The sequence below is a fragment of the Amycolatopsis thermoflava N1165 genome, assembly GCF_000473265.1.
Lineage (GTDB): Bacteria > Actinomycetota > Actinomycetes > Mycobacteriales > Pseudonocardiaceae > Amycolatopsis_E > Amycolatopsis_E thermoflava.
Genome location: NZ_KI421511.1, coordinates 5,175,328 through 5,405,020, shown reverse-complemented (window position 1 = coordinate 5,405,020; position 229,693 = coordinate 5,175,328). Strand labels below are relative to the sequence as shown.

207 protein-coding genes, 4 tRNA genes, 1 pseudogene and 1 riboswitch (1 of these 213 cut by a window edge) are annotated in these 229,693 nt (G+C 71.6%); of the genes and pseudogenes, 135 read left to right on the top strand and 77 right to left on the bottom strand.

Going from position 1 to position 229,693, the window contains the following annotated elements; translation table 11 throughout:
* The first annotated feature begins 56 nt into the window (after positions 1-56).
* Both AMYTH_RS0126535 and AMYTH_RS0126530 read left to right on the top strand, forming a co-directional pair.
* Complete coding sequence (locus tag AMYTH_RS0126535; RefSeq protein ID WP_027932809.1) at positions 57-1,064, top strand: NADP-dependent oxidoreductase; 1,008 nt, start codon at positions 57-59, stop codon at positions 1,062-1,064.
* A 76-nt stretch (positions 1,065-1,140) separates the two neighbouring features.
* On the top strand, positions 1,141-1,884 hold the full coding sequence (locus tag AMYTH_RS0126530) for a hypothetical protein (RefSeq protein WP_051362822.1): 744 nt from the start codon (positions 1,141-1,143) through the stop codon (positions 1,882-1,884).
* On the opposite strand, the gene purU is transcribed toward AMYTH_RS0126530, so the two are convergent.
* The 7 genes and pseudogenes from purU to AMYTH_RS0126495 form a co-directional block, all read right to left on the bottom strand.
* Complete coding sequence (gene purU / locus AMYTH_RS0126525) at positions 1,881-2,741, bottom strand: formyltetrahydrofolate deformylase (RefSeq protein WP_037322690.1); 861 nt, start codon at positions 2,739-2,741, stop codon at positions 1,881-1,883. The two genes, AMYTH_RS0126530 and purU, sit on opposite strands and share 4 nt — an antisense overlap.
* Before the next feature lie 26 nt (positions 2,742-2,767).
* Entirely contained in the window at positions 2,768-3,508 is a 741-nt protein-coding gene (locus tag AMYTH_RS0126520; protein WP_084022681.1) for a maleylpyruvate isomerase N-terminal domain-containing protein, read from the bottom strand.
* A gap of 124 nt (positions 3,509-3,632) precedes the next feature.
* Positions 3,633-3,992 (bottom strand): annotated as a pseudogene (locus AMYTH_RS50555) (DedA family protein); the annotation flags it as partial.
* Positions 3,993-4,095: 103 nt separating this feature from the next.
* Positions 4,096-4,860 (bottom strand): lysophospholipid acyltransferase family protein, encoded by a 765-nt coding sequence (locus AMYTH_RS0126510; RefSeq protein WP_228684969.1) that lies wholly within the window; start codon positions 4,858-4,860, stop codon positions 4,096-4,098.
* Positions 4,857-5,579: a GNAT family N-acetyltransferase gene (locus AMYTH_RS0126505; protein ID WP_027932804.1), complete on the bottom strand. Its 723-nt coding sequence runs from the start codon at positions 5,577-5,579 to the stop codon at positions 4,857-4,859. The genes AMYTH_RS0126510 and AMYTH_RS0126505 overlap by 4 nt, the downstream gene beginning before the upstream one ends.
* A gap of 112 nt (positions 5,580-5,691) precedes the next feature.
* Positions 5,692-6,486 (bottom strand): class I SAM-dependent methyltransferase, encoded by a 795-nt coding sequence (locus tag AMYTH_RS0126500; protein ID WP_027932803.1) that lies wholly within the window; start codon positions 6,484-6,486, stop codon positions 5,692-5,694.
* Positions 6,468-6,965 (bottom strand): DUF2505 domain-containing protein, encoded by a 498-nt coding sequence (locus AMYTH_RS0126495; protein ID WP_027932802.1) that lies wholly within the window; start codon positions 6,963-6,965, stop codon positions 6,468-6,470. Before AMYTH_RS0126495 ends, AMYTH_RS0126500 begins: the two co-directional genes overlap by 19 nt.
* Positions 6,966-6,991: 26 nt before the next feature.
* On the opposite strand from AMYTH_RS0126495, the gene AMYTH_RS0126490 reads away from it, so the two are divergent.
* A complete protein-coding gene (locus AMYTH_RS0126490; RefSeq protein ID WP_027932801.1) occupies positions 6,992-8,014 on the top strand; it encodes a UDP-N-acetylmuramate dehydrogenase in 1,023 nt (340 codons plus the stop codon).
* Here the strand turns inward: AMYTH_RS0126490 and AMYTH_RS0126485 are convergent, their stop codons facing one another.
* Positions 8,015-8,749 (bottom strand): SDR family oxidoreductase, encoded by a 735-nt coding sequence (locus tag AMYTH_RS0126485; protein WP_017986377.1) that lies wholly within the window; start codon positions 8,747-8,749, stop codon positions 8,015-8,017. It abuts the gene before it with no gap.
* 94 nt (positions 8,750-8,843) lie between these two features.
* Between AMYTH_RS0126485 and AMYTH_RS0126480 the strand changes: the two genes are divergently transcribed.
* The 4 genes from AMYTH_RS0126480 to AMYTH_RS0126465 all read left to right on the top strand — a co-directional run bounded on the left by AMYTH_RS0126480 (position 8,844) and on the right by AMYTH_RS0126465 (position 13,239).
* Complete coding sequence (locus tag AMYTH_RS0126480) at positions 8,844-10,013, top strand: L,D-transpeptidase (RefSeq protein WP_027932800.1); 1,170 nt, start codon at positions 8,844-8,846, stop codon at positions 10,011-10,013.
* A 111-nt stretch (positions 10,014-10,124) separates the two neighbouring features.
* Entirely contained in the window at positions 10,125-11,420 is a 1,296-nt protein-coding gene (mshA, locus tag AMYTH_RS0126475) for a D-inositol-3-phosphate glycosyltransferase (protein WP_208722538.1), read from the top strand.
* The gene (locus AMYTH_RS0126470) at positions 11,417-11,932 is read left to right on the top strand and encodes a type III secretion system chaperone family protein (protein WP_027932798.1); all 516 of its coding nucleotides are present in this window, start codon (positions 11,417-11,419) and stop codon (positions 11,930-11,932) included. Before mshA ends, AMYTH_RS0126470 begins: the two co-directional genes overlap by 4 nt.
* A gap of 566 nt (positions 11,933-12,498) precedes the next feature.
* Positions 12,499-13,239, top strand: coding sequence for a phosphoglyceromutase (locus AMYTH_RS0126465; RefSeq protein WP_027932797.1), 741 nt, complete (start codon positions 12,499-12,501; stop codon positions 13,237-13,239).
* Between the two features lie 51 nt (positions 13,240-13,290).
* On the opposite strand, the gene AMYTH_RS0126460 is transcribed toward AMYTH_RS0126465, so the two are convergent.
* Positions 13,291-13,470 carry a hypothetical protein gene (locus tag AMYTH_RS0126460; RefSeq protein WP_027932796.1) on the bottom strand — a complete coding sequence of 60 codons (180 nt, stop codon included), beginning with the start codon at positions 13,468-13,470 and terminating at the stop codon, positions 13,291-13,293.
* Between the two features lie 67 nt (positions 13,471-13,537).
* On the opposite strand from AMYTH_RS0126460, the gene AMYTH_RS0126455 reads away from it, so the two are divergent.
* The gene (locus tag AMYTH_RS0126455) at positions 13,538-14,137 is read left to right on the top strand and encodes a TetR/AcrR family transcriptional regulator (RefSeq protein ID WP_027932795.1); all 600 of its coding nucleotides are present in this window, start codon (positions 13,538-13,540) and stop codon (positions 14,135-14,137) included.
* Here the strand turns inward: AMYTH_RS0126455 and AMYTH_RS0126450 are convergent.
* A complete protein-coding gene (locus AMYTH_RS0126450) occupies positions 14,123-14,752 on the bottom strand; it encodes a helix-turn-helix transcriptional regulator (RefSeq protein ID WP_027932794.1) in 630 nt (209 codons plus the stop codon). The two genes, AMYTH_RS0126455 and AMYTH_RS0126450, sit on opposite strands and share 15 nt — an antisense overlap.
* Before the next feature lie 67 nt (positions 14,753-14,819).
* Here AMYTH_RS0126450 and AMYTH_RS0126445 point away from each other — a divergent pair, with 67 nt between their 5' ends.
* From AMYTH_RS0126445 to AMYTH_RS50955, 14 genes are all read left to right on the top strand, one after another.
* The gene (locus AMYTH_RS0126445; protein WP_027932793.1) at positions 14,820-15,710 is read left to right on the top strand and encodes an oxidoreductase; all 891 of its coding nucleotides are present in this window, start codon (positions 14,820-14,822) and stop codon (positions 15,708-15,710) included.
* A 107-nt stretch (positions 15,711-15,817) separates the two neighbouring features.
* Positions 15,818-17,038, top strand: coding sequence for a sensor histidine kinase (locus AMYTH_RS0126440; protein ID WP_027932792.1), 1,221 nt, complete (start codon positions 15,818-15,820; stop codon positions 17,036-17,038).
* On the top strand, positions 17,038-17,727 hold the full coding sequence (locus tag AMYTH_RS0126435) for a response regulator transcription factor (protein ID WP_026153724.1): 690 nt from the start codon (positions 17,038-17,040) through the stop codon (positions 17,725-17,727). Before AMYTH_RS0126440 ends, AMYTH_RS0126435 begins: the two co-directional genes overlap by 1 nt.
* A 67-nt stretch (positions 17,728-17,794) precedes the next feature.
* Positions 17,795-18,802 (top strand): Ppx/GppA family phosphatase, encoded by a 1,008-nt coding sequence (locus AMYTH_RS0126430; protein WP_027932791.1) that lies wholly within the window; start codon positions 17,795-17,797, stop codon positions 18,800-18,802.
* An 88-nt stretch (positions 18,803-18,890) separates the two neighbouring features.
* Complete coding sequence (locus AMYTH_RS0126425; RefSeq protein ID WP_027932790.1) at positions 18,891-20,579, top strand: hypothetical protein; 1,689 nt, start codon at positions 18,891-18,893, stop codon at positions 20,577-20,579.
* Between the two features lie 25 nt (positions 20,580-20,604).
* The gene (locus AMYTH_RS0126420; RefSeq protein WP_027932789.1) at positions 20,605-21,378 is read left to right on the top strand and encodes a sugar phosphate isomerase/epimerase family protein; all 774 of its coding nucleotides are present in this window, start codon (positions 20,605-20,607) and stop codon (positions 21,376-21,378) included.
* Positions 21,379-21,461: 83 nt separating this feature from the next.
* Positions 21,462-22,388, top strand: a complete 927-nt coding sequence (locus AMYTH_RS0126415) for a proline dehydrogenase family protein (RefSeq protein WP_027932788.1) — start codon at positions 21,462-21,464, stop codon at positions 22,386-22,388.
* Positions 22,385-23,209 (top strand): thioesterase family protein, encoded by an 825-nt coding sequence (locus AMYTH_RS0126410; RefSeq protein WP_027932787.1) that lies wholly within the window; start codon positions 22,385-22,387, stop codon positions 23,207-23,209. Before AMYTH_RS0126415 ends, AMYTH_RS0126410 begins: the two co-directional genes overlap by 4 nt.
* Before the next feature lie 275 nt (positions 23,210-23,484).
* Positions 23,485-24,291, top strand: a complete 807-nt coding sequence (gene proC, locus AMYTH_RS0126405) for a pyrroline-5-carboxylate reductase (protein ID WP_027932786.1) — start codon at positions 23,485-23,487, stop codon at positions 24,289-24,291.
* Between the two features lie 189 nt (positions 24,292-24,480).
* Positions 24,481-24,693 carry a helix-turn-helix domain-containing protein gene (locus AMYTH_RS0126400; RefSeq protein ID WP_017986393.1) on the top strand — a complete coding sequence of 71 codons (213 nt, stop codon included), beginning with the start codon at positions 24,481-24,483 and terminating at the stop codon, positions 24,691-24,693.
* 323 nt (positions 24,694-25,016) lie between these two features.
* Positions 25,017-25,118: a 30S ribosomal protein bS22 gene (locus tag AMYTH_RS48125; RefSeq protein WP_017986394.1), complete on the top strand. Its 102-nt coding sequence runs from the start codon at positions 25,017-25,019 to the stop codon at positions 25,116-25,118.
* 191 nt (positions 25,119-25,309) lie between these two features.
* Entirely contained in the window at positions 25,310-26,335 is a 1,026-nt protein-coding gene (locus AMYTH_RS0126390) for an NAD-dependent epimerase/dehydratase family protein (RefSeq protein WP_027932785.1), read from the top strand.
* Between the two features lie 28 nt (positions 26,336-26,363).
* The gene (locus AMYTH_RS0126385) at positions 26,364-27,356 is read left to right on the top strand and encodes a lysophospholipid acyltransferase family protein (protein ID WP_027932784.1); all 993 of its coding nucleotides are present in this window, start codon (positions 26,364-26,366) and stop codon (positions 27,354-27,356) included.
* 24 nt (positions 27,357-27,380) lie between these two features.
* Positions 27,381-27,512, top strand: a complete 132-nt coding sequence (locus AMYTH_RS50955) for a hypothetical protein (RefSeq protein WP_267283903.1) — start codon at positions 27,381-27,383, stop codon at positions 27,510-27,512.
* Between the two features lie 54 nt (positions 27,513-27,566).
* On the opposite strand, the gene AMYTH_RS0126375 is transcribed toward AMYTH_RS50955, so the two are convergent.
* Positions 27,567-28,403, bottom strand: coding sequence for an HAD family hydrolase (locus AMYTH_RS0126375; RefSeq protein WP_223843283.1), 837 nt, complete (start codon positions 28,401-28,403; stop codon positions 27,567-27,569).
* Between the two features lie 136 nt (positions 28,404-28,539).
* Here AMYTH_RS0126375 and AMYTH_RS0126370 point away from each other — a divergent pair, with 136 nt between their 5' ends.
* Both AMYTH_RS0126370 and AMYTH_RS0126365 read left to right on the top strand, forming a co-directional pair.
* Positions 28,540-30,540 carry an ABC1 kinase family protein gene (locus tag AMYTH_RS0126370; RefSeq protein WP_051363104.1) on the top strand — a complete coding sequence of 667 codons (2,001 nt, stop codon included), beginning with the start codon at positions 28,540-28,542 and terminating at the stop codon, positions 30,538-30,540.
* Positions 30,540-30,605: riboswitch (guanidine-III (ykkC-III) riboswitch) on the top strand. (Overlaps the previous gene by 1 nt.)
* 33 nt (positions 30,606-30,638) lie before the next feature.
* A complete protein-coding gene (locus tag AMYTH_RS0126365) occupies positions 30,639-30,953 on the top strand; it encodes a DMT family transporter (protein WP_027932782.1) in 315 nt (104 codons plus the stop codon).
* Here the strand turns inward: AMYTH_RS0126365 and AMYTH_RS0126360 are convergent.
* Both AMYTH_RS0126360 and AMYTH_RS0126355 read right to left on the bottom strand, forming a co-directional pair.
* Positions 30,950-31,948, bottom strand: coding sequence for a DUF5667 domain-containing protein (locus AMYTH_RS0126360; RefSeq protein ID WP_027932781.1), 999 nt, complete (start codon positions 31,946-31,948; stop codon positions 30,950-30,952). The two genes, AMYTH_RS0126365 and AMYTH_RS0126360, sit on opposite strands and share 4 nt — an antisense overlap.
* A 39-nt stretch (positions 31,949-31,987) precedes the next feature.
* Positions 31,988-32,578: a sigma-70 family RNA polymerase sigma factor gene (locus AMYTH_RS0126355; protein WP_228685318.1), complete on the bottom strand. Its 591-nt coding sequence runs from the start codon at positions 32,576-32,578 to the stop codon at positions 31,988-31,990.
* Between the two features lie 212 nt (positions 32,579-32,790).
* Here AMYTH_RS0126355 and AMYTH_RS0126350 point away from each other — a divergent pair, with 212 nt between their 5' ends.
* The 14 genes from AMYTH_RS0126350 to AMYTH_RS0126285 all read left to right on the top strand — a co-directional run bounded on the left by AMYTH_RS0126350 (position 32,791) and on the right by AMYTH_RS0126285 (position 45,994).
* Positions 32,791-34,284: an AMP-binding protein gene (locus AMYTH_RS0126350; protein ID WP_027932779.1), complete on the top strand. Its 1,494-nt coding sequence runs from the start codon at positions 32,791-32,793 to the stop codon at positions 34,282-34,284.
* Positions 34,285-34,291: 7 nt separating this feature from the next.
* A complete protein-coding gene (locus AMYTH_RS0126345) occupies positions 34,292-34,528 on the top strand; it encodes a glutaredoxin family protein (RefSeq protein WP_017986404.1) in 237 nt (78 codons plus the stop codon).
* A 47-nt stretch (positions 34,529-34,575) separates the two neighbouring features.
* Positions 34,576-36,090 carry a molybdopterin-dependent oxidoreductase gene (locus AMYTH_RS0126340; RefSeq protein WP_027932778.1) on the top strand — a complete coding sequence of 505 codons (1,515 nt, stop codon included), beginning with the start codon at positions 34,576-34,578 and terminating at the stop codon, positions 36,088-36,090.
* Positions 36,091-36,255: 165 nt separating this feature from the next.
* Positions 36,256-37,038, top strand: a complete 783-nt coding sequence (locus tag AMYTH_RS0126335) for a redox-sensing transcriptional repressor Rex (protein ID WP_020417382.1) — start codon at positions 36,256-36,258, stop codon at positions 37,036-37,038.
* Entirely contained in the window at positions 37,039-38,364 is a 1,326-nt protein-coding gene (locus AMYTH_RS0126330; RefSeq protein ID WP_020417383.1) for a glutamyl-tRNA reductase, read from the top strand.
* Positions 38,361-39,317: a hydroxymethylbilane synthase gene (gene hemC / locus AMYTH_RS0126325; RefSeq protein WP_017986408.1), complete on the top strand. Its 957-nt coding sequence runs from the start codon at positions 38,361-38,363 to the stop codon at positions 39,315-39,317. Before AMYTH_RS0126330 ends, hemC begins: the two co-directional genes overlap by 4 nt.
* Positions 39,318-39,372: 55 nt before the next feature.
* Positions 39,373-40,908 (top strand): bifunctional uroporphyrinogen-III C-methyltransferase/uroporphyrinogen-III synthase, encoded by a 1,536-nt coding sequence (locus AMYTH_RS0126320; RefSeq protein WP_017986409.1) that lies wholly within the window; start codon positions 39,373-39,375, stop codon positions 40,906-40,908.
* Positions 40,909-41,197: 289 nt separating this feature from the next.
* On the top strand, positions 41,198-42,169 hold the full coding sequence (gene hemB, locus AMYTH_RS0126315; protein ID WP_084022680.1) for a porphobilinogen synthase: 972 nt from the start codon (positions 41,198-41,200) through the stop codon (positions 42,167-42,169).
* Between the two features lie 58 nt (positions 42,170-42,227).
* Positions 42,228-42,689: a hypothetical protein gene (locus tag AMYTH_RS0126310; protein WP_027932776.1), complete on the top strand. Its 462-nt coding sequence runs from the start codon at positions 42,228-42,230 to the stop codon at positions 42,687-42,689.
* A gap of 3 nt (positions 42,690-42,692) precedes the next feature.
* A complete protein-coding gene (locus tag AMYTH_RS0126305) occupies positions 42,693-43,115 on the top strand; it encodes a DUF3093 family protein (RefSeq protein ID WP_027932775.1) in 423 nt (140 codons plus the stop codon).
* 12 nt (positions 43,116-43,127) lie between these two features.
* Positions 43,128-43,472: a hypothetical protein gene (locus AMYTH_RS0126300; RefSeq protein WP_027932774.1), complete on the top strand. Its 345-nt coding sequence runs from the start codon at positions 43,128-43,130 to the stop codon at positions 43,470-43,472.
* 25 nt (positions 43,473-43,497) lie between these two features.
* Positions 43,498-44,799, top strand: coding sequence for a glutamate-1-semialdehyde 2,1-aminomutase (gene hemL / locus AMYTH_RS0126295; protein ID WP_027932773.1), 1,302 nt, complete (start codon positions 43,498-43,500; stop codon positions 44,797-44,799).
* On the top strand, positions 44,796-45,422 hold the full coding sequence (locus tag AMYTH_RS0126290; RefSeq protein WP_020417390.1) for a histidine phosphatase family protein: 627 nt from the start codon (positions 44,796-44,798) through the stop codon (positions 45,420-45,422). The genes hemL and AMYTH_RS0126290 overlap by 4 nt, the downstream gene beginning before the upstream one ends.
* The gene (locus AMYTH_RS0126285) at positions 45,419-45,994 is read left to right on the top strand and encodes a TlpA family protein disulfide reductase (protein ID WP_020417391.1); all 576 of its coding nucleotides are present in this window, start codon (positions 45,419-45,421) and stop codon (positions 45,992-45,994) included. Before AMYTH_RS0126290 ends, AMYTH_RS0126285 begins: the two co-directional genes overlap by 4 nt.
* Here AMYTH_RS0126285 and AMYTH_RS0126280 read toward each other — a convergent pair.
* Positions 45,931-46,497: a hypothetical protein gene (locus AMYTH_RS0126280; RefSeq protein WP_027932772.1), complete on the bottom strand. Its 567-nt coding sequence runs from the start codon at positions 46,495-46,497 to the stop codon at positions 45,931-45,933. The genes AMYTH_RS0126285 and AMYTH_RS0126280 overlap by 64 nt on opposite strands.
* A 121-nt stretch (positions 46,498-46,618) precedes the next feature.
* On the opposite strand from AMYTH_RS0126280, the gene AMYTH_RS0126275 reads away from it, so the two are divergent.
* The 4 genes from AMYTH_RS0126275 to AMYTH_RS0126260 are packed head-to-tail and all read left to right on the top strand — an operon-like array spanning position 46,619 to position 51,083.
* On the top strand, positions 46,619-47,392 hold the full coding sequence (locus AMYTH_RS0126275) for a cytochrome c biogenesis CcdA family protein (protein ID WP_027932771.1): 774 nt from the start codon (positions 46,619-46,621) through the stop codon (positions 47,390-47,392).
* The gene (gene resB, locus AMYTH_RS0126270; RefSeq protein ID WP_027932770.1) at positions 47,389-48,990 is read left to right on the top strand and encodes a cytochrome c biogenesis protein ResB; all 1,602 of its coding nucleotides are present in this window, start codon (positions 47,389-47,391) and stop codon (positions 48,988-48,990) included. The genes AMYTH_RS0126275 and resB overlap by 4 nt, the downstream gene beginning before the upstream one ends.
* A 3-nt stretch (positions 48,991-48,993) precedes the next feature.
* Complete coding sequence (ccsB, locus tag AMYTH_RS0126265; RefSeq protein ID WP_027932769.1) at positions 48,994-49,983, top strand: c-type cytochrome biogenesis protein CcsB; 990 nt, start codon at positions 48,994-48,996, stop codon at positions 49,981-49,983.
* Positions 49,983-51,083 (top strand): MinD/ParA family ATP-binding protein, encoded by a 1,101-nt coding sequence (locus AMYTH_RS0126260; protein ID WP_027932768.1) that lies wholly within the window; start codon positions 49,983-49,985, stop codon positions 51,081-51,083. Before ccsB ends, AMYTH_RS0126260 begins: the two co-directional genes overlap by 1 nt.
* A 1-nt stretch (position 51,084) precedes the next feature.
* On the opposite strand, the gene AMYTH_RS49635 is transcribed toward AMYTH_RS0126260, so the two are convergent.
* Positions 51,085-51,258 carry a hypothetical protein gene (locus AMYTH_RS49635; RefSeq protein WP_017986422.1) on the bottom strand — a complete coding sequence of 58 codons (174 nt, stop codon included), beginning with the start codon at positions 51,256-51,258 and terminating at the stop codon, positions 51,085-51,087.
* A 131-nt stretch (positions 51,259-51,389) separates the two neighbouring features.
* Entirely contained in the window at positions 51,390-51,599 is a 210-nt protein-coding gene (locus AMYTH_RS0126250; protein WP_027932767.1) for a BldC family transcriptional regulator, read from the bottom strand.
* A 212-nt stretch (positions 51,600-51,811) separates the two neighbouring features.
* On the opposite strand from AMYTH_RS0126250, the gene AMYTH_RS0126245 reads away from it, so the two are divergent.
* Genes AMYTH_RS0126245 through cds1 form a run of 3 tightly spaced genes read left to right on the top strand, consistent with a single transcriptional unit; the run spans position 51,812 to position 53,635 of the window.
* On the top strand, positions 51,812-52,285 hold the full coding sequence (locus AMYTH_RS0126245; protein WP_017986424.1) for an Lrp/AsnC family transcriptional regulator: 474 nt from the start codon (positions 51,812-51,814) through the stop codon (positions 52,283-52,285).
* Between the two features lie 11 nt (positions 52,286-52,296).
* A complete protein-coding gene (locus AMYTH_RS0126240) occupies positions 52,297-52,578 on the top strand; it encodes a DUF4229 domain-containing protein (protein WP_027932766.1) in 282 nt (93 codons plus the stop codon).
* The gene (gene cds1, locus AMYTH_RS0126235) at positions 52,562-53,635 is read left to right on the top strand and encodes an L-cysteine desulfhydrase Cds1 (protein ID WP_037322688.1); all 1,074 of its coding nucleotides are present in this window, start codon (positions 52,562-52,564) and stop codon (positions 53,633-53,635) included. Before AMYTH_RS0126240 ends, cds1 begins: the two co-directional genes overlap by 17 nt.
* Positions 53,636-53,850: 215 nt before the next feature.
* On the opposite strand, the gene AMYTH_RS0126230 is transcribed toward cds1, so the two are convergent.
* Genes AMYTH_RS0126230 through AMYTH_RS0126215 form a run of 4 tightly spaced genes read right to left on the bottom strand, consistent with a single transcriptional unit; the run spans position 53,851 to position 56,998 of the window.
* On the bottom strand, positions 53,851-54,723 hold the full coding sequence (locus AMYTH_RS0126230; RefSeq protein ID WP_027932764.1) for a 1,4-dihydroxy-2-naphthoate polyprenyltransferase: 873 nt from the start codon (positions 54,721-54,723) through the stop codon (positions 53,851-53,853).
* A gap of 23 nt (positions 54,724-54,746) precedes the next feature.
* Positions 54,747-54,887, bottom strand: coding sequence for a hypothetical protein (locus AMYTH_RS49630; RefSeq protein ID WP_167344608.1), 141 nt, complete (start codon positions 54,885-54,887; stop codon positions 54,747-54,749).
* Between the two features lie 31 nt (positions 54,888-54,918).
* A complete protein-coding gene (gene menE / locus AMYTH_RS0126220; protein ID WP_027932763.1) occupies positions 54,919-56,067 on the bottom strand; it encodes an o-succinylbenzoate--CoA ligase in 1,149 nt (382 codons plus the stop codon).
* A 7-nt stretch (positions 56,068-56,074) separates the two neighbouring features.
* Entirely contained in the window at positions 56,075-56,998 is a 924-nt protein-coding gene (locus tag AMYTH_RS0126215) for a 1,4-dihydroxy-2-naphthoyl-CoA synthase (RefSeq protein WP_020417403.1), read from the bottom strand.
* 57 nt (positions 56,999-57,055) lie between these two features.
* Between AMYTH_RS0126215 and menD the strand changes: the two genes are divergently transcribed.
* The 4 genes from menD to AMYTH_RS0126195 are packed head-to-tail and all read left to right on the top strand — an operon-like array spanning position 57,056 to position 61,372.
* Positions 57,056-58,720, top strand: coding sequence for a 2-succinyl-5-enolpyruvyl-6-hydroxy-3-cyclohexene-1-carboxylic-acid synthase (gene menD, locus AMYTH_RS0126210; RefSeq protein WP_027932762.1), 1,665 nt, complete (start codon positions 57,056-57,058; stop codon positions 58,718-58,720).
* 56 nt (positions 58,721-58,776) lie between these two features.
* Entirely contained in the window at positions 58,777-60,276 is a 1,500-nt protein-coding gene (locus AMYTH_RS0126205) for a M1 family metallopeptidase (protein WP_027932761.1), read from the top strand.
* Between the two features lie 24 nt (positions 60,277-60,300).
* A complete protein-coding gene (locus tag AMYTH_RS0126200) occupies positions 60,301-60,786 on the top strand; it encodes a DUF3592 domain-containing protein (RefSeq protein ID WP_228684967.1) in 486 nt (161 codons plus the stop codon).
* 22 nt (positions 60,787-60,808) lie between these two features.
* Entirely contained in the window at positions 60,809-61,372 is a 564-nt protein-coding gene (locus AMYTH_RS0126195; protein WP_027932759.1) for a dihydrofolate reductase family protein, read from the top strand.
* On the opposite strand, the gene AMYTH_RS0126190 is transcribed toward AMYTH_RS0126195, so the two are convergent.
* Together AMYTH_RS0126190 and AMYTH_RS0126185 are read right to left on the bottom strand one after the other, a co-directional pair.
* A complete protein-coding gene (locus tag AMYTH_RS0126190) occupies positions 61,369-61,743 on the bottom strand; it encodes a zinc-ribbon domain-containing protein (RefSeq protein ID WP_027932758.1) in 375 nt (124 codons plus the stop codon). The two genes, AMYTH_RS0126195 and AMYTH_RS0126190, sit on opposite strands and share 4 nt — an antisense overlap.
* A 35-nt stretch (positions 61,744-61,778) precedes the next feature.
* Entirely contained in the window at positions 61,779-62,624 is an 846-nt protein-coding gene (locus AMYTH_RS0126185) for an inositol monophosphatase family protein (protein ID WP_027932757.1), read from the bottom strand.
* A gap of 143 nt (positions 62,625-62,767) precedes the next feature.
* Here AMYTH_RS0126185 and AMYTH_RS0126180 point away from each other — a divergent pair, with 143 nt between their 5' ends.
* The 18 genes from AMYTH_RS0126180 (at position 62,768) to nuoN (ending at position 84,306) form a co-directional block, all read left to right on the top strand.
* Complete coding sequence (locus AMYTH_RS0126180; RefSeq protein ID WP_209440788.1) at positions 62,768-63,889, top strand: glycosyltransferase family 4 protein; 1,122 nt, start codon at positions 62,768-62,770, stop codon at positions 63,887-63,889.
* A 4-nt stretch (positions 63,890-63,893) separates the two neighbouring features.
* A complete protein-coding gene (locus AMYTH_RS45740) occupies positions 63,894-65,045 on the top strand; it encodes a glycosyltransferase (protein WP_051362821.1) in 1,152 nt (383 codons plus the stop codon).
* A gap of 9 nt (positions 65,046-65,054) precedes the next feature.
* Positions 65,055-65,765 carry a demethylmenaquinone methyltransferase gene (locus tag AMYTH_RS0126170; protein ID WP_027932755.1) on the top strand — a complete coding sequence of 237 codons (711 nt, stop codon included), beginning with the start codon at positions 65,055-65,057 and terminating at the stop codon, positions 65,763-65,765.
* A gap of 43 nt (positions 65,766-65,808) precedes the next feature.
* Complete coding sequence (locus tag AMYTH_RS0126165) at positions 65,809-67,080, top strand: geranylgeranyl reductase family protein (protein ID WP_020417413.1); 1,272 nt, start codon at positions 65,809-65,811, stop codon at positions 67,078-67,080.
* A 75-nt stretch (positions 67,081-67,155) separates the two neighbouring features.
* Entirely contained in the window at positions 67,156-68,166 is a 1,011-nt protein-coding gene (locus AMYTH_RS0126160; RefSeq protein ID WP_027932754.1) for a fatty acid desaturase family protein, read from the top strand.
* Positions 68,167-68,488: 322 nt separating this feature from the next.
* On the top strand, positions 68,489-68,893 hold the full coding sequence (locus AMYTH_RS0126155; RefSeq protein ID WP_051079579.1) for an NADH-quinone oxidoreductase subunit A: 405 nt from the start codon (positions 68,489-68,491) through the stop codon (positions 68,891-68,893).
* Positions 68,894-68,905: 12 nt separating this feature from the next.
* Positions 68,906-69,448 (top strand): NuoB/complex I 20 kDa subunit family protein, encoded by a 543-nt coding sequence (locus AMYTH_RS0126150; RefSeq protein ID WP_027932753.1) that lies wholly within the window; start codon positions 68,906-68,908, stop codon positions 69,446-69,448.
* A 7-nt stretch (positions 69,449-69,455) separates the two neighbouring features.
* Entirely contained in the window at positions 69,456-70,208 is a 753-nt protein-coding gene (locus AMYTH_RS0126145) for an NADH-quinone oxidoreductase subunit C (protein ID WP_020417416.1), read from the top strand.
* Positions 70,205-71,575, top strand: a complete 1,371-nt coding sequence (locus AMYTH_RS0126140) for an NADH-quinone oxidoreductase subunit D (protein WP_027932752.1) — start codon at positions 70,205-70,207, stop codon at positions 71,573-71,575. Before AMYTH_RS0126145 ends, AMYTH_RS0126140 begins: the two co-directional genes overlap by 4 nt.
* Positions 71,572-72,306 (top strand): NADH-quinone oxidoreductase subunit NuoE, encoded by a 735-nt coding sequence (nuoE, locus tag AMYTH_RS0126135; protein ID WP_027932751.1) that lies wholly within the window; start codon positions 71,572-71,574, stop codon positions 72,304-72,306. The genes AMYTH_RS0126140 and nuoE overlap by 4 nt, the downstream gene beginning before the upstream one ends.
* Positions 72,306-73,586, top strand: coding sequence for an NADH-quinone oxidoreductase subunit NuoF (gene nuoF, locus AMYTH_RS0126130; protein ID WP_020417419.1), 1,281 nt, complete (start codon positions 72,306-72,308; stop codon positions 73,584-73,586). Before nuoE ends, nuoF begins: the two co-directional genes overlap by 1 nt.
* The gene (locus tag AMYTH_RS0126125; RefSeq protein ID WP_027932750.1) at positions 73,583-76,051 is read left to right on the top strand and encodes an NADH-quinone oxidoreductase subunit G; all 2,469 of its coding nucleotides are present in this window, start codon (positions 73,583-73,585) and stop codon (positions 76,049-76,051) included. The genes nuoF and AMYTH_RS0126125 overlap by 4 nt, the downstream gene beginning before the upstream one ends.
* Positions 76,048-77,388 carry an NADH-quinone oxidoreductase subunit NuoH gene (nuoH, locus tag AMYTH_RS0126120; protein WP_027932749.1) on the top strand — a complete coding sequence of 447 codons (1,341 nt, stop codon included), beginning with the start codon at positions 76,048-76,050 and terminating at the stop codon, positions 77,386-77,388. The genes AMYTH_RS0126125 and nuoH overlap by 4 nt, the downstream gene beginning before the upstream one ends.
* Positions 77,375-77,941 carry an NADH-quinone oxidoreductase subunit NuoI gene (nuoI, locus tag AMYTH_RS0126115; RefSeq protein ID WP_017986450.1) on the top strand — a complete coding sequence of 189 codons (567 nt, stop codon included), beginning with the start codon at positions 77,375-77,377 and terminating at the stop codon, positions 77,939-77,941. The genes nuoH and nuoI overlap by 14 nt, the downstream gene beginning before the upstream one ends.
* Before the next feature lie 201 nt (positions 77,942-78,142).
* Positions 78,143-78,940, top strand: coding sequence for an NADH-quinone oxidoreductase subunit J (locus AMYTH_RS0126110; RefSeq protein WP_027932748.1), 798 nt, complete (start codon positions 78,143-78,145; stop codon positions 78,938-78,940).
* Complete coding sequence (nuoL, locus tag AMYTH_RS0126105) at positions 78,937-81,195, top strand: NADH-quinone oxidoreductase subunit L (protein WP_084022678.1); 2,259 nt, start codon at positions 78,937-78,939, stop codon at positions 81,193-81,195. Before AMYTH_RS0126110 ends, nuoL begins: the two co-directional genes overlap by 4 nt.
* Entirely contained in the window at positions 81,192-82,742 is a 1,551-nt protein-coding gene (locus AMYTH_RS0126100) for an NADH-quinone oxidoreductase subunit M (protein WP_027932746.1), read from the top strand. Before nuoL ends, AMYTH_RS0126100 begins: the two co-directional genes overlap by 4 nt.
* Position 82,743: 1 nt before the next feature.
* On the top strand, positions 82,744-84,306 hold the full coding sequence (gene nuoN, locus AMYTH_RS0126095) for an NADH-quinone oxidoreductase subunit NuoN (RefSeq protein ID WP_027932745.1): 1,563 nt from the start codon (positions 82,744-82,746) through the stop codon (positions 84,304-84,306).
* A 62-nt stretch (positions 84,307-84,368) separates the two neighbouring features.
* Here the strand turns inward: nuoN and AMYTH_RS0126090 are convergent, their stop codons facing one another.
* Both AMYTH_RS0126090 and AMYTH_RS0126085 read right to left on the bottom strand, forming a co-directional pair.
* Positions 84,369-84,572, bottom strand: a complete 204-nt coding sequence (locus tag AMYTH_RS0126090) for a hypothetical protein (RefSeq protein WP_027932744.1) — start codon at positions 84,570-84,572, stop codon at positions 84,369-84,371.
* A gap of 151 nt (positions 84,573-84,723) precedes the next feature.
* Complete coding sequence (locus tag AMYTH_RS0126085) at positions 84,724-86,634, bottom strand: MDR family MFS transporter (RefSeq protein ID WP_051362820.1); 1,911 nt, start codon at positions 86,632-86,634, stop codon at positions 84,724-84,726.
* A 178-nt stretch (positions 86,635-86,812) separates the two neighbouring features.
* Between AMYTH_RS0126085 and AMYTH_RS0126080 the strand changes: the two genes are divergently transcribed.
* Together AMYTH_RS0126080 and AMYTH_RS50550 are read left to right on the top strand one after the other, a co-directional pair.
* Positions 86,813-87,832 carry a polyprenyl synthetase family protein gene (locus AMYTH_RS0126080; RefSeq protein ID WP_027932742.1) on the top strand — a complete coding sequence of 340 codons (1,020 nt, stop codon included), beginning with the start codon at positions 86,813-86,815 and terminating at the stop codon, positions 87,830-87,832.
* Between the two features lie 76 nt (positions 87,833-87,908).
* Entirely contained in the window at positions 87,909-89,414 is a 1,506-nt protein-coding gene (locus AMYTH_RS50550) for a sunset domain-containing protein (protein WP_027932741.1), read from the top strand.
* A gap of 51 nt (positions 89,415-89,465) precedes the next feature.
* Here the strand turns inward: AMYTH_RS50550 and AMYTH_RS0126070 are convergent, their stop codons facing one another.
* The 4 genes from AMYTH_RS0126070 to AMYTH_RS0126055 form a co-directional block, all read right to left on the bottom strand.
* Positions 89,466-90,530: a 2-oxoacid:ferredoxin oxidoreductase subunit beta gene (locus tag AMYTH_RS0126070; RefSeq protein ID WP_027932740.1), complete on the bottom strand. Its 1,065-nt coding sequence runs from the start codon at positions 90,528-90,530 to the stop codon at positions 89,466-89,468.
* Positions 90,527-92,428, bottom strand: coding sequence for a 2-oxoacid:acceptor oxidoreductase subunit alpha (locus tag AMYTH_RS0126065; protein WP_027932739.1), 1,902 nt, complete (start codon positions 92,426-92,428; stop codon positions 90,527-90,529). The genes AMYTH_RS0126070 and AMYTH_RS0126065 overlap by 4 nt, the downstream gene beginning before the upstream one ends.
* A 148-nt stretch (positions 92,429-92,576) precedes the next feature.
* Complete coding sequence (locus AMYTH_RS0126060; RefSeq protein ID WP_027932738.1) at positions 92,577-93,341, bottom strand: enoyl-CoA hydratase; 765 nt, start codon at positions 93,339-93,341, stop codon at positions 92,577-92,579.
* Positions 93,342-93,349: 8 nt separating this feature from the next.
* Positions 93,350-93,796, bottom strand: a complete 447-nt coding sequence (locus tag AMYTH_RS0126055; RefSeq protein ID WP_020417436.1) for an Lrp/AsnC family transcriptional regulator — start codon at positions 93,794-93,796, stop codon at positions 93,350-93,352.
* Between the two features lie 73 nt (positions 93,797-93,869).
* Here AMYTH_RS0126055 and ddaH point away from each other — a divergent pair, with 73 nt between their 5' ends.
* The 11 genes from ddaH to AMYTH_RS0126000 all read left to right on the top strand — a co-directional run bounded on the left by ddaH (position 93,870) and on the right by AMYTH_RS0126000 (position 104,903).
* Positions 93,870-94,700 (top strand): dimethylargininase, encoded by an 831-nt coding sequence (ddaH, locus tag AMYTH_RS0126050; protein WP_228684965.1) that lies wholly within the window; start codon positions 93,870-93,872, stop codon positions 94,698-94,700.
* A gap of 78 nt (positions 94,701-94,778) precedes the next feature.
* Positions 94,779-96,017: a class I SAM-dependent methyltransferase gene (locus AMYTH_RS0126045; RefSeq protein ID WP_027932736.1), complete on the top strand. Its 1,239-nt coding sequence runs from the start codon at positions 94,779-94,781 to the stop codon at positions 96,015-96,017.
* Positions 96,014-96,802: a sugar phosphate nucleotidyltransferase gene (locus AMYTH_RS0126040; RefSeq protein WP_027932735.1), complete on the top strand. Its 789-nt coding sequence runs from the start codon at positions 96,014-96,016 to the stop codon at positions 96,800-96,802. The genes AMYTH_RS0126045 and AMYTH_RS0126040 overlap by 4 nt, the downstream gene beginning before the upstream one ends.
* Entirely contained in the window at positions 96,799-97,440 is a 642-nt protein-coding gene (locus AMYTH_RS0126035; protein WP_027932734.1) for a PIG-L deacetylase family protein, read from the top strand. The genes AMYTH_RS0126040 and AMYTH_RS0126035 overlap by 4 nt, the downstream gene beginning before the upstream one ends.
* A gap of 3 nt (positions 97,441-97,443) precedes the next feature.
* A complete protein-coding gene (locus AMYTH_RS0126030) occupies positions 97,444-98,466 on the top strand; it encodes an NAD-dependent epimerase/dehydratase family protein (protein WP_027932733.1) in 1,023 nt (340 codons plus the stop codon).
* The gene (locus AMYTH_RS0126025; RefSeq protein ID WP_027932732.1) at positions 98,466-99,719 is read left to right on the top strand and encodes a DUF4910 domain-containing protein; all 1,254 of its coding nucleotides are present in this window, start codon (positions 98,466-98,468) and stop codon (positions 99,717-99,719) included. The genes AMYTH_RS0126030 and AMYTH_RS0126025 overlap by 1 nt, the downstream gene beginning before the upstream one ends.
* Before the next feature lie 4 nt (positions 99,720-99,723).
* Entirely contained in the window at positions 99,724-101,010 is a 1,287-nt protein-coding gene (locus AMYTH_RS0126020; RefSeq protein ID WP_027932731.1) for an MATE family efflux transporter, read from the top strand.
* Positions 101,007-101,864 carry a glycosyltransferase family 2 protein gene (locus AMYTH_RS0126015; protein WP_027932730.1) on the top strand — a complete coding sequence of 286 codons (858 nt, stop codon included), beginning with the start codon at positions 101,007-101,009 and terminating at the stop codon, positions 101,862-101,864. Before AMYTH_RS0126020 ends, AMYTH_RS0126015 begins: the two co-directional genes overlap by 4 nt.
* Entirely contained in the window at positions 101,819-103,039 is a 1,221-nt protein-coding gene (locus tag AMYTH_RS0126010) for a polysaccharide pyruvyl transferase family protein (protein ID WP_051362819.1), read from the top strand. Before AMYTH_RS0126015 ends, AMYTH_RS0126010 begins: the two co-directional genes overlap by 46 nt.
* The gene (locus AMYTH_RS0126005) at positions 103,036-103,584 is read left to right on the top strand and encodes a dTDP-4-dehydrorhamnose 3,5-epimerase family protein (protein WP_027932728.1); all 549 of its coding nucleotides are present in this window, start codon (positions 103,036-103,038) and stop codon (positions 103,582-103,584) included. Before AMYTH_RS0126010 ends, AMYTH_RS0126005 begins: the two co-directional genes overlap by 4 nt.
* A 5-nt stretch (positions 103,585-103,589) precedes the next feature.
* On the top strand, positions 103,590-104,903 hold the full coding sequence (locus AMYTH_RS0126000) for a glutamate-1-semialdehyde 2,1-aminomutase (RefSeq protein ID WP_027932727.1): 1,314 nt from the start codon (positions 103,590-103,592) through the stop codon (positions 104,901-104,903).
* Here AMYTH_RS0126000 and AMYTH_RS0125995 read toward each other — a convergent pair.
* On the bottom strand, positions 104,875-105,543 hold the full coding sequence (locus AMYTH_RS0125995) for a phosphatase PAP2 family protein (protein ID WP_027932726.1): 669 nt from the start codon (positions 105,541-105,543) through the stop codon (positions 104,875-104,877). The genes AMYTH_RS0126000 and AMYTH_RS0125995 overlap by 29 nt on opposite strands.
* 98 nt (positions 105,544-105,641) lie before the next feature.
* On the opposite strand from AMYTH_RS0125995, the gene AMYTH_RS0125990 reads away from it, so the two are divergent.
* From AMYTH_RS0125990 to AMYTH_RS45730, 4 genes are read left to right on the top strand one after another with little or no spacing between them, the layout of a single operon-like run.
* On the top strand, positions 105,642-105,893 hold the full coding sequence (locus tag AMYTH_RS0125990) for a PqqD family protein (protein ID WP_017986476.1): 252 nt from the start codon (positions 105,642-105,644) through the stop codon (positions 105,891-105,893).
* The gene (locus AMYTH_RS0125985; protein WP_051362818.1) at positions 105,874-106,986 is read left to right on the top strand and encodes an asparagine synthase-related protein; all 1,113 of its coding nucleotides are present in this window, start codon (positions 105,874-105,876) and stop codon (positions 106,984-106,986) included. The genes AMYTH_RS0125990 and AMYTH_RS0125985 overlap by 20 nt, the downstream gene beginning before the upstream one ends.
* The gene (locus AMYTH_RS0125980; protein ID WP_228684963.1) at positions 106,983-107,393 is read left to right on the top strand and encodes a lasso peptide biosynthesis B2 protein; all 411 of its coding nucleotides are present in this window, start codon (positions 106,983-106,985) and stop codon (positions 107,391-107,393) included. Before AMYTH_RS0125985 ends, AMYTH_RS0125980 begins: the two co-directional genes overlap by 4 nt.
* 5 nt (positions 107,394-107,398) lie before the next feature.
* Positions 107,399-108,316 (top strand): phosphoenolpyruvate carboxykinase (ATP), encoded by a 918-nt coding sequence (locus AMYTH_RS45730; protein ID WP_037322686.1) that lies wholly within the window; start codon positions 107,399-107,401, stop codon positions 108,314-108,316.
* On the opposite strand, the gene AMYTH_RS0125965 is transcribed toward AMYTH_RS45730, so the two are convergent.
* Positions 108,299-110,077, bottom strand: coding sequence for an ABC transporter ATP-binding protein (locus AMYTH_RS0125965; protein WP_027932722.1), 1,779 nt, complete (start codon positions 110,075-110,077; stop codon positions 108,299-108,301). The two genes, AMYTH_RS45730 and AMYTH_RS0125965, sit on opposite strands and share 18 nt — an antisense overlap.
* A gap of 168 nt (positions 110,078-110,245) precedes the next feature.
* Here AMYTH_RS0125965 and AMYTH_RS49055 point away from each other — a divergent pair, with 168 nt between their 5' ends.
* The 5 genes from AMYTH_RS49055 (at position 110,246) to AMYTH_RS0125940 (ending at position 113,700) form a co-directional block, all read left to right on the top strand.
* Positions 110,246-110,383, top strand: coding sequence for a lasso RiPP family leader peptide-containing protein (locus AMYTH_RS49055; protein ID WP_123684071.1), 138 nt, complete (start codon positions 110,246-110,248; stop codon positions 110,381-110,383).
* 44 nt (positions 110,384-110,427) lie between these two features.
* Positions 110,428-110,568: a hypothetical protein gene (locus AMYTH_RS49620; protein WP_017986482.1), complete on the top strand. Its 141-nt coding sequence runs from the start codon at positions 110,428-110,430 to the stop codon at positions 110,566-110,568.
* Between the two features lie 88 nt (positions 110,569-110,656).
* The gene (locus tag AMYTH_RS0125950) at positions 110,657-111,787 is read left to right on the top strand and encodes an asparagine synthase-related protein (RefSeq protein WP_027932721.1); all 1,131 of its coding nucleotides are present in this window, start codon (positions 110,657-110,659) and stop codon (positions 111,785-111,787) included.
* Between the two features lie 135 nt (positions 111,788-111,922).
* On the top strand, positions 111,923-112,774 hold the full coding sequence (locus tag AMYTH_RS0125945; RefSeq protein WP_027932720.1) for a helix-turn-helix transcriptional regulator: 852 nt from the start codon (positions 111,923-111,925) through the stop codon (positions 112,772-112,774).
* The gene (locus tag AMYTH_RS0125940; protein WP_027932719.1) at positions 112,771-113,700 is read left to right on the top strand and encodes a hypothetical protein; all 930 of its coding nucleotides are present in this window, start codon (positions 112,771-112,773) and stop codon (positions 113,698-113,700) included. The genes AMYTH_RS0125945 and AMYTH_RS0125940 overlap by 4 nt, the downstream gene beginning before the upstream one ends.
* Positions 113,701-113,703: 3 nt before the next feature.
* Here AMYTH_RS0125940 and AMYTH_RS0125935 read toward each other — a convergent pair whose 3' ends face one another.
* The 3 genes from AMYTH_RS0125935 to AMYTH_RS0125925 are packed head-to-tail and all read right to left on the bottom strand — an operon-like array spanning position 113,704 to position 117,096.
* Positions 113,704-114,831 (bottom strand): nucleotidyltransferase family protein, encoded by a 1,128-nt coding sequence (locus AMYTH_RS0125935; RefSeq protein ID WP_027932718.1) that lies wholly within the window; start codon positions 114,829-114,831, stop codon positions 113,704-113,706.
* Positions 114,832-114,842: 11 nt separating this feature from the next.
* On the bottom strand, positions 114,843-116,375 hold the full coding sequence (locus tag AMYTH_RS0125930; protein WP_027932717.1) for a right-handed parallel beta-helix repeat-containing protein: 1,533 nt from the start codon (positions 116,373-116,375) through the stop codon (positions 114,843-114,845).
* A gap of 58 nt (positions 116,376-116,433) precedes the next feature.
* The gene (locus AMYTH_RS0125925; protein ID WP_027932716.1) at positions 116,434-117,096 is read right to left on the bottom strand and encodes a phosphatase PAP2 family protein; all 663 of its coding nucleotides are present in this window, start codon (positions 117,094-117,096) and stop codon (positions 116,434-116,436) included.
* Between the two features lie 139 nt (positions 117,097-117,235).
* Here AMYTH_RS0125925 and AMYTH_RS0125920 point away from each other — a divergent pair, with 139 nt between their 5' ends.
* Positions 117,236-118,486 (top strand): hypothetical protein, encoded by a 1,251-nt coding sequence (locus tag AMYTH_RS0125920; protein ID WP_157360668.1) that lies wholly within the window; start codon positions 117,236-117,238, stop codon positions 118,484-118,486.
* Here the strand turns inward: AMYTH_RS0125920 and AMYTH_RS0125915 are convergent.
* The 16 genes from AMYTH_RS0125915 to AMYTH_RS0125840 all read right to left on the bottom strand — a co-directional run bounded on the left by AMYTH_RS0125915 (position 118,458) and on the right by AMYTH_RS0125840 (position 139,959).
* Positions 118,458-119,447, bottom strand: coding sequence for a GHMP family kinase ATP-binding protein (locus AMYTH_RS0125915; RefSeq protein ID WP_027932714.1), 990 nt, complete (start codon positions 119,445-119,447; stop codon positions 118,458-118,460). The two genes, AMYTH_RS0125920 and AMYTH_RS0125915, sit on opposite strands and share 29 nt — an antisense overlap.
* Positions 119,444-120,142: a nucleotidyltransferase family protein gene (locus tag AMYTH_RS0125910; protein WP_027932713.1), complete on the bottom strand. Its 699-nt coding sequence runs from the start codon at positions 120,140-120,142 to the stop codon at positions 119,444-119,446. Before AMYTH_RS0125910 ends, AMYTH_RS0125915 begins: the two co-directional genes overlap by 4 nt.
* The gene (locus tag AMYTH_RS0125905) at positions 120,139-121,251 is read right to left on the bottom strand and encodes an SDR family NAD(P)-dependent oxidoreductase (protein ID WP_027932712.1); all 1,113 of its coding nucleotides are present in this window, start codon (positions 121,249-121,251) and stop codon (positions 120,139-120,141) included. The genes AMYTH_RS0125910 and AMYTH_RS0125905 overlap by 4 nt, the downstream gene beginning before the upstream one ends.
* On the bottom strand, positions 121,248-122,378 hold the full coding sequence (locus AMYTH_RS0125900; protein ID WP_027932711.1) for a glycosyltransferase family 4 protein: 1,131 nt from the start codon (positions 122,376-122,378) through the stop codon (positions 121,248-121,250). Before AMYTH_RS0125900 ends, AMYTH_RS0125905 begins: the two co-directional genes overlap by 4 nt.
* A gap of 4 nt (positions 122,379-122,382) precedes the next feature.
* Complete coding sequence (locus AMYTH_RS0125895) at positions 122,383-123,570, bottom strand: HAD-IIIA family hydrolase (protein ID WP_027932710.1); 1,188 nt, start codon at positions 123,568-123,570, stop codon at positions 122,383-122,385.
* Between the two features lie 67 nt (positions 123,571-123,637).
* Positions 123,638-124,861, bottom strand: a complete 1,224-nt coding sequence (locus tag AMYTH_RS0125890) for a membrane protein (protein WP_027932709.1) — start codon at positions 124,859-124,861, stop codon at positions 123,638-123,640.
* Complete coding sequence (locus AMYTH_RS0125885) at positions 124,861-126,327, bottom strand: right-handed parallel beta-helix repeat-containing protein (RefSeq protein ID WP_027932708.1); 1,467 nt, start codon at positions 126,325-126,327, stop codon at positions 124,861-124,863. The genes AMYTH_RS0125890 and AMYTH_RS0125885 overlap by 1 nt, the downstream gene beginning before the upstream one ends.
* Before the next feature lie 49 nt (positions 126,328-126,376).
* Positions 126,377-128,317, bottom strand: a complete 1,941-nt coding sequence (locus AMYTH_RS0125880) for a heparinase II/III family protein (protein WP_027932707.1) — start codon at positions 128,315-128,317, stop codon at positions 126,377-126,379.
* Positions 128,314-130,488, bottom strand: coding sequence for a bi-domain-containing oxidoreductase (locus tag AMYTH_RS0125875; protein ID WP_027932706.1), 2,175 nt, complete (start codon positions 130,486-130,488; stop codon positions 128,314-128,316). The genes AMYTH_RS0125880 and AMYTH_RS0125875 overlap by 4 nt, the downstream gene beginning before the upstream one ends.
* 9 nt (positions 130,489-130,497) lie before the next feature.
* The gene (gene asnB / locus AMYTH_RS0125870) at positions 130,498-132,399 is read right to left on the bottom strand and encodes an asparagine synthase (glutamine-hydrolyzing) (protein ID WP_027932705.1); all 1,902 of its coding nucleotides are present in this window, start codon (positions 132,397-132,399) and stop codon (positions 130,498-130,500) included.
* Positions 132,400-132,401: 2 nt separating this feature from the next.
* Positions 132,402-134,003 carry a Wzz/FepE/Etk N-terminal domain-containing protein gene (locus AMYTH_RS0125865; RefSeq protein ID WP_027932704.1) on the bottom strand — a complete coding sequence of 534 codons (1,602 nt, stop codon included), beginning with the start codon at positions 134,001-134,003 and terminating at the stop codon, positions 132,402-132,404.
* On the bottom strand, positions 134,000-135,340 hold the full coding sequence (locus AMYTH_RS0125860; protein ID WP_027932703.1) for a GumC domain-containing protein: 1,341 nt from the start codon (positions 135,338-135,340) through the stop codon (positions 134,000-134,002). Before AMYTH_RS0125860 ends, AMYTH_RS0125865 begins: the two co-directional genes overlap by 4 nt.
* A gap of 151 nt (positions 135,341-135,491) precedes the next feature.
* The gene (locus AMYTH_RS0125855) at positions 135,492-136,670 is read right to left on the bottom strand and encodes a glycosyltransferase family 4 protein (RefSeq protein WP_027932702.1); all 1,179 of its coding nucleotides are present in this window, start codon (positions 136,668-136,670) and stop codon (positions 135,492-135,494) included.
* Positions 136,660-137,976 carry a nucleotide sugar dehydrogenase gene (locus tag AMYTH_RS0125850; protein ID WP_027932701.1) on the bottom strand — a complete coding sequence of 439 codons (1,317 nt, stop codon included), beginning with the start codon at positions 137,974-137,976 and terminating at the stop codon, positions 136,660-136,662. Before AMYTH_RS0125850 ends, AMYTH_RS0125855 begins: the two co-directional genes overlap by 11 nt.
* 135 nt (positions 137,977-138,111) lie before the next feature.
* Entirely contained in the window at positions 138,112-138,984 is an 873-nt protein-coding gene (locus tag AMYTH_RS0125845; protein ID WP_027932700.1) for an LLM class F420-dependent oxidoreductase, read from the bottom strand.
* Positions 138,985-139,017: 33 nt separating this feature from the next.
* Entirely contained in the window at positions 139,018-139,959 is a 942-nt protein-coding gene (locus AMYTH_RS0125840; RefSeq protein WP_027932699.1) for a YncE family protein, read from the bottom strand.
* A gap of 142 nt (positions 139,960-140,101) precedes the next feature.
* Between AMYTH_RS0125840 and htpX the strand changes: the two genes are divergently transcribed.
* A complete protein-coding gene (htpX, locus tag AMYTH_RS0125835) occupies positions 140,102-140,968 on the top strand; it encodes a zinc metalloprotease HtpX (RefSeq protein WP_027932698.1) in 867 nt (288 codons plus the stop codon).
* Between the two features lie 199 nt (positions 140,969-141,167).
* Here htpX and AMYTH_RS0125830 read toward each other — a convergent pair whose 3' ends face one another.
* Both AMYTH_RS0125830 and rfbA read right to left on the bottom strand, forming a co-directional pair.
* Positions 141,168-141,665: a hypothetical protein gene (locus tag AMYTH_RS0125830; protein ID WP_027932697.1), complete on the bottom strand. Its 498-nt coding sequence runs from the start codon at positions 141,663-141,665 to the stop codon at positions 141,168-141,170.
* On the bottom strand, positions 141,665-142,546 hold the full coding sequence (gene rfbA, locus AMYTH_RS0125825) for a glucose-1-phosphate thymidylyltransferase RfbA (protein WP_027932696.1): 882 nt from the start codon (positions 142,544-142,546) through the stop codon (positions 141,665-141,667). The genes AMYTH_RS0125830 and rfbA overlap by 1 nt, the downstream gene beginning before the upstream one ends.
* A gap of 88 nt (positions 142,547-142,634) precedes the next feature.
* On the opposite strand from rfbA, the gene AMYTH_RS0125820 reads away from it, so the two are divergent.
* Genes AMYTH_RS0125820 through AMYTH_RS0125810 form a run of 3 tightly spaced genes read left to right on the top strand, consistent with a single transcriptional unit; the run spans position 142,635 to position 144,773 of the window.
* Positions 142,635-143,501 (top strand): alpha/beta fold hydrolase, encoded by an 867-nt coding sequence (locus AMYTH_RS0125820; protein ID WP_027932695.1) that lies wholly within the window; start codon positions 142,635-142,637, stop codon positions 143,499-143,501.
* A gap of 4 nt (positions 143,502-143,505) precedes the next feature.
* Positions 143,506-144,096, top strand: a complete 591-nt coding sequence (locus AMYTH_RS0125815; RefSeq protein WP_027932694.1) for a TetR/AcrR family transcriptional regulator — start codon at positions 143,506-143,508, stop codon at positions 144,094-144,096.
* 35 nt (positions 144,097-144,131) lie between these two features.
* Complete coding sequence (locus AMYTH_RS0125810; protein ID WP_458645635.1) at positions 144,132-144,773, top strand: DsbA family oxidoreductase; 642 nt, start codon at positions 144,132-144,134, stop codon at positions 144,771-144,773.
* On the opposite strand, the gene AMYTH_RS0125805 is transcribed toward AMYTH_RS0125810, so the two are convergent.
* The gene (locus AMYTH_RS0125805) at positions 144,743-145,882 is read right to left on the bottom strand and encodes a sialidase family protein (RefSeq protein WP_027932692.1); all 1,140 of its coding nucleotides are present in this window, start codon (positions 145,880-145,882) and stop codon (positions 144,743-144,745) included. The genes AMYTH_RS0125810 and AMYTH_RS0125805 overlap by 31 nt on opposite strands.
* Positions 145,883-146,080: 198 nt before the next feature.
* On the opposite strand from AMYTH_RS0125805, the gene AMYTH_RS50950 reads away from it, so the two are divergent.
* From AMYTH_RS50950 to AMYTH_RS45725, 3 genes are all read left to right on the top strand, one after another.
* Positions 146,081-146,209 (top strand): hypothetical protein, encoded by a 129-nt coding sequence (locus tag AMYTH_RS50950; protein WP_267283902.1) that lies wholly within the window; start codon positions 146,081-146,083, stop codon positions 146,207-146,209.
* A 61-nt stretch (positions 146,210-146,270) separates the two neighbouring features.
* On the top strand, positions 146,271-149,123 hold the full coding sequence (locus AMYTH_RS0125795) for a lantibiotic dehydratase (RefSeq protein ID WP_027932691.1): 2,853 nt from the start codon (positions 146,271-146,273) through the stop codon (positions 149,121-149,123).
* Positions 149,124-149,270: 147 nt separating this feature from the next.
* Entirely contained in the window at positions 149,271-150,422 is a 1,152-nt protein-coding gene (locus AMYTH_RS45725) for a lanthionine synthetase C family protein (RefSeq protein ID WP_051362817.1), read from the top strand.
* Between the two features lie 4 nt (positions 150,423-150,426).
* Here the strand turns inward: AMYTH_RS45725 and AMYTH_RS0125785 are convergent, their stop codons facing one another.
* Positions 150,427-150,918 (bottom strand): YajQ family cyclic di-GMP-binding protein, encoded by a 492-nt coding sequence (locus AMYTH_RS0125785; protein WP_017986513.1) that lies wholly within the window; start codon positions 150,916-150,918, stop codon positions 150,427-150,429.
* Positions 150,919-151,034: 116 nt separating this feature from the next.
* Between AMYTH_RS0125785 and AMYTH_RS0125780 the strand changes: the two genes are divergently transcribed.
* The 4 genes from AMYTH_RS0125780 (at position 151,035) to AMYTH_RS0125765 (ending at position 154,151) form a co-directional block, all read left to right on the top strand.
* A tRNA-Tyr gene (locus AMYTH_RS0125780) sits at positions 151,035-151,116 on the top strand.
* Between the two features lie 191 nt (positions 151,117-151,307).
* Entirely contained in the window at positions 151,308-152,825 is a 1,518-nt protein-coding gene (locus AMYTH_RS0125775; RefSeq protein WP_027932690.1) for a molybdopterin-dependent oxidoreductase, read from the top strand.
* A gap of 114 nt (positions 152,826-152,939) precedes the next feature.
* On the top strand, positions 152,940-153,554 hold the full coding sequence (locus AMYTH_RS0125770) for a fasciclin domain-containing protein (protein ID WP_051363102.1): 615 nt from the start codon (positions 152,940-152,942) through the stop codon (positions 153,552-153,554).
* An 84-nt stretch (positions 153,555-153,638) separates the two neighbouring features.
* Positions 153,639-154,151, top strand: coding sequence for a F0F1 ATP synthase subunit B (locus tag AMYTH_RS0125765; RefSeq protein ID WP_027932688.1), 513 nt, complete (start codon positions 153,639-153,641; stop codon positions 154,149-154,151).
* 72 nt (positions 154,152-154,223) lie between these two features.
* On the opposite strand, the gene AMYTH_RS0125760 is transcribed toward AMYTH_RS0125765, so the two are convergent.
* Genes AMYTH_RS0125760 through AMYTH_RS0125750 form a run of 3 tightly spaced genes read right to left on the bottom strand, consistent with a single transcriptional unit; the run spans position 154,224 to position 155,850 of the window.
* Positions 154,224-154,823 carry a DUF3618 domain-containing protein gene (locus AMYTH_RS0125760; RefSeq protein WP_027932687.1) on the bottom strand — a complete coding sequence of 200 codons (600 nt, stop codon included), beginning with the start codon at positions 154,821-154,823 and terminating at the stop codon, positions 154,224-154,226.
* Positions 154,820-155,233 (bottom strand): phage holin family protein, encoded by a 414-nt coding sequence (locus AMYTH_RS0125755; RefSeq protein WP_027932686.1) that lies wholly within the window; start codon positions 155,231-155,233, stop codon positions 154,820-154,822. Before AMYTH_RS0125755 ends, AMYTH_RS0125760 begins: the two co-directional genes overlap by 4 nt.
* On the bottom strand, positions 155,230-155,850 hold the full coding sequence (locus AMYTH_RS0125750; protein ID WP_027932685.1) for a hypothetical protein: 621 nt from the start codon (positions 155,848-155,850) through the stop codon (positions 155,230-155,232). Before AMYTH_RS0125750 ends, AMYTH_RS0125755 begins: the two co-directional genes overlap by 4 nt.
* Before the next feature lie 123 nt (positions 155,851-155,973).
* Between AMYTH_RS0125750 and AMYTH_RS50545 the strand changes: the two genes are divergently transcribed.
* From AMYTH_RS50545 to AMYTH_RS0125735, 4 genes are all read left to right on the top strand, one after another.
* Entirely contained in the window at positions 155,974-156,321 is a 348-nt protein-coding gene (locus AMYTH_RS50545) for an MFS transporter (RefSeq protein WP_228684961.1), read from the top strand.
* Positions 156,279-157,109, top strand: coding sequence for an MFS transporter (locus AMYTH_RS45720; protein ID WP_228684959.1), 831 nt, complete (start codon positions 156,279-156,281; stop codon positions 157,107-157,109). Before AMYTH_RS50545 ends, AMYTH_RS45720 begins: the two co-directional genes overlap by 43 nt.
* A 439-nt stretch (positions 157,110-157,548) precedes the next feature.
* The gene (locus AMYTH_RS0125740; protein ID WP_228684957.1) at positions 157,549-158,247 is read left to right on the top strand and encodes a phosphoethanolamine transferase CptA; all 699 of its coding nucleotides are present in this window, start codon (positions 157,549-157,551) and stop codon (positions 158,245-158,247) included.
* Positions 158,244-160,283 carry a bifunctional lysylphosphatidylglycerol flippase/synthetase MprF gene (locus AMYTH_RS0125735; protein ID WP_027932683.1) on the top strand — a complete coding sequence of 680 codons (2,040 nt, stop codon included), beginning with the start codon at positions 158,244-158,246 and terminating at the stop codon, positions 160,281-160,283. Before AMYTH_RS0125740 ends, AMYTH_RS0125735 begins: the two co-directional genes overlap by 4 nt.
* Here AMYTH_RS0125735 and AMYTH_RS45715 read toward each other — a convergent pair.
* On the bottom strand, positions 160,232-161,470 hold the full coding sequence (locus AMYTH_RS45715; RefSeq protein ID WP_037322683.1) for a sensor histidine kinase: 1,239 nt from the start codon (positions 161,468-161,470) through the stop codon (positions 160,232-160,234). The genes AMYTH_RS0125735 and AMYTH_RS45715 overlap by 52 nt on opposite strands.
* Positions 161,467-162,123, bottom strand: coding sequence for a response regulator transcription factor (locus AMYTH_RS0125725; protein WP_020417498.1), 657 nt, complete (start codon positions 162,121-162,123; stop codon positions 161,467-161,469). Before AMYTH_RS0125725 ends, AMYTH_RS45715 begins: the two co-directional genes overlap by 4 nt.
* Before the next feature lie 117 nt (positions 162,124-162,240).
* Here AMYTH_RS0125725 and AMYTH_RS0125720 point away from each other — a divergent pair, with 117 nt between their 5' ends.
* Genes AMYTH_RS0125720 through AMYTH_RS0125705 form a run of 4 tightly spaced genes read left to right on the top strand, consistent with a single transcriptional unit; the run spans position 162,241 to position 165,675 of the window.
* Complete coding sequence (locus AMYTH_RS0125720; protein WP_027932682.1) at positions 162,241-162,747, top strand: hypothetical protein; 507 nt, start codon at positions 162,241-162,243, stop codon at positions 162,745-162,747.
* A complete protein-coding gene (locus AMYTH_RS0125715; protein WP_027932681.1) occupies positions 162,744-163,817 on the top strand; it encodes an efflux RND transporter periplasmic adaptor subunit in 1,074 nt (357 codons plus the stop codon). Before AMYTH_RS0125720 ends, AMYTH_RS0125715 begins: the two co-directional genes overlap by 4 nt.
* Positions 163,814-164,476, top strand: coding sequence for an ABC transporter ATP-binding protein (locus AMYTH_RS0125710; RefSeq protein WP_027932680.1), 663 nt, complete (start codon positions 163,814-163,816; stop codon positions 164,474-164,476). Before AMYTH_RS0125715 ends, AMYTH_RS0125710 begins: the two co-directional genes overlap by 4 nt.
* The gene (locus AMYTH_RS0125705; protein ID WP_027932679.1) at positions 164,473-165,675 is read left to right on the top strand and encodes an ABC transporter permease; all 1,203 of its coding nucleotides are present in this window, start codon (positions 164,473-164,475) and stop codon (positions 165,673-165,675) included. Before AMYTH_RS0125710 ends, AMYTH_RS0125705 begins: the two co-directional genes overlap by 4 nt.
* Positions 165,676-165,720: 45 nt before the next feature.
* Here AMYTH_RS0125705 and AMYTH_RS0125700 read toward each other — a convergent pair whose 3' ends face one another.
* The 3 genes from AMYTH_RS0125700 to AMYTH_RS0125690 form a co-directional block, all read right to left on the bottom strand.
* A complete protein-coding gene (locus AMYTH_RS0125700; RefSeq protein WP_027932678.1) occupies positions 165,721-166,662 on the bottom strand; it encodes a threonine/serine dehydratase in 942 nt (313 codons plus the stop codon).
* A gap of 128 nt (positions 166,663-166,790) precedes the next feature.
* The gene (locus AMYTH_RS0125695; protein ID WP_037322682.1) at positions 166,791-168,020 is read right to left on the bottom strand and encodes an RNA polymerase sigma factor; all 1,230 of its coding nucleotides are present in this window, start codon (positions 168,018-168,020) and stop codon (positions 166,791-166,793) included.
* Positions 168,017-168,364 carry a YciI family protein gene (locus tag AMYTH_RS0125690; RefSeq protein WP_027932676.1) on the bottom strand — a complete coding sequence of 116 codons (348 nt, stop codon included), beginning with the start codon at positions 168,362-168,364 and terminating at the stop codon, positions 168,017-168,019. The genes AMYTH_RS0125695 and AMYTH_RS0125690 overlap by 4 nt, the downstream gene beginning before the upstream one ends.
* 105 nt (positions 168,365-168,469) lie before the next feature.
* Here AMYTH_RS0125690 and AMYTH_RS0125685 point away from each other — a divergent pair, with 105 nt between their 5' ends.
* A complete protein-coding gene (locus AMYTH_RS0125685; protein ID WP_027932675.1) occupies positions 168,470-169,543 on the top strand; it encodes an ATP-dependent DNA ligase in 1,074 nt (357 codons plus the stop codon).
* Positions 169,540-170,535: a non-homologous end-joining DNA ligase gene (ligD, locus tag AMYTH_RS0125680; RefSeq protein WP_027932674.1), complete on the top strand. Its 996-nt coding sequence runs from the start codon at positions 169,540-169,542 to the stop codon at positions 170,533-170,535. The genes AMYTH_RS0125685 and ligD overlap by 4 nt, the downstream gene beginning before the upstream one ends.
* Before the next feature lie 505 nt (positions 170,536-171,040).
* Here ligD and AMYTH_RS0125675 read toward each other — a convergent pair.
* Positions 171,041-171,979 carry a methionyl-tRNA formyltransferase gene (locus tag AMYTH_RS0125675; protein ID WP_027932673.1) on the bottom strand — a complete coding sequence of 313 codons (939 nt, stop codon included), beginning with the start codon at positions 171,977-171,979 and terminating at the stop codon, positions 171,041-171,043.
* A 106-nt stretch (positions 171,980-172,085) separates the two neighbouring features.
* Between AMYTH_RS0125675 and AMYTH_RS0125670 the strand changes: the two genes are divergently transcribed.
* A complete protein-coding gene (locus tag AMYTH_RS0125670; protein ID WP_027932672.1) occupies positions 172,086-173,405 on the top strand; it encodes a lysine N(6)-hydroxylase/L-ornithine N(5)-oxygenase family protein in 1,320 nt (439 codons plus the stop codon).
* Positions 173,402-174,712, top strand: coding sequence for a salicylate synthase (locus AMYTH_RS0125665; protein ID WP_027932671.1), 1,311 nt, complete (start codon positions 173,402-173,404; stop codon positions 174,710-174,712). Before AMYTH_RS0125670 ends, AMYTH_RS0125665 begins: the two co-directional genes overlap by 4 nt.
* Positions 174,713-174,755: 43 nt before the next feature.
* On the opposite strand, the gene AMYTH_RS0125660 is transcribed toward AMYTH_RS0125665, so the two are convergent.
* From AMYTH_RS0125660 to AMYTH_RS0125650, 3 genes are all read right to left on the bottom strand, one after another.
* On the bottom strand, positions 174,756-175,784 hold the full coding sequence (locus AMYTH_RS0125660; protein ID WP_027932670.1) for a FecCD family ABC transporter permease: 1,029 nt from the start codon (positions 175,782-175,784) through the stop codon (positions 174,756-174,758).
* A 166-nt stretch (positions 175,785-175,950) separates the two neighbouring features.
* Positions 175,951-177,003 carry a FecCD family ABC transporter permease gene (locus tag AMYTH_RS0125655; RefSeq protein WP_037322681.1) on the bottom strand — a complete coding sequence of 351 codons (1,053 nt, stop codon included), beginning with the start codon at positions 177,001-177,003 and terminating at the stop codon, positions 175,951-175,953.
* 346 nt (positions 177,004-177,349) lie between these two features.
* The gene (locus AMYTH_RS0125650) at positions 177,350-178,945 is read right to left on the bottom strand and encodes a (2,3-dihydroxybenzoyl)adenylate synthase (RefSeq protein ID WP_027932668.1); all 1,596 of its coding nucleotides are present in this window, start codon (positions 178,943-178,945) and stop codon (positions 177,350-177,352) included.
* Positions 178,946-179,009: 64 nt separating this feature from the next.
* Between AMYTH_RS0125650 and entS the strand changes: the two genes are divergently transcribed.
* The 6 genes from entS to AMYTH_RS0125620 are packed head-to-tail and all read left to right on the top strand — an operon-like array spanning position 179,010 to position 203,318.
* Entirely contained in the window at positions 179,010-180,275 is a 1,266-nt protein-coding gene (gene entS / locus AMYTH_RS0125645) for an enterobactin transporter EntS (RefSeq protein ID WP_228684955.1), read from the top strand.
* On the top strand, positions 180,248-181,051 hold the full coding sequence (locus tag AMYTH_RS0125640) for an alpha/beta fold hydrolase (protein WP_027932666.1): 804 nt from the start codon (positions 180,248-180,250) through the stop codon (positions 181,049-181,051). Before entS ends, AMYTH_RS0125640 begins: the two co-directional genes overlap by 28 nt.
* Before the next feature lie 53 nt (positions 181,052-181,104).
* The gene (locus tag AMYTH_RS0125635; RefSeq protein ID WP_191245338.1) at positions 181,105-181,311 is read left to right on the top strand and encodes an MbtH family protein; all 207 of its coding nucleotides are present in this window, start codon (positions 181,105-181,107) and stop codon (positions 181,309-181,311) included.
* A gap of 2 nt (positions 181,312-181,313) precedes the next feature.
* A complete protein-coding gene (locus AMYTH_RS0125630) occupies positions 181,314-192,767 on the top strand; it encodes a non-ribosomal peptide synthetase (protein ID WP_027932665.1) in 11,454 nt (3,817 codons plus the stop codon).
* Positions 192,760-199,941, top strand: coding sequence for a non-ribosomal peptide synthetase (locus AMYTH_RS0125625; protein WP_027932664.1), 7,182 nt, complete (start codon positions 192,760-192,762; stop codon positions 199,939-199,941). Before AMYTH_RS0125630 ends, AMYTH_RS0125625 begins: the two co-directional genes overlap by 8 nt.
* The gene (locus tag AMYTH_RS0125620; protein ID WP_027932663.1) at positions 199,935-203,318 is read left to right on the top strand and encodes a non-ribosomal peptide synthetase; all 3,384 of its coding nucleotides are present in this window, start codon (positions 199,935-199,937) and stop codon (positions 203,316-203,318) included. The genes AMYTH_RS0125625 and AMYTH_RS0125620 overlap by 7 nt, the downstream gene beginning before the upstream one ends.
* Positions 203,319-203,602: 284 nt before the next feature.
* Here the strand turns inward: AMYTH_RS0125620 and AMYTH_RS0125615 are convergent, their stop codons facing one another.
* From AMYTH_RS0125615 to AMYTH_RS0125600, 4 genes are all read right to left on the bottom strand, one after another.
* Entirely contained in the window at positions 203,603-204,619 is a 1,017-nt protein-coding gene (locus tag AMYTH_RS0125615) for an ABC transporter substrate-binding protein (RefSeq protein ID WP_228684952.1), read from the bottom strand.
* Between the two features lie 106 nt (positions 204,620-204,725).
* On the bottom strand, positions 204,726-206,846 hold the full coding sequence (locus tag AMYTH_RS0125610) for an amylo-alpha-1,6-glucosidase (protein ID WP_027932661.1): 2,121 nt from the start codon (positions 206,844-206,846) through the stop codon (positions 204,726-204,728).
* Positions 206,843-208,006 (bottom strand): glycosyltransferase family 4 protein, encoded by a 1,164-nt coding sequence (locus AMYTH_RS0125605; protein ID WP_027932660.1) that lies wholly within the window; start codon positions 208,004-208,006, stop codon positions 206,843-206,845. The genes AMYTH_RS0125610 and AMYTH_RS0125605 overlap by 4 nt, the downstream gene beginning before the upstream one ends.
* Positions 208,007-208,159: 153 nt before the next feature.
* Positions 208,160-209,491, bottom strand: coding sequence for an MFS transporter (locus AMYTH_RS0125600; RefSeq protein WP_027932659.1), 1,332 nt, complete (start codon positions 209,489-209,491; stop codon positions 208,160-208,162).
* A gap of 53 nt (positions 209,492-209,544) precedes the next feature.
* Between AMYTH_RS0125600 and AMYTH_RS0125595 the strand changes: the two genes are divergently transcribed.
* Positions 209,545-210,183 carry a TetR/AcrR family transcriptional regulator gene (locus tag AMYTH_RS0125595; RefSeq protein WP_027932658.1) on the top strand — a complete coding sequence of 213 codons (639 nt, stop codon included), beginning with the start codon at positions 209,545-209,547 and terminating at the stop codon, positions 210,181-210,183.
* On the opposite strand, the gene AMYTH_RS0125590 is transcribed toward AMYTH_RS0125595, so the two are convergent.
* Together AMYTH_RS0125590 and AMYTH_RS0125585 are read right to left on the bottom strand one after the other, a co-directional pair.
* Complete coding sequence (locus AMYTH_RS0125590; RefSeq protein WP_027932657.1) at positions 210,141-210,803, bottom strand: response regulator; 663 nt, start codon at positions 210,801-210,803, stop codon at positions 210,141-210,143. The genes AMYTH_RS0125595 and AMYTH_RS0125590 overlap by 43 nt on opposite strands.
* Entirely contained in the window at positions 210,800-211,912 is a 1,113-nt protein-coding gene (locus tag AMYTH_RS0125585; protein WP_037322680.1) for a sensor histidine kinase, read from the bottom strand. Before AMYTH_RS0125585 ends, AMYTH_RS0125590 begins: the two co-directional genes overlap by 4 nt.
* Positions 211,913-212,020: 108 nt before the next feature.
* On the opposite strand from AMYTH_RS0125585, the gene AMYTH_RS0125580 reads away from it, so the two are divergent.
* Positions 212,021-212,230, top strand: a complete 210-nt coding sequence (locus tag AMYTH_RS0125580) for a DUF5957 family protein (protein WP_027932655.1) — start codon at positions 212,021-212,023, stop codon at positions 212,228-212,230.
* On the top strand, positions 212,227-213,687 hold the full coding sequence (locus AMYTH_RS0125575; RefSeq protein ID WP_027932654.1) for a multicopper oxidase family protein: 1,461 nt from the start codon (positions 212,227-212,229) through the stop codon (positions 213,685-213,687). The genes AMYTH_RS0125580 and AMYTH_RS0125575 overlap by 4 nt, the downstream gene beginning before the upstream one ends.
* Before the next feature lies 1 nt (position 213,688).
* Here the strand turns inward: AMYTH_RS0125575 and AMYTH_RS0125570 are convergent, their stop codons facing one another.
* The 3 genes from AMYTH_RS0125570 to AMYTH_RS0125560 form a co-directional block, all read right to left on the bottom strand.
* On the bottom strand, positions 213,689-214,642 hold the full coding sequence (locus AMYTH_RS0125570) for a sporulation protein (protein WP_027932653.1): 954 nt from the start codon (positions 214,640-214,642) through the stop codon (positions 213,689-213,691).
* A gap of 305 nt (positions 214,643-214,947) precedes the next feature.
* On the bottom strand, positions 214,948-215,592 hold the full coding sequence (locus AMYTH_RS0125565; RefSeq protein WP_027932652.1) for a response regulator transcription factor: 645 nt from the start codon (positions 215,590-215,592) through the stop codon (positions 214,948-214,950).
* The gene (locus AMYTH_RS0125560) at positions 215,583-216,704 is read right to left on the bottom strand and encodes a sensor histidine kinase (RefSeq protein ID WP_027932651.1); all 1,122 of its coding nucleotides are present in this window, start codon (positions 216,702-216,704) and stop codon (positions 215,583-215,585) included. Before AMYTH_RS0125560 ends, AMYTH_RS0125565 begins: the two co-directional genes overlap by 10 nt.
* 116 nt (positions 216,705-216,820) lie before the next feature.
* Here AMYTH_RS0125560 and AMYTH_RS0125555 point away from each other — a divergent pair, with 116 nt between their 5' ends.
* Positions 216,821-217,459: a DedA family protein gene (locus AMYTH_RS0125555; protein WP_027932650.1), complete on the top strand. Its 639-nt coding sequence runs from the start codon at positions 216,821-216,823 to the stop codon at positions 217,457-217,459.
* Positions 217,460-217,511: 52 nt separating this feature from the next.
* Here the strand turns inward: AMYTH_RS0125555 and lon are convergent, their stop codons facing one another.
* Entirely contained in the window at positions 217,512-219,914 is a 2,403-nt protein-coding gene (gene lon / locus AMYTH_RS0125550) for an endopeptidase La (RefSeq protein ID WP_027932649.1), read from the bottom strand.
* A gap of 534 nt (positions 219,915-220,448) precedes the next feature.
* Here lon and AMYTH_RS0125545 point away from each other — a divergent pair.
* From AMYTH_RS0125545 to AMYTH_RS0125510, 8 genes are all read left to right on the top strand, one after another.
* Entirely contained in the window at positions 220,449-223,073 is a 2,625-nt protein-coding gene (locus tag AMYTH_RS0125545) for a putative bifunctional diguanylate cyclase/phosphodiesterase (RefSeq protein ID WP_027932648.1), read from the top strand.
* A gap of 76 nt (positions 223,074-223,149) precedes the next feature.
* Positions 223,150-223,222, top strand: a tRNA-Thr gene (locus tag AMYTH_RS0125540).
* A gap of 52 nt (positions 223,223-223,274) precedes the next feature.
* Positions 223,275-223,347: transfer RNA gene (locus AMYTH_RS0125535), tRNA-Met, on the top strand.
* A 176-nt stretch (positions 223,348-223,523) separates the two neighbouring features.
* The gene (gene rpmG / locus AMYTH_RS0125530; protein ID WP_005453176.1) at positions 223,524-223,688 is read left to right on the top strand and encodes a 50S ribosomal protein L33; all 165 of its coding nucleotides are present in this window, start codon (positions 223,524-223,526) and stop codon (positions 223,686-223,688) included.
* 95 nt (positions 223,689-223,783) lie between these two features.
* Positions 223,784-224,233 carry a MaoC family dehydratase N-terminal domain-containing protein gene (locus tag AMYTH_RS0125525; protein ID WP_026153753.1) on the top strand — a complete coding sequence of 150 codons (450 nt, stop codon included), beginning with the start codon at positions 223,784-223,786 and terminating at the stop codon, positions 224,231-224,233.
* Positions 224,233-224,628, top strand: a complete 396-nt coding sequence (locus AMYTH_RS0125520) for a MaoC family dehydratase (RefSeq protein ID WP_027932647.1) — start codon at positions 224,233-224,235, stop codon at positions 224,626-224,628. The genes AMYTH_RS0125525 and AMYTH_RS0125520 overlap by 1 nt, the downstream gene beginning before the upstream one ends.
* Before the next feature lie 29 nt (positions 224,629-224,657).
* Positions 224,658-224,885, top strand: coding sequence for a ribbon-helix-helix domain-containing protein (locus AMYTH_RS0125515; protein ID WP_017986574.1), 228 nt, complete (start codon positions 224,658-224,660; stop codon positions 224,883-224,885).
* Positions 224,885-225,184, top strand: a complete 300-nt coding sequence (locus AMYTH_RS0125510) for a type II toxin-antitoxin system PemK/MazF family toxin (RefSeq protein WP_027932646.1) — start codon at positions 224,885-224,887, stop codon at positions 225,182-225,184. Before AMYTH_RS0125515 ends, AMYTH_RS0125510 begins: the two co-directional genes overlap by 1 nt.
* Positions 225,185-225,483: 299 nt before the next feature.
* Here AMYTH_RS0125510 and AMYTH_RS0125505 read toward each other — a convergent pair whose 3' ends face one another.
* Together AMYTH_RS0125505 and AMYTH_RS0125500 are read right to left on the bottom strand one after the other, a co-directional pair.
* Positions 225,484-226,389: an SGNH/GDSL hydrolase family protein gene (locus AMYTH_RS0125505; RefSeq protein ID WP_027932645.1), complete on the bottom strand. Its 906-nt coding sequence runs from the start codon at positions 226,387-226,389 to the stop codon at positions 225,484-225,486.
* Between the two features lie 76 nt (positions 226,390-226,465).
* Positions 226,466-227,692, bottom strand: coding sequence for a pyridoxal phosphate-dependent aminotransferase (locus tag AMYTH_RS0125500; protein ID WP_027932644.1), 1,227 nt, complete (start codon positions 227,690-227,692; stop codon positions 226,466-226,468).
* A 178-nt stretch (positions 227,693-227,870) separates the two neighbouring features.
* On the opposite strand from AMYTH_RS0125500, the gene AMYTH_RS0125495 reads away from it, so the two are divergent.
* From AMYTH_RS0125495 to rplK, 4 genes are all read left to right on the top strand, one after another.
* Positions 227,871-227,943 (top strand) — tRNA-Trp (locus AMYTH_RS0125495).
* 27 nt (positions 227,944-227,970) lie between these two features.
* A complete protein-coding gene (secE, locus tag AMYTH_RS0125490) occupies positions 227,971-228,420 on the top strand; it encodes a preprotein translocase subunit SecE (protein ID WP_020417540.1) in 450 nt (149 codons plus the stop codon).
* A gap of 55 nt (positions 228,421-228,475) precedes the next feature.
* The gene (gene nusG / locus AMYTH_RS0125485; protein ID WP_027932643.1) at positions 228,476-229,306 is read left to right on the top strand and encodes a transcription termination/antitermination protein NusG; all 831 of its coding nucleotides are present in this window, start codon (positions 228,476-228,478) and stop codon (positions 229,304-229,306) included.
* Between the two features lie 77 nt (positions 229,307-229,383).
* On the top strand, positions 229,384-229,693 hold the 5' portion of the coding sequence (gene rplK / locus AMYTH_RS0125480) for a 50S ribosomal protein L11 (protein WP_017986580.1). It continues 122 nt past the right edge of the window; 310 of the gene's 432 nt are visible here — the first part of the coding sequence; it begins with the start codon at positions 229,384-229,386; its stop codon lies beyond the right edge, outside the window.

Below are 229,693 nucleotides of genomic sequence, written 5' to 3'. Positions count from 1 at the left end.
GCGCCCCGGTTAGTGTGTTGGCAGCCGTGGAGACACTTCCGACACCCCTGGAGCGCATGATGAGCACCACCGCGACCGAGATCCGGCTCGCCTCCCGTCCGCACGGCGCGCCGACGCTGGACAACTTCGACGTGGTCGACGTCGAGGTGCCGCGGCCCGGCGAGGGCGAGGCCCTGGTCCGCAACCTGGAGATCAGCGTCGACCCGTACATGCGCGGCCGGATGAGCTCTGCCAAGTCGTACGCGCCGCCGTACGAGGTCGGCAAGGTGATGCTCGGCGGCGCGGTCGGTGAGGTCGTCGAGTCGAACACCGACGCCCTGCGGCCGGGGGACCTGGTGCTGCACGGCTTCGGCTGGCGTTCGCACGCCGTCGTCACCCCGAAGCAGGCGGCCAAGATCGACGCGGGCGCGGCGCCGCGCGAGGCGTACCTCGGTGTGCTCGGCATGACCGGCCTCACCGCGTACGCCGGGCTGACCGAGATCGCGCGGTTCCAGCCGGGCGACACCGTGTTCGTCTCGGGCGCGGCGGGGGCGGTCGGGTCCGTCGTCGGCCAGCTGGCGAAGCTGAAGGGCGCCAAGCGGGTCATCGGCAGCGCCGGCTCGGCCGCCAAGGTCCGGCACCTCGTCGAGGACCTGGGTTTCGACGCCGCGTTCAACTACAAGGACGCGCCGGTCGCGAAGCAGCTGGCGGAGGCCGCGCCGGAGGGCATCGACGTCTACTTCGACAACGTCGGCGGCGAGCACCTGGAAGCCGCCATCGACTCGGCGAACGTGCACGCGCGGATCGCCGTGTGCGGGATGATCTCGATCTACAACGCCACCGAGCCGCCCGCCGCGCCGCGGAACCTGGCGCAGATCATCGGCAAGCGGCTGGACAGCCGCGGGTTCCTGGTGAGCGACCACTACGACCTGCAGGCGAAGTTCCTCGAGGAGGTCGCGCCGCTGGTGCGCTCCGGCGAGATCAAGTACGAGGAGACCATCGTCGAGGGGCTGCGCAACGCCCCGCAGGCCTTCCTGGACCTCCTCGCGGGCGCGAACACCGGCAAGATGCTCGTCCGCGTCTGATACGCCCGCCGACGTACGGCGAAGAGACGTCGCCGGGCAGACGCCGCGAACGCTCCCAACGCCGACCATCGTCGGCATGACCCTCGCACTTCGCGAAACCCTCTGGACCCGCGCCCGGCCCGTCGAGCGCGTCGCCTACGTGGTGGCCGCCGTCCTGTTCGCCAGTGGCCTCGTGCACCTGGTGGTCCTCGTGGCGAGCGGCACCACGTGGGAGGGTCCGCTGTCCTACCGCAAGGCCATGACGTTCGGCCTGTCCTTCGGCCTCACCCTGGCCAGCGTCGCCTGGGCCACGGGCTTCCTCGCGGTCCGGCGGCGGAACCTCCTGCTCGGCGCGCTCACCGCGGTGAGCGTCGTCGAGGTCGCCCTGGTGACGTTGCAGGTCTGGCGCGGGGTGCCGTCGCACTTCAACTTCGAGACCGGCTTCGACACCGCCGTCTCCTACAGCCTCGCCGCGGGCGGCGCGGTGATCATCGTGACCGTGCTGGCCTTCGCCGTGGCGGCCTGGCGGACCACGAACCTCAGCCCGAGCATGACGCTTGCCCTGCGGTTCGGGCTCGTCGTGCTGTTCGCGGCCATGGTCGTCGGCGCCATCATGATCGCCGACGGCGTCACCCTCGCCCGCGGCGGACAGCCGCAGCTCGCCTACACGACCGCGGGTTCGCTCAAGCTCGTGCACGCGGTCACGATGCACGCGGTCCTCGTGGTCCCCGGGCTGGCCTGGCTGCTGCGGCACGCGCCGGAACGCCGCCGCACCAAAGCGGTTCAAGCCGCCGTCGGGGTCTACACGCTGCTGATCGCGGGAGCGGTGCTCGCGAGCTAGAACACGACCGTGCGGTTGCCGTGCACCAGCACGCGGCTCTCCAGGTGCCACCGCAGGCCGCGGGCGAGCGTGATCTTCTCGATGTCCCGGCCCTTGCGCACCAGGTCGGGCACGGTGTCGCCGTGGTCGACGCGGATCACGTCCTGCTCGATGATCGGCCCCGCGTCCAGGTCGGCGGTCACGTAGTGGCACGTCGCGCCGACCAGTTTCACACCGCGGCGGTGCGCCTGGTGGTAGGGCCGCGCGCCGATGAACGACGGCAGGAAGCTGTGGTGGATGTTGATCGCCCGGCCGGACCACGCCTGGCACAGCTCCGGCGGCAGGATCTGCATGAACCGCGCGAGCACCACGGCGTGCGGGTCGTGCTCATCGACCAGCTTGCGCACCTCGGCGAACGCCTCCGCCTTGTCACCCGCCGGAAACGGCACATGATGGAACGGAATCCCGTGCGCCCGCGTGATGTCCGCGAGGTTGTCGTGGTTGCCGATCACCGCGCGCACGTCGACGTCCAGCTCACCGGCCGCGACCCGGCCCAGGATGTCGTAGAGGCAGTGCCCCTCCTTCGACACCAGGATCACCACGCGCCGCCGCTCGGACGTGTCCTCGACGCGCCAGTTCGACTCGGCCGACAGCGACGTCGCCACCTCGGCGAAGCGCGACCGCAGTTCGTCCACTCCGAACGGCAGCGAGTCCGCCCTGACCTCCTGGCGGGTGAAGAACCAACCGGTGTCCGGGTCGGTGTGGTAGGCGGCCTCGACGATCCAGCCGCCCGCGTCGGCGAGGAAGGACGACACGCGCGCGACGATGCCGGTGCGGTCGGGACAGCCGAAGGTGATCACATAACGTCGTTCGGACACGGCCCCATCTTCCCCGCCGCTCCCGATCACGGCGCGGCCAGGGGCTCCAGGAGACGCACGTCACCGGTCACCGAGGCGTGGCTGGGCCGCCCCCACACGCGCCGGTACACCGCGTCCGCGGTGCCCGCGACCGTCACGTCGGCCTCGAACGCGGCCGTCACCGGCTCGATCGTGCCGGGCTGCCCCGGGTGCAGCACGACGCGCCACATGCGACCAGCGTCGGCGGCGTGCACCAGCACCGAACCGGACAGGGCGAACTGGTCCCACTTCGCGCGCGTCGGCAGCATCCAGGCGAGCAGCTCGTCGACGCCGTCCGCGGCGAACTCCGGGTCGAACACGAGCGACGGGACCGCGGACGCATCCGCGCTGCCTGCCAGCGCGTGCTCGGCGTCCAGCCGGTGGATCGCTGTCTCGTGCGCCTGCCGCCGCGCCCAGGACCGCGTGGTCTGCTCGTAGCGCGTCCACGGCAGCCACGCCGGCGTCGTGGGATCGGCGAGTCCGGCCAGCATCCCCTGCAGCTGCTCGTCCCACCAGCGCAGCAGTTCAGTCCAGTCGGCGGGTGGCTGCCCGCGGGTCACGTTCGCGCCGCTCGGATCGGCGATCGCCGCCCGGACCCACGAGTGGACCTTCGCCAGGTGGTCGACGAGGCGCTGGACAGTCCACTTCGGACAGGTCGGCACCGGCGCCTCCGGTCCCGTCCGCACCGCGGCCGCGCGCAGTGCCCGGCACTGCGCCTCGATCGTCGCGAGGTACTCGGCGTGCTGCATGCCGTGAGCGTAACCGCCGCACCGCCTCGATGACACCGACCATGATCAACCCGATGCCGAACGACAACAGCAGCCCCTTGGCGGGCTGCCCGTCGAAGCTCGCGCCGCCGATCGCGCCGATGATCACGCTGTAGACGGCCCAGATCCCGGTCCCCACGGCGTCGAGCGCGACGAACCGCGCCCACGGCACGCCCATGCTGCCCGTGGCCAGTCCGCTCGCGACCCGACCGCCGGGGAGGTACCGGCCCGCCACGATCAGCAGCCCGGCGTGGCGTTCGACCTGGCCGCGCGCCCATTCGTAGCGGTCCTGCTTCCCGCCGCGCAGCCACCGGGTCAGCGCGGGCGCCGCGCCCCGGCCGACCGCATGCGACAGGCAGTCCCCGGCGAGTGCTCCGGCGGCCGCGAGCAGCGCCAGCAGCGCCAGCTTCGGCACGTCGGTGCCGAGCAGCACGGCGACCGTGATCACCGTGGTCTCGCTCGGCATGAACGGCAGCAGCGCGTCCAGCGCCGCCACCGCGAACACGATCAGCCACAGCCAGGGCGAGGACAGGGTGCCCTGGAGCAGCTCACCGAGGTGGTTCAGGAAGTCAAGCATGAGCCGGGACCCGGGTGGACCGGACGACGTCCTGGGCGCGCGCGGCGAGCTCTCGCCGGTCGCCGACGGGCTCCAGCGGCGGGTGCGCGGTCAGCTCGATCCGCAGGTCACGGGCGCGCGCGACCCGGCCCAGCGACGGCAGGAGCGCGTCGTCGCCGACGAAGGCCGCGACCGTGCTCGGCTGCCCGCCCTGCGAGTACGCGAAGGTCACCGGACGCACCGGCGCGCCGGCGTCGATCGCCGCCTGGAACGCGGCGCGCCGGAACGTCCCGCCCCGGCCGCCGCACCACGTGGTGCCCTCGGGGAACACGACGACCGACTCGCCTGCACGGAGCGCGTCCGCCAGCCCGTCCACCACGGCGGGCAGCTCCCGCAGCTCGCGCCGGGCGATGAACCGGGTGCCGCAGGACTGCGCGAGCGACCCGATGACCGGCCACGAGCGCACCTCGCGCTTGGCCAGGAACCCCACCGGGTCGACCGCCAGCAGCGCGACGATGTCCAGCCACGACACGTGGTTGGCCACGATCAGCGTGCCGGTCCCCGCAGGCACCCGCAGCAGGTCGGTGTTCGCGTCCAGCGTGATGCCGAGGGCGTCGAGCACCCCGCGGGCGTGCGGCCGCAGGTCCCCCCGCCGCACCCCGGCGAGGACCGAGCCCAGCGCCAGCCACCGTCGCACGGTCAGCAGTGTGCTGATCTCAGGCAGCCGGTGGGTGACGCAGCGAGGGGTACAAGGTGAAGTCACGTCCCACGGGTTCATGAATTCTCCCCGAGGAAGAATCTGCGGTAGCGCTCGCCGATCTCGTCGACCGCCAGCACGGTGAAGAAGTCGGCGACCGCGAAGTCCGGGTCGTGCGCGGGCGGCCCGCCGACCCACGCGCCAAGGCGCAGGTAGCCGCGCAGCAACGGCGGAACCTGGGCGTAGCTGGGCGGGCGCTCGGTGCGGGGCAGCGGGATCCACGGCCGGTGCGGCTCGACCCGCAGCTCGCCGGGCGGGCGGTGCTTGGCCTGCGCGAGCGCCCAGGTGGCGGCCGCCGAGGCGCCGCCGTCGGCGAGCGACACTGACGCGCACCCGGCGAGGTAGCGGTAGCCGTGGCCGACGACGTAACGCGCCATCGCCGACCACATCAGGTTGATCACGCCGCCGGAACGGTGGTCCGGGTGCACGCACGACCGGCCGGTCTCGACCAGGTGCGGGCGCAGCGGCGCCAGCGCGTCCAGGTCGAACTCCGACTGCGAGTACAGCCGCGCCGACCGGCCGGGCGGCAGCAGCCGGTAGGTGCCGACGACCTCGCCCCCGTGCATCACGGCGAGGTGCTCGCACACGTCGTCGAACTCGTCGGCGTCCAGCCCGCTGGGGTGCGGCGCCGCGCCGAACTCGGTGGTGAACACGCGGTGCCGCAGTCGCTGGCACGCCTGGACGATCTCGGAGTCCGTCGTGATGACGGCCTCGTACTGCCTGCTGAGGGTTGCGGTCATGGGGCGATCGTGTCGCCGCGCACACCGCCTGAGCCAGGGACTTCCGGCAAGATCAGGGATATCCCGGGGAACCCCCGTACGTGCCGCCCCCGCTGCTTTGGTGGGGTTGTCCCTACCTGCTTCCGGGTGCCACCGTCGCCCACGGCACGGTCAGCTCGCCGAGCCGGATCCGCCGCGGCCGGGTCAGCACCGGCCAGCCGCGCGCGGCGAGCAGCCGCACGCTCTCCAGCCAGCGGGCGCGGGCGCCGAACGCCTGGTGCGGCGCGGCGGTCGCCCAGCAAATGTCCAATGTGGACAACAGGTCGTGGATCCGCTCGCCCGGCACGTTGCGGTGGATCAGCGCCTTCGGCAGTCGTTCGGCCAAAGTGGACGGCTGGTCGAGCGAATCCAGGTGGCAGGACAGGGTGAGCGTACGCGGGCCGTCCGCGTCCAGAGTGACCCAGGTGGACAGTCGCCCGATCTCGTCGCAGGTGCCCTCGACGAGCAGCCCGCCCGGGGCGAGGCGATCGACGACCAGCTTCCACGCGCCCGCGACCTCGTCCTCCGGGTACTGCCGCAGCACGTTGAACGCGCGCACCAGGTTCGGCCGGGTTCCCGCCAGCTCGAAACCGCCCTGGCGGAAGTCCAGCACAGGGGGCCGCGCGGCGGGCTTCGCGACCGCGACGCGCTCGGCGTCGATCTCCAGCCCGAGCACCCGGACCCGCGGGTGGACCCGCCGCAATCGCGCGGCCATCTCGACCGTGGTCACCGGGGACGCGCCGTACCCGAGGTCCACGACGAGCGGGTCCGGCGCGCGGCGCAGCGCGGCCGACACCTCGGGGGCGCCGGCCAGCCAGCGGTCGACGCGGCGCAGGCGGTTGGGGTTCGTGGTTCCTCGGGTCGGCGCGCCTACCGGGCCGCGAGCCATTCGCGGCTGAACTGGGCCTCGCGGGCCAGCAACTTGGTCAGCTCGCCCGCGACGAAGCTCTCCAGCTTGCCGCCGACCAGCGGGATCCTGACCTTGACCTCACCGCGGGTCTCGACCACCGAGCCGTCGCCACGGGGACGCAGCTCGGTGCGGGCGGTGATCTCGCCGGGCATCCCGCTCACCGTGGCCCGCGCCGTGCCCGTGTAGCCGTCCCCGTCGCGGGTGAAGGTGTGCTCGCGGTCGACGTAGAGGTCGCCGGGCTGCAGCTTGCGGACGATCTGCGGGAGCTTGTCCGCCTCGATGCCCTGGCGCAGCGTGTACCGGGCGCCGTCGTCGTCCGCGGAATGGCTGAGCAGGGCGCTGTTCTTGCCGCCGATCTCGGCGAGGCGGGCCGTCAGCGCCTCCTCGCTCGTCTCGGCCCGGAACACCTCGGAGACGCCGTTGGGGTACTCCGCGCGGTGCTCGATACGGGATGCCATGGGGCCAGACAGTACCGTTTGTCCTCGTGAGCCGTCTTGACACACCGACCCAGACGACCCTGGCCGAACACACCACGCTGCGCCTCGGCGGGCCTGCCCGCGCGTTCGTGGTGGCCGGGACCACCGACGAACTGCTCGCCGCGGTGCGCTCGATCGAGGGACCGGTGCTGCTGCTGGGCGGCGGGTCGAACCTCGTCGTCGGCGACGACGGCTTCCCCGGCACCGTGGTCAAGATCGCGACCGGCGGCTGGCGGATCGACGGTGACGAGGTCGAGGTCGCGGCCGGGCAGAACTGGGACGAGTTCGTCGCGGCGACCGTCGAGGCCGGCTTCGGCGGGCTGGAGTGCCTGTCCGGCATCCCCGGCTCGGTGGGCGCGACGCCGATCCAGAACGTCGGCGCGTACGGCTGCGAGGTGGCCGACCTGCTCACCTCGATCGAGTGCTACGACCGGCGCACCGGCGAGGTGCGCACGATGACCGCCGACGAGCTCGGCTTCGGCTACCGCACCAGCGTGCTCAAGGGGGAGAGCTGGGGGATCGTCCTCAGTGTCCGGTTCGCCCTGCGGCCCGACGGGCTGTCCGCGCCGATCCGCTACGCCGAACTGGCCCGGACCCTGGGCGTCGAGCAGGGCGCGCGGGTCCCGGCGGCGCAGGCGCGGGAGGCCGTGCTGAAGCTGCGGCAGGGCAAGGGCATGGTGCTCGACGCGTCCGACCACGACACGTGGAGCGCGGGCTCGTTCTTCACCAACCCGATCGTCGCGGAGATCCCGCCGGCGCTGGCGGGCGTGGAGATGCCGCGGTACCCGGCCGACGGCGGCGTGAAGCTGTCCGCGGCGTGGCTGATCGAGCGGGCCGGGTTCGGCAAGGGCCACCCGGGGCCGGGCGGGCGGGTGTCCTTGTCCACCAAGCACACCCTGGCCCTGACCAACCGGGGCTCGGCTAGCACCGCGGACCTGCTGGCGCTGGCGCGCGAGGTCCGGGACGGCGTGCACGCCCGCTTCGGCGTCACGCTGCGTCCCGAACCACTGCTGATCAACTGCGCGCTGTAGTCACTCGCGGTGGGCGCGGCTGCCGTTGAGCTGCGCGCGCGGCTTCATGACGATGGTGTCCAGGTTCACGTGCGCCGGCCGGGTCACGGCGAACGCGATCACGTCGGCCACGTCCTCCGCGGTCAGCGGGGTGAGACCCTGGTAGACCTTCGCGGCGCGCTCGGTGTCGCCGTCGAACCGGTTGGCGGAGAAGTCGGTCTCGACCATGCCGGGCACGATCTCGGTGATCCGCACCGGGTCGCCGAGGTGCTCCGAGCGCAGGGTTCGGTGCAGGGCCGACTGGGCGTGCTTCGCGGACGTGTAGCCGGAACCGCCGTCGTAGACCTCGTGCCCGGCGATCGACGTGACGGTCACCACGTGGCCGTCACCGGAGGCGATCAGCTTCGGCAGCAACGCCTTCGTCATGCGCAGGGTGCCGAGGACGTTGACCTCCCACATCCAGCGCCAGTGGTCCTCGTCGGCGTCTTCCACGCGCTCGAGGCCCCGTGCGCCGCCCGCGTTGTTGACGAGAACGTGGCAATCTGGAACCTGCTGGACGAATGCGGCAACCGAACCGGGGTCGGTGACGTCCAGTACGTGTGCGGTTCCGGACAACTCGGCGGCCAGCTTCTCCAGGCGGTCGAGGCGCCGAGCCCCGAGCACGACGTGGAATCCGGCCTCGGCGAGGGCGCGGGCGGTCGCCTCGCCGATACCCGCGCTGGCGCCGGTGATCACTGCGGTTCGCTTGGTCGTCATACCGCACATACTCCCAGCGGGGGACACGCCGGTAACGCGGCAGGGCCGGGCGTCGCTTGACGTCCGGGAGAAGTACGGAGTGCGGAGGTAACAGGTGATCGAGAGGCGCACGGTGTTCAAGGCCGCGCTCGCCGCGGGTGCGGCGACCATGGCCGCGGCGTGCACCAGCGGCGGGGACGACGGCGGCGCGCAGACCGGGGGCGGGGCGACGACCGAGGCGCCGCCTGCCGCGGTCATCACCGCCGAGCCCGCCGCGGACGCGAAGAACGTCCCCGTGCTGCAGCCCGTCACCGTGAAGGTCGCCAAGGGCACCCTCACCGAGGTCAAGCTGACCAACGCCGAGGGCAAGGCCGTCGAGGGCAAGCTCAGCGACGGCAAGACCACCTGGACCAGCAGCGAGACCCTCGGTTACGACAAGACCTACACCTACCACGCGACGGCCACCGGCACCGACGGCAAGCCGGTGACGCTGACCGGCAGCTTCTCGACGCTCAAGCCGGCCTCCACCGTGCGCGTCACGCTGAACCCGGCCGACGACGTGACCGTGGGCGTCGCGATGCCGGTGAGCGTGAAGTTCACCAGCGCCGTGAAGAACAAGGCCGCCGTGGAGCGGGCGCTGAAGATCGAGACGTCCAGCGACGTCGAGGGCTCCTGGGGCTGGCTGTCCGACCAGCAGGTGGACTGGCGGCCGAAGGAGTACTGGCCCGCCAACACCACGGTCAAGGTCGAGGCGAAGCTCTACGGCATCGACCTCGGCGGCGGGGCCTACCCGCGTGCCGACGTCACCACCGAGTTCAAGATCGGCCGCAACCAGGTCGTGAAGATCCACACCCCGGACCACAAGATGAACGTGTACCGGGGCGGGTCCCTGCACAAGAGCTACCCGTGCAGCAACGGCAAGGACTCGGACGTGAACCTGAACACACCGAACGGCACCTACATCATCATGACGAAGGAGCCGAGCGCGATCTTCGACAACGCGCGCTACGGCTACACCAACGTCAACAAGAAGTGGGCCTGCCGGTTCTCCAACCACGGCGAGTTCATCCACGAAAACCAGGACAACGCGGCCAACATCGGGCGGGCCAACACCTCGCACGGCTGCGTCAACCTGCTGGAAGCCGACGCGAAGGACTACTTCGACTCGGCCCTGATCGGCGACCCCGTCGAGATCACCGGCTCGAAGCTCGGGCCGGTCGTCACCTCGGATGTCATGGACTGGCTCGTCAGCTGGAGCGCCTGGCAGGCCAAGTCCGCCCTGTGACGGTTTCGCACCGCTGGGAAGATGACGGGTGCCCGTGGGCGTTGTCGTTCACGGGCTCCGCCCTGATGCGGAAAGAGACTGACACGGGAGTTGAACCAGGTGACGATCTCGCTGCGCGGATCACGACGGACGCAGACGATTTGGCCGCGCAGGGTCGCGGTGCTGTCGGTGCACACGTCACCCCTGGAGCAGCCCGGCACCGGTGACGCCGGTGGGATGAACGTCTACATCACGCACACCGCGGTCGAGATGGCGCGGCGCGGGATCGCCGTCGAGGTGTTCACGCGCGCGACCTCGTCCGAGCAGCCCCCGGTCGCCGAGCTGGCTCCCGGCGTGCTGGTGCGGCACATCCCGGCAGGCCCGTTCGAACCGCTGGGCCGCGACGAGCTGCCCGCCCAGCTGTGCGCGTTCACCTCGGGCGTGCTGCGCGCGGAGGCCTTCCACGAGCCCGGCTACTACGACCTGATCCACTCGCACTACTGGCTGTCCGGCCAGGTCGGGTGGCTCGCGCGGGACCGGTGGGGCGTGCCGCTGGTGCACACCGCGCACACGCTGGCGAAGGTCAAGAACGCCGCGCTCGCCGAGGGTGACAAGCCCGAGCCGCGCACCCGGGTCATCGGGGAGGAGCAGGTGGTCGCCGAGTCCGACCGCCTGGTGGCGAACACGCCGGTGGAGGCGCGGCAGCTGGTGGACCTCTACGGCGCGGCCCCGGAGCGGGTGCACACGGTCGCGCCCGGGGTGGATCTGAACCGCTTCGTGCCCGGGTCGCAGGCGGGCGCCCGGCGGCGGCTCGGGTTGCCGCGCGATGCCGTGGTGCTGGCGTTCGCCGGCCGGATCCAGCCGTTGAAGGCGCCGGACGTGCTGCTGCACGCGGCCGCGCACCTGCTCCAGCGGCAGCCGGAGCTGCGGGAGCGGCTGATCGTGCTGGTCGTGGGTGGTCCGTCGGGCACCGGGCTGGAGCAGCCGCAGGCCCTGCGTGAGCTCGCCGTTTCGCTGGGTATCCAGGACGTGGTGCGGTTCCTGCCGCCGCAGCCGGGTGAGCGGCTGGCGGAGGTGTACCGCGCCGCGGACGTGGTGGCGGTGCCGAGCTACAACGAGTCGTTCGGCCTGGTCGCGCTGGAGGCGCAGGCCTGCGGGACGCCCGTGGTGGCGGCCGAGGTCGGCGGGCTGCCGGTGGCGGTCGCGCACGGCGTGTCCGGGCTGCTGGTGCCGTCGCACGCGGCGCGGGACTGGGCCGGGGCGCTGGCCAGTGTGGCGTTGCGGCCGGACCGGCGGGCGGAGCTGGCGGAGAACGCGCTGGTGCACGCGCGGCGGTTCTCGTGGGCGCGCACCACGGACGCCCTGCTGGAGACCTACGCGGCGGCTTCGCGGACGCTCGCCGCGCTGCACGAGGAGATCGCGGTATGACGCTCGACAAGGTCGTCCGGACAACGCTGGACCAGGCGGACCTGAAGTACGACCGCAAGGACGATGGCAAGTACTTCGTCACCCTCCCCGGCACGAAGAAGCTGCAGACCAACGTCTGGCTGATCGAGCGCGAACACGCCTTCGCGGTGGAGGCGTTCGTCTGCCGCCGCCCCGACGAAAACCACGAGCAGGTCTACCGCTTCCTGTTGCGCCGCAACGCAAAGCTCTACGGCGTCCACTACACCGTGGACGCTCTCGGCGACATCTACCTGGTGGGCCGCTTCGGCAAGGACGCGGTGACCGAGCAGGAGCTGGACAAGATCCTTGGCCAGGTGCTGGAAGCCGCGGACGGCGACTTCAACACGATCCTGGAGTTGGGCTTCGCCACGTCCATCAAACGCGAGTGGGACTGGCGCGTCAGCCGCGGCGAAAGCCTGGCAAACCTACAAGCCTTCAAACACCTGATAGAGCCCGACACCCCCCACGACCCCGGCACCCTCACCAGCGACTGACAAACCACCGGCGCTGGTCCAAGCCCATCGCGCCCAGCGCCCGCCAACGCAAGAAGCTCGCACCGTGGGGGTTTGGGGGGTCGCCCCCCAAATGCGATGTGCGAACGCCCGCCCGGTGGCGAGCGCAGCGAGCACACCGGAGAAGCGGGCGGAGCGGCTTGAGGGAGGGGGAGTCGCGAACTCAAGCCGCCCCGCGAACGCTCCCGCCGCTTCTGGACCCGGTGGCGAGGGGGAGTGCCAACGGGGCCGGCGGGGCCGCAGCCCGGCAGGGGGGAGACAGGCTGCGGTCGTACCCCGCGTCCGGCTGGGGAGTGCGTGGAATTCCAGCCGAGCGGGACGTAAGCCAACTTGTCAGATGTCCACCAGTAATCACAAGACTACTGGTTACTCCGTTCGAGTGATTCTCACTGTCTGTGTTAACGGTATGCAGCAAGTGTCACTTTCATGACCGGTGCTCAATCGGTCAAAGTGCAGTCGGGCGAACCTCTACCGAGTGGTAACACACTGTCTGTAGAAAGCTCTGGGCGTCATCCGGTCGCTCGCCGTGTTCTGGCAGGCTAGCGGGTATGGCCGAACTTGGGACGCTGGTGCTGCTCCGCCACGGGCAGAGCACCTGGAACGCCGAGAACCTGTTCACCGGCTGGGTCGACGTGCCCCTGTCCGAGCTCGGGCAGCAGGAGGCCCGCAAGGGCGGTGAGCTGCTCGCGGAGGGCGGTCTGCTGCCCGACGTCGTCCACACGTCGCTGCTGCGCCGGGCGATCTCGACCGCCAACATCGCGCTCGACGTCGCCGACCGGCACTGGATCCCGGTGCGCCGCGACTGGCGGCTCAACGAGCGGCACTACGGCGCGCTCCAGGGCAAGAACAAGAAGCAGGTCCGGGACGAGTTCGGCGAGGAGCAGTTCATGCTCTGGCGCCGTTCCTACGACGTGCCGCCGCCGCCGATCGAGCGCGGCAGCGAGTTCAGCCAGGACACCGACGTCCGCTACGGCCCGGACGCGCCGCTGACGGAGTGCCTGAAGGACGTCGTCGCGCGGCTGCTGCCGTACTGGGACTCGGCCATCGTGCCGGACCTGCGCGCGGGCAAGACGGTGCTGGTCGCCGCGCACGGCAACTCGCTGCGCGCCCTGGTCAAGCACCTGGACGGGATTTCCGACGACGCCATCGCCGGCCTCAACATCCCGACCGGCATCCCGCTGCGCTACGACCTGGACGAAAACCTGAAGCCGGCCAACCCGGGCGGCACCTACCTCGACCCGGAGGCCGCGGCCGAGGCCGCCGCCGCGGTCGCCAACCAGGGCCGCTGACGCCAGTCCGCCGAAACGCCGGCTCCCCTGGGGGAGCCGGCGTTTTCGCGTTCAGCGCCCGATCCGACGCTGAGCGAACTCGGCCGCCGTGCGCGCCACCCGGCGTGCCTGATCGCCCTTGCCCCGCCGGTGCAGCACGAGTACGACCGCGAGGACGACGAGCGCGAGCGCCACGACCACCGCCGCGATCAGCGCGAACCGGACCAGCAGCACGGTGAGCAGGGTTTCCACAGCAACGCCTCCTTTATATCCCAACTGTGATAAATAGAAGTTAGCACAGCTGTGATACAAAGGCCAGGTGCCGAAGATCGTGGATCCGGAGAGCAGGCGGGCGGAGGTGGCCGACGCGCTGTTCCGGCTGGCCGTGCGCGAGGGGCTGCACCGGGTGTCGCTGCGGACGGTGGCGGCCGAGGCCGGCCTGAACGTCGGCTCCGTCCGGCACTACTTCGACGGCCAGGCCGAGCTGATGCGCTTCGCCATGCGGACCGTCATCGACCGCGTGTCCGCCCGGCTGACCGAGAAGGTCGAAGCGCTCGGCGACGTCGGCGGGCTGTCCCCGGCCGAGCGCCGCGCGGCGCGGACCGAACTGCTGGCCGAACTGCTGCCGCTCGACGACGTCCGGCGGGCCGAGGTGACGGTGTTCCTCGAGTTCGCGGTGGCGTCACGCACCGACGAGCGGCTGGCGGACCTGGCGCGTGAGGCGGCGGCCGGGACGCGGGCGCTGGTCCGGCGCGTCCTCGCCGCGCTGGACCTCGACGATCCGGACACCGAGGTGCGGCGGCTCACGGCGCTGATCGACGGCCTGAGCCTGAACGGGGTCCTGCACCCGGACCTGTGGTCGCCCGCGGCGGCGCTGTCGGCGCTCCGGACCCACCTCGACGCGCTAGACCAGTCCTAGCTGCCGGGCCCGCACCCCCGCCTGGAAACGGGACGTCGCGCCCAGCGCGTCCATCAGCTCCGCCACCCGCCGCCGGTAGGTGCGCACGCTCAGCCCCAGCGCCCGCGCGGCCGCCTCGTCCTTGCTGCCCGCGGCCAGCTCGTCGAGTATCCGCGGCGCCAGCGCCCTGACCTCGGCGAACTCCGTCTCGTAGATCGCCAGCTCGGTGCCTGCCCGCCAGGCGGCGTTGAACAGGCTCGTCACGCTGCCGATCACCTCGGGGCTGGTGACGACCGTGTAGCCGCGCTCGCCGCTCGCCGCGTCGCCCGCCAGGATCGCCACCTTCCGGTCCAGCACGATCGTCTCGTTGATCTCGTCCAGCGTGATCCGGATCCGCGCGCCCAGCCGCTCCCGCTCGCGCAGGTGCGCCACCCCGCCCGGCTGCAGCAGCGACGCGGGCCGGTACAGCTTCCGCACGGTCCGGCCGGCCATGTCCCGCTGCCGGCTGTGCGGCACCTGGTGCGCCGTCGCCCACGTGTGCAGGTCGTTCGCGGCGCAGAAGATCTCCCGCGCCGAGGAGAACAGGTGGGCCGTCCGCGCGAACAACTCGGCCTCACCGCGCACCAGCACGTCCATGACGACCAGTGTGGCAGCAAGTTGCCAAGCTGCGGCGCGTCCGCGAGCGCCGGACCAACCTGGAGCCATGACCGAAACGATCAACGCCGGTGCGGCAGGCACCTGGCAGCTCGGCGACCTCACCGTGAACCGCATGGGCTACGGCGCCATGCGGCTGGCCATCTCCGGCGACGGCCGGCTCGACCGTGACCAGGCCATCGCCGTCCTGCGCCGGGCCGTCGAACTGGGCGTCAACCACATCGACACCGCCGCCTTCTACTTCTCCCCGCTGCGTTCGGCCAACGAGCTGATCAGCACCGCGCTCAACCCCTACCCGGACGACCTGGTGATCACCACCAAGGTCGGGCCGGGCCGCGCGCTCGACGGCTCGTTCCTGCCGGAGGCGACCCCGGAGCAGCTGCGGCTGCAGGTGGAGGAGAACATCCGGCAGCTCGGCCGGGACCACCTCGACGTCGTCAACCTGCGCATCGGCAGCACCCTGGACCGCGGCGCCGGCTCGCTCGCCGACCGGTTCGGCGCGCTCGCCGAACTGCGGCAGGAGGGTCTGATCCGGCACCTGGGCATCTCCAACGTCGGCCCGGAGCACCTAGCCGAGGCGCAGGCCATCGCGCCGGTGGTGTGCGTGCAGAACCAGTACGGCCTCACCGTCCGGCGCGAGGACGACGACTTCGTCCGCCTGTGCGCCGACCAGAAGGTGGCGTTCGTCCCGTTCTTCGCCATCGCCAGCGGCGCGGAAGACGAGACCGTCAGCGCGATCGCGCGGGACCACGGTGTCAGCCCGGCGCAGGTCCGGCTCGCCTGGACCCTCCACCAGGGGCCGAACGTGCTCGCCATCCCGGGCACGGGCAGCGTCGAGCACCTCGAGGAGAACATCGCGGCGGCGTCGCTGCGGCTGTCCGAAGAGGAACTCGCGCGGCTCGACGGGGTGAATGGTCACGAGCCGGGACGAGGTGAGTAAACGCAGGTTGAACCGGTTGCGAACACGCGTTGTGAAGGTGTCACAGCCATCACGAGAAGGCAGCCAGGACTAGGCCAAACGGCCACCTCCATGCTTACGATTCACCCGTGAGTGCACCCGGTGCGGTCCTGCTGGCCGTCGGCTGTCTGCTGGTCGGCCTGATCGCGGGTTTCCTCGTTCCGCGGCTCAGGCGCAGGCGGGCCCAGCGGCGGCCGGCGGGCCCCACGGTGGCGGAACTGCTGCTCAGGCTGGTGCGCTCGTCGAACAACGGGATTCTGGTGCTGAACCGCTTCGGCGACCTGGTGCTGTTCAACCGCCGCGCCGAGGCGCTCGGACTGGTCCAGGCCAATCGCGCCGACCCGCGCGCGCGGGTCGCGGCCGAGCAGGTCGAGGAGACCGGCGACCCGATGGAGATCGACCTGTCGCCGCTGGAGGCCCGCGGCCGCCAGCCGGAGGCCGTGGTCGCCGAGATCCGCCCGCTCGGCGAGGGGTTCACCGTCGTCGAGGCGGTGGACCACTCCGAGGCCGCCCGGCTGGAGGCCGTCCGGCGGGACTTCGTCGCGAACGTCAGCCACGAGCTGAAGACCCCGGTCGGCGCGATCGCGCTGCTCGCCGAGGCGGTGCTGGACGCGGCGGACGACGTCGAGGAGGTGCGCCGCTTCGGCGGCAAGATCCTGCACGAGTCGACCCGGCTGGGCACGCTCGTCAGCGAGCTCATCGCGCTGTCCCGGCTGCAGGGCGCCGAGCGGCTGCCCGACCTGAACGTGGTCGAGGTGGACGCCGTCGTGCGGGAGGCGCTGGGCCGCACCCGCCTGTCCGCGGAGTCCCGCGAAATCGAGATCACCACCGACGAGCCGAGCGGCCTGCTCGTCGAAGGGGACCGGACGCTGCTGGTCACGGCGTTGTCGAACCTGCTCGACAACGCCGTGAACTACTCGCCGCAGGGCAGCCCGGTGTCGATCAGCAGGCGCCTGTCCGGCGGCATGGTCGAGATCGCGGTCACCGACCGCGGCATCGGCATCGCCGAGGAGGACCAGCAGCGCGTCTTCGAACGCTTCTACCGCGCGGACAAGGCGCGCTCGCGCGCCACCGGTGGCACCGGCCTCGGGCTGGCCATCGTCAAGCACGTCGCCGCCAACCACGGCGGCGAGGTCAAGCTGTGGAGCATGCCGGGCACGGGATCGACGTTCACGCTGCGGATCCCGATGCACCAGTCCGGGCGCAACGGGGACGGAACCCCCGCGGCACCGGACGGACAGACCCCCGCGCAGCTGTCGCGGCTCGTCGTGACCGCGGCCAAGGACGGCCGGAACCAGGGAGGAAAGTAGTGACGAGAGTGCTCATCGTCGAGGACGAGGAGTCCTTCGCCGACCCGTTGGCCTTCCTGCTGCGCAAGGAGGGGTTCACGGCCGCCGTCGCCACCAACGGCCAGCAGGCCCTGGACGAGTTCGACCGCAACGGCGCCGACATCGTCCTGCTCGACCTGATGCTGCCCGGCATGAGCGGCACCGACGTGTGCAAGCAGCTGCGGCAGCGCTCGGCGGTCCCGGTGATCATGGTGACCGCCCGGGACAGCGAGATCGACAAGGTCGTGGGCCTGGAGCTGGGCGCCGACGACTACGTGACCAAGCCGTACTCGGCGCGCGAGCTGATCGCCCGCATCCGCGCGGTGCTCCGCCGTGGCGGCGAGACCGGCGGGGACGGCGAGCTGGCGCCGCTGGTGCTCGCGGCAGGCCCGGTGCGGATGGACGTGGAACGGCACGTGGTCACCGTCGACGGCGGCGAGGTGTCGCTGCCGCTCAAGGAGTTCGACCTGCTCGAATACCTGCTGCGCAACGTCGGCCGGGTGCTCACCCGCGGGCAGCTGATCGACCGGGTGTGGGGTGCGGACTACGTCGGCGACACCAAGACGCTGGACGTCCACGTCAAGCGCCTGCGGTCGAAGATCGAACCGGACCCGGGCTCGCCGCGGCACCTGGTCACCGTCCGCGGGCTCGGGTACAAGTTCGAGTCCTGAGCAAGCAGAGGTGGCCTATCCGGCACTTTGCGGCCGCACACGGTGGGGACCGGTACCGTAGGGCTTTGTGCGCCTAGGGGTCCTCGACGTCGGTTCCAACACCGTCCACCTGCTCGTGGTGGACGCGCACCGCGGCGCGCACCCGACGCCGATGCACTCCGAGAAGACCGTGCTGCGGCTGGCCGAGCAGATCACCAAGAACAACCACCTCTCCAAGCAGGGCGCGCAGGCGCTGGTCGAGGCCATCGAGAACGCGAAGGCCGCCGCGGCGAGGCTCGGGTGCGAGGAGCTGATGGCGTTCGCCACGTCGGCGGTGCGCGAGGCGGACAACAGCTCCGACGTGCTGCGGAAGGTCGCGGACGAGACCGGTGTCGAGCTGACCGTGCTGTCCGGTGTTGACGAAGCGCGGTTGACTTTCCTCGCGGTGCGCCGGTGGTTCGGCTGGTCGGCCGGTCAGTTGCTGGTGCTCGACATCGGGGGCGGTTCGCTGGAAGTCGCGATGGGGATCGACGAGGAGCCGGCGCTCGCGGAGTCGCTGCCGCTCGGCGCGGGCCGCATCACCCGCACCCGGTTCGCCCACGACCCGCCGACCCGGTCCGAGCTGGTCTCGACGTCGGCGTGGCTGGAGGACCAGCTGGCGCCGCTGGCGAAACGGGTCGCCAAGCTCGGCCTGCCGGACCGCGTGGTGGCCACCTCGAAGACCTTCCGGTCCCTGGCCAGGCTGACCGGGGCGGCTCCCTCCGCAGCCGGTCCGCGGGTACGCCGTACCCTGTCCCAGACCGCACTGCGGCAGCTCATCGCGTTCATCTCCCGGATGGAGGCGGCCGACCTCGCCGAGCTGGAAGGGGTCAGCGCGAGCCGCGCGCACCAGCTCGCAGGTGGGGCGCTGGTGGCGCAGGCCGCGATGCGGGCGCTGTCGCTGGAAGAACTGGAGATCTGTCCCTGGGCGCTGCGAGAGGGCGTCATCCTGCGGCGACTTGATCACTCCAACGGTGACGAGGCGACTGTTCGCCGCGGCAGAACCACCGGTGACAGCAACCGGCTGGACCTCGGTGAGCTCGATCAGGCACGGTGAAAGGCGGAAGGATGCGTAAGGCGGTGGTGGGCGTGTGCAGTACACGAGCCCGCGTCTTGTGGCCCTACGCGCTGTTTGGGATGACACGATGAGCCGAGAGAGCCGAGAAGACCGCTCGCAGAAGACCGTCGCCGAGTTGCTCGCCCTGCACGGCGGCAACATCGAGGGCAGGCGGCGCCGCCGGCGCGCGGCCGACGACGACGCGCCGGAGGAGAACGAGGGCCCGCGCCGCGCCCAGGACCCGACGGAGACCGGCCCGCAGGCGATCATCGACCGGGTCCGCGCCAACGGCGCGGGGCCCAACGGCGCGCCGCCCGGGCGCAACGGCGGCCGTCGTGCCATGCCCGACTCGCCCGGCCGACAGGACTCGGGTGGGTTCCGCCGTCCCGAACCGGGCCCGCCGCCGGGGCCGTCGGTACCGCCCGGGCAGCAGGTTCCGCCCGGTCACGCCGGTCCTCCCGTACCGCCCGTACCGCCCGGCCAGCAGAGTTCGGCGGCGATGCCGCGACCGGTCCTGCCGGACAACCCCGGGCAGCCCGTGCCGCCCGGACAACAGAGTTCCGCGGCCCTGCCGCGGCCGGTGACGCCCGAGCCGCCCGTCGCCCCCGGCCAGCCCGTTCCCCCTGGTCAGCAGAGCTCGGCCGCCCTGCCGCGGCCGGTCACCCCGGAGCCGCCCGGCCCCGGCGCCCCGCCGCGCCGCGGTCAGCAGGACTCGGGCGGGTTCGCGCGCCCGAACACCGGCGCGCTGCCGCCCCCGCCGCAGGACTCGATGCCGCTGCGGCGACCGCACCCGCAGGACTCCGGTTTCGTGCGCCGCCCGCCCCAGGAGTCGGGGGCGCTTCCGCTGCCCCCGCAGGACTCCGGCGCCCTGCCGGTGCCGCCGGCGGAGGCCGTGCCGCCGCCGCTGCGCCGCCGTCCGCCGGGCGAGGAGACCAGCACCGGGCTGGCCGCCCGCCTGGACGGTCTCGACGCCCCCGTCGACCCGGACGCGCCGCCTGCCGGGGGCCGGGCCACCGGCACGTTCCCGCCGCCGCGCCGTCCGCGTCGCGCCCCGGCGCGCGCCACCCCGCCGCCGGACCCGAGCACCGAGCAGTTCGAGCCGGTCGGCGAGGTCAAGCCGGCCGAGGAACCCGCTCCGGACGCGCCGCCCGCCGGGCTGTCCGCGCCGCCCGCGGGGCTGCAGCGTTGGCGCCGTGGCCGCGAAGAGACGCCGGCGGAGGAGGAGACCGAGGTCGGGCTGATGCCGCCGGTGCGGGACGCGTCGGACGCCGACGAGCCCACGGGGTTCCACGCGCCGCCGCATCTGCCCGGCCGTCCGCCTCAGGACGACCCCGGCGAGGCGCTCGAGGCCACCGGGTTCCACGACCCGTTCGCCGACGATGACGACGACGTCGACGAGTTCGGCGACTTCGGCCCCGCCGAGGAGGCCGCCGAGCAGCCCTACGACTACGACGACGAGCCCGCGGCGGACGCCGACGAGCCGGCCCGCGCGAAGAAGCGGGAGGCGGAGCCGTCGCCTGCCAAGCAGTGGCTGTCGATGGCCGGCCAGCTGGCCGGTGGCGTGGTCGGCGGCGCGGCGGTGTGGCTGGGCTTCAACTGGCTGTGGGGCCAGATCCCGGCCGCCGCGCTGATCGCCGCGCTGGTCGTGATCGTCGGGCTGGTGTGGATCGTGCGGCGCATCCGCCGCGCGGACGACATCCAGACCACGGTGCTCGCGGTGCTGGTCGGTCTCGTGGTGACCGTCTCGCCCGCGGCGTTGTTGCTCTTGTCGAGGTAGCGCGAACGTGCCGGTACCGATCGGGATGTCCACCGCGTCGGTCTGGCCGTTGCGGGCCGGCGCCGGTTTCGAGCTGGCCCAGCGGCTGGGTTACGACGGGGTCGAGGTGATGGTCTGGGTCGACCCGCTCAGCCAGGACGTCGGGGCGTTGCGGCGGCTGTCGCGGCAGACCGGGGTGCCGGTGCTGTCCGTGCACTCGCCGTCGCTGCTGATCACGCAGCGGGTCTGGTCGCCGGACCCGGCGGTCCGGCTGCGGCGCAGCGTCGAGGCGGCCATCGAGCTGGACGCGCGCACCGTCGTCGTGCACCCGCCGTTCCGGTGGCAGCGCCGCTACGGCGACATGTTCGCCGATCTGGTGGCCGAGCTGGAGGACGAGACCGGGGTCGAGATCGCGGTCGAGAACATGTTCAAGGTCCGGCCGCCGGGTGGCCGCCGGGACGCCAGGGTGTCCGCGTTCCGGCCCTCGATCGACCCCACGGAAGTCGGGTACCGCCACTACACGCTCGACCTGTCGCACAGCGCCGCGGCGGGCATGGACGCGATGGAGCTGGCCGAGCGGATGGGCCGCGGCCTGACGCACGTGCACCTCGCGGACGGGACGGGTGTCCCGAAGGACGAGCACCTCGTCCCGGGCCGTGGGAACCAGCCGTGCGCGGAGCTGCTGGAGAAGCTGGTCGCGGCGTCGTTCACCGGTCAGGTGGTTCTGGAGGTCAACACGCGGCGCGCGGTGAGCGCCGCGGACCGCGCCCGCGATCTTGCCGAGGCCCTGCTGTTCGCGCGCTTCCACCTGGGCCAGTGAGGCACATTACAAGATCAACTTCTTGGGTCAGGGGGCGGCGCGGATCATGGGCTTCCGATAGATGAACACGTAAAGTTTCCGCTGTGAACCCGCTGCGCTCGCTGATCCTCGCCGCCGCCGGAAGCGAGGTGGTCCGCCACCTCGTGGCGACAACCCCGGGAACCTCGGGAGTGGTCGAGCGGTTCGTCGCCGGGAACACCATCGCGGACGCGGTGACGCGCGTGGCCCGGCTGGTGGACGACGGCCTGTGGGTGACGCTGGACCACCTCGGCGAGGACGTGACCGAGACCGGGCACGCGGAGCGGACGGTCCAGACCTACCTCGCGCTGCTGGACCGGCTCTACGCCGAGGGCCTGGCCGCGCGGGTCGAGGTGAGCGTCAAGCTGTCCGCGCTGGGCCTTCGGCTGGACGAGCGGCTCGCGCTGGACAACGCGTACCGGGTGTGCGCGGCGGCCGAGCAGTGCGGCACCACCGTCACGCTCGACATGGAGGACCACACCACGACGGACGCGACGCTGCGCGTGCTCGCCGAGCTGCGCCGCACCTGGCCGTGGGTGGGCGGCGTGCTGCAGGCGTACCTGCGCCGCACCGAGGACGACGTGCGCGCGCTGGCGGTGGCGGACTCGCGGATCCGGTTGTGCAAGGGGGCCTACGCCGAGCCGGACGAGGTGGCGTTCACGCGGGCACACGAGGTCGACCTCGGTTATGTCCGCTGTGCGAACTCGCTGCTGGCCGGTGACGGTTACCCCATGTTCGCCACGCACGACCCACGGTTGATCGCCATCCTGGCCGAGCGCGCCCGCTGGTACGGCCGCAAGCAGGGCAGCTACGAGTACCAGATGCTGTACGGGGTCCGCCCCGACGAGCAGCGGCGCCTCGCCGGCGAGGGGGAGACGGTGCGCGTCTACGTGCCGTTCGGGGAGCACTGGTACCCCTACCTGATGCGGCGGCTCGCCGAGCGCCCCGCGAACCTGATGTTCTTCCTGCGCGCGCTGGTAAGCCGTTCGTGAGCGCGGCAGAGGTTCCGGACAACGCGTCCTTCGAGGCTGCGTGCGCGGTCCGGTCGCTGGGCGACGGCACGCTGACGGCCGACCTGCGACACGAATGGTCCATCGGCACCCACCCGCACGGGGGATTCCTGATCGCGTTGATGGCCCGCGCGGCGCTGGCCGTGCTGTCCGAACGGGGCGAGCCCTCGACCGATCCACTGGCCGTGAGCGCCGAGTTCCTCCGGCCGCCCGCGATCGGCCCGGCGCTGCTGCGGACCGACATCCGCAAGGTCGGCCGCCGGGCGACGGTCGTCGCGGTGCGGCTGGAGCAGCGGGGACGCAGCTGCGTCGAGGCGACGGTCACCACCGGGCGGCTGCCGGTGCGCCGGGCGGACTGGGCGGACCTGCCGCAGATGCCGGTCGAACCGCCGCCGCGGGCGATCCACCTGGCCGGGGAGACGTCGGAGGGCGTGTTCAACCTGGCGAAGGGCTGCGACGTGCGGATCGACCCGGCGACCGCCGGGTACCTGGCCGGCCGCAGCGGCGACCCACGGCTGCGGCTGTGGGTGAAGCCGCGCTACTCGGTGCCGGACACGTACTTCGCGCTGCTCGCGGGCGACATCAACCCGCCGGTCGTGTTCAACCTCGGGCGGATGGGGTGGGCGCCGACGGCCCAGCTGACGGCACTCGTGCGCGCCCGGCCGGCGCCGGGGTGGCTCCGCGTGCAGGTCGACTGCCGGACGGTGCAGGAGGCGTGGTTCGACTCGGACGCCACGGTCATCGACTCGGCCGGACGGCTGGTCTGCCAGGCGCGGCAACTGGCCCTGGCACCGGCCCCCTGAGCGGACTCGGCGCTACCCGGCACGGGCGCCGGGTGGTCGCGCCGCTCGTGGAGGCGGTCGCGCTCATCCTGGCTTTGGCCCCTGAGCGGGCTCGCCGGGGGCCGGCGTTGTGCGCCCCAGGGCTGCGCCGGCGCTGTTGCCGGGTGGGCGCGCCGGCCGGGCCGTGTTGTGCCCCCGGGCTGCGCCGGCGCCGCTGCCGCTGGGCGCCTGGCTGGGCCGGGCGTCGTGCTCACCCTGGCACCGGCCCCCTGAGCGGGCTTTGGCACGCTGGTGCCATGACGGTTATCGCGGTTCTCGGGGCGGGGAAGATCGGTGAGGCGCTGCTGGCGGGCCTGCTGCAGGGCGGTCGCAGTGCCGAGGAGCTGCTGTTCACCGAACGCCACCCGGAACGCGCCGCCGAGCTGACCGGGCGCTACGGCATCGCCGGGGTGGAGGTCGCCGAGGCGGCCAAGCGCGCCGACGTGCTCGTCGTCGCCGTCAAGCCGCAGGACATCGAGCCCGTGCTGGCCGAGCTGGCGCCGCTGGTGGGTCCGGGCTCGCTGGTCGTGTCGCTCTGCGCGGGCCTGCCCACCAGCCTCTACGAGCGGCGGCTGCCGGACGGCGTGCCGGTCGTGCGGGTCATGCCGAACACGCCGATGGTCGTCGGCGAGGCGATGAGCGCCGTGTCGCCCGGCAAGCACGCCACCCCCGAGCACGTCGCGCTGGTGAAGGAGATGCTCGCCACCGTCGGCCAGGTCGTCGAGGTGCCCGAGGCGCAGCAGGACGCCGTCACCGCGCTGTCCGGGTCCGGGCCCGCGTACTTCTTCTTCCTGGTCGAGGCCATGATCGACGCTGGTATCCTGCTCGGGCTGCCCCGCGCGGTGGCGGAGAAGCTGATCATCCAGTCGGCCGTGGGCGCCGCGAAGATGCTCGCCGAGACCGACGAGCACCCGGTGATCCTGCGGGAGGCCGTCACGTCCCCCGCGGGAACCACGATCAACGCGATCCGCGAACTGGAGAAGCACGGCGTGCGGGCCGCGCTGCTGGCGGCCATCGAAGCGGCCCGGGACCGGTCCGTCGAACTCGGCAAAGCCCACGAATAAGACCGCGCGCACCGGGTCTGACTAGGCCGAACGGGCTCCGCCGAGCGGGCTCTTTCGCGGGAAAGTACCGGCCGGGCGTCGCATTGGCCCCAGGTGTCCCGCTACCCTCAAGGGTGAAGCACGTGCGTGTCGGTACCGCCCGGTGGGGAAGCCGAGCGGCACGGCACGTGTCGAAGGGCACGGTGACGTATGCCGTCGAACAACAAGGACGTGCCCGCCGTCGGGCAGGTCCAGTTCCTGACGGTCGCCGAGGTGGCCTCGCTGATGCGGGTCTCCAAGATGACCGTCTACCGGCTCGTGCACTCGGGCGAGCTACCGGCCGTTCGCGTCGGCAAGTCGTTCCGGGTGCCCGAGAAGGCAGTCCACGAATACCTGGAGAGCGCCTACTTCGATGTGGGCTGACAACAGTTCGGAGAGCAGCTTGCTTGGCGGTGCGGGTAGCGGAACCTGAGGCGGCCCCTCGCTGTGGGATCGCCGACTCATGAATGTCCAATTCACCACGTCGGCGCTGTCCTCGCGAGGAACCACCTCAGAACCCGCGGCGGTGCAAGTTGCGAGCGTGGAGCAAGCGGCTCCGCCGCTTCGAACACGCACTAGGCCGGGGGCCCGCGCTGGTGCGCGGGCCCGCCCGGTAACCTTAAAGGCCGCTCGTGCCTGTAGCGCTTCAACTCTTTGGACGTTGCGCTGGGCAGCGTGTGAAGCAGACGAAACGTGAAGGAGCACCTGTGGGCTCGGTGATCAAGAAGCGCCGCAAGCGCATGTCCAAGAAGAAGCACCGCAAGCTGCTGCGCCGGACGCGGATGCAGCGCCGCAAGCAGGGCAAGTAAATCCTGCGCGAACGCCTCTTCACGCGGCCCGTCCAGATCCTGGGCGGGCCGTGCGCTTTTTCCGGCGATCAGTGACCAAAGTCCCTGACCTGGGTTAATAGCGTGTTAGGCCTCCTGACTCCGGCCCGGGTCCGGGGTAGCATCGGCCACTGCCGCGAACACCACATCCCACACCCTTGTCAGGGGGTTTCATGGCGTCCAATGTCGTGCTGGTCACCGGGGTCGGCGGCGAACTCGGAGGCAGGCTACTGGTACGGCTTGGCAACAACCCGGACCTGGAGCGGGTCATCGGCGTCGACACCGCGCCACCGCCCCGCAAGGTCCTGCAGCGCCTCGGTCACGCCGAGTTCGTCCGGGCAGACATCCGCAACCCGCTGATCGCCAAGGTCATCGACACCGCAGGCGTCGACACGGTCGTGCACTGCTCGACCACCGTGCACCCGGCAGGCCCCGCGCGCCGCACGGCGATCAAGGAAGTCAACGTCATCGGCACGATGCGCCTGCTCGCCGCCTGCCAGCGCGCGCCCCGGGTGCGCAAGCTCGTCGTGAAGTCCACCGCCGCGGTGTACGGCTCCGGGCCCCGCTCCCCGGCCGTCTTCACCGAGGACTCCGAGCTGATCCCGACCTCGTCGAGCGGCTACGCCAAGGACGCCGTCGAGATGGAGGGCTACGTGCGCGGCCTGGCCCGCCGTAGGCCCGACCTCACCATCACCACCACGCGCTTCACCAACGTCATCGGGCCGGACGTCGACACCGTGCTGGCCCGCTACTTCGCGCTCCCGGTCGTGCCGACCGTGCTCGGCTACGACGCCCGCCTGCAGTTGCTCCATTCGTCGGACGCGCTGGCGATCCTGGAGAAGGCGACCCTGGAAGACAAACCGGGCGTGTTCAACGCGGGCGGCGACGGGGTACTCACACTGTCTCAAGCGATCCGGCGCGCGGGCCGGGTCGAGCTGCCGGTGCCGCTGGCCATGGTGGGCACGGTGGCCAAGATGCTGCGTGGCGCGAGGGTGGACTTCTCGCCGGATCAGGTGCGCCTGCTGAACTACGGGCGGGTCGTCGACACGACGCGGCTGGCCGAGGTGTTCGGTTACCGGCCGCGGTGGTCCACGGAGGCGGCCTTCGACGACTACGTCACCGGGCGCGGTCTGCGGCCCGTGCTGGACGGTGAGCAGCTGGCCGAAGCGGCCGGGAAGGTGCTGGCGGCAGTCCGATGAACGAAGAGAGGAAAGCGGGGCAAGACAAGTGACGACCAGCGCGCAAGCCCAGGTCATCCCCCTGCACGCACCCGGACGCGAGAAGCCGGCCGACGTCGAGGCACGGGCCGGGGAAACCCCCGCCGACGCGCCCGTCGTGGCGTTCCCGACGAGGAGCGCGCCGGCCGAGGAGCCGCCCGCACCGGAACCGGACGCGCTGAGCAGGTTCCTCGGGTTCCTGCGGCACCGGCTGACCGGTGATTACGACGTCGACGAGTTCGGGTTCGACCCGGAGCTGACCGACAACCTGCTGCTGCCGCCGTTGCGGCTGCTGTACGAGAAGTACTTCCGGGTGACCACGCACGGCGCGGAGAACCTGCCCGCCGACGGTGGCGCGCTCATCGTGTGCAACCACTCCGGCACGGTGCCGCTGGACGCGGTGATGACGGCGGTCGCCGTGCACGACGAGACGCCGGGGCACCGGCACCTGCGCATGCTCGGCGCGGACCTGGTGTTCCAGACGCCGCTGCTCGGGGCGCTGGCGCGCAAGACCGGCCAGACGCTGGCGTGCACGGCCGACGCCGAGCGGCTGCTGTGCTCCGGTGAGCTGGTCGGCGTGTGGCCGGAGGGCTACAAGGGCATCGGCAAGCCGTTCTCGGCGCGGTACCGGCTGCAGCGGTTCGGGCGCGGCGGGTTCGTGTCGGCGGCGCTGCGGACGCGGGTGCCGATCATCCCGTGCTCGATCGTCGGCGCCGAGGAGATCTACCCGAAGATCGGCGACCTGAAGCCGCTGGCCCGCCTGCTCGGGCTGCCGTACTTCCCGGTGACGCCGTTCTTCCCGCTGCTCGGGCCGCTGGGCGCGATCCCGTTGCCGACGAAGTGGCACATCGAGTTCGGGGAGCCCATCCGGACCGACGGTTTCGCCGACGAGGACCTCGACGACCCGATGCTGGTGTTCTCGCTGACCGACCAGGTGCGCGAGTCCATCCAGACGACGCTGTACCGGAGGCTGGCGCACCGGCGGAGCGCGTTCAAGGACTGACCGGCTCCGTGCCATCCTGGTGGCATGGGGTTGATCAAGCGGATCGGGTACGTGGTGGGCCGTACCGTCGGCGAGGTGCTGAAGCTGGCGAACCTGGTCACCGGCATCCCAGCCGGTGAGTCGACGCGAAACCGGCGACCGCAGCGACGGCCGTAGGTCCGGCGCGCCCGCTTCGGCGAGCCACCGCAGCGGTGGGCGCGGGGGCTGGGCTCAGCGGCGGCGGTAGGCCATTCCGGCTGCCACGGCGCCGGCCAGCGCGCCCGCGCCCAGCACCGACGGCACCCCGATCTTCGCGGCCTTCCGGCCGGTCCGGAAGTCGCGGATCTCCCAGCCACGGGCGCGCGCCACCTCGCGCAGGCCGGCGTCCGGGTTGACCGCCACCGCCGTGCCGCACACGGACAGCATCGGGATGTCGTTCGACGAGTCCGAGTACGCCGTGCAGCGCCGCAGGTTCAGGCCCTCCCGCGCGGCCAGCGCCCGCACCGCGTGCGCCTTCGCCCGGCCGTGCAGCAGATCGCCCACCAGGCGACCGGTGTAGACGCCGTCCACGTGCTCCGCCACCGTGCCCAGGGCGCCGGTCAGCCCGAGCCGCCGGGAGATGATCGCCGCGAGTTCGACCGGCGTCGCCGTCACCAGCCACACCCGCTGGCCCGCGTTGAGGTGCATTTCGGCCAGCGCGCGCGTGCCCGACCAGATCTTGTCGGCCATCAGCTCGTCGTAGATCTCTTCGCCGACCTGGTTCATCTCGGCGACCGTCTTGCCCGCGACGAACGACAGCGCCTGCTCCCGGCTGGACTGCACGCCGCTGTGCGACTCGCGCCCGCCGACCCGGAACTTGATCTGCTGCCACGCGAACCCGGCCAGGTCGGAGGTGGTGAAGTACTTGCGCGCGGCGAGACCGCGGGCGAAGTGGAAGATCGACGCGCCCATCATCATCGTGTTGTCGACGTCGAAGAACGCGGCCGCGGTCAGGTCCGGCGGGGCCGGCGGCACGTCGAGCTGGGACTCCATGGCCACGGCGGCGTCGGCCGACGCCTCGCCGGCCATCTCGGCGAGCCGCTCGCGTTCCGGGCCGTCACCCCTGCTGCGCCACACGCACACCGCCTCCTGCGCTCGTCCCTGGGGTCAGCGTAGCGAGGACGTCACGGATCCGGATCAGGCGATCCCTCCGGAACGGACACCGATGTGCTTCGATCGGGGCACTGACCGCGCACCGGGGGAAATCACCTTGTCGACCGCACTACTCGGGCTGCTCAGCGTGCCCGTCTACGTCCTGATGCTGTGGCCGCTCGTGGTCGCTTCGCGCCGGGTGCTCGGTGTACGGATCGGGGCGTTGCGGGCGCTGCTCGGCGCGGCCGCCGGGTGGGCCGTCGCCGGGGGCCTCGCCGTCCGGATCGCGCCCCTCACCCGCGCCTCCGACCCCGTGTACCTGGGTTTCCTCATCCCGCTCGCGGGGTGCGCGTTCCTGGCGACCCTGATCTTCCTGTTCCTCGCCGAGATGGCGGTTCCCAGCGGCGGCGGGCTCGGGCTGCTGGGCCGTCTCCGGTCGCTGCGCGCGCGGTTCGCCCGGACCCGCCGGTACTCGCAGATCATGCGGATCGCGGTGAAGCACGGCATCGGGCCGTACCTCACCGGCCGTCGCGTCACCGACTCCGGCAGGCACGCCACCCTGGCCCGCTCGCTGCGGCGGGCGCTGGAGGACGGCGGCGCGACGTTCGTCAAGCTCGGCCAGGTCCTGTCGACCCGGCCGGACGTGCTGCCGCAGGTGTTCGTCGACGAGCTGAGCCTGCTGCAGGACCGCGTCGCGCCGGTACCGTTCGCCGACGTCGAGCGCGAGCTGGAGGCCGAGCTGGGCCGCCCGCGCGCCGAGGTGTTCGCCGAGTTCGACCCCGAACCGCTCGGCGCCGCGTCGATCGCCCAGGTCTACCGGGCCCGGCTGCACAGCGGCGAGGACGTCGTCGTCAAGGTGCGTCGGCCGGGCATCGACCGCATCGTGGAGCGCGACCTGGACATCGTCTTCCGCGTCGCGCGCTCGTTGCAGCTGCGCGCGGCCTGGGCCCGGTCGCTCGGCGTCCTCGACCTCGCCGAGGGGTTCCGCGCCGCGCTGACCGAGGAGCTGGACTTCCGGGTCGAGGCCCGCAACCTCACCGCGGTCGCCGCCGCGGAGAACGGCTCGGGCCTCGCGCTGCCCGCGGTGCACGCCAAGCTGTCCGGCGAGCGCGTGCTGGTCATGCGGCGGCTGGACGGCGTGCCGGTGCGGGAGGGCATCGGCGACATCCCGGCCGAGCGGCGCGCGGTGCTGGCCCGCGGCCTGCTCGACTCGCTGCTGCGTCAGGTCCTGCTGCACGGCGTCTTCCACGCCGATCCGCACCCTGGCAACGTCCTGCTGCTCGCCGACGGCAATCTCGGGCTCCTCGACTTCGGATCGGTGGGCCGGCTCGACTCGTCCCTGCGCGGCGGGCTGGCGAACCTGTTCGCCGCCGTCGACCGCGGCGATCCGGAGGGGCTGCGGGACGGGCTGCTGGAGATCGTGGACCGGCCGGACGAGATCGACGAGCAGCGCCTGGAGCGGGCGCTGGGCGCGCTGATGGCCAAGCACCTGTCGCACGGGCGGTCGCCGGACGTGGACATGTTCACCGACCTGTTCCGGATCATCGCGGAGTTCCGGCTGTCGATCCCGCCCGCCATCGCGGCGGTGTTCCGCGCGCTGGCGACGGTGGAGGGCACGCTCGCGCTGCTGTCGCCGGGGTTCGACATCCTCGGCGAGTCCCGGAAGTTCGCCGGGTCCGTGGTGGGGGAGCGGCTGCGGCCGGAGTCCCTGCGCGGCGCGGCGACCGACGAGCTGCTCGCCTTGCTGCCGGTGCTGCGCCGCCTGCCCCGCCGCGTGGACCGGCTGACGTCGGCGCTGGAGCAGGGCAGGCTGACCGTGAACGTCCGCACCTTCGCCGACGAACGTGACCGCGCGGTGGTCTTCGGCATGCTGCACGAGGTGCTGCTGGCCCTGACCGGCGCCGCGACCGGCCTGATGGCGGTGCTGCTGCTCGCCGGGACCGGTGGGCCGCGGGTGCTGCCCGAGCTGACGCTGAACCAGCTGTTCGGCTACAACCTGCTGGTGGTCAGCGCGCTGCTGGGGCTGCGGCTGCTGTTCGTGGTGTTCCGCGCCCAGCGGGGCGGGCCGGGGTAGCCTCGGCGCCGGTGGCGCGCCACCCCGGACGAGCCGTCGTACCCGGCAGGACAAGACGACGTGGGAGGACGTCGGTTTTCGTTCGGAGGTTTCTCGTCGTGGCGTGGATCGTGCTCATCCTGTCCGGAATCCTGGAAACCGTCTGGGCCGCGGCGCTGAACGCGGCGCGCGGCTTCACCAGGGTCGGTCCGAGCGTCTTGTTCGTCGTCGCGCTGGTCGCGAGCATGGCCGGGCTCTCGTGCGCGATGCGGTCGATCCCGATCGGCACCGGGTACGCCGTGTGGGTGGGCATCGGCGCGATCGGCACCGCCGTGTACGGCATGGTCGCGCTCGGCGAACCGGCCACCACGGCCCGCCTGGTGTGCCTCGGGCTGATCGTCGCGGGCGTCGTCGGCCTGAAGGTCCTGCACTAGCCGATGCCGAGCCCCGGCAGGCCGGGGATCAGCGGCGGGATCGAGATCAGTGGTGGTGGCGTCGTGGTCGACGGGGTGGGCAGCCGGGTGCTGGTCGGCGCGCTGATCGGCGGCGGCAGAACCGTCGGCGTCGATCCGGTGCTCGACGGTGGGAGCGGGCCGGTCGCGCTGGGCACGACTGGCGTGCTGCTGCCGGGGGCGGTCGGCGTGGTGGCGATCTCCACCGGCGGCGGGGACACCGTGCTCACCGGCGGCAGCGGCGCGCCCGAGGGGATGCCGAGCAGCGCGTCCGGCGGCACGGTGCACTCGCCGGTCGCCGGGACCGCGCCCAGGTCGTCCGCCTCGCCGGTGGTGATGCGGTAGCAGGACAGCCGCCCGGTCAGTGCCGCCGCCCGCGCGTCGATGCGGTTGAGCAGCGTCCCGGCCTGCGTGAACCCGTTGCGGGCGCCGTCCGGCACGTCGAGGGCGGCGAGTTTGCCCGCCTGCTCGCTCGCCCAAGTCCGCAGCTGGTCCAGCCGGGCCGTGTCGCCCTGCACGCCGAGCACCGTGAGCTGCGCCGCCCCGGCCGTCGCCTCCGCGGCGAATGCCGACAACGTTGTCAGAAAAGCGCTGGTGTCCGCCGACGGCATCGCGGCGAGTTCGTCCAGCCGGTTCGACGCGAACTGCAGGTGCTTGGACCCGCGCGCGGCCTCGTCGAAGGTGAGCTGCAGCTCGGCGTCCTCGCTCGCCAGCTTCATGCCGTAGAGCGGGTCGCCGGGCAGCGAGCCGCGGGAGAGCAGCAGGCCGACCCCGCCGACGAAGACGATCAGCGCGGCCGCGGCGGCGAGGACGGTCGCCAGCGCGCGGCGCCGCCTGCTGGGTTCCGCCTCCAGCTTCCGCGAAATCTCGGCGCGGATCCGCGCCTTCGTGTCGTCGTCCGGTTCGACGGCGCGACCGAGCCCGCGGAGCCCGGAGATGACTTCCAGCTCGCGCGCCGTCCACCGGTGCTCGTCCACACCTGCTGCAACGACGCAAACCGTCCGGTTGTTACGCGTTCAGCGCCACGCGTCCGGGAGTAGCTGGGCGAGCTTGCGCACCGCGCGGTGCTGCAACGCCTTGATGGCGCCCTCGTTGCGCTTCATGATCTGCGCCGTTTCGGCCAGCGACAGGCCCTGGATGAACCGCAGGACGATGCATTCCCGCTGGTCGTCGCCCAGCCCGGCGATCGCGGACAGCAGCGCGTCGCGCGTCGCGCTGGTGACCGCTTGCTGCTCCGGTCCCGGATCGGCGCCCGAGGGCGCGGCGAACGGCGCGGTGCCCGAGTCGGCCACCTCGTCGGTGACCACCTCGAGCTTGTACCGGCTGGACTTGAGGTGGTCGAGCACGATGTTGCGGGCGATGGTGACGAACCAGGCGCCCACGTCGCGGCCCTGGTAGCTGACCGACGAGATGCGCCGCAGCGCCCGCAGGAACGTCTCGCTCGTGATGTCCTCGGCGAGCTCGCGGTCGCTGAGGCGGAAGTACACGTAGCGGTACACGACGTCGACGTACTGGTCGTAGAGCGCGCCGAAGGCGGCGCTGTCACCCTGCTGGGCAGCGCGGACCAGGGCCCACGGCCCCGCCTGCTCGTCCGGCACCTCGTGCACGCGGGTGACCGTGCCGACGTGCAGACCCGCTGGGCGGGCGGCAAGCCAGTTCGTCACGGCGACTCCTTCGTCCGACCCGAGTGATCATCACCACTACGACGCGAGAAGCAGCATACGGGTAGTTACCCGGAAGTAGGTAGTGGCGGGGGGCTCGGAAGAGCGACGATCGGCGAGCTTCCCCATGACGGGGGAGCTGGTGCCACACTGACCCCATGAAAACCGGCAACATCGCCGACCTGCTCACCGGCGCCGCGGAGCAGTGGCCGGACGCCGTCGCGGTGATCGACACCGCCGCCGGCGTCAGCCTGACCTGGTCGCAGCTCGACGCGGCCGCGGGCGGGCTCGCGCAACGCCTGGCGGACCGGGGCGTTGGTGCCGGTGACCGGGTCGCGCTGCGGCTGCCCACCTCGGCGGACTTCGCCGTCACCCTGTTCGGCGTCACCCGCTGCGGTGCGATCGCGGTGCCCGTCTCGCCGCTGTCCCCGCGCCCGGAACTGGACACCGTGCTCGCGCACAGCGGCGCGCGCCTGGTGATCAGCCGGAACCCCGACGACGGGACGGACGACGTGCCGGTGCTGCGGCCGGAAATCGGTCCCGGTGCGAATTTCCCCGTCCGCGGCGGCGGTGAGGACATCGCCGTGTTGTCCTACACCTCGGGCACCACCGGACCGCCGCGCGGGGTGATGCTGTCGCACCGCGCGCTGCTCGCCAACCTCGAACAGCTGGGCCGGATCGACCCGCCGCCGGTCGGGCACCCGGACCGGGTGCTGATCGCGATCCCGCTGTTCCACGTCTACGGGCTCGGCCCCGGCCTGCTGCTCAGCACGGCGGTGGGCGCGACGGTCGTGCTGGCCGAGCGGTTCGACGCGCGCCGGGCGCTGCAGGCGTGCGCGGAGCACCGCGTCACCGTGATCGGCGGGGTCCCGGCGATGTACGCCGAACTGGCCACGCTGGAGCCGGACGAGCTGGCTGCCGGCCTCGGCACGGTCCGCCTGCTCACCTCGGGCGCGGCGCCGCTGCACCCGAAGGTCCTCGCCGCGATCCGGGAGAAGACCGGGCTGGGCGTGTTCGAGGGCTACGGGCTGACCGAGACCGCGCCGGTGGTGACGTCGACGCTGGTCACCGGCTACCCGAAGCCCGGCTCGACGGGCCGCCCGCTGCCCGGCGTGGAGATCCGGCTGGTGGGGCCGGACGGCTCGGGCGAGCCGGTGCCGCTCGACCCGGACGACCCGGAGGACGTGTTCGAGGAGGACGGCGACGGCACCGGCCTGGTCGCGATCCGCGGCGCGAACCTGTTCTCCGGCTACTGGCCGGACGGCGCGCACCGGCCGGACGCCGACGGCTGGTTCCGCACCGGCGACGTCGGGTTCCTGGACAGCGACGGCGACCTGCACCTGGTGGACCGCGCCAACGACCTGATCATCGTGAACGGCTTCAACGTGTACCCGCACGAGGTCGAGGAGGTCATCGCCGGGCTGCCGGAGGTGGCCGAGGTGGCCGTGGTCGGCGTGCTCGACGAGCGCAGCGGCGAGGCGGTCAAGGCGGTCGTGGTGCCCGCGCCCGGTGCGTCGCTGTCCGAGCAGCAGGTCGTCGAGGCCTGCGCGGAGCGGCTGGCCGGGTACAAGGTGCCGCACACGGTCGAGTTCGCCGAGCGGCTGCCGCATTCGCCGACCGGGAAGCTGCGCCGGGTGCAGTTGCGGGGATGATTTCCCCATGGCCCACGAAGTGACCGTGATGACCCGCCAGGGCTGCTCGTCGTGCGTCCAGGCGGAGCGGGACGTCGAGCGGATCTGCGCCGAGCTGGGCGTGCCGTGGCGCGCCGAGGACGTCGACAGCGACCGGGAGTGGCAGGCCGAGTACGGCGACCGGGTGCCGGTGATCCTGGTCGACGGCGCCGAGCACGGCTACTGGAAGGTCGAGGAGGACCGGCTCCGCGCCGCGCTGGCGTAAGCGATCGGTAACCCCGCTGGGCGCCCCGCCGGGGCCAGACTGGTGGCGTGAGCACGAACCCCGAGTCGCCGCGACTGTCCGCGCCCGTCGCCGGGCTGATCGGCGTGATCGCCCTGGTCGCCGCGCTCGGGGCCGGGCACCTGGTCGCCGGGTTCGTCGGGGCGGGCGCTTCGCCGTTCGTGGCGGTCGGCAACGCGGCGATCGACCTGACCCCGGCCTGGCTCAAGGACTTCGCGGTGCGGGCGTTCGGCACCGCGGACAAGGCCGTGCTGCTGACCGGCATGGCCGTGGTCGCACTGGCGCTCGCGGTGGCCGCCGGGCTGGCCTCCCGCCGCCGGGCCGCGCCCGGGCTGGTGTTCGTGTCCGCGGTCGGCGTGCTCGGCGGGGCCGCCGTGTTCACCCGCCCCGACCTCGGGCAGATCGCGTTGCTCGCGCCGGTGGCCAGCCTGGTCGCCGGGCTCGCGGTGTTCGCGTGGCTGCACCGGACCGCGCTGGACGGGCAGTACTCGTCGGCCGCGCGGCGGAACTTCCTCATCGCCGTGGCCGGCGCAGGCGTGGCCGGGGTCGCCGGACAGCTGGTCGGCACGAGCAGGGACGCCGAGGGCTCCCGGGCGGCCGTCGGCCCGCTGGTCGCCGCGCGGACCGCGCCACCGGTGCCCGCCGGCGCGGACTTCGCGAAGTTCGGCACGCCGTCGTTCCTCACGCCCAACGCGGACTTCTACCGCATCGACACGGCGCTCGTGGTGCCGCAGGTCCGCACCGAGGACTGGTCGCTGCGGATCCACGGCATGGTCGACCGCGAGGTCGCCTACTCCTGGTCCGACATCCGGAACCGGCCGCTGGTCGAGCGGATCGTGACCCTGTGCTGCGTGTCCAACCCGGTCGGCGGGCCCTACATCTCGACGGCGCGGTTCATCGGCGTCGACCTCGCCGAGCTGCTCGCCGAGGCGGGTGTCCGGCCCGGCGCCGAGCAGGTGTTCTCCACCAGCGCGGACGGCTGGACCGCGGGCACGCCGGTGTCCGCGATGGCCGATCCGTCCGTCGGCGCGATGCTCGCAATCGGCATGAACGGCGAGCCGCTGCCCGTCGAGCACGGCTTCCCGGCCCGGCTGGTCGTGCCCGGGCTGTACGGCTACGTCTCGGCGACGAAGTGGGTGACCGACCTGGAGGTCACCACCTGGGCCGCGCGCAAGCCGTACTGGCTGCAGCGCGGCTGGGCGCGGCAGGCGCCGGTGAAGACGGAGTCGCGCATCGACGCGCCGGGCGGCCCGGTCGCCGCCGGGCAGGTGCGCATCGCCGGGATCGCGTGGGCGCAGCACACCGGGATCGACCGGGTCGAGGTGAGCGTGGACGACGGCCCGTGGGCGACGGCCGAGCTGTCCACCGAGGTGACGGTGGACGCCTGGCGCATGTGGTGGGTGGACGTCCCGGTCGCGCGCGGCAGCCACGCCGTGCGGGTGCGGGCCACCGACCGCAGCGGCTACACGCAGACCGATCAGCTCGCCGACGTCGTCCCGGACGGTGCCACCGGCTGGCACACGATCACCTTCACGGCGCGCTAGATGTGCTTTCGGTCATGCCGTTGACCAGCCACTTTGTGCCTGCGTTCACAAGTGGCTACCGTATTGCCGGTACCCCTCACGGCGGCCGTGCATCAAACCCAACTTCGCGGCCCGGGTCAAGAGGGATTTCGAAGCTCATCGAGGGCGTGGAACGAGGAGGCCGGCGTGGTGTCACAGCGTGGCCGGCGAAACGGTTCGGCCGTCGCCCGGAAGCTGTCCACCCCGGACGCCGACAACGCCCCCACCGCGGAGATGCCCGCGGTCACCGAGAACGGCGCAGAGGAGGCCAGGGTCCGCGCGATCCCGGAGGCCGCCGTCGCCCGTCTCGCCGTGTACCTGCGCGTCCTGTCCGCCATGTCCGAGCAGGGCGCGACCACCGTGGCCAGCGAGGAGCTCGCCACCGCCGCCGGCGTGAACTCCGCCAAGCTGCGCAAGGACCTGTCCTACCTCGGCTCGTACGGCACCCGCGGCGTCGGCTACGAGGTCGCCGTGCTGGTGGCCCAACTCGAGCGCATATTGGGACTCACGCGACAGCACAAGGTCGCCGTCGTCGGAATCGGTAACCTCGGTCATGCGTTGGCCAATTACGGAGGCTTCCCCGGCCGGGGGTTCCCGGTCGAGGCGCTGTTCGACATCGACCCCGACCTGATCGGCGTTCCGGTCGGCGGGATCCCGGTGTCGCACCTCAACGACATCCCCGAGGTGTGCTCGGAGCGGGGGATCTCGATCGGCGTCATCGCGACGCCGCCGCCCGCGGCCCAGACGGTCGCCGACCGGCTGGTGCAGGGCGGGGTGCAGTGCATCCTGAACTTCGCGCCGGTGGTCCTCCAGGTGCCCGACCACGTCGAGGTGCGCAAGGTCGACCTGGCCGTGGAGCTGCAGATCCTGTCGTTCCACGTCGCCCGGCGAGCGGAGAACGTGGGTGGTAACGGAATGGTGGTGCGCTAAGTGAGTGTCCTGGCCGTCGGGCTGTCGTACCGCACTGCCGATCTCCGGACGCTGGAGAAGGTCGCGGTGCCTGCGACGGAGCTGGAGAAGGTGCTGCACGAGCTCCAGCAGTCGCCGCACGTGAACGAGGTCATGCTCGTCTCGACGTGCAACCGCATCGAGGTCTACTCGGTCGTCGAGGCGTTCCACGGCGGTCTGGCCGACATCTCCGAGGTGCTCGCGCGGCAGGCCGGCTGCGACGCCGCCGACCTCTACGACAATTTCTACGTGCACTACGCGGGCGCCGCAGTCGAGCACATCTTCTCCGTGGCCTCCGGCCTGGACTCGATGGTCGTCGGCGAGACCCAGATCCTCGGTCAGGTGCGCAACTACTACGCCGCCGCGCGCGAGGCGGGCACCGTCGGCCGCACCCTGCACGAGCTGATCCAGACCACGCTGCGCGTCGGCAAGCGCGTGCACACCGAGACCGGGCTGGACCACCTCGGCGCGTCCGTGGTGTCCGAAGCCCTCGGCGAGGCGCCCGACCTGGCAGGCAAGCACGCGGTCATCGTCGGCGCCGGTTCGATGGGCGCGCTGTCGGCGAGCCAGCTGCGCAAGAGCGGCATCGGCCGCATCACGGTCGTCAACCGCACCCTGGCCAACGCCGAGCGGCTGGCCGCCAACGTGACCGAGCAGGGCGTGCCCGCCGTCGCGGCCGGCATGGACGAGCTGACCGCCCGCCTCGCCGACGCCGACGTCGTGGTCGCCTGCACCGGCGCGCAGGACGTCGTCATCACGCCCGCGCACCTCGCCGGCCGCGGCGAGCGCCCGGTGGTGGTGTGCGACCTCGGCCTGCCGCGGGACGTCCACCCCGACGTGGACAGCCTGCCCGGCGTCCGCCTCGTCGACCTGGAGACCGTCCGCAAGCGGATGGACTCGCTGGGCTCGGCGGGCAGCGCCAAGCAGATCGCCAAGGCCAACGGCATCGTGCTGGACGAGGTGCGCGAGTACCTCGCCGCCCAGCGCAGCGCCGCGGTCACCCCGACCGTCACCGCGCTGCGCAAGCGGGCCGCCGAGGTCGTCGACGCCGAGATGCTGCGGCTGGACAACCGGCTGCCCGGCCTCGACGCCGAGGTCCGCGACGAGTTCAACCGGACCGTGCGCCGGGTGGTGGACAAGCTGCTGCACGCGCCGACGGTGCGTGTGAAGCAGCTCGCCGCGGAAACCCAGGGCACGGACTACGCCAACGCGCTGCGGGAGCTGTTCGAGCTCGACCCGGCATCGCCTGCCGTCGTGTCGAGCCCGACCACCGAGCGCCTGCCCAGGACAGACGGTGAAAGCAAGTGACGAGGACCATTCGGATCGGGACGCGGGGCAGTGCCCTCGCCCTGACCCAGACCGGCACGGTCGCCGACGCGCTGCGCAAGGCGGGCCAGGAGGTCGAGATCGTCAAGGTCTCGACGCCCGGTGACCGCTCCAGCGCGCCGATCGCGGAGATCGGTGTCGGCGTGTTCACCTCGGCGCTGCGCGAGGCCCTGCTGAACAAGCAGGTCGACGTCGCGGTGCACTCGTACAAGGACCTGCCGACGGCGCCCGAGCGCGGCATCGTGCTGGCCGCCGTGCCGCCGCGGGAGGACCCGCGTGACGCGCTGATCGCCCGCGACGGGCTGACGCTGGGCGAGCTGCCCCCCGGCGCCCGCATCGGCACCGGTTCGCCGCGCCGCACGGCGCAGCTGCGCGCGCTCGGCCTCGGCTTCGAGGTCGTGCCCATCCGGGGCAACATCGACACCCGGCTGAACAAGGTCTTCGACGGCGAGCTGGACGCCGTCGTGCTCGCGCGCGCCGGCCTGGCCCGCCTCGGCCGGGCCGACGTGATCACCGAGACCCTGGACCCGATCCAGATGCTGCCCGCGCCCGCACAGGGCGCACTGGCGGTGGAGTGCCGCGTCGACGACGTGGACATCGAACACCTTCTTCGGTCCATTGTGGACGACGAAGCGACACGGGCCGCGGTGACGGCGGAGCGGGCCATGCTGGCCGCGCTCGAAGCCGGCTGCAGCGCGCCCGTCGGCGCACTCGCCGAGGTGGTGGAGGATCTCGACGCGGACGGCTCGGTCATCGAGAACGTGTCGCTGCGCGGGGTCGCCGCCGCCGGCCTCGACGACGAGGGTGTGCAGCTGCTGCGCGCCTCGGCGGTCGCCGGCAAGAGCGAAGCGGAGCAACTCGGCCGCGACCTGGCCGCGGAGCTGCTCGACCTCGGAGCCGGCGCGCTGTCCGGCCCGGGCCGCGAATCACGGTGAAACAGTTCCTCGAACGGTTCGGCGCGCTCGCGCCGACTCATAGGAGAAAGACACGATGACCCCCGCGCGGACAACCGCTGGGCGCGTCGCCTTCGTGGGCTCCGGCCCCGGCGACGCCGGACTGCTGACCGTACGTGCCCAGGAGCTCCTGGCGAAGGCCGAGGTCGTGGTGACCGACCCCGACGTGCCCGCAGGCGTGCTCGCGGGCGCCAGCGCGGACGCCGAGGTCAGGCCCGCCGTCGGCGAGCCCGCCGAGGTCGCGAAGGACCTCGCCAACGAGGCCAAGGGCGGACGGCTCGTGCTGCGCCTGTCCAGCGGTGACCCGCTGACCAGCGCCGCCGCCGTCGCCGAGGTGCAGGCCGTCGCGAAGACCAGCGCGGTCTTCGAGGTCGTCCCCGGCATCACGCCCGGCTCGGCCGTGCCCGCCTACGCCGGCATCGCGCTCGGCGGCAGCTACACCGACGTCGACGTCCGCGGCGACGTCGACTGGGCGAAGGTGGCCGCCGCCCCCGGCCCGATCGTGCTGCACGCGACGTCCGGCCAGCTGGCCGAGGCCGCGGGCGCGCTGACCGAGCACGGCCTGGCGGGGACCACCCCGGTCGCCGTCACCGCCAACGGCACCATCAACACCCAGCGCACGGTCGACACCACGCTGGCGAGCCTGTCGCAGGACGCCGGTGAGCTGGTCGGCCCGCTCGTGGTGACCGTCGGCGAGCAGGCCGGGCAGCGGTCGAAGCTGTCCTGGTGGGAGTCGCGCGCCCTCTACGGCTGGAAGGTCCTGGTGCCGCGCACCAAGGAGCAGGCCGGCGAGATGGCCGAGCGGCTCCGCATCCACGGCGCCACCTCGCACGAGGTCCCGACCATCTCGGTCGAGCCGCCGCGCAGCCCCGCCCAGATGGAGCGCGCGGTCAAGGGCCTGGTCGACGGCCGCTACCAGTGGATCGTGTTCACCTCGGCCAACGCGGTGAAGGCGGTGTGGGAGAAGTTCGAGGAGTTCGGCCTCGACGCCCGCGCCTTCTCCGGCGTGAAGATCGCCTGCGTGGGCGAGGCCACCGCGGCCCGCGTGCGCGCGTTCGGCATCAACCCGGAGATGATCCCGCAGGGCGAGCAGTCCAGCGAGGGTCTGCTGGCCGAGTTCCCGCCGTACGACGACGTGCTGGACCCGGTGAACCGCGTGCTGCTGCCGCGGGCCGACATCGCCACCGAGACGCTGTCCGCCGGCCTGGTGGACCGCGGCTGGGAGGTCGACGACGTGACGGCCTACCGGACCGTCCGCGCCGCGCCGCCGCCGGCCGAGACCCGCGAAATGATCAAGACCGGCGGGTTCGACGCGGTGTGCTTCACCTCGTCGTCGACCGTGCGGAACCTCGTCGGCATCGCGGGCAAGCCGCACACGCGCACGTTGGTCGCGTGCATCGGGCCGAAGACCGCGGAGACCGCGGTGGAGTTCGGCCTGCGGGTGGACGTGCAGCCGGAGGTGGCCGACGTGCCGCACCTGGTCGACGCGCTCGCCGCGCACGCCGCCAAGCTGCGTGCGGAGGGCGCCCTGCCGCCGCCGCGGAAGGCGAAGCGCACCCGGCGTTCTTCCTGATCGTCCGAGGTTCCGGGGCCGTTCGTGGATTGCCACGGGCGGCCCCGAGCCATTTCCCGGGGACCCGCCGGCCGCGCACGCGCCCTGCCGCCGCCGCGGAAGGTAACGCGCCCTCGGGGGTTCTCTTGATCGTCGGCTCGGGCCGCTCGTGGTCAACCGCGCGCGGCCGCGAGTCATTTCCGGGGTAAGCGCACCCGGCGTTCTTCCTGATCGTCCGACCCTCGGGGCCGTCCGTGAGATGTCGCGGGCGGCCCCGAGCGCGTTCCGCGGCCGGAGTACCGTCGATGGGGTGTTTCCCGAGCATCGTCCCCGCCGGTTGCGGAGCACGGCGGCGCTGCGGCGCCTCGTCAGTGAGACCACCCTCCGGCCGCGTCAGCTGATCCTGCCCATGTTCGTCGCCGAGGGCGCCACCGCGCCGCGGCCCATCTCGAGCATGCCGGGCGTCGTCCAGCACACCCGGGACACGCTGCGCAAGGCGGCCGTGGAAGCGGTGCAGGCAGGCGTCGGCGGGCTGATGATCTTCGGCGTGCCCGCGAACCGGGACGCGACCGGCTCCGGCGCGGTCGACGAGAACGGCATCCTCAACGTGGCTCTGCGGGACCTGCGTGCGGAGCTCGGTGACTCGACCGTCCTGATGGCCGACACCTGCCTGGACGAGTTCACCGACCACGGCCACTGCGGTGTGCTGGACGACCGCGGAGCCGTGGACAACGACGCGACGCTGGCGGTGTACGCGGACATGGCCGTGGCCCAGGCCGAAGCCGGGGCGCACCTGCTCGGGCCGAGCGGCATGATGGACGGCCAGGTCGGCGTGATCCGCCGGGCGCTCGACGAGGCAGGCCACACCGAGACCGGAATCCTGGCCTACTCCGTCAAGTACGCGAGCGCGTTCTACGGCCCGTTCCGCGAGGCGGTGGACTCCCAGCTCAAGGGCGACCGCAAGACGTACCAGCAGGACCCGGGCAACGCGCGCGAGGCGCTGCGAGAGCTCGAGCTGGACGTCGAAGAGGGCGCCGACGCGATCATGGTCAAGCCGGCGCTGTCGTACCTGGACGTGATCCGCCTGGCGGCCGACGCGTCCCCGGTCCCGGTGGCGGCGTACAACATCTCCGGCGAGTACGCGATGGTCGAGGCGGCCGCGGCGAACGGCTGGCTGGACCGCGAGCGCACGATCCTGGAGGTGCTGACCTCGATCCGCCGCGCGGGTGCGGACATGATCCTGACCTACTGGGCGACGGAAGCGGCGGCCTGGCTGGACTGAGCCAGCGGCCGCGGCCCGGCTGCGTCGGTGGCGCCGTCGGCACAGTAGGCTCTGACGGGTGAGTGAATCGGACGACCTGGTCGAACGGCCCGAGCCGCCGAGGCCGGTGCAAGTGTCGTTCTGGCTGTGGGTCGCCTCCGCGGTGGTCCTCGTCATCGCCTACCTGGTGGTGTTCCTGGCCCGCCAGCAGGTCATCGACACCCTGGTCAAGGCCAACACGAACACGCAGATCACCCCGGACAAGATCGCGTCCGGCACCACGGTGCTGTTCGCGATGCTGCTGGTCGGCTCGGTGTCGTTCGCGGCCTTCTTCGTGCTGTTCGCCTGGAAGGCGCGCCAGGGCACCCGCTCCGCCCGCACCGTCCTGACGGTCCTGGTGGCGATCACGCTGGTGTTCCAGTTCGTGATGCAGGCCTACACCGGCATCTCGCTGGTCGCGACGCTGCTCGGCCTGGTCGCGCTGGCGCTGATGTACATCCCGTCGGTGCAGCCGTTCTTCCCGAAGGTCAGCCGCCGGTAAGCCGTGGACCGGTACCTGGAACGCGGAGCGAGCTGGACGGCCCTCGCGTACGGGCCCGGCTTCGCCCTGCTCGGGTTCCTGGCCGAGCTGCTCACCGGCGCCACGCACACCGTCGCGTGGGTGATCGTCGGTCTCGGGCTGGCCGCGATCACCGCCCCGTGGGTGTACGCGCGGCGGCGGTTCCTGACCGTCCGCGTCACCGGCGAAGCGCTGTGGCAGGGCCGCGAACGGCTGCCGCTGACCGACATCGCCGAGGTCGCCGACGTCGGCGCGCCGACCGGGGCGCGGGTGCTCGGCGGCGGCTGGACCACCCCGAACAAGTACGACTCGCTGCCCGTCCGGCTCACCGACGGCACCGTCGTGCTCGCCTGGGCCAAGGACGTCGAGGCGCTGCGGACCGCGCTGCAGGAGGCGCGGACGGCATGAGAGGCTGCTCACGTGACTGAACAGGCCCGCCTCAACCAGCCCGTGCGCGCGGTGGTCGCGCTGGCCGAGGTGCTGCTGGCGGCGGTGGCCGTGTGGGGCGCCTTCCAGTTGTGGCAGCAGGGCGTGCACACGGTCGTGGTGACCCTCACCGACGGCACCGTCCTGACCAGCACGCGCTGGGTCGGGAGCTGGATGTCCGGCGCGATCGGCCTCGGCGTGGTCGCCGGGATCCTGCTGGTCGACGCCGTCCGCGAGGTCCTGCTCGCGGTGCGCGTCAGGCGCCGCCGCAAGAGCCGCGAGTCCGAGCGCGGCGAGGACGACTTCGGCTACTTCACCGGACACCTGAACCAGGCCTGACGGGACCTTTGCAAGACTGGGGTCTGTGACGCAAGCAGTCGACAAGTCCAGGGCATGGTTCGACCGGGCCGCCGCTGTGACGCCGGGTGGGGTGAACTCCCCGGTGCGGGCGTTCAACTCGGTGGGCGGCACGCCGCGGTTCATGGTGCGCGGCGAGGGTCCGTACCTGTGGGACGCGGACGGCAACCGGTACGTGGACCTGGTGTCCTCGTGGGGGCCGATGATCCTCGGGCACGCGCACCCGGCGGTCGTCGAGGCGGCCCGCGCGGCCGCGAGCTCGGGCCTGTCGTTCGGCACACCGACGATCGGCGAGGTCGAGCTGGCCGAGGAGATCATCGACCGGGTCGACCCGGTGCACCAGGTGCGGCTGGTCAACTCCGGCACCGAGGCGACGATGAGCGCGATCCGGCTGGCCCGCGGGTTCACCGGCCGCAGCAAGATCATCAAGTTCGCCGGCTGCTACCACGGGCACGTCGACGCGCTGCTCGCCCAGGCCGGCTCCGGCGTCGCCACGCTCGGCCTGCCGACCTCGCCCGGGGTGACCGGGGCGCAGGCCGCGGACACGATCGTGCTGCCCTACAACGACATCGAGGCCGTGCGCCAGTCGTTCGCGGAGAACCCGGACTCGATCGCGGCGATCATCACCGAGGCCGCCGCGGGCAACATGGGCGCCGTCGCGCCGGACGTGGACTTCAACGCCCAGCTGCGTGACCTCGCGCACGAGCACGGCGCGCTGCTGATCATGGACGAGGTCATGACCGGCTTCCGGGTGTCCCGGTCCGGCTGGTTCGGCATCGAGGGCGTGCCCGGCGACCTCTACACGTTCGGCAAGGTCATGTCCGGCGGGCTGCCCGCAGCGGCGTTCGGCGGCCGCTCCGACGTGATGGCCCGGCTCGCCCCGACCGGCCCGGTCTACCAGGCCGGCACGCTCTCCGGGAACCCGGTCGCGGTCGCCACGGGCCTGGCGACCCTGCGCGCGGCCGACGACGAGGTGTACCGCCGCCTCGACGCCAACTCGCAGCGCTTGGGCGCGTTGTTCACCGAGGCGCTGACCAAGGCCGGGGTGCCGCACCACGTGGCCTACGCCGGGAACCTGCTCAGCGTGTTCTTCCGCGAGGAGCCGGTGCGCAACTACCACGACGCCACCAGCGCGGACACCTGGCGCTTCCCGCCGTTCTTCCACGCGCTGCTGGAGCGCGGCGTGTACGGGCCGCCGAGCGCGTTCGAGGCCTGGTTCGTCAACTCCGCGATGGACGACGCGGCGTTCGAGGTCATCGAGGCCGCGCTGCCCGCGGCTGCGAAGGCCGCTGCGGAGGCCCGTCAGTGACGACCATCGTGCACCTCCTGCGGCACGGCGAAGTGCACAACCCGGAGGGGATCCTCTACGGCCGCCTGCCCGGCTTCCACCTGTCCGAGCGCGGCCGCCGCCAGGCACTGACGGTCGCCGAGGCCGTCGCCGCCCACGACATCACCCACGTGGTCGCCTCGCCGCTGCAGCGCGCGCAGGAGACCGCGGCCCCGATCGCCGCGGCGCACCGGCTCGACGTGCAGACCGACGAGCGGCTGATCGAGGCGGGCAACATGTTCGAGGGCCAGAAGGTCGCGGTCGGCGACGGCGCGCTGCGCCAGCCGCGGCACTGGTCGAAGCTGCGCAACCCGTTCCTGCCCTCGTGGGGCGAGCCGTACGTGGAGATCGCGCACCGGATGCTCGGCGCGGTCCTGCGGGCCCGCTCGAAGGCCGAGGGCCACGAGGCGTTGTGCGTGTCGCACCAGCTGCCGATCTGGACGCTGCGCCGGTTCCTGGAGGCCAAGCCGCTGTGGCACGACCCGCGCCGCCGCCAGTGCTCGCTCGCCTCGCTGACCAGCCTCGTGTTCGACGGCGAGGAGCTGGTGAAGATCGTCTACAGCGAGCCGGCCGGCGCCACCGACCCGAAGGTCACCGGGGCATGAAGCGGATCCTCGCGGCGGTGCTGGCGAGCGTGTGCGTGCTCGCCGGGTGCAGCACCGGGAACGACGCGGTGTCGCAGGGCAGCAACTTCGAGTTCGTCGCGCCGGGCGGCAAGACCGACATCCTCTACGAGGGCGCCGACCGGCAGCCGATCCCGAACCTGTCCGGCGAGGACCTGATGACCGAGGGCAAGACCATCTCGGTCGCGGACTACGCGGGCAAGGTCGTCGTGATCAACATCTGGGGCCAGTGGTGTGCGCCGTGCCGCACCGAGGCGCCGGAGCTGGAGAAGCTCTACCTGGCGCACCAGGCCAACGGCGTGCAGGTGCTCGGCCTCGACGTCCGCGACGACGACCGCTCGGCGCCGCAGGACTTCGTGCGCAACCGGCAGCTGACCTACCCGTCCATCTACGACCCGCCGGGCCGCAGCCTGCTGCAGCTGTCCGGCTACCCGCGCAACGTCGTGCCGTCCACGATCATCCTGGACAAGCAGCAGCGGGTGGCCGCGGTCTACCTGCGGTCGATCCTGGCCAGCGACATCGAGCCGGTGGTCCAGCGGCTCGCCGCCGAATAACCCGACCGCAGGAAGACGCCGAGCGCCAGCGCGCCGCCGAACAGCAGGAACGCGGTCCCGGCGACCGTCGGCGGGTGCGGCGTCGCGAGCTGGGGCGAGACCCGCGCCCACTGCTGGATCGCGACGGCGGCCGCGGCGGCGGAGGCCGTCAGGCCGGCCGCGCCCAGCGCGGCGCCCCACTTCCCGGCGCCGCGCAGGACGATCACCAGCACCGCGAGCACGCCGGCGACCTGCACGGCGGGCAGGTTCACCACCTCCGGCCGCACGACGAGGTGGTCCATCGCGAGCTGCGCACCGGCCGAGCCGAGCACGCCCGCGGAGGCCATCAGCGCCCCGGCCCACCACCGCAGGTGCAGCGCGGCCCATGGCGCGGCGGCCGTCAGCGCGCAGCACAGCAGGAACGGGACCGAGCGCCAGGCGAGTTCGGCGCGCGTGATTTCCCACACCAGCGGGGCTCCGACCAGCACGGACAGCGACGCGTGGACACGCAGCGGAATCGTCATGGACGAAAAGGTATGGTGCGGACCACGGCGCCGGCTTCGGTCGAAGAGCTCGCCGTCCTCAGCCGATCGGCCGAGACCATCCCGGTGAACTCACACCGAACTCACTGCTTACCCTCGAACCGTGAACTCCGTGACCGAGCTGGCGACCTCCGGGCCGCTGCTGCTCGCCGCCGGGGTCGCCCTGCTCGCCGGCGCCATCTCGTTCGCCTCGCCGTGCGTCGTCCCGCTCGTGCCGGGTTACCTCGCCTACCTCGCCGCGCTGGTCGGCGCCGACGCGCCCGCCGTGACCGCGGACGAGGACCGCAAGAAGGGCCGCTACGCCGTCGTCGGCGCGGCCGGCCTGTTCGTGCTCGGCTTCACCGTCGTGTTCGCCGCGGGGGTCGGCAGCCTGGTGTGGCTCGCCGACGCCCTGCTGGTCAACCAGGACCTGCTGCAGCGCGTCGGCGGCGTGGTGACGATCGCGATGGCCCTGGTGTTCCTCGGTCTCATCCCGGCGCTGCAGCGCGACGTCCGGTCGCACCGCGTGCCGCGCGGCGGCCTGCTCGGCGCGCCGCTGCTGGGCGCGGTGTTCGGGCTCGGCTGGACGCCGTGCATCGGCCCGACGCTGTCCGGGGTGCTCGCGCTGGCGGCGGGCACCGGCTCCAGCGGCGCCCGCGGGTTCCTGCTGGTCCTGGTCTACTGCCTGGGCCTCGGCCTGCCGTTCCTGCTCATCGCGTTCGGCGCGCGCTGGGCCGTGCGCGCCACCGACTGGCTGCGCCGCAACGGCCGCCGGGTGCAGATCTTCGGCGGCGTGCTGCTCCTCGTCGTCGGGGTCCTGCTGGTCACCGGCCTGTGGGGCGAGCTGGTCAGCTGGTTGCGCGACGCCTTCGTCACGGACACGGTGCTGCCGCTGTGACCGCCACCGAAGCGCCCCCGGACCCCAAGCCGTACCGCGACTCGCCCGCCAAGCGCGTCCTGGCGTTCCTGCGCAACACCTGGCGCGGGCTCACCGCGATGCGCACCGCGCTGATCCTGCTCTTCCTGCTCGCGCTCGCCGCGCTGCCCGGCGCCCTGCTGCCGCAGCGCACGCTCAACGCCCCGAAGACCGAGCAGTACATCGCCGACCACGGCTGGTGGGGCACGCTGCTGGACCGCCTGCAGTTCTTCAACGTCTACTCCAGCGTCTGGTTCTCGGCGATCTACCTGCTGCTGATGATCTCGCTCATCGGCTGCCTGCTGCCGCGCAGCGTCGAGTACCTGAAGTCGATGCGCGCCAAGCCGGTGCTCACGCCGCGCAACCTGTCCCGGCTGCCGCACTTCGCGAAGGCCACCACCCCCCGCGACCCGGACGAGGTCGTCGCCGCCGCCCGCGCCCGGCTCAAGGGGTGGCGCAGCGTCGAGCGCGCGGAGGAGGACGGCACCCGCACGATCAGCGCCGAGCGCGGGTACCTGCGCGAGACCGGCAACCTGGTCTTCCACTTCGGGATGCTCGGGCTGATCATCGCGTTCGCGCTCGGCAAGATGTACACCTACGAGGGCCAGGTGATCGTCCAGGCCAACGGGTCCCAGTTCTGCAACTCCGGGATCTACGCCTACGACTCGTTCACTCCCGGCCTGCGCGTCGACGGCACCGACCTGAACCCGTTCTGCGTCAAGGTGAACGACTTCACCGCCGAGTTCACCGAGGCCGGCCAGCCCATCCAGTACAAGTCGAACGTCCAGTACCAGGCGGGCGCGGACCTGGAGACCGGCACCTGGCGGGACTACCTGCTCGAGGTCAACTCGCCGCTGCGCCTGGCAGGCGACCGCGTCTACCTGCTCGGCAACGGCTACTCGCCGATCTTCACCATCACCTGGCCGGACGGCACCACCCGCACGCAGGCCACGCAGTGGCGCCCGACCGACGGCACCGGGACGCTCAACGAGGGCGCGACCAAGTTCGACCCGCCGAACATCACCGACCCGTTCGAACGGCGCACCAAGCAGCTCGCGATCACCGGTCTGTTCGCGCCGGACGGCCTGCTGCACGGCGGGGTGCTGACCGGCGGCGGCCCGGAGATGACCAACCCGATGGTCGCGGTCGACGTGATGCGCGGCGACCTCGGACTCGACTCCGGGCAGAGCCAGTCGATCTTCTCCATCGACCAGTCCATGGTGGACGACGGGCGGCTGGCGCGCGTGGCCCGCTCGAACCTGAACGTGGGCCAGTCGGTCACCCTCGACGACGGCACCGTGGTGCGGTTCGACGGGGTGCAGCGCTTCGTGTCGCTGCAGATCTCGCACGACCCGACCCAGACCTACGTGCTCGGGTTCGCCGTCGCGATGTTCCTCGGCCTCGGGTTGTCGTTGCTGATCAAACGTCGCAGGCTGTGGGTGCGGGTCGTCCCGGCCGGCGAGGGCGGGACGGGTACCGTGGTCGAGGTGGGCGGGCTCGCCCGCACCGACCAGGCGGGCTACGGCGAGGAGTTCACCCGGATCGCGGAAGAGCTGCTCACAGGCAAGAAGAAGAGGTAGGTAATGCCGGTCAACGCAACGTTGTCCCAGTACAGCGACTGGTCCTACACGACGGCGACCGCGATCTACGTACTGGCGCTGGTCTTCTTCCTCATCGAACAGTCCTTCGGCGCCAAGGGGCGCCGCGCGGCCGAGCGCACCCGGGAGCGGGCGCGTGAACTCGTCGGCGCCGGCGGCCCGGACAGCACCGAGACGGTCACCCCTCCGGCTGAAACTCCCGCGGCCCGCGCCGCCCGTGGCCGCGCCGAGCGCATCGGCCGCATGGGCGCCGCGCTGACCGTCCTGGGCGCGCTGCTGCACCTGACCGCGCTGGTGCTGCGTGGTCTGGCGACCCACCGCGTGCCGTGGGGCAACATGTACGAATACATCATGGCGGTGACGTTCATCGCCGTGGTGACCTGGCTCGTGGTGATCCGCAAGTTCCCGGCGCGCCACCTGTCCGGCTTCCTGCTGCTGCCGGTGGTCATCCTGATGTTCGTCGGCGGCACGATGCTCTACACCGTGGCCGCGCCGGTCCAGCCCGCGCTGCAGTCGTACTGGCTGGTCATCCACGTCTCCGCGGCGGCCGTCTCGTCCGGCATCTTCCTGGTGCCCGGTGTCGCGAGCATCCTGTACCTGATCCGCTCGGCGCACGAGCGCGACCCGAAGCGGTTCGCCCGGTTCGGCTCGCGGCTGCCCGCGGCCGACGTGCTCGACCGCATCGCCTACCGCACCACCGTGTTCGCGTTCCCGCTGTTCACGTTCGGCGTGCTGTGCGGCGCGGTGTGGGCCGAGGCCGCGTGGGGCCGGTTCTGGGGCTGGGACCCGAAGGAGACCACCGCGTTCATCGCGTGGATCGTCTACGCCGCCTACCTGCACTCGCGGGCCACGGCGGGCTGGCGCGGCACCCGCGCGGCGGTCATCAACACCGTCGGCTTCGCGGTGACGGTGTTCAACCTGTTCTTCGTCAACCTCGTCACCACGGGCCTGCATTCCTACGCCGGGGTCGGCTGATGACCGAGCCGCGCGAACCCGAGTCCTACTTCTCCGACGAACGAACCGACTCCACCTCGCACCCGGCTCCTCCGCCGCCGCGGCACCAGCAGCCCGGCTACGACCCGAACCTGCCCCCGCTGCAACAGCAGCAGTACGGGCAGCCGCAGTACCCGTACCCGCCGTTGCCGCAGCCGTCGCGGCCGCGTCACGCGTCGCCCGAGCGGGCGGTGCGGCCGCCGAAGCGCGTGCCCCAGTCGGGCTGGCGCAAGGCGGTCTACGTCGCCTCCGGCAAGCTGATCAACCCGGGGGAGAGCCCGCAGGAGCAGCGGCAGCGCGAGCTGGTCGCGCGGGTGAACCAGCCGCTGCGCGGGTGCTTCCGGATCGCGATGCTGAGCCTCAAGGGCGGGGTGGGCAAGACCACGATCACCACCACGCTGGGCTCGACGTTCGCGGCGCTGCGCGGTGACCGGGTGATCGCGGTCGACGCGAACCCGGACCGCGGCACGCTGTCGCAGAAGATCCCGATCGAGACCACGGCGACGGTGCGGCACCTGCTGCGGGACGCGGACAAGATCACGCGCTACAGCGACGTCCGGGCCTACACGTCACAGGGGTCGAGCCGGCTGGAGATCCTCGCCAGCGAGCAGGACCCGGCGGTGTCGGAGGCGTTCTCCGAGAGCGACTACCTGCGCACGGTCAACCTGCTGGAGCACTTCTACAACATCGTGCTCACCGACTGCGGCACCGGCCTGATGCACTCGGCGATGAAAGGCGTGCTCGACGCGGCCGACGCGCTGGTGGTGGTGTCGTCAGGCTCGGTCGACGGTTCGCGCAGCGCCTCGGCGACGCTGGACTGGCTGGACGCCCACGGGTACGGCGACCTGGTGAAGCGGTCGGTGACCGTGATCAACTCGGTCCGCCCGAAGGCCGGTTCGGTGGACCTGGACAAGCTGGCCGCGCACTTCGCGGCGCGGACCCGCGCGGTATGCCGGATTCCGTTCGACCCGCACCTCGAAGAGGGCGCGGAGATCGAGCTGGAGCGCCTGACGCCGGAGACCCGCATGGCGCTCCTGGAACTCGCGGCGACGATGGCGGACGCCTTCCCGGGTAAGCGGTAGGTCAGTCCTCCTCGGACTTCGGCGGCTTCTGCTCGCCGAGCTTGCGCAGGAATTCGGGGTCGTCGTCCGGTGGGACGGTCGCTCGCGAGGACACCCCGACGTGCTCGGGGCCGAAGGCTCGCCACAACAGGACAGCGATGGTGAGCGCTCCGATCGCTGCGAGCAGGTAGATCATCCCCGCTCCCTTCCGAGTGCGTTGGCGCGGAACTGCTCCACCGAGGGTAACCCCTCCGGCGTGAGTTCCGGTTGACGCGCTCGGGCCCCGCGGGTCCGGCCGGGCCGGTCCGCGGGGTTCTCGCCACCTGCTCAGATACGCGCGGGCTCGCTCGCGTCCGTGGTGAGCTCGGCCAGCAGGGCGTTGACCTCGGACTCCCGGAACCGCCGGTGCCCACCCGGGGTGCGGATCGAGCCGATGCGGCCCGCGGTCGCCCACCGGGTCACGGTCTTCGGGTCCACCCGGAACAACGCGGCGACTTCGCCGGGCGTCAGCAGGCGCCCTCCCGTGCTAGCGGTCATTTTCCGCCTCCTTCACGACCAAACTGCTAAACCGGAGGTCGAAGCCCCGGTTCGATCAACACGGCAATCGTGGCATCTCACCCGCCAGGTACTCGAACGGTTGTCGAACAGTAAAGGGTAAGTAATGGACAAAACGCCCAGCTTGTGGACGCTAAGCAACTGTGCGGGCAGCGGTCGCTGGCCGTGGGTAACGGCCGCCTAGGCTGGTCCGCGTGGATGCCCTGGACCGCAAGATCATCGCCGCGCTGCGCCTGAACGGCCGTGCCACGTACGCGGAGCTGGGCAGAACCGTGGGGCTGTCCGCGTCGTCCGTGCACGAGCGCGTCGGCAAGCTGGAGGCGGCCGGGGTGATCACCGGGTACCACGCGACCGTGAACCCGAGCACGGTCGGTCTCGGGGTGACGGCGCTGGTCGGCATCCAGCCGACCGACACGGCCGAGGACAACGACGTGGCCGAGGAGCTGGGCGCGCTGCCCGAGGTCGAGAGCTGCTACGCGGTCGCCGGGGACGAGGCGTTCGTGGTGAAGGTGCGGGTGCCGACGGTCGACGACCTGGAGCACACGCTGGGCCGGTTGCGCCGGATCGCCGGGGTGGCGCGCACGCGGACCACGGTGGTGCTGTCCACGCGGTTCGAGGGCAGGCCGAACAACACGGTGCTGGAAGACCCGCCGCCGACCGGCGCGTAGGCTCGTCAAACGTGAGCGAGACCCGTACTCATCTGGGCCGTGACCTGACGCTTTACCTGCTCGCGCGGTTCGGGCTGATCGTCGTCGTGGCGGCCGTGCTCGTCCTGGTGAAGGTGCCGCTGCTGGTGGCCGTCGCCGTCGGTGTGGTGGTCGGCCTGCCGGTCGGGTTGCTCGTGTTCCGCAAGCTGAACGCGCGGGTGACCGCCGGCCTCGCGGCGCGCAACGAGCACCGGGCGCGGGAGCGGGCGAAGCTGCGGGCCCAGTTGCGGGGCGAGGATGCCGCCGACGAATAGGGCGTGGGTGCGCGAGGCGATCCGCCTCATCGAGGCCGACGCCAACCGCAGCGCCGACACCCACCTGCACTGCTTCCCGCTGCCGCCCGAGTGGGGCGTGGACCTCTACCTGAAGGACGAGTCGGTGCACCCGACCGGCTCGCTCAAGCACCGGCTGGCCCGGTCCCTGTTGCTCTATGCGCTGGTCAACGGGCAGATCGGCCCGGAAACGACGTTGATCGAGGCGTCCAGCGGCTCGACCGCGGTGAGCGAGGCGTACTTCGCGCGGATGCTCGGGCTGGACTTCGTGACGGTGGTGCCGCGGAGGACCAGCCAGGAGAAGATCGAGCTGATCGAGTTCTACGGCGGCCGGTGCCACTTCGTGGACGTGCCGTCCGCGATGTACAGCGAGGCCGAGCGGCTGGCCGCCGAGTGCGGCGGGCATTATCTCGATCAGTTCACCTACGCCGAGCGGGCGACGGACTGGCGCGGCAACAACAACATCGCGGAGTCGGTGTTCGCCCAGATGCGCGCCGAACGGCATCCGGTGCCGTCGTGGATCGTGGTGGGCGCGGGCACCGGCGGGACGAGCGCGACGTTCGGCCGGTACGTGCGCTACCGGCGGCACACCACGAAGATCGCGGTGGCCGACCCGGAGAACTCGTCGTTCTACGGCGCGTGGCAGACCGGCGCGATGGACTACACCACGGGCATGCCGTCACGGATCGAAGGCATCGGACGGCCGCGGGTGGAGCCGTCGTTCGTGCCGACGGTCATCGACCACATGATCCAGGTCCCGGACGCCGCGTCCATGGCGGCGATCAGGTTGCTGCGGGAGCGCACCGGCCACTGGGCGGGCGGCTCGACGGGCACCGCGCTGTACGCTGCGTTCGAGATCATCGCGGGCATGCTCGAAGCGGGCCAGGTGGGCAGCGTGGTAACCCTCATCTGCGACGGCGGCGAACGCTACGCCCACACCTACTACAACGACAGCTGGATCGCCGAACAAGGCTTCGACCTAACCCCACACACCCAACGCATGGAACGTTTCCTAGCCACCGGCAAGTGGACGACCTAACAGCCACCCGGCAACGAAACGCAACCAAACCCCCGAACCACCCCTCTCCCGCAACCCGATCCCCAGCCAAATCGGTTGCCGAGCCACCGGGTCAAGGCACGCTTTCCCGCCTTGACGCGGTGTCTCGGCAACCGAACACTGAAAGATCGGGTTCGGGAGGGGCAGATCCGGGCGTAGCGAAGCGAAGCCCGGCGCCCTCAACACCCGCGTAGCGGCTACGAAACCGCCAACCCCACACAAGCAAGCACCGACCAGGCCAGCATCGCCAACCCGGTGTCCTTCAGCACCGGAATCAGCCCGGGCCCGGTCCCCCCACCGGTGATCACCCGCACCGGGGTCCGCAGCAGCGGCGCGGTCACCAGCGCGATCAACAGCCAGGGGTGCCACACGGTGAGCAGCACCGTCACCACGTACGGCACCGCGATCAGCACCAGGTAGAACCGCCGCGTGCCGGCATCCCCAAGCCGCACGGCGAGGGTCACCTTCCCGGCCACCCGGTCGGTCGGGATGTCCCGCAGGTTGTTGGCCACCAGCACGGCCATCGAGAAGCACCCGACCGCCACCGCGGCCCCGAGCGCCTCCCAGCTGATCCGGCCGGCCTGCACGTACACGGTGCCCAGCACCGCGGCCAGTCCGAAGAAGATGAACACCGCGACCTCGCCGAGCCCCGCGTAGCCGTAGGGCTTCCGGCCGCCGGTGTAGAACCAGGCGCCGAGGATGCACGCGGCGCCCATCGCGAGCAGCCACCACCGCCCGGTGGCCGCCACCAGCACCAGCCCGAGCACCCCGGCCACGCCGAAGCAGGTCAGCGCGGCGGTTAGCACTAGCTTCGGCGCCGCGGCACCGGAGCCGACCAGCCGGAGCGGGCCGACCCGGTCGGCGTCGGTGCCGCGGACGCCGTCGGAGTAGTCGTTGGCGAAGTTGACGCCGATGATCAGCGCGAGCGCCACCAGGAGCGCCAGCAGCGACTGCCACCAGGTGAACGCCCCCAGCTGGATCGTCGCCCCCACGCCCGCCACGACCGGTGCCACCGCGTTGGGCAGCGTCCGCGGCCGGGCACCCTCGATCCACTCCGTCACAGTCGCCATGACTGCATTCTCGTCGAGCGCGCCTACTCCCCGGCGGCCGGGACGGACCAGGTGAGCGTGCCGGAGTCCGGCAGGGGCGGGTCGGCCGCCGCCGTGCCGGCCACCGCGAGGACGGCGAACGCGGCACCGACGGCCGCGACCAGGAGACGTTTCAGCGAGATCATTGGCTAACTGAAAAACGGTCCGCGCCGGATGTCAACCAACCGGGGGAAAAATCTGCTCCGCGACCGCTGTTCGGTCGATTTTGCCGGGCCCGCGCAGCGGGAGTGTGGTAACGAACTCGACCCGCTTCGGCACAGCCGCGGCGCCGGCCGCCGAGCGCACCGCGGCCCGCAGCTCGTCCACGCCCGGTGCCTCGCCCTCGGGCACGACCGCGGCCGCCACGACCTGGCCCCACTCGGCGTCCGGCAGCCCGACGACGCACGTCTCCCGCACCCCGGGCAGGGCCGTGATCAGGCGTTCCACGGCCGCCGCGGACACCTTCACCCCGCCGGTGTTGATCACGTCGTCGAGGCGGCCGAGGACTTCCAGGCGCCCGTCGCGCAGCTGCCCGCGGTCCCCGGTGCGGAACCAGCCGCCGTCGAACGCCTCCGCGGTGAGGTCGGGCCGCAGCCGGTAGCCGTGGGTGAGCACCGGCCCCGCGATGAGGATCCGGCCGTCCTCGGCGATCCGCACGTCGACCCCGTCCAGCGGCACGCCGTCGTAGACGCAGCCGCTCGCGGTCTCGCTCATCCCATAGGACGGGACGATCCGCACCCCGGCCTCGGCGGCGCGGGCGCGCAGGGCCGGGGTGGTCGCGGCGGCGCCGAGAATGATCGCGTCGAACGCCTTCGCCGCGTCCAGGCCGGGGCCGGCCGCGTCGAGCAGCCGGGTCAGCTGGGTCGGGACCATCGCGGTGTAGCGCGGCCCGTCCCCGGCGAGCACCGGCCGCGCGGCCTCGGCGAAGCGCTCCGCGCGGAACGGCCCTGGCGGCAGCACCGCGAACGGCTGTCCGGCCAGCATCGACCGGACCAGCACCTGCAGGCCGCCGATGTAGTTCGCGGGCGTGGCGAGCAGCCAGCGACCCGGCCCGCCGAGCCGGGCGTGGGTGGCCGCCGCCGAGGCCTGCAGCGCCTCGGCGGACAGCAGGACGCCCTTGGGCTCACCGGTGGACCCGGAGGTCGCGATGATCACCGCGGTGCCCGGCTCCACCGGCTCGTCCGGCCGCATGCCCGCCAGCAACCCGGCGGCCTTCGGGTCGCCGCCGTCCAGGGGCAGCACGGCCTCGCCCCCGTCGAGCGCCGCCGCCACGGCACCGGCCAGCTCGTCGACCGACTCCGGACCCCGCAGCCAGACCTCGCGCACGCGCACCTCAGTAGTAGTAGGGGAAGGCGGACCAGTCGGGATCCCGCTTCTGCAGGAACGCGTCCCGCCCCTCGACGGCCTCGTCCTGCATGTAGGCCAGCCGGGTCGTCTCGCCCGCGAAGACCTGCTGCCCGACCAGCCCGTCGTCGATCAGGTTGAACGAGTACTTCAGCATCCGCTGGGCCGTCGGCGACTTGCCGAGGATCTCCCAGCCCCACTGCAGGGCCTCGGCCTCCAGCTCGGCGTGCGGCACGACCGCGTTGACCGCGCCCATCCGGTGCATCTGCTCGGCGGTGTATTCGCGGCCGAGGAAGAAGATCTCCCGCGCGAACTTCTGCCCGACCTCGCGCGCCAGGTAGGCCGACCCGAACCCGCCGTCGAACGAGCCGACGTCGGCGTCCGTCTGCTTGAACCGCGCGTGCTCGGCCGAGGCGAGGGTGAGATCGCACACCACGTGCAGCGAGTGCCCGCCGCCCGCGGCCCAGCCCGGGACCACCGCGATCACGACCTTCGGCATGAACCTGATCAGCCGCTGGACCTCCAGGATGTGCAGGCGGCCCGCACGCGCGGGGTCCACCGTGTCGGAGGTCTCGCCGCTCGCGTACTGATACCCGGACCGACCGCGAATACGCTGGTCACCACCGGAACAGAACGCCCACCCACCGTCCTTCGGCGAGGGACCGTTCCCCGTCAGGAGGACGCAGCCGACATCTGAGCTCATCCGCGCGTGGTCGAGAGCGCGGTACAGCTCGTCGACGGTGTGCGGGCGGAAGGCGTTGCGAACCTCGGGGCGGTCGAACGCGACGCGCACGACGCGTTTGCCGGAGCGGGCCTCGACGGAACGGTGATAGGTGATGTCGGTGAAACCGAAACCCTCGATTTCGGTCCAGGCGGACGGGTCGAACAGCTCGGAAACCTGGGCGTCATGCACGTTTGGGAGAATAGGCCGTGTGACTGTGGTGACGGGTGACACGCCGGGGGGTCCCCGGTGAATCCGTCGACCGCCCAGGCCAAGGTGATCGTGGACGAACTCGTCCGCAACACCGTCTCGCACGTGGTGCTCTGCCCCGGTTCCCGCAACGCGCCGCTGTCGCTGGCGCTGTACGACGCGGCCGCCGCCGGGCGCCTCCAGCTGCACGTCCGCATCGACGAGCGGGGCGCGGGCTTCCTCGCGCTGGGCATCGCGGCGCGCACCGGTCGCCCGGTCGCCGTGGTCTGCACCAGCGGCACCGCGGCGGCGAACTTCCACCCGGCCGTCCTGGAGGCCGACCGCGCCGGGGTCCCGCTGATCGTGCTCACCGCCGACCGCCCGCCGGAGCTGCGGGCCGCGGGCGCGAACCAGGTCATCGAGCAGCAGCGGCTCTACGGCGGCGCGGTGCGGTACTTCGACGAGCTGGCCGTCGCCGAGCGGCGGGGCGGCCAGAACGCGTACTGGCGCAGCCAGATCTGCCGGGCGTGGAACGCGGCGTACGGCGAATGGCGGTGCGGCCCGGTCCACCTGAACGTTCCGTTCCGCGAGCCGCTGGTGCCCGACGGCGACGACGAGTGGTTCGAGTCGCTGGAGGGCCGCCCCGGTGGGGAGCGCTGGACCGAGCTGCCGGACTTCGGCGCACTGCCGTCGTTCGTGGTCCCGTCGGCGCGCTGTGGTCTGGTCATCGCGTGCGACAGCGGGGTGCGCGCCGCCGGTGAGTGGGGTGAGCAGCACGGCTGGCCGGTGATCTCGGAGACCGGCGGGCTCGGCCTGCTCGGGTCGTCGGCGATCTCGTCCGGCGTGTGGCTGCTCGGCGCCGAGGAGTTCATCCGGCGGCACAAGCCCGAGCAGGTGCTGTGCCTCGGCAGGCCGACGGTGTTCCGGCAGATCCAGCAGCTGCTGTCGGACGCCGACGTCGAGGTGCTGCTGGTGCGCCCGGACTCGGACTGGCCGGCGCCCGCCCACAACGTGCGGCAGGTCGGGCAGTGGTTCGACTCGCCGACCAAGCCGGCCGATCCGGAGTGGCTGGCCGCGTGGCAGCGGGCGGACGCGCTGGCGAACGAGGCGGTCGGCACGGCGTTGCGGCGCGAGCAGTGGCCGAGCGGGCTGCGGCTGGCGTCCGAGCTGGTCGACGCACTGCCGCCGGACGCGCTGCTGGTGGTCGGCTCGTCCAACCCGGCGCGCGACGTGGCGCTCGCCGGCCGGATGCGACCGGACGTGCTGGTGCACCGCAACCGCGGCGTGGCGGGCATCGACGGCACGGTGTCGACGGCGATCGGCGCGGCGACGGTGCACCGCGGGCAGTCGTACGCACTGCTCGGCGACCTGACGTTCCTGCACGACGTGAACGGTCTGCTGGCCGGCCCGCCGGAGACGCGCCCGGACCTGACGATCGTGGTGCTCAACGACGACGGCGGCGGGATCTTCTCGCTGCTCGAGCAGGGGGCGCCCGAGCACCGGGACGCGTTCGAGCACGTGTTCGGCACCCCGCACGGCGCGGACCTCTCGGCGCTGTGCGCCGGGTTCGGCATCCCACACGTACAGGCCGGAACGATCGAGGAGTTCCGCGAGGCGCTGCGCCCGGCGCCCGGTCTGCGGGTGGTCGAGGTGCAGGTGGACCGGTCGCGCCACCGCGACCTGCACACCCGCATCCGCTCGGCGGTGTCCACCGCTCTCAGTTAGCGGGAACCTTCTTTCGGACGTGTCCGGTGGGAAGTTTTCCCGCTAGCGTCCCCGCCATGCGTCTGCGAACTCGCGCCGGCCTGGGGGCCGTGACCACCGGAATCGCGATCGTGCTCCTCGCTTCGACCGCCTCCGCCGCGCCCGCCCCGGGCGCTGCCGGAGCCGGCGACCCCTATTACCCGTACGCCGGCAACGGCGGCTACGACGTCGCCCACTACGACATCCGCCTCACCTACCAGCCGGCCACCGACCAGCTCGCCGGCACCACGACGATCCTCGCCAGGACCACGCAGGAGCTGTCCAGCTTCGACCTCGACTTCGGGCTCCATGTGAGCGGGATCCGGGTCGACAACGTGCCCGCCGCCTTCCGGACCGTCCGCGACGGCGAGCTGGAGGTCACCCCGGCCAAGCCGCTCGCGAAGAACCAGCCGGTCACCGTCGTCGTCACCTACGCGGACACCCCGTCCAAGGTCGTCATCGACGGCTACACCGCGTGGAAGAAGACCCCGGACGGCGCGCTCGCCGTCGACGAGCCGCAGAACTCGCAGTGGTGGTACCCGGCCAGCGACCACCCGACCGACAAGGCCACCTACGACGTCTCGGTCGAGGTGCCGGACGACGTCGCCGCCCTGTCCAACGGCACGCTCGTCCGCAAGACCAAGCAGCGGGCAGGCTGGACGCGCTGGAACTGGCGCAGCACCCAGCCGCAGAACACCTACGCCACCACCCTCGAAGTCGGGAAGTTCGAGGTCAACCAGGCCACCACGCCAGGCGGGCAGCCGTTCGTCACCGCGTACGACCCGGCCACCGGCGACTCCCTCGGCGCGGCGAAGGCCAGCGTCGAGCGCACCCCGGAGATCGTCGAGTTCCTCGCGAGCCAGTTCGGCGAGTACCCGTTCGAGGCGCAGGGCGGGGTGGTCAGCACCGGCCTGACCTTCGCGCTGGAGGCCCAGACGCGGCCGGTGTACAGCAACAAGTTCTTCGTCGCCGGGACGAACACCTCGGTCGTCGCGCACGAGAACGCGCACCAGTGGTTCGGCGACTCCGTCTCGCTGGGCCGCTGGAGCGACATCTGGCTCAACGAGGGCTTCGCGAGCTACGCCGAGTACCTGTGGTCGGAGCACCAGGGCGAGGGCACCGCGGCCGAGCTCGCCCAGTACGTCTACGACTCCTACCCGGCCGACGACCCGTTCTGGCAGGTCCTGCCCGGCGACCCGGGGGCAGCCAACCAGTTCGACGACGCCGTGTACGACCGCGGCGCGCTGGCCGTGCAGGCGTTGCGGACCGCCGTCGGCGACGACGCGTTCTTCACGATCCTGCGCACCTGGGTCGCCCGGCACCGGGGTGACGACGCCCGCATCAGCGACTTCGTCGCGCTGGCCGAGGAGGTCTCCGGCAAGCCGCTGCAGCAGCTGTTCCAGACCTGGCTGTTCACCGCGGGCAAGCCGGCCACCGGCCCGAACGGCGCGGCGACCCTGCGTGCCGCCGCCCAGCCGCGGTCCTACCCCGCCATCCAGCGCACCCACCAGCTGCTGGCGGCCGGAGACAGCCGTTAACCCGCACCTTCTATGCTCGGAGGAGTGACGGCGAGAACTCTGTGGTGGCTGAAGATCGGCCGTCGCTGCGTGCTCGCCGTCGCCGTCGTGATCACCGTGCTGTGCGCCGGCCTGCTGCTCGCCGCGATCCGCAACGACCAGGCGATCACCGGCAACCTGGGCACGGCGACGGCCGAGGTGGACGCGGTGGCCTGGGACCGGACGATCATCCGGTTCGAGACGCCGGACGGCATCGTGCACAGCCCGTCCAACGGCGTGCTCTACCCGGCCGGCCTGGTCGCGGGCGACCTGGTGCGCATCGAGTACGACGCGACCGACCCGGACCTGGCCCGCGTCGCGGGCCGCACCGCGACCTTGACGCTGCTGCCGCTGGGCACCACCATCCTGATCACCTGGGTGGTCGCAGGCGCGGTGGCCTGGCTGATCCGCCAGCGACTGCGCCGCGAGCCGGAGGTGACCGAGCCGGAGGTCACCGTCGTCGAGGCCGAGACCACGGTGAAGTCCGGCTGACTCCGGCAGCGAGGGGACTTCCATGCGCAGCGTCACCTACTCGATGTCCGTCTCGCTGGACGGCTACATCGTCGGGCCGGACGGCCGGTTCGACTGGTCGGCGCCCACCGAGGAAGTCTTCCGCCTCGCCATCGAGGAGGTGCGCGGCGTCGACGTCCACCTGATGGGGCGGCGGCTGTACGAAACGATGCTGTTCTGGGAAACCGCCGAACAGGAGCAGACCCTGGACGACGCGGAGCTCGAGTTCGCCGCGATCTGGAAGGCGATGCCCAAGGTCGTGTTCTCCACCACGCTGCCCGCGGTGGAGGGCAACACGCGGCTGGCTTCCGGCAGCCCGGCCGAGGAGATCGAGCGGCTGCGCGCCGAGCCGGGGGACGGCGACATCGCGATCGGCGGCGCGACCCTGGCCGCCGAGGTCGCCGCGGCCGGGCTGATCGACGAGTACCTCGTGCGGGTCCACCCGGTGCTCGTCGGTGGTGGCACCCCGTTCTTCGCCCACCAGGAACGCCGGGTGGACCTCGAACTCGTCGAGACCCGCACCCTCAGCGACAAGGTCGCCTTCCTCCACTACCGCGTGGTGCGTTAGAACCCCTGGCGCGGCGGCTGGATCTGCTGCTGCGGGTACTGCTGCGGCGCGTGACCCGGCTGCGGGTACCCGGCCTGCGGGTAGCCGGCCTGCGGCACGGGCGGCTGCTGCGGCATGGGCTGCGGCGCCGGCGCCTGCTGCTGCATGGCCTGGACCTGCTGCGCCTCGTCCTTGGTCAGCTTGTTCGTCATGCCGCAGAACGTGCACACCGTGAAGTACTTCGAGCTGATCGGGAACAGCGGGATGAAGAACAGCGTGAACTTCGTGACGGCGCGGCGCAGCGCGTGCGCGCTCGGGTTCTGGCAGTTCCCGCACAGGTAGGTCGCGGTGGCCAGCTCCTGGACGCTCTTGCGCCAGCCGTAGATCAGCATGTGGTGTTCTCCCGGGTCCGTGTTCTTGTCCGGACCTAGGACGCGCGGATGCCCCGTTCGGTTTCCTGCCACCAGGACAGGACTTCCTCGGCGACGCTGGGCGCGGCGACAAGCAGGCCGTCGGTGGGCAGCGGGCTGTCCGACCCGCGCCGGTCGAGCACGACGGCGCCCGCCTCGATGGCCAGCGCGACCGACCCGGCGACGTCCCACTCGTGGTAGCTGTGCAGCACCGCGGCGATCGCGTGCCCGAGCGCGACCTGGGCGATCGACAACGCGGCCGAGCCGAGCACGCGAACCCCGGCGTGTGCCTCGGCGGCGCGTTCGATGAACGAGCCCATGCCTGGCCACGGCCCCTTGCGGGCCAGCTCGGTGCACACGATCGACCCGGCGATGCGGTCCCGGTCGACCAGCTTGACCGGCTTGCCGTTGGCGCGCGTGCCGCGTCCGCGGGCGGCGGCGTAGATCTGCGCGCGGTAGGGGTCGGCGACCACACCGACGACCGGTCCGGACGCGTCGACCAGCGCGAGGCTGTAGGCGCACCACGGCACCCCGGCGACGTAGTTGGCCGTCCCGTCGACCGGGTCCACCACCCAGCGGTAGGCCGCCGAGTCCGCGCCGGTGTCGGCGCCGAACTCGCCGCCGACGACGGGGATGCCGGGGAACTCGGCGGTCAGCACGCGGCGGGTGTGCCGCTCCAGGATGCGGTCGGTGTCGGTGACCCAGTCGAACGGCGAGTCCGCCACGTCCGGGTGGGCGCCCCGGCCCGCGGTCGCCGTGATCACGTCGGTGGCGTCGTTGGCCAGCCGCCCGGCGACCTCGAGCGCTCGCGACAGCAAGCCCGGTTCGACCGGGTGGGGTGGACGGGCGGAGAGGAGGGTCACGCCAGCCGAGTGTGGCGGCAGCAGATGTCCGGGACGCGACACCCAGGTGAAGCGGAGAAAGCTTCGTGAAGTTCGGGCACCGTTGGTCCCGTCGTCACGCGGGCTTTTCTCCGCGAACCGGACCGGCTGCCACGGTGGGGATCGTGCGCGTCGCCATCGTCACCGAAAGCTTCCTCCCGCAGGTGAACGGCGTGACCAACTCCGTGCTGCGGATCATCGAGCACCTCACCGGCACCGGCCACGACGTGATGGTGGTCGCGCCCGGCCTCACCGGGCCGACGCACTACCGGGGCGCGCCCGTGGTGCGCATCCCGGCGCTGGACCTGCCGGTGGTGAACTCGCTGCCGATCGGCCTGCCCACCCGCACGGTGCTGACCGCGCTGGCCGCGTTCGGGCCGGACGTGGTGCACCTGGCATCGCCGTTCGTGGTCGGCGCCCGCGGGCTGGCCGCGGCCCGGCGGCTGCGGGTGCCTTCGATCGCGGTGTTCCAGACCGACATCGCCGGGTTCGCCACCGCGTACGGGCTCGGCCTCGGCGCGCGGGCCGCGTGGCGGTGGGTGCGTCGGCTGCATACCAAGGCCGACCGCACGCTCGCACCGTCCACCCAGTCCGTGGAGGACCTGCGTGCGCACGGTGTGCCCCGTGTGCACCGGTGGGGCCGGGGGGTGGACGTCGAGCGGTTCTCGCCGGCGCACGCGGACCCGGACCTGCGGGCCCGGCTCGCGCCGAACGGGGAGCTGCTGGTCGGGTTCGTCGGGCGGCTGGCGCCGGAGAAGGAGGTCGGCAGGCTCGCCGCCCTGACCGGGGTGGACGGCGTGCGGCTGGTGATCGTGGGTGACGGGCCGGACCGCGAGGAGCTGGCCGAACGCCTGCCCAGCGCGGCCTTCCTCGGTGCCCGCTACGGCGACGAGCTGTCCGCGGCTTACGCGAGCCTGGACGTGTTCGTCCACACCGGCCCGCACGAGACGTTCTGCCAGGCGGTGCAGGAGGCGATGGCGTCCGGGCTGCCGGTGCTGGCGCCGGACGCGGGCGGCCCGCGGGACCTCGTCCTGCCCGGCCGCACCGGCTTCCTGCTGCCGCCCGACCCGGCCGGGTTCGCCGAGGAGCTGGTGCGGCGCGTGCGCGACCTGCGCGACCCGGCGCTGCGGGACCGGCTGGGGACCAAGGCCCGCAAGGTCGTGCTCGGCCGGACGTGGCCCGCGGTGTGCGCGGAGCTGGTGAACCACTACGAGGTGGTCACCGGCCGCGTGGCGCGAGCCGCCTGATGCCATGCACATCGTCCAGCTGGCGAACTTCTACGGGCCCCGGTCCGGTGGTCTGCGCACGGCGCTGCACCACCTCGGCGCCGGGTACGTGGCGAGCGGCCACCGCGTGACGCTGGTCGTGCCGGGGCCCCGGCACGCCGAGGAACAGCTGCCGACCGGGGTGCGGCGGATCAGCCTGCCCGCGCCGAAGATCCCCGGCACCGGCGGCTACCGCGCGGTCGACCCGTACCGGGTGCGCGCGTTGCTGTCGGCGCTGCGCCCGGACCGGCTGGAGGTGTCGGACCGGCTGACCCTGCGGGGGATGGGGGTGTGGGCGCACCGGCGCGACGTGCCCAGCGTGGTGATCTCGCACGAGCGGCTGGACCGGCTGCTGGAGCAGTTCCTGGTGCCCGGTCCGCTGGCCCGCCGCGTCGCCGACGCCGCCAACCGGCGCATGGCGGGCAACTACGACACGGTCGTCTGCACCACGTCGTTCGCCCGCGAGGAGTTCGACCGGATCGGCGTCGCCAACGTCCGCCAGGTCCCGCTCGGGGTGGACCTCGCGACCTTCCGCCCCGCGCACCACGATCCCGGCCTGCGGCACGAGCTGGCCTCCGGCGCGGACGCGTTGCTGGTCCACTGTGGACGGCTGTCGCCGGAGAAGCACGTCGAGCGCAGTGTGGACACCGTCGCCGAGCTGACCGAGGCGGGGGACCGGGTGCGGCTGGTGATCGCCGGGGACGGGCCGCGCCGCCGGGCGCTGGAACGGCGGGCGCGCGGGCTGCCGGTGACATTCCTCGGGTTCGTGTCCGACCGGACCGCCGTGGCCCGGCTGCTGGCCAGCGCCGACGTCTCGCTCGCGCCGGGCCCGCACGAGACGTTCGGGCTCGCGGCGCTGGAGGCGCTGGCGTCCGGGACGCCGGTGGTGGTGTCGCAGTCCTCGGCGCTGCGGGAGATCGTCCGGCCCGGCTGCGGGGCCGCGGTTCCGGACGTGCCCCGGGCGTTCGCGTCGGCCGTGACCGGCCTGCTGGAGAGCCCGGAGGACCTGCGACGTGCGGCTTCGCGCGCCCGGGCGGAGGAGTTCGCGTGGCCCGCGAGCGTGCGGGGGATGCTCACTGCCTTACCCCCACCCGTCGCCCACCGCCGCCCTCAACGGAGGCGCAAGCGCCGCAGCTAGTCTTCAAACATGTCGCGAGCCAGTCTGGACAAGGATCCACACGAGGTCGCCGCCATGTTCGACGGCGTCTCGGAGGGCTACGACCGGGCGAACTCGGTCATGACGTTCGGGTTCGACCGGCGATGGCGCACGACGACCTCGCGGGTCCTGGACGCCCGCCGCGGCGAGCGGGTGCTCGACCTCGCCGCGGGCACCGGGGTGTCCACCGCCGAGTACGCCCGCGGCGGCGCGTGGTGCCTGGCCGCGGACTTCTCCCTCGGCATGCTGCGCAGCGGCAAGCACCGCCGCGTCCCGATGGTCGCCGCCGACGCGCTGCACCTGCCGTTCGCCGACGACAGCTTCGACGCCGCGACGATCAGCTTCGGCATCCGCAACTTCGTCGACACCAAGGCCGCGCTCGAAGAGATCGCGCGCGTGGTCAAGCCGGGCGGCCGGCTGGTGATCTGCGAGGTGTCGACCCCCACATTCCCGCCGATCCGGTTCGTCTACAAGAAGTTCATCCTGCGGGTCATGACGCTGCTCGGCCGGTTCTCCTCGACCAACCCCGAGGCCTACTCCTACCTGGCCGAATCGATGGCCGCGTGGCACGACCAGCGCAGCCTGGCGCAGATCATCGCCAGCGCGGGCTGGTCGAAGGTGGAGTGGCTGAACCTGACCTTCGGCGTCGTCGCCATCCATCGCGCGATAAAGCCCACCCGCCAGCCCGACCACCACCCCTGATGGAGACGCTCCGCGTCGCAGTGCTCCCCGTAAACTCCGAGGCATGACCCAGGACGCACAGGTAATCGTCGTCGGCGCGGGCCCGGCCGGATCCACCGTCGCGACGTACCTGGCGCGGGCCGGGATCGACGTCCTGGTGCTGGAGAAGACCGAGTTCCCGCGCGAGAAGGTGTGCGGCGACGGCCTCACCCCGCGCGGCGTGAAGCAGCTCATCGACCTGGGCATCGACACCAGCCAGGAGGCCGGCTGGGTGCACAGCCGCGGCCTGCGGATCCTCACCGCGGAGCTGACGCTGGAGCTGGACTGGCCGGAGCTGACCAGCTACCCGCCCTACGGCGTCTCGCGTACCCGCCAGGACTTCGACGACCTGCTGGCCAAGACCGCCGTCAAGGCGGGCGCCCGGCTGCTGGAGCGGACCACGGTGACCGGCGCGATCACCGACGAGCGCACGGGCCGCGTGATCGGTGTCGAGGGGAAGCAGGGGCCCGAGAAGACCCCGGTGCGCTACCACGCGCCGCTGGTCCTGGCATGTGACGGCGTGTCCGCGCGGCTGGCCCGGTCGATCGGCATCGAGACCGACGAGAAGCGCCCGATGGGCGTGGCCGTGCGCCGGTACTACAAGAGCCCACGGCACGACGACCCGTTCATCGAGGGCCACCTGGAACTGTGGGACCGCAAGGACCCGCGCAACCCGCAGCTGCTGCCCGGGTACGGGTGGGCGTTCCCGCTCGGTGACGGCACGGTGAACGTCGGGCTCGGGATGCTGTCCACGTCGAAGTCGTTCCGGAACATGGACTACCGCGCCCTGATGCGGCAGTGGCTGGACTCGACGCCGGAGGAGTGGGGCTACCGCGAGGAGAACGCGATCGGCCGGATCGGCGGTGCCGGTCTGCCGATGGGCTTCAACCGCACTCCGCACTACCGCGACGGCCTGCTGCTGCTCGGCGACGCGGGCGGCATGGTGAGCCCGTTCAACGGCGAGGGCATCTCGGCGGCGATGGAGTCGGCGCAGCTCGCGGCGGAGTTCGTGGTGCAGGCGCTGGCCCGGCCCGAGGGCTCGTCGCGGGAGCGCGCGCTGCGTGGCTACCCGCTCGCGCTGAAGGAGCTGATGGGCGGCTACTACCGCCTCGGCAACGTCTTCGCGAAGGCGATCGGCAACCCGAAGGTCATGCGCGCGGCGACCAAGTACGGGCTGCGGATCAACCCGCTGATCCCGCTGATCTACAAGGGCCTGTCCGGCTGCTACGACGCCAAGGGCGGCGACGCGGTGGACCGGATGATCTCGCTCGCCGCCCGGTTGACGCCCAGCGCCTGAGGTGGGGTCTGCCCCACCGCGGACCCGGGTGCGCACCGGCTGCCGGATCTTCGCGCGGCGCAACAGACTCGGTGCGTGCCCACCACCGAAGCCGAAACCGGCAGCGACTTCGCCCGCCTGGCCGGCCGCGTCAAGCAGGCCGGCCTGCTGAACCGGCGCCCCGGTTACTACGCCCTGCGCGCCGGCCTGGTCACCGCCCTGTTCGCCTACGCCTGGGCGTTGTTCGCCTGGATCGGCGACTCCTGGGCGACCCTGGTCGTCGCCGTGCTGCTGGCCGTCCTGTTCGGTCAAATCGCCCTGCTGTCGCACGACCTCGCGCACCGGCAGGTGTTCCGCACGCGCCGCCCGAGCGAGGTCGCCGGCCGGATCGCGGGCAACCTCGGCATCGGCCTGAGCTACGGCTGGTGGATGGACAAGCACACGCGCCACCACGCCAACCCCAACCACGAGGAACTCGATCCGGACGTCGCGCCGGACATCCTCGTGTGGTCGCAGGGCCAGGCCAGGGCCAGCCGCGGCCTGCCCCGGTTCATCGGGCGCCACCAGGCGGTCCTGTTCTTCCCGCTGCTCACGCTGGAGGGTCTGAACCTGCACTGGTCGAGCATCCGCGCGGTGCTCAGGCCGGGGCTGAAGCAGCGGTGGCTGGAAGCCGCGCTGCTGTTCACCCACTTCGCGGTCTACCTCGGCGCGGTGTTCCTGGTGCTGTCGCCGGTCAAGGCGCTGGTGTTCATCGCCGTGCACCAGGGCCTGTGGGGCGTGTACCTGGGCTCGATCTTCGCGCCGAACCACAAGGGCATGCCGACGCTGACCGGTGGCGATCGGCCGGACTTCCTGCGGCGGCAGGTGCTGACCTCCCGCAACGTCCGCGGCGGCCGGTTCGTCGACGTCGCGATGGGCGGCCTGAACTACCAGATCGAGCACCACCTGTTCCCCAGCATGCCGACCCCGCACCTGCGGCTGGCGCAGCCGATCGTGCGGCGGTACTGCGCCGAGATCGGGGTGCCGTACTCGGAGACCGGTCTGGTCGACTCCTGGGCGCAGGCGCTGCGGCACCTCCACGAGGCCGGCGAGCCGCTCCGCGGATGACTTCCGTCACACCTCCGTCGGCGTGATCTTGCGCGCAACCGGCGGAGGTTGGCCGCCATCACCGTGGGTTACGTCACACCAGTTCTGCGTTGCGTGATCAGGATGATCCTTTTCGTGCTGGTCTCGGGCTTATGGCCGTCCACCAGGGCATCCTTTGGTTAGGTTCGCCTTACCCGAAACACCCCGCGACAACAATGTGAGCCACGTCCTACACTGCCCCTATGCTTTGTGAACCGCTTCACAACCCCGCAAGGGAGATTGTGAACAGTTTCACAAGCGGCACGTTCGCAACGGCGCGGAAAGGACGGCATTCACCGTGCTGATGTCGCAGTTCCACCTCGCGCAGGCCGCCTCGGGGCCCGGCCTTGAGATGTACCTGCCGCTGGTCCTCCTGTTCGTCCTCGCCGCGGCCTTCGCGGTGTTCTCCGTGCTGCTCGGCCCGCTGGTGGGCCCGCGCCGGTACAACCGGGCGAAGCAGATGGCCTACGAGTGCGGGATCGAACCGTCCCCGCAGCCGCTGGTGGGCGGCGGCCGCATGCCGGTCGCCTACTACATCACCGCGATGCTGTTCATCCTGTTCGACATCGAAATGGTCTTCCTCTACCCGTTCGCCGTCTCGGCGGACGCGCTCGGCCTGTTCGGCCTGGTGGAGATCGTCTTGTTCATCGCGACCGTCGGCTTCGCCTACGCCTACGTCTGGCGTCGCGGCGGGCTCGACTGGAACTAGGGGAGGGACGTCATGGGACTCGAAGAGCAGCTCCCCAACGGCATCCTGCTGGCCAGCCTGGAGAAGCTGGTCAACTGGGCGCGCAAGAACTCGCTGTGGCCGGCCACCTTCGGGCTCGCCTGCTGTGCGATCGAGATGATGACCGTCGGCGGCTCGCGCTACGACATCGCGCGCTTCGGCATGGAGCGGTTCTCCGCCACCCCGCGCCAGGCCGATCTGATGATCGTCGCCGGGCGGGTCACGCAGAAGATGGCCCCGGTCCTGCGTCAGATCTACGACCAGATGGCCGAGCCGAAGTGGGTGCTGGCCATGGGCGTCTGCGCGTCCTCCGGCGGCATGTTCAACAACTACGCCGTGGTGCAGGGCGTGGACCACATCGTGCCGGTCGACATGTACCTGCCGGGCTGCCCGCCGCGCCCCGAAATGCTCCTCGACGCGATCCTCAAGCTGCACGCCAAGATCCAGGACGAGCCGCTCGGGCCGCGCCGCGCCGCCGCGCTGGCCGGGTACCAGACCGAGCTGATCCCGTCGTCGATCAAGTACGCGAAGAAGTGATGCGCTCATGACCGAGGAAAAGCCCGAACCCGGCGGGGAACAGTCCAGCGCCCAGCGCCCGGACACCGGCCTGGAGCCGCGTGGGCCGCGCCCGGCGCAGCCGATCGTCGCGGGCCGTGAGCGCCGCGGGATGTTCGGTGTCTCCGACAGCGGGGACACCTCCGGTTACGGCGGCCTGCGGCTGCCCGCCTACCTGCCGCCACCGGCGGAACGGCCCTACGGCGGCTGGTTCGACGAGTTCGCCGACCAGTTCTTCGCCGCGCTGGCCGAGAACGACGTGCCCGCCGACGCGGTGCACCAGGTGACCGTCGATCGCGGCGAGATCACGCTCTACGTCGATCGCGCGCACCTCGTCGCGATGTGCCGCATCCTGCGCGACGACGCCGGGCTGCGGTTCGAGCTGTGCAGCTCGGTGTCCGGTGTGGACTACGGGCCGGACGTGCCGCAGCGGCTGCACTCGGTGTACCACCTGACGTCGATGACCTACCGCCGGCGCATCCGGCTGGAGGTCGCCGTCGACGTCGAGGACGCGCACATCCCGTCCATCGTGGAGGTCTACCCGACGGCGGACTGGCAGGAACGCGAGGCGTGGGACCTGTTCGGCATCGTCTACGACGGCCACCCGGCCCTGACGCGGATCCTCATGCCGGACGACTGGGACGGCCACCCGCAGCGCAAGGACTACCCGCTCGGCGGGATCCCGGTGGAGTACAAGGGCGCGGAGATCCCGCCCCCCGATCAGCGGAGGTCGTACTCGTGACTACCGATCGACTCGCGGACGTCAGCACCGGCACCGACACGAGCGACACCGGCCGCGACAGTGTCGACTACGCCGAATCGCGCGACACCACCGAAGGCCGCATCTACCACGTCTCCGGCGGTGACTGGGACGACGTGCTGGAGGACGCCCAGCACGACGAGCGGATCGTCATCAACATGGGCCCCCAGCACCCGTCCACGCACGGCGTGCTCCGGCTCGTGCTGGAGCTGGAGGGCGAGACCGTCACCCAGCTCCGCTCGGTCATCGGCTACCTGCACACCGGCATCGAGAAGAACTGCGAGTACCGGACCTGGACCCAGGGCGTCACGTTCGTTACGCGCATGGACTACCTGTCCCCGCTGTTCAACGAGCTGGGCTACTGCCTCGGCGTGGAGAAGCTGCTCGGCATCCGCGCCCCGCGCCGGGCCGAACTGATCCGCGTCATGCTGTGCGAGATCAACCGCATCGGCTCGCACCTGGTCTACATCGCCACCGGCGGCATGGAGCTGGGCGCGACCACCGCGATGACCTTCGGGTTCCGCGAGCGGGAAGAGGTCCTGCACCTGCTGGAGTACCTGACCGGGCTGCGCATGAACCACGCGTTCATCCGCCCCGGCGGCGTCGCGCAGGACCTGCCGACCGACTGGAAGGAGAAGGTGAGCGAGTTCGTCAAGACGATGGACGAGCGCCTTCCCTTGTACGACAAGCTGTTCACCGGTCAGCCGATCTGGCGCAACCGGCTCAAGGGCGTCGGGTACCTGCCGGTCGACGCGTGCCTCGCGCTCGGCGTCACCGGGCCGGTGCTGCGCTCCGCGGGCCTGCCGTGGGACCTGCGCAAGATCGAGCCGTACTCGCGCTACGACGAGTTCGAGTTCGACGTGCCGACCTCGACCGAGGCCGACTGCTGGGGCCGGTACCTGTGCCGGGTCGAGGAGATGCACCAGTCGCTGCGGATCATCCGGCAGTGCCTGAAGAAGATCGAGCCGGGCCCGGTGATGGTGGAGGACCGCAAGATCGCGTGGCCCGCGCAGCTGTCGATCTCCAGCGACGGCATGGGCAACTCGCTCGAGCACGTCCGCAAGATCATGGGCCAGTCGATGGAGTCCCTGATCCACCACTTCAAGCTGGTCACCGAGGGCTTCAAGGTGCCTGCGGGCCAGGTGTACTCGCCGATCGAGTCGCCGCGCGGCGAGCTGGGCTTCCACCTCGTCTCCGACGGCGGCACCCGCCCGGTGCGCGTGCACGTGCGGGAACCGAGTTTCGTCAACCTGCAGTCCCTGCCGGCGATGTCAGAGGGCGGCCTGGTGGCGGACGTGATCGCGGCGGTCGCGTCCGTGGACCCGGTCATGGGCGGAGTGGATCGATGACCCAAGCGAAAGAGCTGTTCGACGCGGACACGGTGGCCAAGGCGCAGGAGCTGATGGCCCGTTACCCGCAGTCCCGGTCGGCGCTGCTGCCGATGCTGCATCTGGTCCAGTCGGTGCAGGGGTTCGTCAGCCAGGAGGGCGTGACATTCTGCGCGCAGCAGCTGGGACTGTCCGAGGCCGAGGTCAGCGCGGTCGTCACGTTCTACACCATGTACAAGCGCAAGCCGTGCGGTGAGCATCTGGTGAGCGTGTGCACGAACACGCTGTGCGCGGCGCTGGGCGGGGACGCGATCTACCGCACCCTGCAGGAGCACCTCGGCGAGGACGGGAAACCACTGGGGCACGAGGAAACCGCGGGCACCCCGGGCGAGCCCGGGTCGATCACGCTGGAGCACGCCGAGTGCCTCGCCGCCTGCGACCTCGCGCCGGTGCTGCAGGTCAACTACGAGTACTACGACAAGCAGACGCCGGACAGCGCGGTCGAACTGGTCGACGCCCTGCGGCGCGGTGAGAAGCCGCAGCCGACGCGCGGGGCTCCGCTGGGCGACTTCAAGAGCGCCGAGCTGCAGCTGGCCGGGTTCTTCCCGGAGGACGAGGAGACGTACCGGTCGCAAGTGGACGGACCGTCCCAGGCCCCGGAGACCCTGATGGGCGCGCGGATCGCCCAGGAGCGGGGCTGGACGGCCCCGGCCATGGCGGACGCCCCGTTGCCGGAAGTGGAGAAGAAGTAATGGCTGATCCCATCACCCCGGTGCTCACCAAACGCTGGCTGTCCCCCAACTCCTGGCGGCTGTCCACCTACGAACAGCTGGAGGGTTACACCGCGCTGCGCAAGGCGCTGAGCGGCACGCCCGAGCAACTCGTGCAGCTGGTCAAGGACTCCGGTCTGCGTGGCCGCGGCGGCGCGGGGTTCCCGGCCGGCGTGAAGTGGTCGTTCATGCCGCCCAACGAGGACAAGCCGCACTACCTGGTCATCAACGCCGACGAGGGCGAACCGGGGACCTGCAAGGACATCCCGCTGATGATGGCCGACCCGCACTCGCTCATCGAGGGCTGCATCATCGCCGCCTACGCGATGCGGTCACACCACTGCTTCATCTACGTACGGGGCGAGGCGCTGCACCCGTACCGTCGGCTCAACGCGGCGGTGCGCGAGGCCTACCGCGCCGGGTACCTCGGCAAGGACATCCTGGGCTCCGGGTTCGACCTGGACATCACCGTGCACGCCGGGGCGGGCGCCTACATCTGCGGTGAGGAAACCGCGCTGCTCGACTCGCTCGAAGGCCGCCGCGGCCAGCCGCGGCTCAAGCCGCCGTTCCCCGCGGCCGCCGGCCTCTACGCGGCGCCGACCACCGTGAACAACGTGGAGACCATCGCTAGCGTTCCGTTCATCGTGAACGGCGGCGCGGACTGGTTCCGCAAGATGGGCCGGGAGAAGTCGCCCGGCCCGAAGATCTACTCGATCTCCGGGCACGTCGAGAAGCCCGGCCAGTACGAGGCGCCGCTCGGCACGACCCTGCGGGAGCTGCTGGAACTGTGTGGTGGCATGAAGGACGGCATCCCGCTCAAGTTCTGGACGCCGGGCGGGTCGTCCACGCCGATGTTCACCGCCGAGCACCTGGACATCCCGCTCGACTTCGAGGGCGCCGCGGAGGCCGGGTCGATGCTCGGCACCACCGCGGTCCAGGTGTTCAACGAAACCGTGTCGGTGCCGTGGGCCGTGATGAAGTGGACCCAGTTCTACGAGCACGAGTCGTGCGGCAAGTGCACGCCGTGCCGGGAGGGCACGTACTGGCTGGCGCAGATCCTGGAGCGGATGGTCGACGGGCGGGGCACCGCCGAGGACATCGACACGCTGCTGGACGTCTGCGACAACATCCTCGGCCGGTCGTTCTGCGCGCTGGGTGACGGCGCGGTCAGCCCGATCACCAGCGGGATCAAGTACTTCCGCGACGAATTCCTCGCCCTGTGCGAGAGCAACAAGCGCGAGTTGGTGGGAGCACAGGCATGACGATCGCGCCGGAAGAACCCAAGACCGAGACGCCGGTCCCCGAAGGTCACGTCAAGCTGACCATCGACGGCGAAGAGGTCATCGCGCCCAAGGGCGAGCTGCTGATCCGCACGGCGGAGCGGCTCGGCACGGTGATCCCGCGGTTCTGCGACCACCCGCTGCTCGACCCGGCCGGGGCCTGCCGTCAGTGCCTCGTCGAGGTCGAGATGGGCGGGCGGCCGATGCCGAAACCGCAGGCGTCCTGCACGATGACGGTCGCCGACGGGATGGTCGTCAAGACGCAGCTGACGTCGCCGGTCGCGGACAAGGCCCAGCAGGGTGTGATGGAGCTGCTGCTCATCAACCACCCGCTGGACTGCCCGGTCTGCGACAAGGGCGGCGAGTGCCCGCTTCAGAACCAGGCGATGGCCCACGGCCGCGCCGACTCGCGGTTCCGCGACACCAAGCGCACGTTCCCGAAGCCGCTGCCGATCTCCACGCAGGTGCTGCTCGACCGCGAGCGGTGCGTGCTGTGCCAGCGGTGCACGCGGTTCTCCGCGCAGATCGCCGGCGACCCGTTCATCGACCTGCTGGAGCGCGGCGCGCACCAGCAGATCGGCACGGCGGAGACGGCGGACGTGTTCGACCTGGCCTCCCGAACGTCGTCGGGCGCGCCGTTCCAGTCGTACTTCTCCGGCAACACCATCCAGATCTGCCCGGTCGGCGCGCTGACCAGCGCGCAGTACCGGTTCCGGTCGCGGCCGTTCGACCTGGTGTCCGCGCCCAGCGTGTGCGAGCACTGCTCGTCCGGCTGCGCCGAGCGCACCGACTACCGGCGCGGCAAGGTGATGCGCAAGCTCGCCGCCAACGACCCCGAGGTCAACGAGGAGTGGATCTGCGACAAGGGCCGCTTCGCGTTCCGGTACGCCACGGCGGCCGACCGGATCCGGCGGCCGCTGGTTCGCGACGCCTCCGGCGAGCTGCGGGAAGCGCCGTGGACGGAGGCGCTGCGCGTCGCCGCGGAGGGGCTGGCCAAGGCCCGCGACAGCCGCGGCGCCGCGGTGCTCGCCGGTGGACGGCTGACGCTGGAGGACGCCTACGCCTACGCGAAGTTCGCGCGGGTCGCGTTGCGCACCAACGACGTCGACTTCCGCGCGCGGGCGCATTCGCCGGAGGAGCTGGACTTCCTCGCCGCCGAGGTGGCCGGCACGACGCCGGAGTACGGCGTCACGTTCGGCGCGATCGAGAACGCGCCGACGGTGCTGTGCGTGGCGTTCGAGCCCGAGGAGGAGGCGCCGATCGTCTTCCTCCGGCTGCGCAAGGCCGCCCGCAAGAAGCGGACCCGGGTGGTCCACTTGGGACAGTGGACGACGCCGTCGGTGCGCAAGACCTTCGGCGAGCTGCTGGCCTGCGTGCCCGGGTCGGAGGCCGCGGCGCTGGACGGGATTCCCGAGCACGCGCCGGACGTCGAGTCGGCGCTGGGCGCGGACGGCGCGGTCGTGCTGGTCGGCGAGCGGGCGGCCGAGGTGCCGGGCCTGTTCGCCGCGGTGCGGCGGCTGGTCGCGCGGACCGGCGCGAAGGTGGCCTGGATCCCGCGCCGGGCCGGCGAGCGCGGCGCGCTGGAGGCCGGTGCGGCGCCGACGCTGCTGCCCGGCGGACGGCCGGTGACCGACGAGGCCGCCCGCGCCGAGGTCGAGGCCGCGTGGGGCGTGCCGGTGCCCGCCGAGCCGGGCCGCGACACGAACGACATCATCGGCGCGCTGGCGGGCGGGTACCTGTCCGGCGTGGTGGTCGGCGGCGTCGACCTGGACGACCTGCCCGACCCGGCGCTGGCGCGGCAGGCGCTGGAGCGGGCGGAGTTCGTGGTCAGCCTGGAGATGCGGGCCAGCACGGTCACCGAGCACGCCGACGTGGTCCTGCCGATCGCGCCGGTGGTCGAGAAGTCCGGCAGCTTCGTCAACTGGGAGGGCAGGCGCCGCGCGTTCGACGCGACGCTCGAAGGCACCGGCGCGCTGCCGGACTGCCGGGTGCTGGACACGCTGGCCGTGGAGATGGACGCGGACCTGTTCACCCAGACTCCGGTCGCCGCGTACGGCGACTTCGCCCGGCTCGGCTCGTCGGGCGCGTCGCACGGCAGGTTCTGGGAGTCGGGCCCCGCGCGGGCCGCCGCCGAGGTCGGGCCGGGGCAGGCGCGGCTGGCTAGCTGGCGGCAGCTGCTCGACGAGGGCTCACTGCAGGTGGACGAGCCGCACCTGGCGGGCACCGCGCGGCGCGTGGTGGCCCGGGTGTCGGCGAAGACCGCGGCGGAGCTCGGTGACGAGGTGACCGTGTCGACCGAGCGGGGCGCGATCACGCTGCCCGTCGAGGTCGCCGACCTGCCCGACGACGTCGTGTGGCTGCCCGGCAACTCCGACGGCTCGCGGCTGCGCAGAACGCTCGCCGCCGGGCACGGGGCGGTCGTCAACATCGAGGGAGCGCGGCGATGACACCGTTTTTCGCGCAGCAGGCCGCGGACCAGATGACGCGGGCCGAGCTGCTGGCGGACGACCCGTGGTGGCTGATCCTGCTCAAGACCGTCGTGGTGCTGCTGATCGGGCCGCTCCTGACGATCTTCCTCATCGTGTGGGAGCGCAAGGCGATCGGCCGGATGCAGAACCGGCCCGGCCCGAACCGCGTCGGCCCCGGCGGCTACTTCCAGTCGCTGGCGGACGCGATCAAGCTGCCGTTCAAGGAGCAGATCATCCCGGACGGCGCGGACCGGAAGGTGTACTTCCTGGCGCCGGTGCTGTCCGCGGTGCCCGCGTTGATCGCGCTGGCCGCGATCCCGTTCGGGCCGCGGGTGTCGATCTTCGGTGAGCAGACCGTGCTGCAGCTGGTCGACCTGCCGGTCGGCGTGCTGGTGATCCTGGCCTGCTCGTCGGTCGGGGTGTACGGGATCGTGCTGGCCGGGTGGTCGTCCGGGTCGCCGTACCCGCTGCTCGGCGGGCTGCGGTCGGCGGCGCAGGTGATCTCGTACGAGATCGCGATGGGCCTGTCGATCGTCGGCGTGGTGCTGTACTCGCAGTCGATGGCGACCGGCGCGATCGTCGACGCGCAGGCCCGCGGCTGGTACTTCTACCTGCTGCTGCCGAGTTTCGTGATCTACCTGATCTCGATGGTCGGCGAGACGAACCGCGCGCCGTTCGACCTGCCGGAGGCCGAGTCGGAGCTGGTCGGCGGGTTCCACACCGAGTACTCGTCGATGAAATTCGCGATGTTCTTCCTCGCCGAGTACGTGAACATGGTGATCGTCTCGGCGTTCGCGACGACGTTGTTCCTCGGCGGCTGGATGTTCCCGTTCGTCGGGCTGGACTCGCCGCTGAACCAGGGGTGGCTGCCGCTGATCTGGTTCGCGGTGAAGCTGTTCGCGTTGCTGTTCGGGTTCATCTGGCTGCGCGGGACGCTGCCGCGGTTCCGGTACGACCAGTTCATGAAGCTGGGCTGGAAGGTCCTGGTGCCCGCCAACCTGGTGTGGATCGTGATCATCTCGTCGATCCGCGCGATCCGGAACAACGGCGGTCTGACGACGGGCCAGATCCTGATCGGCGGGGCGGTCGTGGTGGTGGTCGCGGTGGCGATCGCGCTGCTGGTGCCGGAGAAGAAGCAGGCCGACAGCGATTCGGTGCCGGTCACCGGCGGCGGTTTCCCGTTGCCGCCGCTGGATCTGCGCGTGCCCGAGGTGCCCGAGCGGGGCGCTGGGAAGCGCAGGCGCCGGGCGGCCGGCCGTACTTCGGAGCCTGCCCAGGTGGGCGCCGGGAAGGAGGGTTCCGATGGGACTGTTTGACCCCATCAAGGGTTTCGGCGTCACTTTCGGCACGATGTTCAAGAAGGTGGCGACGGAGGAGTACCCGGAGATCGGCGCCCCCGCCGCGCCCCGGTACCACGGGCGGCACCAGCTCAACCGGCACCCGGACGGACTGGAGAAGTGCGTCGGCTGCGAGTTGTGCGCGTGGGCCTGCCCGGCGGACGCGATCTTCGTCGAGGGCGGCGACAACACCGAGGACGCCCGGTACTCGCCCGGCGAGCGCTACGGCAAGGACTACCAGATCAACTACCTGAGGTGCATCGGCTGCGGCCTGTGCGTCGAAGCGTGCCCCACCCGCTCCCTGACGATGATCAACTTCTACGAGATGGCGGACGACGACCGCCAGAAGCTGATCTGGACCAAGGAGGACCTGCTGGCGCCGCTGCTCCCGGGTATGGAGCAACCCCCGCACCCGATGCGCCTGGGCGACGACGAGCAGGACTACTACGTGCACGGCCCCGAACTGGCCCGCGGCCGCGGCATCCCCGCTGGCGAAACGGTGGAAACCTCCCGCGAGGAGGCGATCCAATGACGGCCCGGGTCTCGCTGCGCGTCCCGTCGATCCGCAGCCGCGCGAACCTGCCCGCGGGACGCTCCTCGTTCCGGGGCAACGCCCCGGCTTCGGGTCACTCCGGTGAGGAGACTGTCCGATGAGCCGCTACCGATTCCCTGTCCGGGGTCTTCGCCCCGCGCGCGGCGACGCCGCGGGAACCGTCCGTGAGGAGGTGCGGTGATGGTGCTGGCACAGGCCGCCGAGACGGTCTCCACCGGGGAGGCCATCGCGTTCTGGATCCTCGGTCCGATCGCCCTGCTGGGCGCACTCGGGCTGATCTTCGCCCGCAACGCCGTCCACTCGGCGCTCTTCCTGGCCCTCACGATGTTCTCGCTGGGCATCCTCTACATGGTCCAGCAGGCGCCGTTCCTCGGGTTCACCCAGATCATCGTCTACACCGGCGCGATCATGATGCTGTTCCTGTTCGTGCTGATGCTCGTCGGGCGGGAGAGTTCCGACTCGGTCGTCGAGGTGCTGCGCGGGCAGCGCCTGTGGGGCGGCATCCTCGGCATCGGCATCGCCGGGCTGATGGCCACCGCGCTCACCCGGGCGCTCGCCAACGTCACCCCGGCGCCCGCGCCGAACGGGACCGCCGGCGGCCTCGGCCGCCTCATCTTCACCGACTACCTGTTCCCGTTCGAGCTCACCTCGGCACTGCTGATCACGGCCGCGCTCGGGGCGATGGTGCTGGCCTTCACCGAGAAACGCGGCCGCCGCACGCAGAAGGAACTCGTCGAAGCCCGGTTCCGCGGCGAGTACGAACGCATCTCGCCCAAGCCAGGGCCCGGCGTGTTCGCCACGTCCCACTCGGTCACGACCCCCGCGATCCTGCCCGACGGCACGGTCGCGCCCGAGTCGCTGTCCACCATCATCGAGTCCACGCCCACGGCGCGGCTCGAAGCCGAGCGCAAGCAGGTCGAGGGCACCGAACCGCAGCCCGACGCCCACGCGCTGGTCGGGAAGGGTGACGAGGAATGACCCCCACCTACTACCTGCTGCTGTCAGCCCTGCTGTTCTCCATCGGCGCGGTCGGCGTGCTGGTGCGGCGCAACGCCATCGTCGTGTTCATGTGCATCGAGCTGATGCTCAACGCCGTGAACCTCTCCCTGGTCACCTTCTCCCGCATCAACGGCGGGCTCGAGGGCCAGGTGATGGCGTTCTTCGTGATGGTCGTCGCCGCCGCGGAGGTCGTCGTCGGGCTGGCGATCATCATGGCCATCTTCCGCACCCCGCCGCTCGGCCTCGGTCGACGACACCAACCTGCTCAAGTACTAGGGCCCCCCGCCGGCCCACCACCACCCTCAACGGAGGCGCTTCGCGCCGCAGAAAGGATCCGCGTGATCGCATCATCGTGGCTGCTGGTCGCGTTCCCGGCCCTCGGCGCGCTCGTCCTGCTGGCCGGGGGACGGCGCACCGACCGCTGGGGTCACCTCCTCGGGTGTGCGACGGTCATCGCGTCGTTCGTGTACGGCCTGGTGCTGTTCTTCGGCAGCGACGGGCACGTGACCGACACCAGGATGTTCACCTGGATCGGCGTCGGTGACCTCCAGATCGACTTCGGGCTCCGCATCGACGCGCTCTCGCTCGTCTTCGTCCTGCTGATCACCGGTGTGGGCGCGCTGATCCACATCTACTCGATCGGCTACATGGCGGAGGACCGCAACCGGCGGCGTTTCTTCGGGTACCTGAACCTCTTCGTGGCCTCCATGCTGGTTCTGGTGCTGGGCAACAACTTCGTGACGCTCTACCTCGGCTGGGAGGGCGTCGGCCTGGCCTCGTACCTGCTCATCGGCTGGTACTCGGACCGCCCCTCCGCGGCGACCGCCGCGAAGAAGGCGTTCCTGATGAACCGCGTCGGTGACGTCGGCCTCGCCCTCGCGATCTTCCTGATGTTCAAGTACCTCGGCACCGTCACCTACGCGGGCGTGTTCGACCGCATCGGCGACGCCCCGCCCGCCGTGATCACCGCGATCGCGATCCTGCTGCTGCTCGGCGCGTGCGGCAAGTCCGGCCAGTTCCCGCTCCAGGCGTGGCTCCCGGACGCGATGGAAGGCCCGACCCCGGTGTCGGCCCTCATCCACGCGGCAACCATGGTCACCGCCGGCGTGTACCTGGTGGCGCGCGCCAACCCGATCTACAACGAGACCGAGACGGGCAGGCTGATCGTCACCCTCGTCGGCGCGATAACCCTGCTGATCGGGTGCATCATCGGCTGCGCCTACGACGACATCAAGAAGGTGCTCGCGTACTCGACGGTCAGCCAGATCGGCTACATGATGCTCGCCGTCGGGCTCGGGCCGTTCGGCTACGCGCTGGGCATCATGCACCTCCTCACGCACGGCTTCTTCAAGGCCGGGCTGTTCCTCGGCGCCGGTTCGGTCATGCACGGCATGAACGACGAGGTCGACATGCGCAAGTTCGGCGGCCTGTACCGGCACATGCCGATCACGTTCGTCACCTTCGGGCTCGGCTACCTGGCGCTCATCGGGTTCCCCTTCCTGTCGGGCTACTTCTCCAAGGACGCGATCATCGAGGCCGCCTTCGGCCAGGAGGGCTGGCGCGGCTGGGTGTTCGGCCTCGCCGCCATGCTCGGCGCCGCGCTGACCGCCTTCTACATGACCCGCCTGATGCTGCTCACCTTCTTCGGCAAGGAACGCTGGCGGGACCTGCGCACCGCCGAGGGCAAGGAGTTCCACCCGCACGAGTCGCCGCCGGTGATGACCGCGCCGATGATCGTGCTGGCCATCGGCTCGGTCGGCGCCGGCGCGTTCTTCGCCCTCGGCGACCGCCTTTCCGAGTGGCTCGCCCCGGCGCTGGGTGAACTCGGCGAGGCCGAGCACACCGCGATCCCGCATTCGCTCATCCCGTGGATCACGGTCGCCCTGTCCGCGCTCGGCGTGCTGCTCGCCTGGCTCGTCGTCGGGCGCCGGGACACCCCGGTCGAGCGGCCGGAGAACGTCTCCGCGGTCGTCAAGGCGGCCCGCAAGGACCTGTACGGCAACGCGGTCAACGAGGCACTGGTCGCGACCCCGGGCATGTGGCTCACCCGGTTCTCGGTCTACCTCGACAGCCGGGGCGTCGACGGCGCCGTCAACGGACTGGCCGCCGCCCTCGGTGGCGGATCCGGGCGATTGCGCAGACTGCAGACCGGCTTCGTCCGCTCGTACGCCCTGTCGATGCTGGCCGGCTCGTTCGTCCTCGTCGCCGCACTGCTGATGGTGAGGTTCTCATGACCTGGGTACTGGCCCTCATCCTCTGGCCGCTGATCGGCGCGTGCGTCGTCACCGGGCTGCGCCGCAACGACCGGCTCGCCATCCTCACCGCGGTGGCGTTCGCCATCGTCGAGCTGGCGATGATCATCCCGACGTGGGCGACCTACGAGCCGAACGGCGCCCGCCTGCAGCACACCAGCTCGATGGACTGGATCCCGAGCTTCGGCGTGCACATCTCCTTCGGCATCGACGGCATCGCGCTGGTGATGATCGCCGTGATCGCGTTCCTGGTGCCGATCGTCATCGGCGCCCTGGGCACGGCGGACAAGCTGCCGCAGGACCGCAGCGCGGGTGGTTTCCTCGCGTTGATCCTGGTGCAGGAGGCCATCACCATCGCGGTGTTCGCCGCCACCGACGTGTTCCTGTTCTACGTGCTGTTCGAGATCATGCTGATCCCGATGTACTTCCTCATCGGCGGCTACGGCGGCGCGAACCGGCAGTACGCGGCGGTCAAGTTCTTCCTGTACTCCTTCCTCGGCGGTCTGATCATGCTGGCCTCGGCGATCGGGGCCTACTCGCTCGCCGCCGACGAGCTGGGGAACGGGACGTTCGACTGGGCGACGCTGGTCACGGTGGTCCGGGACGCGCCGGCGAGCACCCAAATCTGGCTGTTCCTCGGGTTCTTCCTGGCGTTCGCCATCAAGGCGCCGCTCGTGCCGTTCCACACCTGGCTGCCCGACGCCGCCGGTGAGGCGCCCATCGGCGTCGCCGTCCTGCTGGTCGGCGTGCTGGACAAGGTCGGCACGTTCGGGTTCCTGCGCTACTGCCTGCCGATGTTCCCGGAAGCCAGCAAGGACCTGGCGCCGCTGGTGCTGGTGCTGGCGGTGATCGGCGTGCTCTACGGCTCGATCCTCGCCGCCGGGCAGCAGGACATGAAACGCTTCGTCGCCTACGTCTCGATCGCCCACTTCGGGTTCATCGCGCTGGGCATCTTCGCCTTCACCCAGCAGGCGACCGTCGGCGCGGTGACGTACATGCTCAACCACAGCCTCGCGACCGGCATGCTGATCGTGGTGCTGGGCCTGGTGATCGCGCGCGGCGGCTCCATGCGGATCTCCGACTACGGCGGCATGTTCAAGCTGACACCGCTGCTCGGCGGCATGCTGCTCATCGCCGGTCTGTCCACTTTGTCCCTCCCGGGTACCAACTCGTTCGTCAGTGAGTTCCTGGTGCTGCTGGGCGCTTTCGAAACCCAGCCGGTGTACGCGATCCTCGCCACCGTCGGCATGGTGCTCGCCGCGGCCTACGTGCTGTGGCTGTACCAGCGCCTGATGACCGGCCCGGTGCGGGGGACCGCGCTGGTCGGCGCCGGGGGAGGCCCGGGCACCGCGATCGCCCCCGAGCTGGGCGCCCGGAAGACGATCCGGGACCTCGGCGGCCGGGAGCTCGCGATCCTGGTGCCCATGGTGGTGCTGATCATCGGGCTCGGCTTCTACCCGCAACCCGTGCTGGACACGGTGACCCCATCGGTCGACGCGACGCTTTCCGCACTCAACGGAGGCCAGTGAAATGCTCGGGATTCTGGCCCAGCAAGGGCAAATCTCCGCACCGGAGATCGCGTACGACGCGATCCTGCCGGTGCTGATCGTGCTCGGCGCGGCGTGCGTCAGCGTGTTGTTCGAGGCGTTCCTGCCCCGGCACATGCGGTGGCCGTCGCAGGTGCTGCTCAGCCTGACCGGTCTGGCCGCCGCCGGTGTCGCGCTGGCCGTGTACGTCAGCGGTTCGCCGGTCAAGGGCCTGACCACCCTGAGCGGCGCCGTGTCGGTCGACAAGCCCGCCCTGTTCCTGTGGGGCACGCTGCTCGCCCTCGCGCTGCCCGCGATCCTGCTGATCGCGGACCGCTCGGTCGAGCCGGGCGGCGCCTTCGTCGCGCAGGCCGCCATCCGGCCGGGCACCGTGCAGGACCGGGCCCAGGTCGGCTCGACGGGCATGCAGACCGAGGTCTTCCCGCTGGCGCTGTTCGCGCTGGGCGGGATGATGACGTTCTGCGCGGCCAACGACCTGCTCACCATGTTCATCGCGCTCGAGGTGCTGAGCCTGCCGCTGTACCTGATGTGCGGCCTGGCCAGGCGCCGGCGCCTGCTGTCGCAAGAGGCGGCGGTCAAGTACTTCCTCCTCGGGGCCTTCTCGTCGGCGTTCTTCCTCTACGGCCTGGCGCTGCTCTACGGCTACGCGGGTTCGGTCAAGCTGGCCGACATCGCCAACGCCGCGGCCGGCTCGGACCGGTCGGACATGCTGTTGTTCGCGGGCATGGGCCTCCTCGTGGTCGGGTTGCTGTTCAAGGGTTCGGTCGGCCCGTTCCACACCTGGACGCCGGACGTCTACCAGGGCGCGCCGACCCCGGTCACCGGGTTCATGGCGGCCTGCACCAAGGTCGCCGCGTTCGGCGGCATCCTGCGCGTGCTGACCGTCGGGTTCGAGTCGACCAGCTGGGAGTGGCGCGGCGTGCTGTGGGCCGTCGCGATCATCTCCATGGCGATCGGCGCCGTGCTCGGCCTGACCCAGACCGACGTCAAGCGCATGATCGCCTACTCGTCCGTCGCGCACGCCGGCTTCCTGCTCGTCGGCACGCTCGCGATGACCGACCAGGGCCTGTCCGGGACCCTGTTCTACCTGCTGGCCTACGGCTTCACGACGCTCGCCGCGTTCGGCGTGGTCTCGCTCGTGCGTGACGCCAAGGGCGAGGCCACGCACCTGTCGGCGTGGGCCGGCCTGGCCAAGCGGTCGCCCGTGCTGGCGGGGGTGTTCACCTTCCTCCTGCTCGCTCTGGCCGGGATCCCGCTCACCAGCGGGTTCGTCGGCAAGTTCGTCGTGTTCTCGGCGGCGCTGCGGGACGGCATGGCGCCCCTGGTGGTGATCGCGCTGGTGTTCAGCGCCGTCGCGGCGTTCTTCTACCTGCGGGTGGTCGTGCTCATGTACTTCTCCAAGCCGGCTCCCGAGGGCCCGACCGTGACGGTGCCGGGCGCGTTCACCACGGCGGCGATCACGCTCGGCGTGATCATCACCCTGCTGCTCGGCGTCGCCCCCGCCTTCGCCCTGGACTGGGCGGGAGCGGGCGCCTTCGCCTTCTGACGACCGCGCTACCGGAAGTGCCCCCCGCCCACCCGGGCGCGGGGGCACTTCCGCGTCCGGGGTCAGGTCGGATCGAGCGCGCGCACCACGTCGGGATAGGAACACGCGTGCCGGTGCACGTCGCCGCACCGGCAGGGCTGCTCGCGCGCCAGCCGCATCAGCTTGCGCAGGTGCCGCTGGGCGAGCCCGCGCTCACGCGCCTCGCCCATCACGGGCCGGAGGGCCTGGTTGCGGGTGCGGCGGCCGGGGAGGGTCTGCTCGGTCATTTCTCGAGGCTCCTTTCGGGAGGGATGTCTCGAGCATGCCCGGTGTGGCGGCGGAGTGGGAAACAGAACGGGATTCTGTGGATGGCTGAGGGCGATGTGGACAAGTCGCGCCGTTTCGCCGGTGTGGCGCCGTTTTTGTCGGTCGGGTGTGCTAGCCGACCGGCGTCGCGTGCCTGCCCGCCGGCGTCAGCGCGCGGCTGTTGCTGATCAGCTGCGTCGCGATCTCGTCCACGCACGCCGTGAAGTCCCGGCCCGCGGCGGCCTCCGAGCCCGTCACGTTGTCCAGCACCCACAACCGCCACGCGCCGACCAGCCGGGCGAACGTGTCGCTGCCGTGCCCCGTGAACGTGAAGTGCCCGTCCGCCTCGGCGAGCTGCCCGGCCGCCACCAGTTGCCGCGCCGTCGGTTCGAAGATGCCCGCCGGAACACCGGTCTGCACGGCGATTTCCTGCAGCGTGGCGTCGCCGTCGTCGACGCTGTTGCGGTAGATCTGCGCGATCAGCCACGCCTGCGCGTAGCTCAGCGGCACGCCGGAGCGCGCCAGGATCTCCGGCCCCGGATCGGTCTTCTGCTTCGACCACACCGTCGCCACGACCTTTTCCAGCTCCTGCCGCGAATCCCCGGAGCCCGGCACCGCGAAGCCCTCGCCGACCCCGCTGTTGCCCGACGCCAGCGCCTTCGACGTGTCCCGCAGCGGAACCTCCTTGAGGAACAACGCGACCACCAGCGCGAGCAACCCGATCGGCGAGGCGATCAGGAACATCGTGCCGATCGCGTCCACATAGGACTCCGTGGTCGGCTGCGGCGGCAGGTTGTTCGCGTAGATGGAGCCGAACACCGCGACCCCGAAGGAACTCCCCAGCGTGCGCAGGAAACTCACGCCGGACGTCGCCACCCCGAGGTCGGCGTAGTCCGCGGTGTTCTGCACGACGATCGTGGGCACCTGCATGGTGCAGCCGAGCCCGAGGCCCAGCACGACCATGTACGCCGAGGTGACCCAGAAGCCCGTGGTGGCGTCCAGGTGCGACAGCAGGTACAGGCCCAGCGCCAGCACGAGCGATCCGGCGATCGGGAAGACGCGGTACCGCCCGGTGCGGCTGATCACCACACCGCTGACCAGCGAGGTGATCATGATCCCGGCCACCAGCGGCAGCATCCGCAGCCCGGATTCGGTCGCGCTCGCGCCCTGCACGCGCTGCAGGTACGTCGGCAGGTAGGTGATGCCGCCGAGCATCGCGAACCCGACGACGAAGCTCAGGATGCCCGCAACCGAGAACACCCGGCCGCGGAACAGCCGCATCGGCAGCATCGGCTCCGCGGCCCGCAGCTCGACCAGCACGAACGCCACCAGCAGCACGACCGAACCGACCGCCATCGCGATGATCACCGGGGACGTCCAGGCGTACTCGGTGCCGCCCCAGCTGGTCACCAGCGTCAGCCCGGTCGAGGCGAGCGCGATGAGGACGATGCCCAGGTAGTCGATGCGTGGCTGCACCGCCGACTTGACCGTGGGCAGCACGAACACCGCCACGAGGACCACCAGCACCCCGATCGGCACGTTCACGTAGAACGCCCACCGCCAGCTCAGGTGGTCCACGAACAGGCCGCCGAGCAGCGGGCCGGCCACCGTCGAGACGCCGAACACCGCCCCGATCGCGCCCTGGTACTTGCCGCGTTCGCGCAGCGGGACGACGTCGGCGATGACCGCGGCCGAGGTCACCATCAGCCCGCCCGCGCCGAGACCCTGCAGCGCGCGGAACGCGACGAGCATGGCCATCGAGTCGGCCCACCCGCACAGGAACGACCCGGCGAGGAACAGGACCACGCTGGCCAGGAACGCCCGCTTGCGCCCGTACAGGTCGCCGAACTTGCCGATCAGCACCGTCATGATCGTCTCGGCGAGCAGGTACGAGGTGACCACCCACGACAGGTGGTTCGCGCCGCCGAGGTCCGCCACGATGGTCGGCAGGGCGGTGGACACGATCGTCTGGTCCAGCGCCGCCAGCAGCATCCCGAGCATGATCGCCGCGACGATGGTGTTCTGCGCCCTCCTGCTGGTCACCTCGCGAACGTTAGTGCTGGTCAGAAGGGCTTGCGGGGCGGCTCACCCGATGGTGTGGGGACCCGTTGTCGCGTGCATCACCAGGGTGGTTCGCAGAGGGCGCACGAACACCCCGGGTGCAGCCATTACGCTGGTGAGGACCGGTCAGTGAAGTGCGGAGAGGGCGGACAACGTGTCAGTGCGGCACCGGGGTAGCACGATCGAGGAGCTGCGCGGGAGCGTGGGCCTGCGGATCGCCGACGAGCAGCTGCTGCGCACGCTGGCCGCTGGACTGGACGACGTCGAAAAGCTGCTGCGCGACACCGCGCGCAGCGAGGTGCAGGCCGTCCACGACGCCGCGTCGCACCTGGTCGAGGCGGGTGGCAAACGTTTTCGACCGATGATGACCCTGCTGGCGGGTGAGTTCGGCGACGGCAACCACTCGGACGTCGTGATCGCCGCGGCGGCCGTCGAGCTGGTCCACCTGGCCACGCTGTACCACGACGACGTGATGGACGAGGCGACGATGCGGCGCGGCGCGCCCAGCGTCAACGCCCGCTGGACCAACAGCATCGCGATCCTCACCGGCGACTTCCTGTTCGCACACGCCTCCCGGCTCGTGTCCGACCTGGGCACCGACGCCGCCCGCATCCTCGCCGAGACGTTCAGCGAACTGGTCACCGGCCAGATGCGGGAGACCGTCGGGCCGGGCGAGGGCGAGGACCCGGTCGACCACTACCTCACCGTCATCGCGCAGAAGACGGGCTCGCTGATCGCCACCTCCGGCCGGTTCGGCGCGATGGTCTCCGGTGCCAAGCCGGACGTGATCCGGGCGATGCAGCGGTTCGGCGAGATCATCGGCACCGCGTTCCAGATCTCCGACGACATCATCGACATCGCCTCGCCGTCCCACGAGTCCGGCAAGACGCCGGGCACCGACCTGCGGGAGGGCGTGCGCACGCTGCCGATGCTGTACGCGCTGGCCGACCCGGACACCGACCCGCGGCTGGTCGAGCTGCTGGCGGGCCCGATCACCGACGACGACCTGGTCGAGGAGGCCCTGACCCTGCTGCGGGCGTCCACCGGGCTGGACCGCGCCATGGTCACCCTGTCGGACTACGCTCAGCGGGCGAGGACGGAGCTGGCCCCCCTGCCGGCCGGGCCCGCGAGGGACGCGTGCGAGTCCGTCGCGGACTACCTCGTCGCGCGGACCAGGTAGATCGCGCGTCATGCGTGAGCCGCTGCGGCGTCACTGTGAGTGGTAACCGCGCGGTAGGAAAGGAAGGGCAGCACGGATGTCCATTTTCGGACAGGTCTGGCTGTGGAGCGCGGCGGCATTCGTGGTCGGGGTGCTGCTGACCTGGTTGTTCCTGGCCCGGCCCGCTCAGGCGAGAAGCCGGCACCTGGAGCGCAGGCTCCTCGCCGCGCAGAGCGCGCCCGCCGCGCAGCCGACCCGCACGCTCGAGCGGGACCCGGTGTCCGCGCCGGTCGCGCGGAAGGAACGGGTCGGCGCCGAGACGCCCGAGGCGGAGGAGCATCACGCCACGCCGTCCTGGTTGGAGCGCGACAGCCTCGCCGGACGGTCGCCCGGGTACCAGCCGGGCTCCGAGATCGACGACGACTCGCTGTTCGAGCCGGAGGAGCCGCAGGCCGACGAAACGACGGTCTTCAACGCGTTCGGCCACGAGCGGGACGACGCCGCCGAGCGTGGCGCGCTGTACGTGGGCGACGCCGGGCTCGGCCGGGAGCAGGTCGCCGGGTACGGGCGTGAGGAGTCCGAGCGCGGCGCGCTGTTCGAGCCGGGCGAGACCGCCGGCCACGGCCAGGCAGCTGAGCAGGATGAGGCCGGGTACGGGCAGGAGTCCGAGCGGGGCGAGGCTGCCGGCTACAACCAGGTGGCTGAGCAGGACGACGCCGGGTACCGGCAGGAGTTCGAGCAGGAGCCGCGCTACGGGCAGGGCGAGGCCGCCGCATACGGCCAGGTGGCTGAGCAGGACGACGCCGGGGCCGAGCGGAAGCCGCGCCATGAGCAGAGTGAGGCGCCTGCCGGCCGGGGTTTGTTGTTCGAGCAGGAGCAGGCCGCGCCGTCGGCGTTCGAGCAGGAGCAGCCTGCCGGGTCGTTGTTCCAGCGAGACGAGTCGCCTGCCGAGCGGACCACGTTGTTCCAGCCGGATCCGGCGCTCCGGGGTGAGGATCGCGGCTCGTTCGAGCCGGACCAGACTCGCCAGGAGGAGCGCGGCTCGCTGTTCGGGCGGGAACGGGCTCCGGAGCCGGAGCGCGGGTCGCTGTTCGACCCCGACCACGCGCCCGAACCGGCGCGCGCGGAAGAGTCGGCCTTCACGCCGTTCGCCGCGGCGGAGCCCGAGCCGCCGGCCTACGCGTTCGACGACCAGCCGCAGCCCCCGACCGAGGAGACGGCCACCGAGACCACCCAGGTCCTGCCCAAGCGGCAGCCGCGGCGGTCCGCGCACGCCTTCGACCCGCCGAAGCCGGTCCAGCCCTCCATGCGGACCGTGGAGCGGCGCGAGCCCCGGCCCGAGGAGGGCGGCCGCAGCGGTTCGCTGTTCGAACCGACCCCGCGCACGCGCGCGGACGGTTCGGTGCCGCCGGGCCCGTTCGGCCCCGGATCGGCGATGCCGCGGCCCGGCGGCGGGAAGCCGTCGGAGGAGTTCACGGTCAAGGCCAGCGTCACCGCGCTGCGCTACTGCACCGAGGACTCACCGCAGTACGGCCGCATGATCGCCGAGGTGTGGTTCCGCACCGCCGACGACGCCGAGCGGGTCGGGTTCCGGCCGCTCTGAACCAACGAAGAAGCCCCGCACGAACGATTCGTGCGGGGCTTCTTCGTGCGATCAGTCGACCGTCCAGGTGTCCTTGCCGGTGAGCAGCGCCTGCAGGTCGGCCGGCTTGGCGGAGCGGGCCTGCTCGACCTGGGCGCGGGCCTGGTCGTCGTAGGTGGGGCGGGAGACCTGGCGGAAGATGCCCGTCGGCGTGTGGTTGAGGTGCTGGTCGCCGATGCGGGACAACCCGAAGGCGTACGCGGTGTCGGTGATCGCCGGGTCGTGGACGATCAGCTCGGATTCGCCGACCTCCGCCACCTTGGCGATCTCGAAGCCGCCCCAGCGGTTCGGCACCACGCCGTACTCGGCTTCCGGGCCGAAGCGGATCGGCTCGCCCGCGCGCAGCGGGATGATCCGGTGCGCGGCTTCGTCCTTGTCCTTGAGGACGTCGAACGCGCCGTCGTTGAAGATCGGGCAGTTCTGGTAGATCTCCACCAGCGCCGAGCCGCGGTGCTGGGCCGCCGCGGTGAGCACCTCGGTCAGGCCCTTCTTGTCGGAATCCAGCGCCCGGCCGACGAACGTGGCCTCCGCGCCCAGGGCCAGCGAGATCGGGTTGAACGGCGTGTCCACCGAGCCCATCGGGGTGGACTTGGTGATCGTGCCCGGGTCGGACGTCGGCGAGTACTGGCCCTTCGTCAGGCCGTAGATCCGGTTGTTGAACAGCAGGATCTTGATGTTGACGTTGCGGCGCAGCGCGTGGATCAGATGGTTGCCGCCGATGGACAGGGCGTCGCCGTCACCGGTGACCACCCACACCGACAGGTCCGGCCGCGTGGTCGCCAGTCCGGTCGCGATCGCGGGCGCGCGGCCGTGGATCGAGTGCATCCCGTAGGTGTTGAGGTAGTACGGGAACCGCGACGAGCAGCCGATGCCGGAGACGAACACGATGTTCTCGCGCTTCAACCCGAGCGTGGGCAGGAACGACTGCACCGTGTTGAGCACGACGTAGTCCCCGCAGCCCGGGCACCAGCGCACTTCCTGGTCGGACTTGAAGTCCTTCGCCTTCTGGGTCTCGTCCGTGGTCGGCACCAGGTCCAGACCGCCCAGGGTGGGCAGGCCCAAGTCGGTGGCGGTCATCGGGTCAGCGCTCCTTCGATGATGTCGGTGAAGACGTGCTGGAGTTCCTCGGCCTTGAACGGCAGGCCGGCGACCTTCGTGTAGGAGTGCACGTCCACGAGGTACTTGGCGCGCAGCAGCAGGGCGAGCTGNCCNAGGTTCATCTCNGGCACCACNACNNNGTCGTAGCGGGCCAGTACCTCGCCCAGGTTCTTCGGGAACGGGTTGAGGTGCCGCAGGTGCGCCTGCGCGATCGGCATGCCCTGCTTGCGCACGCGGCGGGCGGCGGCGCCGATCGGGCCGAACGTCGACCCCCAGCCCAGCGCCAGCACCCGCGCCTCGCCGGACGGGTCGTCGACCTCCAGGTCCGGCACGTCCACGCCGTCGATCTTGGCCTGCCGCAGCCGGACCATGTGATCGTGGTTGTCCGGGTCGTAGGAGATGTTGCCCTTGCCGTCCTGCTTCTCCAGACCACCGATGCGGTGCTCCAGACCGGGCGTGCCGGGCACGGCCCACGCGCGGGCCAGCGTCTCCGGGTCGCGCACGTACGGCCAGAACTCGCCGGACCCGTCGGCCGCGTTCGGCTCCGACGCGAACTCCACCGACAGATCAGGCAGGTCCTCGACGTTCGGGATCAGCCACGGCTCCGAGCCGTTGGCGTTCGCGCCGTCGGACAGGATCATCACCGGCGTCCGGTACTTCAACGCGATCCGCACCGCCTCGATGGCCGCCGCGAAGCAGTCGCCGGGGGACTGCGGCGCGATGACCGGCAGCGGCGACTCGCTGTTGCGGCCGAACATCGCCTGCAGCAGGTCCGCCTGCTCGGTCTTGGTCGGCAGACCCGTCGAGGGGCCACCGCGCTGCACGTCGATCACGACCAGCGGCAGCTCCAGCATCACGCCGAGGCCGATGGTCTCCGACTTCAGCGCCACACCCGGCCCGGAGGTCGAGGTCACACCGAGCGCACCGCCATAGGAGGCGCCCAGCGCGGCGCCGATGCCGGCGATCTCGTCCTCGGCCTGGAAGGTGATCACGCCGAAGTTCTTGTGCCGGGACAGCTCGTGCAGGATGTCCGAGGCCGGCGTGATCGGGTACGTGCCCAGCAGGACCGGCAGCCCGGCGCGCTGCCCGGCGGCCACGATGCCGTAGGCCAGCGCCGTGTTGCCGGTGATCTGCCGGTAGGTGCCCTTGTCCAGCTTCGCCGGCGCCACCTCGTAGGTGGTGGCGAACGACTCGGTGGTCTCGCCGTAGTTCCAGCCCGCGCGGAAGGCCAGGATGTTGGCCTCGGCGATGTCCGGCTTCTTGGCGAACTTCTCCCGCAGGAACGCCTCGGTGCCCTCGGTCGGCCGGTGGTACATCCACGACAGCAGCCCGAGCGCGAACATGTTCTTGCACCGCTCGGCGTCCTTCTTGCCCAGCCCGGTGCCCTCCAGCGCGCCCTGGGTCAGGGTCGACATGGCGACCCGGTGCACCTGGAACGCCGACAGCGTGTCGTCCTCCAGCGGATCCGCGTCGTAGCCGACCTTGGTCAGGTTGCGCTTGGTGAACTCGTCGGTGTTGACAATGATCGTGCCGCCGTTGGGAACGTCACGCAGGTTCGCCTTCAACGCGGCGGGGTTCATCACGACGAGGACGTCGGGGCGGTCGCCGGGGGTCAGGATGTCGTAGTCGGCGAAGTGCACCTGGAACGACGAGACGCCCGGGATCGTGCCCTGTGGCGCCCGGATCTCGGCGGGGAAGTTCGGCAGGGTGGCCAGGTCGTTGCCGAAGGCCGCGGCCTCCGAGGTGAAGCGGTCGCCGGTGAGCTGCATACCGTCGCCGGAGTCACCCGCGAACCGGATGACCACGCGGTCCAGCTTGGCGACTTCAGTGGGCCGGCTCGCCGACAGCACACCGTTGCCGTTCGTGCTCGTGCTCATGGGTCAGAGAATCCCTCTCTCCCGACAGGCTGCGTCCTCGTCGACACGTGGCCGGTGGGCACACTTCCGCCGATACCTCCACCTTACTTGTTGTTCTGTGACGAGAATCGGCGGTGTGATACCGGTTACCTGTAACTTACGGTAGCGTCTACTTCCGCGTGGTGATCGTGGCCTGCATCGACGCGAGCCGTTCTGCGAAGTCGGGGGAATTCAGCGACTTCAGCTGCGGCTCGATCTCGGTGTCCACTGCTCGGGAATGCTCGGCCATGGTCGAGGTTTGCCGCATCGAGAGCTTGGTCGCCAGCACGATCTCGCGAGGTGCGTTCGCCGCCGGTTCCGCCAGTTCCAGTGCCGCCTCCAGCAGGTCGTCGTGGTCGCCGTCCACGGTGCGCAACACCAGCCCGGCCGCCTCCGCCGCCGCGGCGTCGAGGGACTGGCCGAACAAGGTCATCGCCCGTGCCCGCTGGATACCCACCGCGCGCTGCAACATCCAGGTGAAACCGCCGCCGGGGTGCAGGCCGAGTTCGAGGAACCGCGGGATGAACTTCGCGCGCGGGCCGGCGAGGCGGACGTCCGCGGCCAGCGCGAGGTTCAGCCCGGCACCGACGGCTGCGCCGCCGACCGCCGCGATCGTCGGCAGTGGCGACCGCGCTACCGAGAGGAAGCCCTCGTACACCGCGCGCAGACCCTCCTCCTGCGCGCTGCCCAGCGTCGTCAGGTCGGCTCCGGCGCAGAACGCCGGCGGAGTGCCGGTGACGACCAGCGCGTGCACGCCCTGGTCCTGCTCGGCCTCGGCCACGGCCGCGGCGAGGTCGGTGGAAAGCGCCAGGGTCAGCGAGTTCCGCCGCTGCGGGGCGTCGACGGTGATCACCGCGACCCTGCCGCGCCGCTCGGTCACGATGCGTTCGGTCATGCCCGCCATCATGTCGCGGGGTTGGGCGGGCGCTCAAGGAGCCGGGACAGCACGACCGTGGACACCGTGCGGTCGACGATCTCCAGCCCGCGCAGCCGCTCCAGCGCGGTTTCGAGCTGGTGGATGTCGGCGGCGCGCAGGTGCACGATGGCGTCCGCCGCGCCGGTGACCGTGTACGCGGCGACGACCTCGGGCAGCGGTTCCAGCCGCGCGCGGATGCGGGCCGGGGAGATGTTGCCGCGGCAGTGCACCTCGACGAACGCCTCGGTGCCCCGGCCCAGCGCCTCCGGGTCGACCACCGCGGTGAAGCCGCGCAACACCCCGGTTTCCAGCAACCGGTCGACGCGACGCTTGACCGCGGGCGCGGACAGCCCGACGACCTTCCCGATCTCGGCGTAGCTGGCGCGTGCGTTCGTCACGAGGCACGAAACGATCTGCTGGTCGAGCGAGTTCACACGCAATGTTTAGCAGGTGGATGAGCAAGAAACAGCGATTGATTGTCCCTGAATCGAGACATAACGTGAGGTCATGACGACTCGGGTTCCGACCACCCGGCGGTACCTCATGTGCCCGCCCCGGTTCTTCGCCGTCGACTACGCGATCAACCCCTGGATGGACCCGACGCAACCGGTCAGCGCCGAGCGGGCGATGACGCAGTGGCGCGAGCTGCGGGACACGTATCGCCGTCTGGGGCACACGGTGGAGGAGATCGAGCCGCAGCCGGGGCTGCCGGACATGGTCTTCGCCGCCAACTCCGGGACCGTGATCGACGGCCGGGTGCTCGGCGCCCGCTTCCGCGCCCCGCAGCGCGCCGCCGAGGCCGAGCACTTCCGCCGCTGGTTCACCGAGCACGGCTACCGCGAGGTCGTCATGCCGTCCTACGTCAACGAGGCCGAGGGCGACTTCGCGTGGACCGGGCGGATGCTGCTCGCCGGCACCGGGTTCCGCACCGATCCCGCCGCGCACGCCGAAGCGCAGGAGGTGCTCGGCGTGCCGGTGCTGTCGCTGCGGCTGACCGACCCGCGCTACTACCACCTCGACACCGCGTTGTTCGTGCTCAGTGAGGCGACCGACACCACGCCGGCGCACATCGCCTACTACCCGGAGGCGTTCTCGGCAGGCTCGCGCCGCGTCCTGGCGCGCCTGTTCCCGGACGCCGTGCTCGCCACCGCGGCGGACGCGGAGTGCTTCGGCCTCAACGGCGTCTCCGACGGGCGCAACGTCGTGCTGCCGCTGGAGGCGACGGACCTCGCCGAGCGGCTCGTGGTGCGCGGCTACGAACCGGTGCTCGTCGACATCTCCGAATTGCGCAAGGCGGGCGGCGGCCCGAAGTGCTGCACGCTGGAGATCCGCAAGTAGGGTCTCATTTCGAAGACGGTGGGACGAACCGGCCGCGGTGTTTGTAACAGGTCCTTCTCGTCTCCCGAATCAGGGGGCATGACCACCTGCCGACTCTGTGGCTCGACCCGGCTGGCGAGTGTCGTCGATCTCGGTGCGACTCCGCCGTGCGAGCTGTTCCTGACCGAAGTGCAACTCGACGAGTCGGAAAATACCTTTCCGTTGCACCTGCGGGTGTGCACGGATTGCTGGCTCGCGCAGATCCCGCCGTTGATCACGCCGGAGGAAACATTCACTGAATACGCGTATTTCTCGTCGTATTCGGAATCCTGGGTGGACCACGCGGGCAGGTTCGTCGCGGGCGCGGTGGACCGGCTGGGCCTGGACGGCGGCTCGTTCGTCGTCGAGGTCGCCAGCAACGACGGGTATCTGCTCAAACACGTTGTGGCACAGGGCATCCGCTGCCTCGGGGTGGAGCCGTCGGTGAACGTCGGCCAGGCCGCCAGGGACGCGGGCGTGCCGACGCTGACCGCATTCCTCGGGCCGGAGACCGGCGCGGCGGTGCGGGCCGAGCACGGGCCGGCGAACCTGGTGGTGGCGAACAACGTCTACGCGCACATCCCGGACGTCATCGGCTTCACCAAGGGCCTGCGGGCGCTGGTCGCCGACGACGGCTGGGTGTCGATCGAGGTGCAGCACCTGCTGACGCTCATCGAGAAGACCCAGTACGACACGATCTACCACGAGCACTTCCAGTACTACACGGTGGCTTCGGCGCAGCGGGCGCTCGCCTCCGGCGGACTGTCCCTTGTGGACGTCGAGCTGCTGCCGACGCACGGCGGCTCGATCCGGCTGTGGGCCCGGCCGTCGGAGGCCGCGGGTGAGCCGAGCCAGCGCATGGTCGACGTGCTGGCCAGGGAGAAGGCCGCCGGTCTGCACGAGCTCTCCGGCTACACCGAGTTCGCCGCCCGGGTCGCCAAGGTGCGCCGCGACCTGCTGCGCTTCCTCGTCGACGCCGCCGACGACGGCCTGACCGTGGTCGGCTACGGCGCGCCGGGCAAGGGCAACACGCTGCTCAACCACTGCGGCATCCGGCCGGACCTGCTCGCCTACACGGTCGACCGCAACCCGTACAAGCACGGCCGGTTCACGCCGGGCACGCGAATCCCGATCCTGCCGCCGGAGCGCATCGCCGCGGACCGGCCCGACTACGTACTGGTCCTGCCGTGGAACCTGCGGGACGAACTGACCCAGCAGCTGTCCTACGTCGGGGAGTGGGGCGGCAAGCTCGTCTTCCCCATCCCCCGCCTGGAAATCGTCGAGGTGAACCCAACGTGAAGGTCGTCCTGTTCTGCGGCGGGTACGGGATGCGGATGCGCAACGGCACCGCTTCCGACGTGCCCAAGCCCATGGCCATGGTCGGTCCCCGGCCCCTGATCTGGCACGTCATGCGCTACTACGCGCACTTCGGGCACACCGAGTTCATCCTGTGCCTCGGCTACGGCGCCCACCACATCAAGGACTTCTTCCTCAACTACGAGGAGACCACGTCCAACGACTTCGTGCTGCGCGGCGGTAAGGCGGAACTGCTTTCCACCGACATCGCCGACTGGACGATCTCGTTCGTGCAGACCGGGATCGAGTCGCCGATCGGGGAACGGCTGCGCCGCGTGCGGGAGCACCTTGGCGGTGACGAGATGTTCCTCGCCAACTACGCCGACGTGCTCACCGACGCGCCGCTGCCGTCGATGATCGAGCGGTTCGCGAAGTCCGAGGCCGGCGCGTCGATGATGGTCGTGCCGCCGCAGTCGTCGTTCCACTGCGTGGAGATGGACGAGGGCGGCCTGGTCGGTTCGATCACCGCGGTGAGCGAGATGCCGCTGTGGGAGAACGGCGGGTACTTCGTGCTGCGCCAGGAGGTGTTCGACCACATCCCGGAGAACGGCGACCTGGTCGCCGACGGGTGCGCCGAACTGGCCAAGCGCGGCCGCCTGCTGGCCTACCCGTACCGCGGCTTCTGGAAGCCGACGGACACCGTGAAGGAGCGCTACGCGCTGGACGAGGCCTACACGCGCGGGGTGCGCCCGTGGGCGCTGTGGGAGAAGGACCGAGTGCCGGCGTGATCGGACTGGTTCCGGAACGGCTCGAGCGGATCGTGGTGCTCGGCGCCCACTGCGACGACATCGCGATCGGCGCGGGCGGCACGCTGCTCACGCTGAGCCGCCCCGGCTTGCGGGTGGACGCGCTGGTGCTCTCCGGCGGCGGCACCGAGCGCGAGGACGAGGAACGGGCCGCGCTCGCGGCGTTCTGCCCCGGCGCGGACCTCGACGTGACCGTGCTGAAGATGCCGGACGGGCGGCTGCCAGCGCACTGGGACGAGGCCAAGAACGCGCTGGAGGAGCTGCGGGCGCGCACCGATCCGCACCTGATCCTCGCGCCGCGCACCGACGACGCGCACCAGGACCACCGCGGCCTGGCCGAGCTCGTGACCACCGCGTTCCGCGGTCACCTCACCCTCGGCTACGAGATCGTCAAGTGGGACGGCGACCTGACCACGCCGTCGGCCTACGTCCCGCTGCGTGATGAACTCGCCGAGAAAAAAGTGGAATTGCTGCAACAGCACTACGCCTCGCAGCGACATCGTCCTTGGTACGACCGGGAGGCGTTCCTCGGGCTGGCCCGCATTCGGGGGATCGAATGCCAGGCGCGGTACGCGGAGGCCTTCCACGTCAGGAAGCTGTGTCTCCGGGTGGAGGGTTGAGTCATGCGTGTGCTGCTGACCGGGCACAAGGGGTATCTGGGCACGGTGATGGCGCCGGTGCTCACCGCCGCGGGTCACGAGGTGACTGGGCTCGACTCCGGTCTGTTCGACGAGTGCGTGCTCGGCCCGAAGCCGCAGGACCCGCCGGGGCACCGGGTGGACCTGCGGGACGTCACTCCCGCGCAGGTGTCCGGTGTGGACGCCGTGATCCACCTGGCGGCGCTGTCCAACGACCCGCTGGGCGCGCTCGCCCCCGAGCTGACCTACGAGATCAACCACAAGGCGGCCGTCCGGCTGGCGCGGCTCGCGAAGGACGCCGGGGTGTCCCGCTTCCTGTACGCGTCGACCTGTTCGGTGTACGGCGCCTCCGGCGGCGCGGACCTGGTCAACGAGGACGCGCCGCTGCGGCCGGTGACGCCGTACGCGGAGTCGAAGGTGCTGGTCGAGGACGACCTGCACGAGCTGGCCGACGACGACTTCTCCCCGGTGTTCTTGCGCAACGCCACCGCGTTCGGCTTCTCCCCGCGGCTGCGGGCGGACATCGTGCTGAACAACCTGGTCGGGCACGCGTGCCTGTCCGGTGAGGTGCTGGTCCTCTCCGACGGCACGCCGTGGCGGCCCCTGGTGCACGCGAAGGACATCGCGCGGGCCTTCGCCGCCGCGCTCGTCGCGCCCCGGGAAGCCGTGCACGACAAGGCCTTCAACATCGGCACCGAGCGGAACAACGTGACCGTCGCGGAGATCGCCGAGCAGGTCGTCGAGGCTGTGCCCGGCTCGCGGCTGCGGATCACCGGCGAGGCCGGCGCCGACCCGCGCTCCTACCGGGTCGACTTCTCCCGCTTCCGTGCGGCGGTCCCCGGCTTCACCTGCGAGTGGTCGGTCAAGGCCGGCGCGGTCGAGCTGGTCGAGGCCTACCAGCGGCACGGGCTCACCCACCGCTCGTTCGAGCAGAGCTTCACCCGGCTCGCGCGGCTCAAGCAGCACCGCGAGGACGGCGCCGTCGACGACACCCTGCGGTTCGTGTGATGCGTGACGGGGCCTGGATGCACGCGCTGGTGGAGCGGTTGTACCCGCTCTGCCGCAGCATCACGGGCGACGGCGTCCGCGCCACGCTGGACATCATCGGCGAGCACATCCCGCTGGACCGGCACGAGGTGCCCACCGGCACGCAGGTCTTCGACTGGACCGTGCCGCAGGAGTGGAACATCCGGGACGCCTGGATCGCCGACGCCGACGGCAAGCGCGTGGTCGACTTCGCCGAGTCGAACCTGCACGTGGTCGGCTACAGCGTGCCGGTCTCGGCGACGATGAGCCTGGCGGAGCTGCGGCCGCACCTGCACACGCTGCCGGATCGCCCGTCCTGGGTCCCGTACCGCACCAGCTACTACTCGCCGGCCTGGGGTTTCTGTCTCGCGCAGGAGACGCTGGACGCCCTCCCGGAGGGCGACTACGAGGTCCGGATCGACTCCACGCTGGCCGACGGGCACCTCAGCTACGGCGAGCACGTGGTGCCGGGGCAGGTCGCCGACGAGGTGATCGTGTCCTGCCACATCTGCCACCCGTCGCTGGCCAACGACAACCTGGCCGGCGTCGCGGTCGCGGTCGCGCTCGCCAAGTCGCTGGTGAACCCCTGGTACACCTACCGGTTCCTGTTCATGCCGGGCACGATCGGCGCGATCACCTGGCTGGCGCGCAACGACGTCGACCGGGTCAAGCACGGGGTCGTGCTCGCCTGCGCGGGCGACCGGGGCGACCTGACGTACAAGCGCAGCCGCCGGGGCGACGCGGAGATCGACCGCGTGCTGGCGCACGTGCTGCGCGACCGTCCACACCGGATCTTGGACTTCTCGCCGTACGGCTACGACGAGCGGCAGTTCTGCTCGCCCGGGTTCAACCTCGGCGTCGGCTCGCTCACCCGGACCCCGTACGCCGGCTACCCGGAGTACCACACCTCGGCGGACAACCCGGACTTCGTGTCACCCGCGGCGATGGAGGACACGCTCGCCGTGCTGCGCGAGGCGTTCGCCGTGCTGGACCGCAACCGCCGCTACACGAACCTGAGCCCGTACGGCGAGCCGCAGCTGGGCAAACGCGGGCTCTACGACTCGCTCGGCGGCCGCAGTGACGCCAAGCAGGCCCAGATGGCGATGCTGTGGGTGCTGAACCTCTCCGACGGCGACCACGACCTGCTCGACATCACCCGCCGGTCAGGCCTGGAGTTCGACGCGGTCGCCGCGGCGGCCGACGCCCTCCGTGACGCCGGTTTGGTGGCGGGGTGATCGCATGACGACCACCGGCCGCCACCGCAAATCCGGCGCGAAGCCTTCCGGGCTGCGCGCGATGGCCGGGCGGCTGTCCTGGGGCCTCGGCGACCAGGCCGTGTCGAGCCTGACGAACTTCGCGGTCGGTATCTACGTCGCGCGCGAGCTGGGCGTCACGGCGTTCGGCATCTTCAGCCTCGCCTGGGTCACCTACGGCGTTCTGATCAACATCTCGCGTGGCCTGGCGACCGATCCGCTGATGGTGCGCTTCAGCGGCGTCGGCACCGGGGTGTGGCGGGCGGCGGTGGCCCGGTCGTCGGCGACCGCGCTGGCTGTGGGCGCGCTGGCGGGCCTGCTGAGCGTGGTGTTCGGGATCGTGGTGGGTGGGAGCCTCGGGCCCGCGTTCGTCGCGCTCGGCGTCATCCTCCCGGCGCTGCTGCTGCAGGACAGCTGGCGGTTCGCGTTCTTCGCCTCCGGCGAGGGGCAGAAGGCGTTCGTCAACGACGCGCTGTGGGGCGTCGCGATGATCCCCGCGATGGTGCTGGCCGACCTGCACGGCAGCGTCGTCGCGTTCCTGCTGGCCTGGGGTGGCGCGGCCGCGGTCGCCGCCGGGTACGGCTACCTGCAGACGGGTCTGCGGCCGAGGCTCGACGGGGTGCGGTCGTGGCTGCACGACCAGCGTGACCTGGGCCCGCGCTACCTGGTGGAGAACGTCAGCAACAGCGGTGGCTCGCAAATCCGGATGTACGGCCTCGGCGCGATCGCCGGGGTGGCGGCGGTCGGCACGGTGCGCGGTGGCGAGCTGCTGCTCGGCCCGTTCCTCGCGGTGCTGATGGGCCTGGCGTTCGTCGCGGTGCCCGAGGCGGCCAGGGTGGTGCGCCGCAACGTGCGGCGGCTGAGGACGTTCTGCCTGGTCCTGGGCGGGGGCCAGGCGCTCGCCGCGCTGCTGTGGGGCGGCGCGCTGCTGCTCGTGCTGAACGACCGTCTCGGTGAACTCGTGCTCGGCGACGTCTGGCACACCGCCGAGGCGATGATCATCCCGGCCACCCTGTCCGTCGTTAACGCGAGCTTCATCACCGGCGCCGCGACCGGCCTGCGGGCGCTCGGCGCGGCCAAGCGCAGCATGCGGTGCCAGCTCGTCGCGTCCGCGCTCTACGTGATCGGCGGCCTGTCCGGTGCGGCGATCGGCGGCGCCGTCGGGTCCGGCTGGGGTGTCGCGTGCGCCACCTTCGCCGGTGCGTTCGTGTGGTGGAGCCAGTTGCACGTCGCAATCCGCGAGCACGTTCCCGAGGAAGCGAGGACCCCATGACGACCGCACCGAGGCTGAGCATCGGCCTGCCCGTCTACAACGGGGAGAACTACGTCGCCGAAGCCATCGACAACCTGCTCGCCCAGACCTTCGCCGACTTCGAGCTGATCATCTCCGACAACGCCTCCACCGACGGCACCCAGGAGATCTGCGAGAAGTACGCCGCGAAGGACGAGCGCATCCGCTACCTGCGGCAGCCGCGCAACATCGGCGCCGCGCCCAACCACAACTTCGTGGTGCAGGCGGCGCGGGGCGAGTTCTTCAAGTGGGCGGCGCACGACGACCTGTTCGCGCCGGAGCTGCTGGCGAAGTGCGTCCAGGCGCTCGACCGGCACCCGGAAGCGGCGCTCGCGCACTCGTACATGGCGATCGTGGACGAGCGGGGCGAGGTCATCGAGAACTACGACTACGGCCTGGCCACCGATTCGCCGGACGCGGCGGTCCGGTTCCGCAGCCTGATGTTCACCGAGGGCGGCGACGACTTCTACGGCGTGATCCGCACCTCGGTGATGCGGCGGATCGCCCCGCACGACAGCTACCACAACGCCGGCCGGAAGCTGGTCGGCGAACTCGCCCTGTACGGCACGTTCGTGCAGGTCCCGGAGGTCATGTTCTTCCGCCGCGAGCACCCCGGCCGCGGCGACAACCTGGGCTCGGTGCAGAAGGTCTGCGCGAACCTCGACCCGCGCCGGACGGGGCAGTCGAAGGCGCGGTTGTTCGCCGAATACCTGGCCGGGTACGTCACCGCGATCCGGCGCGCGCCGCTGTCGTCGAGCGAGCGGCTGCGCTGCTACGGCGTGCTCGGGGAATGGATTGGCGGCAAGCCGCTGCGGAAGGTGGGTCTGCTTTCGTGACGCGTATCGGGTTCTTCGGCATCCTCGGTTCGGGCAACCTGGGCAACGACGGATCGCTCGACGCCGTAATGACTTATGTGCGAGAGCGATATCCCGACGCGGAACTGGGTTTCCTGGCGATGGGCCCCGAGCAGCTCACCGCGCGGTACGGCGCGCCGGCGACGCACCTGCAGTGGTACGAGCCGCACGCGGGTGACGCGACGGGGCTGCGGGCCGCGGGGCTGAAGGTGCTGGGCAAGCTGCTGGACCCGTTCCGGACCTGGGCCTGGGTGCGCAACTACGACGTGGTGATCGTGCCCGGGATGGGCGTGCTGGAGGCGACGCTGCCGCTGCGGCCGTGGGCGTTGCCGTACTCGCTGTTCTGGCTCGNCNCCACCGCGCGGCTCACCGGCACCAGGGTCGCTCTCGTCAGCGTCGGCGCCGACGTGGTGCGCAAACGCGCCACCCGGTGGGTCATCACACGCGCCGCGCGGCTGGCGCACTACCGCTCCTACCGGGACGAGCACTCGCGCCAGGCCATGGCGCGCATGGGTGTCGATGTGAGCGCGGACGCCGTCTTCCCCGACCTCGCGTTCGGGCTGGCCGATCCGGAACCGCGGCCCTCCACCGGGGCCGTCGGGGTCGGGGTGATGGCCTTCCACGGCGGCAACGACGACCGGGCCCGCGCGGACGACATCAACCGCGCGTACCTGTCCACGGTGAAGCGGTTCGTGCGCCTGCTGGCCGACGAGGGCCGTCCGATCCGGCTGTTCACCGGCGACGTCGCCGACGACGAGGTGCCCGCGGAGATCATCGCCACGGTGCCGGGCGCGGACATCACCGCCGAACCGCTGACCTCGCTGCAGGACCTCATGCGCCGGATGGCCGAGGTCGAAGTCGTCGTTGCCACCCGCTACCACAACGTGTTGTGCGCGCTGAAGACCGCGAAGCCGACGATCTCGCTGGGCTACGCGCGCAAGAACGACGTGCTGATGTCCGCGATGGGCCTCGGCGAGTTCTGCCAGTCCGCGCGGGAGCCCGACTTCGACCGGCTCGTGGCGCAGTTCCGCGAACTGGAGGACCGGCGCGAGGAGCTGACCGCGGTCCTCAAGGAACGCAATCGTGTGATGAGCGAGCGGCTGGAGCGCCAGTTCGCCATCATGTCCGAATCCGTCGTCGAAGGGAGCCGGACGTGAAGGCCGTTCCGGTACCCGGCATCGCCGGGGCCTGGTTGTTCGAACCGACACCGCACGTGGACGCGCGCGGGTTCTTCTCGCGCACGTTCGACCGCGAGGTCGTCGCGTCCGTCGGCATCGACCCGGACGGCTTCGCGCAGGACAGCCTGTCCCGGTCGGTCAAGGGCGTGGTCCGCGGCATGCACCTGCGCTCCGGCGCCGGCGAGTCCAAACTGGTCCGCTGCTCCTACGGCGAGGTGTTCGACGTCGTGGTCGACCTGCGGCCGGACTCGCCGACCTTCCGCAACACCGAATACTTCCGGCTCTCCGGGGACACCCAGGTCACCGTGTACGTGCCCGCCGGCTGCGCGCACGGCTTCCAGGCGCTCACCGAGCCCGCCGACGTCTCCTACCGCATCGACCGGCCGCACGACCCGTCCGAGGACGTCACCATCGCCTTCGACGACCCCGACCTGGCCATCCCGTGGCCGCTGCCGGTGACCCTGACCTCCGACCGCGACCGAAGCGCGCCCTCGCTCGCCGAAGTCCTGAGAACCCTGAGGTGACAGTCATGGACGCGCAGATCCTGCCCCGGTCCACCGAGGTCAACGAGCGTCTGCACCAGATCGTCCCCGGCGGCGCGCACACCTACGCCAAGGGCGAGGACCAGTACCCCGAGGGGCTGGCGCCGGTGATTTCACACGGCCGCGGCGCGCACGTGTGGGACATCGACGGCAACTCCTACATCGAGTACGGCTCCGGCCTGCGCGCGGTGAGCCTCGGGCACGCGCACCCGCGGGTGGTCGAGGCCGCGCGGCGCGAGTTGGACCGCGGCAGCAACTTCGTGCGGCCGTCCATCGTCGAGCTGGCCGCGGCGGAGAAGTTCCTGGCGACCGTGCCGACCGCGGAGATGGTCAAGTTCGCCAAGAACGGCTCGGACGTCACCACCGCCGCGGTGCGGCTCGCGCGTGCGGCGACCGGGCGCCCGGTGGTCGCGATCTGCGCCGACCACCCGTTCTTCTCCACCGACGACTGGTTCATCGGCACCACCGGCATGCCGGCCGGGATCCCGCCGCAGATCACCGGACTGACCGTGCGCTTCCCGTACGGCGACCTGGCCGCGACCGAGGAGATCCTGCGGAACCACGACGTCGCCTGCCTGATCATGGAGGCCGCGACCGGCGTCGAGCCGCCGCCGGGGTACCTGGAGGGGATGCGCGCGCTGGCCGACCGGTACGGCGTGGTGCTGGTCTTCGACGAGATGATCACCGGTTTCCGCTGGTCGGAGGCGGGCGCGCAGGGCTACTACGGGGTGACGCCGGACCTGTCGACGTTCGGCAAGGCCCTCGGCAACGGCTTCGCGGTGTCCGCGCTGGCGGGCAAGCGGGAGCTGATGGAGCTGGGCGGGCTCCGGCACTCCCGGGAGCGGGTGTTCCTGCTGTCCACCACGCACGGCGCGGAGACGCACTCGCTGGCCGCCGCCATGGCCGTGATGGACACCTACGTCGAGGAGGGCATCTCGGCCCGGCTGCACGCCCTCGGCGAGCGGCTGGCGTCCGGTGTCCGGGACGTGGCGGCGGCGATGGGCGTCGGCGAGCACGTCGTGGTGCGCGGCCGGGCGAGCAACCTGGTGTTCGGCACGCTCGACGAGCAGCTGCGGCCGTCCCAGCCGTACCGGACGCTGTTCCTGCGCCAGCTGGTCGCCGGCGGCGTGCTCGGGCCGTCGTTCGTGGTGAGCAGCGCGCTGACCGAGGCCGACATCGACCGGACGGTGGACGTGGTCGCCCAGGCCTGCGCGGTGTACCGGAAGGCGCTGGACGTCGAGGACCCGACGCCGTGGATCGGCGGCCGGTCGGTCAAGCCGGTGTTCCGGCCCTACGCCTGACGCGGTCGAGCAGCCAGGCCGTCACGGGCACGACGACGAGCGCGACGCAGAAGCCGCCGAGCGTGTCCGTCGGGTAGTGCACGACCATGCCGAACTGCGCCCACGCCTCGGCGGCGCCCGCGGTGACCGCGGCGTAGAGCACGACCGCCGTGGCCGCAGGTGGGCGCAGCCGCAGCCGGTCGGCCAGGACGAACGCGAACACCAGGACCATCGCCGTCACGATCGCGGTGTGTCCGCTGGGGAACGACAGGTGCGGGCCGTTGATCGTCCGCCCCACCACGGGTTTCAGCAGCGTCGTGACGGCCACCGACAGACCGGGCCCGAGCACGGCGAGCAGCGCGGTGCGCCGGTGCCCGAGCACCAGGCACAACACGACCAGCGCGGCCACCAGCAGGCCCGCGCCCGCCGGTTCGCCCGCGAAGTCAAGGCCCTTGGCGGTCACCCGCTGCGCCGACGGGTACGGGATCGCGCCGCCCGACGCGTCCAGGATCCAGCGGTCGAGAGCGCTCGCCGAGCCGGCGCCCGCGACGCGGACGGCCAGCACCGCGACGATCACCGCCGCCGGGATCGCGAGCGCCAGCAGCGGGCGCCGCAGGGCGTCGGGCAGGGCGGTTCGCGTGGGCAGCACGGCGGTGGTCACCGTTGGGAGTCGGTCCCGCCGCGGGGTTCGTTTCGCCGTAACAGGGGAATGATCATCGGCGACTGGCAGGTGAAGCCGCCAGCTCCGGGAGGGCCGCCATGCGCGTACGGGCATCCGACATCTCGGCTCGCACCATCGGTGACGAGACGATCGTGCTCAGCCTGTCGACCTCGAAGTACTTCACCATCACCGGTGTCGGCACGCGGCTGTTCGAGCTGCTCGCCGAGGACCGCTCGCTCGACGACCTGGTCGGCGCGATCACCAGCGAGTACGAGATCGACGCGGACACCGCGCGCCGCGACATCGAGGCGTTCCTCGGCAGGCTCCGCGATGCCGAGCTCCTCCACTGAGGCGCCGCCGCGGCTGTCCACACTGGACGTCGCCGTGGGACGCCCGCTGGGAGCCGCGCCGTTCCCGCTCGGCGAGCCCGCGGATCCGGTGCTCGCGCTGCGGAACGCGCTGCGACCCGCGTTGCTGCGCGAGCCGTGCGTCATCGCCTTCTCCGGTGGGCGGGATTCGTCGGTGCTGCTGGCGGTCGCCGCGGACCTCGCCGCGCGCGAGGGGCTCGCGCCGCCGATCGCGCTCACCTTCCGCTACCCCGGCGACCCGGCCGCCGACGAGTCGGCCTGGCAGGAGTCGGTGATCCGGCACGTCGGCGTCGGCAGCTGGGTGCGCCGCGACATCGGTGAGGAGCTGGACCTGATCGGGCCGCTCGTGCAGCCGGTGCTGTGGGCGCGCGGCCCGGTCTACCCGGCCGCGCTGGGCAACACGATGCTGCTTGCGTCGCACGCGCCGGGCGGCAGCCTGGTGACCGGCAACGCCGGGGACGAGGTGCTCGGCGGGCACCGGATCGGGACGCTGCGTGCGGTGGCGCGCCGTCGCGGCCGCGGGATGACCGCGGCGGACTGGGCGCGGTTCGCGGTGTGCGCGGCGCCCGGGTTCGCCCGCCGCGAGGTGGCCCGCCGGTCCGTCCCGATGCCGTGGCTGCGGCCGGACCTGCGGCGCGTGGTCTGGCGCGAGGCCGCGGACCGCCCGCTGCGGTGGGAGACCAGCGTGCGGACGGCGTTGGCGACGCGCGCGTACGAGGTGGGTTTCCGGACGCGGGCCGACGTCGCGGCGGAGTACGACTGCGAGCTGGTCGAGCCGTTCGCCGATCCGTCCTTTGTGGCGTCCTACGCGGCCGGGCGACCGATGACCCGCGCGGCGGGCACCCGGCTGGTGGCGGACGGGCTGCTGCCGGAGGCGGTTCTGCAGCGGCGGGACAAGGCGCGGTTCAACGCGTCCCGGTTCGGCCCGCGGTCGCGGGAGTTCGCGCGGAACTGGGACGGCCGCGGCGTCGACGGCGCACTGGTCGACCCGGACGCGCTGCGGGCCGCGTGGCTCGCCGACGAGCCGCCCGCGGCCACGGCGATGCTGCTGCAGCAGGCGTGGCTGGCGACATGAGGAGGCGGCGGCTGGCGTGGGAGGTGCTGCGCGCGCTCCCGGCGATGGTGCGGATCGAGCTCAGCCTGCGGCGCGCCGACCTGCGCGAAACCTGTCGACGGCTCGGAGTGCGGTGCGACCTGACCAGCGCCGCGCCGCCCGCCGACGAGTCGCCCGTGCTGCCGCGGTGGTCGCGGGCGCCGATCCGGGCCTCGTACTTCGTGGTGTCGCGGTGGCCTGCCGGCGACACTTGCCTGCGGCAGTGCCTGCTGATCGGCCACCGGTTGCGGGCACTGGAACCGGTGCTGCGGATCGGTGTGCGGCGCGAGGCGGACGGCCGGTTCTCCGCGCACTCCTGGCTGGAGATCGACGGCAGGGCGCTCGACCCCACGGCGGGGCGGTACGCGGTACTCGGATCGGCGGGGTGACCACAATGGACTTCACGTACCGGGCGCACGGGCTGACCGTGTGGAGCGACGTCGAGCTGGCGCTGCCCGCCGGGGACGGCGGCGAGCCGCACCTGGTGCTGCGCCGGGGCGCCGACCGGGAGGTGCCGCGCGCGGCGCTGCCCGGGCGGTGCCTCGCCGAGCTGGCGAAACCGGACGGGCGGGTGTTCTACACGCTCGCCACGGACGGCGACCGGACGGTGCTGCGCTACCCGGGACTGTGCGAGTTCGCCGGCGATCCGTTGCTGCGTGAGGTGACCTACCACCTGGACCCGGCGGCCGACCACGGGTTGCTGACCGTGCTCGCGACGGGCGCGCTGCTGGCCGTGCACCTGACGCTGAACTCGCACCTCGTGCTTCACGCGAGCGCGGTGCGGGCAGGCGAGCGGGCGCTGGCGTTCGTCGGCGCGTCCGGGATGGGGAAGTCCACCCTGGCCGCGGCGTTGTGCGGGCACGGGTGCGACCTGGTGGCCGACGACGTGCTGCGGGTGGACCCCGGCGGGCTCGTGCACCCGGGGAGCACGGAGAACCGGCTGCGGATGGCGGCGCGGGGCCTCGCCGACGGAGCCGCCGCGGCGGACGTGCGGCCCACCGCGGACGGGCGGCTGGCCCTGCGGTCGCCGGTGTACGCGGACGCGTTGCCGTTGGCGGCGTGCGTGATCCCGCGGCCGAGCCGGTCCGCTGTGGACGTTTCCGTCGAGCGGATCACCGGGACGCGGGCGTTCCTGCGGATGAGCCAGTTCCCGCGCGTGCTCGGCTGGCGCGATCCGGCCGTGATGGACTTCGCGTTCCAGGGGCTGGCCGATCTGGTCGCGCAGGTCCCGGTGTACGAGGCGACCGTGCCGTGGGGACCGCCCTTCCGCGACCAGGTGCTCGCGGACCTGCTGTCAGCGGTAGGCCGCTGACTGGAGGCGGTACAGCTCGGCGTACTGGCCGGCGCGCGCCATCAGCTCATCGTGCGTGCCGCACTCCACCACGCGGCCCGCGTCGAGCACGTAGATCCGGTCGGCCATGCGGGTGCTGGAAAAGCGGTGCGAGATCAGCAACGCGGCCCGCCCGCCCAGCATCGCCCGGACGTCGGCGAACAGCTCGTGCTCCGCGCGCGGGTCGAGCGCCGCGGCGGGCTCGTCCAGCACCACCAGCGACGTGTCCCGGTAGAGCGCCCGCGCCAGCGCCACCCGCTGCCACTGCCCGCCGGACAGGTCGGAACCCTCGTCCAGGTCCCGGCCGAGCATCGTGTCCAGGCCGTGCGGCAGCTCGCGCGTCACCCCGAGGACACCCGCGCGCCGGGCGGCGTCGTGCACCGACTCCTCGTCGCCCGGCCGGTCGCCGTCGCTGATCGTGATGTTGTCGCGCAGCGTCATCTGGTACCGCACGAAGTCCTGGAAGATCACCGTCACCGAGGCGCGGATGTCGGCGGGCGGGGCGTCCGCGCCGTCCCAGCGGCGCGTGCCGAGGTCCGGGTCGTACAGTCCGGCGACGATCTTGGCCAGCGTCGTCTTGCCGGAACCGTTCTCGCCGACCAGCGCGACCACCTCGCCCGCGCCGATCTCGATGTCCACCGCGTCGACCGCGGGCCGCTCCTGCTCGGGGTAGCGGAAACTGATGTCCCGCAACACTATTCCCTGCCGCAGCGGCCGCTTCTCCCCGGCGGCGGGGGACGGCGGGGCGGAGGCGACGAACCGCTCCAGGTCGGCCAGGAACGGCGCCGATTCGAGCAGCCCGCCGATCGAGGTGAACAGCGTGCCGAGCTGGCTGCTCAGCAACCGCACGGCGATCGCGGCCGCGCCCGCGGCAGGCAGGTCGATGCGGCCGCTGCGCACCAGGCCGATGATCGCCAGCAGCGCGGCCGTCAGCGACAGCGCGACGCCGATCGTGGTGAGACCGGCGATCAGCTGCCGCCGCCGGACCTGTTGCCGCAGCTGGACGTTGATGCCGGCGTTCAGCTCGCGGTGGCGCTCGCGCAGCGGCTTCGTCGAGTGGAACGCACGCAACTCCGCCGCGTACGGGCGTTGGGTGAGCAGCTGCCGCAGATAGTTGCGGCGGCGGAACAGCGGGGTCAGCCGGTGGGCGAACGCGAACTCGGTGCGGCTGGCCCACCGCGCGAGCAGCACCGCGGGCAGCCCGGCGGCGAGCAGGATCGGCACCAGCAGCGGTTCGACGCCGATCAGCACCGCCGACATCGTGACCACGCCCAGCAGGCTGCCGGTCAGGCCGAGCAGCGCGGTGGTCACCGCGAACGGCCGGGTGAGCGCGTTCTGCTGGACGCGTTCCAGAGACGTGGCGAACCCGGCGGACTCGTAGGTCACCAGGTCCGCGCGTGCCGTCGTGTCCAGCACCCGGTCCCACACCCGCTGCGAGACGCGCTCGCCGAGCAGCCGGTGCTGCTGGGTCTGCAGGGCGCTGACCGAGCCGGTCAGCGCCGTCATGAACGCCAGCGCCAGCAACGAAACGGTGAGCCCGAAGCGCGCGCTCTCCGGTTGCAGCAACGCGTCGAAGGTGAGCTTGCTCGCCGCGACCACACCGAGCGCGCCGACGGCGCCGATGATCTGGTAGATCGCCGCGGTCACGGTGCCGAACCGGTCGGCCGCGGCGACCTCGCGCGTCGCGGCCGCGATCAGCCGTGGCGTGGCCGCCGAAGCCCGCGCGATACCTGTGATCCCCACCGTCGAATCGTACCGCCGGGAAAACGTATTCCAAGAATTGTGGCGGTACCGGTTGGACAACGTCACCAGTACATTCGGCGAGTGGTTGTAACGGCTTGGCGCAATCAGGCGAATCCCGATCGAGGTCCTTGGGTTCTCGCTCGTCGACGATTAACGGAAAGGAGTGACATGAAGAAAGAGTACGCCGCCCCGGGCATCGAGGACATCGGCTCGTTGTCCGAGCTCACGCTCGGTCAGTCGTCGGGAAGCCGGCTCGACGCCGATTTCGCCGCCGGCACCATCTTCGGGGACCTGACCTTTTCGTGACCCCGGTTTTCCCGTTCCTGCCAGTGGCGGGGGGAGGTGAACACATGCGCGAGCCCTACACCACCCCGGAAATCACCCTGTTGGGTTCGGTGACGGACTTGACACAGGCGAACCTGTTTGGTTCTTCGCCGGACAACCTCACGTGGGCGATCCCGATTCTCGGCGACAACGACGCCTACTCGTGATGCGTTTCCCGGTCACGGGCCCGGCGGTCGGCCGCCGGGCCCGTGACCACCTGTCCACGTCCGCCGACTGTCCGGAAGTGAGCACCCGGTGGCCCTGTACACAATGGACCGACTGGAGATCGCGGGTGGCTGGATCAACGGGTACGACCTCATCCCGCTGCCGCTGGGCGATCCCGGCGAGCCGCGGCGGGTGCTGGACCGGATCCTGCTCGGCCACCTGAACCGCACACCGTGCCTGGTCGCCTTTTCCGGTGGCCGGGACTCCTCCGCGTTGCTGGCCGCGGCGGTGGCGCTGGCCCGGCGCGAAGGGCTGCCGCTGCCGGTGCCGATCACGTTGCGTTATCCGGCCGCGCCCGAGTCGGACGAGACCGCGTGGCAGGACGCCGTGCTCACGCACCTCGGTGTCACCGAACGGATCGTGCTGACCGTGGACGACGAGCACGACCCGGTCGGGCCCATCGCGGCGGCGGTGCTGCGGCGGCACGGGCTGGTGTGGCCGCCGAACTTCGCACCGACCTGGCGGATGATGGACGCGGCCCGCGGCGGGGTGCTGCTGACCGGCGAGGGCGGCGACGAGGTGTTCGGGCTGAAGCGGATCACGCCGTTGACGAAGGTGCTCAAGGCGCGGGGCCGGGTGCGGGCGAGCGTGTTCCCGGACGCGGTGCGTGCGCTGGCCCCGGCGCGGGTGCGGCGGCGGGCGGCGTTGCGCAACCGGCACCAGCGGCCGTGGCTGCGGCCTGCCGCGGCGGAGTTGCTCGCCGAACTGGACGCGGCGGACGCGGCGGCGTACGAGCTGCACGCCGGCCGCCACGCGTGGCAGTTCACGACGCGGCGGTGCGCGCGGCTGGGTTACCAGAGCGTGCGCACGCTGGGGTCCGAACTGGACTGCCGGTACGTGCAGACGTTCGCGGAGCCGGACTTCGTGGCGGCGATCGCGCGGGCCGCCGGGTTCTGGGGCTGGAGCGGGCGGACGGCGACGATGCGCGACGTGTTCGGCGACCTGCTGCCCCGGGAGGTCCTGGAACGCCGGACGAAGGCGACCTTCACGGGCGCGGTGTTCACCGAACGGACGCGGGCGTTCGCGCGGGAGTGGACCGGCCGCGGGGTGGACCACGAGCTGGTGGATGCGCAGGCGCTGCGGGACGGGTGGTTGTCGGCGAGGCCGCCCGCGCCGTCGATGACGTTGTTGCAGCAGGCTTGGCTGGCCACGGCCCGGTAGGTGGTGCGGGCGGGTTGCCGTACCGGGCGGGGGTCGTGCTGTGCCGTTGCCGCTGCGGGTCTGGCTGGCCACCGCCCGGTAGGTGGTATCGACAAGTCCTGGTTGTCCGCACCACGCGCGGATCATGCTGGGGACGTGGAACGGAACGAACTCGCGGACTTCCTCCGGCGTCGCCGGGCGCTGCTTCAGCCTGGGGACGTCGGGGTGCCGTCGGGCGGGCGGCGCCGGACGCCGGGGCTCCGCCGCTTCGAGGTCGCCCAGCTCGCCGGCATGTCGCCGGACTACTACGCCCGCCTGGAGCAGGGCCGCGGCCCCCGACCGTCGGCCGCCGTGCTCACCGCGCTGACCCGCGCGCTGCGGCTGACCGTCGACGAGCGCGACCACCTCTTCCGGCTCGCCGGCCACCAGGCCCCGCCGCGCACCGGCGGTGACGAGCACGTCAGCCGCGGCCTCCTCCGGCTGCTGGACGGGCTCACGGGCCTGCCCGCGCTGATCGCCACCGACCTGAACGTCGTGCTCGCCCAGAACGCGATGGCCGACGCGCTGCTCGGGGAGCAGACCCGCTTCCGGGGCCTGGCCCGCAGCTGCACCTACCGGTGGTTCACCGACCCGGCGATGCGCGAGCGCCACCCCGCCGAGGACCACGACCACGAAAGCCACGCGCAGGTCGACGACCTGCGCGCCACCCTCGCGGCCCGCCCGGACGATCCGGCGGCCCGCCAACTGGTCGAGGCGCTGCGGTCGGAGAGCGCCGAGTTCGCCGGGCTCTGGGCGCGGCACGACGTCGCCGTCCGCCGCAGCGACCGCAAGCGCATCCGGCACCCCGCGATCGGCCTCGTCGAGCTGGACTTCGACGTGCTGGCGACGGCCCGGCAGGACCAGCGCCTGATCGTGTACTCACCCGCGCCGGGCAGCGCCGCGGTGTCCCAGCTGGAGCTGCTGGCCGTGCTCGGCCAGGAGACCTTCACCACCCGAGGAGAAGCATGACCGCCCACCGGATCGCCGCCCTGCTCACCGCCGCCCTCCTCACCGCAGGCGTCCCGGCGAGCGCCGACACTGGCGGCACCCGCCTGGCCGACGTGCGCGTCCTCGCCCACTTCGACCGGGCCGCGGGCCAGGCCGCCGAGAGCATCGCACCAGAACCCGGCGGCGGTGCGGTGATCGGCATGATCCCCGCCCGGCAGGTGGTGCGGGTCGCGCCGGACGGAGCCGTCCGGGTGCTCGTCACTATGCCGCTCCCGCCGGACGGCGGCGGCACCACGCCGGTCGTCGGGACCCCCGTGGTCACCGGGGTGGCCCGCTCGGGCCGCGGCGACGTGTACTTCCTCTACTCCGCGGGACAGGGCGGGCTGACCGGGATCTGGCAGGTCCGCGCCGGGACGCCCCGGCTCGTCGTGCCGCTCCCCGCCGACACCATGCCGAACGCGCTGGTCATCGACGGCGACCGCTTCCTGATCACCGACTCGGCGGGCGGGCGCATCTGGCAGGCCCCGCTGCATGGCGGCGCGGCAACCGTGTGGTCGGCGGACCGCGCACTGGCTCCCGACGGCTTCTTCGGCGTCAACGGCCTGAAGGTCCATGACGGCGCCGTCTGGGCGAGCAACTCCGACCGGGGCACCATCGTCCGCATCCCGCTGACCGGCGGCGCCGCCGAGGTCCGGGCCACCGGGCTCGCGGGCATCGACGACTTCGACTTCACCGGCCGGGGCGACGAGATCCTCGCCGCGATCAACCAGGACAGCAAGCTCGTGCGGGTGGGCGCGGACGGCTCCCGGGAAACCGTGCTGGACGCCGGGGACGGCATGCAGGGCACCACGGCCGTCGTGGTGCGGGGGAGCCGGGTCTACGTGACCAACGGCGCCAACCTGGTGGGCGACGACTCGAACCTGCTGGTCGCGCGGCTGCGGCGCTGACCATCAGCGCGTCCCGGTCGGCGAGCCCTTCCGCACCTCGCGCAGCGCGTAGGTGAAGCGGCTCAACGGGTTCCGGTGCCGGTCCGCCGTGTAGTCCGCGTCCGGGAAGACCAGAGCACGCAGGTACGCCGGCTTGTCGCGCCACGGCAGGACCCGCAGGGTGGCCACGGCCTGCGCCGCGAACGTCTTGTCCGGCGTCGTGTGCAACCCCAGCCACGACTCGTCCCGCGGCGACGGCACGTAGGCCACCGCCCAGCGCGCGAGCGGGCCGGGGACCTTGATCCCCAGCAGGCGCACCGTGTCGGCCACCGCGGCGGCGACCACGGCCTCCGCGCCCCACGACCCGGCCAGCGCCAGCACCGGCCCCGGATCCAAAACCCGCAGCATCTCCGCCACGTCCCGCAGCGACCCGAGCCGCAGCGGCCAGTCGCCGAGGGCCGCGTGGTAGCAGGCGTGCAGGAACCGGTTCGCCGGCGACAGCGCCCGCACCGCGCGACCGCCGATGAAGAACTCCTGCCCGGCGTCCCACACCGCGTCCAGGTCGACGCGCCGCCCCCATGGTCCGAGCACGAAGGTGCGGTGCAGGTCCAGCTCGTACCCGGCGGGCGGGCGCAACGTCATGCCCTTGTCGAAGCGCCGGTCGAACCCCGGCCGCGGCTCGGCGAGCGTGCGCTCGAACCCGGCCGTCGCCAGCACCGCGACGGTCCGGTCGATGTCCGCCGCGCGCACCATCACATCCAGGTCGTTGAAGGACCGCAGCGCCGGATCGGGGTAGTCCAGGTGCGCCACCGCCGTGCCCTTCAGCACCCGCGCCTCGATGCCCGCGCCGTCCAGCAGGTCCAGGATCCGCAGCAGCTCGTGCTCCAGCACCAGCACGCGCATCTGGTTGGTGGCATGCGCGGACTTCACCTCGCGTGCCTGCTCGCCGGTCGCCGGGAACACGCCCGCGGTGATCGCCGCGGTCAGCAGCCCGGTCATCCGGTGCTTCCGCGCCGCCGCCAGCAGTGCGGGCCACTCCCCGGCGGCCACCGGTTCCGCCGGGAAGGCCCGGTCACTCCCCGGCAGCCGGTATCCCGCCACGGCGAGCAACGCCGCCGGGTACTCGCTCTCCGCGCACAACTTGCGTCCCATTGGCCCTCCGCTCATCCGAACGTGCTGCCTGCGTCCTGGTGGTACGGCGCCCCGGTCCACTGCGGGACCGGCACCGTCGTGCTCATGTCCGGGACCGTGAACCGCCACGGCCCGGTGTAGGTGTTGTCGTGCCAGCGGTTGCCCGCCGCGAACACGATGTGCCGCTGGATCACGTCGCCCTGGTACGGCGACCACTCCGGCGAGCTGCCGTAGTTGGACAGCAGCGCCATCCGCCCGCAGAACTCGACCGGGCAGCCGCCGTCGACCGCGGCCGGGTCGAACCGGAAGGTGTTGCCGTGGATCTCCAGCTCCGAGGTCCACCACCGGCAGTCGGTGTAGAGCGGTTCGCGGGTGATCGCGGGCGGCGAGCAGGCCGAGGTGTTCTCCGGGCCGACGATCAGCGTGCAGTCGGAGGTGGTCGACGCGGACGAGTTGCAGAACCGGTCCGCGTTGGCCCAGGCCACGACGCCGCCCCAGTTGTTCTCCAGCAGGTTCCCGGTGACCTCGATCTTCGCGGTGCGGGCCGGGATCCGCGCGTCGCCGTCGGCCTCGGACAGGTAGATCGCGCCGGTCGGGAACGGGTCGCGCTCATCGGCGAACTCGCGGCCGGTGCGCCACGCGTTGTCCCGCAACGTGTTGCCGCGGATCACCGCGTTGTACGAGATCTCGTAGAAGATGCCAGTGCCGTCGTTGTCCTCGATGAGGTTGCCCTCGATGAGGAAGTCGTTGTTGTTCGTGTCGGCCCACACCGCGGTGCCGCGGTTGCCGTGGATCCAGTTGTTCCGCACGTCGGCGCCGTTGACCGCCCAGAACTTCATCGCGCCGGTGCAGCCGCAGCCGGGCAGCTGCGTCTCCCAGTCCTCGGTGTTGTTGCCGGTGAACTCGTTGCCCTCGACGACGAGACCGGTGATGCGGTTGCCGGACTGGTAGGCGTTCAGGCCGTACTGGCCGTTGTCCGCCAGGCAGTTCCCGGCGATGCGGTTGCGCGCGCCCGCCATCAGCGCCGCGCCGCGGTTGCGGGTCAGGGTGTTGTGCTCGACGGTCCAGCCGTCGCCGGAGTCGTGGTTCACCACGCCCTCGTCGCGGGGCGCGGCGAAGTTGCGGATCGTCAGGTGCCGGATCGTGACGCCGGTGGCGCGGCCGGTGATGGCGTACCGGTTGTCGCGGTTGCCGTCCAGCACCGCGCCGGGCCCGCCGAGCAGCGTCGCGCCCGCGCCGGGGCTGATCTGCGAGTACTCGCCGGGCGCGAGCGTGTGTACCCCGGGCGCGAACCAGTACGTCGCGCCCGGGGTGCTGAAGTCGAAGCCTGCGTTGCTGCCCGCCGGGACGACCACCGCGCCGGGCGGCGGCGAAGCAGGCCCGGTCAGCGCCGGGCTGCCGCAGACGGCGGCCGGCGGTGCGGGGGGAGCGGCGGGGGCGCCCTGCGCGGTCGGAACCACGGCCGGCGGGCCGGGATCGGGCGCGACGGCCGCGACGACGCCGGCGAGTGCGAGGACGCCGGCGGCCCCGAGCGCGAGCGGGAACGCCCGGCTCCTCGTGGTCATCCCCGCCCCCGTCCGTCAAGGTGTTCGTCTACGGAAGTCGTCGGGGCGAAAAGCGCCGTTACCCTCCAGCGTTCACACGATCGGCTACTCGATCGATCGCCAGCGCGGCGGCGACCACCACGGCCAGGGACGTGCAGAACCCGCCGATCGTGTCGGTGAGGTAGTGGACCCGGGACGCGGTCTGCGACCACGACATCGCCGCGCCGCACAGCACCGCGAGGCCGAACACCAGCGGCAGCCCCGCGCGACCGAGCCGGAACCGGTCCACGAGCAGCAGCCCGACGACCATCCCGAGCGACGTGATCAGTGCGGTGTGCCCGCTGGGGTAGGACAGGTGGTCGCCGTTGATGGTCCGGTCCACGACGGGTTTCACCACGGTGGTGAGCACGCCGGTCGCGGCGGGCCCGGCGACGGCGAGCAGCGCGAGGCGACGGCGGCGCGTGGCGAAGCAGATCGCGGCGACGACCACGACCAGCCCGGCGGCCCACGCCGGATCCCCCGCGGTCCCGACGGCCCACGAGATGTCGAACGACAACGACGGCTCGCGCACGCTGTCCCGCAACGCCTCGTACGCGCGCTGGTCGAGCGTGGAGCCGGCGCCGTCACCGGTGAACAGCACGCCGAGCGCGACCGCCACCACCCCCGCGACAACGGCGGCAGCCGCCAGCGGGGCCCGCAGCGCGGGCGGGACGGCGGGCCGCGGGACGTTCGTCTGCTCCACGTGGGGAAGTCGCCGCCAAGCGACGGATTGTTTCCACCCGGCAGGCGGAAATGGTGAGCCGAATGCATCACACGCCATTGTCGTAACGTGGTTCAACGACCTTCCGACTTGTCCGCCGGGGAATGTGGAAGGGGTAATCATGGCTGTCGCTGTTCGTCTGGGTAAATCCGCTGGGAAAACGACGGCCCGACGCTGGATCGTCGTGTTGTGGGCTTTCGTGGCCGCCGCCATCGCGGTCCGGTTGTCGGTGATGTTCGCGCAGCCGATCCGGCCCGGGGAGTCCTTCCGGGGCGCGGAGGGGTACTTCCTCGACTTCCGGGACACGGTCTGGACTCCTGGCCGTGACCTGCTCAGCGGCGGGAACCCGTACGATCCCGACACCTACCTCGCGACGTACCCGTGGGCGCTGCCGATGTCGCTCTACACGCCGGCCTGGCTGACCCTCGCGGTTCCACTCGCGCCACTCCCTTACCTTTTTTCGGTCGCCCTTTTCCAAGTCCTTTCGATCGGTGTCGCTGTTGTGATGTTGCGGATTCTGGCGAAATGGTCGATGCCGCACTTGGCCGATTTCGCGGTTCCGCTCGGCCTGCTCTGGTGCAACATCTGGTATCCCGGTCGCGGCGCGATTTCCGTGCAACTGGGCAGCCTGCTCGGCGTGCTCGGCGCGGTGCTGATCCTCCGCTCACTGGCCACCGCGAAGCCCGGGGCCGGCTGGGGTGTCGCGCTGGTCCTGATCAAGGTGCAGTTCGGCGTGTTCGCCCTGGCCGCGGCCGTCGGCGGGCGGCTGCGATCGGCCTGGCGCGGCGTGCTGTGGCTGGCTGTGGCGTCGGTGCCGGTGGTGGTCGCGTGCACCATCGCCGCCGGCGGTCCCGCCGGCTTCGTGCGGTCGGTTCTGCGTGACCTCGCGGTGCTGAGTTCCGATGTGGCGCCGACCGGGTTGAGCAACCCCGTCCAGCGGCGCTTCGACCTGCTCGGGCAGCTCGCGCGCTGGGGTCTGACCGAGCCGCCCGCGTGGTTGCAGATCGCGGTTCCGCTGCTGGCGGTCGTGGCCGTCGTGTTCGTGGTGCGCGCCACCAGGCGGCCGTTGACGGTGGCCGCGGGGATCACGACGGCGATGCTCGTCGGCTTCTACCACGCGCCGTATGACCTGCTGGTGCTCTTCGTGCCGGTTGCGCTGGGCATCGGCATGGCGGTGCGCGGTGAGCTGACCCGCACGGCGGACCGCGTCGCGGTGGGCGCGCTCACCCTCGTCGTGCTGCACCTGCACACTGTTTCGACGAAGCTGATCCCCGGTTTCGACGTGCGGCTCGCGGACGCCGTCGATCTGCTGCTCGTCGCTGTCGGTCTTGCCGCGGCGCTGGTCAGCTCCAGATGTCGCGGTGCACGTTGAAGATGATCCGGGACCCCAGCCGCTCCAGTTTGATCGGTAGTTCCGTCATCGTGGCGAGCCGGGCGCGCACCGCCTGCTGGTGCTCCAGCGGGCAGCTGACCAGCAGGAACCCGCCGCCGCCCGCGCCGGTCACCTTCGCCCCGGTCGCGCCCGCCGACAGCGCCGCGTCGACGGCCTCGTCGATCTGCTGGTTGGACACCCCGGACGCGAGCGAGCGCTTGGCCTCCCAGCTCTTGCGCAGCGCGGTGCCCAGCGCGGACAGCTCGCCGCCGCGCAGGCCGTCCGCCGCCTCTCCCGCGAGGTCGCGCAGCTGCCCCAGCTGGGCGAGCTTGTTCCCGACGTTCGCGTTCTGCTCGCCGAGGATCTTGTCGGCGCTGCGGGTGATGCCGGTGAAGAACAACATCAGCTCGTCCTGCAGCTTCCGCCAGTCCGCGCGCGGCAGGTCGATCTGCTCGACCCCGACCGCGTCGCCCGGCCCGAACTGCAGGTCGCACAACCCGCCGAAGGCGGCCGCGTACTGGTCCTGCTTCCCGATCGGCTTGCGGCACCGGTCGATCTCGATCGCGCACGCCCGCTCGGCCAGCTCCTCGGCCGTCACCTGCCTGCCCTGGTAGGCGAACAACGCGTGCAGCAGGCCCACCGTCACCGAGGACGACGACCCGAGCCCGGACCCGGCCGACGGGATGTCGGCGAGCGTGGTGATCTCCACGCCGCTGCGCACCCCGGTCATGTGCATGGCCTCGCGCACCAGCTCGTGCTCGAGGTCCTCGACGCGGGAAACGATCTCCTTGCGCGAGTAGTTGACGTAGATCTCGTCGTCGAAGCGCTGCTTGACCACGACGTAGACGTACTTGTCGATGGCCGCGTTGAGCACCCGGCCGCCGTGTTCGCGGTAGTAGCTGGGCAGATCGGTCCCGCCACCGACGAGCCCGATGCGCAGCGGGGTCTGGGTGATGATCACGATGCTCGCCTGCCTTGCCAGACTTCGCGCGCCCTGGCCAGGGCCGCGGGGGTGCCGATGTCGAGGAACCAGGAGTCGCCCACGGAGACCGCGCGGGCGTGCCCGACGAGCGCGGGCAGCAGGTCGTAGCCGATGTCCCGGGGCGGCGGGCCGATCAGGTCGAGCACGGCGGGGGAGAACGCGTACATCCCCGCGTTGGCCAGGTCGCCCGGCGGGTCGACTGGCTTTTCCACGAACCCCGTCACCAGACCGTCGGCAACCGTGAGGATCCCGCACTGGGTCGGATCGGGCGCCCGGAACACCGACAACGTCGCGATCGCACCGCCCGCGCGGTGCGCCTCGATCAGCACCCGGAGGTCGAAGTCGGTCAGGTTGTCGGCGTTGAGCGCCAGGAACATCTCCTCGCCCGCGACGAAGTCCCGGTTCGCCGACAGGGTGCCCGCGCTGCCGAGCAGTTCCGGCTCCTCGGCGGTGCACACGAGCGGGCCGCCCCGCCGCTCGGCCAGGTGCGCCCACACCAGCGGCGCGAGGTGGTGCAGGTTGACCAGCACCTCGTCCACCCCAGCCGCTTCGAGCGCGTCCAGCCAGATGTCCAGCATCGGCCGCCCGCCGATCTCGACGAGGCACTTGGGCGTGTGGTCGGTCAGGGGCCGCAACCGCGTCCCCAGCCCGGCCGCGAGCAGGAACGCCTTCACGACCCCGCCTTGCGCACCACGCCGAGCGAGCGCATCTTCGCGTCGGCCTCGGCGAGGATTTCCTCCAGGCCCGGCATGTCCCGCAACCACGCGGCGTACTCGGCGACCGAGTCCGCCGGGGTCCGCTTCGGGGACCAGCCCAGCTGCTTGAGCGCGTCGACGTCGGAGAGGATGTGCCGGGTGTCGCCGAAGCGGTACTCGCCGCTGATCCGGCCCGGCCGGTCCGATCCGTACTGCCGGCGCACCACCTCGGCGAACTCCTGGGTGGTGTACCCGGTCCCGCCGCCGACGTTGAACACCCGCCCCGCCGCGCGGTCGTCGGCGAGCACCAGCACGTTCGCGTCGACGACGTCGTGGATGTTGACGTAGTCGCGGATGTTCTGCCCGTCCTCGTACAGCGTCGGCGCGCCGCCCAGCAGGTAGTGCAGGTTGAAGATGCGGCACGCGCCGGAGTAGGCGTTGTAGACCGACTGCCGCGGGCCCTGCACGATGCTGTAGCGCAGGGCGACGGTCGGGATGCCGTAGCGGCGCCCGAGGTTGACCGCCACGACCTCCTCGCCGTGCTTGGACATGCCGTAGGCGTTCTGCGGGTTGGCGATGCGCTCCGGCGTCGGCAGCACCTCGATCGGCTCGCCGCACACCGCGCAGCCGATGTCCCAGCGCCCGGCCCGCAGCGCGGACTCCGGGCGCATGTCCGGGGTCTGCTCGCCGTGCACCGCGCACCGGTACAGCCCTTCGCCCATCGCCGCCTGCGAGGACGCCACGACGATCCGCTGCAGGTCGAGCTTCTCGGCGACCGCGATCTCGTAGATCATCGCGGTCGAGGTGACGTTGACGTCGGTGAACTTCGCGAAGTCCGGCAGGTAGTCCTGGTAGGCGGCGAAGTGGTAGACCGCGTCCACGCGGCGCAGCAGGTTGCGCATCAGGTCGCGGTTGCGCACGTCGCCCTCGTAGAACTCCACGCCGGGCGTGAGGTGGTTCGGCCTGCCGTCGCGGTGCACCGGCGCGGCCAGCACGTCCAGCACGACCACCTCGTGCCCCAGTTCGACGAGCCGGTCGCAGGTGTGCGAGCCGATGAAGCCGGCGCCGCCGGTGACCAGGACCCTCATCGAGCGTGCACCTCCCGGTACACGTCGAGCGTCCGCGCGGCGGTGGCCGCCCAGGTGAACTCGCCCGCGCGTTCCGGTCCGCGGGCGCGCAGCCGCTCGCCCTCCGGGCCGCAGGCCTTGACGATCTGGTCGGCGATCGAGTCGGCGTCCTTCGGGTCGGCCAGCAGCGCCGCCCCGCCCGCGGTCTCCGGCATCGCCGTGACGTTCGAGGTGACCACCGGGCACGCCGAGGCCATGGCCTCCAGGATCGGCAGGCCGAACGTCTCGTTGTGCGACGGGTACACGAACACGTCCGCGGCGCGGTAGAAGTGCACCGTCTCCTCCAGCGGCACCCCGCCCACCCACACGATGTCGTCCGCAACGCCGAGCCGCGCGGCCAGCGCCTTGAGCTCGCCGACGTACTCGACGTCCCGGCCGGGTCCGACGACGACCAGCTGCCTGCCGCCGAGGTCGGACTTCGCCGCGGCGAACGCCCGGATCAGGCCTTCGCAGTTCTTGTACGGCCACAGCGACGACACGAACAACACGAAGTTCTCGCGCACCCCGTACCGCTTCGCGACGTGCGCGAACGCCTCGTCCCGGTCGCCGGGGTTGAACAGCTCGTGGTCCACCGCCTCCGGGATGAGCCGGATCTTCGCCGGATCCACCTTCAGGTACTGCTGCACCTCGTCCACCAGGCTGCGTGAGTTGAGGATGATCGCGTCGGCCAGCCGCGCGGTGCGCGGGTAGCTCAGCTGGCGGTACAGCCGCGCGGGCGGTGAGATCGCGTGCGGTGTCGTGTACGCGTGCAGTGTCTTGATGTGCACCACGAGTTTCGGCGCCGACTTCACGATCGGCGCCATCAGCGTGTTCAGCACGTCGATCCCGCTCAGCGGCAGCCGTAGCGGCGAGTACAGGTGCTCCGACAGCGTGCGCAGGTTGCGCTTCTCGTTGGACCACGGGTAGGTGATGTAACCGACGCTGCGGCCGTAGTCGTGTGTCGGCCGCGACTTCGGGCTCACCATCAGGTGGAACGACTCGCCGTCGCGGAGCAGCCGGGTCATCTCGGGGATGACGCGGGTCCAGAACCAGTGTGCGCCCGACGGGTTGAACGGGTCGTCGGTGAGCAGGTTGATCGCGACGCGCATGCGGTCAGAATGTCTGCGAGACAACGGCATCTGGGGTCATCCTCGACTGTCGGACGTACTGGGCCAGCAGGTGCATGCACGCCTGGTGGGCGTCTTCGACGACGCCGTAGTTGGCGGAGTCGACGTGGATGGAGACCTCGGCCCGGCGGCGGGCCGGCCCGCCCGCGAAACCGGTGAGCGCGATCGTCGGCATTTCGTGCGCCGCCGCCCAGTCCAGTGCCCGCACGATGTTCGGCGAGCGGCCCGAGGACGAGATGACGATCAGCACGTCGCCCGGCCGCGCCTGGGACTGCAGCTGGTACTCGAAGACGTGCTCGTAGCCGAGATCGTTGGCGATCGCGCTGAACAGCTCCACGTTGGTGCTCAGGCTCTGCACGCGCGTGGTGACGCCGGTGCCGTTGCGCACGCCCTTCACGTGGTCGCACTGCAGGTGGTTGGCGATCGACGCGGATCCGCCGTTGCCGCAGGCGAACACGGCCGCATCGCGGTCGTAGGCGGCGTTCAGGATCTTCGCCGCGCGGCTGACCTGCTCCAGGTCCACGGTGGCGAAGGCCCGCGCCAGTTCGGCGACGTAGGCGCCGCCGTAGGAGTCGGCCCGGTGGAACTTCGCGGCCGGGAACTTGGGCGCCTTCTGCTGCTCCGGCGCCGGTGCGGTGTCGCCGCCGAGGATGAACCGCACGGCGGCGGCGAGGTCGGGGAACGTGTCCACGCCCATCACGGCCGAGCCGGGCGGCCCGACGTGCAGCGGTTTCGCGCCGACGGCTCGCGCGAGCCCGACGTCGGCCGGGCTGTCCCCGACCACCCAGGACGCGGACAGGTCCAGGTCGAGCGCTTCCGCGGCGGCCAGCGCCATGCCCGGCCCCGGCTTGCGGTCGGCGCTGCGCCGGGCGAACGCCTCCACGATGCCGTCCGGGTGGTAGGGGCAGAACAGCCACAGGTCGACGTGCGCGCCGTGCCGCGCCATCTCGGCGATCATGTGCTTGTGGACCTGCTCCACGTCGGCGATGCCGTAGTACCCGCGGGCGACGCCGGCCTGGTTGGTCACCACGGCGACCGGGACGCCGGCCCGGTTGAGCGCGGCGATCGCCGCGATGGACCCGTCGATGAACTCGACCCGGTCGACGGAGCCGACATACCCGCTGTCGACGATGATCGTGCCGTCGCGATCGAGCAGAACCCCTGGCTGGCTCACGGTTCGACCACCTCTCTGCGATGTCTTGAGGTCGCGCGCGGGCGCTGGTCCGTTACGGGCGCGGCGCTCACCGCGGTACCGTCCTTTGTGGAGTACCGGCGAGCAGGCCGGCCGCGACCGCCAGGTGCAGCAGGTACGGCGACGCGTCCCCGAGGCCGGCTTCGGTGTAGGAGGCCGCGAGGCAGTACGTGATCAGGAACAACGCGCACGCACGCCCCGGCGACGGTGGGCGGGCGATGGCCACCACGACGAGCGTCACCAGGAACAACACGACGATCGTGGCGCCCAGGTAGCCCTGCTCGTGGTAGACGGCCAGCCAGCTGTTGTCGATGGGCAGGCCGTCGAAGGACTTGTTGGACAGCCCGGTGCCGAAGATCTCTTCGAACCAGGTGCGCGGGGCGGACAGCAGCCGCTCCCACACCTTCGCACGGCCGGTGAGGTTGCCGAAGTTCTCCGCGTCCTGGCCGCGCAGGACCCAGGTCTGCAGCAGGGGCCCGAGCAGGACGGCGCCGATCCCGGCCACGGCGATGCCCCAGGCGAACGCCTTGCGGGCGCGGCCGCTGGTGAGCCACATCGACAGCATCGCGACCACGAGCCCGGAGACCAGGCCGAGGGTCGCAGTGCGGGTGTGGGTCAGCACGAGCAGGACGATCGCCGGGCCGGCGACCATGACCACGCTGCGCGCGTCGGTGAGCCTGTTGATCCACAGCAGCACGGCCAGCCCGGCGACGATCGCGGCGTACTGCCCGATCTGCGTCGGGGTCAGCGGCCACAGCACGCCGGTGAGCCTGCCGTCGTTGAGTTCGGGCATGGCCAGACCGGGCGAGATCACCAGGCCGACGGCGACGGAGACGAGCAGCACGGTCAGCACCCTGATGTGCTGGCGGACGAACCAGATCGAGCCGTTCATCCACGGGCTGATCAGCCACAACGTCCCGACGAACAACCCGAGCCTGGCGCACCGGAACAGCGAGCCGAAGCCGGACTCCATGCGCACGCTGCTCGCGAAGCTCGCGACCAGCAGCAGGCTGAGCAGCACCAGGAACGCGCTGGGCCGGATCTTCACGCGCGGGTTGAGGATCAGGGCGAGCGCGAACGCGATGCCGACCGCGCTCATCGTGAGGGCCTGGGTGACCGGGCGCGGGATCGGGATGAGCGCCGAGACGCCCTGGGTGGCGAGGGTGTTGAAGATCATCAGGGCCCAGATCGCGCCCAGGATCCGGAAGGTGCGCGGGCTGCGGGCGACGTCGTCCTCGTCGAGTGTCCGCGGCCGGATGCCGGTGAGGCTCATCACTTGCCGCCCCCCACCGCGAAGGTGCTGCCCGCGTCCTGCCGGTAGGCCGGGCCCTGCCACTCGATCTGCTCGACCAGCCTGCTCGCGTCGTGTGCGACGAAGGTCCACGGCCCCAGGTAGGTGTTGCCGTACCAGCGGTTGTTCTGGTCGAAGGTGATGGCCTGCGGGACCACGTCGCCCTGGTACGGCGACCAGTCCGGCGAGCTGCCGTAGTTGGACAGCAACGCCATCCGGGCGCACATCGCCTGGCAGCCGATGTTCCGCGGGTTCACCTCGAACCGGTTGCCGTGGACCTGCACGTTCTGCGTCTTCCAGCGGCAGTCGCCGTGCAGCGGGTCGGTGTCGATGCCCGGCGGGGCGCACTTCGCGACGTCGCCGACGACGAGCGTGCAGGTGCCGGTGGAGGTGTTGGCGGGGCTGTTGCAGAACCGGTCCGCGTTCTCCCACAGCGTGACCCCGCCCCAGTTGTCCTGGAGCTCGTTGTCGTGGATGTCGATCCGGTCGGTGCGGGCGGGCACGCGCGCGTCGCCGCCGGACTCGGAGATGTAGACCGCCGCGGCCGGGAAGTTGTCGTCGCGGTCGACGAACTCGCGCCCGCTGATCAGGTTGTTGCGTTTCAGCGTGTTGCCGCGGATGGTCGCGTTGTAGCTGGTCTCGTAGAAGATCGCGGCGCCGTCGTTGTTCTCGATGAGGAAGTCGTTGTTGTTGGTGTCCGCCCAGATGCCCGGCCCGCGGTTGTCGTGGATCCAGTTGCCGCGGATGTCGGCGCCGTCGACCTCCCAGAACTTCATCGCGCCGGTGCAGCCGCAGCCGTCGGCGTACTTGCTCTCCACGTCGTCGGCGTTGTTGCCGACGAACTCGTTGCCTTCCAGCACGATGTCGGTGACGTCGCCGCAGCAGGCGTTGAGCCCGTACTGCCCGTTGTCCTTCAGGCAGTTGTCCGTCATCACCTGGCGTGCGCCTGCCATCATCGCGGCGCCGCGGTTGTCGGTGAGCAGGTTCGACCGGATGACCCAGCCCGCGCCGGAGTCGTGGTTGACCACGCCCTCGTTGTCCGGTGCGTCGAACCCGGTCACCGTGAGGTGCTCGATGGTCACCCCGCTCGCCTTGCCGGTGAAGGCGTAGCGGTTGGTGTCGCGCCCGTCGACGACCGCTCCGGGGGCGCCGGTGTAGGTGTCACCGTCCTTCGGCATGACCTGGTCGAACTCGTTGGTGCCGAGGGTGTGCGTGCCCGGCTGCAGCCAGAACGTCGTGCCCGGCGGGCTGGCCTTCGTCTTGGCCTGGAGGTCGCCGTGCACGGCCGCGTCGACGACGACCGCGCCTGCGGGCGGCTCCGCGGGGCCGGGCGGCAGGTTGCCGCACGCCCCGGAACCCGCCAGCGTCGCGGTGGTGTCCGCCGGTTCCGGGCTGGGGGTGCACGCGAGCGCGGCCAGTGGCGCCAGGACGCCGAGGAACACCGCCACCCAGCGGGCTCGTGTCGTCGTTGGTGCGGGCACGGCGGGCAACCTCCGGCTAGTCGGCGAAGCGCAGCAGTGTGGTGAGCGGGCCGGCACGCCCGGTGAGCCCACTGCCGATCAGGGTCGTGGCCGGTTCGCGGCGGCCGTAGCCGGGCGAGTACCAGCCGAGCGGCGGATCGGTCTGACCGCGGTGCGCGGTCCAGGTGAGCCCCGCGGGCAGGTCGAGGATCGCCGCCCGGTCGCGGCCGCCCGCGGTCCACGTCAGCACCGCCGCGTTGCCGGTCAGCTCGGCGCTCACCCGCGGTCCGAGGTGGAACGCGAGCCGCGCCGGGTGGTGCCGGTCGTCGGTGATCTCGTCGGTGATCCGCAGTTCCCGTTCGGCCGGGTCGAGTTCGACCGTGCGCCGGTGCACGGCGGGCCGGTAGCCGTCGTGCTCGGCGGACCACCGCGGCACGCCGCCGCCGGGGCGGGACAGTACCCGGGTGCGTGCGTGCCGCGTCCACAGGAACGGGCCGCCCGACGTGGACTGGTCGGTGTCGTCCAGTTGCACCGTGTTGTGGCCGAGCGTGGACCGGAAGTACGCCCGCCACCTGGGTTCGCCGTGGTAGCAGTAGGTCCCCGGGTCGGCGAGGATGTCGACGCCGTCGTGCCGCACCTCGACCGACAACGCGTCGGCGTGCGCGTGCGCGGCGATGGACAGGAACCCGTGCGGGCCGCCGTCGCAGCGGCACCAGATCTCGCCGCGGCCGTCCTGGGGCGTGGTGCGCAGCAGCGTCAGCCCGGCGTCGGCGAAGTGGTCCGGCCGCGTGCGTGGCCGGTCCGCGGCCGCGAACCGGCGGGCGAGCGCGGTGAGCAGCGGCGTGCGGGCGTCCCCACCGCGCGGGCTCGGCCACCAGTCCAGCCGTCCGAACAGGACGTCCCCGGTGGCCAGCAGCGACGACCACCGGTTGACACCGGCACCGTCGAGCACGAGCCCGTGCCCGTCGTCGCTGTCGCCCTGCCGCGGCGGGTGCAGCCGCACGTCGACGACGGCCGCGAGCGCGTCGGTCATCCGCAGCAGCGTCCGCCACAGCGAGTCCGGCGCCGCCGGGCCGGCCTCGATCGCCGCGGCCAGGCCCAGTTCGAGGACCAGGCCGTGGTACTCGGTGGCCAGCTCCCGGTTCAGGCCGGAGCCGAACGTGTTGGCCGCGAGGTGCTCGTCCAGCGAGCGCAGCGCGGCGGACCGCCAGACGGCCGACTCGGGGAACCACGGGAACGCGCAGGAGGCGGCCAGCTGCCCGGCCGCCTCGGCGACGACGTGGTTGTTGGCCGACGACCCGCGGCTGGGGAAGGTCGCGAGCCACCGCTGGTGGTGCCAGATCTGGTGCAGCGCCTCGGGGTTGTCCTCGAACAACCCGGGCGCGCCGGGCCAGCCGTCGAGCAGCCGCCGCACCCACACCCAGGACAGCAGCCGGATGCCCAGCTCGATCCCGCTGACCCAGTGCACGCTCGTCATCGGCGCGTTCGCCGCCCACCACGACTTCAGGTGGTCGGCGACCCGCTCGGCGTAGCGGTCGTCGCCGGTCAGCGCGTACGCGGTGGCCAGCACGGTGAGGTGCTGGTGCCGCGACGGCTCCCAGATCTGCTTGATGTCGCCGACGACGCCCTCGTGCCGGTACGGGATGTCGAAGGCGAAGGTGTCGGTAGGCGCGTGCCGCCCGGTCTTCGGGTCGAACGACCAGTCCGGGCTCACCATGTCGTGCCGCCGCAGGCCGAAGTACTCGGCGCGGCCGTCGAGCAGCCGGTCCGCGGTCTCCAGCACGCGTGCCCGCGCGTCCGCCGGGACCTGCACGCCCTCGGGCAGCACGGCGGTGAACCGGCGGCCGGGCAGCGGAGCGGACGCCTTGGGCAGCGCGCGCCGAAGCCTGCGCCGGTTCAGCACGTCCGCCGCGCGCCCGGCGACCTCACGCGGGCCCATCCGGGAGAGCCGGCGCAGGTACCAGGCGGGGTCCGTCATGACGGGGTCCCGATCTTGACCGGCACGCCGGTGGCCAGGCTGGTCTGCACCGCGAGCGTGGCGAGCGTGGTCGCGACCAGCGACTCCAGCGGCACCGGCATCGGCCCGCCCGAGGTGACCGCGGTGACGAACGCGTCCAGCTCGGCGTGCTGCCCCTTGTCGCGGCCCTTCGGCAGGCGTGAGCTGGTCCACCGCTTGCGCCCGTACACCGAGGCGCGCGCGAAGTCGTCGAACTTCAGCACCTTGCCGTCGGCGACGACGTCCAGCGTCTCCTTGGCGAAGCTGGTCGAGCCGCTGGTGGCGTAGCTGATCGTCGCGGTCGAGCCGTCCGGGTACCGCAGCACGACCTGCAGGTCCTGCTGGTCCGGCGTGGCGCAGGCGTAGACCGACACCGGGTCCGCGCCGAGCAGCCAGCTCACGGTGTCGATGAAGTGCCCGCCCTCGCCGGCGAACCGGGTGCCCTCCGAACCGGCCTGGTTGTACCAGCTGCCGTGCTCCAGGCGGCCCGCGTTCACCAGGTACCGCACCGACGCCGCGCCGATGCGCCTGCCGAACCGGCCGGTGGCCTCGTGCAGCAGCGGCGCGAACCGGCGGTTGAACCCGACCTGCAGCCGGTCGTTGCCGGACTCCTCGATCGCGCCGAGCACCTTGCCCAGCTCGGCTTCGCTGAGCGCCAGCGGCTTCTCCACGAACACCGCCTTGCCCGCCAGCAGCGCACGCCGGGTCAGCTCGGCGTGCGAGCTGTGCCGGGTCACCACGAACACCGCGTCGATCTCCGGGTCGGCGAGTGTGGCGTCCACGTCGGTGGTCGCCTCGGCGAACCCGAACTTCCGCTTGGCGTTCGCGCCCGACAGTGCGGACGTGGTGACGACTCGGCGCAGCTCGACGTCCTCCCGTTCGGCCAGGTGCGGCAGCAGCATCGAGGACGCGTAGTTGCCCGCGCCGATGAACGCCGTGCGCACCTTGCCCATCCGCTGCGACGTGCGGATCGGCTCGCGCTTCGGGACTTCCGCGACGAGGGCGGGCTCGTCCTGGCCGGTCTCGACGTCCGGGTAGCGGAACAGGACGGCCACGGCCTTCAGCTCGCCCTCGTTGAGCCTGCGGTAGGTCTCCACGGCGGTCGAGAAGTCCGCGACGTGCGAGACCAGCGGCTCGACGTCGACCCGCCCGCGGGCGATCAGGTCGAGGAAGCACTCCAGGTTGCGCCGCTCGGTCCAGCGGACGTAACCGATCGGGTAGTCGCGGCCGTCCAGCTCGTATTCCGGGTCGTACCGGCCGGGACCGTACGAGCGGGAGAACCGGACGTCGAGTTCCTTTTCGTAGTAGGCGTTCCACGGCAGGTCGAGCCGGCACTTGCCGATGTCGACCACGCGGCCGCGGTCGCGCGCGAGCTTCGCGGCCAGCTCGACCGGCTCGTTCGTGCTGCCACCCGCGGCGAGGTACACCTGGTCGACGCCGTGCCCGGCGGTCAGCTCACCGACCGCGATCTCCACGTCCCCGGAACCGGGGTGCCCGCACACCGACGCGCCGAGCCGTTCGGCCAGCTTGCACCGCTCCTGGTCCGGGTCCACCCCGACCACCCGCACGCCGGACGCGGCCAGCAGCTGCACGACCAGCTGCCCGATCAGGCCCAGCCCGATGACCAGCGCGACGTCGCCGAGCTGCGGTTCGCCGCGCCGGACGCCCTGCATGGCGATCGCGCCGACGGTGGCGAACGACGCGTGCCGCGGCGCGACCCCGGCGGGCACCCGCGTGTAGAGGTTCTTCGGCACCCAGTTCAGCTCGGAGTGCAGCGCGTGTTCGTTGCCCGCGCAGGCGACCAGGTCGCCCACATCGACGGTGCCTTCCAACCCGGGCCCGACCTCCTCGACCACGCCGCACAGCGAATAGCCCAGCGGGGTGTAGGAGTCGAGCCGGTTCATCACCTTGCGGTAGGTGGCGCCGACGCCGTTGGTCGCGACGCTCTGCACGACCTTGGCGACCTGGTCCGGCCGCGACCGCGCCTTGCCCAGCATCGACATGCTCGCCTCGGACACCTTCATCATCTCGGTGCCGGTGGAGATCAACGAGAACGCGGTCCGCACGAGCACGCCGCCCGGCTTGCACGCCGGCGCTTCGACGTCCAGCAGCGCCAGCTCGCCGCTCTTGTAGTTCTGTACGACCTGCTTCACCAGGGCTCCTTACGCTGCTCGCTCGGCCGCACCGGCTTCGGTCGCGCTGCGGTACCAGTACTCCAGGGTCAAGACGTGCCAGAGGTGTTTGGACCGGTCCTCGCGGCCCGCGGCGTCCTCGTCGACCAGCCGTTGCAACGCCTCGCGCCGCAGGAACCCGGACCGGACGAGGACGCCGTCGTGCACGACCTCGCGCACCAGCGGCGCCAGATCGCGGCTCATCCACGCCCGCAGCGGGGCGCTGAACAGGCCCTTCGGCCGGTAGACGATCTCCTTCGGCAGGATCGACAGCGCGGCTTCCTTCAGCGCGGCCTTGCCCTGCCGCCCGGCGATCTTGCGGTTGCCGGGCAGGCTGAACGCGGCCTTGACGACCTCGACGTCCACGAACGGCACGCGCACCTCGGTGGAGGCGGCCATGGTGGAGCGGTCGGTGTAGGTCAGGTTCAGCCCCGGCAGGAACATCCGCGCGTCGGCGAGGCACATCCGGTTGACGAAGTCGTCGAGCAGGTTGTCGTGGTAGGTGTCGGCGTGCTCGGTGAGCACGTCGTCCACCGCGCCGGCGAGGTCGGGCGCGACCAGCCCGGCCAGCTCGTCCCGGTCGTACATCGTGTAGCTGCGCCGGAACGCGGTCTCCTCCGGCAGGGTCGCGAAGGACAGGAACCGCTTGGCGAAGCGGACCGACCGGAACCCGCGCTTCGACGTCGCCACCGGCAGCCGGTCCACAACGGACTCCAGCGGCGTGCGCACCGCGCCGGGGATCTTCTGGTAGCGCAACGCGATCAGGTTCGCCAGGTGCTTGCGGTAACCCGCGAACAGCTCGTCCGCGCCCATCCCGGACAGCATCACCTTCACGCCGGCCTCCCGCGCGGCCAGGCAGATCAGGTAGCTGTTGATCGCCGCCGGGTCGCCGATCGGCTCGTCCAGGTGGTAGGTCAGGTGTGGCAGCAGTTCCTGCACGTTCGGCGCGATTTCGATCTCGTGCAGGTCGACGCCGAAGCGGTCGGCCACGATCCGCGCGTACCGCAGGTCGTCCGGCATGGCCTCGAACTTCGCGTCCTCGGCGCGGAACCCGATGGTGTAGGCGGAGATCCCGGGGGAGTACCTGGCGGCCAGCGCGGTCAGGTAGCTGGAGTCCAGGCCGCCGGACAGGAACGTCGCCACCGGCACGTCGGAGAGCAGGTGCTTGCGGGTGGAGTCCTCGACGACCGCGGCCAGGTCGGCGGGCGGGCCGTGCCGGGCCTCGGTCGCGACGTCCCGCAGGATCCAGTACCGGCCGGTGTCCACCCGGCCGTTCGGGCGCACGCGCAGCCACGATCCCGGCGGCAGCTTGCGCGCCTCGCGGAACGCGCACCGGCTGTCCGGGACCCAGTAGTAGAGCAGCGACGCGACCAGCGCGGTCTCGTCGACGTGCAGCCCGCCGATCTCACCGGCGAGCGCTTTCAGCTCCGAGGAGAACGCGATCCCGTCGCCGCGGCGCACGTAGAACAGCGGCTTGATGCCGAGCTGGTCGCGGGCGAGGAACAGCTCGCCGGTGCGCTCGTCGAAGATCCCGAACGCGAACATGCCGCGCAGCCGCGGCAGGCACTCGACGCCCCAGCGCCGCCACGCCTCCAGCAGGACCTCGGTGTCGGAGGTGCCGCGGAACCGCACGCCCTTGCTCATCAGTTCGGCCCGTAGCTCGGGCGCGTTGTACAGCTCGCCGTTGTAGGTCAGCGCCAGACCGCCGGAGACCATCGGCTGCGCGCCGGTCTCGGACAGGTCGATGATCGACAACCGGCGGTGGCCGAGGTGCACGTCACCGTGGTCGTAGCGGCCCTCGCCGTCCGGCCCGCGGTGGGCCAGGCGCTTGGTGAGCCGGTCGGTCAGCGGGCCACCGTCGGGCCAGCGGTAGGTTCCTGCGACACCGCACATGGTCAGCCTTCGCGATCGAGGGGCAGCTTGCCGTTCACGTGTGCCTCCGGGGCGTCGACCGGCGTGAACTGCTTCGTCGGCAGGTCGGCGTGCACCGGCTGGAGCGTCACGGTCTGCTCGCCCCGCCCCGCGGCCGAGGGGATCGGCGCGAACCACTTCGTCGGGTGGTCGTCGACGTTGGCGCTGCCGTTGGCGGGCCGCGCCTCGGCGAACGCCGCCCGGCCGCGCAGCGCGGTGTGCAGCCCGTCCCACAGCGTCCCGTCCGTGCGGTCGCGCGGATCCGGCGCCACGAGCACGATGCCGATGATCGGGATGCCCAGGTCGGCCAGCTGGCGGGCGACGGTGTGCAGCCACGCCGCGTCCGCCTTGCCCGCCCGGACCACCAGCACGGTTTCCGCGCCCAGCCGGCGCAGGTCGGTCCACGCCGTCCCGGGCGACACCGACCCGACCCCGATGCGGGCCTTCTCGGCCGTGCTGCCGTCGACGATCCGCACACCCTCACCCACCTCGCCGGAGAGCGCGGTGACGTCGCGGTGCGGCAGGTCGTCCACGACCACGACCGGACCGTCCAGGTGCCGGGCCACGTCCAGCGCGAGCATGGCGGCCACCCGCGGGCAGCCGAGTTCGAGGACGGACACGTTGCCGCTCTCGCCGACCGCGCGGGCCAGGGTCGCCGCGACCCGGTCCCGTTGCGCGGCGGCGCCTCCCCACGGCCCCCGCCGGGGCTTCGGCAGCTGCGCGATGACGGACGCGCCGAGGTGCGTGGCGATCTCCCGCCGCAGCAGCGGCCGGTCCCGCACCACGCTCATCACCGCGGCCAGGCCCAGCCCGGCGACGAGCCCGAACCCGAGCCCGATGCCGGCGTTGGTGACCATCGGGGTCAGCGGTGACTCGACGACCGCGCGTGGCGCGTCGACGATCTGCGTGCCCGCGGCCAGCTGCGGCGTGCCGATCTTCGCCTCGTTGGCCTGGTTGGTGAAGTCGGAGACCCGCGAGGTCAGGTCGGCGCGCCGGGCGTAGAGCGACTGCAGCTCGGCCGGGCCGATCTGGCTGTTGCGGCTCGCCGACGAGGCGATCTGCCGGTCGACCTCGGTCAGCTCGGTCTGGATCTGGTCGCGTTGCCCCAGCAGGGCCTGCGCCTCCGCGTCCGCCGCGGCCTGCATGCGCTGGCCGTGGTCGGCGATGAACGCGTCCGCGAGCGCCTGCGCCTTGGCGACGGCCTCGCCGTAGCTGCGGGCCGTGACCTGGAGTTCCAGCACGTTGTTGGTCAGCCCGGCGCCGGTGTAGGACTTGACGAACTTCTCCGGCGGCTCCGGCGAGCCGAGCCGCTGCAGCGCCGCCCCGGCGATCCGGGTGGTTTCGAGGATGGCCACGTCGGTCTTGATGAGCGTGCCGCTGTCGTTCGGGGCGTCCTCGGCGTGCAGCACGAGCAGCCGGGTCACCGCCGTCGGCGGGGTCGGCGACACGACCGCCAGCGCCGCGCCCGCGAGCAGCCCCAGCACCGCGGCGGAGAGCCACAGGCGGCGCCGTCGCCGGATCGCGATCAGCACCCGCTGCAGGTCGAGCAGTGGTTGCGTGTTCTGGTTGCTGTCCGGTGTCGTCACGCTGAACCTGCCAATGCTTCGTCACCTGCGGTGTGCGTGCCGCCCGGCTCGGGGACCGCGGCCGTGCGCTGGGCGACGACGGCGCCCAGCACCCGCTGCCCGGCGTCGGCGGCGGCCTCGGTGATCGCGACGAGCTCCCAGCCCGTCCTGGTCCCGCTGGACACCACCACGAGGACACCGGCGGCCTCGCGGTCGTCCGGCACCGTCGGCCGCTCGGGGTCGATCAGCGCCACGCGCAGCTCGGGGCGTCCGCCGTGGCCGGCGGCGGCCAGCTGCGCGACAGCGGTCCTGGCCACCGGGTCGTCCTGCGCGGCCAGCACCAGCACCCGCGAGAACACGCCGGAGCCGTCACCGAGGCGGGAGAGCACGCGGCGGTACCGGATTTCGCGGCTGGCCGCGTCCGCGGAGGCGTTGAGCTCCGGCAGGTTCCACGGTTCGTCGGTCTTGAGCAGCCTGGCCCACCAGCGCGCATCGGGGCGGGCGGGCGCGTGCTCCGGCGTCACCGGCACGTCCACGCTGCCCAGCAGCGGCCCGCCGACCGCCGCCGCGATCTCGGCCTCGTTGCGCAGCCGCCGGTCGGTGCGGGCGCCGACCAGGTGGCCGAGCACGCCGAGCAGGAAGAACACGAGCGCGCCGCCCGCGACGAAGTGGATCATCGTCGGCGGGGCGGGGGAAGCCGGCAGCTCGGCGGAGCCCATCACGACCACCTGCGCCTGGCGGCCGCCGCCGTCGAGCTGGTCGAGCTTGGCCATCGCCTCGGTCAGCGCCGTCCGCAGCGTCTCCAGCTGGGTGCGCACCTCGACGCTCTCCACCGTCACGCCCTGCACGCGGCGGGACAGGTCGGTGATGCGGTCGTTGGTCTCCTGCACCTGGCGGCGCAGCGCGTCCTCCTGCTCCTGGCGGATCTGGCTGGCCGCGTCCGCGGTGCTGCCGATCAGCTGGGAGGAGTAGTTGACGTACTCCTTGGCGACCTGGTCGGCCAGCAGCTGCGCCTTCTCCGGGGTCTCCGCCTCGGCCGTGATCCCCACGATGTTGCCGTCGGCCGCGGCCGCGCTCACCGAGTCGTGCAGCTCGGCCCCGGACACGCCCCAGGCCAGCGCCTGCGCGGTGCGGTCCAGCACCACCGAGCTGGTCGCGATCTGCGTTTCGGTCATCAGCTCGCTGGAATCGGGCGCGCCCTGCAACAACACCTGCGAAGTCGTTTTGTAGCCGGGGGAGAAGATCAATGAGGCGCCGGCCCCAACGAGCGCGCCGAGGACGGCGAGGGCGGCGAGGACACGCCAGCGGCGGCGCACGATCCTGCCGATCATGGACAGACGGACGGTGTCGTCGTTCAACGCCCCGGTCCCCCTCTCATGGATGCCGCCCGTCCGCGAACGGATGGGCTTTCACAAACCACGTCGCGGCGATTCCCGGATTGGTTACCGGCTTGTTCAAAACGCGACCAGGCGTTTTTCCGACGAGCCGCGGCGGGTGCCGGTCAGGGATTCACCGCCCGGTCGCGGCGTACGCCGCGAGCAACGCCTTCGCCGAATTGGCCCACGACAACGGTCCCGCCACGCGTGCCGCGCCCAGTTCGCCCATCCGCTTCCGCTCGGCCGGGTCGTCCATCAGCCTGGCGGTCAGCTTGGCGAACTCGAGCTCGTCGTTGGCGGGCGCGTAAACCGCCGCCCCACCGGCGGAAACCCGTGCCTCACGGAGCTCGAACGACACGATCGGACGGCTCATCGCCATGTACTCCATGATCTTGTTCATGGTCGACACGTCGTTGAGCGGGTTCAGCGGGTCCGGCGCGAGGCAGATGTCCGCTGTGGACAGACAGCGGACCAGGTCCGCGTCCGGGATGCGGCCGGTGAACTCGACCTGGTCGTCCAGGTGGAGATCTTTCGACAACGCGACCATCGCGTCGAACGCGTCCCCGCTGCCGACGAACACCGCGTGCCAGTCCGTGCGGCCCAGGTCGTCCCGCAGCTTCGCGAGCGCGCGGAGGGCGTAGTCGACCCCGTCCTGCGGGCCCATCACGCCCAGGTAGCACAGCATGTTCGGCTTGCCGCGCTTGAGTTCCGGTTCCGGCGGCACCTGCCGGAACCGGTCCACGACCGGGGCGCTGCGGACCACGAACACGTCCTCGGGCCGCTTGCCGCCACGGGTGAGCGCCACGTCGCGGTAGCTCTCGTTCGTAGCGATCACCACGTCCGCGGCCCGGTAGGTGGCCCGCTCCAGCGCGCACACGCCGCGGTAGAGCAGGTCTTTCCCGCGGTCGAACCGCGACAGGTACAGCTCCGGCACCAGGTCGTGCTGGTCGAAGACGAACTTCGCGCCCCGCCGCTTGAGCATCCGCGCGACGAGGAAGAGCAGGTCGGGCGGGTTGCACGCGTGCACGACGTCCACCGGGCCGATCTTGCGGGCCAGCCGGAACGTGTGCCACAACGCGGATCCGTACTCCTGCAGGTAACCGGCCGGCCCGCCGGTCGCCGCCGTGAGCGGGTAGCGGTGGATGCGCACGCCGTCGATCACGGCTTCCGGCTCGGTGTCCCGCTTCGTCCCCTGTGGACAGATGACGTGCACCTCCCACCCGGCGTCGCGCAGGGTGGTGCTTTCCTGCCAGACCCGCCGGTCGAAGGGCACGGACAGGTTCTCGACGAGGATCAGGGCTTTACCAGGCAAGGCCGACGTATCCTTCTTCGGTGCGGCGCACGGCGGCGTCGGGCAGGCGGACGAGGTCGATCAGCGTGCGGTCGCCCGCCCTGGGCAGCGCCGCGAGCACGACCGGGTCGGTGCTGCCGATGAGGCACACCTCGGCGTGGTCGAGCACCTCGTCGACGCTGCCGGCGAGCAGCTGGCCGAGGTGCGGCAGGCGGCTCTCGATGTACTCGCGGTTGGCGCCCATCAGCCGCGACAGGCTGACGTTCGCGTCGTAGATCTTGAGGTCGTAGCCCTTGCCCAGCAGGCGTTCGGCGAGTTCGACGAGCGGGCTCTCGCGCAGGTCGTCGGTGCCCGGCTTGAAGGACAGGCCGAACAGGCCGATTCGCCGTTTGCCGGTGCGCGCGACCAGGTCGAACGCGCGGCGCAGGTGCTCCTCGTTGGAGGGCAGCACGTGCGACAGCAGCGGCACCGAAACGTCGGCGCGGTGCGCGGCGTAGACCAGGCCGCGCAGGTCCTTGGGCAGGCACGAGCCACCGAACGCGAACCCGGGCCGCAGGTAGGCGGGGCTGACGTTGAGCTTGCGGTCGGCGAGGAACACGTCCATCACGCGGTGCGAGTCCAGGCCGAGGGCGCGGCAGATCGCGCCGAGCTCGTTGGCGAACCCGATCTTGAGACCGTGGAAGGCGTTGTCGGCGTACTTGGTCATCTCCGCGACCGGGATGGGCACGCGGAAGACGTCGCCGGGCAGGCCCTCGTACAGCTTGGCGACGGCGTCGCCGCTGGCGGTGTCCAGCTCGCCGATCACCGTCTTCGGCGGGTCGAAGAAGTCCTTGACGCTGCTGCCTTCCCGCAGGAACTCGGGGTTCACCGCGACGCCGAAGTGCACGCCCGCGGTCAGCCCGGAGGCCTTCTCCAGGATCGGCACCAGCAGGTCGAGGCAGGTGCCGGGCAGCATCGTGCTGCGGAATACGACCGTATGCCGACCGGTTTTGCCCGCGAGCGCGCCGCCGATCTCCTCGGTGACGCGCTCCAGGAAGGCGGTCGACAGGCTGCCGTTGGGGGCGGACGGGGTGCCGACGCAGACCAGCGAGATCTCGCTGCCCGCGATCGCCTCCGCGACGTTCGTCGTGGCCCGCAACGCGCCGCTGGCCACGACGGCGGCGGTGAGTTCGCCGATGCGTTCCTCGACCACCGGCGCATTCCCCCGGCGGACGAGGTCGATCTTCACGGGGTTGATGTCGACCCCGATCACCTCGTGCCCCTCGCCGGCGAGGCACGCGGCCGACACGCATCCGACGTAGCCGAGCCCGAAGACACTGATCCTCATGGAAATCCTCCCGCCGCCACCGGCTTGCCCCAGAGGTCGGCGGGCGGGCGGAGATCGTTACGGCGGTCGGCGCCTGGAAAACCGCTTACCCGGTGCGGTTTCCGCGGGGAAGAAACCGCCCGGCGCGGCGCCGGTTCACAGCGCTTCGGCGAAGGGGATGACGTCCTCGGCGAAGACGTCGATCAGGCGGAGATCCGGAATCCCCGGAACGGAGCCGATCACGCCGTCGATCCCGAGGCCGGCCAGCCGGCTCAGTTCGGTCTTGAGTTCCCCGCTCTTCTTGCCGTCCGGGCCGATGTTCAGCGGGTGGTAGACGGTTTTGGTGATTTCGTCGTAATCGCGTCCTTCGGATTCGCAATGCGCGCGCAGGACGTCGAGTTTGTGTTCGAGTTCCGGCCCGTCGAAGATGTTGCAGGCGTCGGCGTATTTCGCGACGAACCGCAGGGTCTTCTTCTCGCCGCTGCCGCCGACCATGATCGGCGGGTGCGGTGTGGACAGCGCCTGCGGAACGTTGAGCAACCGCTCGGCCTCGATGTGCGCGCTGGAGAACGGGCCGTCGTCGTCCGACCACATCCGCAGCACGTACTGCAGGGTTTCTTCGAGCATCTGGAAGCGTTCCGCGGTGGGCGGGAACGGAAACCCGAGGCCGCGGGACTCCTCCTCGTTCCAGCCGGCGCCGATGCCGAGCATCGCCCGGCCGCCGGAGAGGACGTCGAGGGTGGTGACGGCCTTGGCCAGCACGCCGGGCTGGCGGTAGAGGACGCCGGTGATGACGGTGAGCAGCTTGGCGCGCCGGGTGTGCGCGGCGAGGTAGCCGAGGGTCGTGTAGGCCTCGAGCATGTCGTTCTCGGTGGGGCCGACGCCGCGGATCTGGAAGAAGTGGTCCATCACGGCGAGGTAGTCGAATCCGGCGTCGTCGGCGGCGCGGGCGACCTCGGCGAGTTCGCGGCCCAGCGCGGCGGGTCCGTTCGGCCAGGTGAAGTCGGGGATCTGCAGTCCGAGTTTCATGGGTTTCTGGTACCCGGTGCCGCGCGGGGAAAATCAGAATCCGGTGATCACGTGCAGGCGGTCGTGCAGGGGATCGGTGACGTGCACGGCGCCGGTGCGCTGGTCGACGGCGACCTGCCCCGGGTTGATGCCGAGCGCGAGTTCGCCGGTGATCTCGCCGCGGGTGCCGTCGATGCGGACGAGCCCGTCCGGGCCGCCGTTGGCGTAGACGGTGTGGCTGGCCTGGTGCACCGCGACCGAGGACGCCTCGCTGCGCAGCAGGATCGTGCGGGTCTGAGTGCCGTCGACGACCGACAGGTGGTGGATGCCGGAATTCGCGACGTACACCGTGCCGGTGTCGTGGTGGACGGCGAGCCCGGCAGGCCCGTCCCCGACCGGGATGCTCGCGGTGAAGCGCCCGGTGTCCAGGTCGAGGACCTCGACGGTGCCGGTGTGGAGGCTGGCGAAGTACCCGGTCCGCCCGTCGATGGCGGCGCTGCTGAACCCCCGGCCGGGGGCTTCGATGGTCGCCGCGAGCGCGCCTCCGAAGAGGTCGAGCACGCGCACGGCGCCGGTCTCGCCGGACGCGACATACAGCCGGTATGTATCCGGGTCGAGGGCGAGCGCCGCGGGTCCGGGGCCGGACGCGACGACGTTGGTGACCCGCCCGCCGTCGAGGACCGCGGTGGTGCCCGGCGTGCGGTTGGCGACGTAGACCAGGCCGGTGCGCTCGTCGACGGCCAGGTCGGCCGGGACGCCCCCGGCCGGGACGGTCGCCACGGTGCGCCCCTGGACGATCACCGAAACCGTCCGGTCCGCCGTGTTCGCGACGTGGCAGACGCCGGTGACCGGGTTCACCGCGACCGCCTGCGGCCGCCTCCCGACCGGGATCGACGTCAGCGGCGGCGCCGCGCGGGCCGGGGACGGCAGCCCGAGCAGCGCCGCGGTCGTGACCAGGCCGAACACCGTGCGGCGGCTGACCCCGGCGGCGCCCATGACCGACCTCCCCGCGATGTTTGGGGTACGCGGGTCGAACGGTAACCCGGAGTGCTCACCGGCGCGCGCGGAGATCATGAAGGAACTTCACTTCCGTTTCGTGCGTTGGGAAAGCGAGTGTTGGTAAGGAGGCGCAGGGCACGTGCACAGGCACCAGAACGGGCTGAAGACCGCGCTGTTGCTCGGGTTGCTGAGTGCCATCATCATCGCGATCAGTTCACTGTTCGGGCGTGGCGCGTTGTTCGTCGGGCTCGCGCTCGCGCTGGGGATGAACGCCTACGCCTACTTCAAGTCGGACACGCTGGCGCTGCGCGCGATGCGGGCACGGCCGGTGTCGGAGCCCGAGCAGCCGGTGATGTACCGGATCGTGCGGGAGCTGGCCACGTCGGCGCGCCAGCCGATGCCGCGCCTCTACGTGAGCCCGACCGTCGCGCCGAACGCCTTCGCGACCGGCCGCAACCCGCGGCACGCCGCCGTGTGCTGCACCACGGGCATCCTGGAGCTGCTGGACGAGCGCGAGCTGCGGGCGGTGCTCGGGCACGAGCTGTCGCACGTCTACAACCGGGACATCCTGATCTCGTGCGTCGCCGGGGCGCTCGCGAGCATGGTCAGCGTGCTGGCGAACCTGGCGATGTTCGCCGGCGTGTTCGGCGGCAACGACCGCGAGGGCAACAACCCGCTGGGCTCGCTGCTGATCATCCTGGTCGGCCCGATCGCGGCCGCCATCATCCGGATGGGGGTCAGCCGCTCGCGCGAGTACCAGGCGGACGCGTCGGGCGCCGCGCTGACCGGTGACCCGCTCGGCCTGGCCTCCGCGCTGCGCAAGCTGGAGTACGGCACCCGGCGGGCGCCGCTGGTGCCGGAGCCGCAGCTGGTCTCGCAGTCGCACCTGATGATCGCGAACCCGTTCCGCCCCGGCGAGACGTTCTCCCGGATGTTCTCCACCCACCCACCGATCGCGGACCGCATCAGGCGCCTGGAGGAAATGGCCCGCCGCGGCCCGTTCTGAGCCCCGCTTGACCGGCGCCGCCCGTCCGTCGCTGTAGGCGGCCGAGTCCCCGCTCTGGGGTCGCCCGGTTTCCGCGTCACCCGAGACCCTCGGATCGAGGGCACCGTTCCATGCCGGGCCGCGGCCCATTCCGAGCGTCCCGGTCCTGCCGCTCGGAGCCACCGCACCGGCGGCCGTGACCGGCCCGGCGCAGCCCGCGCTAGCGACGGCTTCGCTTGATCCGCTTCGCCAACCCCATCGCGTGGTAACCGCCGCGCGGCTGGTCCGGATCCACGACCCACAGGATGTCCCGCACGGCCTCCGCCTCGTGCTCGTAGCCCACCTGCAGGATGGTCCAGAGGCCGTTGCGCGCCTTGAGCCGGCAGTGCTCCCCGAGATCGGCGGGCTGCCCGGCGTAGGAGTCACCGGACACGAGCACCGCCAGCACGTCCAGCAACTCCACCCGCGCGAAGTCCGGCAGCGGACCGGCCAGCGCGGCCAGGATGACCTCGACCGCCGGGACCGCCACCTCGAACAGGTTCCCGCTGATCTCCAGGTGGTTGTCCAGCCGCGCGCCGAGGGCTTCGCGTGGCTCGGCCGCCTCCAGGATCGTTTCGAACGTGCCCGGCAGGTGCGCCCCGCTCCGCCCGCAGCCGCACCGCAGCCGGCCCCAGTCGTGCCGCGCCAGCTCGGCGCGCACGAGCCTGCTGACCGCCACTAACCCACGGCCCCCGCGGCACGGGCGCACGCCACGACGTAGTCCCCGTACCCGGACTTCGACAGCTTCAGCCCGAGCGCGAGGCACTCCTCCGGATCGATGTACCCCATCCGCAGCGCGACCTCCTCCAGGCACGCGATCCGCACGCCGGTCCGGTGTTCGAGCACCTGCACGAACTGCCCGGCCTCCAGCAGCGAGTCGTGCGTCCCGGTGTCCAGCCACGCGAACCCGCGGCCCAGCTCGACCAGCTTCGCGCGCCCCTGCCGCAGGTACGTCAGGTTCACGTCGGTGATCTCCAGCTCGCCCCGCTTCGACGGGGTGAGGCCGCGCGCGATCTCGACGACCTGGTTGTCGTAGAAGTACAGCCCGGTGATCGCCTGGTTGGACTTCGGCCGCTCGGGCTTCTCCTCGATCGACACGAGCCTGCCGTCCGCGTCGAGCTCACCGACGCCGTAGCGCTGCGGGTCCTTCACCGGGTAGCCGAACAGGACGCACCCGTCCAGCTCGGCGACCTCCTGCTGCATCCGCCCGGAGAAACCCTGCCCGTAGAAGATGTTGTCGCCGAGGATCAGCGCCACGTCGTCGTCGCCGATGAAGTCCGCGCCGATGACGAACGCCTCGGCGAGGCCGTTCGGGCTCGGCTGTTCCGCGTAGCTGAGCCGCAGCCCGAACTGGTCGCCGGAGCCGAGCAGGCGCTGGAAGTTGGGCAGGTCGGCCGGCGTCGAAATGATCAGGATCTCCCGGATCCCGGCGAGCATCAGCACCGAGATCGGGTAGTAGATCATCGGCTTGTCGTACACCGGCAACAGCTGCTTCGACACCGCCTGGGTGATCGGGTGCAGACGCGTCCCGCTGCCGCCCGCCAGCACGATGCCCTTCATGTCCCCAGCTCCTTCCGGATCGATCCGGAACCACCCTAGCGTGTCCACATCCTTCACATACATACAGTCTGTATGTATCTTCGAAGGCATGACTCGCTCACCAGCACTCGGGCAAGAAAAGCGCGTGACCCTCCGCCACGGTGACGTCCGCTACTTCGAACGCGGCGAGGGGCGGCCGGTCGTGTTCGTCCACGGCGCCCTGGTCAACGCCGATCTCTGGCGGCACGTCGTCCCGGATCTGGCGGCAGCCGGCTTCCGGTGCCTCAGCATCGACCTGCCGCTCGGCGCGCACGAGGTCCCGCTCCGGCCGGACGCCGACCTCAGCCCGACCGGGGTCGCCGACCTGATCGCGGACTTCCTCGACGCCCTCGACCTGCGTGACGTCCTGCTGGTCGCGAACGACACCGGCGGAGCCCTCACCCAGATCATGCTGTCCCGCCGTCCGGAGCGGGTCGGCAGCGTCGTGCTGACGCCGTCGGACTGCTTCGACCACTTCTTCCCGCCCCTGTTCCAACCGCTCGTCCCGCTCGCCCACATCCCCGGCTCGATGCGCCCGGTCGCGGCGCTGCTGCAGGTCAAGGCGCTGCACCGGATGCCGTTCGTGTTCGGGTGGGTCACCAAGTACCCGATCCCGGCGGAGTTCGTGGAGTCCTACGTCCGGCCGGCGCACCGGGACGCCGCCATCCGCCGCGACCTGCGCAAGTTCCTCCGCGGCGTGCGCCCGAAGTACACGCTGGAAGCCGCGGAGAAGCTGCGTGCGTTCGACAAGCCGGTGCTGCTCGTGTGGGCGGACGAGGACCGGACCTTCCCGCTGCGCCTCGGCAAGCGCCTCGCCGCGACCCTGCCGAACGCGCGCCTGGTCGAGGTCGCCGACTCGTACGCCTTCGTGCCGGAGGACCAGCCGGCCGAGCTGGTGCGGCACATCCTGGCGTTCGCGGGCGTCATGGCAGATTAGGGGCGTGCGCCGTACGCAGGAAGAGCGATCCCAGAGCACCCGGGCCGCGTTGGTGGCGGCCGCCCGCGAGCTGTTCGCCGAGCGCGGCTACCAGGCCGTGCCCGCGGACGAGATCGTGCGGGCCGCCGGGGTGACGCGGGGCGCGCTCTACCACCACTACGGCGACAAGCAGGGCCTGTTCCGCGCCGTGTTCGAGCAGCTCGAGCTGGAGGTCACCGCCGAGGTCGAAGCCGCCACGAAGGACGCGCCGGACCTCGCGACCGGGTTGCTCTTCGCGCTCAAGGCCTTCCTCGACGCCTGCGAGCGCGCCGACATCCGGCAGATCTCGCTGATCGACGCCCCCGCCGTGCTGGGCTGGACCACGTGGCGCGAGATCGAGGCAGAACACGGCCTCGGCCTGGTCATCGGCGTGCTGCGGGAGGCGGTCGAGCAGGGCCTGATCAAGCCGCTGCCGGTCGACGTGCTGGCCCAGCTCGTGCTCAGCGCCGTCAACGAGGCGGCGCTGATGATCACCCACGCGGACAACCCGGCCCAGGCCAGGTCGGACGCCGAGCAGGTGCTCGCCACCTGGCTGATCGGCCTCCTCGCGGAATAACGCCGGGCCGCCCGGCGTTCGCCGGGATCGTGCAGGTGGAGATCTGGTCCGATGTCGTGTGCCCGTGGTGCTACCTCGGCAAGCGGCGCTTCGAGCGCGCGCTGGCCGGGTTCGAGCACCGTGACCAGGTCGAGGTGACCTTCCGGTCCTTCGAGCTGGACCCGCGCGCACCGCGGGAGCCGCAGCCGAAGGCGGCGCTGATTGCCGCGAAGTACGGGATCAGCGAGGCGGAGTTCGCCGCGAACGAGGAGCGCCTGACGCAGCTCGCCGCGGCGGAGGGGCTGGAGTACCACCTGGACGGTGGCGTCATCGGCAACACGTTCGACGCCCACCGCGTGCTGCACCTCGCTCGTGAGCGCGGCCTGCAGGACGCGGTCGCCGAGCGGTTCTTCCGCGCCTACTTCACCGAGCGGCGTTCGGTCTTCGACGCGGATTCGCTGGTCGAGCTGGCGGCGGAGTCCGGGTTGGACGCCGACGAGGTCCGCCGGGTGCTGGCCGACGGCGCGTACGCCGACGAGGTCCGCGCGGACATCGACCAGGCCCGCGCGCTCGGCGCCAACGGCGTGCCGTTCTTCGTCTTCGACCGCCGTTACGGGGTGTCCGGCGCCCAGTCCACCGAGACCTTCGCGGCCGCGCTGGACAAGGCCTATCGGGACGCGGAGCCCTTGCCGAAGTAGATCTTGCAGACGTCGCCGTCGTAGTCGGCGGCCAGTTCGAGGACGTTGCGCCCGTCGTCCACGGGCAGCAGCGACGAGCTGTAGTTCGGGCAGAAGTTGTTGTAGGCGCGGGGAACGTGCACCGGCGCGGGCAGCTCGTACCAGTTGCCCGCGCCGAAGTCGTCGTTGGCGAGCAACACCTGGCCGTTGGACGGCAGCGGATTTCCGGCGCGGTCGGTGTAGATCTGGCCGACCATCAGGAGTCGAACTCCGTTCGGTCCGCCGGGGAAGACCGTGACGTTGTGGGCGTGCTGGAAGTAGTTACCGTTCGCTGTCACGACGCGGGTGCCCGGGTCGGCGGGGTCGCCGTAGTTGGCGCCGTCGGGTGAGATCCTGAAGTACGGGTCGCAGTAGCGCTGGCCGTAGTTGCAGATCTCGTAGCCGAAGTAGTAGCGGCCGTCGGGCAGTTTCCGCACGACCGGCATGCCGGGGCGGACGCGGTCGGGCGAGATCGCGACCGTGCTCTGCTTGGTGCCCCAGGTGACGCCGTCGGTGGACGCGACGCGGTTGAGCACCTGGCTGTGGCGCGGCGCCTCGGTTTCGTCGGCGTAATGCATCCACAGTGTCCCGCCAGAGTCCACTGTGAACTCCGGCTCGAACACGCCGTCGTGGTTGTGCGAGCGGGCGGCTTCGGACAGGAAGCTCCAGTTCCGTCCACCGTCCGAACTGGACCAGATCCGGATCGACATGCGACGGCCGGCGCCGCCGTTCTGCCCGTAGGAGGCCGCCCACAGCAGCGTGCCCGCCCGCAGCCGGCCGACTCGTTGCGGCAGTTCGTAGATGCTGCCGCAGCATTCGCCCTGCGCTCCCGCCGGATCGCGGACCTCGCCGATCTGGTGGAACGACGCGCCTTCGTCGGTGCTCTCGTAGATCCGCGCGAACGCGCCGCCGCCGTCCCAGCTGTTCACGGACGCGACGATCCGGCCGCGCCGGAACGGCGCGTGTTCCAGGCGGATGACCCGGGGGTACGCGCCGACGCCCAGTTCGGTGCGCTGCGCCGCATACGCCGGAACCGTCAGCACGCCCGTCGCGGCCAGCAGTGTGAGCATCAGTGCGGCCATTCGGCGCATCCGTTGCCTCCCCTTCACTCTCAGCAGCGGAATTAGACCACAGGGTGATCACCGGCTGGGCTGTAAAGGTGGACAAAAGGCAACTTTGTAGCGCAATAGCACGTTAGAATCAACCTCTTGCTGGATCGTTGAACGATCCCCTACGTTCGGAAGGCAGTGGCACAAGCCACAGTTCACGACGAAGGAGAGGCAAATCTCGTGGAAAACCTTGCTCCCGAGGACTTCGACCTGGACCTCCGCATCTCGGCTCCGGCGCAGGACGGGGACCTGCTGACGAACAAGTCGGGCTTCAGCGACATCTGCGCCACCCTGTGGCCGTCCTGCTGACCTGATCCGCGGGTGGCGGGTCCGCGGGGGCCCGCCACCCGTCCAGCCGGGAGGCGAAGCGATGTTCACGTGTGCCGGCCCGGCCCTGCTGCGGGCGGCGGTGCGACCGCGGACGACGGGGCCGATCCCGCCGCTGGAGGTGCTCGCGGCGGACGAAACCCTGATGGAGGCGGTCGAAGCGGCCAGTCCCAGCCTGGCCCGCGACGTCCTCCGCGTGGTCCGCGGCGAGCCGGTCAAGGACAAGGTCCGCCGGCGCAGCGCGCTCGCCCTCGCCAAGTACCACCTCCGCCTGACCGGGAGGCCGACGCCGTTCGGGCTCTTCGCCGGCGTCGCGCCCGTGCGCCTCGGCGACCAGCCGGAGCTGCGGATCGGGCGGCAGCACCGTCCGACCAGCCGGACGGACGCCGAGTGGCTGGACGGGGTGCTGCGGCGATTGCGGACCGATCCGGTCGTGCTGCCGCACACGGTCCTGGTCGCCAACAACGTCAGCGTCATCCGCGGTGACCGGCTCGTGCTGCCCGAGCGGTATGAAGACGCGCATCGCCGGGAAGCCTCGATCCGGTTCACGCCGCTGGTGCGCGCGGTGCGGGAGATGACGCGTACGCCGGTTCCGTGGCCCGAGCTGGCGGCGCAGTTGTGCGGTCGCTTCCGGCGCACTGGTTTCGAAGGCGTGCTGCGGCAGCTCGTCGAGGTCGGGGTGCTGCTCACGGACCTGGATCCGCCGCCGGACTGCGTCGACCCGCTCGCCCACGTGCTCGGCCGGGTGCCTGCCGGGCACCCGGTGCACGCGGAGTTGAGCGCGGTCCGGCGCGAGTTGCGGGCCGCGGACGCGGCGGTGCCGGACCGGCGGGCCCGTCGGCGCGCGGTGGTGGCCCGGATGCGGGCGCTGCACGACACGGACGACGTCGTCCAGACCGACCTGCGCCTGGACGTGTCGGCCACGTTGCCGGCCGAGCTCGGCGCGGAAGCCGCCCGGGCGGCGGACGTGTTGTGGCGACTGGGATCCACGGCGGGACCGTCCTGGTCGGACTCCTACCGAGAGCGCTTCCTGGAGCGGTACGGCAGCGACCGTCTGGTGCCGGTGCTGGAACTGCTCGACGACACCCGCGGCCTCGGGCTGCCGGAGTTTTCGCAGGGCCCCTCGCGTCCCGGGCCTCGTGGTCTGATCGAGCACCTGCTCGCCGCGGTGCGCGAGGGGCGCGACGAGATCGAACTCGACGACGAGCTGGTCGATTCGCTCGCCGAGGACCCGCCTCCGCGACGGCCGGTGTCGATGGAGTTGTGCGCGGAGGTGCTCGCGCCCAGCTGGGACGCCTTGTGTGCGGGCGAGTTCCGGCTGGTCGTCGGTGAGAACCTGGGCTCGCCGCACGCCGGGTCGACGATCGCGCGGTTCGCGCACCTGATGCCCGAACTCGACGACGAGCTGACCGAGCTGGTCCGCGACGGCGCGCCGGCCGGTGCCGCGCAGGTGGCCTGCCGTCCGCGGACCATCCGGTCGGCGAACGTCGCGTCGGTGCCGCAGCGGCTTCCGGTGCGCATCCCGGTGAGCTGCGGCCCGGCCGCCGCGGACGTTCCCGACCTGCGGCTGGACGAGCTGGCTGTGGGCGCGACGCAGGACGAGCTGTACGTCGTCGACCTGGCGTCCGGGCGGCGGGTGGTCCCGGTCTCCGGGTCGATGCTGAACCAGCGCAGCGGGCACATCCCGCCGGTGGCGCGGTTCCTGCTCGAGCTGGGGGAGCAGGAGAACCCGTCGTGCCTGCCGTGGCGGTGGGGCGACTTGTCGACAGCTCCGGCGCTGCCGCGCGTCCGGTACGGCCGGACCGTGCTCGCGCCGGCCCGGTGGCTGCCCAGCCGGGAGATGCTGGACCCCTCGTCCGACTGGTCGGACGTGGTCCGGAGGTGGCGACAGCGCTGGGACGTGCCGAGGCGGGTGCAGCTGACCAGTTCGGACAACCGGATCCCGATCGACCTGACGGACGACGGGCACCTCGCGGTGTTCCGCGCCGAGCTGCGAAAGACGCCGCGGCTGGTCGTGCAGGAGGTGCTGTCGCAGGGCGACGGCTGGCTGGACGGCCACGCGTGCGAGGTCGTGTTCCAGTTGTTCGGAGAGCGTCCCGCCGCCCGGCCGGCGCCGGCCACGCGAACCCGGTCCGAAATGCTGGACCTCCCAGGTGGCGACTGGTTGTACGCCAAGCTCTACGCGGGGAACGCCGCGCAGCGTCAGATCCTGCAGTCGCACCTGGCCGATCTCGTGGCCGGTGTGGCGGACTGGCACTTCGTCCGGTACGCCGATCCCGATCCGCACCTCCGGATCCGGTTCGCGGGCAAGCCGGACACGCTGTGGACGACGCTGTTGCCGCGCCTGCACGAGTGGGCGGCCGGGCTGTGTGCGCAGGGGTTGGCTTCCCGGCTGGTGCTGGACAGCTACGACCCCGAGGTCGAGCGGTACGGCGGCCTGGATGCGATCGCCGCGGCGGAGCGGGTCTTCCACGCCGACTCGCTGGTCGCGCTCGGGATGCTGGAGCGGGAGCCGGACGAGCCGGCGGTGGCGTTGAGCGTGCTCGACCTGGTCCGGCATTTCGGACAGCCGCCGGAAATCCTGGACTGGCTGGCGGCATCGGTGCCGCTCGACCTGCGGCGAAGCGTGCCCCGCGACCGGCGGGAGTCCCTCGCGGCGGCGATCGACGCCACCGGTCGTCCGTCACTGGACCAACCGTGGAGGCGCCGGAGCCGGGCTCTTGGCGACTACCTGGAGCACCTGTCGCCGGAGCGGCACGGCCGGGTGGCGCTGAGCCTGGCGCACATGCACTGCAACCGCGTGTTCGGGATCGACCGGGCGCGGGAGCAGGAGGTGTACGCGCTGGTGCACGGGGCGTTGGCGCTGCGGATGGACCGCGGGAGGCACGGCCGATGAGCACCGCGACGAGCGGACGACCCGCCGAGGAGGAGCGGTGAGCACTGCTGTTGCGACCCGGCGGGCGCGATCCCGGGCTGAGGTGGCCCGGCGGGTGCGGCTGCGGGGGATCAACTGCCCCCAGCGCATGACTGCCGAGGAGGAGCGGTGAGCACAGCTGTCGTCACGCGACGGGCGCGGGCCCAGGAAATCGCGCTGGAGGTGGGCGATCGCCTGCGCTCGGTGGGTGATCGCGGCCCTGGCCTGTTCGACGGCCACCCGGGGCTCGCGGTTCTGCACGCGGCACTGTCCGCATGGGACCCCGCGCGCGCCGCGGTCGCTCATGCCCATCTGGCCGCGTCGGGCGAGGTCGCGCCGGAGGCGGTCGTGCCCGCGGTCCTGGTGCACCGGGCCGTGCACGGCGGCGGGTACGACGGGCTGATGCGCAAGGCCGGCGCGGCGCTCGCGGAGGTGTGCGAGTCCTGGCCGGAGCGCGACCGGCCGGCCGCCGCGGACTACGACGTGATCAGCGGGCTCGCCGGCAAGGGGCGGTTGTTGCTCGCGCTGGGCGGTGACCGGTGCCTGACCGCGCTGGAGGGCGTGCTGGAGCGCCTGGTCGCGTTGACGCGACCGGTGCTGGTGGACGGGCACGAGGTGCCCGGGTGGTGGTGCGCGCCGGAGCGGTACGCGGTGGACGCGGACCGCGAGCGCTACCCCCGGGGCGACTTCGACGCCGGTCTGGCGCACGGCATCAGTGGTCCACTCGCGCTGTTGTCACTGGCCCACCGGCACGGTCTGCGGGTGGGCGGGATGACCGACGCGATGCGGGTGGTCGTCGACTGGTTGTTGCGGTGGTCGTGGACGGACGAGTCCGGGGTGGGCTGGCCGTCGCGCGTGGGGTTCGACGCGCAGGTGCGGGGCTCGGCGGTGCCGGCGTTGCGGTCGGCGTGGTGTTACGGCACGGCCGGGGTGGCGCACGCGCTGCACCTGGCGGCCACCGAGCTGGGCGACGCGGGTGCGGCGGGGCTGGCGGTGGCCGCGATGCGCAGGCCGGGCCCAGCGGAGGGCCCGACCGTGTGCCACGGGGATGCCGGGTTGCTGCAGGTCAGCACGCGGATGGGGGTCTCGGCCGACCGGGTCGCCGACCGGGTCCTGGCCGCGTTCGACCCGTCGGCGCCGTTCGGTTTCCGGCACCGCCTGCACACCGGTGGGTGGGCGGACGAGCCCGGGTTGTTGCAGGGCGCCGCCGGGGTGGCGCTGGCGCTGGCGAGCTACGCGGGCAACCCGGCCCCGTGGGACGTCGCGCTGCTGCTGGCCTGAGGGGTCAGCGGTAGTTGGTGAACTGCAGCGCGATGCCGAAGTCCTTGTCCTTCAGCATGGCGATGACGTCCTGCAGGTGGTCCTTCTTCTTGCCGGAGACGCGGAGCTGGTCGCCCTGGATCTGGGCCTGGACGCCCTTGGGGCCCTCGTCGCGGATCACCTTGGCGATCTGCTTGGCCTTGTCGGAGGCGATGCCCTGGAGGATCTTGCCGTTCACCTTGTAGGTCTTGCCGGACACCGCGGGCTCGTCGGCCTCGAACGCCTTCAGCGAGATGCCCCGCTTGATCAGCTTCTCCTTGAACACCTCGACCGCGGCCTTCACGCGCTCCTCGGTGTCGGCCTCGATCGTCACGGCTTCCTCGCCGGCCCAGGAGACCTTGGCGTTGACGCCGCGGAAGTCGAAGCGGGTGGAAAGCTCCTTGGCCGCCTGGTTCAGGGCGTTGTCGACCTCCTGCCGGTCGACCTTGCTCACCACGTCGAATGACGGATCCGCCACGTGTCCTACCTCGTCGTTTCGCTTGTCGGCTGACCACACCATAGCGCCGCCCCCACCCCCGTCGGAGGCCCGCCGGAGGGTTGGTAAGCTAGTCCCCGACCGGGACGCCCGGTCATGGCGGGTTGCCCGAGCGGCCAAAGGGATCTGACTGTAAATCAGACGGCACTGCCTTCAGAGGTTCGAATCCTCTACCCGCCACATCAGGGCGAACACCCCCGTGACCTGCGAGAACAGGACGCGGGGGTGTTCTCTATGTCCGGCTGCGGCGAGGCATCTGCTCAGCTGAGTGACGCGCGCCAGTCGCTCTTGGAGTTGTCACCGATTGGCGGCGCAGCGTCGGGTGCGCAAGACCCACCAATACTCGCCCCCGGTGGCTGCGAATCGGGGGTATGGCGACCACGACCACGACCACCCGGCCCGAGCGGCTGTCCCTCGTCCGGGCGGGGGTCTGCGGGGTGCTCGCGCTGGTCGCGGCCCTCGCGGCTGGGCATCTCGTCGCCGGGGTCGTCAACGTCAACGCCTCGCCGTACCTCGCGGTCGGCAACACCGCCGTCGACCTGACTCCGTTGCCCCTCAAGGACTTCGCGGTACGTACATTCGGTACGTACGACAAGCTCGTCCTGCTCGTGGGGATGGCCGTCGTCCTCCTGGTGGTCGCCGCGGGGGCAGGCGTCGCCTCGCGGCGGTCGTTGTGGCCGGGGATCCTCGTCATCGTGGTGTTCGGACTCCTCGGCGTCGCCGCGGTGGCCGCGCGACCCGACCTGACCACGCTCGCGCTCACCGCGCCCCTCGTCAGCCTCCTCGTCGGCGTCGGGGTGTTCCGGCTCCTGCACTGCGGCGCGGGCCACGACGCGTCGCGGCGGTCGTTCCTGCTCGTCGCGGCCGGGGCGGTCCTCGCGGGAGTCGGGGGACAACTGCTGGGGCGGACACGGGACGCGGCGAGCTCCCGGGCCGCGGTCGGGCCTCTCGTGCCCGCGCGGACCGCGCCGGCCATCCCGCTCGACGCGGACTTCGCGCACTTCGGCACGCCGCCCTTCCGCACCCCCAACCGCGACTTCTACCGGGTCGACACCGCGCTCACCGTCCCGCAACTGCGCGCCGAGGACTGGTCGTTGCGCCTCCACGGCCTGGTCCGCGCCGAACAGCGCTACACCTACGCCGACATCCGCGACCGCCCGCTCGTCGAGCGCACCATCACCATGACCTGCGTCTCCAACGAGGTCGGCGGCCCCTACACCGCCACCGCGAACTTCATCGGCATCGACCTCGCCGACCTGCTCGACGAGGCCGGCGTCCAGCCGGGCGCCGAGCAGCTCTTCGCCACCAGCGTCGACGGCTGGACCTCCGGCACGCCCGTCGCCGCCGCAGCCGACCGCGGCCGTGGCGCCATGCTCGCCCTCGGGATGAACGGCGAGCCCCTGCCGCTGGAACACGGCTTCCCGGCCCGCCTCGTCGTCCCCGGCCTCTACGGCTACGTGTCCGCCACCAAATGGGTCGTCGACCTCGAGGTCACCACCTGGCGAGCCCGCCAGGCGTACTGGCTGCGGCGCGGCTGGGCCGAACGGGCGCCGATCAAGACGCAGTCCCGCATCGACTTCCCCACGGGCTTCGCGACCGTGCCTGCCGGGACGGTGCGCATCGCCGGGACCGCGTGGGCCCAGCACACCGGCGTCGACCGGGTCGAGGTGCGCTTGGACACCGGCCCCTGGCTGGACGCGCGACTGTCCACTGAGGTCAACCCCGACACGTGGCGCATGTGGTACGCGGACCTGCCGGTCTCCCCGGGCTTCCACCACGTCACCTGCCGCGCCACCGACCGCTCCGGCTACACCCAGAGCCAGGACCGCGCAGGCACCGTGCCCGATGGTGCGACCGGCTGGCACGGAATTTCCTTCACCGCCAACTGAGTCCAATCCGGCCCGGAACCGGCCACGAATCCCGTGCACCAGCAGGAAATCCCGAATGGAGTGATTCTCGTGAAGACTGTACGCATCGCCGGGGCCGGTCTCGCCGCCGCGGCAATGTTCTCGCTCGCGGCCTGCGGCACGGACGGCGAAAGCGCTTCCAGCGCGGCAGGCACGTCCATGGCGCCGTCGAGCGCCATGCCCGCCCCGATGTCCGGCGGCAACGGCGTGACCACCAGCGCCGACGTGTTCGGCCCCGCGTGCGGCCAGCTGCCACAGGGCAGCGCGCCGGGCAGCCTGGACTCGATGGGCCCGCAGCCCGTCGCCACCGCCGCGAGCACGAACCCGTTGCTCACCAAGCTGGTCGCCGCAGTCAAGGCCACCAACCTGGTCGACACGCTGAACAGCCAGGAAGGCATCACCGTTTTCGCGCCGGCCGACTCCGCCTTCGAAGCGGTGGGCGAGGCCAAGTTCACCGAGCTGGCCCAGAACCCGAGCCAGCTGGCGCCGATCCTGCAGTACCACGTCGTCCCGCAGCGCTACGACGCCGCCGGGCTGGAAGCAGCGGGCAGCGTGCAGACGCTGAACACCGCAGGCGGACCGGTGAAGATCGAGGGTTCCGGCGAGAACATGACCGTCAACGGCGCCAAGGTGCTGTGCGGCAACATCCCGACCGAGAACGCGACCGTGTTCGTCATCGACAGCGTGCTCGCCCCGGGCACCAACAAGTAGGACGGGGAACCGGGCCCGGCGGGAGTTCCGCCGGGCCCGCTCTTCGGTTAGCGTGGAGGCCCGTCGTCGACACTGGGGGTGGAGATGGGCGTACTCGACGCGGATCTGCCGGTCGCGCCGGACATCGTCGAACTGGCGCTCGGCCTGGTCGCGTTCCTCGTGCTGCTGTTCCTCCTCGCGAAGTTCGCGGTGCCGCGGTTCGAGGCGTTGTTCGCGGAGCGGGCGGACAAGATCGACGGCGGGATCGAGAAGGCCGAGCAGGCGCAGCAGGCGGCTGCGGAGGCGCTCGACCGCTACCGGGCCCAGCTCGCCGACGCGCGTGCCGAGGCGGCGCGGATCCGGGAGGAGGCCCGCGCGGAGGGTGAGCGGCTGCGCGCGGAACTCCGGGCGGAGGCGCAGGACGAGGCCAGGAGGCTGATCGCCCAGGGCGAGGCGGACCTCACCGAGCAGCGCGGTCGTGTCATCGCCGAGATGCGGCCCGAGCTGCGGCGGCTCGCGGTGGAGCTGGCGGAGCGGATCGTCGGCGAACCGCTGACGGACGAGGCGCAGCGGCGGGGCACGGTGGACAGGTTCCTCGCGGAGCTGGAGCGGCGGTAGACCCAGAACGACACGGACAGCCCTGCACAGCACGGTGCCTGGTGGCCCTCGTCCACCAGGCACCGCGCCGTACTACCGGTTCTGCGCCGTCTGCTTGACGTCCTGCGCCGCGGACTTGGTCTCGTCCGCGACGGTCGACGCGGCGTCGGTCGCGGTCGACCGCACCGACTGGACCGCTTCCTGCGCCGGCTCGCGCAGGTTCTCCTTCATGTCCTGCGCCACCGAGCCGACCTGGCCCGCCATGCCCTGCGCCGATTCCTTGACCTGACCGGCCAGCTCTCGCTCCGGCCTGCTCGCCGGGATCAGGGACGACACCAGCCACCCGGCCCCGAACGCGATCAGCCCCGCGGCCAGCGGGTTGCCTTCGGTCTGACGCCGCAGGGTCTGCGGCGCTTCCTGGACCTGCTCGGCGACGGTCGAAGCCGCGGACGAAGCCGTCGACGACGCGCTGTCCGCCGCCTGGTGCATCCGGTCCGTGGCCGACTGCACGCCGCTGGAAGCGCTTCCCATGACCCGCTCCTTCAGGTTCTGCGCGAGACCCCGCGCGCGGTGCACCCGGCGGTGCACGATGCGGCCGGGATTCACCTTTTCGGCGAGCGCGTCCACGTCGCTGCCGAGATTTCGTTGCGTGCCCTCGATCTCCTGGCGAAGGCGGTCGGGGTCCGTGGTCACGTTGTCCTCCTCATCTGGTCGGGCATCTGCTTGAGGCTGTCGACGGTCCGCTCGGGCACCGGATCGACGCGGCGCATCCGGCTGCGGCCCATGACGTACAGCACGGCCGCGATCACGGCCCACACGCCGGCGACGATGAGCGCAGCCCAGCCCTGGTCCATCACGTTGGCCAGCGCCCACCACAGCGCGATCGACAGGAACAACGCCACCATGTAGCCGCCGAACCCGGCGCCGCCGAGCATGCCCGCGCCCTTGCCCGCCTGCTTGGCTTCGGCTTTCACCTCGGCCTTCGCCAGCTCCAGTTCCTGCCGCATCAACGTCGACAGGTCCTGCGAGATGTTGCTCATCAGCTGGCCCACCGACGCGTCGGCGACGTCCGGCCGCTGCCCAGGCGGTTGCGAATACGTCATGACGGCTCCGCCCGGTGCTGGCCGCCGGACACTGTGGCTCCGGATGGGTAAGCGCTTTCCGGCGGGTACGCGGTGGTCGGCGGGTGGGCGGCAGTCTCCGTCGGCGTGCCTGTCGTTTCCGTCGAGGTGCGTGGTTGCGGCGCGCCACCGGTGCTCTGCTCGCTCATGCTCGCGGCGACGCCTCTGGTCAGCCGGCCCGCGAGGAGTCCCGCGGCGGCCGCGCCGGCGAGGAACAGACCGGGCTTGCGCCGCGCGAAGTCACGCAGCTCGTCGACGAGGTCGCCGGGCTCCCGCGAATCGAGCCACGACGCCACTTTCTTCGCCCGCTGGGAAACCTCGCGGACGAGGTCCTGCGCCATTCCGGAATCCGACTGCTCCGACATCCGGTCCAGTTGATCGGCGATCGAATTCAGATTTCCGGCCGCTTTCTGCTGGCTGGTGCGGGCCTGTTCGCGCAATTGATCGACGCCCTGGTCCTTCAGGTTCCGCGCCTGCCGTTGGGCCTCGGATGCCACCTCTCTTGCTTGTTCCGCGGCGGTTCCGGTCACCTGGCTGCCCGAATCCGCGGCTTGCTCGCGCACGGCCTGCGGGGTCGAACTGCTGGTCTGCTGGGTCATTCCTCCTCCTCCACACTTGGTGCCGCGCGACTACCCGGCGCCATTCCCGGTAAACGAGGAAAACAATTCCGCTTCTCGGTGACCGGGGCAAAAATGAATCTCCGGGGCGGTAGCGTCGTGATCATGACGGGAGAGCTGGTGCGTGCCCGGCGCGCGGTGTCCGTGGTGTTCGCGGCGTGCGGGGCGGCGTTCGGGACGTGGCTCGCGCGGGTGCCCGCGGTGCAGGACCGGCTGGGGCTCACGACGGGACAGCTCGCCGCGGGATTGTTCGGGCTGGCGGCCGGATCGGTGGTCGCGTTGCTGTTGGCCGGCGCGGTGATCACCCGGATCGGCAGCCGGGCAGCGGCGGTCGTGGGGGCGGTCGTGTTGTGCGGCGGGCTGCCGCTCGTCGCGGTCGCACCCGGGCGGCGGCCTTCGTCGCGGCGCTGGTGGTGCTCGGCGTCGGCAACAGCACGCTCGACGTGGCGATGAACGCCCACGCGGCGCGCGTGGAGGACGGGTACGGGCGGCCGATCTTCGCCGGGTTCCACGCGTTCTGGAACATCGGCGGGCTGGCCGGTTCCGGCGCGGACGCGCTGGCCGAGGCCTGGCACGTGCCGGTGGCGGTGCATTTCCCGGTGGCGGGCGGGGTTCTGCTGGTGGTCGCGCCGGCGGCGGTGCGGGGCGGGTTCCTCCGCGGGCGGGACCGCGGCCAGGGCGGGCCGGCTTTCGCGTGGCCGGGGCGGGCGCTGGTGCCGCTCGGGGCGATCGCGTTCTGCGGGTTCGTCGCCGAGGGGGCGGTGAACAGCTGGGGCGCGGTGTACCTGAGCGAGGTGACGGCGGCCGGGCCCGCGGTCGCTTCGCTGGGGTACTTCGCGTTCTCGGTGACGATGATCGTCGTGCGGCTGGGCACTGACCGCGTCGTAGGGCGGATCGGGGCGGTGGTGTTCCTGCGGCTGGCTTCGGTGGTGGCCGTGGGCGGGTTCGCGGTCGTGCTCGTGGCGCCGGCGCCGGCGCCGGTGCTGGGGGTGCTCGGGTTCGCGGTGGTCGGGGCGGGGGTCGCGGGGATCGTGCCGGTGGCGTGGAGCGCGGCGGGCCGGGCGGAGCCGGCGGCGCCGGGACGGGCGGTCGCGGCGGTGGCGGCGTGCGGCTACGCGGGATTCCTGGTGGAGCCGGTGGTGATCGGAGCGATCGCCACCTGGAGCGGATTGCGGTGGGGGCTGGTGTCCGCGGTGGTGGTGACCGGCGTGGTGGCGGTGCTGGCGCGTGGGGTGCGTTGAGGGTGCGAGGCGGCACCCGCGGAGCGGGCGCGGTTTGCCGAGCGAGATGGGCCTGCGCGTGCGCGGTGGTGGCGCGGTTGGCGGACTGGGGGTGGGGAGCGGGACGTGCTGGCGGAGCTGGAGCTGTGAAGTGGGACGGACCCGGCGGAGTCGGGTCCGGCTGCGCGGGAACGGATGGACCGGCTTGAAGGGTGCGGGGGAGGAGCGGGTTGCGGGACTGGGTGGTTGCGACGGCGATGCCCGTCCACGCGCTGCCCCGCTAGTTCCGGCGGCGAGCGCCACCAGCCGCCACGCGCCGGTTCGGTCCCTGGCAGACCACTTCGTGCGTTGGGAACTGGCGTCCCCGGTCGTCAGCCCGGTAGGTCTTTCGGCCCTAGTTGGCTCCTCCGCGCGGCCGCAGGCTGGGACATCGGAGCGCCATGGGGAAGGGGTGGCGGCCGTGACCGTCGAGTTGTTCGCCGGCTCCTCCACCGGCCTGGCGCTGTGGGTGGTCGCCGCGTTCGTGGTGACCTTCGTGGTCACCCGGGTCGTCGTGCGGATGATCCGCGCGGGGCGGGGGCCGTTCCGCGACACCAACGTCGGGGACGTGCACGTCCACCACCACGTCTACGGCATCTTCCTCATCCTCCTCAGCGGCGCGGGCGAGTTCGTGTACCGGCCGGGGTCGCCGTGGGTGGAGGTGCTCGCCGTGGTCTTCGGCGCCGGCGCGGCCCTCACGCTCGACGAGTTCGCCCTCTGGCTGCACCTGGACGACGTCTACTGGGCCCGCGAGGGACGCAAATCCGTCGACGCGGTGCTCGTCGCGGCTGTCATCGGCGCCTTCCTCGTCCTCGGGGCGCGGCCCTTCGAGGACACGGCCGACGAAGGGCGCATGGCGTTCGCCGTCACCGTTCTCGCCCACCTCGTGCTCGCCGGCATCGCCATCTTCAAGGGCAAGATCGCCTCCGGGCTGATCGGGATCGTGGTGCCGTTCGTCGCGGTCGTCGCCGCCGTGCGGCTCGCCCGGCCGGGCTCGCCGTGGGCCCGCGCCCGCTACGACGCGGCACGCCTCGCCCGGGCCGAAACCCGCTTCCGCCGCAACCGCTGGGACGGCGTCAAGGACCTGCTGGCCGGAGCCCCCACGGAGGGCCGGACATGACACACCTCCGCCGCATCCCCTTCACACTCGCCTTCCTCGCGGCGCTCGTGGTCACCGGCGTCGCCACCGGCAGTCTCTGGTCCCCGGTCGAGGACCGCGCCTGGTTCCCCGACGTCGCGTTCGGCCTGCCCGCCTTCGAAGCCGGCCGCTGGTGGACGCCCGTCACCGGGCCGTTCTTCGCGCTCACCCCGCTCTACTACCTGCCGGTCTTCCTCAGCTTCGCGTTGTTCACCGGTCTCGCCGAACTCCGGCTCGGCACGAAACGCACCATCGGCACCTTCGTGACCGGACACCTCGTCGCGGTTCTCGGCGCCGCCGGGGTCCTCCTCGCTCTCCGGGACGTCTCGTCGTGGGCGGCGGCCGTTGCGACGGTCCTCGACGTCGGACCGTCCGCAGGCGCCTTCGCCGCGATCACCGCCGCCACCGCGACCCTCCGCGCACCCTGGCGTCTGCGCCTGCGGATCCTGCTGGTCGGCTACGCCGGGATCGCCCTGCTCTACGGCGGCACCCTGGCCGACGTCGAGCACTTCCTCGCCGTGGCGATCACCCTGCCGCTGTCGCCGCGGATCGCCGGGCCGAACCGCGTCCGGAATACCGGACAGCCCAGCCGTCGGGAATGGCGGCTGCTCGCCGCGTCCGGGCTGCTGGTCGTGGCCGCCGTCCGGATCGTCACGTGGTTTTTCCCCACGACCGGTCCACTCGGACCCACCGGCACCGACGATTCGTCCGCCGTCGAGGTCGTCGTCGTGATCCTGCTGGCCCTCCTCGTGATGCGCGGGCTCAGCCGGGGCCGCCGGGTCGCGTGGTGGGCCGTCGTCGTCATCGCCGCGCTCGACATCCTGCTCACCGCGCTGACCGGGGTCGCGCTGCTGGTCGCCACGGTCCTCGACTCCGTCGAAGCGGTCGACGACGTCCCGCTGGTGGTCACCGACAGCGTCTTCTGGCTCGGCTACCTGGTGCTGCTCGTCGCCGGGCGGCACGCCTTCCGCGTCCCGTGGCGGCCCCGCACGGCGGACGGCGACCGGCGGCACGCCATCGAACTCGTCCAGCGCAACGGCGGCGGCACCCTGTCCTGGATGACCACCTGGCCGGAGAACCGCTACTTCCCGATCGCGCACGACACCGGTTACGTGGCCTACCGCAAGCACGCCGGGGTGGCCGTCGCGCTCGGCGACCCGATCTGCCCGCGCTCCGACGGGGACGGCGCGGTCGCCGAGTTCGCCGAGAACTGCGACCGCGCCGGGCTCGTGCCGTGCCTGTTCTCCGCGACCGAGCCGTCGGTGCGCGGCGCCGAGCGGCTGGGCTGGCGGTACCTGCAGGTCGCCGAGGACACCCTGATCGACCTGCCCGGCCTGGAGTTCAAGGGCAAGCAGTGGCAGCCGGCCCGCAGCGCGCTCAACCGCGCCGTCAAGGAGGGCATCACGTTCCGTCTGGTCCACCTGGCCGACGAGCCGCGCGCGGTGCTGCAGCAGGTGCGGGCGATCTCCGAGGAGTGGGTGGGCGACAAGGGTCTGCCGGAGATGGGCTTCACGCTCGGCGGGGTGGACGAGGCGCTGGACCGGCACGTGCGGGCCGGGCTCGCGGTCGACGCGGACGGGCGCGTGCACGGCGTCACCTCGTGGATCCCGGTCTACGCCGGGAACGGCGAGATCGAGGGCTGGACGCTGGACGTGATGCGCCGCCGCTCGGACGGGTTCAAGCACGTCGTGGAGTTCCTCATCGCCTCCGCCTGCCAGGCCTTCCGCGACGAGGGCGCCCGCTACCTGTCGCTGTCCGGCGCGCCGCTCGCCCGCGCCGGAACCGATGGCGACACACGGATCCTCGACGCGCTGCTGGACAAGCTCGGCGCGGCGCTGGAGCCGTACTACGGCTTCCGCTCGCTGCATGCGTTCAAGGCGAAGTTCCGCCCCCGGTACGCGCCGATGTACCTGATCTACCGCGACGAAGCCGACCTGCCGCGCATCGGCGTCGCGATCGCCCGCGCCTACCTGCCGGACGCCGGCCTGCGCGACATCCCGAAGCTCGTCCGGTCCTGAACGGACACGCGGGCAGGCAGTCGCACGGTGACGACGAGCCCGCCGCCGTCACGTGGCCGGGCCGCCACTTCGCCGTCGTGCGCGCTCGCGACCGAGCGCACGATCGACAGCCCCAGTCCGGCGCCCTTCGCCGAGTCCAGCCGGGGCGCGGCGCGGCGGCGGAACGGTTCGAACAGCGCTGGGACTTCCGCATCGGCCACCGCGGGCCCGGTGTTGCTCACCTCGATCTCGACCACGTCGCCGCGGGTGCGTGTGCCGACGTGGACCCAGCCGCCCGGCTCGTTGTGCCGGATGCCGTTCTCGACGAGGTTGTGCACCAGCCGTTCGAGCAGCAGCGCGTCGCCCAGCGTGGGGGCCTCCGCGGGCGAGTCGGTCACCGTCACGTCCGCGGCCCGCGCCTGGTCGGCGGTCTGCGCGACGACGTGCGTGACGACGTTGGCGAGGTCGAGCGGGAACCGCTCCACGACGTTCTCCGACTTCGCCAGCACCAGCAGACCGCTGATGAGCCGCTCGTGCCGCGAGTTGATCTGCAGCAGCTTCTCGCCCAGTTCCTTGACGTCCGGCGACGCCGACCGGCGGTGCATCGCGACCTCGACCAGCGACCGGTTCAGCGTCAGCGGGGTGCGCAGCTCGTGCGAGGCGTTGGCGACGAACCGCCGCTGGCCGTCGAACGAGCGGTCCAGTCGCTCGACCATCGTGTTGAACGCCTCGGCCAGGTCCTTGACCTCGTCGTCCGGGCCGCGCAGCGTGATCTGCCGGTGCTGGCGCGGATCGGCGGACGCCGCGATCCGGCGGGCCGAACCGGTGACGCCGTGCAGCGGCGCCAGCACCCGGCCCGCGACCAGCCAGCCGAAGCCGATCGCCAGCGCGCCGACCACGACCAGCGCGATCGTGCCCTGCACCAGCAGGGAGTGCGCGGCGGCCTCACGCAACAGGGCGGCCTGCTCCCGCGCGACGCGCTCGGCTTCGGAGTTGGTGATCACGTCGTTCAGCTCGTTCGTCGTGATCACCGTGTCCGTCCTGGGGTCCGGGCCGACGCGGGTGAGCAGCCGGATCGTGCCGCGACCCACCTGGGAGTTGAACAACGCGTAGGTGACCCCGAGCAGCACCACACCGCCGGCCAGGAACAGCCCGCCGTAGATCAGGGTGAGCCGGGCGCGCAGGGTGATCCGCCGGGGCCGCCTCACGGGATCCGGTACCCGACGCCGGTCACGGTCTCGACCACCGGCGGGTCGCCGAGTTTGCGGCGCAGCTTGAGGATCGTGAGCCGGACCGCGCCGGTGAACGGGTCCGCGTTCTCGTCCCAGGCCTTCTCCAGGAGGAACTCCGCGGACACGGTCGCGCCGTCGGCGCGCAGCAGCTCGGCCAGCACGGCGAACTCCTTTTTGGACAGCGGCACGTAACGGCCGTCGCGGAAGACCTCGTGGCGCGCCGGGTCCAGTGTGATGCCCGCTCGGCTGAGCACCGGCGGCGCGGCCGGGCGGGCGCGGCGGCCCAGCGACAGGATCCGCGCGGCCAGTTCCGGGAACGCGAACGGTTTCGCCAGGTAGTCGTCGGCGCCGATGGTCAGCCCGGCGACCCGGTCGGTGACCTCCGCGGCCGCGGTCAGCATCAGCACCCGCGTCGGTGACGACGAGGACACCAGCTCGCGGCACACGTCGTCGCCGTGCACCCCGGGCAGGTCCCGGTCCAGGACCACGACGTCGTAGTCGTTGACCGCCAGCCGGTCCAGCGCGCCGCCGCCGTCGTGCGCGACGTCTACCGCGTGCGCGTCCTCGCGCAGCCACTCCGCGATCGCCTCGGCGAGCATCGGCTCGTCCTCCACCACCAGAACCCGCACCGGTCCAGCGTGACCGGCGCGGTGTTTCCTCACCGTTAGCGATGTCGGAAACGCCCGGGAAATGCCGCGCCCCGTTTCATTCCCCTCCGTTCGTACTCGAATGCGAAGGAGATCCTGATGCGCAAGATCCTGGCCGCGGTTCCCGTGGCCCTCGCACTGGCGCTCGCCGGGTGCGGTTCCGGTGACGACGGCGGGACCGGGGTGGCCTCCGCGGGCGGCGCCGCGAGCACCACCGCCGGCAGCGCACCCACCATGGGCAACGGGGACATGGGGCTGAAGTACGCGCAGTGCATGCGGGAGAACGGCGTCCCGATGGAGGATCCGGTGGACGGCCGGATCACGCTCAAGCTCGACGGATCGGTGCCGAGGGAAACCGTGGACAAGGCGCAGGAGGCCTGCCGTCAGTACAACCCGCAGGAGAACGGCGCCGCCAAGTCCGATCCGAAGATGGAGCAGGCCGCGCGCGACTTCGCGGTCTGCATGCGGGAGAACGGCGTCGAGGCCTTCCCCGACCCGGAGCCCGGTCAGAAGGGCATCCGCATCGACGGCAGCCTGTCGCAGGACCCGGACTTCGAGCAGGCGTCGCAGAAGTGCCAGGAAGTGCTCGCGGGGGCGCGCGGATGACCGAGGCGAGAACACGCGGACGCGGGCGGCTGTACGCGGTCGTCCTCGTGCTGGTGGTCGCCGTCGCGGGCGGTGGGTACGTGGTCCTCGCGCGTGGTGACGACGGCACCGCACCTGCCGCGGTGGAGCTGCCGCCGAGCACGGCGAAGGTCCAGCGGCAGACGCTCGACGACACCCAGACCGAGGACGGCGAACTCGGCTACGGCGTCTCGTCCACACTGGCCAACCGCCTGCCGGGGACCCTCACCTCCGTGCCGGACAGCGGCGCCGTGATCAGCCGCGGGCAGCCCGTCTTCCGCGTCGACGACAAACCGGTGACGTTGATGTACGGCGCGATGCCGGCCTACCGGCCGCTGGCCGAGGGCACCGAGGGCGCCGACGTGCGGCAGCTCGAGGAGAACCTCAGCGCACTGGGCTACACCGGGTTCACGATCGACGACGACTACAGCTCGGCCACCGCCGACGCCGTCCGCGAGTGGCAGGAGGACCTCGGCCTCGACGAGACCGGGGTCGTGGAGCTGGGGCGGGTCGTGTTCACGCCGGCCGAGATCCGGGTCGAGACCGTCGACGCGAGCGCCGGGCAGCCCGCTTCGCCGGGGCAGAAGGTGCTGTCCTACACCGGAACCGCGAAGGCGGTCACCGTCGAGCTGGACCCGTCGGACCAGCGGCTGGCCCAGGAGGGCGCTGCCGTGCAGGTCGCGCTGCCCGACGACCGGAAGCTGGCTGGGAAGATCACCGACGTCAGCACCGTGATCGAGCCGGCAAGCGGTCAGGGGGAGGAGCCGCAGACCAAGGTCGAGGTCGAGATCGCGTTCGACGACCAGCAGGCCGCGGCGAGCTACGCCCTCGCGTCCGTGGACGTCACCTTTACCGCCGAGAAACGCGAGAACGTGCTCACCGTGCCGGTCGCCGCGCTCGTCGCGTTGGCCGAAGGCGGGTTCGGTGTCGAGGTCGTCGACGGCGCCACCACGCGGTACGTGCCGGTGCGGACCGGGTTGTTCGCCGAGGGCAAGGTCGAGATCTCCGGCGACGGGATCACCGAGGGCATGGTCGTGGGGATGCCGAAATGATCTCGCTGACCGACGTGACCAAGCGCTATTCGGGCGTGACCGCGCTGGCCGGGGTGTCGTTGCGGATCGAGCAGGGGGAGCTGGTCGCGATCGTGGGGCCGTCCGGTTCGGGCAAGTCGACGATGCTCAACGTGCTCGGCACGCTCGACCGGCCCACCTCGGGCAGCGTGCACATCGACGGCCACGACGTCGCCGCGTTGTCCGACGCGAAGCTGTCCGCGTTGCGGGCGCGGCGGATCGGGTTCGTGTTCCAGCAGTTCCACCTCGCCGCGGGCACCGCGGCGCTGGACAACGTCGCCGACGGCCTGCTCTACACCGGACTGCGCGCGGGGGAGCGGCGGCGCCGGGCGGCGGCCGCGCTGGAGCGGGTCGGGCTCGGGCACCGGATGGACCACGAGCCGCACGAGCTGTCCGGCGGGGAACGGCAGCGGGTGGCGATCGCGCGGGCCGTGGCGGGTGATCCGCCGCTGCTGCTGGCCGACGAGCCGACCGGCGCGCTCGACTCGGCGTCCGGCGCCGGGGTGATGACGCTGATGCGGGAGCTGAACGAATCCGGCACCACGGTCGTGATCATCACGCACGACCGGGACATCGCGGCGTCGCTGCCGCGGCAGGTGCGGATGCGGGACGGCCGGGTCGTCGAGGAGGTGACGCGATGACCACCGCGTTGTCGCCGGCCCGGATGTGGCCGCGGGACGTCGTCAAGGTCGGCGCGGTCGGCCTGCGGACCCGTCCTACGCGTGCGTTCCTGTCCGCTCTGGGGATCGCGATCGGTATCGCCGCGATGGTCGCGGTGGTCGGGATCTCGTCGTCGTCGCGGGCCGAGCTGGACCGGACGCTGGCGGCGCTCGGCACCAACCTGCTCACCGTGTCGCCGGGCACCACCCTGACCGGTGAGGAGGCGCAGCTGCCGGAGACGGCGGAGGCGATGGTCGCGCGGATCGGGCCGGTCGAGTCGGTGTCGGCGATCGCGCGGCTGGGCGACGCGAAGGTCTACCGCACGGACAAGATCCCCGAGGCGCAGACCAACGGGCTCGCCGCCTACGCGGCCCGGCTGGACCTCCCGGCGACGACCGGTGCGCGGGTGCGCAGCGGAACCTGGCTCAACGAAGCCACGAGCGGCTACCCGGCGGTCGTGCTCGGCTCGTCCGCGGCCGAGCGGCTGGGCATCTCGCGCGCCGGGCCGGATGTGCGGGTGCTGGTCGGCGGGCGCTGGTTCACCGTCGTCGGGATCCTCGAACCGGCCCCGCTGGCGCCCGAGCTGGACTCGGCCGCGCTGGTCGGCTGGGAGGTGGCGGCGAGCGAGCTGCGGTTCGACGGGCTGCCCACCACGATCTACACGCGGTCGCAGGACGCGCAGGTCCCGGCGGTGCAGTCGGTGCTCGGCGCGACCGCGAACCCGGCCGCGCCGAACGAGATCGAGGTGTCCCGGCCGTCCGACGCGCTCGCCGCACAGCAAGCGGCGGGCGAAGCGTTCACCGGGCTGCTGCTCGGGCTGGGCGCGGTGGCCTTGCTGGTCGGCGGGGTCGGGGTGGCGAACACGATGGTGATCTCGGTGCTGGAGCGGCGCGCGGAGATCGGCTTGCGACGCTCGCTGGGGGCGACGCGCGGGCAGATCCGCACTCAGTTCCTCGCGGAGTCGCTGTTGTTGTCCGCGCTCGGCGGGCTCGCCGGCGCGGTGCTGGGAAGCCTCGTGACAGTGGGCTACGCGGTGTACCAGTCGTGGCCGGTGGTGGTGCCGCTGTGGGCGGTGGCGGGCGGCGCCGCGGCGACGCTGGTGATCGGCGGCATCGCGGGGTTGTACCCGGCGATCCGCGCGTCCCGGCTGTCGCCGACGGAGGCGCTGGCGACGCCGTGAGCGGGCCGGGTGCCGTCCGTCGGGGGCGGCACCCGGCTGTCTCGGTCAGCCGAGCAGTTCGCGGAAGCGCTCGACGCCGATGTTGCCGCCGGAAAGGATGACGCCGACCCGGCCGGTGAAGCCGCCCTTGAGCAGCCCCGCGAGGGAGGTCGCGCCGCTCGGTTCGAGGACGATCTTGAGCCGCTCGAACGCGAACCGCATCGCCTCGCGGATCTCGTCGTCGCTGACCAGGACGATGTCGTCGACCAGGCGCTGGTTGACGGAGAAGGTCAGCTCGCCGGGGATGTCGGCGGCGAGCCCGTCGGCGATGGTGCGCGCGACGGGGATCTGGACGCGTTCGCCCCGCTGGAGGGACTGGCGGGTGTCGTCGGCCTGCTCGGGCTCGACGCCGACCACGCGGATGCCGGGGTGCAGGCCCTTGGCCGCGGTGGCGCTGCCGGCCATCAGCCCGCCACCGCCGATCGGGGCGATGAGGGTGTCCAGCTCGCCGGTCTCCTCGAGGAGTTCCAGCGCGGCGGTGCCCTGACCAGCCATGATGTGCGGGTGCTCGTAGGGTGGGATGAGGGTCAGGCCCCGCTCCTCGGCGAGCTGGTTGCCCATCGCGACGCGGTCGCCGGTGTAGCGGTCGTAGGTCAGGATCTCGGCTCCGTAGCCGCGGGTGGCGTCCATCTTGGAGGACGGGGTGTCCTCGGGCATCAGGATGACGGCCTTGCTGCCCACCAGTTGAGCCGCGAGGGCGACCGCCTGGGCGTGATTACCGGACGAGTAGGCGGCGACGCCCTTGCTGAGCTGGTCGGGTGTCAGGTGGGAGATCGCGTGGTAGGCGCCGCGGAACTTGAAGGCGCCGATGCGCTGGAAGTTCTCGGCCTTGAGGAACGCGGTGGTGCCGGTGCGCCGGTCGAGGGTGGTGGACGTCAGGACAGGAGTCCGATGAGCGACACCGTCGATCCGCTTGGCGGCGCTCCTGATGGCTTCGAGATCGAGCATGAACCCATCTTATACGAGATGTCCAGAGGTTAGACGGTTCGTCAAAACAACCTCCCCCGCCCCCCGATCCACAGCCGATCTTCAGAGAGCCCTCGCCGGACGGGCAGGCGCCGGGATGACCACCCAGCTCAGTTGGGGGTGTTGCACCTTGCTGCCCGTCTTTGCAGGTAGCGCTGCTCGGGGAGGCTCGTCGTCCGTTTGGCGGCCAGTTGGTATTCCTTGCGGGCCTCCGCTGTCTCGCCTGCCCGCTCCAGCAGGTGGGCGCGGACGGCGTGCAGGCGGTGGTGCTTGGCCAGGCGTGGATCCTCAGCGAGCGAGTCCAGCAGTTCCAAGCCGGCTCGGGGGCCCGACGTCATCGCCACGGCCACTGCCTTGTTCAGGGTCACCATGGGGTTCGGGGCGACCCGCTCCAGCAAGCCGTACAGCGCCAGCACCTGGGGCCAGTCCGTCTCGTCGTCGCTTGCGGCTTCGTCGTGCACGGCGGCGATCGCGGCCTGCAGTTGGTACGCGCCGAGCCGGGTGGTCTTCGCCAAGGCCTCGCTGACCAGGGCCACCCCCTCTTCGATCATGGTGCGGTCCCAGCGGCTGCGGTCCTGTTCGGACAGCGGGACCAGCTCGCCGTCGACGGTCCTCGCGAGCCGCCGGGCGTGGGTCAGCAGCATCAGCGCCAGCAAGCCCGCGACCTCCCAGTCCGACGGCAGCAGCCGCCGCAACAGGCGGGTCAGCCGGATCGCCTCGGCGGCCAGGTCGTCGCGCTGCAGGTCGGGGCCCGCGGTCGCCGTGTAGCCCTCGTTGAACATCAGGTACAGCACGTGCAGGACCGCGTTCAGCCGCTCGTCCCGCTCCTCCTCGGGCGGCAGGGTGAACCGGGCGCCCTTGACCTTCTGCTTGGCGCGGCTGATCCGCTGGGCCATCGTCGCCTCGGGGACGAAGAACGCCTTCGCGATCTCGGCCGTCGTGAGGCCGCCGACGGCGCGCAGGGTCAGCGCGGTTTGCGACGGCACCGACAGCGACGGGTGGCAGCACAGGAACAGCAGGGTGAGCGTGTCGTCCGCGTCGCCGGGGCCGCGTTCGTCCGCGCCCGGCGCCACCAGCTGCGCCGCCGGGGTGGCGAGCAGGTCCTCGTCCTCCCGGCGGCGCCGTGCGCTGTCGCTGCGCATCCAGTCGGTCAGGCGCCGCGTCGCGACCGTCAGCAGCCACCCGCGCGGGTTGTCCGGCACGCCGGTCTCGTCCCATTGGGTGGCGGCCGCGAGCAGCGCCTCCTGCACCGCGTCCTCACACGTGTCGAGCCCGCCGTAGCGGCGCATGAGGATCGCCAGCACCTGCGGCGCCAGCTCGCGCAGCAGGTCGTCGGTCATCCCTCGCCGCCGTGCAGCACCGGCCACACCTCGACCTGCCGGAACGCGGCGAACGGGTTGTCCGCCGCGATCTCCAGCGCCCGCTCCTCGCTGTCCACCTCGAGCATCGCCACGCTGGCCAGGTACTCCTTGGTCTCCAGGTACGGCCCGTCCGTGACCGTCTTCTGCCCGTCGCGGACCCGGACGACCTTCGGGTCCGCGATGCCGTACGCGCCGAGCAGCTCGCCGGTCGCGAAGTACTTCTCGTTGAACGCGTCCTGCGCGGCGACGGCCGCCTGCCACTCGTCCGGCGTCACCGAGTCCCACAGCTCCTGGTTGCCGTACAGAATCACCATGTACTTCATGGGGGTCATCCTTCCTGGTCGAGCCTCTGTCGGAAGGAGGTCCGGAGCGGATCACGTTTTCTCGACATGGCGCGCGGAGAATTTTTCCGGCCTAGAGTCAGCGGTGTGGACCTGCCCGTGATGCCGCCGGTCAAGCCGATGCTGGCGAAGGCCGTGCACGAGATGCCCCGCGAACCCGGGCTGCACTACGAGCCGAAGTGGGACGGGTTCCGCTGCGTCGTGTTCCGCGACGGTGACGAGGTCGAGCTGGGCTCCCGCAACGACCGTCCCCTGACCAGGTACTTCCCCGAGCTGGTGGACCTGCTGAAGGCCGCGCTGCCGGACCGGTGCGTGGTCGACGGGGAGATCGTGATCGTCACCAGCGGCGGTCTCGACTTCGACAGCCTCCAGCTCCGGCTGCACCCGGCCGCGTCGCGCGTGCGGAAGCTGGCCGTGGAGACGCCGGCCAGCTTCGTCGCGTTCGACGTGCTCGCCCTCGACCACGCCGACCTGACCGGTGAACCGTTCCAGCGGCGCAGGCACGTCCTCGAAGGGGTGCTCGACGACTCACTCGCGCGGGTGCACCTGACGCCGATGACGCAGGACCCGGACGTCGCGCAGGACTGGTTCACCCGGTTCGAGGGCGCCGGGTTCGACGGTGTCATGGCGAAGCCGGGGGACCTGCCGTACGAGCAGGACAAGCGGGTGATGTGGAAGGTCAAGCACGAGCGCACCGCCGATTGTGTGGTGGCGGGGTTCCGCTGGCACAAGGACGGCAACGGGATCGGTTCGCTGCTGCTCGGCCTGTACGACGGGGACGGGCGGCTGCAGCACATGGGGGTGGCGAGCAGTTTCACCGCGGCGCGGCGCCGGGAGCTGGTCGACGAGCTGGCGCCGCTGCGGGAGGGCGCGATGGAGCAGCACCCGTGGCGAGAGTGGGCGTCGTTCGAGCCGGATGGCAGGCGGGTGCCGGGCGCGCAGAGCCGGTGGAACGCGGGCAAGGACCTGTCGTGGGAGCCGCTGCGGATCGAACTGGTCGCCGAGGTCCGCTACGACCACCTGCAGGCGGGCCGCTTCCGCCACGCGACGCGCCTCGTGCGGTTCCGGCCCGACCGGACCCCGGACTCGTGTCGGTACGACCAGCTGGAAGAGGTGCCGCCGGCGGAGCTGACCGCCCTGTTCAGCGAGGTGAGAGCATGAGCGCTGTACCCATCGAAGGCACCGAGGTCACCATCTCGTCGCCGGACAAGGTGTACTTCACCGAGCGCGGCGAGACGAAGCTCGACCTGGTCCGGTACTACCAGGCGGTCGAGGGCCCGTTGATGAACACGCTGCGGGACCGGCCGTTGCTGCTGGAGCGCTATCCGGACGGCGCGAGCGGTAAGTCGTGGTTCCAGAAGCGCGTCCCCAAGTCGACGCCGTCGTGGGTGCGCACCACGGTGGTGTCCACGCCGAACGGAACGACCTCGGATGCCCTGGTGGCGGCTGACCTGGGGCACATCCTGTGGGCGGTGAACCTGGGCTGCATCGGTTTCCACGTGTGGCCGTACCGGGCGTCGGCGCCCGAGTTCGCAGACGAGCTGCGTATCGACCTGGACCCGTCGCCCGGGGTGACGTTCGAGCAGGTCCGCGAGGCGGCGGTGCTGACGAAGGACCTGCTGGACTCCCTGGGCATCACGGCGTACATCAAGACAACGGGCTCCCGTGGCCTGCACGTCTACGTCGCCCTGGAACCACGATGGGACTCCTACGCGGTGCGCGCAGCCGCGGTCGCCCTGGCGCGGGAGCTGGAGCGCACGCACCCGGACCTGATCACCGCGCAGTGGTGGAAGGAAGAGCGGGGCGCCCGGGTCTTCGTGGACTTCAACCAAAACGCCCCGCACAAAACGGTTTTCGGCGCATGGTGCGTCCGCCCACGGGCCGGCGGGCAAGTCTCGACGCCCATCTCGTGGGACGAGCTGTCCACAGTGGAACCAGGTGAGCTGACCCTGTCGACGGTGCCGGACCTGGTATCCCGCCGAGGTGACCCGTGGGCGCAGATGCGGGAGCGGCCGCAGTCGATCGAGCCGCTGCTGGAAATGTCGGCGCGGGACATGGCAGCAGGATTGATGGATGCGCCGTGGCCGCCGGTGTACCCGAAGCAGCCCAACGAGCCGCCGAGAGTGGCACCAAGCAGGGCAAAGAAGAGCTGAGCCACGCCTCCCGCCCCAAACGCAAGCCGGCAACGAAAAGTAAGCGACTATCCCAACCAGACCTCCCCCGCCCCCGATCCACAGCCGATCTTTAGTCGCCGACCAGGCGTGTCAAGGTACTCTTTCCCGCCTTGACGCGCCTGCTCGGCGACTGAAACACAATCAGGCATCGGGGGCGGGGGGTGGTCGGAAGGTGACCTTCCGGCGCCGTGAGGCGCTTTTCGCGCGAAGGCGCGGGTTTAAAGATCAAAAGAGTCCTCGCCGGACGGGCAGGCTCCGGGATGACCAGGGGTTGGGTGCCTCGGCCCACCTCGGGTGGGTGGTCGCCGGGTGGTCATCCCGTCGCCTTCCGGTTTGTGCATATCACCTTGAGCCAGGGCCGCAAGGTTGGCATGTCATCTCACGCGGGCGCGGAGGTTGCGGCCCTGGCTCAAGGTGATCGCGCCGGTGTCAGGCGACGGGATGACCACCCAGCTACCTTTGTGTGCAAAGATCAAGTGCGCTTTCAGCGGCCTAGGTAGCCGCCCATCTTTGTGAAGTAGTCGGTGGCCGCCAGTTCCGTGCCGTCTTCGAGGCGGACCTGTTCGATGACCAGGCCGTGGTTCTTGCCGAACCGGGCGTCGGCGCCGGCGACGATCACCACTCCGTCGCCTTCGGGGATGAAGATCCTGCCGGGTGTGCCGCCGTAGCGTCCCTTCGAGACGGACGCCTTGGTGATCCGGATGGTCTGTCCCTTGTGGGTGGTGAAGGCGTTCGGGTACGGGTCGGACTGGGCGCGGACCAGGCGGTCGATGTCTTCGGCGGGCCAGGTCCAGTCGATTCGACTGTCCTCGATGGACCGCTTGTGGAAGAAGCTGGCCTTCGAGCGGTCCTGGGGAACCGGCTCGTAATCCCCTGATTCGAGCTTCGCCAGGGCCTCCGACACCACCGGTTCGATGAGGTCGACCGTGCGGTGGAACAGGTCCGTCACCGTGTCACGTGGACCGACCTCGACGGATCGTTGCAGGATGATGTCGCCCGCGTCGAGCTCGTCGTTCATCATGTGCGCGGTCACGCCCACCTCCTTCTCCCCGTTGATCAGCGCCCAGATCAACGGTGAGAAACCGGCGTAGGCGGGCAACAGCGAATCGTGCACGTTGAGGGTTCCCCGGGGCGGCAGGTTGAAGATCTCCGGCGGCAGCCAGGTGCGCCAGTTGTTCGCGACGATGATTTCCGGGGCCGCCTCCTTGAGCGCGGCCGTCACGTCGTCGTCGGGGCGGTTGCGTTCGATCACCGGAACACCGTTGTCCCTGGCGAGATCCGCGACCGAGTCGGACCAGATCTTTTCGTACGCGTGGTCGCTCTTCGGGTGCGTCACGACGAGCACCACCTCGTGACCGGCGTCCAGCAGTGCACGCAGCGTGCGGTGCCCCCACGTCTGGTAGCCGAACATCGCGACCCGCATCGGTCCTCCTCGTTCCGGGATCAACATCACGCCCGAATGTAGTAGTTAAGCCTCCCCTAACTTAGGTTAGGGTTGCCTCGGTTGTACATCTACGGATAGGACGGGCATGCCAGAACCGCAGGAAGTTCCGGTCTACGACCTGGTCGGGGTCGGCTTCGGCCCTTCGAATCTCGCACTGGCGATCGCCGTCACCGAGCACAACGCCGGCGGCGGGGAGGCGGTCACCGCGCACTTCCTCGAGCGTCAGCCGCGGTTCGGCTGGCACCGGGGGATGTTGCTGGACAACGCCACGATGCAGGTGTCGTTCCTCAAGGACCTCGTCACCATGCGCAACCCGGCCAGCGAGTTCAGCTTCCTGTCCTACCTGCACAGCCAGGGGCGCCTCGTCGATTTCATCAACCACAAGAACCTCTTCCCGCTGCGGATCGAGTTCCACGACTACCTGGAGTGGTCGGCGGCGAAGGTCGACGACCTCGTTTCCTACGACCGCGAGGTCGCCGGGATCACGCCGGTCCCGGGCGAGGAAGCGCTGTTCGACGTGCGGACCACGGACGGTCAGGTGCTGCGCGCCCGCAACGTCGTGTTCGGCACTGGCCTGCGGCCCAACCTCCCCGAGGGTGTCACGGTCAGTGACCGGATCTGGCACAACCACCAGCTGCTGCACCGCATCGACAAGGTGTCCGACCCCGAACGGTGCATCGTCGTCGGCGCCGGGCAGAGCGCCGCGGAGGTCACCGCGTTCCTGCACGACAAGTTCCCGCGCGCCGAGGTGTGCTCGGTGTTCGCCCGCTACGGCTACAGCCCCTCGGACGACAGCTCGTTCGCGAACCGGATCTTCGACCCGGAAGCGGTCGACGCGTTCTACACCGCGCCCGAAGACGTCAAGCGCCGCCTGATGGACTACCACGGCAATACGAACTACTCGGCCGTCGACCTCGACCTCATCGACGACCTGTACCGCCGCGTCTACCGCGAGAAGGTGCAGGGCGTGCAGCGGCTGCGGATCTTCAACGCGTGCCGCGCGATCGACGTCACCGAAACCGAATCCGGCGTCCGGATGGCGATCGAATCCCTGACCACCGGCGAGAAGACCGTGCTGGACGCGGACCTCGTCGTCTACTCCACCGGATACCGTCCGGCCGATCCGACGTCGCTGCTCGGCGAGCTGGCCGCGAAGTGCCGCCGCGACGAGCAGGGCCGCCTGCGGATCGAGCGCGACTACCGGCTCGTCACCCCGGACGTGAAGGCCGGGCTCTACCTGCAGGGCGGGACCGAGCACTCGCACGGCATCACCTCGTCCCTGCTCTCGAACACCGCGGTGCGGGTCGGCGAAATCCTGCGCTCGATCCTCGACCGCAGGGAACCGTCGTTGGACTGGCCTGCCGAGTACGCGGTCAGTGGTGTGAAAGCCGAGGAGTGGGCGTGACCGAGTACGACGTCGAGGAAACCGGCTCGGTGGCTGAGCCACTGAACCTTGTGACCAGACTGGCGCGCGCCGGGTTCGACGACTACGTCGTCTACGAACGCGACGGCATGTGGACGTTCGCCGGCGGTGCGCTCGCGACGGTGTCGCTCGACGCCGCGCGAGTGCGCATCTCGTACGGCGACGAGGTGACCGATCGTGCGTGGACCGGGTCGCCGGGCGAGGCGATGCGGTCGGCCCTCGCGGAACTGCCGGTGGAGGGCTGGAACGCCTACGGTCGTGTGCACTTCTCGTTCGCCGGGCTGGTGCCGGGACTCGGGCTGCGCGGCGCCGTGCCGCCGCCCGGTGAGGTGGTGCGGGTGATCGTGCCGCGCACCGAGGTGCGGCTGGACGGGCAGACGGTCCGCATCCGCGGGGTCGACGCGGGCGAGCGGGCACGGGTGCGGGAGATCCTCGACGCGTCCATCGAGGCCGACTCGCCGCGCGCCGCCGAGGTGGACATCCGGGCGGGCGGCGAGAGCTACCGCGAGCGGGTCGCCCAGGCGGTCAAGGAGATCAGGCAGGGGCAGTACCAGAAGGTGATCCTGTCGCGGGTCGTGCGGATCCCGTTCCCGGCGGACCTGGTCGCGACCTACGAACTGGGGCGGCGCGGCAACACCCCGGCCCGGTCGTTCCTGTTGCGGTTGAACGGCGCCGAGGCTGCCGGGTTCAGCCCGGAGATCGTCGTCTCGGTCGACGGGAGCGGGCGGGTCACGACGCAGCCGCTGGCCGGGACGCGTGCGTTCGGGCGGGGCAGCGAGGCGGACGCGGCCGCGCGGGCCGAACTCGAATCGGACCCCAAGGAGGTGTTCGAGCACGCCGTGTCGGTGCGGACCGCGCAGGAGGAGATGCGGCGGGTGTGCGTGCCGGAATCGGTGCGGGTCGGGGACTTCATGGGCATCAAGGAGCGGGGCAGCGTGCAGCACCTGGCTTCGCTGGTGAACGGGGACCTCGCGGACGGCCGGTCGGCGTGGGACGCGCTGGAGGCGGTGTTCCCGGCGGTGACGGCGTCCGGGATCCCCAAGCGCGAGTCGCTCGACGCGATCTCCCGGATGGACGACCCGCGCGGGTTGTACAGCGGCTCGGTGATAGCGCTTTCCCAAGACGGTTCCCTGGACGCGGCGCTCGTGCTGCGGGCGGTGTACCAGGAGGGCTCGCAGGCGTGGCTGCGCGCGGGCGCGGGGATCGTCGCGGACTCGACGCCGGAACGCGAGTTCGAGGAGACGTGCGAGAAGCTGGGCTCGGTGGCGCCGTTCGTGGTGCGCGCCTGAAGTTCGGTATCGGCCCCGGGCGGCGCCCGGGGCCGTTGCGCGTTCAGCGGCGGCGCCAGAGGAGCCAGCCGAGATAGGCGCCACCGAGCGCGGCGGTCGCCACGCCGACCGGGAGCGTCGACGCGCCGGCGACGCGCTGGGCGGCGAAGTCCGCGACCAGCACCAGCAACGCGCCCATCCACGCGGCCGGGAGGATGCCTGCGCCGGCGGCCCGGGTGAGCCGTTTCGCCAGCTGGGGCGCGGTGAGGGACACGAAGGCGATCGGGCCGGCGGCGGCGGTCGCGATGGCGCACGCGGCGGTGCCGACAATCAGCAGGTACACGCGGCTGCGCTCGACCCGCACGCCGAGCGCGGCCGCGGCGTCGTCGCCCATCTCGAGCATGTCGAGGCGGCGGGCGCCCGCGAGGAGCAGCGGGATCAACACGACCAGGGCGATCACCAGCGGCCAGAACTGGGTCCAGCCGAGGTTGTTGAGGCTGCCGGTGAGCCAGACCGTGGCGCGGGCGACATCGGCGATCTGGGCGTTGACGATCAGGTAGAAGTTGATCGCCTGCAGGATCGCGCTGATGCCGATGCCGACCAGGACCAGCCGGGAGCCGCGGACGCCGCGCTGCCAGGCGAGGACGTACACGGCGATGGCGGTGACCAGCCCGCCGGCGAGCGCGCCGCCGGAGACGGCCAGGGTGCCGCCGCCGAAGAGCAGGATGACCAGCAGGCCGCCGGTGGTGGCGCCGTAGTTGAAGCCGATGATGTCCGGGCTGCCGAGCGGGTTGCGGGACAGGCTCTGAAACACCGCGCCGCTCATGCCGAGCGCGGCGCCGACGGCCAGCGCGATGAGCACCCGGGGCAGCCGGAGATCGAGCACGGCGAAGTTCGTGATACGGCTGCCGTTGCCGAGCAGGGTACGGACGACGTCGAGCGGCGCGACGGAAATCGACCCGGTGCCCAGGGCGAGCACCCCGAAGCCGAGGATCGCGACCGCGAGCCCGACGCAGACGAGGAAACTCCGGCGGTTCGCGGCGCGGGCGGTGAGGCGAGTGGCTGCGCGGGGGGCGGTGGGGAGGTGGGTCATGAGGGAGCCACCTCCTGGTGGTGCGGGTGGGTTGTTCGTGTGCTTGTGGTTGGGCTGCTGGTGTGTGGGGCGGTGTGCGGGTGGGTTGTTCGTGTGCGCGTGAGTGGGCGGCTCGTGCGCGCGGTGGCGTGCGGGTGGGCCAGTCGTGTGCGGGTGAGGGGCCTGGTCATGAGCGGGCCGCCTTCGTGCGGCGCACCAGTGCGATGAACAGCGGCGCCCCGAGCAGGGCGGTCACCACCCCGACGTCGATCTCCTCCTTGGCGATCACCCGTCCCAGCACGTCGGCCAGCAACAGCAGCGCCGGGGCCAGCAGGGCGCAGTAGGGCAGCACCCACCGCTGATCCGGCCCGGTGATCGCGCGGACCATGTGCGGCACCGCGAGCCCGACGAACACCAGCGGCCCCACGGCGGCCGTCGCGGCGCCGGCCAGCAACGTGACCGCCAGGAGGGTCAGTCCGCGCGTCCGGCCGAGGTGGGCGCCCAACGACTTGCCCGCCTCGTCGCCGAGGGCGAGCGCGTTCAGCGGGCGCGCCAGGAAGAACGCGAGCAGCACCCCGGCCACCAGGAACGGCAACACCCGCACCAGGGTGCCGCCGTCGGCGCGCTCCAGCGAACCCACCGTCCAGAACCGCATCTGGTCCAGCGTCTGGGTGTCGAGCAGGGTCATCGCCTGGGTCAGGCCGGTCAGCGCGGCCGACACGGCCGTCCCCGCCAGCGCGAGCCGCACCGGCGACGAGCCGCCCCGGCCGGCGATCACGTACAGCACGAAACCCGCGATGGCAGCGCCCAGGAACGCGAACCACACGAACGCCCGCAGATCGGTCACCCCGAGCACCCCGACCGACAACGCGGCCGCCGTCGCCGCGCCCGCGTTGATGCCCAGCAGGCCCGGGTCGGCGAGGGGGTTGCGGGTCAGCGCCTGCATCAGCGCGCCGGCCACGCCCAGCGAAGCGCCGACCGCGATGCCGATCAGCGTCCGCGGCACGCGGATCGACCAGACCACATAGGACGAATCCGAGCCGTCGCGGTGGAACAACGCGTCGACGACCGTCCCGAGTGGAATGGACCGCGCGCCGACCGCGATGCTCAGCAACGCGATGGCCACGAGGACCACCAGCGCGACGACGAGGCCGGCCGCCCGGGACGGCGCCGAGCGCGGCGCAGGCGCTTGACCGGCGCTGGTCCGGGAGGCGGCTCGGGTGGGTCCACCGGTGCTCACGGGTGTTCTCCAGGTGCGGGGCGGGCAGAGTGCTCGGGGTGGCCGGCGCTGACGCGGCGGGAGCTGGCGTGGCTGCCGGTGCTGACCCGGCGCGGCCAGAGCTCGGCATCGCGATTGCCGGTGCTCACGCGGCGTGGGCTGGTGTTGGTGCCATGGCTACTGGTGGTGGCCAGGCGTGGGTGGTGGATATCGGCGCAGCGGCTGCCGGTGCTCGCGCGGCGTGGGCTGGCGTCGGCGCGGCTGCTGGTGCTTACCTGGCGTGGGCGGGCGTCGGTGGCGTGGCTGCCGGTGGTCACCCGGCGCCGGCCGACGTCAGCGTCGCACTCGGCACCGCGATCGCCAGCGCTCACCCGGCGATCCGCTTGGCGAGCGCGACCTTCGACACCTTCCCGACCTTCGTCAGCGGGAAGCTGTCCAGCACCTCCAGCCGGTCGGGCAGCTTGTACGCCGCCACCCCGCGCTCCCGCAGGAAAGCCGTCACCTCCCGCAGCGTCGGCGCCTCCCCGCGCACCACCAGGAACGCGCACGTCCGTTCGCCCATCACCTCGTCCGGCATCCCGACCACCGCGGCATCGTGCACGGCCGGGTGCGCCAGCAGGTGGTTCTCCAGCTCCTCGGCCGGGATCTTCTCGCCACCCCGGTTGATCTGGTCCTTGATCCGCCCCTCGACGACCAGGTGCCCGGACGGCAGCGCCCGCACCACGTCCCCGCTGCGGTAGAACCCGTCGGGCGTGAACGAGCGCGCGTTGTGCTGCTCCGCCCGGTAGTAGCCGCGCAGCGTGTACGGCCCGCGGGTGAGCAGCTCGCCGCTTTCGCCGGGCGCCACCGGGTCGCCCTCCTCGTCGACCACGAGCACCTCGTCCGCCGGGCACAGCGGGCGGCCCTGCGTGGTGATCTTCAGCTCGTCCGGATCGTCCAGCCGGGTGAAGTTCAGCAGTCCCTCGGCCATCCCGAACACCTGCTGGAGATCGCAGCCGAGCGTCGAGCGCACCCGGGAAGCGGGCTCCGCGTTGAACTTCGCGCCACCCACCTGGAGCAATTGCAGGCTGGACAGGTCCTCGTCCATGAACTCGGTCGCGTCCATCCACAGCAGCGCGACCGGCGGAACCACCGCGGCCACCGTGACCCGCTCCCGCTCGATCAGCTCGAACGCCGTGTCCGCACTGGGATCCGGCGCCAGCACCACCGTGCCACCGGCGGCCATCGCACCGAGCAGGCCCGGCGAAGCCAGCGCGAAGTTGTGCGCTGCGGGCAATGCCACCAGGTACCGCGTGTCCGCGGAGAACCCGGACACCTCGGCGCTCGCCCGCGCGTTGTAGAGGTAGTCCTGGTGCGTTCGCGGGATCAGCTTGGGCGTGCCGGTCGTCCCGCCGGAGAGCAGGAACAACGCCACGTCAGCGGGATCCGGCACCGGCAACGGCACCGGCGACGCGATCGGCAGCGGCTGGAACTCCGCGTGCTCGCCGACGACGAAAACCTGCCGCACCGACGGCACGGCCTTCTGCACCGTCCGCGCCAGCTCGCGGTAGTCGTATCCGGCGTCGTCGGTGTCCGCGACCACGTACGCGGCCGCGTCGCTCAGCTCGCACAGCGGCACGATCTCGCTCTCCCGGTGCGCGGGCAGCGCCAGCACCGGCAGCACCCCGGCGCGCAGGAAAGCGAAGAACAGAGCCACGAACTCGGGCACGTTTGGCAGTTGCACGACGACGCGCTCACCTGGCCGCAGGCCCGCCGACACCAGCCCGGCCGCCAGGCGCGAGGCCCACGCGTCGAGTTCGGCGTAGGTCCAGCGCGCGCCATCGGCGGCCACGAGTGCTACTCGATCTCCGTGTGCCGCGGCGCCCTCGGTCAGCAGGACGTCGAGCGACTGTCCGGTCCAATAGCCTTCGGCGCGGTACTTCGCCGCCAGTTCCTCGGGCCAGGGCACACAGCCGTGCAACATCGTCAGCTCCCTCGATCGCGCGAACTTAGGTTAGGCTAGCCGACGTTACGAAGGGAAGGTGCTCGTGCGGCTCGGGGAAATGGTCATCGACGTCACGCCGCTACGGAGCGCATCCGCGTACCGGCTCGTCTTCGCCGCGCAGACACTCACCGTGCTGACGACGGCGCTCACCAACGTCGCCATCAACCTGCACGTCTACCAGGTGACCGGGTCGTCGGTCCAGGTCGGACTGGTCAGTCTGGTGTTCGGCATCGCGTTGCTGGGCGGGTTGCTCGCGGGCGGGGTGATGGCCGACCGGGTCGACCGGCGCCGCCTGATCCTCACCACGCGGGCGGTTGTCGCGGTCGTGCTCGGCGGGCTCGCGGTCAACGCCGCGATCCCGCACCCGATGCTGTGGTTCGTCTACGTCGCCGCGATCCTCGCAGGCGCGATCAACGGTCTGGGCGGATCGGCGTTGATGGCTGCGATCCCGTCGCTGGTCAAACCGGAGCACCTGACCGCGGCCGGCGCCCTGATCACCGTGACCAGCCAGTTCGGCGCGATGGTCGGCCCGACGGTCGCCGGGGTGATCGCGGCGGGGCCCGGTGTCGCCGCGTGCTTCGCGATCGACGCGCTCGGCTACGTCGCCGCGGTCCTGCTCATGTGGCGGCTGCCCGAGCTGCGGGCGGGCAAGCCGGACCAGGACCACCAGCACCCGTTCCACGCGATCGCCGAGGGTTTCCGCTTCCTGCGGCACAACGCGGTGGTGCGCGGGCTGCTCGTGATCGACCTGTGGGCGATGCTCTTCGCGATGCCGTACGCGCTCTTCCCGCAGATGGGCACGGAGGTCTTCGGCGGCGGCCCGTCCGCGGTCGGTCTGCTCTACACCGCACCCGCCGTCGGCGCGTTCGTCGGCGCGCTGGTCAGCGGCTGGACCGGCCGGATCCGGCACAGCGGCCGCGCGCTCATCGGGTCGGTCCTGTTGTGGGGCTTGGGGGTCACGGCGTTCGGCGTGTCCGGCGAGCTGTGGCTGGGGTTGCTGTTCCTGGCGATCGCGGGCATCGGCGACACGACCTCGGAGATCCTGCGCCGCGCGTTGTTGCAGCACCACACGCCCGACCACCTGCAGGGCCGGGTCAGCAGCCTGTGGCTCGCGCAGGCCACGACGGGCCCGGCCGTCGGCAACGCCGAAGCCGGTCTGGCCGCGCGGCTGCTCGGCCCGGCGGGCGGGATCGTCGCCGGCGGCATCGTGTGCGTGCTCGGCGTTTGCCTGGTCGCGGTGACCATGCCCGGACTGCGCCGGGCCAGCCTGCAAGGAGAACCATGCCACTCGCCGACGTCAACGGCATAAAGATCAACTACGACGACCTCGGCTCGGGCGATCCGGTGGTGCTGGTGATGGGCACCGCGGCGAACGGCCGGGTGTGGCACCTGCACCAGGTGCCCGCGCTCGTCGACGCCGGCTACCGCGCGATCACCTTCGACAATCGCGGAATCTCGCCTGCCGAGCCGGGTTTCACGATCGACGACCTGGTCGCCGACACCGCGGGCCTGATCGAGCACCTCGGCCTCGGCCCGTGCCGCCTGGTCGGCACGTCGATGGGCGCGCAGGTGGTCACCGAGCTGATGCTCGCGCGCCCCGAACTGGTCAGCCAGGCCGTGCTGATGGCCACCCGCGGCCGCCCGGACGCGATGCGCGCGGCGATGGGCGCGGCGGAGAAGGAGTTGCGGGACAGCGAGATCGCGCTGCCCGCGAAGTACGAGGCCGTCACGCGCGCAGTGCAGAATCTCTCACCCCGCACGCTGAACGACGACGCGGCGGTCGCGGACTGGCTCGACATCTTCGAGATGTCGCCGACCCTGTGGACGCCCGGCCTGCGCGCGCAGCTCGACCTCGACATCACCGAGAGCCGCCTGGACGCCTACCGCGCGATCGACGTCCCCTGCCTGGTCATCGGGTTCGCCGACGACCTCCGCCTGCCCGCGTACCTCGCGCGCGAGGTCGCCGACGCGATCCCGTCCGCGCGGTACCTGGAAATCGCGGACGCCGGGCACTACGGATATCTGGAGCGCCCGGACGTGGTCAACGACGCTCTTGTCACCTTTTTCGCCGCTGGACACTCTTAGTATCGCCTTACTAAGGTAAGCCTCAGTTGACCTGACGGCACTGGAGGCTTGTGGTGACGAACCCCTTCGACGACGACAACGGGCGCTTCTACGCGCTGGTCAACGACGAGGGCCAGTACTCGCTGTGGCCCACCTTCGCCGAGGTGCCCGCGGGCTGGCGGATCGTGTTCGGGGAGGACAGCCGCCAGGCGTGCCTGGACCACATCGAGGCCAACTGGACCGACATGCGACCGCGCAGCCTGGTCGAGAGCGAGTCCTGAGGGTGGCGTCGAGCGTCGAGGACGTCCTCCCGCTCACCCCGTTGCAGCAGGGCATGATCTTCCACGCCCTGCTCGACGAGCGCGCGGACGTCTACACGGTGCAAACCGTCCTGCGCCTGGCCGGTGCGGTCGACGCCGAGCGGCTCCGGGAGGCGGCGGAGCAGCTGGTGCGGCGGCACGCCAACCTGCGGGCCGGGTTCCGCACCCAGTCCTCGGGCCAGTTCGTGCAGGTCGTGCGCCGGTCGGTGCGGGTGCCGTGGCGGGTCGTGGACTGCCCTGGCGATGCGGAGTTCCAGCGCCTGCTGGACGACGACCGCGCCGAGCCGTTCGACCTCGCGCGACCGCCGTTGCTGCGGTTCACCTTGGTGCGGCGCGGTTCCGAGCACGTGCTCGTGTTGTCGTCGCACCACCTGCTGTGGGACGGATGGTCGGCGCCGATCCTGGTGCGTGAGCTGCTGTCGTTGTACGGCGGGGAAGCGCTTCCGCCGGTGCGGCCGTTCCGGGACTACTTGACCTGGCTGTCCAAACAGGACACCAAAGTGGCCGGGCAGGCGTGGGCGGAGGCCCTCGGCGACCTCGACGGCCCGACGCTCGTGGCCGACGGCTCGTCCAACGGACTGCCGCGGCGGGCCGAGTTCTCGTTGCCGGGGCAGCCACTGACGCAGGCCGCCCGCGAGCACGGCGTGACCGTGAACGCGCTGGTCCAGTCCGCATGGGCACTCGTGCTCGCCGGGCTGACCGGCCGGGACGACGTGGTGTTCGGCGCGACGGTCTCCGGCCGCAACCCGGAGGTGCCGGGCGTCGAGTCGATGGTCGGCATGCTGATCAACACCGTGCCGGTGCGCGTGCGCCTCGCGCCGGACGAGACGCTGGCCGCGCTGGCCGCGCGGGTGCAGGCCGAGCAGGCGCGGTTGCTGGAGCACCAGCACCTCGGGCTCGCCGACATCCAGCGCGCCGCCGGGCAGCCCACGCTGTTCGACACGCTCGTGGTCTTCGAAAGCTATCCGGGCACCGACCTGGCCGGCTCGCCGCTGGCCGGGGTCGAGGTGCGGGACGCCACGCACTACCCGCTCGCGTTGCTGGTCGTGCCGGGCGAGGAGTTCGTGCTGCGCATCGACAACGACCCGGCGCGCTTCGACGATGCCGCGGTCGCCCGCATCGCGGAGCGGGTGCAGGACGTGCTCGGCTGGTTCGTCGCCGCGCCCGGCACTCCGGTCGCGCGGCTCGAACCGCCCGCCGACGAGTGGCAGCAGGTCGTGGTGGCGCCCAACGAAACCGCCGCCGAGGTGCCGGAAACGACCCTGCCGGAGCTGTTCGCCGAGCAGGTGGCGCGCACGCCGGACGCGACCGCGGTGGTCTTCGAGGGCGCCGAACTCACCTACGCGGAGCTGGATGCCCGCGCCACCACGCTGGCGAAGAAACTGGCGGGCGCGGGTGTGGGGCCGGAGCACATCGTCGGGGTCCGGCAGGACCGTTCGCTGGATCTGATCGTGTCGCTGCTGGCGGTGTTGAAGGCGGGCGGGGCGTACCTGCCGCTGGATCCGTCGTATCCGGCGGAGCGGTTGAGCATGATGATCGAGGATGCTCAGCCCACGGTCGTGCTGCCTGCCGAACTCCACGATGAAGGGGAGTTGCGGGCGGCGGGGCCGGACAACCCGGCGTATGTCATCTACACGTCGGGTTCGACCGGGCGGCCGAAGGGTGTGGTGGTCTCGCACCGGGCGATCGTGAACCGGCTGTTGTGGATGCAGCACGAGTACCGGCTCACGCCGGAGGACCGGGTGCTGCAGAAGACGCCGTCGAGCTTCGACGTGTCGGTGTGGGAGTTCTTCTGGCCGCTGATCACCGGTGCCACGCTGGTGTTCGCCAAGCCGGAGGGGCACAAGGACCCGCGCTACCTGGCCGAACTGGTCGACCGCGAGCGGATCACCACCGCGCACTTCGTGCCGTCGATGCTGGCCCAGTACGTCGAGACCGGCCGCGGGCCGGAGCGGATCATCTGCAGCGGCGAGGCCCTCCCGCCGGAGCTGGCGCGGCAGGCGAGTGAATTCGCCCAGGTGCACAACCTCTACGGCCCGACCGAGGCCGCGGTCGACGTCACCTACTGGCCGGTGCCCGCCGATGCCACGACCGTCCCCATCGGACGTCCGGTGTGGAACACGCAGACCTACGTGCTGGACCGGTTCCTGCGGCCGGTGGCGCCGGGCGCGCCGGGCGAGCTGTATCTCGGGGGAGTACAGCTCGCCCGGGGGTACCTCAACCGGCCCGGGCTGACCGCGTCCCGGTTCGTCGCCAGCCCGTTCGGCGAGCCCGGCTCGCGGCTCTACCGCACCGGCGACGTCGTGCGGTGGAACGCCGACGGCGCGCTGGAGTACCTGGGCCGCGCCGACGACCAGGTCAAGATCCGCGGCTTCCGCGTCGAGCTGGGCGAGGTCGAGGCGGCCCTGCTCGCGCTGGACGGGGTCACCGCCGCGGCGGCCACCGTGCACACCGGCCGTCAGCAGCTGGTCGGGTACGTCGTCGGCGACGGGCTGGACCCGGCCGCGCTGCGGCGGAGCCTCGCCGAGTCGCTGCCCGAACAGCTGGTGCCGTCCGCGATCGTCGTGCTGGACGCGTTGCCGCTGAGCCCGAGCGGCAAGCTGGACCGCCGCGCGCTGCCCGAGCCGCGGCTCGCCGAGACCGGCAGCGCCGAGGCCCGCGACCCGCGCGAGGAGATCCTGGCCGAGCTGTTCGCCGAGGTCCTCGGCGTGGACCGGGTCGGGCGGGACGACGACTTCTTCGCCCTCGGCGGGCATTCGCTGCTCGCGACCCGCCTGGCCAGCCGGGTCCGCCGCACGTTCGGCGTCGACCTGCAGATCCGGGCGATCTTCGACGCGCCGACGGTGGCACGCCTGGCACGGCACCTGGACGGCGGCGCCGCGCGCCCGCCGCTGACCCGCCGCGGCCACGACGGCCTCGTGCCGCTGTCCCCGGCGCAGCGCAGCCTGTGGTTCCTGCACGAGCTGGACGGCCCGTCGCCGGTCTACAACATCCCGTTCGCCGCGCGGCTGACCGGACCGCTGGACCTGGACGCACTCGACGCCGCGTTGACCGATGTGGTGAACCGCCACGACGCACTGCGCACCCTGCTCACCGCGGACGGCCAGCGCGTGCTGCCGCCGTTCGAGCGGTTCCCCGTGCAGCGCAGTGAAGGCCCGGCCGACGGGTTCGTGGAACGGGCGAGCCGGTACGCGTTCCGGCTCGGCGAGGAGCCGCCGATCCGCGCCGAAGTGCTGGCCACCGGGCGGGACGAGCACCTGTTCGTGCTGGTCGTGCACCACGTCGCGGGCGACGAATGGTCGGCCCGGCCGCTGCTGCGGGACCTGGGCGCGGCCTACGCCGCCCGCCGCGCAGGCCGCGCGCCGGAGTGGACGCCGCTGCCGGTCCAATACGCCGACTACACCCAGTGGCTCCAGGACATTCCGGTCGACGGCCAGCGCGACTTCTGGCTCAAGCGCCTGGCAGGACTGCCCGAGGAACTGCCGCTGCCCACCGACCGGCCGCGCCCGCAGCACCCGACACGCGAGGGCGGCCACGTCACCGTCGAGTTCCCCGCCGCGCTCACCGCGTCGCTGGCGAAGCTGGCCCGCAAACTCGGCGTGACCGACCTGATGATCGCCCAGGCCGCGACCGCGGTGCTGTTGTCCCGGCTCGGCGCGGGCGAGGACATCCCGCTCGGCACGCCGGTGGCCGGCCGCACCGACGAAGCGCTCGACGACCTGGTCGGCTACTTCGTCAACACGGTCGTGCTGCGCACCGACCTGTCCGGCAACCCGACGTTCCGCGACCTGCTCGCGCGGGTGCGTGAGGCGAACCTGGACGCCTACTCGAACCAGGACCTGCCGTTCGAGCGGGTCGTCGAGGCGGTCAACCCGCCGCGCTCGCCGGGGCGGCACCCGCTGTTCCAGATCATGGTGTCGCACCGCGATCCGGCGACCGCGGAACTGGACCTGCCGGACGTGGTGGCCGAGCCGCTGGAACCCGGGTTCACCGGCGCGAAGTTCGACCTGGCCTTCCACTTCGGCCCGGAAGACTGCTTGATCAGCTACTCCGCCGACCTGTTCGACGAATCCACTGTGGACTCGCTCGCGCGCAGGCTGGTGCGGCTGCTCACCGCGCTGGTCGCCAAGCCGGAGCAGCCGGTCGGCCTCGCCGAGATCCTCGGCGACGACGAGCGCGCCCAGCTCGCGGCGTTCAACGACACCGCCGAGGACCGCCCGCAGACGACCTTGACCGAGATGGTCGAGGAGCAGGCCGCCCGCACCCCGGACGCGGTGGCCGTCGAGTTCCACGACCGCAGCCTCACCTACGCCGAGCTGAACACGAAGGCGAACCACCTGGCCCGGCGGCTCGTCGCGGCCGGGGTCGGGCCGGAGCGCACCGTCGGCATGCACTGGGAGCGGTCGCTGGAGCTGGTCGTCGGCCTGCTCGCGGTCGAGAAGGCCGGTGGCGCGTTCGTGCCGTTGGAGCCGTCGTGGCCGGATCGGCGCATCGCCGAGGTCGCCGCGAGTTCCCGGTTCGCCGCGATCCTCAGTGGACCGGAGCACGACGGGCCGGTGCGGGAACTGGGCGTGCCGGTCGTGCACGTCGACCTGGCGGGCGAGGACCAGGAGAACCTTGGCGTGCGGGTGCCGCCGGAAGGCCTGGCCTACGTCATCTACACGTCCGGCTCGACCGGCACGCCGAAGGGCGCGATGATCCGGCACCGCGCGATCACGCACCGCCTGCTGTGGCAGCGCGAGATGCTCGGTTTCGGGCCCGGCGACGCGGCGCTGTTCAAGGCGCCGATGGGATTCGACATCTCGATCAACGAGGTGTTCCTGCCGCTGGTCACCGGCGGCAAGCTGGTGATCGCCGAGCCCCGCGGCGAGCGGGACATCGAGTACCTGCTGAGCCTGATCGAGCGGCACCGGGTCACGTTCACCTACCTGCCGTCGTCGATCCTGGACCTGCTGGTCGGCCTCGACGGGTTCGCCGAGCGCGGCCGGTCGCTCAAGCACGTCTGGTGTGGCGGCGAGGTGCTCACGCCCGAGCTGTTCGCCCGGTTCCGCGCGGTCAGCGACGCGATCATGTACCACGGGTACGGCCCGGCGGAGGCGACGATCGGCGTCAGCCACGTCGTCTACCGCGACGCGAGTGCGGTGCGCAAGGCCGTGTCGATCGGGCATCCGAACGGCAACACCCGGCTGTACGTGCTGGACCGGCACCTGCGGCAGGTTCCGGTCGGCGTGCCCGGCGAGCTGTACGCCGGCGGCGTCTACCTGGGCCGCGGCTACATCAACGACCCGAAGCGGACGGCGGATCACTTCGTCGCCGACCCGTTCGGGCCGCCCGGTTCGAGGCTCTACCGCACCGGCGACCTGGCGCGCTGGCAGCCGGACGGCACGCTGGAGTTCCTGGGCCGCGCCGACAACCAGGTCAAGATCCGCGGCATGCGCGTCGAGCTGGAGGAGATCGAGGCGGTCCTGGAGCAGCACGAAGGCGTCCGCCGGGCGGTCGTGCTGGTGCGCGACGAGCCCAAGCGACTGGTCGGCTACTGCCTGGGCGCCGAAGTGGACGGTCTCGGCGACTGGTTGCGCACTCGCCTGCCCGAGCACATGGTGCCGCGCCGGTTCGTGTTCCTCGACGAGTTCCCGCTGATGCCCTCGGGCAAGGTGAACCGCAAGGCGCTGCCCGACCCCGGCCCGGAGCCGACGTCCGGCAGCCGCGCGGCGGCGACCGAGGCCGAGCGCATCCTGTGCCGGGTGATGGCCGAGGTGCTGCGGGTGCCCGAGGTCGGCGCGGAGGACAACTTCTTCGGACTCGGCGGCGACAGCATCCTGTCCATCCAGTTCGTGAGCAAGGTGCGGGCGGCCGGGCTGCGGATCTCGCCGCGGCAGGTGTTCGAGCACCAGACCGCGGCGGCGCTCGCCCGCGCGGTCGACACCGACGTGGTGGTCTCCGACGAGGACCGCGCGCAAGGTGTCGGCGAAGTCCCGCTCACCCCGGTCATGCGCTGGTGGCGGGAAACCGGGGACCGCACAATGGCCCAGGCCGCGTTGCTGCGGGTGCCGCCCGCGGACGGCCCGGAGATCTTCGCCGGGGTGCTGCAGGACGTGCTCGACCACCATGACCTGCTGCGTGCCCGGCTGCGTGGCGAGGTGCTCGACGTCCGCCCGCCAGGCGCGGTGACGGACATCCTCGAACACGTACCCGGGGACACGCCGGTGGCGGAGAAGTACGCCGAGGCGGTCGGCGCGCTCGACCCCGAGGCGGGTGTGCTGGTGCGGGCCGTGTGGTTCGACCACGGTTCCGGGCCCGGCCGGCTGCTGCTCGTGCTGCACCACCTGGTCGTCGACGGGGTGTCGTGGCGCATCCTCGCCGGGGACCTGGCGCAGGCCTGGGAGGCGCGCTCGTCCGGTCATTCGGCCAAGCTCGACCCGGTGCCCACTTCGTTCCGCTGGTGGGCGCGGCACCTGCCGACCGCGAGCGCCGAGCAGTGGAAGTCGTTGCCGCGCACCGGATCGGCGGACGTCCGGCCGGCTCGCACGGCCGGCCGCCGGGAGCTGGCGCTCGGCGCGGAACTGGTCGCCGAGGTGCCCGGCAAGTTCCGCACCGGCGTGCCGGAGGTGCTGCTCAGCGCGCTGGCGCACGCCTTCGGCGAGCCGCGGCTGGTCGCGCTGGAGGGCCACGGCCGCGAGGAGCACCTGGTGCCCGGCGCGGACCTGTCCCGGACGGTCGGCTGGTTCACCAGCGTCTACCCGGTCGAACTGCCCGCCGCCGCGACTCCGCCGGAGATCCAGGAGCGGCTGCGGGCGGTGCCGGACAACGGCATCGGGTTCGGCATCCTCCGCTGGCTGCACGGCGAGCTCACCGACGTCCCGGAGCCGGAGATCGGCTTCAACTATCTCGGCCGGTTCGACGTCAGCGAGGGCTTCTGGGTCCCGGACGCGGAGAAGCTGCCGCCGCCGGAGGTCCAGCACCGGCCGCTGGAGATCAACGTCGTGACCGAGGACGGTCCGGACGGTCCGGTGCTGACCGCGACCTGGTCCTGGACCGACCGGTTCGCCGAGTCCGAAGTGGACGCCCTGGTCGCGAAGTGGCAGGACGCCCTGCGCGACCTCACCGCCGCGGAGGAGCCGGAGGAAGTCCTGCCGCTGTCCCCGCTGCAGGAGGGCATGCTCTTCCACGCGCTCTACGACGAAAGCGCCGACGACGTCTACACCGTCCAGTTCGTGCTGGGCCTGACCGGTGAGGTCGACGCGGCGAGGCTGCGCCGGGCCGCGCAGGGCCTGCTGGACCGGCACCCGAACCTGCGCGCGGCCTTCGTGCACGACGACGAGCCGAAGCAGGTCATCCGCCGCGAGGCCGAGCTGCCGTGGGCGGAGCTGACACTCAGCCACGAGGAGTTCGACGAGTTCCTGGCCAGGGACCGGGCCGAGCGGTTCCCGCTCGACGAGCCGCCGCTGCTGCGGATGACCCTGGTGAAGCTGGGCGAGCGGGACCACCGGCTGGTCCTGTCCAACCACCACATCCTGCTCGACGGCTGGTCGCTGCCGCTGCTGGTGCGGGACCTGCTCGCGCTCTACGCCGGCGCCGAGCCGCCGTCGCCGCGGCCGTACCGCGACTACCTGACCTGGCTCGCCGGGCGGGACCGGGACGCCTCCGCCGAAGCGTGGCTGGCCGCGCTGGACGACGTCGAGGAACCGACGCTGCTGGCCCCCGCCGCATCGCGGGTGCCGATGCGGCCCGGCAAGCTCCGGCTCGATTTGCCCGCCGAGACCACGGAACGGCTCTACGCGGTCGCCCGGGAGCACGGCCTGACCGTCAACACGGTCGTCCAGGGGCTGTGGGGTCTCGTGCTCGCCCGGCTGACCGGCCGCGACGACGTCCTGTTCGGCGCCACCGTCTCCGGCCGTCCCGCGGATCTGTCCGGTGTGGACGGCATGGTCGGCCTGTTCATCAACACCGTGCCGGTGCGGGTCCGCCTGCGTGGCTCGCTGCTGGACGTCCTGCGTGGCGTGCAGGACGAGCAGGCGCGGTTGATGGACCACCAGTACCTGGGCCTCACCGACATCCAGCGGGCGGCCGGGCACGGCGATCTGTTCGACACGCTGGTCGTGTTCGAGAGCTACCCGATCGACTCGGACGCGGTGAGCGCGAGCGAGCGGGCCGCCGGGATCACGATCGACCGGGTCGAGGTGGAGGACTCGACCCACTACCCGTTGACCCTGGCGGTCGCCGCCGAGGAGCGGTTGTCGGTCGTCTTCGAGTACCGGCCGGACACGTTCGACGAGGCGTGGGCGGAGTCGCTGAGCGGCTGGTTCCGCCGGGCCGCGGAGGCGTTCGCGGCTGCCCCTATGCAGAAGGTGACGGGCGTCGACCTGCTCGGCGAGGAGACCCTGGCCGAGCTGCGCCGCATCGGCACCGGCAGGGTCCTGGACGCCCCGGCGACGACGCTGCCCGAGGTGCTGCGCGAGCAGGCACAAGCCACTCCGGACGCCGTGGCGATCGTCGCGGGGGAGACCCGGCTGACCTTCGCCGAGTTCAACGCCCGCGCCAACCAGGTCGCGCGGGTGCTGATCGAGCAGGGCGTCGGCCCGGAGGACGTGGTGGCGCTGCGGATGCCGGCCGGTCCGGACATGCTGGTCGCGCTGCTCGCGGTGGTCAAGGCGGGCGGCGCGTACCTGCCGCTCGACCCGGACTGGCCCGCCGAGCGGATCGACTTCATGCTCGCCGATGCCGCGCCGAAGCTGATCCTGACCGAACTGCCGGAGGCGACGGGCTCGACGGACGACCTGCCGCCGCGGGCGAAACCGCAGCACCCGGCGTACGTCATCTACACGTCCGGCTCGACCGGCACGCCGAAGGCCGTCGTGGTGCCGCACAGCTCGATCGCGAACCTGCTGGTCAGCCACCGCGCGGACCTGTTCGACCCGGCACGCGAGCGGGTCGGCCGCCCGCTGCGGGTCGCGCACGCGTGGCCGATGGCGTTCGACGCGTCGTGGCAGCCGATGCTGTGGATGTTCGCCGGGCACGAGCTGCACCTGGTGCCGCCGGACACCCGCCGCGACGCGGACCTGCTGCGCGCGTTCCTGCGGGACCACGAGATCGAGTTCGTCGAGCTGTCCCCGTCGCTGCTCGCGCAGGTCGCGACCGAACCGGGCTGGCGCGGCGCACTCAAGGTGCTCGGCGTCGGCGGTGAGGCGGTGCCCGCGCAGCTGTGGCGGTCGCTGCGGGACGAGCCGGACCTGGCCGTGTGGAACCTCTACGGCCCGACCGAGTGCACTGTGGACTCCGCGGCGTGCGACTTCGACCGCACCGAGAACCCGTGCATCGGCTCGCCGGTCGGCAACGCGCGTGCCTACATCCTCGACCGGCACCTGCGGCCCTGCCCGCCCGGCGTGGAGGGTGAGCTGTACCTGTCCGGCGCCGGTCTGGCCCGCGGCTACCTGCGGCGGCCGGGCACGACGGCGGAGCGGTTCGTCGCGGACCCGTTCGGCGGGCCGGGCACACGCATGTACCGCACCGGCGACGTGGCGCGCTGGAATGCCGAAGGGCTGATCGAGCTGCTCGGCCGCATCGACGACCAGGTCAAGATCCGCGGGTTCCGCATCGAGCCCGGCGAGATCGAGGCCGTGCTGCTGCGCGACGAGCGGGTCGAGCGCGCGGTGGTCGTGCCGCGCGAGGACACGCCCGGGGTGAAGCGGCTGGTCGCGTACGTGGTCGCGAGCAGCACGGACGGTTTGCGCGAGCAGGTCGCGTCGGCACTGCCGGAGTACATGGTCCCGGCGGCGATCGTCGCGGTCGACCGCTTCCCGTTGACCCGCAACGACAAGCTCGACGTCAAGGCGCTGCCCGCGCCGGACTACACGAGCACGACGTCCCGGGCGCCCGCGACGGAACTGGAGAAGCGCATCGCCGGCCTGTTCGCCGAGGTCCTTGGCCTGCCCGAGGTCGGCGCGGACGACAGCTTCTTCGCACTCGGCGGGGACAGCATCGTGTCGATGCGGCTGGTCAGCAAGGCCCGTGGCGCCGGGCTGGCGTTCACGCCGCGGGACGTCTTCGAGCAGCGCACGGTCGCGGCACTGGCGCGGGTCGCGGGGGAGGCCGTGCACCGTGCGGACTCCGGCGCGGGCATCGGCGAGGTCCCGCTGACGCCGATGCTGCACTGGCTCAACCGCAACCAGCCGTACGGTCAGCTCAGCCAGGCCCGGATGCTCTGCACTCCGGCCGGTCTCGACCTGGACCGGCTGCGTGAGCTGGTGCAGCTCCTGCTCGACCGGCACGACGTGCTGCGCGCGACCTTCGACGGCACGTTCGTCGTCCGCCCGCGGGGCGCGGTGGACGCAAGCGCTTGCGTCACCCGGATCGACGCCCGCGACACGGACTACACCGACATCGCGGAGCGGCTGCCCGGCCTGATGCGGGAGATCCGGCTCGACCCGCCGTCCGGCGACATGGTGCGGTTCGTCTGGTTCGACACCGGCCCGGACCGCTCCGGCCGCCTGCTGATCGTGCTGCACCACCTTGTCGTGGACGGCGCGTCGTGGGGCGTGCTGGTGCCCGAGCTGGCCGAGCTGTGGGCGGGCCGCGAGCTGCCGCCGGTCGGCACCTCGTACCGCGAATGGGCGCAGGCGCTGCCCGAGGTGGCGCGGGCCAAGGCGAGCGAGATGCCACTGTGGCGGGAGATCCTGTCCGGCCCGGACCCGGTGCTCGGCACCCGTCGCCTCGACCCGGCCACCGACACCCGCGCGTCCATGCGGGCCACGCGGACGTTCCTCGACCCCGACGTGACCGGCAAGCTGCTCACCGAGGTGCCCGAGCGGCACGGCGTCACGATCAACGACGTCCTGCTGGCCGGGCTCGCGCACGCGGTGTCCCGCTGGCGCGGCGACGACGACACGTCGCTGCTGCTCGCCCTGGAAGGCCACGGCCGCGAGGAGCAGATCGTGCCGGGCGCGGACCTGTCCGGCACGGTCGGCTGGTTCACCAGCGTGTTCCCGGTGCGCGTCGACCCCGGCGACCTCACGCGTGGCGTGCGCCAGGGGCTCACGCGGGTGAGCGAGCAGCTCGCCCTGCCGGACAAGGGCATCGGCCACGGCCTGCTGCGGTACCTCAACCCGGAGACCGCCGCGGAGCTGGAAGCGCTGCCCGAGCCGCAGCTGGAGTTCAACTACCTCGGCCGGCTCACCGTGGGCGAGCGCGACGGCGAGCCGTGGTCCGGCGCGCCGGAGGTGGGCGCGATGGGCGGTGGCGTCGACGACGACATGCCCGCGCCGTACTGCCTGGTGCTGAACGTGCTGGTCCGCGGCTCGACGCTGGAGGCCGACTGGCAGTGGCCGTCCGCCTTGTTCACCGAAGACCGGATCCAGCAGCTGTCCCGCGAGTGGTTCGCCGCGCTGACCCTGATCGCCGAGGAGGCCCCCGGTGAGTGACCTCGCCGCCCGCAAGCGTGAGCTGCTGCGCCGACGGCTGGCCCAGGCCGGCCTGGCCAGCACGACGTCGATCCCGAAGCGGGACTCCGACGACGACCTGCCGCTGTCCTACGCGCAGTCCCGCATGTGGTTCCTGCAGCAGCTCGACCCGGCCAGCCCGGCCTACAACGTGTGCCTGGCGATCACCCTGCGCGGTGCGCTGGACAAGGCCGCGCTGCACCGGTCGTTCCAGCGGCTCGTGGAGCGGCACGAGATCCTGCGCACCCGGTACGTCGCCGGGCCGGACGGCGAACCGCGGCAGATCGTCGACCCGTACGCCGTGGTGACGATGCCCGAGTCGGACCTGCGTGGTCTGTCCGAAGAGGACCGGGACCGGACCGTCGAGCGGGTGGCGCGGGAGGAGTCGGCGCATGCGTTCGACCTCGCCACGGAGCACTCGCTACGGCTGCGCCTGCTGCGCCGCGGCGACGACGACCACGTGCTGGTGCTGACCGTGCACCACATCGCGTGGGACGGCTACACGTTCAACACGCTGTCGCGGGACCTGTCCGCGCTGTACCGGGAGGACACCACCGGGCAACCGTCCGGTTTGGACCCGCTGCCGGTGCAGTACGCGGATTTCGCGGTGTGGCAGCGGAAGACGTTGACCGACGAGAAGCTGGCCGGTGACCTGGACTACTGGCGCCGCGAGCTGACTCCCGCGCCGGAGAACCTGCCGCTGCCCACCGACCTGCCGCGCCCGCCCGCGCGGTCGGACCGCGGGGACCGGCGGTTCCACACCTTCGACCGGGCCGTGACCGACCGGATCGGGGAGTTCGCGCAGGCCCGTGGGGTCACGCCGTTCATGGTCGTGTTCGCCGGGTATGCGGCGCTGCTGTCCCGCTGGACCGGCGCGACGGACGTGCCGATCGGGTCGGCGTCGATGAACCGCGACGCCGGCGAGGTCGAGCGGCTGATCGGCAACTTCGGCAACACGCTCGTGCTGCGGGCCGACCTGTCCGGCGACCCGTCGTTCGCCGAGCTGGTGGACCGGGTGCGGCGCGTGTGCACCGACGGCTACGCGCACCAGGACCTGCCGTTCGATCTGCTCGTCGAGCGCCTGCGGCCGCCGCGCGTGCCGGGCCGGTCGGTGCTGTTCGACGTGATGCTGTTGTTCCTGACCCAGGGGTTGCAGGGCTTCGACCTGCCCGGCGTCGAGGCGAGCTGGGAGACGGTGCACAACGACACCACCCAGTTCGACCTGGCGCTGGAGGCGTTCCTGGTCGACGGCGAGATGCGGGTCGAGGCCACGTACTCGACGGAGCTGTTCACCGCCGCGACCGTCGAGCGGTTCCTGGCGCACCTGGAATCGCTGCTCGCCGCCGCGGTGGACGCGCCGGACCGGCCGGTCAGCCGGCTGGAGTTCTTCGCCGACACCGCGTTGATCGGGGACATGCGTGAGGTGCCGGAGGCGACGCTGCCGGGGCTGTTCGCCGAGCAGGTGGCGCGGACGCCGGACGCCACCGCGGTGGTCTACGAGGGTGTCGCGCTGACGTATGCCGAGCTGGACGCCCGCGCCACCGAGCTGGCGCGGCGGTTGGCGGGCGCGGGTGTGGGGCCGGAGCACATAGTCGGTGTGCGGCAGGACCGGTCGCTCGATCTGATCGTCTCGCTGCTGGCGGTGCTGAAGGCGGGCGGGGCGTATTTGCCGCTGGATCCGTCGTATCCCGCCGAGCGGTTGAGCATGATGATCGAGGATGCTCAACCCACCGTGGTGCTGCCCGCCTCGTTGGAAGGCGAGGGGGAGTTGCGGGCGGCGGGGCCGGACAACCCGGCGTACGTCATCTACACCTCGGGCTCGACCGGCCGTCCCAAGGGTGTCGTGGTCAGCCATCGGGCGATCGTGAACCGGCTGTTGTGGATGCAGCACGAGTACCGGCTCACGCCGGCGGATCGGGTGCTGCAGAAAACACCGTCGTCGTTCGACGTGTCGGTGTGGGAGTTCTTCTGGCCGCTGATCACCGGCGCGACGCTGGTGTTCGCCAAGCCGGGCGGGCACAAGGACCCGCGCTACCTCGCCGAACTGATCGCGCGGGAGCGGGTCACCACCGTCCACTTCGTGCCGTCGATGTTGCGGGCGTTCGTCGAGTCGGGCGCGCGGCCGAGCACCCTGCGGCGCGTGATCTGCAGTGGTGAGGCGCTGCCGTCCGACCTCGCGCGCGAACTGCCGCACGTGCACAACCTGTACGGACCGACCGAAGCCGCGGTCGACGTGAGCCACTGGCCGGTGACCGAGGGAGCAGGCACGGGAACGGTGCCGATCGGGCGGCCGGTGTGGAACACGCAGCTGCACGTGCTGGACCGGCACCTGCAGCCGGTCGCGCCCGGCGCGGTCGGCGAGTTGTACCTGGGCGGCGTCCAGCTCGCCCGGGGCTACCTGAACCGGCCCGGGCTCACCGCGTCGCGGTTCGTGGCCGGGCCGGACGGGTCGAGGCTGTACCGCACCGGCGACCTGGTGCGCCGCACCGGGGACGCCCTGGAGTTCCTCGGGCGCGCCGACGACCAGGTCAAGATCCGCGGGTTCCGCGTCGAACTGGGCGAGGTCGAGGCCGCGCTCACCGCATTGCCCGAGGTGGTCAGCGCCGGCGTGGTCGCGCGGCCGGAGCGGCAGCAGCTCCTCGGCTACGTGGTCGCCAAGCCGGGCACGGACGCGGCCACCATCCGGCGGCAGCTCGGCGCCACGCTGCCCGAGCATCTGGTGCCGTCGGTCATCACGTTCCTCGACGAGCTGCCGCTGAGCCCGAGTGGCAAGCTCGACCGCAAGGCGCTGCCCGAGCCGGAGGCGGCGACCGCGGCGGCGGAGCCGGAAACCGAGCGCGAACGGGCACTGGCCGCGTTGTTCGCCGACCTGCTCGGCGTCGAGCGCGTCGGCCGGGACGACGACTTCTTCGCCCTCGGCGGGCATTCCCTGCTGGCGACCAAGCTCGTCGGCCGCATCCGCGCCGACCTCGGCGTCGACCTGGCGATCGGGACCGTCTTCGACGCGCCCACCGTCGCCCGCCTGGCCACGGCGCTCGACGGCGGCACGCAGAAGCGGCCGGCGCTCACGCCGATGCCGCGCCCGCGCCGGATCCCGCTGTCTTCGGCGCAGCAACGGTTGTGGTTCCTGTACCGGCTGGAAGGCCCGAGCGCGACCTACAACGTGCCGTTCGCGGTGCGCCTGGACGGCCCGCTCGACGTGGACGCGCTGCGGGCGGCGCTCGCGGACGTCGTGAGCAGGCACGAGGTGCTGCGCACGATCTACCCGGAGTTCGAGGGCAAGCCCTACCAGCAGGTCCTCGACACGATTCCGCCGCTGATCGTCGACGACGGCTCGCCACGCGAGGCCGCGCAACGCGCGTTCGAACTGGACCGCGAGCCGCCGTTCGAGGCGCGGCTGTTCCGCGACGGCGACTCGCACGTGCTGTCCCTGCTGACGCACCACATCGCGAGCGACGGCTGGTCCGCCGAGCGGCTGCTGGCCGACCTGACCACCGCCTACACCGCCCGCCTGCAGGGTCGCGGTCCGGGCTGGGCCCCGCTGTCGGTGCAGTACGCGGACTACGCGCTCTGGCAGCGGGACCTGCTGGGCAACGACGCCGACCCGAACAGCCTCGCGTCCACCCAGCTCGCGTACTGGACGCGGCAGCTCGCCGACCTGCCGGAGGAGAGCAGCCTGCCGGCCGACCGGCCGCGCCCCGCCGATCCGTCGTTCCGCGGGGACGCGGTGCGGTTCCAGCTGCCGCCGGAGACGCACCGGGCGCTGGCGGAGCTGGCGCGGCAGACCGGGGCCACGACGTTCATGGTCGTCCAGGCCGCCGTCGCCGCGCTGCTCGGCCAGATGGGCGCCGGGGAGGACGTGCCGATCGGCGCGCCGGTCGCAGGCCGCACCGACGACGCCCTGGACGGTCTGGTCGGGTTCTTCGTCAACAACCTGGTGCTGCGCACGGACCTGACCGGCGACCCGACGTTCCGGCAGCTCGTCGAGCGGGTCCGGCGCACCGACCTGGACGCGTTCGCGCACCAGGACCTGCCGTTCGAGCGGTTGGTGGAGGCGCTCAACCCGGCCCGGTCGATGGGGCGGCACCCGCTGTTCCAGGTCATGCTGGCCTACCAGCGCGCGCCCGGCGGGCCGGTGCCGTTCGGGCACGCGTCGTTGCGCGAGGAGCACGTCGACTTCTACGCGGCGCGGCTCGACCTGTCGTTCCACCTGTTCGAGCAGGACGCGGGCATCGACGGCTGGCTCGTCTACAGCGCTGACCTGTTCGACCGGTCCACTGTGGACGACCTCGTGGCCCGGCTCACACGGCTGGTCGGCGATCTGCTGGCGAACCCGGACCGGCGGCTGTCGGCGACCTCGGTGCTCACTCCCGAGGACGTGCTCCCCGCCGGCGAGACGCGGGAGGTGCCGGAGACGACCCTGCCGGAGCTGTTCGCCGCCCAGGTCGCGCGGACTCCGGACGCCACCGCGGTGGTCTTCGAGGGCGAGTCGCTGACCTACGCCGAGCTGGACGCCCGCGCCACCGCGCTCGCGTCGCGGCTGGCGGGCGCGGGTGTGGGGCCGGAGCACATCGTCGGCGTGCGGCAGGACCGGTCGCTCGACCTGATCGTCTCGCTGCTGGCGGTGCTGAAGGCCGGTGGCGCGTACCTGCCGCTGGACTCGTCGTACCCGGCGGAGCGGCTGAACATGATGATCGAGGACGCGCAGCCCACCGTGGTCCTTCCCGCCTCGTTGGAAGGTGAGGGATCGTTGCGCTCGGCGGGGCCGGACAACCCGGCCTACCTCATCTACACCTCGGGTTCCACCGGCCGTCCCAAGGGCGTCGTGGTCAGCCACCGCGCGATCGTCAACCGTCTACTGTGGATGCAGCACGAGTACGGCCTGACCGCTGATGATCGGGTTTTGCAGAAGACGCCGTCGAGCTTCGACGTGTCGGTGTGGGAGTTCTTCTGGCCGCTGATCACCGGCGCCACGCTGGTGTTCGCCAGGCCCGACGGGCACAAGGACCCGGAGTACCTGGCCGGCCTCATCGCCCGCGAGCGGATCACCACCGCGCACTTCGTGCCGTCGATGCTGCGGGCGTTCGTCTCCTCGGGCGGCGACCTGTCGGTGCTGACGCGGGTGATCTGCAGCGGTGAGGCCCTGCCCTCGGACCTGGCGCGGCCGAACGTGCACAACCTCTACGGCCCCACCGAGGCCGCGGTCGACGTCACCTACTGGCCGTGCGCCGACGGCGCGGGCGAGGGCACGGTGCCGATCGGGCGGCCGGTGTGGAACACGCAGGTCCACGTGCTCGACCGGTACCTGCGTCCGGTGCCGCCGGGCGTCACCGGCGAGCTGTACCTGGGCGGCGTCCAGCTGGCCCGCGGCTACCTGAACCGGCCGGGACTCACGGCGTCGAGGTTCGTGGCCGCGCCGAACGGGGAACGGCTTTACCGGACCGGGGACCTGGTGCGGCACCGCGGCGGCGTGCTCGAGTTCCTCGGCCGCGCGGACGACCAGGTCAAGCTGCGGGGGTTCCGGATCGAGCTGGGCGAGGTCGAGGTCGCGCTCACCCGGGCCGGCGCGCGCAGCGCCGTCGCGGTGGTGCGGGACGATCGCCTGATCGCCTACATCCTCGGCGAAGCCGACGCGAACAGCCTGGCCCGCGAACTGCCGGACCACATGATCCCGTCCGCGATCGTCCAGCTGGACGAGTTCCCGCTGACGCCCAGCGGCAAGCTGGACCGCAAAGCCCTGCCCGCGCCCGACTTCGCCGCGCTGGCCGGCAAGGCGGAGCCCGCGACCGAGCGGGAAGCGTTGCTGTGCCGGGTGTTCGCCGAGGTCCTTGGCCTGCCCGAGGTCGGGGCGCAGGACAGCTTCTTCGCCCTCGGCGGCGACAGCATCGTGTCCGTCCAGCTCGTCAGCCGGGCCCGCAAGGCCGGGCTGACGATCACCCCGCGCCAGGTCTTCGAGCAGCGCACCCCGGCCGGGCTCGCCGCGGTCGCCAAAGCCGCCGTCACCGAGGCCGACGACGGGACCGGCCGCATCGAGCCGACCCCGATCATGCGCTGGAGCGAACGCGGCCTCGCCCAGGCGATGCTGCTGGTCGCCCCCGACGGCCTGACCCGCGACGGTCTGGTCCGGGTGGTGCAGGCGATCCTGGACCGGCACGACGTGCTCCGCGCCCGCTGGGACGGCGCGCTGGTGGTTCCGGCCGAATCCTTCGACGCGGCCGAGATCGTCCGGGACGCCACCGGCGACCTCGACGCGGAACTGCGGGCCGCGCGTGAGCGGCTGACCGACGAGCGGATGCTGCAGGTGGTCCGCTTCCCGGACCGGGTGCTGATCGTCGCCGACCACCTCGTCGTGGACGGGGTCTCGTGGCGGATCATCATGGACGACCTCGCCGAAGCATGGGCCGGAAAGGAACTCGTGCGCACCGGCACGTCGTTCCGGCGCTGGAGCGAACTGCTCGCCGCGCAGGACCGCAGCGCGGAAACCGGGCTGTGGCACGGAATCCTGGACGGCGCCGACCCGGTGCTCGAACCCGGCGGCGAACGGCACGAGACCGGGTTCGCCGTGCCGCTGCCCGAGAGCGCCGAACAGGCCGGGGTGCAGGAGCTGCTGATCAGCGCGTTCGCCGAGGCGCTGGAAACCTGGCGCGGCCGCGGCGACGCGGTGATCGCCGTCGAGGGGCACGGCCGGGAGGAACAGCTCGGGGCCGACCTGTCGGCCACGGTCGGCTGGTTCACCACGATCTTCCCGCTCCGGCTGCGGCCCGGCACGCGCTTGCGGGATGTTCGCGAGCAGCTGGAGAGCCTGCCCGACCACGGTCTCGGCTACGGACTGCTGCGCCCGCTGGGCCTGCCGGAGCCGACGATCGTCGTCAACTACCTCGGCCGCCTGCCGAGCGGGACCGGCGAGCCGTGGTCGGTCGCGCCGGAGGCCCCGATGCTGCGGGTGCCGCCACGCGCCGCGCAGTGGGCGATGGAGGTCAACGCGGTCAGCGTCGACGGGCAGTTGCGCGTCGCGATCACCGGGCCGGCGCTGCCCGAGCTGACCGAGCTGTTCCGCAAGGCGCTGAGCAGCGCGCCGACCGCGGCGGACACCGCGCTGGCGGACGTTTCCGAAGAAGACATCGACGAGTTCGAAGAGGAGCTGGGCACGTGGTGAGTCAGCAGCCGACGGTGGGAGAGCTCCTGCGCGAGGTCACCGACCTGCTGGGGCCCGAGGCGGCGGAGCTGTCCGAGAACGACAGCCTCATCGAGTGGGGCCTCGACTCGATCCAGCTCATGCAGGTCGCGAACAAGTGGCGCAAGCAGGGCATCAAGGTCGGCTTCGCGAAGCTGGCCAAGAACCCGACCCTGGCCGGGTGGCGGGAGATCCTGGCCACCGCGGCCGGGGTCGCGCCCGAGCCGGAGGTGACCGTCGAGGTCGACGAGACCGAGCCGTTCCCGCTCGCGTTGATGCAGCACGCGTACTGGATCGGCCGCGACGAGGAGACCACGCTCGGCTCGGTCGCCGCGCACCTCTACGTCGAGTTCGACGGCCCGGACCTCGACCCGCAGCGCCTCGACGTGGCGGTGCGGAAACTCGTCGCCCGGCACGGGATGCTGCGCGCCGCCTTCCTCGACGACGGCCGCCAGCGGATCCTGCCTGAGCGCGCCCAGCCGTCGCTGCTCGTGCACGACCTGCGTGACCTCGACGAAGAGGCCGAGACGCGTCGCCTTGCCGAGTTGCGGGACGCGTCGTCGCACGCGCGCCTGGACGTGGCGAACGGCGAGGTGTTCAAGATCCAGCTCAGCCGACGGTCCGGCGACCGGGCGCGGCTGCACGTCGATGTGGACATGCTCGCGGCGGACGCGTTGAGCTACCGCGTCCTGCTGTCGGACCTCGCGCGGTTCTACGACGAGCCGGACGCCGAACTGGAGCCGATCGCCTACAGCTACCCGCGCTACCTGGCCGAACGCGAGGTGACCCGCCAGGCCGAGCAGGAGAAGGCCCGCGAGTGGTGGCAGCGGCGGATTCCCGAGCTGCCGGGCGCGCCGGACCTGCCGCTGGTGCCGGAATCCGAGCGCGCCGACGCCACCCGCGTCACCCGTCGGCACCACTGGCTGGCACCGGAGGACCGCAAGCGACTTGGCGCCCGGGCGCACGAGCACGGCCTGACCCCGGCGATGGTCGTCGCGGCCGCGTTCGCGGAGACCCTGTCGTCGTGGAGCGCGCAGCCGCGGTTCCTGATGAACCTGCCGATGTTCGACCGGCAGAGCACCCACCCGGACGTCGACAAGCTGGTCGGCGACTTCACCAGCTCGGTGCTGCTGGAAGTCGACTTCTCGACCGAGGCGTCCTTCGTGGAGCATGCGAAGGCGTTGCAGGACCGGATGCACGCCGACGCGGAGCACGCCGCGTACTCGGGTGTCGAGGTGCTGCGGGAACTGTCCCGGCACCACGGTGAGCAGGTGCTTGCGCCCGTCGTGTTCACCAGTGCGCTGAACCTGGGCGAGCTGTTCGACGCACGCGTGCGGCGGTGTTTCGGCGAGGCGGTGTGGATCATCTCGCAGGGGCCGCAGGTGCTGCTGGACGCGCAGGTCACCGAGGTCAACGAGGGCCTGCTGATCAACTGGGACGTGCGGGAGAACGCCTTCCCGGCCGGGATGATCGACGCGATGTTCGCCGCGTTCCAGGACCTGATCACCCGGCTCGGCCAGCGGGACGACGCGTGGGAGCAGCCGGTCGGCGGCGCGTTGCCGCGGGAACAGGCCGAGGTGCGGGCGCGGGTCAACACGACGGAGGGGCCGCGCAGCGGGCGGTTGCTGCAGGATGGGTTCTTCGAGCGTGCCGTCGCGCAGCCGGACGCGCCCGCGCTGCTGTGGGGCACGGATGGAGTACTCAGCTACTGCGCTTTGCGGGACCGGGCGCTGCGGATCGCGAAGTCGTTGCAGGACAAGGGTGTTGTGCCCGGTGACCTGGTCGGCGTGAGCCTGCCGAAGGGGCCGGACCAGATCGCCGCGGTGCTCGGCGTGCTGGCCGCGGGCGCCGGGTACGTGCCGATCGGTGTGGACCAGCCGGCGGCGCGGGCGGAGCGGATCCGGCGGATCGCCGGGTTCTCGCACGTGCTGACCTCCGCCGAGGAGGCGGCCGAGCCGCTCGCCGAGCCGGTGCGGGTGGACGACGAGCAGATCGCGTACGTGCTGTTCACGTCCGGTTCGACGGGGGAGCCGAAGGGTGTGGAGGTGCCGCACCGGGCGGCGATGAACACGATCGACGACCTCAACGAGCGGTTCTCGGTGGGTGCCGACGACCGGTGCCTCGCGGTGTCCGCGCTGGACTTCGACCTGTCCGTGTACGACGTCTTCGGCCTGCTGTCGGCGGGCGGCGCGGTCGTGCTGGTCGAGGAGGGCGACCGCAAGGAGGCCCGGCAGTGGGTCGAGCTGGCCGCGTCGCGCCGGGTCACGCTGGTCAACTGCGTGCCTGCGCTGCTGGACATGCTGCTGTCCGCGGCCCGGCCGGGTGAGCTGAGCGGGTTGCGGACGGTGTTGCTGGGCGGTGACTGGGTGGGCACGGACCTGCCCGGCCGGGTGGCGGAGCAGGCGCCGCGGTGCCGGTTCGCCGGGCTCGGCGGCACCACGGAGACGGCGATCCATTCGACGGTGTGCGAGGTGCACGGGGTGCCGTCGTCGTGGCGTTCGGTGCCGTATGGGACACCGCTGCGCAACGTGGTGTGCCGGGTGGTGGACGTGCGGGGCCGGGACTGTCCGGACTGGGTCGCGGGGGAGCTGTGGATCGGCGGCGACGGGGTCGCCCACGGGTACCGGGCGGATCCGGAGCGGACCGCGGACCGGTTCGTGGAGCACGAAGGCCGCCGCTGGTACCGCACGGGCGATTTGGCGCGGTACTGGCCGGACGGCACGCTGGAGTTCCTGGGGCGCCGGGACTTCCAGGTGAAGGTGCGCGGTGTGCGCATCGAGCTGGGCGAGGTCGAGGCGGCGCTGGCCGAGTTCCCCGGGGTGCACCGGGGCGTCGCGGGCGTGGCGGGCAACCAGCTCGTGGCGGCCGTCGGCGGTGCGGTCGACGGCGACGAGGTCCGGGAGTTCGTGCGAACGTTGTTGCCGCCGCACATGGTCCCGGCTCGCGTGGTGGTGCTGGACGCCCTGCCGCTGACCGCGAACGGCAAGGTGGACCGCCGCGCGGTGGCGGCGCACTGGCAGGCGTCGGCGGACAGTTATGTCGCGCCGGAGACGCCGTTGGAGCAGGTGCTGGCCAAGGTGTGGGCCGAGGTGCTCGGAGTGGAACGCGTAGGCCGCGACGACCCGTTCTTCGCGCTCGGCGGAGACTCCGTCCTGGCGACGATGATCGTCGGCCGCCTGCGGGAGGCGTTGGACACGTCGGAAGTGACTGTGCGGACGCTGTTTTCGGCGCTGACGGTGGGCGCGATGGCGACGCGCTTGGTGGCGGACCAGGCGGTGCCCGGGCGCCTGGAGCAGGTGGCGGAGATCTACCTGGAGGTGGACGCGCTCTCCGAGGAGGACTTGAACGCGCAGTTGTGATTCGGGGCGCTGGCGCTACGCGGGTTTCTCGGGCGCCGGCTTCGCTTCGCTACGCCCGGATTGCCCCTCCCGAACCCGATCTCTCAGTGTTCGGTTGCCGAGACACCGCGTCAAGGCGGGAAAGCGTGCCTTGACCCGGTGGCTCGGCAACCGATTTGGCTGGGGATCGGGTTGCGGGAGGGGGATGGCTCGTGGGGTGGTTGCTTTTCGTTGCCGGCCTGTGGACAGGAAGTAGGCAACAAAAGGAGCCCTCCCAAAGGGGGAGGGCTCCTTCGAAGCAAAGATCAACCCAGCTTCGCCAACCCAGGCTTCAACTTCTCCAGCACCCACGGAATGTCCAGCACCGTGGGAGCACGCAGCGCCGAGATCGTCTCCATGTCGACCACCAGGTAGTTGCCTGCCTTGATGGGGGCCACCAGCTGGTTGCTCTCGAACGCCGTCTGGTGGTCCGGCGAGGTGTAGGCGACGATCACCAGGTCCGCGGCGAGCTTGTCGTACTGCTCCGGGGTCAGCGAACCGGTCGGGCTGCCCGCGTCGGTCTGCGCGGCGTCCGTCACCGTCGGGCTCAGCTTCAGGCCGAGCGACTCCACGAGCTGCACCGCGAAGTCCTTCTGCGACACCAGCGTGAACATCTTGCCCGCGGTGTTGCCGACCGACGCGGTGAACGTCTTGCCCGCCGCGTTCGGGTACTGCGCCTTCAGCTGGTCGATCGCGCCCTGGGTGCTCGTCTCGACCTGCTTCGCCTGTGCGGTCTTGCCGAGCGCCTGCGCGACCACGTCGAGGTGTTCCTGCCAGCTCTGCGAACCCCACTCGGTCGCGTAGCCGATCGTCGGCGCGATCTTGGACAGGTTCGCGTACTCCTCTTCGAGGCCGTAGTCCGCGGTCGCGAGGATCAGGTCCGGCGTGAGCGCCCCGACCTGTTCGGCGTTGACACCGCTCGCCGCGTTGACGATCTGCGTCTTGGCCGGGTCGACCTTGCCCTGCAGCCAGGACGGCACACCGTCCATCCCGGACTTGTTGAAGAACGCGACCGGCGTGACGCCGAGCGCGACGGCCGCGTCGAGGTCGTCGGTCGACGTGCCGATCACGACGACGCGCTGCGGCGCCTTCTCGATCGTCGTGGTGCCGAACTTGTGCGTGATGCTCACCGGGAAGGCCGACGCGTCGGCACTCGCTGAGGACGCCGTCTGCGTCGACGAATCCTGCACATTGCCACACGCCACGAGCCCGAGGCCGAGCACACCCGCGACCGAAGCGGCCACGAGTGAGCGGAGTCCGGGCAGGCGAACCCTGCGAGACATGGCAACACCCTTTCGAAGGAACTGCGACAAATTGCGCCAAGTCAAGCAAGGCTAACCTAAGGAATCAACCCCGCCGTGTGCGACGCAGATCACCCCGGAACCGCTTTCACCCAGCCAGGCGCAGGTCCCAGCCTTCCGGCAGCCCCCGAACCTTGGCCACTTCGTGATCTGCCTCGACATGCACGGTCAGCTCACCGAGCCGCAGGTCCGACAACCGCACCCGGCCCCACTGGCCCGGCAGGTGCGGGCGGACCACCAGCCGCTGCTGAGGCACGTGCGGTTCGAGCCCGAGGAACGACCGCACCAGCAGCAACGGCGCCGCACTCGCCCAAGCCTGCGGCGAACACGACGTCGGGTAGGGGATCGGCGGGCTGAACTCCGACCGCGAGAACCCGCAGAACAGCTCGGGCAGCCGTCCGCCGAACGAGGCCGCCGCGTCGAGCAGCCCGGTCGCCAGCCGCTGCGCCAGGTCCACCGCGCCCGGCAGGTGCGCGTACCGCAACAGCCCGGCCACCGCGATCGCCGTGTCGTGCGGCCACACCGAGCCGTTGTGGTAGCTCATCGGGTTGTACGCGCCCATCGCCGAGGACAGCGTCCGCAGCCCGTAGCCGGTGTCCATCTCCGGCCTGCTGAGCCGCTCGATCAGCACCGCGGCGTGCTCGTCGGTCGCGATGCCCGACCACAGGCAGTGCGCGGTGTTGCTGGTCAGCGCGTCGAGCGGCTGCTTGCGGCCGTCCAGCGCGACGGCGTACCAGCCCTGGTCCGGCAGCCAGAACGCCTCGGCGAACCGCTCCCGCAACCGCTCGGCCCGCTCCCGGCAGCGCGCCGAGGTGGCCGGGTCGTTGAACGCGTCGGCCAGTTCGGCGCGTGCCAACCAGGCCGCGTAGGCGTAGCCCTGCACCTCGCACAACGCGATCGGCGTGGTCGCCAGCCGCCCGGCAGCGTCGTTGATGCCGTCGAAGCTGTCCTTCCAGCCCTGGTTGAGCAGGCCACGGTCGGTCGCCCGCCGGTACTCGACGAACCCGTCGCCGTCCCGGTCGCCGTAGCGTTCCAGCCACTCCAGTGCGGCGTCGGCGGCCGGGAGCAGCGCCCGCACCGCCGTCTCGCCCGCGCCCCAGCGCCAGCACTCGGCCAGCAGCATGACGAACAGCGGCGACGCGTCCACCGTGCCGTAGTAGTGGCTGCCGCCGAGCACCTGGTCGCTGTCCGGCCCGAGCCGCAGCTCGTGCAGGATCCGGCCGGGCTCCTCCTCGGTCAACGGGTCGACACGCTTGCCCTGCAGCTCCGCCAGCGTCTCCAGCGTGCCCAGCGCGAGCCCGACGTCCAGTGGCAGCGCCATCCACGCGGTGAGCAGGCTGTCCCGGCCGAACAACGTCATGAACCAGGGCGCGCCTGCCGCGACGAACGGCCGTCCGTCCTGGCTGCTGTCGTGGATCTGCAACGCGCCGAGATCGCTTTCCGTGCGCTGCAGCACCTGCGTGAGCACCGGGTCGTCAGCCGCGATCATCGTGCTCACGTCGCGCCATGCGCGGATCTTGCGCGCCGGCCCGCTCGCCTCGACCTCCTCGCCGCGGTCGAACTGTGGCCGCACCCGCCGGTTCCCGACGGTCGGCTGCACCACGATCTCGGTCGACCATTCGCCGCGGGCAGGCACGACGACGCGCCAGTTCAGCACGCCGGGCGCGGCCAGCGGGTCCGCGGTGGCGCTCACCGACAGCCCGCGCGAGCCGTCGGACCGGTCGCGCAGCAACAGTTCCGAGCCGGCCACGGTGGCGTCCGCCCCGCCGTGCGCGGGGCGGCCCTCCTTCACCGCGAACAGGTCCGAGAAGTCCGCGTCGACGTGCAGGGTCAGCGTCGCGACGGTGTTCTCCCGCCCCAGGTTCCGCAGCGTGATCGTCTCCCGCAGACCGTCGCCGACCAGCCGCTCCCGCACCAGCAGCAGCGTGCTGTCGGCCTGGCCCGGCTTGGGGTTGCGGCGCAGCACGAACTGCGCCGCGAACGCCTCCGGCGAGATGACCGACAGCGGGTGCGGGGACTGCCCGTCCAGCCGCAGCTCCCACCGCGAGACCAGCCGCGCGTCCCGGAAGAACAGGCCGTGCGAGGTGCCCGGCTGGATGTCGCCGTTCGTGCCGGACAGGCAGAACGTGCTGCCTTCGACGAGCGTGACCGTGCCGCCCGCGCTGGTCACGGGCACCGGCTCGCCCGCGTTGAACGCCTCCGGCGTCATGGCCGCCCTCCGGATGGCTGCAGGGTGGGTCCGTCGTTGTCCATCTGGTCGTAGGCGCGGTCGAGCGCCGAGTCCAGGGCCGCGTAGTCGCGCCGCAGCCTGCTGACCTCGACCGCCCGCCGGTACGCGGCCTCGTAGCCCGCGCCCAGCCCGCCGACGTCGAAGTGCTCGGCGACGTGCGCGCGGCACTTGGCCGGGTCGAGGTGGCGGACGTCGTGCAGCGCCTGCACCAGGTCGGCCGGGTCGTCGCGCACCAGGCCGGTGACGCCGTCGACGACGACCTCCGGCACCGCGCCGGACCGCAGCGCCACCACCGGCGTGCCGCACGCCATCGCCTCGATCATGACCATCCCGAACGGCTCCTCCCACTGGATGGGGAAGAGCAGGCAGCGGGCCTTGGCGAGCAGCTCGCGCTTCGCGGTCGCGTCGGCGACGCCGAACACGTGGTCGTTGTCGGTGAGCCGCGGCCGGACCTCCCGCTCGAAGTACTCCTTCTCGATCGGCTCGGCGCACTTGCCGGCCAGGACCAGCCGCAGCCCGGCGCGGTGCGCGGCCTCCAGCGCGAGGTGCGGCGCCTTGTCCGGGTGGAACCGGCCGAGGAACAACGCGTAGTCGTCCTTTTCGGACTGGAACGGCCAGTCGGCCAGCCGCAGTGCGTTGTGGACGGTGCCGATCCAGTTCAGGCCGGGCGCCAGCTCGCGCTGCCGGTCGCTAATCGCCACCAGGTGCACGTCGTCGCCCAGTTCGGTGTAGTAGCGCGCCATGTCCTCGCCGACCGGACCGTGCACGGTCACCACGGTCGGCACGCCGTAGGCGGGGGCGTTGAGCGGGCCGGCCAGCGAGTGGTCGTGCACGACGTCGACGCCCTCGGCCGCGGCGAGCCGCTGCACGGCCCGGCGCGCGGCGATGGCGTGCATGACCTCCGGGTAGGGCTCGCCGAGCAGCTCCGGCACGGTGCGGTCCCACACCGGGACGAACCGCGCCTTCGTGCCGGGACGGCCCGCGCCGATCAGGGTGACGTGGTGCCCGCGGTCGACGAGGGCGTCCGCGAGGTCGGCCACGACCGCCTCGACCCCGCCGTAGGCCTTCGGAGGAACGTCGAAGTAGGGCGGGACGACCATCGCCACGCGGAGCGGGCGGTCGGGGTCGTCCCGTCGCACGGCGGCGTGCGAAACAGATCGGGCTTTCCACGCGGGGCGGTGCGCGCTGCTCAAGCTGCCTCCTCGGACCGTCTATGCAATTAGCACTCTCCTGCTAAGAGTGCTAATACAGCGGTGATGGCCTCGGCAAGCTCCGGGCGGGGGAGATCTGTGTCACACGGTGATCCGCTGTGCCGTGAGGACACCAGCGAGGCCGAGTGCCGCGGTTCCGGCGAAGACCGCGAGGAATGCCGCCGGTGCCGCGCCTTCCGCCGCGATGAGCGCGCCACCGAGTCCACTCGCGACAGCGGTGGCCAGGGTCTGCGCCAGCTGGAGCGCCGCGCTGACCGAGCCCTGCTGCCCGTCCGGGGCGCGACCGAGGGTCTCGGTGGTGGCGGCGTTGAACGCGACACCCATGCCTGCCCCGCCGATCACCCAGCCGAGCACCGCGAGCAGCCCCGGGCCGACGAGCACGCCGTAGGCCAGTACCGCCACCCCGGCCACCAGGACCGCGAAACCCAGACCCACCGCCATCCGACGGTTGCGGTCCCACTTCGCCTGCGCCGCCGAGCCGGCCACCCAGCTCAGCGCCCCGGCCGACAGGCCCAGCCCGGCTTCGAAGGCGCTCACGTGCCGCAGTTCGGTCAACCCCAGCGGCAGGAACGCCTCGGAGCCGAAGTACACCGCGCACAGCAGGAACCGCACGACCACCCCGGCGGGGACCCCGCGCCGCACGACGAGCGTGCCTGCCGGGGTGACCTGCCGCAGTGCCAGGACGGCGAGGACGAACCCGGCGGCGGCGAGCGGAACCAGCACCGCGACGGTGTGGAGTTCCAGTGCGGCCAACAGGATCGCGGTCCCCGCGGCGAGCGCGACGCTGCTGACGAGCGGCCGCCACCGGGAGGATTCCGGGGTCGTGGGCGCCGGCCGCGCCAGTCCGGGGAGCGTGCACCAGGCCGCGACCCCGGCGAGCGGGACCATGGCCAGGAACACCCACCGCCAGCCCGCCGAACTCGCCACCGCCGCCGCGACGACCGGGCCGACCAGCGACGGGATCGTCCAGGCCGAGGACAGCAGCGCGAACATGCGGGCACGCAGCCGTTCGGGGTAGACCAGCCCGATCAGCGTGTAGGCCATCGCCATCACCGCGCCGACCCCGAGGCCCTGCGCGAACCGGCCGAGCAGGAACACCGGCCACGACGGGGCGAGACCGGCCAGTGCGCTGCCGAGCGCGAACGCGACCAGCCCGGTGGCCAGCGGACGGGCCGGCCCACCGCGGTCGGCGGCGTGACCGGCGAGGACGGTGCCGACGATGTTGGCGAGCATCAGCGCGGCCAGCGCCCAGCCGTAGGAGCCGAGGCCGCCGAGCAGGCGGGAGACGTCCGGGAGGATGGTCGCCACCCCGAGGGATTCGAGCGCGACCAGTCCGACGGTGAGCACGATGCCGACGGTGCGGGCCCGGTAGCGGGGCGAGAGCACACCCTCGGAAGTCGAGGAGAGGGTCATGGCGGCAATTATGTTCCGTATCGGAACGAAATGGAAGTGCTAGGGTGGGGGCTGTGACGAGCACCCGGGCCGGCCGGCCACGCGACGAGCGCATCGACGGAGCCGTCCGCGAAGCGACGGTGGACCTGCTGAACGAGGTGGGCTACGCGGCGCTCACCCTGGAGGCGGTGGCGACCAGGGCGGGCACGAGCAAACCCGCGCTACGCCGCCGCTGGCGGGGGCGTCCGCACCTGGTGGTCGACGCGCTGGTGGCGACGGTCGGCGCGGTGCCGACGCCGGACACCGGGTGCACGCGCTGCGACCTGGTCGCGGGGATCGGGACGCTCAGCGAGGCCTTCACGACCAGGATCGGACGGCGGGTGCTGCCCGCGCTGGTCGCCGACCTCGCCGACGATCCGGAACTGGCGGAGGTGTTCCTGCGCGACTACTTCCACACGCGACGGAGCTCCACGGCGGAAGCCCTGCGCCGCGGCGTCGAGCGCGGCGACCTCGACCCGGACCTCGACTTCGACCTCGTGCTCGACATGCTCGCCTCGACCACCTACTACCGGGTCCTCTTCGGACACCTGCCGGTCACCGACCACCTGGCGGAGCAGGTGGTGGACGTGGTGCTGACCGGAGTCGCCGCGCCGGGGTGGCGCGGCTGCGCTCACCGGCCGGGGTCGCCGGGGCGGACCAGGCCGGATTCGTAGGCGATGTGCACCAGCTGGGCGCGGTCGCGCGCGTCCAGTTTGGACAGCAACCGGCTCACGTAGGTGCGGGTCGTGGCCGGGCTGAGGAACAGCCGCCCGGCGATCTCGTCGTTGGACCGGCCCGCGGCGACCTCGGCGAGCAGTTCCCGTTCCCGCTCGGTCAGGCGCGCCAGCCGCGCCGGGTCGGTGCGGTGCCCGTGCGCCACCGCCGCCATCACGCGCCGGGTGACCGACGGCGCCAGCAGCGCATCACCGGCGGCGACCGTTCGCACCGCCGCCCGCAGGTCGTCCGGCTCGGTGTTCTTCAGCAGGAACCCCGACGCGCCGGCTCGGATCGCGTCCAGGATGTGCTCGTCGGTGTCGAACGTGGTCAGGACAACGACCCGCACGGCGCGCAACCGCGGGTCGGCGACGATGCGCCGCGTGGCCTCGATGCCGTCCACGCCGGGCATGCGGATGTCCATAAGCACGACGTCCGGCCGCGCGGTCAGGGCGAGCGTCACCGCCTCCGCGCCGTCGGCGGCCTCGCCCACGACGGTGATGTCGTCGGCGCGGGCGAGCAACGCGGACAGACCGGCCCGCATCAGGTGCTGGTCGTCGACAAGCGCGACGCGGATCATCGCGGCTCCACCGGCAGGCTCGCGTCGACCTGGAAACCCGCGCCAGGGCGGGACTCCAGCGTCACCGAACCGCCGAGCAGCACGGCGCGGTCCCGCATGCCGTCCAGGCCGCGGCCGCCGCGGGCGGGCAGCTCGGCGCCGGCGCCGTCGTCGCGGACCTGGATCCGCAGCAGGCCCGGTTCGTAGCGCAGCCGCACCTCCGCCTTGCTCGCCCGGGCGTGGCGGAGGCAGTTGGTCAGCGCCTCCTGCACGATCCGGTACGCCGTGGTGTCCACGGCCGCGGGCAACGCGACCGGCTCGCCCTCGGTCGACACGGTCACCTCCAGACCACTTCGGACGGTCGCGGTCACCAGCGCGTCGAGGTGACGCAGGCTGCCCGCCGGGGCGCGGCCGGTGTCGTCGGTCAGCAGCCCGAGCGTGGTCCGCAGGTCGTGGACGGCTTCGTCGGCGGCCAGCCGGAGGGTCGCCAGGGCGGACCGGGCAGCGTCCGGGTCGTCGTCCAGCGCCTCGGCGGCGACGCTGGCCTGCACCGACACCACCGCCAGCGTGTGCCCGACGGCGTCGTGCAGGTCCCGCGCGATGCGCAGGCGTTCCTCCTCGACCCGCCGCCGTGCCTCCCACTCCCGTTCCACCGCGGCCTGCCGCGCGGTGCGGCGTTGCTCGGCACGCAACGCCCCCAGCGCGATCGCGCTCAGCATCAGCCCCACCGTCGAGGCGAGCTCGAACCCGAGCAGGTAATCCGGGCTCTCCCCCTGTCGCAACCGGAAGAACGTGCTGACCAGCACCAACGCCGCCGCCGTCGCCGCCGCGACGCGTGCCCGGCCGGCCTCGGCCGCGGAGAACAGGGCGGCCGCGACGGGCAGCGCCAGCCCCACCGGCGGGTAGCCGGCCGCGTGGTAGGCGAGCAGCCCGGCGGCGGTCGCGGCCAGCGCCAGCACCGGGAACCGGCGGCGCACGAGCATCAGCGCGCCGAGGCACACCGCGAACAGGTACGCCACCGGGTCGGGCGCCCGTGCGCCGCCGAGGTCCATCGCGATGGCGACGGCCACCACGGTGGAGGTCGCGACCCCCAGAGCGGCGTCGGCGAGCACCCGCTTTCGCTCGCTCACGTCCCGAGAATAGCCAGGTCCGGGCCCGCGCACAGTCGCCGGATGTTGACACCGCGATCGACTGCGGACGGACGACGGGCAGCGCGCGCCCGCCTAGTTTCGGCTCGCATGAGAACCCTGGGTGTCGCCATCCTCGGCCTGTTCGCGGGCCTCGCGGTGGGCTTTCTGGTCTTCGGCGAACTCGTCGGACGGCTCGCCGGGCAGGACGGTCAGGTCGACGCGCCCTGGACGTTCGTGATCGGCTTCGGCCCGCAGCTGCTCGCCGCCGCGGGCGCAGTCGTCGCTGTGCTGATCGACCAGCGGAGGCGGAACCGGTGAACCTGTCCCGGCGCGACCTGTTCCGCGTCACCGCGGCCGGCCTGCTCGTGGCGGGCTGCGCCAGCGGCGGCGCGAACACCGAGACCGAGTCCAGCGCGGGCACCCTGTTGCGCAGCGCGGCGAAACTGCCCGAGCCGTTCACCGTGCCGCTGCCGGTGCCGCCCGTGCTGCGGCCGGTCCGACCCGGCCACTACGAGATCACCCAGCGCGCCGCCGAGGTGGAGATCCTGCCCGGGTTGCGCACCACGGTCTGGGGGTACGACGGGATCTTCCCCGGCCCCACGATCGAGTCCCGCCGCGGCGAGACCACCGTCGTCCGGCACCGCAACGAGCTCGGCGTGCCGGTGGTGGTGCACCTGCACGGCGGCCGCACGCCGCCCGAGCACGACGGCTACCCGCTGGACCTGGTCGCGCCCGGCGCGGCGCGGGAGTACGTGTATCCGCTGGACCAGCCGGCCGCCACGCTCTGGTACCACGACCACCGGGCCGACTTCACCGGCCCGCAGGTCTACCGCGGGCTCGCCGGGTTCCACCTGGTGCGTGACGACGAGGAGGACGCGCTGCCCCTGCCGCGCGGCGAGCGCGAGGTGCCGTTGATGATCACCGACCGGTCGTTCGCCGCGGACGGCTCGTTCGCCTACCCGTCGGTCGACCCGTCACTGCTGGGGCAGCCGGGTGTGACCAGTGAGTTCGTCAGCGGCGTGCTCGGCGACTGCATCCTGGTCAACGGCGCGCCGTGGCCGGTGATGGAGGTGGACGCCGCGCGTTACCGGTTCCGGATCCTCAACGCCTCCAACGCCCGCCGCTACCGGCTCGCACTGGACCCGCCGGGGCCGGGGTTCACGCAGATCGGCGGCGACCAGGGGCTGCTGGCCGCGCCGGTCCGGCACGAGCGGCTGCAGATCGCGCAGGCCGAACGGTACGACGTGGTGATCGACTTTTCGGCGTACTCGCCCGGCCAGGAGGTGACGCTGGTGAACCGGCTCGGCGACGGCGGCACGGCGCGGGTGATGCGGTTCGTGGTGACCCGGCGGGCGCCCGACGACAGCGCCGTCCCGGACCGGTTGGCCGACGTGCGGCCGCTGTCCCGCTCGGATGCCGTGGCGGAACGCGAGTTCACGTTCCGCCGCGGCGGGGCCGAGCACCACGGGATGACACTGTGGACGGTCAACGGGATGCCGTTCAGCGCGGACGGCGTCGTGGCCGAGCCCGCCCTGGGCACGGTGGAGCTGTGGCGGTTGCGGGCGCAGAACGTGCCGCACCCGATCCACATCCACCTCGCGCCGTTCCAGGTGCCGGGCACGGCGCACGGCTGGAAGGACACGGTCGACCTGGGCAACGGCGACCAGGCCGAGGTGCTCGTCCGGTTCGAGGGCTATCGCGGGAAGTACGTCCTGCACTGCCACAACCTCGAACACGAGGACATGATGATGATGGCGAATTTCGTGGTCCGGTGAGTCACTCCTCGCCGTCGAACTCGAACGCCTCTTCCAGCATCTCGCCCATGATCATCCCGCCGACGACACCCGCCGCGGCGCCGGCCACCATGCCGCCGACGCCCATGCCGCGGCCGTGACCATGGTGGCCGTGGTGGCCCGGGTGATGGCCGCCGAAGGCCGGGTTGCCGAACGCGGAGTGCCCGCCGCGCTGGGCGGCTTCGCTCAGCCACTGCCCGATGAGCGCGGCCCAGTCGGCGTTCTCCGCATCCTGGTGCGACATCTGGAAGCGGCCGAACGAGTCGCCGCCCGCTTGCATGAAGCGGCCCCGCCGGTCGGCTTCGAGCACGACGGCGAGATCGTGCGGCCCGGCGACGAACGTCAGCTCGACCTCGTTGATCCGCCCGGCGAACTCAGCCGGCGGGAAGAACTCGAGCTCCTGGTAGAAGCCCAGCTCCTGGCGCACGCCGTAGAGGTGGCCCGCTTCCACGTCGGCGTTGCGGAACCGGAACCCGAGCTGCCCGAACGCGTCGAGCACCCGGTCCTGCGACGGCAGCGGGTGCACGTGGACCGGGTCGAGGTCACCCTTGTCCGGCGCGCCCGAGATCACCAGCTCGGTCCGCACACCGACCGCCATGCCGTGCAGGAGCGAGTCGCCGACCGCGGTGATCGGCGTCTCCCACGGCAGGCGCAGCTCGAACGGCACCGTGACCAGCTGACCGGACGGCACCCGCACGCCCTGCTGCACGAGCTGGCGGTGGAACTCACCGGTGGCCGCGGACTCGTGCCCGCCGTGCTCGATCTCGACCCGCGTGACCAGCGACAGGACGACCTGGTCGATGGCCGCGTCGGCGCTGCCGCCCTGGATCCGGACCTGCCCCGTGACCACCCCACCGGGCGCCACGTGGGGCGAGTCGAGCACGGTGTCGACCGACGGCCCACCGACGCCGAAGGCGCTGAGCATCCGCTTGAACATGGACAGTTCCTCCTGGGGATCCGGACAAAACAGGCTCAAGATCGAGACTACCGGCAGCAAAACCCCGCTCACCACCAGGAACCCGGCAACGAAGGCCCTCACCCCCCGAGCCACCCCTCTCCCGCAACCCGATCCCCAGCCGAATCGGTTGCCGAGCCACCGGGTCAAGCCACTCTTTCCCGGCTTGACGCGGTGTCTCGGCAACCGAACACTGAAAGATCGGGTTCGGGAGGGCAGATCCGGGCGTAGCGAAGCGAAGCCGGCGCTTTCGGCCGCGCGCAGCGCAGATACGCGCGTAGCGCCCCCTAAGAGCCCAAGTAGCGCAGAACAGCCAGCACCCGCCGGCTGTACCCGCTCGTATGGCTCAGCCGCAGCTTGTCGAAAATCGCGTTCACGTGCTTCTCCACCGCGGACTGCGACACGTACAGCTCCGCCGCGATGCCGGCGTTCGTGTGCCCCTCGGCCATCTTCGCCAGCACTTCGCGTTCCCGGGCGGTCAGCGTCGCGAGCGGGTCGGCGTGCGTGGTGCGCGCCAGCAGTCGCCGGACGACCTCGGGGTCGAACGCCGCCCCGCCGGACCCGACCCGCTCCAGCGCGTCGAGGAACTCGCCGACCTGCATGACCCGGTCCTTGAGCAGGTACCCGACCCGCCCGCCGTCGTCGGTGATCAGTTCCGTCGCGTACCGCTTCTCGACGTACTGGGACAGCACGAGCACCCCGACGTCCGGCCAGCGCCGCCGGATCTCCAGCGCCGCCCGCAGGCCCTCGTCGGTGTGGTCGGGCGGCATCCGGATGTCCGTCACCACCACGTCCGGCTGCGCCCGGGACACCTCGTCGAGCAGCTCCGTGGCGTTGCCGACCGCGGCGAGCACCTCGTGGCCCTCCTCGGCGAGCAGCCGGATCAGGCCTTCCCGCAGCAACGTCGAGTCCTCGGCCAGGATCACGCGCACGGCAGCTCCGCCCGCACGACCGTCGGCCCGCCGGCCGGACTGTCCACAGTGAACACTCCGTCGGCCGCGCCGACCCGCCTGGCCAGGCCGGACAGCCCGTTGCCCGCGACCTGAGCGCCGCCAACGCCGTCGTCGGTGATCGTCACGCCGACCATCCTGCCCGCCCGCGCCACCGCGATCTCGATGCGGCTCGCCGCCGCGTGCTTGATCGCGTTCGTCACCGCCTCCGACGCCACGAAGTACGCCACCGTCTCGGTCGCCGGATCCAACCGCTCCTCAAGCGCGTACGAGAGCGCGACCGGCAGGCTCGACCGCTCGGCCAGCGCCTCCAGCGCCGTGGCAAGCCCGCCTTCGTCCAGCGCGATCGGGTACACGCGCCACGCCACGTCCCGCAGCTCCTGCAGCGCCAGCTGCGTCTCCTCGTGCGCCTGCCGCAGCAGCGCCTCCGCCCGCTCCGGGTCCTTCGCGCGCCGGGCGCGGCCGAGCAGCATGCCCAACGACACGATCCGCTGCTGCACCCCGTCGTGCAGATCGCGTTCGATCCGCCGCCGCTCGTCGTTCACCGCCTCGACGACCTCGGCGCGGCTGTGGGTGAGCGCGTCGACCCGGCGCTGCAACCGTTCCTGCTTCGTGGGGCCGAAGAAGTGGTGCGCCAGCGTGCGTTCCAGCGCGCCGACGCCGATGAGCCCCTGCACGGCGAGGAACACCAGCAGCGCGCCCATCAGCAGCAGCACGGGCACGTCGAACCAGTCCTGGTCGTCGCCGAGCGGCTGCCCGCCCGCCAGCTGCCACACCGTGATCACCGCCGTCGCCAGGCCCAGCCCGATCAACGCGAAGACACCCGCGCCCAGACCGCCCGCGACGCTGCGCGACGCCAGGTACCGCAGCGCGCGCGAGTCGCGGTAGTCGTCCGAGGTGGGGTAGTCGAGGAACCGCCGGAGCCGCGCCCGTTCCCGCTCGGCGAACCAGCGGGTGGCCCGGAACACGGCGGGGCGCGCGGCGGGCACGGCGAGGACGAGCGTCGCCACGACGACGAAGGCCGCCTCGGCGAACGCGCTCAGCGCGCCGAGCGCCAGCCCCGCCGTCACCCGCAACGCGCGGCGCAGGTCCACTGTGGGCACAACCCGAGGTTAGCGGGGTTCCGGGCGGCCGGTACTGAGGTTTTCCGCAGGATGACCGGGTGCCGCGCCCCATGTTCGGCCGCCGCCCGCGAACCTAGCTTCGAAGTATGGATCTCCAACTCGCACAGGCCGAACCGCTCGGGGGACTCGCCGGCTGGGCCGTCTCGCTCATGGATTCGCTCGGCGGACCGGGCGCCGCCATCATCGTCGGCCTGGACAACCTGTTCCCGCCGATCCCGAGCGAGCTGGTGCTGCCGCTCGCCGGGTTCTCCGCCGGCCAGGGCACGTTCAGCCTGCTCGAAGCGCTGGCCTGGACCACGTTCGGCTCGGTCGCGGGCGCCGTCATCGTCTACTGGCTGGGCGCGCTGCTCGGCCGCGAGCGGACCCGCGCGCTGCTGCTGCGCATCCCGCTGGTCAAGGCCTCCGACTTCGACCGCACCGAGGCGTGGTTCGCCAAGCACGGCACGAAGGCGGTGTTCTTCGGCCGGATGGTGCCGATCTTCCGCAGCCTGATCTCGCTGCCCGCCGGGATCGAGCGGATGGCGTTCGGCAGGTTCCTCGTGCTCACCACGCTGGGCAGCCTGATCTGGAACACGATCTTCGTCGTCGCCGGCTACCTGCTCGGCGCGAACTGGCACGTGGTGGACCGCTACGCCGGCTTCTTCCAGTACGCGGTGATCGGCGCCGTCGCGATCGCGCTCGCCGTGTTCGTCATCACCAGGCTGCGGGAGCGCGTCCGGACGTGAACACGGAGCCGCCCTCCCTGGGGGCAGGGGAGGGCGGCTCCGCTCGGGGGCGTCAGGCGGCCTGGGCCACGGGGGTGGTGGCCGGCGCCAGCGCCAGGTCGAGGACCTCACGGACGTTCGACACCGGGTGCACGTCGAGCTGGGCCAGCACGTCCGCGGGGACGTCGTCCAGGTCCGGCTCGTTGCGCTGCGGGATGATCACGGTCTTGATCCCGGCCCGGTGCGCGGCCAGCAGCTTCTGCTTGACCCCGCCGATCGGCAGGACGCGGCCGGTCAGCGACACCTCACCGGTCATCGCCACGTCGGACCGCACCACGCGGCCGGACAGCAGCGACGCCAGCGCCGTGGTCATCGTGATCCCGGCGCTCGGCCCGTCCTTGGGCACCGCGCCGGCGGGCACGTGGACGTGCACGCCCCGGTCCTTCAGGTCGCCGACCGGGAGTTCCAGTTCGGCGCCGCGGGACCGCAGGTAGGACAGCGCGATCTGCACCGACTCCTTCATCACGTCACCCAGCTGCCCGGTGACCGTGAGCCCGGAGCTGCCCGACTCGGGATCGGCCAGCGACGCCTCGATGTAGAGGACGTCCCCGCCCGCGCCCGTGACGGCCAGGCCGGTCGCCACGCCCGGGGTCGCGGTCCGCTGCGTCGACGCGGGCAGCGCCGACTCCGGCAGGTGCCGCGGACGGCCGAGGTAGCCCTCCAGGTCCGCCGCGTCGACGGTCACCGGCAGGGTCGCCTCGTCCAGCGCGACCCTGGTCGCGATCTTGCGCAGCACCTTCGCGATGGTCCGGTTCGCGTTGCGCACGCCCGCCTCGCGGGTGTACTCGGCGGCGATCCGGCTCAGCGCCGCGTCGGTGAACCGCACGTCGTCCCGGCCCAGCCCGGCCCGCTCCAGCTCGCGCGGCAGCAGGTGGTCGCGGCCGATGACGACCTTTTCGTGCTCGGTGTAGCCGTCCAGCGTCACCAGCTCCATCCGGTCCAGCAGCGGGCCGGGGATGGTCTCCAGCGCGTTGGCCGTGGCGAGGAACACCACGTCCGACAGGTCCAGCTCCACCTCGAGGTAGTGGTCGCGGAACGTGTGGTTCTGCTCGGGGTCGAGGACCTCCAGCAGCGCCGCGGTCGGGTCGCCGCGGTAGTCGGCGCCCACCTTGTCCACCTCGTCCAGCAGGACGACCGGGTTCATCGAGCCGGCCTCCTTGATGGCGCGGACGATCCGGCCGGGCAGCGCGCCGACATAGGTGCGCCGGTGGCCGCGGATCTCCGCCTCGTCCCGGACACCGCCGAGCGCGACGCGGACGAACTTCCGGCCCATCGCCTTCGCGACCGACTCGCCGAGCGAGGTCTTGCCCACACCGGGAGGACCGACCAACGCCAGCACGGCTCCGGAGTGCCGCCCGCCGACCTGCCCCTGTCCGGCCTCGGCGCGCCGGGCGCGCACGGCCAGGTACTCGATGATGCGTTCCTTCACGTCGTCCAGGCCCGCGTGGTCGGCGTCGAGCACCGCCCGCGCCGCCGCGATGTCGTGGACGTCGGTGGTCCGGTCATTCCAGGGGAGCTCCAGGACCGTGTCCAGCCAGGTGCGGATCCAGCCGCCCTCCGGCGAGGCGTCGGAGGTGCGCTCCAGCTTGTCCACCTCGGCCAGCGCGGCCGTGCGGACGTGCTCGGGCAGGTCGGCCTGCTCCACGCGGGCGCGGTAGTCGTCCTGGTCGGCGGTGCCGTCCAGCTCGCCCAGCTCCTTGCGGATCGCCTCCAGCTGGCGGCGCAGCAGGAACTCCTTCTGCTGCTTCTCCATGCCCTCGGCGACGTCCTTGCGGATGGTGTCGGTCACCTCGAGCTCGGCCAGGTACTCCCGGCTCCACTCCAGCGCCTTCTCCAGCCGCGCCGCGACGTCGAGCGTGGCCAGCAGCTCCAGCTTCTGGTCGGTGCTCAGGAACGGCGAGTTGCCCGCGAGGTCGGCGACCGCGGACGGGTCCTCGACCTGCTGCACCGCGTCGATCATCTGCCAGCCGCCGCGCTGCTGGAGGATCGAGATCACGACGGTCTTGTACTCGGCGGCCAGCGTCCGGGCCTGGTCGCCGACGACCTCGGCGACCGGCTCGGCGTACACCCAGCGGGCGGCGCCGGCGCCGTCGCCGTTCTCGCCGACGCGGGCGCGCCGGGTGGCGCGCAGCAGGACGGCGGCCTTGCCACCGGGGATCCGGCCGACGCGCTCGATGGTCGCGACGGCGCCCAGTTCGGCGTACTCCCCGTGCACCCGCGGGACGATCAGGACCTCGGCCTGCGCAGACGGCAGCGACCGGATGCCCGGGAACGACGGCGTGCTCGGTGCCTTGCTCTGCGCGGAGTCGACCGCGGCGCGAGTCTCGGCGTCATCGAGCTCGAGCGGGACGATCATGCCGGGCAGCACGACGTCGTCGTCGAGGGGCAGTACGGGGAGGAGCCTGGTGTCGGTCATCTTGTTGCTCCCTACCTGGTTGAGTCTGCCTAGCTCAACTTTCTGGCGGCCGGGTTTGTTTCCGCAGGTAGTTCGCTTGCAGCGGACGGCTTCCGGGAATAAACCGGGGCACGTCCGGCAGTGGTTCCAGGTGCCAGGACTGAGATGATCGTCGCATTGCCGGAAACGTTTTCCCGGGTGTAACCGGCGAGACCACGCTCAGTCATCGGTTCGGGTAATCCCGATCTCGATTGAATCGCGATCAATGCGGAGGAGTGCAGCGCGACGGCTCGCGGCGAACTCGTCGTAGCCGGGCGTGGCGCTTAACACCGACTACCGGGAGCGATCACCGGAAAGATCCAGCTCACCCGTAAGTCTCCGCTGGTCACCGTAGTTGGCACGTTGTTAACTATGGGGTGATGTCATGGCGGCCGGAAAGAGGCTGAAGTACGCCCTCCGGGGTACAGTGATCCCCTCATTCGCACCGAGATCACCGTCTCGTGCGCGGGTGGGTTCAAGCGGGCGCGCTGGGGCGAATGGGTGGAAGGAGGTTGCATGCCGGACTCCGATGGCAGGCCTGACGGCCCCGTCCCGGCGGCAGCCGCCGGTTCTGGTGGTGCCGAGGCGCGGGCGGACGAGCGCCGCTTCCGGGTCTACACGCTGACCGTGTTCTCCGTCGGTGTGCTCACCGCCGCCGCCGTGTCGCTGTGGCTGCCGTTCGACGGCTCGGCGAAGCTGTGGTGGATCGGCCCGGTGCTGGCCCTGTCGTTCCTGCTCGCCGAGCAGCTCGGCATCAACGTCGACGTCCGGTCCGGCATCTCCTGGACCATTTCCTTCACCGAGATCCCGCTGGTCATCGGCTTCTTCGTGGCGCCGTTCGAAGTGGTGCTGGCGGCGCACCTGGTCGCCGGGATCAGCACGCTCGTGGTCCGCCGTGTCTCCGGGCGTGTGCTCTACAACGCCGGCGCGTTCCTGCTGGAGATCACCAGCGCGTTCGCCGTGGCCGGCCTGGTCGAGCGGATCATGGGCGCCACCGAGATGACGTGGCCCGCCGCGCTCGCCGGCACCCTGACCGCGCCGCTCACCAGCACGCTGCTGGCGCTGGCCGCCGTCCGGGTGCTGCGCCGCCGGATGCGGATCGGCACCGCGCTCCGGCTCACCGGCCGCATCCTGGTCGTCGGGTTCGTCAACGCCTCGGTCGGCCTGAGCGGCTACCTGGTGATCGCAGGCACGGCGAACGCGTGGCCGCTGGTGCTCGCCGTCTTCGCCGGGCTGTCCGCGCTCTACTGGGCCTACTCCGACCTGTTGCGCGAGCAGCGGGACATGGAAGCGCTCTCCGACGTCAGCCTGATGGTCGCGCGCTCCGGCCAGCAGGCCGCCGCGCGCCCGGCCAGCGGCGCGGACGACCTCGCGGCGGGCGTGAACGTCAGCGAGTGGGAGACGATCGCGGAGCGGATCAAGGACCAGCTCTCCGCGGGCCGCGTGGTCCTGCGGCTGCGCCTGGAGCCGACCGCGGACATGCGCGCCGTCGTCGCGGGGGAGCCGATGCCGTCGGCCGAACTACCCGCCGACGACCCGATGCTGCGGCTGCCCGGCTCGCACGTGCGGCACTTCCGCATCACCGAGGCCAACAGCGACATCGCCGCCGGACTGCTCAACCGGGGCGCGCAGGAGGCGCTGGTGGTGCCGCTGCGCAGCGCGAACCAGCTGCTCGGCGTGGTCGAGGCGCACGACAGGCTGTCCCGCTGGCGCGGCTTCGGCAAGTACGACGTCCAGTTGCTCGGCACGATGGCCAGCCACCTGGCGACCGCGCTGGACAACCGCCGCCTGCTCGCCACCCTGCGCCACGACGCCTACCACGACCCGCTGACCGGCCTGCTGAACCGGCCCGGCTTCCGCCAGGTCGCGCGCGAACCGCTGGCCGAGCACAGCGCGTCCGCCGACTCCGCGGTGCTGCGCATCGACCTGGACGTGTTCTCCGCGGTCAGCGACGCGCTCGGCTACGCGTGGGCGGACCGGATGGTCGTCGCCGCCGGCCGCCGCCTGCGTGACGCGCTCGGCCCGGACGTGCCGCTGGCCCGCCTGGAGGGCGCGTCGTTCGCGGCGCTGCTCACCGGCGTGCGCGGCCACGGCGTGCACGAGGCGGCCGAGCGGTTGCGCTCGCAGCTGTCCGTGCCGTACCCGGTCGACCGGCTGACGGTCGAGGCGAACGCGATGGTCGGCTACGCCTCCACGGCCGACGACGACACCCTCGACCCGGGCGACGTGGATGCCCTGCTGCAGCGGGCCGACGTCGCCGTGCGGGCCACCCGCGGTGGTGAGGAGGTCCGCGGGTACGTGCCCAGCATGGGCCAGATCTTCCTGCGCCGGTTCCAGATGGTCACCCAGTTCCGGCAGGCCATCGAGGAGGGCCAGGTCAGCGTCCACTACCAGCCGAAGGTGTCGCTGCCGAGCAAGCAGGTCCTCGGCGTGGAGGCGCTGGTGCGCTGGCAGCACCCCGAGTTCGGCCGGCTCGACCCGGACGAGTTCGTGCCCGCGGTCGAGGCCGCGGGCCTGGTCGGCGTGCTGACCGGGTTCGTGCTGGAGCAGTCGCTGATCCGCGTCCGCAAGTGGATGGACGAGGGGCTGCGGATCTCCGTCGCGGTCAACCTGTCCGTGCGCAACCTGGCCGACGAGGACTTCCCGGCGAAGGTCGTGGAGGCGCTGCGGAAGTTCGACGTGCCGCCCGAGCTGCTCACGTTCGAGCTGACCGAGTCCGGGGTGATGGCCGATCCGCAGAAGGCGCTGCCGATCCTGCGCGAGCTGCACGCGCACGGGATCGTGCTGGCGGTCGACGACTTCGGCACCGGCTACTCGTCGCTGGCCTACCTGCGGCAGCTGCCGGTGGACGAGGTCAAGATCGACAAGAGCTTCGTCCTCGGCATGGGCACGGACCTCGGCGACCTGGCGGTCGTCCGGTCGATCGTCGAGCTCGGCCACTCGCTGGGCCTCGCGGTCGTCGCGGAGGGCGTCGAGGAGGACGTCGCGCGGGACCAGCTGGAGGCGATGGGCTGCGACGTCGCCCAGGGCTACCTGATCTCCCGTCCGCTGGCCGAGGACCGCCTGGAGGCCTGGTTGCAGGCCCGGACGGCCCGGTCGGTGGGGCGCAAGATGGAGACGGTGCTGACGCTCCTGACCTAAAGGGGACCCCCCTGCGCGGCCCCTCCGGCGGACGATGTAATCTCTTCGAGGCTTCAACGTTCAGACGTTGGAACTCGCCCCAATAGCTCAGTCGGCAGAGCGTCTCCATGGTAAGGAGAAGGTCTACGGTTCGATTCCGTATTGGGGCTCGGTGGTCAGCAGGCCGCTCCGCTTCGGTGGGGGAGCCTGAAGGCCGGTCAAGGCGGTGTAGCTCAGTCGGTAGAGCAAGCGGCTCATAATCGCTGTGTCGCCGGTTCAAGTCCGGCCACCGCTACGCGGATGGGCGGACTATGCTCACGGAGCGCGTGAGCCTGATCCGCTTCGCCATTGCACCGGGGGTCGGACCCCCGGACCCCCGCCAGGGGGCTAGCCCCCTGGACCCCCACCCGGGGCGACTTGGGAGGTCAGGTCGCTTGTGGGGGTTTTCGTTGTGTAGAGAAAGGCTTTGCTGTGGCTGCCACCGACGTGCGACCGAAGATCACGCTGGCGTGCGAGGTCTGCAAGCACCGCAACTACATCACCAAGAAGAACCGGCGCAACGACCCGGATCGCCTGGAGATGAAGAAGTTCTGCCCGAACTGCGGTACGCACCGGGTTCACAAGGAAACCCGCTGACGCCAGCACCCCAGGTTTCGACGAAGGCCGCCCCGGACCACCGGGGCGGCCTTCGTGCTTTCCGTGCGCACGCGGGCGGTGGGTAGGCTGCTCGGGTGCCTTTGGACCCCTCGTTCGTCGGGCGGACGTACCCGCCGGACTCAACCTACGAAGTCGGCCGCGAGAAGATCCGCGAGTTCGCCGCCGCGATCGGTGACGCCAACCCGCTCTACACGGACCCGGAGGCGGCCCGCGCGGCCGGCTACCCGGACGTCATCGCGCCGCCCACCTTCCTCACGGTGATCAACCTCGACGCGATCAACGCCATCGCCGAGGACCCGGAGCTGGGGCTGGACTACAGCCGGATGGTGCACGGCGACCAGGCCTTCAGCTACACACGCCCGGTGCACGCCGGTGATCGGCTCCGCATCACCACGACGGTCGAGGACATCATGGCCAGGGCGGGCAACGACTTCCTGACCGTGCGCGGCGAGGTCGTCGACGCCGACGGTCAGCTCGTGTGCACGACGCGCGCGCAGCTCGTCGTGCGGGGAGAGGGGGCCTGATGGCGTACGAGAAGGGCACCGAGCTGCCGTCGCTGCAGGTGCACGTCACACGTGACCAGCTGGTCCGGTACGCGGGCGCGTCGCTGGACTTCAACCCGATCCACTGGAACGAGCGGTTCGCCAAGGAGGTCGGGCTCCCGGACGTGATCGCGCACGGGATGCTCACGATGGCGCTGGGCGGCCGTCTCGTCACGGACTGGCTCGGCGACCCGGGCAAGCTGGTCGAGTACAGCGTCCGCTTCACCAGGCCCGTCGTGGTCTCGCCGGAGGGCGCGGACGTCGAGTTCAGCGGCAAGGTCGCGGAGGTCCGCGAGGACGGCACCGCCCGCGTGGACATCACGGCCAAGTTCGACGGCAAGACGGTGCTCGGGAAGGCCCAGGCCGTCGTCCGCTGAGGTGCATCCCAAACTGGTACCGTAGTGGTATGACGAAGCAGATCGCCGTCCGTCTCCCCGACGACCTGGTGTCCTTCATCGACCACGTGGTGGAGGAGGGCGGCGCCGCGAGCCGTGCCGAGCTGGTGTTCCGCGCCCTGGAACGGGAGCGCCGGCGCCTGCTGACGGAGCGCGACATCGCCCTGCTCACGGGCGGCGTGCCGGACGATCTCGCCGGGATCGAGGAGCACGCCGCCCCGTTGGACGACCTGGACTGATGCGCCCGATCCACCTGGCCCGGCTCGACAAGGTCCGGCCGGTGCTGGTGCTGACCCGCGAACTGATCCGCCCGCACCTGACCCGCGTCACGATCGCCCCCGTCACGAGCACGATCCGCGGCCTGTCCACCGAGGTGCGGGTCGGCAGCCGCAACGGCCTGGACCACGAAAGCGTCGTCAGCTGCGACAACATCCAGACGATCCGCAAGTCGGCGTTGGGCAAGCAGATCGGCCGCCTGATGCCCGACCAGGAGCGCGAACTGACGGAAGCGATCCGCCTCGCCTTCGACCTCGACTGAGGACGCGCAGCGCCCTGAACAACAAGTAGCTGGGTGGTCATCCCGTCGCCTGACACCGGAACGATCACTTTGAGCCAGGCCCGCAACCCAGGCCGCCAGCGCGCGGCCGACAACGCAACCTTGCGGGCCTGGCTCAAAGTGATACCCACAAACCGCAGGCGACGGGATGACCACCCGGCGACCACCCACCCAAGGCGAGCCGAGGGACCCCCAGGTCATCCCGGAGCCTGCCCGTCCGGCGAGGACCATCTTTTGATCTTTAAAGCCGCACTCAGGCACACGAGCCGCGGCAGACGAGGTCAATCCACCAGATCCAGCACCACGTCCGCCATCCCACGTTCCCCGACCGCATTGGGATGCAGCTCCATCGCCGGCGAGGACGGCACCACGTCCTCGACCCACTTGACCCGCGCCTTCGCGCACATGTCCTTCCCCTTGGACGGCGTCGCAGTGTCCGCGTACCCGGCCTGGCCCGCCTTCGCCTCGCTGGCCAGCATCGAGTTCAGCCGCGCGAGCGAGGTCCGCAGGTAGGCCACGTCCTCGGGGCCGATGGGCAGGAACGGCCAGCACCCGTTCCCGTCCGGCAGCGCCGTCGGGTAGCCCACCACGATCACCTGCGCGCGTGGCGCTCGCTCGTGGATCGCGGTCAGCGCGGTCCGCACCTTCGTCGCCGTCGCGGTGATCCGCTCCGCCAGCTGGTCCCGCCCGCCGGCGGTCAGCCGCGGCTTGCACAGCGACACCGCGCGGTTGGTCGTCAGGCAGTCGCGGGCGAGGCTCACCAGCCCGATGTCGTTGCCGCCGATCCCGAGCGTCACCAGCGTCGTGTCCGGGGTGACCGCGTCCAGCTGCGGCGGGTTGACCCCGTCCGGCGTGGTCTGCGGCTCCGACAGGTGCTGCGTCGTCGCCCCGCCGCAGCTGACGTCGGCGAACGACACCGGCCGCAGCTCGGCGGCGACGAGGTGCGGGTAGTTGTTGTCCGACCGTCCGCAGCCCGGCGGCGTCCCGGCTGGCGCCCCGGTTCTCGGCGCCGACGTGTAGGAGTCGCCCAGCGCGACGTACCGGCCGGTGCCGGGGCCGATCACCGAACCAGGGGGCTTCGGCGGCGCGGTGGACTCGCCGCGGTCGCTGCGCCAGTACACGACACCGGCGGTCGCCGCCCCGACGAGCGCGGCCACCACCACCCCGATCAGCACCTTCTTCCCCACCCGCTACGGCTACCCCGAAAACGCCGAAGCGCCACTTCCGGCATGCGGAAGTGGCGCTTCGGTTGACTCGATCGGGTTACTTCGCCTCGGACAGCAGGGCCGCGATCCGCTCCACGCCCTCCACCAGGTCCGACTCGGCCAGCGCGTAGGAGAACCGGAAGTAGCCCGGCGTCCCGAACGCCTCGCCCGGCACCGCGGCCACGTCGGCCTCGCGCAGCATCAGGTCGGCCAGCTCCAGCGTGTCGGCCGGCTTCTCGCCGCGGATCTCCTTGCCGAGGAGCTCCTTGAACGACGGGTACGCGTAGAACGCGCCCTCCGGGGTCGGGCAGGTGACGCCCGGGATGTCGGAGAGCAGCGAGACGATCTTCTTGCGGCGGACGTCGAACGCGGCGCGCATCTCGGCGACCACGTCCAGCGGCCCCGCGACGGCGGCGAGCGCGGCCCGCTGTGCGACGTTCGACACGTTGCCGCACAGGTGCGACTGGTAGCTCGTCGCGGCCTTGATCACGTCCTTGGGGCCGGCGATCCAGCCCACGCGCCAGCCGGTCATCGAGTAGGTCTTGGCGACGCCGTTCAGCACCAGGGTCTGGTCGGCCAGCTCGGGCACCACGACCGGCATCGAGTGGTTCTCCACGCCGTCGTAGGTCAGGTGCTCGTAGATCTCGTCGGTGATCACCCAGATGCCGTGCTCGTGGGCCCACTTGCCGATGGCCTCGATCTGCTCGCGGCTGTAGACCGCGCCGGTCGGGTTGGACGGCGAGTTGAACAGCAGCACCTTGGTGCGGTCGGTGCGCGCGGCCTCCAGCTGCTCGACGGTGACCCGGTAGCCGGTCGACTCGTCGGCGGTGACCTGCACCGGCACCCCGCCGGCGAGCTTGATCGACTCGGGGTAGGTGGTCCAGTACGGCGCGAGCAGCAGGACCTCGTCGCCCGGGTCGCACAGCGTGGCGAAGGCGGAGTAGACGGCCTGCTTGCCGCCGTTGGTGACCAGGACCTGGCTGGGCTCGATGGCGAAGCCGGTGTCGCGCAGCGTCTTCGCCGCGATGGCCTCCTTCAGCTCGGGCAGGCCGCCGGCCGCGGTGTAACCGTGGTTGGCCCGGTCGTGGACGGCCTTCGCGGCCGCCTCGACGACGTAGTCGGGCGTGGGGAAGTCCGGCTGCCCCGCACCGAAGCCGATCACCGGGCGGCCCTGCGCCTTCAGCTCCTTCGCCTTCGCGTCGACGGCGAGGGTGGCCGACGGCGTGATGCCGGCGATCCGGGCCGAAATGCGGGAGCTGGCGGTGACGGTTGCGGGTGCGCTCATGGCCTTCATGTTCGCACGTCGCGTGTGTCGAGGAGCACGCGGGAGCCGTTCTGCGCCCCTCGGTTGCGGGCCCCTTCCGGGCTTGCCGTAGACTTCCGAACTTGGAACGTCCGGCGCCTGACCCCGCAGGGCATGCGGGGAGGGTCAAGGGCGTCCAGCGAGCGGCTGGATTGCTCGAAGGGGTGTAGCTCAATTGGCAGAGCAGCGGTCTCCAAAACCGCAGGTTGCAGGTTCAAGTCCTGTCACCCCTGCGTCGATGTAGGTGCCTTAGCGGAGGAGTGGTCGTGAGCGACAACGACGCCGGCGGCAAGGGCCAGGAGCAGGAGCCCAAGCGGGCTGCGCGTCCGGTCACGGCTGCGGCGCGGCGCGAACGTCGCGCCTCCGCGCGCCCTGCCGGCAAGGCGGCCAAGGACGGCGACAAGGCGCGTCCGTCGGGCAAGGCTTCGGCCGCGAGCCCGGTCACCGACGGCAAGGCCAAGGCGGGCGAGGTCAAGAAGGGTCGCGCGACCCCGAAGCGGACCCGCAAGGACAAGAAGCCGTCGCTGTTCGCGAGGCTGGTGCGGTTCATCCGCGAGGTGTGGGCCGAGCTGCGCAAGGTCATCTGGCCGACGCGCAAGCAGATGGTCACCTACACCACGGTCGTGCTGGTCTTCGTGGCCTTCATGGTCGCGCTGGTCTCGTTGCTGGACTTCGCGTTCCGCAAGGGCGTGTTCTGGCTGTTCGGCTGAGCGCGTCCCGCGGGCCGGCACGGACACGACAAGCGATCAAGTGAGAGGACGGAACGTGACCTCCGAGAACGGCGTCGCAGCCGGCGACGAGTACGACGAGCCGGTCGAGGCGGTGGCTGAGGACGAGGCCGTCGAGTCCGACCAGGACGCCGACGGCGCGGTCGCCGAACTCGACGCCGAGCCGGAAGAGGCCGCGGCCGACGACGAGCAGGCGGGCGACGAGGCGGCCGAGCCGGTCGCCGAAGCCGCGCCCGCCGAGGACGACGACGAGGACCCGGTCGAGAAGCTGCGCAAGGAGCTGCGCTCGCTCCCGGGCGACTGGTACGTCGTGCACTCCTACGCCGGGTACGAGAACAAGGTCAAGAACAACCTCGAGACCCGTACCCAGACGCTGGACGTCGAGGACTACATCTTCCAGATCGAGGTCCCGACCGAAGAGGTCACGCAGATCAAGAACGGCCAGCGCAAGGTCGTGCAGCAGAAGGTGCTGCCCGGCTACATCCTGGTCCGGATGGAGCTGAACGACGCCTCGTGGAGCGCGGTGCGCAACACGCCGGGTGTCACCGGGTTCGTCGGCGCGACCTCGAAGCCGTCGCCGCTGAGCATCGACGACGTGCTGAAGTTCCTGGCCCCGAAGGTCGAAAAGCCCGCCCCGGCGAAGGCCAAGGGCGAGGCCGCCTCGGCGGAGGCCGCGCTGGGCGCGCCCGCGGTCGAGGTCGACTTCGAGGTGGGCGAGTCGGTCACCGTCATGGACGGCCCGTTCGCGACGCTGCCCGCGACGATCAGCGAGGTCAACGCGGACGCGCAGAAGTTGAAGGTCCTGGTGTCGATCTTCGGCCGCGAGACGCCGGTCGAGCTGTCGTTCAACCAGGTCTCCAAGATCTGACGACCCAGTACACTGGATCGTTGGCCCTCGCGCGCAGGCAGGCGCGCGGGGTACTCGGTACTGAATAGGAACTAGGAATGCCACCCAAGAAGAAGAAGCTTGCAGCGATCATCAAGCTGCAGATTCAGGCGGGTGCCGCGAACCCGGCTCCGCCGGTCGGCCCCGCGCTGGGTCAGCACGGCGTCAACATCATGGAGTTCTGCAAGGCCTACAACGCCGCGACCGAGTCGCAGCGCGGCAACGTGGTGCCGGTCGAGATCTCCGTGTACGAAGACCGGTCGTTCGACTTCAAGCTGAAGACGCCGCCGGCCGCTCGGCTGCTGCTGAAGGCCGCGGGCATCGACAAGGGCTCGGCCGAGCCGCACAAGACCAAGGTCGCCAAGGTGA

Coding starts and splice junctions, on each gene's coding strand:
- AMYTH_RS0125640 (WP_027932666.1), top strand. CDS start 180,248: ATGCCACTCGCCGACGTCAACGGCATAAAGATCAACTACGACGACCTC.
- AMYTH_RS49635 (WP_017986422.1), bottom strand. CDS start 51,258: ATGATCTACCTGCTCGCAGCGATCGGAGCGCTCACCATCGCTGTCCTG.
- AMYTH_RS0125710 (WP_027932680.1), top strand. CDS start 163,814: ATGATCTCGCTGACCGACGTGACCAAGCGCTATTCGGGCGTGACCGCG.
- AMYTH_RS0125670 (WP_027932672.1), top strand. CDS start 172,086: ATGCCAGAACCGCAGGAAGTTCCGGTCTACGACCTGGTCGGGGTCGGC.
- AMYTH_RS0126375 (WP_223843283.1), bottom strand. CDS start 28,403: ATGGCCGGCGAGGCGTCGGCCGACGCCGCCGTGGCCATGGAGTCCCAG.
- AMYTH_RS0125510 (WP_027932646.1), top strand. CDS start 224,885: ATGCGCCCGATCCACCTGGCCCGGCTCGACAAGGTCCGGCCGGTGCTG.
- AMYTH_RS0125770 (WP_051363102.1), top strand. CDS start 152,940: ATGTTCTCGCTCGCGGCCTGCGGCACGGACGGCGAAAGCGCTTCCAGC.
- AMYTH_RS0126100 (WP_027932746.1), top strand. CDS start 81,192: ATGACCTGGGTACTGGCCCTCATCCTCTGGCCGCTGATCGGCGCGTGC.
- AMYTH_RS0125845 (WP_027932700.1), bottom strand. CDS start 138,984: ATGAAACTCGGACTGCAGATCCCCGACTTCACCTGGCCGAACGGACCC.
- AMYTH_RS0126250 (WP_027932767.1), bottom strand. CDS start 51,599: ATGACCGCTAGCACGGGAGGGCGCCTGCTGACGCCCGGCGAAGTCGCC.
- nuoI (WP_017986450.1), top strand. CDS start 77,375: ATGGGACTGTTTGACCCCATCAAGGGTTTCGGCGTCACTTTCGGCACG.
- AMYTH_RS0126015 (WP_027932730.1), top strand. CDS start 101,007: ATGACGACCGCACCGAGGCTGAGCATCGGCCTGCCCGTCTACAACGGG.
- AMYTH_RS0125720 (WP_027932682.1), top strand. CDS start 162,241: ATGCGCAAGATCCTGGCCGCGGTTCCCGTGGCCCTCGCACTGGCGCTC.
- AMYTH_RS0125600 (WP_027932659.1), bottom strand. CDS start 209,491: ATGACCCTCTCCTCGACTTCCGAGGGTGTGCTCTCGCCCCGCTACCGG.
- AMYTH_RS0125985 (WP_051362818.1), top strand. CDS start 105,874: ATGCCGAGCTCCTCCACTGAGGCGCCGCCGCGGCTGTCCACACTGGAC.
- AMYTH_RS0125840 (WP_027932699.1), bottom strand. CDS start 139,959: ATGGGCGCCGCCGGGGTCAGCCGCCGCACGGTGTTCGGCCTGGTCACG.
- AMYTH_RS0125920 (WP_157360668.1), top strand. CDS start 117,236: ATGGCTGTCGCTGTTCGTCTGGGTAAATCCGCTGGGAAAACGACGGCC.
- AMYTH_RS0126190 (WP_027932758.1), bottom strand. CDS start 61,743: ATGCTGATCTACGGCTGGCGCAAGAGCGTCCAGGAGCTGGCCACCGCG.
- AMYTH_RS0126110 (WP_027932748.1), top strand. CDS start 78,143: ATGGTGCTGGCACAGGCCGCCGAGACGGTCTCCACCGGGGAGGCCATC.
- AMYTH_RS0125820 (WP_027932695.1), top strand. CDS start 142,635: ATGACTCGCTCACCAGCACTCGGGCAAGAAAAGCGCGTGACCCTCCGC.
- AMYTH_RS0126470 (WP_027932798.1), top strand. CDS start 11,417: ATGACGCTCGACAAGGTCGTCCGGACAACGCTGGACCAGGCGGACCTG.
- AMYTH_RS0125735 (WP_027932683.1), top strand. CDS start 158,244: ATGACACACCTCCGCCGCATCCCCTTCACACTCGCCTTCCTCGCGGCG.
- AMYTH_RS0125545 (WP_027932648.1), top strand. CDS start 220,449: ATGCCGGACTCCGATGGCAGGCCTGACGGCCCCGTCCCGGCGGCAGCC.
- AMYTH_RS0126535 (WP_027932809.1), top strand. CDS start 57: ATGATGAGCACCACCGCGACCGAGATCCGGCTCGCCTCCCGTCCGCAC.
- AMYTH_RS0126450 (WP_027932794.1), bottom strand. CDS start 14,752: ATGGACGTGCTGGTGCGCGGTGAGGCCGAGTTGTTCGCGCGGACGGCC.
- AMYTH_RS0126520 (WP_084022681.1), bottom strand. CDS start 3,508: ATGCAGCACGCCGAGTACCTCGCGACGATCGAGGCGCAGTGCCGGGCA.
- AMYTH_RS50550 (WP_027932741.1), top strand. CDS start 87,909: ATGTCCATTTTCGGACAGGTCTGGCTGTGGAGCGCGGCGGCATTCGTG.
- AMYTH_RS0125590 (WP_027932657.1), bottom strand. CDS start 210,803: ATGATCCGCGTCGCGCTTGTCGACGACCAGCACCTGATGCGGGCCGGT.
- AMYTH_RS0125555 (WP_027932650.1), top strand. CDS start 216,821: ATGGATCTCCAACTCGCACAGGCCGAACCGCTCGGGGGACTCGCCGGC.
- AMYTH_RS0125805 (WP_027932692.1), bottom strand. CDS start 145,882: ATGCGCCGAATGGCCGCACTGATGCTCACACTGCTGGCCGCGACGGGC.
- asnB (WP_027932705.1), bottom strand. CDS start 132,399: ATGTGCGGTGTCGCAGGAACCTACCGCTGGCCCGACGGTGGCCCGCTG.
- AMYTH_RS0126025 (WP_027932732.1), top strand. CDS start 98,466: ATGCGTGACGGGGCCTGGATGCACGCGCTGGTGGAGCGGTTGTACCCG.
- AMYTH_RS0126465 (WP_027932797.1), top strand. CDS start 12,499: ATGGCCGAACTTGGGACGCTGGTGCTGCTCCGCCACGGGCAGAGCACC.
- AMYTH_RS0125615 (WP_228684952.1), bottom strand. CDS start 204,619: ATGTCTCGCAGGGTTCGCCTGCCCGGACTCCGCTCACTCGTGGCCGCT.
- AMYTH_RS49055 (WP_123684071.1), top strand. CDS start 110,246: ATGAAGAAAGAGTACGCCGCCCCGGGCATCGAGGACATCGGCTCGTTG.
- AMYTH_RS0126205 (WP_027932761.1), top strand. CDS start 58,777: ATGCGTCTGCGAACTCGCGCCGGCCTGGGGGCCGTGACCACCGGAATC.
- AMYTH_RS0126070 (WP_027932740.1), bottom strand. CDS start 90,530: ATGACCGCCACCGACTTGGGCCTGCCCACCCTGGGCGGTCTGGACCTG.
- AMYTH_RS0125795 (WP_027932691.1), top strand. CDS start 146,271: ATGTTCACGTGTGCCGGCCCGGCCCTGCTGCGGGCGGCGGTGCGACCG.
- AMYTH_RS0126345 (WP_017986404.1), top strand. CDS start 34,292: ATGGCCCACGAAGTGACCGTGATGACCCGCCAGGGCTGCTCGTCGTGC.
- AMYTH_RS50545 (WP_228684961.1), top strand. CDS start 155,974: ATGACGGGAGAGCTGGTGCGTGCCCGGCGCGCGGTGTCCGTGGTGTTC.
- AMYTH_RS0125980 (WP_228684963.1), top strand. CDS start 106,983: ATGAGGAGGCGGCGGCTGGCGTGGGAGGTGCTGCGCGCGCTCCCGGCG.
- AMYTH_RS0126060 (WP_027932738.1), bottom strand. CDS start 93,341: ATGACCGAACGCATCGTGACCGAGCGGCGCGGCAGGGTCGCGGTGATC.
- AMYTH_RS0126445 (WP_027932793.1), top strand. CDS start 14,820: ATGACCGAAACGATCAACGCCGGTGCGGCAGGCACCTGGCAGCTCGGC.
- proC (WP_027932786.1), top strand. CDS start 23,485: ATGACGGTTATCGCGGTTCTCGGGGCGGGGAAGATCGGTGAGGCGCTG.
- AMYTH_RS0126485 (WP_017986377.1), bottom strand. CDS start 8,749: ATGACGACCAAGCGAACCGCAGTGATCACCGGCGCCAGCGCGGGTATC.
- AMYTH_RS49620 (WP_017986482.1), top strand. CDS start 110,428: ATGCGCGAGCCCTACACCACCCCGGAAATCACCCTGTTGGGTTCGGTG.
- AMYTH_RS0126125 (WP_027932750.1), top strand. CDS start 73,583: ATGACGATCGCGCCGGAAGAACCCAAGACCGAGACGCCGGTCCCCGAA.
- AMYTH_RS0126020 (WP_027932731.1), top strand. CDS start 99,724: ATGACGACCACCGGCCGCCACCGCAAATCCGGCGCGAAGCCTTCCGGG.
- AMYTH_RS0125930 (WP_027932717.1), bottom strand. CDS start 116,375: ATGACCACGAGGAGCCGGGCGTTCCCGCTCGCGCTCGGGGCCGCCGGC.
- AMYTH_RS0125890 (WP_027932709.1), bottom strand. CDS start 124,861: ATGAGCCTCACCGGCATCCGGCCGCGGACACTCGACGAGGACGACGTC.
- AMYTH_RS0125935 (WP_027932718.1), bottom strand. CDS start 114,831: ATGGGACGCAAGTTGTGCGCGGAGAGCGAGTACCCGGCGGCGTTGCTC.
- AMYTH_RS0126500 (WP_027932803.1), bottom strand. CDS start 6,486: ATGGCTCGCGGCCCGGTAGGCGCGCCGACCCGAGGAACCACGAACCCC.
- AMYTH_RS0125515 (WP_017986574.1), top strand. CDS start 224,658: ATGACGAAGCAGATCGCCGTCCGTCTCCCCGACGACCTGGTGTCCTTC.
- AMYTH_RS0125905 (WP_027932712.1), bottom strand. CDS start 121,251: ATGAGGGTCCTGGTCACCGGCGGCGCCGGCTTCATCGGCTCGCACACC.
- ddaH (WP_228684965.1), top strand. CDS start 93,870: ATGACGACTCGGGTTCCGACCACCCGGCGGTACCTCATGTGCCCGCCC.
- AMYTH_RS0125990 (WP_017986476.1), top strand. CDS start 105,642: ATGCGCGTACGGGCATCCGACATCTCGGCTCGCACCATCGGTGACGAG.
- AMYTH_RS0126090 (WP_027932744.1), bottom strand. CDS start 84,572: ATGACCGAGCAGACCCTCCCCGGCCGCCGCACCCGCAACCAGGCCCTC.
- ccsB (WP_027932769.1), top strand. CDS start 48,994: ATGCCGGTCAACGCAACGTTGTCCCAGTACAGCGACTGGTCCTACACG.
- AMYTH_RS49630 (WP_167344608.1), bottom strand. CDS start 54,887: ATGATCTCGCTGAAACGTCTCCTGGTCGCGGCCGTCGGTGCCGCGTTC.
- AMYTH_RS0125675 (WP_027932673.1), bottom strand. CDS start 171,979: ATGCGGGTCGCGATGTTCGGCTACCAGACGTGGGGGCACCGCACGCTG.
- AMYTH_RS45730 (WP_037322686.1), top strand. CDS start 107,399: ATGGACTTCACGTACCGGGCGCACGGGCTGACCGTGTGGAGCGACGTC.
- nuoE (WP_027932751.1), top strand. CDS start 71,572: ATGACCCAAGCGAAAGAGCTGTTCGACGCGGACACGGTGGCCAAGGCG.
- AMYTH_RS0125660 (WP_027932670.1), bottom strand. CDS start 175,784: ATGACCCACCTCCCCACCGCCCCCCGCGCAGCCACTCGCCTCACCGCC.
- AMYTH_RS0126425 (WP_027932790.1), top strand. CDS start 18,891: ATGAGCCGAGAGAGCCGAGAAGACCGCTCGCAGAAGACCGTCGCCGAG.
- AMYTH_RS0125570 (WP_027932653.1), bottom strand. CDS start 214,642: ATGTTCAAGCGGATGCTCAGCGCCTTCGGCGTCGGTGGGCCGTCGGTC.
- AMYTH_RS0125775 (WP_027932690.1), top strand. CDS start 151,308: ATGGCGACCACGACCACGACCACCCGGCCCGAGCGGCTGTCCCTCGTC.
- nuoN (WP_027932745.1), top strand. CDS start 82,744: ATGCTCGGGATTCTGGCCCAGCAAGGGCAAATCTCCGCACCGGAGATC.
- cds1 (WP_037322688.1), top strand. CDS start 52,562: ATGCCGCCGACGAATAGGGCGTGGGTGCGCGAGGCGATCCGCCTCATC.
- AMYTH_RS0125715 (WP_027932681.1), top strand. CDS start 162,744: ATGACCGAGGCGAGAACACGCGGACGCGGGCGGCTGTACGCGGTCGTC.
- ligD (WP_027932674.1), top strand. CDS start 169,540: ATGAGCGCTGTACCCATCGAAGGCACCGAGGTCACCATCTCGTCGCCG.
- AMYTH_RS0125610 (WP_027932661.1), bottom strand. CDS start 206,846: ATGACGCCGGAGGCGTTCAACGCGGGCGAGCCGGTGCCCGTGACCAGC.
- AMYTH_RS0125850 (WP_027932701.1), bottom strand. CDS start 137,976: ATGAGGATCAGTGTCTTCGGGCTCGGCTACGTCGGATGCGTGTCGGCC.
- AMYTH_RS0126350 (WP_027932779.1), top strand. CDS start 32,791: ATGAAAACCGGCAACATCGCCGACCTGCTCACCGGCGCCGCGGAGCAG.
- AMYTH_RS0126000 (WP_027932727.1), top strand. CDS start 103,590: ATGGACGCGCAGATCCTGCCCCGGTCCACCGAGGTCAACGAGCGTCTG.
- AMYTH_RS0126170 (WP_027932755.1), top strand. CDS start 65,055: ATGTCGCGAGCCAGTCTGGACAAGGATCCACACGAGGTCGCCGCCATG.
- AMYTH_RS0125580 (WP_027932655.1), top strand. CDS start 212,021: ATGAGAACCCTGGGTGTCGCCATCCTCGGCCTGTTCGCGGGCCTCGCG.
- AMYTH_RS50955 (WP_267283903.1), top strand. CDS start 27,381: ATGGGGTTGATCAAGCGGATCGGGTACGTGGTGGGCCGTACCGTCGGC.
- nuoF (WP_020417419.1), top strand. CDS start 72,306: ATGGCTGATCCCATCACCCCGGTGCTCACCAAACGCTGGCTGTCCCCC.
- nuoH (WP_027932749.1), top strand. CDS start 76,048: ATGACACCGTTTTTCGCGCAGCAGGCCGCGGACCAGATGACGCGGGCC.
- AMYTH_RS0125695 (WP_037322682.1), bottom strand. CDS start 168,020: ATGACCGACGACCTGCTGCGCGAGCTGGCGCCGCAGGTGCTGGCGATC.
- AMYTH_RS0125690 (WP_027932676.1), bottom strand. CDS start 168,364: ATGAAGTACATGGTGATTCTGTACGGCAACCAGGAGCTGTGGGACTCG.
- AMYTH_RS0126195 (WP_027932759.1), top strand. CDS start 60,809: ATGCGCAGCGTCACCTACTCGATGTCCGTCTCGCTGGACGGCTACATC.
- AMYTH_RS0126230 (WP_027932764.1), bottom strand. CDS start 54,723: ATGGCGACTGTGACGGAGTGGATCGAGGGTGCCCGGCCGCGGACGCTG.
- AMYTH_RS0126370 (WP_051363104.1), top strand. CDS start 28,540: ATGTGCTTCGATCGGGGCACTGACCGCGCACCGGGGGAAATCACCTTG.
- AMYTH_RS0126495 (WP_027932802.1), bottom strand. CDS start 6,965: ATGGCATCCCGTATCGAGCACCGCGCGGAGTACCCCAACGGCGTCTCC.
- AMYTH_RS0125765 (WP_027932688.1), top strand. CDS start 153,639: ATGGGCGTACTCGACGCGGATCTGCCGGTCGCGCCGGACATCGTCGAA.
- AMYTH_RS0125520 (WP_027932647.1), top strand. CDS start 224,233: ATGGCGTACGAGAAGGGCACCGAGCTGCCGTCGCTGCAGGTGCACGTC.
- AMYTH_RS0126505 (WP_027932804.1), bottom strand. CDS start 5,579: ATGACCGCAACCCTCAGCAGGCAGTACGAGGCCGTCATCACGACGGAC.
- AMYTH_RS0126150 (WP_027932753.1), top strand. CDS start 68,906: ATGGGACTCGAAGAGCAGCTCCCCAACGGCATCCTGCTGGCCAGCCTG.
- AMYTH_RS0125705 (WP_027932679.1), top strand. CDS start 164,473: ATGACCACCGCGTTGTCGCCGGCCCGGATGTGGCCGCGGGACGTCGTC.
- AMYTH_RS0126155 (WP_051079579.1), top strand. CDS start 68,489: ATGTCGCAGTTCCACCTCGCGCAGGCCGCCTCGGGGCCCGGCCTTGAG.
- AMYTH_RS0125700 (WP_027932678.1), bottom strand. CDS start 166,662: ATGCTCGATCTCGAAGCCATCAGGAGCGCCGCCAAGCGGATCGACGGT.
- AMYTH_RS0126165 (WP_020417413.1), top strand. CDS start 65,809: ATGACCCAGGACGCACAGGTAATCGTCGTCGGCGCGGGCCCGGCCGGA.
- AMYTH_RS0126510 (WP_228684969.1), bottom strand. CDS start 4,860: ATGAACCCGTGGGACGTGACTTCACCTTGTACCCCTCGCTGCGTCACC.
- AMYTH_RS0125880 (WP_027932707.1), bottom strand. CDS start 128,317: ATGACGGACCCCGCCTGGTACCTGCGCCGGCTCTCCCGGATGGGCCCG.
- AMYTH_RS0125500 (WP_027932644.1), bottom strand. CDS start 227,692: ATGAGCGCACCCGCAACCGTCACCGCCAGCTCCCGCATTTCGGCCCGG.
- AMYTH_RS0126145 (WP_020417416.1), top strand. CDS start 69,456: ATGACCGAGGAAAAGCCCGAACCCGGCGGGGAACAGTCCAGCGCCCAG.
- AMYTH_RS0126045 (WP_027932736.1), top strand. CDS start 94,779: ATGACCACCTGCCGACTCTGTGGCTCGACCCGGCTGGCGAGTGTCGTC.
- AMYTH_RS0125900 (WP_027932711.1), bottom strand. CDS start 122,378: ATGCGCGTCGCGATCAACCTGCTCACCGACGACCCGTTCAACCCGTCG.
- AMYTH_RS0126280 (WP_027932772.1), bottom strand. CDS start 46,497: ATGACGATTCCGCTGCGTGTCCACGCGTCGCTGTCCGTGCTGGTCGGA.
- AMYTH_RS0126530 (WP_051362822.1), top strand. CDS start 1,141: ATGACCCTCGCACTTCGCGAAACCCTCTGGACCCGCGCCCGGCCCGTC.
- lon (WP_027932649.1), bottom strand. CDS start 219,914: ATGACCGACACCAGGCTCCTCCCCGTACTGCCCCTCGACGACGACGTC.
- AMYTH_RS45740 (WP_051362821.1), top strand. CDS start 63,894: ATGCACATCGTCCAGCTGGCGAACTTCTACGGGCCCCGGTCCGGTGGT.
- nuoL (WP_084022678.1), top strand. CDS start 78,937: ATGACCCCCACCTACTACCTGCTGCTGTCAGCCCTGCTGTTCTCCATC.
- AMYTH_RS0126420 (WP_027932789.1), top strand. CDS start 20,605: ATGTCCACCGCGTCGGTCTGGCCGTTGCGGGCCGGCGCCGGTTTCGAG.
- AMYTH_RS0125750 (WP_027932685.1), bottom strand. CDS start 155,850: ATGACCCAGCAGACCAGCAGTTCGACCCCGCAGGCCGTGCGCGAGCAA.
- AMYTH_RS0126320 (WP_017986409.1), top strand. CDS start 39,373: ATGACCCCCGCGCGGACAACCGCTGGGCGCGTCGCCTTCGTGGGCTCC.
- AMYTH_RS0125755 (WP_027932686.1), bottom strand. CDS start 155,233: ATGACGTATTCGCAACCGCCTGGGCAGCGGCCGGACGTCGCCGACGCG.
- AMYTH_RS0126030 (WP_027932733.1), top strand. CDS start 97,444: ATGCGTGTGCTGCTGACCGGGCACAAGGGGTATCTGGGCACGGTGATG.
- AMYTH_RS0125650 (WP_027932668.1), bottom strand. CDS start 178,945: ATGTTGCACGGCTGTGTGCCCTGGCCCGAGGAACTGGCGGCGAAGTAC.
- AMYTH_RS0125940 (WP_027932719.1), top strand. CDS start 112,771: ATGACCGCCCACCGGATCGCCGCCCTGCTCACCGCCGCCCTCCTCACC.
- AMYTH_RS0126260 (WP_027932768.1), top strand. CDS start 49,983: ATGACCGAGCCGCGCGAACCCGAGTCCTACTTCTCCGACGAACGAACC.
- AMYTH_RS0126285 (WP_020417391.1), top strand. CDS start 45,419: ATGAAGCGGATCCTCGCGGCGGTGCTGGCGAGCGTGTGCGTGCTCGCC.
- AMYTH_RS0126390 (WP_027932785.1), top strand. CDS start 25,310: ATGGCGTCCAATGTCGTGCTGGTCACCGGGGTCGGCGGCGAACTCGGA.
- rfbA (WP_027932696.1), bottom strand. CDS start 142,546: ATGAAGGGCATCGTGCTGGCGGGCGGCAGCGGGACGCGTCTGCACCCG.
- AMYTH_RS0126400 (WP_017986393.1), top strand. CDS start 24,481: ATGCCGTCGAACAACAAGGACGTGCCCGCCGTCGGGCAGGTCCAGTTC.